This is a genomic window from Psychrobacter sp. T6-6 (assembly GCF_052258185.1).
In the GTDB taxonomy this organism is placed as follows: Bacteria; Pseudomonadota; Gammaproteobacteria; order Pseudomonadales; family Moraxellaceae; genus Psychrobacter.
In genome coordinates this window covers 1-178,596 of sequence record NZ_JBQQEX010000006.1, presented here as the reverse complement: position 1 = coordinate 178,596, position 178,596 = coordinate 1, and the positions used below count along the sequence as shown (strand labels likewise).

Here is a 178,596-nt window from a genome sequence, read left to right as displayed (position 1 = left end):
GAAGTGAAACATCGTTGCGCCAATGGTAGTGTGGTTCGCCCATGTGAGAGTAGGTCATCGTCAGCTCTCTATTCTGATTTGCCCCTTGATACTAACGTATCAAGGGGCTTTTCTTTGGCTGGAATTTCCTAAAGCTCAGATGCACCTGTCGGTAGTCGGTAAATGGGCGTACCAGTCGATGGTAGAATCATTCAGCGCGAAACCTGCGCCAGTCCGTATTCGCATGATGGGCGGTACAGTGCCAACGGCAGAGATTGTAGATGCTCTGCAAGTGCCGTTTGTTATCGTACCTTTGGTCAACGCTGACAATAATCAGCACGCTGCCAATGAAAATATGCGCATGGGTAACTATATTAATGGCGTACGTACTCTTTATAGTTTAGTTACTAGTCCTTTATAAATGAGAAAGTAAAGCAGTAATAGCCCAATCGCTGACGAAAAGAGCACGATGTAAAATTTGTTAATTGTCGGACTCAGAAGTGAAATATCTTATAATCGATAGTAGTGTGGTTCGCTGACGTGAGAGTAGGTCATCGTTATCTTTTTATAACTAAAGGTCTTCAATCAATTGTGTGATTGGAGACCTTTTTATATCTAGCCTTTGGATCTCAATAAGCTTTATTTTTTGAAAGTATTATATTTAATACTTTTGATTTTGTTATTTACAAATACGAAAGAGTGCAAGATGTGATTTTTATTGCTATATTATTTAGGAGATTATGGCATTATTTTTAGGATTTTAAATTTTTGACATTTAATAAAGTACGGAGATTATGAGTTGAGAAAACCCCGATTATTTATTGCATCCTCAGTTGAAAGTATTCCAATTGCCGAAGCTGTTAATGTCAATCTAGATCATCAGTTTGAAGTTACTATTTGGACAGGGGGTACTTTTAAACTCTCATCTTCAACTATTGAAGATTTAGTTGAGAAGTCTTCTACTGTCGACTTTGCACTGTTTATTTTTGCACCAGATGATGTAGCTGTAATTAGGGATGAAAATCAACATATAGTTAGAGATAATGTAGTATTTGAACTTGGTTTATTTATTGGTGCTATTGGAAAGAAACGTTCTTTTATTCTTAAGCCTCGTGATATAGATATACATCTACCAACTGATTTATTAGGTGTGACGCCTGCTGACTATGATGTGAATCGTTCAGATGGTGATTTAGTTTCTGCAACTAATAGGGCTTGCTCATTAATTAAAATAGAAGCTGCTAGTTTAGGTATTCTAAATCGTTCTAGTCTTTCTGAATCGAAAGCAATTATTGCGAATCCATCAAATTACAAGTTGAAAGAGCAAGACTATAGATTTTTAGCTTCTTGTCTTCAAAGTCAAGTTGCTAATCCTATTGGTTTACCTTTTTACATGATAAGTAATAATGTCAATGGGATAGACGATGCTGTTCTTCAGCTTTCTTTAGTAAAACTAGAGCGCATGGGTTTTTTAAGCAAATCTATAGAAATAGATCACCAAGAAGGTTATGAGTTCTATGCTTACTCTATAACTGAATTAGGGGTTGATGAACTTTTAAAAAATGAAGAAGCTCTTCAACTAAAAGTATCTAAGTCGGTGAACAGTTTTGATGACCATATTCCGTTTTGAAGAATATAAAGTAGTGTTAATCACTGGTTTTCCATAAGCGTTTCATAAGGTAGTGTATTGCTTGCTTTACAAATTATTCGTAGTCGACTCATACACTGTTTAGTTTAGGGTTAAGGAATATTATGAGTAAAAATTCAAACTGGTATGCTTTTCAAAATTTTATCAAAACTAATTTTCCTGATAGTAATTTACATCCTACAGAGTCATTTATTAGTCATACCAACCATTTAAGATTTGAACTAGGCGATGGTTTTGAAAACGGTACCATCAAAAGAGTTGATCATTGTGTAAAAAAAGCAGTTAAGATTTTTGAGTCTGTATTTAACGATGAAGATGAAGTCTACATTCTAATTAACTCCTTTAAACATGACGGAGGTGGAGAGTTTTATAAGCCAACGAATGGGTATCTAGAAGCACAATTTTCGTATTTTGACGAAATAATTAAAGATGAGAATATTGTTATAACTTCAGAAACTGACGAGTTTTATGATATTCAAAAAGAAATTTCAGAGATAATGACAATTACTACTCATCATATTCAGAAAATATTTAGAGTAGATCTTGCCTCAGTAAACTATATCAATATCCTTAGAGGTACTGCTAATCTTGAAATGGGTTTATCCCCAGCAATAAGTGACAATATATACTTTATTAACAAATCTAAGAAAATCGTCTTTTACATGTATGATGATCGTGGGTGTATGGTCTATTCATCAGATATAGAGTCTATTCGATTTTTATATGATAACCTCTATGAATGGCTAGTTGAGTACCATATAGAAACATTCGATCATTTATTTCGACGCAAATAATGAATAGAAGCTAAGCAGATTTGCTCTAGTAACCAAAATTATTCCAAAGTATCAAAACAACTCACCCATCTCAACCTCTTCTTCAAAATCAAATCCTAGCTGCTCGTTTTTGCGCAGCCGCATAAGCTCAATACGCAGCTTACGTCCTGCGATAAGCCTCAGTACCTCACGTTGCTGCTCTGTCGTCATATGATGCCATCGTTGGCGCTCGGCTCGACTGCGCAGGCAACCAAAGCAATAGCCTTTTTTATTGCTTTCACAGACACCGATACAAGGGTTGTCAATGTCGAACAGCTCAAACTGTTGATTCATGGCGACTCCATTGCTATTACCATCATTCCTTTGACTGGCACCAGACGATTATGATCATATTATTATGTCGCAAATACCGACTAATAGTGTGCCGTTTTATTGTTATTATTTTTGCGCATCGGGTGCTATGCTTAGCGCTACTAGCCTATATAAGACAATCATAACAAAATTAATAAGTGAGATAATACGTGAACCTGATTTATATCCATGGACTGGACAGCGATGCGAACTCGACTAAAGGGCTGCTGTTAGACAAATACTGTCAGCATCATCATCCTGATATCACGGTGCTGCGTCCTGATTTGAATAAATCGCCTGCGCAAGTTCGTGAGAAGTTGTTGTTATTGATAGACGGGTTAAACAATAGCAAAGATGAGCAGACCGAATCTTCCAGTACGGTATTGGTTGGTAGCTCATTGGGTGGATATTTTTCTACGTTAATCAGTAATAAAATGGGTTGCCCTGCATTACTACTAAACCCTAGTACGCAGCCACATATTACGCTACAGCGGTTTGCTGATGAGTCTGTATTAATCGATAGTGGTAAAGCAGCATTGTCTGAAGATTATGTTTTACATTCGACAGCAGGCGGCTGGGATATAACCAATGCTGATTTGCAATGGTTTGCAGATCATCAAATCTCTCAAGTTAATTATCCCAACAAAATTGCTGTACTGCTTAAACAGGGTGATGAGCTATTAAACTCTGAGCTGTCTCAAGCCTTTTATGAAGGGCAAGGCGCAGCAGTAACCGCACAAGCAGGTGGCGATCATCGCTTTAGTGATTTTGGTGAGCAGCTACCGATGGTGATAGAGATGCTACGAGAGCTAGGGCGTATCATCAACTAGCCCATTCAATCATTTAGCGGTCTTAAAATGGCTAAATCTTGTCAAAAATCGTCAAAAATTTTGCGAATATACCTATATTCTCTGCAATTTTTTCCTCGTTTGACTACTATTTATCTCATTTTAAGCCTCGCTATCTAAATGATGACACGCCCTAGTAAAGTCTTAAATAGACGACATTATATGACGTGAACGATGGACTATTGACCTTAACGTCGCTGTTTTTGGTTATAATGGTTTTATAGAGTTAAACGCACATGAATAGTTAAGGATGCATTTGTGAGTCAATATAATGCGCAATCGTTAGAAGTTTTAGAGGGGCTTGAACCCGTCCGTCGTCGCCCAGGTATGTATACCGATACCACGCGTCCAAATCATTTGGCGCAAGAAGTCATTGATAACTCGGTGGATGAAGCGTTGGCGGGTTATGCCAAAAACATCAAGGTGCAACTGCACAGTGATGGGTCGCTGTCTGTCGAGGATGATGGGCGCGGTATGCCGACTGATATTCACCCTGAATTTGGTCAATCAGGCATCGAGCTGATTTTGACCCGTTTGCATGCGGGTGGCAAGTTTTCGACCTCCAATTACGAAGTGTCAGGCGGTTTGCATGGCGTGGGTATCTCTGTCGTCAATGCGCTATCAACCCGCGTTGCAGTGACGGTATGGCGTGATAGTACACAGTTTGATATGGCGTTTGAAAATGGCGCGCCCGTGACGCCATTGACCGAGGCGGTCAGCTCAAATAAACGCAAACGTGGTACTAAAGTGCATTTTTGGGCCGATGGCAGCTTTTTTGACACGCCCAAATTTAATGTGAAGCAGCTTAAGCACAATTTAAAAGCCAAAGCGGTATTGGCTGCGGGACTAACGATTGAGTTCACCGATGATATCAATGATGAAAAGGTGGTTTGGCAATTTACTGATGGGGTGGTCGAGTATCTAAGCGAGCAATTAGATGGTCTTGAGACGCTACCAGAAGCACCCTTTTATTATAATTACGATGCAAAAGTGGGCGAACGTGCGGGTGTGACCTTTGCGTTGTCTTGGCTACCTGAGGGTGGTACACCGATTCAAGAAAGCTATGTGAATCTTATCCCGACGGCGCAGGGCGGTACGCACGTCAATGGATTACGCACAGGTATCTTAGAAGCATTACGTGAGTTTTGTGATATTCATAATTTGCTACCGCGCAGTGTAAAACTGACCGCAGAAGATGTCTGGGATGGGGTGAACTATATCTTATCCTTGAAGTTCTCTGAGCCGCAGTTCTCTGGTCAGACCAAAGAGCGTTTATCGAGCCGTGAAGCTGCGGGCGCTGTACAGACCTTGGCAAAAGATGCCTTTAGTCTGTGGTTAAACCAACATGCGGATATGGGTACGCAAATTGCGGAATTGGCGATTAATAAAGCAGGTCGCCGCCTAAAATCAGCCAAAAAAGTCGCTCGTAAGAAAATCACGCAAGGGCCAGCACTGCCAGGTAAATTGGCAGATTGCCGTGGTGATTTACGTGATGGCGCTGAGCTGTTCTTAGTAGAGGGTGACTCGGCAGGTGGCAGTGCCAAGCAAGCACGTGATCGTCATTATCAGGCGATATTACCTCTGCGCGGTAAGATTTTGAATACATGGGAAGTGTCGTCAGATACGGTACTATCAAGCCAAGAAATTCATGATATTGCTATTGCGATCGGTGTGGATCCTGCCTCTGATGATTTGTCCGAACTACGCTATGACAAGATATGTATCTTGGCAGATGCTGACTCTGATGGTTTGCATATTGCGACGCTGATCTGTGCGTTGTTCGTCAAGCATTTCCCTGCGCTGGTGGATGCTGGTCACTTGTTTGTCGCGATGCCGCCATTGTACCGTGTGGACGTGGGTAAAGAGGTGCACTATGCGTTAGATGAGCCAGAGCTTGCGCATATCCTAGCTAATGTACCGGGCAACAAAAAAGCGCAAATCACCCGTTTTAAAGGGCTGGGCGAGATGAGTGCTGAGCAATTGCGTGAGACGACGATGAGCCGTGATACGCGCCGGTTAGTGCAGTTAGATATGGATGACATGGTACTGACCAATGGCATCATGGACATGCTACTAGCCAAGAAACGTGCCGCTGATCGTAAGTCTTGGCTTGAGAGTAAAGGGGACTTGGCTGATATTTCTTAATCGATATCAGTGAGTCTTGAGAAATATGTGCAAGATTAAATGGCATAGGGTATTACTTATATTTATGGCTGCGCGCTATTGCACATAGTAAAAGCACGCAAAATTCAGCCTAGTTAAACAGGCTAGATGTTATCATATCAGTACCTTTCACTATATTGTGCTGTCATGATACCAAAGATGTTTAAACGCTCTAAGTCTGCCACTACTGAATCTACACGCTCAAAGATACTGCCAAAGCTCAGTAGAAAACAAGTGGGTGATAACGTGCCTAGGCGCGGTAATAAAGTGTCGCCTGTGATTGGCTTGTGGCTCATGAAGACATTGGGATGGCGAACGGTTGGTGATATTCCTAATATCTCTCAGGCTGTGGTATTGGCACTGCCCCATACCTCTAATGTTGATGGCGTTTATGCACTTCCTAGTTTATTTGCGCTAGATTTAAAAATTAGTATCATGGCAAAGCATACGCTGTTTAGAGTGCCAGTATTGTCTCAGCTGCTGTATTGGATGGGGATTATTCCGATTAATCGCACTGAAAAAGGCTCAGTATTGCAAGCCAGTATCGACAAGTTTAAGACAGGTGAGCCACTATTTTTGGGCTTATCACCAGAGGGTACACGGCAATATACCGAGAGCTGGAAAACAGGATTTTACTATTTGGCGCTCGGTGCTGGCGTGCCTATCTTGCCAGTCGCGCTGGATTATAATACCAAAGAAGTTCGTTTTTTATCTGTGATGCATCCAACTGGAGATATTGAAGCGGATTTACCAAAAATTTATGCTCAATACCAAGGCGTCATGCCAAGGCATCCTGAGCGTCTATCGCAGCCGCTACAGGATATCAACAACGCAGCTAAATCTGAATAAGCCTTTTTTAATATATCTCTAAAGATAAAAAAGCCCCTGATAATATATTATCAGGGGCTTTTTTTGAGTGATTTTATCGTGGCTGTTAATTTAGAGAGCCAAGATATTAGAACTGTGGCTGACCGTTAGAGGCGCTAACGCCGCCATCAACAGGTAGGTTCACCCCAGTAATCATAGCAGCGTCGCTACTGGCCAAAAAAGTAATGGCAGCGGCAATATCTTCTGGGGCAGCCAAACGCCCAAGTGGACAGCGGGCTAGAAATTTGTCTGTCTTACTGTCATTGTCTTGAATGGCAGTGGTCATGCTGGTCTTAGTCACACTTGGATTGACAGCATTTACGCGCACACCGTCAGGACCATGATCTAACGCTAGTGTACGCGTTAAGTTGGTTACACCTGCTTTGGCAGCGTTGTAAGCGGCCATATTCCAGTCACCGCCCATTCCCGAGAGGGATGAGACATTGACGATACTGCCTTTGGTTTCTATCAAATGGGGCATCGCCGCTTGTGAGACATAAAATGTACCATTTAGATTAACATCAATGGCTGAGCGCCAGTCTTCAGCAGACAGATCTGTTATTTTACCTTGAGTCGCTTTTCCAGCGTTGTTGACCAAAACATCAATCCTTTCAAACTTATCGATAGTATGTTTGATCATCTCCTGTACTTGGCTCTGTACGCTGATATCGCAAGTGACACATAGATAGTTATCAGTATGAATCCACGTATGATCTTCTGGAAACTGTTCTGCTGTTTTTGCTAAGGTATCAGCAGTACGCCCCACCAAAACCACTCTAGCACCTTCTTCAGCAAAGCGAATGGCAGTAGCACGGCCAATACCTGAACCTGCTCCAGTGACGATCACGGTTTTTTCTTTAAAACGCTTCATAATGCTCAATCCTTGTTATTATATAGTGCTGATTAAAATTTGATAAATGAACCTAACAGCGGTGCGTGGATGCAGCTTAGAACTATAAAGTCTACGGACAAGTAACACCGCTTTGATATCATCATAACAAGTCATTGCGTTGAAAGCGACTGTGTCTGATAGTGCTTATGTAGCATAATTTTACAGTCGTAAATGCGCTAAAGTACTAGCAATGATATTAGTAAAAACGCTATGGTTTTGAGAAGTTAAAAGGCGATTAATCGCCTAATTTACGATAATAAAAGGTTGGAATTTGTGTCTCAGTCCTCTACTACAATATCTGATGAAAGTTATCTTGCTAGTGAGCTTGCCTGTTATTTACAGTCAGCTGCGATAAGCGTCACGCTGCCTGCTATACAAACAGCTGGACAAAAATATGATGCTGGTCAATATCTCTACCAACTCCCAGCAGGCAAGCTGCAACTGCTGGCGTTGACACTGTATTTACCTTTAGATACCAGTTCAGCTGATATTAGTGCAGCACGTATGACTGCGGTAAAATCTGCCCTCGCATGGCATAAGGCATCAGCTTCTCAAAATAAAAGCACCGAAAGAAACGACATCGAAAAAAACCGCACTGAAAGTATCGACACCAACAATAAAGACATAGAGCCCCTTTGCCATGATGTTTTAGTTGTCGATATTCAGCTGACTGATGATGAAGAGAGGAGTGCAGCACATACTGATAGTCATCAGACCAAACCACCCAGTCGTCTAAAGCATGACTTCGGCGCTCGCTATTTTTTGGAGGATTTGGTGGTAGATATGAGTGAGGCTGGGCCACAACTACACGTGTTTAGCTGGCACGACTGGCAATCGGTCTTGGTAGCGGTACAGACCCCCTGCGAGTTATGGCGGTTTTTGAGTTATCACTTAGCGCAGTTGCAATACTCGGCTATCAGTCATGCGCCAAGTTTTGTATCAGAAGAAGTACTCGCGGCTCAGTTTTTGCAAAGTCCATCTTTGTTGGCGCCTGCTATCACAGTAGATAATACGCTTATCAAACATGAAACTCAGGACAAACCCAATCCAGCACTTGTCACCATGGCGCTCGCGTACAAAAATCAAAGTGCAACTGCTCAGATGTATCATCAGCATATGCAACAAGCAGCGACACTATGGTCGCAGTTAAGTGCACAGATGATAGCAATGTATCGTGAAAAGCAGACAGCGACAGATGACCAAACACAGCCAGATACCTTGGTGTCTCGCTGGCAGCAGCAACTGTTGGATGAGTCGTTGTTCTCGCGGCATGAGCTGGTCCGTACGCTATATAGACATCCTAAGCAAAGTGATAAGCTGAGACAAGATGGTTATGTGGTACATCAGCATTCTTACGAGAGCTTGGGTCGGCACTATGTGCTCATATTCTATGGTCAGGATGCTCAGGCAAATAACAGCAAAGCGGCTATCCAGCCGAATCTAGCAAAAATTGCCCAGGACGTAGCGACGCGCTTGCCAATAGTAGAGTTACATCATATCGTTGTGCTTGGTATCGACTTTATTACTGAAGACAATGAGACATTTATTGATATTGATGTGTGGATACAGCCAGTCGATACGATGACTCAAAGAGAGCGGCAGTTGACTAAACAAATACAGCAGCTAAAAAAGCAAGAATCGCAAAAAAATGCCCAAAGAGTAAACAGGCAAGCTGACCAGAATGCTAAGTATGAGGATAAATCCGAGAACAATAATAAACCTGCTAAGTTACCTCAAGTAAAGCTAAGTCTTTCTATACCTGCAAAAAAAGACAGATAATGATCAATGATTATAGGGATTAATGATTTCTACAAAGTAGTTTTTAGAGCAGGGTGGTTCTGAGTCAGGTGCTGTTTCAACGCTATTTCAATGTGGTTTCAATTTTTTTGTACCTTACCTCTAAGCGATTTCTACTGATACGCGCATAAAAAAAGACAGCCTAGGCTGTCTTTTTCTTATTTAAAAGTAAGGCGTTATGGATGCTTACTTATTGATATCATCGTTAAGATTGCTACCAGGAAGCGTCTGATCACTGTTGTAGATGTCATTGGTATCTACGCGAGGCGTTTCGATAACATCAGTACGCAATTCAGTAGTTGACGTAGTAGCAGCTGAAGGCGTATTTTCACGTACTGAATCAGCAACTTTCTCTTGCGTCGATGAGTTTGGCGTGACTGCAGACTTTGCTTTCGCTTCGTCACGTTCACGATCCATTTTGTCTTGCATCTTACGTAGGAAGCGTGCTGCTGCTTCTTGACCACCAAGACCAAACGATAGAGCAAAGGCAACGGCTACGGCACCTAGAGTTAGGCCAAATGCTAAATTGACGATCGAATCAGCAATACCCATTGCTTTTAGACCCATAGCAAGTACAAGACCCATGATCAATACACGTACGATGTTTGCTAAGAACTGTGAACCTTGCTCAGAACGTTCAACAACGCCTGCAATGATATTGGCAAGCCAAAATCCGATGAATAGGATAATCGCACCTAATACGATGTTGGCACCAAAAGCGATGAACATCGTGATGATGCCTGATATAGCAACAAAACCTAATAGATCGGCGGCTGCAATGGCTGCAAATAGCATAGCAAAGAAGATAATCGCATGACCAACTAAGTCCGATACTCTCTGGCTGCCCATGGTTTCTTGCAAGCCTACTTTGGCAGGCAATTGGTTCACTTGCGTATTCTCAAGCAAACCTTTAACGATGTTGGCAACCATACGAACCACATAGAAAGTCACTACTAGGATAGCGACTGCCATAAAGATATTTGGCAATGCTTCCATAATTTTGTTAAGCATATTGGTCGCAGGACGAGCAATTACTTCGATTTTCAATGCATTTAACGCAGCAATAATCGTTGGAATAATAACTACTAAAAATGCTAGCGAACCTGCAATGTTAGGTAGGCTGTTTTGTTCACTTAAGCCTGCTTTTGACGCCAATGCTTGAACATTAAACGTAGAAACAAGATTGGTTACGATGCCGCGAACCACTTTGGCAATGATATAACCGACAACAAATACCACACCTGCAATCAGGATGTTAGGAATAAAGCTGAAGATTTTGTCGACCATATTCGTTAATGGGGCAAACAAACCATCAAGCTCTAACTGACCAAGTACCATGGTCAACACCACTAACAAGATGAACCAGTAAACCATGTCAGCAATCGTGCTGCTCATCGGTTTTACGCCAGCTTTTGCGCTTAAACGCTCATCCATTGAGGTTTTAGACAGTGCAGCATTGATAGCAGTACGAGCTACCGTAGCAACGACCCAACCGATGACACCAAGAGCAATCGCACCGATGAGGTTAGGAATAAACGCCAATACTTGGTTGACCATATTTGCAAATGGTGCCGAGATTGAGTTTAGGTTCAGTTGGCTAAGCGCGCCTGAAATGGCAATGATAAAGATAAACCAAAAAACAATCTTGGAGATAATGCCCTCAAGATCGTAAGTTTTACCGGTTGAAGAGTTCATGCGTTGATTGAGATTGACTTTAGATAGGACACCGCGGACAAGTGCTGCGATACCGAGTGCTACTAGCCAACCAATGATAAATATCAAAATAGCACCAATGATAGAACCGATAGGCCCACCAAGATAACCGTTAAAAGATGTATACATTGGGTTCATCTTATCCTCCTTGAAGCATCCTATAAATATCGCTAATAAAACTATGAGTGAGCGAGACAGATATGTAGATGATTATTAAAATAATGTCTTGGGGTTGAGTTATACGAAGATAGTATTTTTTGAATGGTTCTATTATCAACGGCATCAGTCTGATTTTTAGTTATCGATTTGCTACTGATACTCATATGTTGATAATAAATGTCAACATTCGATTACTTATCTCCTTAACGAACTCAGCTTAACTGAAGTATTGATGGATTTAAAGACAGAAAGCTTTACCCGACACTATATTTGTGTGATAACTTGTTATTATCACAGGAGATATTTACACAGACTGTACATTCGCTCGATAATTTTGTGCAAAGCGTGGTTCCCAAAACTAAGATTTGTTATTATAGAGAAATGTGACATCTCGCCACTATTCTTACAATTAGAGAGTACTTTATGAAAAAAATCACTACTTTAAGCGTTAGCGCTCTTGCTAGTGCTATGTTGTTAATGACAGGTTGTAGCACTAATAACGGCAGTCAAGAAACAGCCGCTCAAAGCGTTTCTATTACAGAGCAAAGCTCAGCAAGTGAAAAAGTGGGCTACAGCTTAGGCTTCATGATGGCAGAAGGTAATAAAGAAGCAGTTAAAGATCTGAACCTAGATACTTTTGAAAAAGGCTTCCGTGATGGCTATGAAGGCAATGACTCAGCATTGACTCAAGAGCAGATGCAAGAAGTATTGATGACTTATCAAAAAGAACAAGAAGAACAGTTCGTTAAAGACATGGAAAACAAAGCAACAGAAAACAAAACAGCAGGTACTGCATACCTAGCAGAAAATGCGAAGAAAGAAGGCGTCAAGCAAACTGATTCTGGCTTACAGTACAAAGTACTAAAAGAAGGTACTGGTAAATCACCAAAAGCAACTGATGTGGTGGAAGTCAACTACGAAGGTAAATTGATTGATGGTACCGTATTTGATAGCTCTTATGAGCGCGGTGAGCCAATCGAGTTCCCACTTAACCAAGTCATCGCTGGCTGGACAGAAGGTCTACAGTTGATGAAAGAAGGCGGCAAATATGAGTTTTATATCCCATCAGATATTGCCTATGGCGAAGCGGGTAATGCGGGTATCGAGCCTAACAGCACGCTTATCTTCACGGTTGAGCTATTAAGCGTTAAGTAAGTATTTAGCGCGTGAAATAGGTATCTAGCGAATAAAAAGCCTTCATAATGATTATGAAGGCTTTTTTTTGCGCAAATATTTTAGTTTGATTGATATTACCCTTGTTAGAGCAAGTCAAATAAGAATAATATCAGCTTGGCTATCCTCTATAGGTTCTTTTGAAAGACTTTAGAGTTGCGACCATTATGGTACTGCTCTTGACGTGATTCTGGTAAGGCATCTGCTTCAACTTCAGCAAAGCCTTGCTCAACGAACCAATGCGCGGTACGAGTCGTCAAAACAAATAGCTTATGCAAGCCATGACTGCGCGCTTGCTGCTCCAAGAACGCCAGCAAGTCAGCACCGCGACTACCACTGCGATACTCAGGACGTACGGCCACACAAGCCACTTCTGCTGACTCAGCATCTAACGTATGTAGCGCGGCACAGCCCAAAATCATACCATCACGCTCGATGACACTATAATTATCAATCTCTTGCTCTAAGCGTTCACGTGAGCGGCTGACTAAGATGCCTTGCTCTTCTAGAGGGGATAGCAGCTCGATAAGACCAACCACGTCATCAATGTTGGCACGGCGAATCTCTTCGTAAGGGTCATGGCTGATAAGCGTACCAGAACCATCACGAGTGAATAGCTCTTCTAGTAGTGCGCCATTTTTGGCATATGAGATGATATGTGTACGATGTACCCCTTGGCGACATGCTAGGCTTGCGCAGTTTAAGAAGTAATTGATTTCACAGTTTAGATCACGGTCGCGCAAGAAGCGATCCACTTCGTTGGGAATCATCTCATGTAATAAACGATCACCATCATTGATGCCAGCTTCCTCACCCAAGAAGATAAGCTTATCGGCTCCTAACGCTACTGCAGCACTAAGCGCCACGTCTTCAGCGAGCAAATTAAATACTTCGCCCGTCGCTGAATAGCCCATAGAGCCTAGTATCACGGTGTGGTCGTGTAATAAGTTGTTTTTGATAGCTTCCACATCGATAGAACGAACTTCGCCCGTCATTTGATAATCAATGCCTTCACGAATGCCATAAGGGCGCGCCGTCACAAAGTTACCTGAGATGGCATCAATGCGCGAACCATACATAGGTGAATTGGCAAGCCCCATCGACAGCTGTGCTTCGATCTGTAAACGAATAGCGCCAACCGCCTGTAGGATAGCTGGCATCGCTGCACGCGGGGTGATACGGATATCTTGATGTAGCGGAGACTCAATATTGTCGTCTTTGAGGTTTTTTTCGATTTGTGGTCGCGCCCCATGCACCAGTACCAGCTTGATGCCCAAACTATGGAGCAAAGCAAAGTCATGAATCAGTGTGCTGAAGTTAGGATGATTGACCGCCTCACCGCCAAACATGATCACGAACGTTTTGCCGCGATGGGTATTAATGTATGGGGCAGAGTTACGGAACCAATGGACGTATTCAGGATTAATCTGGGGCATGGAACTAGTAGTCATAATGGGAGCAGTAGTCGTTAGAATAAGAAAGAGTGCGCAGCAAAAATATGCCTTACGCTAAAGATTTACCATAGCAAAAAACGCGGTTATGAGCTATCTTTTATTTCAGCTGTGTTCGGGTGTTTCATCGCAGGATTACGATATACACAACCTCAACACGGGGTTAATGTACACACAAAAGCTTTTTGCTATGCTAAGCGCTATTGCTTTACGGTTAGCGAACGAAGATAATCATAAAAATAGTGATTTTATAAGAAGTACCCTTGTAGGAAGTAAGAAGTGACTTTATAAAAAGAGTGGCTCTGAAAGAAATAGCAACTGTGACGTGATCATGTAATTGATAGAACAAAATAGTCAAAAAGCAGATAATGATAATTTGCTTATCGGCTATGGTTTAAGTAATACCATCAGTTATATGTGCTGTAGTATTAGGGCTAGGTTGCTCAAGCAGTCATGAGCGATATAAGACAGCTATTGAATAGATTTAAAAAGTTTACGTTTTGCCATCTGCGTTTTACTGAAATATCAACTAGGGATAATGAGAATTATGAAAAAAAGTAACCAATTTGCTAGCCCATTTAGTGCTTGGAGCGGTCATCGCTTATTTCACGTTGTTGCCGGTACGCTCATCGGTGCAATGGTAGTCACGCAAGCGTCAGCAATGCTCCCAACACCAGAGCAAGCAGTTGATAGTTCAATGGCAATGCAGGCAAGTGCGAGCGGTAACTCAAGCGCCCAAGCGGTCAATAGCAAGATCACAGCATCGTTGGTAAGCGTCGATGCCAATGGTCAGGAGACTCTCGTTCCTGTTGATACTAATACTCGATTGCAATCGGGCAATGTTTTGGAGTATAAAGGATACTTCACCAATACCAATGCAGATCGTGTACGTAAGATGACGGTCACTATGAGTATTCCTGATCAAGTAGAGCTGCTTGGTACCGTGGCACCTGATTTCCCATATGGTAGTGTTGATGGCAATAACTTCGCTCGTATGCCACTACGTACAAAGGTAGATAATCAACTGCAAGATGTTGCGCTCAGATACTACAAAGCAGTTCGCTGGGATCTCGAAGGCGTTGGTCTGAATGATACGGTAGCAGTAAAATATCGCGCACGTGTTAAATAACACTAAATCAGCTACGGCTTGAAAAACTTTATTCTGAGGGGTTTGCCAAGCGCTACCAGGTAACAGTAAGCATTAACAAAAAGCACCATAGTTCATAGCTATGGTGCTTTTTTATGTACTGGAATAAATGTTGGCCGAAATTTTTTGGTAGGTGTTTCTGAATAAGTATCTTTGGATACACGTTTTTAGATAGGTCTGATTAAAGGGTTGCGTATTTGCTTTTGGACTTTTCTTGTATCAGTTGTTTGATAGCGCTGATGTGAGATGTAGTTGCTTGTGAGCCTGCTTCTATAAGATGGCGACGCTGCCTGGTATCTATTGAACTGATGTGTCCCACATTTGGTGTAATGACAATATCAGCACGGTCTCGCTCACGGCGCATTGATGAGGTACGTTGGTGCGTTGCGGGTGATACGATATTGGTTTCGAGAAACCCCCAAAAGTCACTCAATGAGCTGATGGTTAGAGGGTTATTAATCGTAGCGGCATTGTCTTGAGCAGTGGTCACATCAACAGCAATAACGATATCCGCACCCAAGTCACGAGCGCTATCTACAGGGACTAGGCTCACCACCCCACCATCGACGTATTTTTTACCGACTTTTTCGGGGATGCGCGGCGCGATAAAAATATTAGGCACGCTACAAGAGGCTTGAACAGCAAGACCTGCATCACCCGTCGTAAAGACGGCCTTTTTTAGAGTATGCTTTTCTGCTGCGACCGCTGCAAAGCTAATAGGAAACGCCTCTATTGCTTTTGCGTTCACTTTATTATTAATAAAGTTTTTGAGCTTGATACCTTCAACAAATCCTTGGTTGGATATCGTAAAATCTGTCAGCTGGCTGTCCGAGGTGGTCAGTGCCAACTGCTCAAGCTGTGCAGGCGTGTAGCCACTCGCATACAAGCTGCCAATTAAGCTACCGACACTGGTACCAACCACCATTGTAGGCTTAATGCCATTCTCTTCTAATGCTTTGATTACCCCCACATGAGCAAAGCCTTTCGCCCCGCCGCCGCCCAATACCAGTGCAACACTAGGTAGCTCTATGGCTGGTTCTGATGTTACTGAATAGTCAGGCGTTATGGTGCTACAAGCACTGATAGCAAGTCCAAATACAGTCAACAGACTGGCGCGTAGTAGGCCTAGAGGAGGGTGACTATAAAAAGCAGAAGCGAACATAAAAGCACCTTATAGCTTTGCCATGATGTAAAAAGAAGATAGAAGTTGTTTACTGGATAACAGTCAGACGTTCAGTCGTTTGCCATTGGATTGTTTTGCAGCAGTATTACCAAATAGCTGGGCATAAGCAATTGTATTGTCAGCTATAATGATACGAATTGGTATTTTTATATGTGCTATATATGGTAGCTATTTTATGACAACTGCCAATATGTACGGTATATTAAAAACACCCTTAGTATATAAAAATTAAAAATAATATCGTTAGGATCTTTGATGTTAGTATCAACGAATACTTCTTTAGCCAGTGTAAAAGTCCACACAAGGTCTGATTTACCACTTTCATCGCTAGACATGCCAGTGACAGCGCTGGCAGGCGTTGGAACAAAAGTGGCAGAGCAACTAGCGCAACTGAATATCAAACGGATATTTGATTTGCTGCTCCACTTACCGCGTGATTATGAAGATCGCAGTCGACTGGTATCAATTGGCGAGGTGGCGCATGGACAGTCGGCGTTGATCACTGGTCGGGTCGTCCATGTCGATACCAAACGCAGCGGTATGACCGTGACCGTGGACGATGACACTGGTACGATATCCTTACGGTTTTTTAAGGTCTATCGTGGTCTAGTACAGACTATGAATTTGGGAACACGCTTACAGCTATTTGGTGAGGTCAAAGTCAGCCGTTACGGTAAGCAGATACATCATCCTGAATATCAAATTATCACTGACAATACCATCATGACTGATACGGGATTGCAGCCTATTTATCCTACTGTCAAAGGCTTACATCAAAACAAGCTGCGCACCTTGATTAAGCTGGCATTGCAAACGGTTCGGAGCCAAGGTCTACCCATGACCTTGTTTACGGCTGAAGATTTTGCAGTTGTATCCGATCTACCATTAGTGCCGTTTGAGCCATCCAAATCAGTGGTATCAGAGGCCGAATATACCGAAGATATTTTCTCGACGTTGGCGCGTAGCGTGCCTGACAATGTGACTAGCAATGCGATTGGCAATAGCGTATATAAGCCCAGTCCTTCTACCTATCAGGCAGATAATGACATACATAACGTCGCTGTCAGTATTGCTCAGCACAATGTCTATAATTTAACAATATTTGAAGCATTGGTACTGCTGCATACACCGCCGACTTATACGAATGCGAGCCAGCAGTACAAGTTATTGACTCAACTGACGGCACGCACTCATGCTGCCTGTCAGCGTCTAATTATTGAAGAGTTGACTGCTCATCAGCTCAGTCTACTATATCGCCGCCAACAGCTACATCAGCACAAAGCGCCTAAATGTACTACTCATAGCCAGCTTACCGATCAGTTGTTTGGCGCATTGCCGTTTGATTTAACGGGTGCCCAAAAAAGAGTAATGACAGACATCACCACAGATATGGCAACCTCAATTCCGATGCTGCGACTGGTACAGGGTGACGTGGGTGCTGGTAAGACATTGGTTGCAGCAGGAGCTGCCGGATATGCGTTAGATAGCGGCTGGCAAGTGGCCGTAATGGCGCCGACTGAGATCTTGGCAGAACAGCATTTGGTAAACTTCAAGCAATGGTTTGAGCCATTGGGAGTTAGTGTTGGCTGGCTTGCCGGCAAGCAAACGGCCAAACAACGTCGCGAGGCATTGGAAGCGGTTGCGGAAAATACCGTACAAGTCATCGTTGGTACGCATGCTCTGTTCCAGGAGCAAGTACAGTTTGCCAAGCTGGGTCTTGTCATCATTGATGAGCAGCATCGATTTGGCGTTGAGCAGCGAATGGCGTTGACTAATAAAGGGGTAGCCAACAGCACGCCGCACCAACTGATCATGACAGCAACACCAATCCCTCGGACACTTGCAATGAGTGTCTATGGCGACATGGATACCTCCATCATTGATGAGTTGCCGCCAGGACGCACACCAATCACGACGGTGACCGTTGATCGGAACCGACGTGATGAGGTGATTGAGCGCATAGCTGTTAACTGTGAGGCAGGCAGGCAAGCCTACTGGGTGTGCTCGTTAGTCGAGGCATCAAGCGTGCTAGATGCACAAGCGGCTGAAGCCACCTATGAAGACTTAAATGAGCGCTTAGATATTCGCATTGGGCTGGTGCATGGCAAAATGAAATCTGCTGATAAGCAAGCCATCATGCAAGCGTTTAAGGAAGGTAGCTTGGACTTGCTGATTGCGACAACGGTAATCGAAGTAGGTGTCGATGTCCCTAATGCGTCGCTTATGGTGATCGAAAATGCTGAGCGCTTGGGTCTATCACAACTGCATCAATTACGCGGGCGTGTTGGGCGAGGCTCTACTAAAAGCTACTGTGTGCTGCTCTATCAAAAGCCACTCTCGGAGACTGGCACAGAGCGTCTCAAGGTATTGCGTGATAGCACTGATGGTTTTGTTATTGCTCAAAAGGATCTAGAGCTGCGTGGACCGGGTGAACTACTGGGTAAGCGCCAAACGGGTAACGTCGGATATTATTTGGCTGACCTGATACGTGATGAGCAATTATTTGCCATTGCTCAGCGTTTGGCTAAGCATTTGATAGCAGATCCAGCGCGTAAACCAGATGTTAGCCAATTAATTCATCGCTGGATGCCAGAGGCCAGTCGTTATACCAACGCCTAGTCAAGTCAAGCCTAGCAATACCGTTTGCGATCTTCTTACCATCAATAAACAGCAAAAAAGAGGACAGCCAACGCTATCCTCTTCTATTTTGAACCCAAGCTATTTTATAAAAGCGGCTTACTCTCAGCATCAAGCCATTTCTCAGCAAAAAGCTATTTGGCTTTTTTCGCTTTTTTTAATGACTTCTTTAAATCTTTAAGGTCTTTCTGTTTTTGCTTAATTTTTACTTTGGTATCTTTAATATCTTGCTTAATCTTTTTTACTTCTGCTTTATTAGCCATGATGGTTTCCTTTATTGATGACGTTATATCAATAATGACAAATTGCCTCACAAATACAAGTATAAACTGTAGGGCGTATGTATCGTGAGTTATTGCAAGTTGCTGTTTTAAGTGTACCTTTTACATATCCGTGCATTCGCTGCGACATCATGTTCAGCTACTTATCTATCCAAAGGATAAAGGATTAAGCGTTATTGTTAAAGAGATGCCTTGAAGGCTGAATATTAGATATAAAAGAATAGATAAATAGGTTTGGACACAATGTGGATATACAACGATAAATTGTCGTGGTCGGTTTTTTACTCACATTATAATTTTGGCTGTCAATATCTTTATCAAGTTCAATGTCTTACTATATTCTGATAATCACCATCAATTGACTATGCAGATATTCTACACAATTGACCCTGTAAAGAGATAGTCTACAATGATAAAAGACTATTGTTGATAATGTCGGTTTGCATCATCTTGTTTCCCTTATACTTTTTGCGGCGTTAGTACCGTGCTTATTTATAGAGACCAACTATGAGTGATTTTAAACAGCCTGAGGATAAGCACGTACCAACTCGCGAGCAAGACACCAATATTGAGCCATCCGAACCCTCCAAACTACCACCGTATCGTCAATCTGATACCCTGTCTCAAAAGCCCACTTCCAAAATGCCGCTATGGCTGCTGCCTGTATTGGCAGCGGTGCTGGTCGTTGGTGTCCTCTTGGGCAAGTATTGGGGCAATAATGATGTGGCAGCAACGGACGAGTCAGCAGCGTCCAATAGTGCGGCAGGCGATAATGTAGCTGATGGTAGCGCTAGTACGGAGCAGTCTGTGCTCTCAGTAGAAACTATCAGTCCAAGCCAAGAGGATATCGGTAGTACACTCAGTGCTGATGGCACCATTAATGCCAAAGACACTGCCAACGTCAGTGCAAAAGTAAATGGTGTTGCCATCGAACGTATACTGGTCGAAGAGGGTGACCGCGTAAGCGCAGGACAAGTCCTCGCAATGTTTGACACCGATGCGATGGAGCAACAAGTGCTGCAGGCTGAAGCAGATGTCGCAGAAGCAGAAGCAACGCTTGCCAATGCTAGTGCAGATGCGGCACGTGTACTGCCTCTTATCGATATTGATGCCATTAGCAAACAAGAAGCTGATCGCTATCGTACCTCTGAAGTACGCGCAAGAGCGGCTTTGCAGGCGTCCAAAGCTCGTTTGAGCAATCAGCGTTTGACACGTGATAATGCAAAAGTGGTCGCACCAGTGAGCGGTATCATCAGTGCCAAGATGGTAGAGGTTGGGCAGGTCGCAGGCGGCGAGCCTTTATTTACGATTATCAAGGGTGGTATCTTGGAATGGCAGGCTGATATCGACCCTAAACTCATTGGCGATATCAACGTTGGCACATCGGTACGAGTCGCTCTGCCTGGCGGTGATGCAGTGATGGGGCAGGTGAGCCGTATTGCCCCGACAGCAGACAGCAATCGCCAAATCACGATTTATGCAAGTTTGGCTCCCAATGCAAACATACGTGCTGGCATGTATCAGACAGGCCAGTTCTTGCTTGGAAGTACCAGTACCCAAACGATTCCGAATAGCGCTATTGTGAGCAACGATGGCTACGATTATGTGATGCTAGTGATGGCTGAGACCACGTCTCGACACGACAAGTCTATGGGCCGCATCAAGCAACAACGTGTGACACTAGGCGAAAGACTGGGTGAAAATGTCACCGTATTAGAACCTTTGCCAAGTGATAGCCGAATTGTAAAACAAGGTGGTAGCTTTTTAAATGATGGTGACTTGGTGCGTATCGTAGATGGTGTGAGCCAAACGAGTACAGCAGTGCAGGCACAGTCATGAGTTTAAACGTCTCCGCTTACTCGATCAAAAACCCGCTAGTGGCTATCTTGCTGTTTGTGCTTCTAACATTGGGCGGTATTTACGGCTTCATGAAAATGAAGGTGCAGCAGTTCCCAGATATAGATCTACCCGCTGTGGTCGTGACGGTAACACTACCAGGCGCCGCGCCCTCACAGCTCGAAAACGACATCGCAAAGAAGATCGAAAATAAGCTGACCAGTATCGAGGGTGTGAGTCATATTCGTACCACGTTACAGACTGGTGCCGCGACGATGGCGACTGAGTTTACGTTAGAAAAAGACATTCAAGAAGCCGTCGATGATGTACGCTCGGCAGTCGGTGAAGTACGAGGAGATCTACCAGCCGCTGCCAATGATCCTATCATTACCAAAGTATCTACGGCAGGGTTTCCAGTCGTCACTTATTCTGTGGCCGCTCAAAACATGAGTGTGGAGGATCTATCGTGGTTTGTCGATGATACTGTCACCAAGCGGCTCTCTGATATACCTGGTGTCAGTACCGTCAGCCGTGTTGGGGGACTACAGCGTGAAATCACGGTTGCCGCTGATCCAATTGCGCTCAGTGGTCTAAAACTATCCATCTCGCAACTGTCACAGCAAATCGCTGGTATCCAGCAAGACAGCTCGGGCGGGGAAGCTGAAGTGGGTAATACCACTCAAACTATCCGTGTGCTGGGTGCTGTTGAGCGTGCAAATGAGCTCAATAATGTACAGGTTGCTGTGCCCACAGGCGGTACACAAGCGCTTGGACGTATGGCACAAATTACTGATGGCGCCGCTGATCCAAGCTCTATTGCGAAACTGGATGGGGAGACGGTGGTGGCGTTCAACATCACTCGCTCACGCGGTGCCAGCGAAGTCGATGTCATGAAGCTTGTCGATGAGGAACTTGCCAAGCTCACAGCTGATGTGGGTAATATCAATATCGAAAAAGTTTATGATCGCGCAACGCCAGTAGCTGAAGACTATGAATCCTCGCTACGTATGCTCATTGAAGGGGGTATTTTAGCCGTTGTCGTCGTATTTCTGTTCTTGCGCAATATTCGAGCGACGATTGTTGCTGCCGTTGCCTTACCTTTATCGGTAATACCGACCTTTTTGGGTATGTATCTGTTTGGGTTTAGCCTCAATATCATCTCGCTGCTGGCGTTGTCATTGGTCATCGGGGTGTTGGTTGATGATGCCATCGTTGAGGTCGAAAACATTATTCGGCATTTACGTATGGGCAAGACGCCTTATGAGGCGGCTATGGAAGCGGCCGATGAGATTGGTCTGGCGGTGGTTGCCACTACTTTTACTTTGATTGCGGTGTTTTTACCGACGGCATTTATGGGCGGTATTGTCGGACAGTTCTTTCGTCAGTTTGGTTGGACCGCTGCGTTATCTATCTTTGCATCACTGATGGTAGCGCGTCTGATCACCCCTATGATGGCAGCGTATATACTCAGACCAGAGAAAAAGCACATCGAAAAACAAAGCGCGATCATGACGTATTATCTTAAGATTGTCTCTTGGACACTGCATCATCGCTGGCTCACTATGGCTGCTACGCTGGTACTGTTCGTGGCTTCACTAGGGTTAGTCAAACTGTTACCGACCTCGTTCATTCCGGATAATGACATCGACCAGACTCGGGTTGCCATTGAGCTGACACCTGATGTCTCATTGGCCGATACAGAACGCGTGGCGGCACTTGCTAGCACTCGTATCTTAGCAATGCATGAAGTGACCAATATTTTCACCTCAGTGGGAGAGGCGCAAGCGTCAATGGGCGCATCAGATGGTGGTGGCGGTAAAGCTGAGAACATCGCAGGCTTAGATATTGTGCTGGCGCCGCGTGCAGAACGAGGCACCAAAAAAGAAATCGAACGAAAAATCAGCGAGTTGATGACAGATGTGCCAGGAGCACGCTTTACGGTAGGCTTATCAAGTGGCGGGGAGAGTGGCTATAACTTTTCATTAACCAGTACCAACCCGCAATTGCTGGAGCAAACGGCCCAGCAAATCATGACCGAAATACGCGGGCTACCGAGCGCAGGCGCTGTGACCAGTGACCGTAGTCTGCCGCGTCAAGAGCTGACGGTAACGCCTGATAGACTGGCAATGGCTGATAAAGGGGTCACAACTCAGGACATAGCGACCACATTGCGCGTGGCGACTGTTGGTGACTACGAGCAGCGCTTGTCAAAGCTCAATCTGGATACGCGTCAGATTCCTATCGTAGTGCGTCTGCCAGATGTGGCCAAGCAAAATGTGAGTCAGTTAGAAGGTCTATATGTACCGAGCACACTGCCTGCAGGACAAGGGGTGCGCGTGGGCGAGGTCGCTGATCTAGACTTTGGCACAGGTCCTGCGCAGATCAGTAGGTTAGATCGCGAGCGGGCTATTAGTATCACCGTACAACCAGCGAGTGGTGAGCTTGGTGATTTGGTTCAAGCGGTCAAATCTGTGCCCACCATGCAGCAACTGCCATCTGCAATTACTATCATTGATCAGGGTCAAGCTGAGAACATGGCCGATCTCTTTAGTGGGTTTATTATCGCCATGTCGGTGGGTGTGGTCTGTATTTTAGGTGTACTCATCTTACTGTTTGGTCGTTTGTTGCAGCCGTTTACTATCTTAATGGCATTGCCGTTATCGATAGGCGGGGCGTTTGTTGGCTTGGTTATTACCAATAGCAGCTTGTCGATGCCATCGATGATTGGCTTTATCATGCTCATGGGTATTGCGACCAAAAACTCAATTCTACTCGTCGACTATGCGCTGATTGCGCAGCGTCAAGGTTTGGCACGTTTTGAAGCTATCGTAGATGCATGCCGCAAACGCGCGCGCCCTATTATCATGACTACCATTGCAATGGGCGCTGGTATGTTGCCACTGGTGTTTGGTTGGGGTGATGCTGACCCAACATTTAGACGACCAATGGCAGCAGCGGTATTGGGCGGTCTGGTCACCTCAACGTTACTTAGTCTAGTGGTCATTCCAGTCGTCTATACTCTGATGGATGATTTGTCAGGATGGTTTGCCAAATGGTTGGTGCCAAGTGGTAAAGATCAGGCAACCACGGACAGTAAGATATGATGTGATGTCTTTGGTCGATCATTTGCGTGACATACTACTAGCAATGATGTCGTATCAAAACAGACAAGCCCATACTTATTGATTAAGTATGGGCTTGTTGTCATTATATAAGAGCGCAGTACTTATAAGGGCCTGATTGCAAAGAATATAAATGACACGATTGCCCTATCATTTACGATCACAAAGGAATGTTATTATGAATCGAATGTCTCTTGCGGCAATCATGCTGCCCACTCGCAAGCTTCTACCAGCTGTATGTATAGGCATGTTAGGTCTCACTAGCAGCCATGCGGTGATTTATGATATTGACCCTACTCATACCAATGTACGTTTTGCTATTGACCACTTTAATACCTCAACCAACACAGGCGGGTTCTATAATCTAACTGGACAGCTGGACTATAACGCAGCTGCCAAAACTGGTAATATCTCGTTGGTTATTCCTCTGAACAGCTTAAATACAGGAGATAAAGGGTTTGATATCGCACTCAAAAGCGCAGATTTTTTTGATGTTAAGCAGTTTCCATTAGCGCAATTTGAGTCTACTAAATGGTACTTTTCGACCGATGATAGTGGCTCAAACGTCAGCAAAATCGATGGGATGTTGACGCTACATGGCAAGACTAACCCTGTTACATTAACAGCGACTAAGTTCAATTGTTACCTAAACCCGATACTCAAAAAGCCAGTCTGCGGTGGCGATTTCACCACAACCATCGATCGAACAAAATGGGGTATTAGTAAATATACGCTATTAGGTATCACCAGCGAAGTGCAGCTGAATATTCAGATTGAAGCCGCAAAGCGTTAGTAGTAGCTGTGCTCAGCCCTTTAAGTATGAGACTGTGTATGAGGTTGGTCCTAATTTGTTAAAGGTGATGGTGTAATAGCATTAGTCTTTGCTATAGTCCGCTCAATTGGAAGCCCGCTCAATTGGATTTATCAAAGGCGATTTTGTTTAAGATGCTGCAATATAAAACGTCTCTATTCAAAATGCTTTCTATGTCGGGTCGATAGATATTTCAGTGATGTTGATACCTCGATGACGCCTGACCTTAACAATGCATTTGATGTCCCAATAGCCAATAGAACTATAAATCAACAATCACAACGACCAAAAATTTAACTCTTACAATGACTAAAAATGAGGAATAACGATGATTAATGCATATGCAGCAAAAGAGAAAGGTGGCAAATTTGAGCCCTATGAGTATGACCCAGGTACTTTAGGCGACCATGAAGTAGAAATCGAAGTACACAGCTGCGGTATCTGTCACAGTGATCTATCAATGTGGCAAAACGAGTGGGGTATGACCCAATACCCGTTTGTTGGCGGACATGAAGTTGCAGGTAAAGTCCTTAATAAGGGGAAACATGTTAAGCACCTGGAGCTAGGTGATAAAGTCGGCCTTGGCTGGCATAAAGGGTACTGTAACGTTTGTGATTTATGTATCGATGGCGACCATAACCTATGTCCTGAGCAAGAAGGTACGATTATTGGTAACCATGGCGGCTTTGCAGACAAAGTGCGCGCAAAAGATACCAGCGTCATAAAGGTTCCTGAAGGCCTAGATTTTAATGCAGTGGGACCACTATTATGCGGCGGTGTCACCGTGTTTAACCCACTTATAGAGTACGGTATCACACCAACCTCAAGAGTAGCCGTAATCGGTATTGGTGGCTTAGGTCACCTTGCGTTGCAGTTTGCCAATGCATGGGGCTGTGAAGTGACCGCGTTTACCAGTGAGTCGAAACTAGAAGAAGCAAAAGAGATGGGTGCTCACCACTCATTGAACTCACGAAATGATAGCGAAATCGAAAAAGTCGCGGGTTCTTTTGATTTGATCATCTCAACAGTAAACGTCGATATGAATTGGGATCTGGTTGTTCAGACCTTGAAGCCAAAGGGTAAACTACACTTTGTTGGTATATTAGAAGCACCACTAGAGATATCAGCTGCACCGATGATTATGGCGCAAAAAAGCCTATCAGGCTCACCAGTTGGCTCACCATCGACGCTGCGCAAAATGTTAGATTTCGCGGCGCGACACAAAATCCAACCAGTGACTGAGACTTACAAAATGTCTGAAATAAACGAAGCGTTTGAGCGCCTAGAAAGTGGTAATGCTCGCTACAGAGTGGTATTGGAAAGAGAATAGCTTCTAAGGACATTACTCTAAAGATAGAGAGCTCTAAACATAGTAGCGATAGGTCATTTAATAGATGACGTATCGCTACTATTTTTTTGTCTTGTACTCGTAGCAGTGCTTGATGCTATCAAAAAATGGCTCTAGGTAAAATAAGACTGCTAAGATTACTTTGCTGTTTTATGTAGTATACCTTGCGAGAAATTAGTCATGTTTAGGTACTGATTTAGAGTCTTGAATATATCATATCGTTTTGATTTTTCACTTGTGACAATTCTACCTTCTTTAAAATCTTTGGATCACAGTACGGTATCACTCGTCCACAATTTCTAATCAGACATCGCTCTCTATCCTTTCTATCCCATTTGTCGATCGCCGCCATCACTTCTCAGTTTTTTGCAGACTTAGATTTTTTATAGCGATAGTTAAAAATGCTCTTATCAATCTATATCTAATTCCAGATCTATGTGAAAGATGAATAAAATTCATCTTATATTAAAATAGTATCGTTTTTATTCATGTAAAGTTTTGAGTATGATTCACCCATAACGATATTTTGTTCTATTTTAAATATGAAAGTGGTGAATCATTATGAGTAAAGAGTTTAGCTGTTCGATTAAAAGCATTCGTTTTGATGAAAACTATCATCCTGCTGACAATACACGACTGACGACAAATTTTGCCAACTTAGCACGCGGAGAGCAGCGCGAGGATAACCTACGCAAAACGTTGACGATGATTAACAACCGTTTTAATACCCTTGCGCATTGGGACAATCCTACAGCAGATCGTTATTCTGTTGAGATTGATATCATCTCTGTAGATATGGATATCGAAGGCAATGGCGATGCTTTTCCTGTCATTGAAACACTCAAAACAACGATTATTGACCACAAAGAAAACAAACGCATCAACGGTATGATTGGTAATAGCTTTTCATCATATGTGCGCGATTATGATTTTAGCGTCGTGCTATTAGATCATTTCGATAAAAACCCAACGTCATCGCCACCAGAGCACTTTGGTGACTTGCATGGCAAGCTGTTTCAGTACCTATTGAACTCAGATGCCTATAAAGCCAATTTTGATAAGCAGCCTGTGATTTGCCTGAGTGTGTCGACAAGCAAAACCTATCATCGTACCAACAACCAACATCCGGTATTGGGTGTCGAGTACAAGCAAGATGAATACTCGCTCACCGACGACTATTTTCACAAGATGGGCTTAGTTGTGCGATATTTTAAGCCTGAAGGTAGCGTCGCACCGTTAGCGTTTTATTTTGCAGGTGACTTACTCAGCGACTATACCGATCTTGAGCTCATAAGCGCGATCAGTACCATGGAGACCTTTCAAAAGATCTATCGTCCTGAGATTTATAATGCCAACTCGAGCGCTGGGGAAGTGTATCAGCCAAGCTTGAACTACCAAGATTATTCATTGACCCAGATCGTATATGATCGTGCAGAGCGTAGCCAAATGGCAGTGACCCAAGGCAAGTTCACCGAAACACATTTTATCAAGCCTTATCAGGATATTCTTGAGACATGGGCGGCCAGTTACTCTGTGAAAGAGGCACTGCCTAAACAGCATGCTGCCTAATTGATCACGTCATGAAAAAACTAATAAAAGACCAATACAAAAGAAGAAGCAATATGACAGTATTACTACCAACCTCAACTGCTGGCAGCTTACCCAAACCCACTTGGCTGGCGGAACCTGAAAAAATTTGGTCACCATGGCAGCTGGACGGTGAGGATTTAATCCAAGCCAAGCAAGATGCGCTATTGGTGTCGCTACAAGAGCAGGTACAGGCAGGGATTGATATCGTCAGTGATGGCGAGCAAACCCGTCAGCACTTTGTCACCACCTTTATTGAGCATTTAGACGGCGTGGATTTTAATCAGCGCGAGACCGTGCGTATCCGCAATCGCTATGATGCCAGTGTGCCAACGGTTGTGAGCGGCGTGAGCCGCCAAAAGTCTGTGTTCGTTGATGATGCCAAGTTTTTACGTCAGCACACTGACAAGCCGATCAAATGGGCGCTGCCTGGGCCGATGACCATGATTGATACGTTGTACGACAGTCATTATAAGAGCCGCGAAAAGCTGGCGTGGGAATTTGCTACCATCCTCAATCAAGAAGCTAAAGAGCTAGAAGCGGCGGGCGTGGATATCATTCAGTTTGATGAGCCTGCGTTTAATGTGTTCTTCGATGACGTCAACGATTGGGGCATTGCCACGCTTGAGCGTGCAATTGAAGGGCTAAAGTGCGAAACGGCGGTACACATCTGCTATGGCTACGGCATTAAGGCCAATAACGATTGGAAAAAAACGCTCGGCTCAGAGTGGCGTCAATACGAAAAAGCCTTTCCCAAATTGCAGCAGTCTAAAATCGATATCGTGTCACTTGAGTGTCAGAACTCGCGCGTACCGATGGACTTGATTGAACTGATTCGTGGTAAAAAGGTCATGGTTGGTGCGATTGATGTGGCGACCAATGACATCGAGACGCCTGAGGCGGTCGCAGATACCTTACGTAAAGCGCTACAATTTGTCGATGCCGACAAGCTCTATCCTTCAACCAACTGTGGCATGGCACCGTTGTCGCGCCAAGTGGCAAAAGGCAAATTACAAGCATTAAGCGCAGGCGCAGACATCGTTCGTCAAGAACTAGTAGGCTAACGAGAGATTAGTAATAATCCAAATTTGGGGTGTGAGTGATGAGTGAAGCAAGCAATTTTAGAGACGCCATGTCACTGCTGACGACGGCAGTCAACGTGGTCACTACCGCAGGCGCGGCAGGCGAGCATGGGTTTACCGCCTCGGCGGTGTGCAGTGTCAGCGATAGCCCGCCGACCTTGCTGGTGTGTATGAACCAATCCTCGCGCTCGCACACGCATTTTGTGGATAACAACGTCCTGAGCGTCAATGTGCTTGGCGCACATCATGAGCACCTATCTAATGTCTTTGCCTCCAAGCTTGACTCAGATGAGCGCTTTACCCATGGCGCATGGCATACTTTGATCACGGGTGCGCCTGTGTTAGACGATGCGCTGGTGAGCTTTGATTGTGAGATTGAGCAAGTACAAGCGGTGGGTACGCATAGCATCTTTATATGCCGCGTCGTCGCGATTAGCCAAACTGACAGACATGCTGAGGGTGGAAATGGGTCAGGCGAGAGTCTGGTCTACTTCAACCGTCGCTATCATCCAGTCGGTCAAGTCCGTCAAATTGATATGGCTTAACCGTATCTTTCTATCCTCCAACCAAAAGTAACGATTCTGTGGAACTTATAATTTTTTTAATCATTGGAGCGCTGGCAGGGTTTGCAGCGGGGCTGTTCGGCGTCGGCGGCGGTACCATCATCGTGCCGCTATTATTTATCGTTTTTACTCAAATAGACTACAACCCTGATAATGTAATGCATCTGGCGCTGGGCACCTCGCTTGCCACTATCATTGTCACCTCTATCAGCTCGCTCATGGCGCACAACAAAAAGGGCGGGGTTATGTGGCCGGTCTTTAAAAACCTAACCCCAGGTTTAGCCATCGGCTGCTTTTTGGGGGCAGGGATTGCAGGGCAGATATCAGGATTGTACCTTCAGCTGATTGTAGGTGTGTTTTTGCTGTGGGTTGCCTATAAGATGTTTAGGGGCGGAAAAAAGAAAACAAACAACAGCGCCCAGCATACCGATGCCGCGTTGCCATCAAAACCGAAGCAACTGGCAGCAGGCGCGGGTATTGGTATTGCCTCCGCTATTTTTGGTATTGGCGGTGGAAGTTTAACGGTGCCCTATCTCACACGTTACGGTGTGGTGATGCAAAAAGCGGTAGGCACGTCCGCTGCCTGCGGTCTGCCGATTGCCATCGCAGGCGCGCTTGGTTTTATGATTTTTGGGATGCAGGCCAATATCAATGTACCTAATGCGATTGGCTTTGTGCATATCTATGCCTTTTCGGGTATCAGTATCATGAGCTTTTTTACCGCCAAGCTGGGCGCAAAAGTCGCGCATATCTTATCACCAGCGCTACTAAAAAAATGCTTTGCAGTGCTGCTGACTATTGTAGGGTTTTACTTTCTGTATAAAGGATTATTTTGAGGGTTTGGAGTGGTGTGTCTAAAGGATAAAGCTCATGAACAAGATGATAGTGCCTAATGCTGCGAGCCATGCATAGTTTAGTGAGATTTTTTAAGTAGTCTACATATATGCTGGAGGGGAGAGAGTTAATTGGCTAGGATATGCTTGCAACAGACTCATAGATTAATTCTAATAATCTAAGTGATCAGGTTTTTAACTGATCGGTATTTTTTGATATTTTGTTTGTACACATAAACTATATTGAGAGGTTTTTATATCAAATGAACAAGATCAGTAACCTGCTTCGTTTAGTATGCGATATTTATCGCACCCATTTTGACCACCACTATCACAAGCCTTACCAAACCATTCTTTTGCTTGAGACTTGTTTTGACGAACGCCATTACCTTCTTCGTAAAGTGAACCAAGATGATATTGGGCAATAGTATGATCCTGCTCAGCGGCCTTTTGGTACCAACTGATAGCGGTAGCCAAATCTTGATGAACACCTTTGCCCTCTTGGTAAAGCAAACCAAGATGATACTGAGAGGTTACATGACCTTGTTTAGCGGCCTTTTTGTACCAACTGATAGCCCTAGTTAAGTCTTGACTAGTACCTTTCCCATCTTCATAAAGTGAACCAAGATGATATTGGGCAATGATATAACCTTGCTCAGCAGCCTTTTTGTACCAACTGATAGCGGTAGTCAAATCTTGACTAGTACCTTTCTCATTTTCGTAAAGTGAACCAAGGTGATACTGAGAGGTGACATGACCTTGTTTAGCGGCCTTTTTGTACCAACTGATAGCGGTAGTCAAATCTTGACTAGTACCTTTACCTTCTTCATAAAGCAAACCAAGGTGATACTGGGCAATAATATAACCTTGCTCAGCAGCCTTTTGATACCAATTGATAGCCGTAGCCAAATCTCGACGAATACCTTTACCTTCTTCATAAAGCAAACCAAGATGATACTGGGAGATGAGATGACCTTGCCCAGCGGCCTTTTGATACCAACTGAAAGCTGTAGCCAAATCTCGACGAATGCCTTTACCATCTTCATAAAGCAAACCAAGATTATATTGGGAGGTGACATGACCTTGCTCAGCGGCCTTTTGGTACCAACTGATAGCCGCAGTCAAGTCTTGACGCATATCTTGCCCTTCTTGGTAAAGTAAACCAAGATGATACTGGGAGATAGCATGACCTTGTTCAGCTGCTTTTTGATACGATTTAGCAGCTATAGTCAAGCTTTCGCCAAGATAAGATTCTCTTCTATTATAAGAGAAAAGCGCTTTTAGGTACTTAAAAACCATTGTTCGTTCTTTAAAATTAATCTCGTTGAGATTATAGAGAAAGATGCTGAATGGGGCAATTACCTTTAGTGAACTGTCATGTTATTTAGCTAAGATTAAGTTACTACTAGCTGTTTCCTCAGCATACGCTCTGATGCCGCTATTTCAAAATAGAGGCCTGTATTAGTAAACTTCAAGCGCAAAATATATCTTTCGAAATAGATGATTAAGAGTTTGGAATTATTAGAGATTTTGAAAAAATAAGGGCTGCGTAACGTTTATAGCGTAATGACCTTACAAAATAGGTTGTAACTTGATCAATAACTCGCTCTATTAGAGTAGGTATAACACAAGTGAGTTTACAAGCTCTAATTAGCTAAATACTTGCCATTTCATTGGAAAAGTTGCGCTAGTAGCTGCTCAAAGACTGAGTTAAATAATCTGGTCTTTTGTTCGACCTTTTAGTCATCAATCAGAGTCTTAAAAGAAAGTAGGGTTTAGAGAAATAATATATTCTGTCAGAGCAAAATGCTCGAATTGATGAGCCATTGTTAGCGCATTGAGCCTTTACGAGTAGTATCGGGGTCGTTACTTCTATGAAGCAACAGCACCAAAAAATCTTAATGCATCTGAGATTCAAGACTCTCTACCCAAGAAAACGCTTTTAGGATGCGCATCCATTGATCGTCCAAGCCTGCTTTTAGGAGTAATGGCTCACCAGTGACGGGATGACTGAGCGCCAATGTCTGAGCATGTAATAGCATGCGCGTACAGTCATAGTGAGTGCGAAAAAATCGTGTGTGCCGTATATCACCGTGGCTGGTATCACCCACGATATGATGAAATACATGTCTCATGTGCCGACGCAGCTGATGCTTGCGTCCCGTCTCAGGTGTCAGGCGCACAAGGCTATAGCGGCTGGTGGGATGCTTTTTTGACACTGCAAACGGCAGCTCGATTTTTGCCAAGCTTTGCCAGTGGGTCACCGCCTCTTGAGCGGGCTTGTCTAAGTTGGCGAGTTTATCAGCGATGGCATCAGGCTTAAAGCTGAGCGCATAATCAATCGTGCCGTGCTCTGGCATGAAGCCGCGCACCACGGCTATATATTGCTTGGTAACCTTGCGTTCAGTAAATGCCTCGGTCAAGGTGCGCGCTACGGCTGAGCTTTTGGCAAACAAAAGCACGCCCGAAGTCGGTTTGTCTAAACGATGCACCGGAAACACATGGCAACCGACCGCATCACGGGTCAGCTGCATAGCAAAGCGTGTTTCGCCTTTATCCAGCCAGCTACGATGTACTAGCAGCCCGGCTTCTTTGTTAATTGCCACTAGGTGCTCATCTTCATAGATAATGTCTATTTGGTTAGTGCTTTCACTCTCAGTATCCATGCGTTCAGTACCTATATAGTAGAAACTATAGTCATATGAATGATGCATAGTTTCTTATTTCGTTATTCAAAAAAAACCCTTCGTCATCTTGTCAGTAGTAGATGGCGAAGGATTTAGTGATGCATCATAGAATGGTTGGTGATTCTTCAGTATAATAGGTGACTATTAAGTAATAATAAATTAAAAATCAATAGGTTATACTACTCAACCGTCACTGACTTGGCCAAATTGCGTGGTTGATCGACATCAGTGCCACGCATCACTGCTACATGGTACGACAGCAACTGTACGGGTACACTGTAGACGATAGGGGCTAGGGCCTCGCAAACGTCAGGCACATTTACCAAATGCAGTCTGTCCTCTGCTACCATTTGACTGGCTTCACTAGCAAAGACGAATAGCTCACCATGACGCGCATGCACTTCTTGCATGTTGGCTTTTAATTTATCAAACATACTGTCTTTGGGTGCCAATACGACGATTGGCATATCTTTGTCTACCAGTGCCAATGGTCCGTGCTTGAGCTCACCTGCTGCATAGCCTTCGGCATGAATATAAGAGATCTCTTTTAGTTTCAACGCGCCCTCTAAAGCAATTGGGAACTGTAGACCACGTCCCAAAAACAGACAGCTCTTCTTATCTTCAAAATGCTCGCTCATGGCTTGGATAGGACCATCCAGACTGAGACTGGCGTGTAGTTGTCCCGGCAACTTCTGTAGTTCTCCAAGTAGGGTATTCAAGTGCTCATCGGTCATACGTTGCTGAGTAGCACCCACTTTAAGTATTAGTAGCATCAGTGCGACCAGCTGCGTGGTAAATGCTTTGGTTGAAGCAACGCCAATTTCAGGACCTGCTAGTGTCGGCAGGAATATATCTGTCTCGCGTACCAGTGATGAGGTCGGTACGTTGCACAGCGCTAAGCTAACTAAGCCTACAGGCGCTTGCTTTTGAATATCGCGTAGTGCAGATAAGGTATCAGCCGTTTCACCCGACTGAGAGATACAGATAACCAGAGTATTATCGACGACGACAGGGTTACGGTAACGGAACTCGCTTGCCACTTCGACTGAACAAGGGATACGAATAAGGCTCTCGAACCAGTACTTTGCGACCATACCAGCATGATAACTGGTACCACAAGCGATGACTTGGACATTACGGATACCTGATAGCTTTGTCTCATGACGCTGCAAAAAATCATCGCGTAGTTTAGTGGTTTCGCCATTATCTAAGGCCATCTCAATAGTACGACCGACAGCATCTGGCTGCTCATAGATTTCTTTAAGCATATAGTGCTTGAACTCGCCTTTATCTGCATTATGCTGAGTGGCATCAATTTCATGTACTTGACGTTGGACCTCAACGCCATCTGCGTAAACCTGAATGCTATTGCGAGTCAATCTAGCAATATCGCCTTCTTCTAGATACATAAAGCGGTTGGTCACTGGCAATAGAGCCAGCTGATCTGAGGCGATAAAATTCTCGCCAATACCGACGCCAATGACCAAAGGTGAGCCTAGACGTACAGTGATAAGCTCATCTGGGCAATCTACATGTACGATACCCAAAGCAAAGGCACCATGTAGTAATGGGATGATAGTACGGACAGCTTCTAACAAGTCAGGCGTTTGTTTATAGATATCATGGATTAAATGCGCCACCACTTCAGTATCTGTCTGTGAAGTAAACTCATAACCTTTAGCCAGCAGTTCTTCTTTTAGCTCAGCATAGTTTTCGACGATGCCGTTATGTACAACAGCAATTTTGCCTGATACATGTGGGTGTGCATTGCGCTGTGCTGGTTCACCGTGGGTGGCCCAGCGTGTATGAGCAATACCGATATAGCCATCAAAGAACTCTGGATTGACGGCGACAGCATCGACTAGCGCTTTTACTTTACCTACTTGACGCTCGCGGTGTAGCTCACCATCACGAATAACCGTCAGACCAGCTGAGTCATAGCCGCGATATTCTAAACGCTTCAAGCCTTCAAGTAAGATATTGGCAATATTTCGCTCAGCGACTGCGCCTACAATTCCACACATGGCTATTCCTTAAATTCAATTTTTAGTAGTTCAATATAGGAGGGTATAAAATAAAAAGACTAGCGACTGATTCATTACTCTGGTCATCAATTAGCGCATCAGTTTATAAATACGATGAAGCAGTACCACAACGATTGAAGTACTGCTTAGGGTTGCTCAAGAGTGATGGTCATTGATCACACTAGCAACGAGCTGGCTACTTCTTCGTCGGACGCTGAAAGTCATTTTTTTGCACCTGACGCGCACGGCCAAAGGCCAAAGCATTGTTATCAACATCTTTGGTAACCACAGAACCTGCCGCCACAGTCGCAGTATTACCAATCGTCACAGGCGCAACCAAGCTAGCATTGGAACCAATAAAAGCGTTGTCTTGGATAATGGTCTGCGATTTATTGGCACCATCATAATTACAGGTAATGACACCAGCACCGATATTAACGCCTGTACCAATAGTTGCATCACCTACGTAACTCAAATGGTTTACTTTACTGCCATGACCGATTGTCGATTTCTTAATTTCTACAAAGTTACCGATTTTGCTATTATCAGCCAATACCGTCTCAGGACGCAGATGGGCAAAAGGCCCTACATCGACACCAGCACCAACATCAGCATGATCGATCACGCAGTAAGGTTTGATATGGCAGGCATTACCGATAGTGGCATGTTTAATCACACAGCCAGCTTCGATATAGACGTTATTACCTAAAACACAATCACCCTCGAATACTACGCCAACATCTACAAACACATCTTGACCAGCGGTTAGAGACCCACGAATATCAACACGGGTAGGATCAGCAAACTGTACACCTGCTTCTTGTAAATCAGCGACTAACTTGCGCTGCCACGTGCGTTCTAGGCTGGCAAGTTGTTGGCGATTATTCACGCCTTCAATCTCAAACGTATGCTCAGGCTCAATCGCCGGAATAGTAATACCATCAGCGACTGCCATTTTGACAATATCAGTCAAATAGTATTCTTTTTGGGCGTTATCGTTAGAGAGTTCAGGTAAATATTTATGCAATAGCGCATTATTCACGCAATAGATACCGCTGTTGATTTCTTTGATGCTTTGCTCATCGGCACTGGCATCTTTTTGCTCAACGATAGCTTCAATATTACCTGCTTGGTCACGCTTGATACGACCGAGTCCAAACGGATTATCAACAGTAAGGGTTAACATAGACATACCGTCAGTGTTGGCAGTTTTCAATGCGGCTAACGTCTGACAGCTTACCAATGGTACATCGCCATATAGAACAAGGCTTTGCCCTGATTGTGGCAGAGCAGACAGCGTCACTTTGACGGCATGACCAGTACCTAATTGCTCAGTTTGAGCAACCCAAGTGATTGATGACTGTGTATATTGATTGGTGATTTCCGACTTCACTTGCTCACCGCCAAACCCATGGACGATAATCGTTTCATCGACAGTGAGCTGATGGCAAGTGTCTAGTACGTGACCCAACAATGATTTACCAGCCAATGTCTGCAATACTTTTGGTTTTGCAGACTGCATACGCGTGCCTTTACCGGCAGCTAAAATAATCACAGAAAGAGGAGATGTCATAATAACCCTACAAATGTAACAAAATATAATATTGGATTATAACGCAAAATCCCTTTTGAAAATAAAATATGACGTGCAGGCTTTGTAACTCGAATATACCTCGCTTAATTCAGCGAAATCAAACCAGTAAATATACCAAGACTATCCTAGATATTCTTACATACTGCTATCAGAAAGCAAAAAACATGACTGCAACGGTATAAATAATCAGCCAAATAACGGCCGCCATGATGCCTGCAATGATGTCATCTAACATCACCCCAAGACCGCCAGCAACTTTTTTGTCTGCCCAGCCAATCGGTGGTGGCTTTAAAATATCAAACACACGAAATAGGATAAAAGCTGCCGGTAACCAGCCCCAAAATGTCGGCAACATCATCATCGATAAGACATCTACAGAAGGAGGAAATACATAGGACAAAATATAGGATAGGGGTAGCAAGGTAATCCACATACCAGACCACTCGTCCCACACAATATGTGGATCATCGTGTACCTGCATTAACTCAGACGTCCGTCCACATATCCAGATACCAACAATACAAGATAGAATAGTTAATATTAAAAAAGGGACAAACCCCAAGGCCATGAGCGGCACGCCCACAATCAGACCACCAACGGTGCCCCACGTACCAGGGGCACGGCGGGGCATGCCGCTACCTAAGCCTAGCCCAAGCCAATAAACGATAGCATCAAGCATACTGGCACCTGCTGGCAGTGGTGGGCAGTCATTTGCTTTACGGATATCAGGCTTAGATAGGTCATGATCAGTCATATATTAGCCTGTGAAGTGTTGGTAGCCAGTCATATTGGGCCATGTAGAGAATGGTGCAGGTTGGGTAGGCGTCACTGACTGATGGTTATAGAACAGTTCCGGACGTAACGCTGTAGATATGTTTTTATCTGTTGCTGTTGACTCTGTTAGCGCAATCACTTTCCCGATACAAGTGATAGGCGTGTTGCCAGCTGGTGGCTCAATATGCGCAGGCAAAGTAAAAGCCAGCTCATAATCATCTCCACCTGCCAGCTGACACAACAAGCGCTTAGATAAGTCTACTGAACGTAACGAGTCACTAGTAGGCAGTTGCTCAAGGTTAAGCTGCATACTCACACCGCTCTGCTGACAAATATGCCCAAGGTCTTGGTATAGACCATCAGAGATATCGATCATCGCCGTTGCGCCCGCGCTTGCCAGTGCCGCACCCAAAGTGATACGCGGCGTCGGCATGTGCAAGCGATGCGCCAGCTCTATGCCTTGTGGGCTGTCAGGGAACTCTAATGCATAGGCAGCATCACCAAGCGTCCCTGAGACATAGACCTTATCACCGACTTGCGCTCCCGAGCGATAAATAGCTGGTGTCTCTGCGGCAAGCAACCCTTGCGCACTCACACTGATCACCAATTGCTCGCTACGGGTGGTATCACCGCCAATTAGCGTGACCCCAAACAGTTGACAGGCATGAAATAAACCTTTGGCAAATACAGTGAGCCAGTCACTGTTTGCCAATTGCTCGGGCAATGCCAATGCCAGTAAGATACTGTGCGGGGTGGCACCCATTGCTGCAATATCTGAAACATTAACTGCGACGGCTTTGTAGCCGATTTCAAACGCAAGCTTGTTTACTTGTGCAAAGTCAGCATGGAAATGGCGACCTTGAACCAGCGTATCGACACAGCTGACTAGGCGCGCTCCTACTGGCAGTGATATAACCGCCGCATCATCACCGATACCTTTTTCGATACCCTTTTTGATAGCATCTGACGGTAAATAGTCAGCTTGCATTTGCAAAAATATACGCTCAATCAGCTCAAACTCGTTCATGGTTAGTCTTTGCTTTTTGTGTCGTCAGTGGCTTTCTTATTTGCTTTAAATTCACTGATATTGGCACTGGCTTTACTGGCACTACTGCGCTTGACGTTAGCCTTGTTAGCACTGATACGCGGCTTGTTTGAAGCAGTTGGTGCCTCATCGACAGCGTTTGTAGTTTGAGTAGCTGATTCGACATCGTCTGCTAGCACTGTTTCAGCTTGCTTAGATGCTGCTTTTTGTGAGGTACGTAGGTTAGCTTTGGTATCTGCTTGCACTTCAAGCGCGCGCACTTCAACAGCCATTTTGTCCAGTACCGCATTAATCAATTTGTGAGCATCAGTCGCGCCAAAGTGATTGTTAAGCTTCATCGCTTCATCAAGCACGACTTTGTAAGGAATTTCCATACGGTTTTGCAGCTCATAGGCACCAATCAGCAAAATAGCGTGCTCAACGGTGTCTAACTTGTCAATCTCACGATCGAGATGTTGACTAATAAGGGCGTCTAGCGCTTCAATCTGCTCTGGAATATCACGCATCATTTCGTGATAGTAGCCGATATGCACAGTGTGCATGGCATTGGTGGCACGCGTACGTGCAGCGATGTCATGTGGGGCATTGTCTTTCCAGCCAAGCTTGCCATCGACATCAAAGCGGCGGTCGGTGACGAGCCACTCGTATAGTCCTTGCATCGCAAAGCGGCGCGCCTTACGGATAGCAGTGTGACTGGTCTTGTAAGAAGACTCACTCATATCGAAGGTTTGATCACCTGCACTACTGCTCGCTATACGGGTAGCTTCAGCTTCGTTGGCTTGTGCGGTTTTCGCAGCGCTGATAGCGCGCTTGAGTTGGTCAGTCATAGGGGGTCTGTACCTAAATTTTTGAGATGATACCCAGTCAAAAACTAAATCAGCAAAGCATTGATTCGAGTGTGTTGAGATAGAATACTATCAGAACGCATATGTACTTACTTTGCTTATTCAGTTTTATAAAGAGTATAGAAATACGGCGAAAATTCAAAAAATAGCCAGTGTGTTGATAGCTGGCGTCGTGCTATAAGGTACTGCTATTACCAAATAGCAGCACCAGTCAAAACAGTACGTTCTAGCTTCAAAGCTTAAGCTTCATCGATATCATCAATATCGAGCTGTGACAAAACAGCAATCATTTCTAGCACAACCATCGCAGCTTCAGAGCCTTTATTGCCTGCTTTAGTACCAGAGCGCTCAATAGCTTGCTCGATGCTATCCGTTGTGATGATACCGTTGGCAACAGGGATATTATAATCCATTGCCACAGCGCTCAGACCTTTGGCCGACTCACTGGCTACAATATCAAAGTGCGGCGTGCTACCACGGATGATTGCACCCAGTGCCACAATCGCGTCAAAGCGATCTGATTCAGCCGCGCGCTGGGCAACAAGTGGCAACTCAAATGCACCAGGAACACGGACAACGGTAATGTTGCTACCCAATACACCATGACGGAGTAGGGCGTCGATTGCGCCATCAACTAGTGACTCGACGACAAAACCATTAAAACGACCAACGACGATGCCAATGCGAGCGTCAGCATTTTGATGCAAGTTGCCATCGATATGGGTCACATCGCTGCGCTGCTGTTGTAAGTTCGACATAAAAAATCCTTTGCTTAATAAAGCGTTCAATTGAGATATAGACGTAAATAAATAGCTAAATATACAAATACGTTCAATCAACTCGGTCGCCTATCATTTTGGCGTTGTCATAGTTAATTGAACGAAAATAAATGGTTAGCACTATGATAGCATTTTTTTGGGTTTTATTTGTATTTTACGAACGTGCTATAGACGCATCTGTATACCTTGCGCTGCCATGTATTCCTTGGCCTCCAACACGGTGTACTCACCGAAGTGAAAAATACTGGCGGCAAGTACCGCATCGACACCACCTTCTAGCACGCCTTCTGCCAAGTGCTGTAGGTTGCCGACGCCACCTGAGGCAATAACAGGTACATTGACCCGGCTGGTGATCTGCTGCATGAGTGCCAAGTCATAGCCTTTTTTGGTACCATCACCGTCCATCGAAGTGACTAGCAATTCACCAGCGCCCAGCTCGGCCATTTTGCTCGCCCAAGCAACGGCATCAATACCGGTTGGCTTACGACCACCATGGGTAAAAATTTCCCAACGCGGCACGGTAATACCGTCGACGTTGATATCAGCGACACGTTTGGCATCGATGGCCACAACGATACATTGGTTACCAAATTTTTGCGCGGCTTCACCAACGAACTCAGGGGTGAATACTGCTGCTGAGTTGATTGCGACTTTGTCCGCACCTGCATTGAGCAAATTGCGAATATCAGCGATTTTTCGCACGCCGCCGCCGACGGTGAGTGGCACAAATACCGTCTCAGCCATGCGCTCAACGGTATGATACGTGGTGTCGCGCTCGTCATTGGTCGCGGTGATGTCCAAAAAGGTAATCTCATCAGCGCCTTGTTCGTTGTAGCGTCGGGCGACTTCGACAGGGTCGCCAGCGTCTTTGATATCAACAAACTGAACCCCTTTGACCACGCGGCCATTGTCTACGTCAAGACAGGGAATAATACGTTTTGCTAGCATAAAACCGCCTATTAATTCGCGCAAGAATACAAAGATACATCACATAAAATGCTATGATACGCGTAACTATTTTACAAAACAAATGCAAAGGGTGCTTATGTGTCAACTGCTCGGCATGAACAGTAAAAATCCTGCTGATATCGGTTTCTCTTTTGCTGGTTTTCGGGCTCGTGGTGGGCTTACAGACGATCATGTTGACGGTTTTGGCATTGCTTATTTTGAGCCGACGGGTCTGCGTTTGTACTGCGATAATCGCGCGGCGATGGACTCCCCACTTGCTGAGTTGGTCAGTCAAACTCGAGTAAAAGCTGATAATACTATTGTCCATATACGCAAATCAGATGATCAGTTACTCAGTAATGCTCATCCTTTTACGCGTGAGATTTGGGGCGAGGCTTGGGTGTTTTCTCACAACGGTAAAATGACCATTAAAGATGCGGCCGATAGCGACCCTATCAAGCAAGGCAAATCACATCACTATTGCCCAGTAGGGGACACCGATTCGGAATTTGCGTTTTGTTACTTGCTCAATCAACTAAAAGACCAGTTTGAGTACAAGCCCGATGCACAGACACTGTATGAGTTCTTAACCGTGCAATGCCGTTTTTTGGCGAATTATGGACTGTTCAATTGCGTGATGTCCAATGGTGAGTGGATGCTTGGCTATGCCAATACGTTATTGTTTCATGTGACTCGTCAAACTCCATTTGGCTCAGCGGCTCTCATTGATGTGGATGTAACGATGGACTTTGAGACCGTCAACGAGACAGACGATGTCATGACGGTGCTCGCTACCACCCCACTTACTAGTGATGAAAACTGGCAACAGCTGGCCGTTGATGAGTGCATTATTTTTGCAGAAGGTCATATGGTTTATCAAGATGTCCCTAAGTCCCCTGTTTATTTGTCGATTGAAGAAGGTTTAAAGATTGCAAAAAATGCTTAGCCTATATATTAGCTAGCCTATGTGTCAGCTGTTTTATTAAGTCATTGTTTTATTAAGTAGCTGCCTGCTGAGTTGCTATTTTACTATGTGGCTACTTTTATCAGTATCAGCTACGTCATAGAACGCAGCCGATTGACAAAATATCTTAACGATATTTAAAGTTTGCTTATCGGCGACGTAATGGTCACTATTATTGACTGTCACCACATTTATTATTACCCAAATTGAATTTATTATTTCACGTACTACTTTTACTATTTAACCGTCATAAGTGAGATGTCATGTCCGTCTATACCCAGTTAACCGATGATCAGTTTGCCGCCTTTTGCCAAAGCTTTGGTGTGTCGTTCGCCCGTGCGATTCCAATCACTCAAGGTATCAAAAACTCAAACTGGTTTATTCAAACGACTGATGATGTAGAGGGTACATACTCTTATGTATTTACCTTGTTTGAAGAGCGTCCACCTGCTGATATCGAAAAAATGGCAATCATCCTAAACCAGTTAGATGGCAAACTACCTGTTGCCGCGCCATTGGCAGTTATTGAATCGAATAGCGCTCAAACGGATAGTGACGATAAACGTTATGTCATCCATTATGAAGACAAAGCGATTACCCTAGTGCCATGCCTATCAGGATCGCATCCAGACCAAACCACGCAAGCGATGTGTCACGATATCGGGGCGGCGTTAGCCATGCTGCATGAGACCCTGCAAGCACTGCAGCCAAGCGAGCAATATGGCGTACCCTTATACCCATGGGCAGATGTACGTGACCGCGAAATGCAGTTTATGCCAGGTGACGAAGCCAAATTGATGAGCGATATTTGGCAGTCTTATCGCGATCTACCGCTGACTACATTGCCAAACGGCTTATGTCATTTAGATATGTTTGCTGACAACACATTATGGAATCTACAAAAAGGTGAAGCACGTCTGACGGGTTTGTTAGATTTCACTGAAGTCAGTGTCGAGCACTATGTGATGGATATTGCTATCACTATCAATGATTTTTGTACCACGTGGGGCGTCGCTGAGCAGGGCGAGTCTGTGAACTTTGATCGCAATAAAATGGCGGTATTCTTACAAGGTTATGAATCGATACGCCCACTAAATACTGATGAGAAACGTGCACTACCTGTTATGCTAGCAAAAGCAGCAGTGATATTCTGGTTACTGCGTCTAAACGTGATTCATTACAACCGTACCGAAGGTCGTACGGGTGACAACATCATGGTCAAAAACCCTGACTTGATGAAGCGTTTAGCCGCCTATCATTGGGCACATGTCGAAAAAGCGCAGAACGCAGTGTTTGTATTATCGAACACACAGAACAATCACATTGCTGGTGTGTTTAGTAGCATGGCACAAGCCGAGCAAGCACACGAAAAATTAGCTAATAGTAGTGAGTTTGCAGTCAAAGAATATACACTAGATCAAGTATCCTAAACATTGCTTATCCACTTACCCTAGTAACAAATATGCTAGCAGTAGATATCCTAGTAGCAGCACTTTGGAGACGACACCATGACTGATCAAGTTGATAACTGGCACAAACTGGCACGTTTCGATACCAACATGCAGGGCGAGCTGCATGCCAACCTGCTACGCAATAATGGCATCGCGGTGTCTCTACAGCCGCTAAGTGCTATCCCTGGTATGAACTCTGGTATAGTGCTTTGGGTAGAGGGTACAGAGCTAGCAGAAGCTCAGCGTATCTTAGAGGGTATCGATACAGACAGTAGTGCTAGGGCTGATCTACTCGCCAATATGAGCGATGCTGAGCTCGGTATTACTCCAGAAACCGAGCACAATCATGGCAAACAAGACTATAAAAACGGTGAACTATAAATGTGTCAACTTTTAGGAATGAACTGCAATACCCCGACGGATATTGGCTTTAGTTTTGCAGGATTTCGCAAACGCGGCGGAATGACAGACAGTCATGAAGACGGTTTTGGTATTGCGTTTTTTGAACGTAGCGAATGCAGCAATAATGACAACACTAACGATGACACGGTAAATGATTCAACAGGCCTGCGTCTATTTCATGACAACAGACCGAGCCACCTGTCACCAGTAGCTGACTTGGTGAACAATTACCCAATCAAAGCCATGAATGTCATCGCTCATATCCGTAAAGCGACGCAAGGGCAGAACTGTTTGGCAAATACGCATCCGTTCGTCCGTGAAGTATGGGGCGAGCAGTGGGTGTTTGCGCACAATGGACAGATGAATAGCGAGTTTATCAAGCGTTGCCAGCGCCTGCAAGACAACGGTAATGCCGCGCATTGTCAGCCAGTGGGTAGCACTGACTCTGAAATGATCTTTTGCTATCTCATTAATCGTTTAAAGAGTAGCTTCAAAACTCGTCCTGACGACCAAACACTGTTTAATTTTTTGACCACGCAGTGTCGCTATCTGTCTGCAAATGGTCTATTCAACTGCTTGATATCGAACGGCAAGTGGCAACTGGCTTATGCGGGCAGTTTGTTGTTTTATCTAACGCGAAAAGCACCATTTGGTGAGGCGAAATTATCAGACGACGATCTGGCGATTAACTTTGGTGATGTGACCACAGACACGGACAAAGTCACGATCTTAGTCACCGTGCCGCTCACTGAAAATGAGAAATGGCAACAGCTGGCGGTCAATGAGTGCTTAATCTTTCAAGACGGTGATGTCATTTATAAAGATAGCCCAAGCCAGCGCAAGTTTTTGACGGTTGAGGAAGGGATTGCGATTGCACGGGAGGTTGGGGCGAGTGTTTAGGGAATGATATTTGGCAATTTTGAATAGTTTACTTTGTACATTGATGTTTTTGACGAATAGTTCAGACCTTCTAATAACTTAGAATGTATATATAAGCAGTATTTAATTCTCTTCATACTGTATCAGGTATCTTAATGATTGATTTTTTTGTAAAACAAGCTATTAGTGATGAAAAGGCTAGTTTGTTACTACAGAAAGTTTTTAGCTTGCCAGAAAATAAGGTTGCGGTATTAAGCTTGCAAGAGATAGGAACCTTAGGAAATCAACTTCCAAAACTTTGCGAATGTCTCGGAGTAAAAAGTCTCATAGAAGGTGATGCTTGTATGCTATTACAGATTTACCGAATTAAGATTCCACTTGATATTTTTTTGAAAAGACTTCAATCTTTTTGCAAAACTGAGTCTATAACTTGCTATGTGCCCTCTGAAAATGTTTATGCTAGTAGTTACTACAACTATTACAAAATTACGCCAGATTGCGAAATGATTGAAGTATCTGAATGGCTTAAAGACGACAATGAAGATAATAAGCAAATATATTTTCATAACAAGCTAATAAAAAACTAACCCAAATATCCCCCACAACACCGCTTAAATTTCTCTCCAGAACCACAAATACACGGTTGCTTTTGCGTCACTGTTATCGCAACCGTCGGGTCTAAAAAGTACCAACGCGCATCATTACTAAACTTGTCTTTTGTTTTCACAAAGGTAGATAACTCATGATGCGCTTGTATTTTTTCTGCTAAATCACGAGCATTATCTTTGGTATTAAAATACGCCTCAAACTCAACCTGCGCATGTCTTTTGCCCAGCTTTGGCGTATGCTTCACAATCTCTAAGCCTGCCCAGTCCGTCTCTTTTGCCCAACTCTCAACCGATGTGACGTCAAGCAAAGCCTGCTGTGCAGGTAGCGTGGTCTTAACGATATAGTCTGGTTTGATGAGTACAAATGCACTATAGCGCGACCGCATAAGCCGCTCGGCTGTCTCCGCTTTTAGACCACCTACTTCGTCATCATAAAAAGCATTATGATAAGGCTGGCAGCACTCTTGATAGGAGAGCGGCGAGTCTGTCTCTGATAACGGATTGATTTGGCAAGGGCAGGTTTGGGTAGTAGATGGTATAAAAAGTGACATAGCATACTCTAATGATTGGTAGTAATAGCTTACCGTAGCATATCTTCTAGGAGTGTCGGCAGCATACCAACTCTTAGCTGTGCCCATGCAGAAGGATCACTTAGTCGCGACCAAAACATCTCAAAAGGCGGAGCGACATACACCAGTAATGCAAGGATAGTATATAAGAGCAAGTACCACCATTTATCTTTTGGCTGGTAGAACTTCATCGCTGTGCCCGATGAGCGCTTCATTTTCATATTAGACAAATTCACGCTATACAGCTCGTCCAATGATAAATGCACTATCGCCCCGCCAAACAAAAACAGACCGTAAAACCAGCTGGTCGTCAGTGGTAGGTGTAGACCGTAATAACTTAAGCACGTCAGACCCAATCCCAATATCGCCATATATGGCACAGAGTGGATGACGCCGCGATGCACAGTCATCGTAGTAAAAATATGAAAAACGACATAACGCATAAAACCGTAGCCAGCCAGCCATAATGCTATCAGCGAAAGCAAGCTTAGCTCACTACGCCAGTGCATGACTAAACCAAAGGCAAAGACAAACGAGGTGATATTAAAACCAAGCTTAATCGGTGTTGAGTTATCCGAATCTAAATCTGGTAACAACCCGCCAATAGTCCCAAGCGCCACACACATCAAAAATCCTGAGTCGTCGATCAGTCCAGCTTTATATACGGTCAGACTCATGGCACCGCTAACCATAAATGCAACGTTTAAGTGGGTATTAAAATTTGCCATAAAAACTCATTTATCCATCGCGCTCAAAAAGACCTTTCGAGTCGCTCATCTAGCTGTAAAAAAGCGCACCATGATACCATAGACCGCCCATACGTCTAACAGAGATAAACCTTGAGAGATAGCGCTTATGCCAGCCAGTGACTTGCCAGCCAAACCAAATCCCGACACAGACAATAACGACCCTTCTATCGTAAAGGGTACACTTGATAAGTCCTTTGCCGATATTGATTGGCAAGCACCGTGGTTGTCTCATATTACCCAGCTGGGTTATCTCAGCACAACTATTGCGCACCTTAGCAATATCAAGCACCAGGCAGACAGTGTGGGCACGCCAAAAGCTATCGGTAGTACACCTGATGTCGTTGGTGCAGTATTGAAAACAGCGATGGAACGGCAAGCGGCGGTCTTGGAGCAACCCTTACCACAGACCAAACCAGCTCATGATAACAAGCCGCAGACCCTGCAGTTTGTCTCTCAAAATGCATTGCCCGATGGCGAAGCTTACGAGCATTTCATCGGGACAAGCGGACATATTCCGACGAGGGACAATTTGCATGATTTATTTAACGGTAGTATCTGGCTGACCTTCCCAAAGACTAAGGCTATGCTCAATTACTATCATATGCTAGAGATTGCCAAGCAAGGCGTTAGTGAGCGACGAGGACGGGTACGTGACACTATTACTGTCTTTGATGAGAATGGCGCCGTGCTGGTGACTTCTGATGTTAGTATCGGTGAGGCGTTGGTTAGTTTTGACTGGCAGGCAAGTTTGGTGAAACCACGAGCTAAATGGGACAACCCAGCACAACCTGATAACAGCGCTCAGGCAGCAGTCTATATCTTTGGGCATGCACTACTTGAGCAACTGATACAACCGCGTAAACCATTATGTGCGCATAGTATTGTCATTCATGTTTCACAAGAGCTCTTTACCTTATCATTGGCTGAACGTATGAGCTATTTAGATGATAAGGTTGCCGAATACATGGACACGTTATTATCAAATGATGATGTCAAACCACGACAGCTTGCGCCGCTACCGATTTTAGGTGTACCGCATTTCTGGGCAGCAAACGCCGTGACCGAGTTTTATGACGACAGCTACGTGTTCCGTAGTGGCAGACGCCAAAAACCCAGTAAGTGATAGCGATCACCATTAGTATATAGCTCATTAAGCCTTTGTTACGTTTACGATTGTGCCACGATTCGATAACGTCTAGACGTTAACAAAGCCTTGCATGTTTGTTATGGTAAAAGAAGCTTTTGTTGAGCAAGCAAATAGCATTGTTAAAGTAGCATTATTTTCTTTGCGAGCAGAAGCGGTCATAAGATAAATTGACGACACCTTTCGATTATCAAAATCAATTCGATCATTTATTCAGCCACCAGTCATATACCTACACCCATAATAATTGACGTCTAGGATCTATAACAACGATAAGGAAGCTATCATGAGTGATATTTTTAATGTAAAAGACACCCTCTCAGTCGCTGGCAAGGAACATGCCTTTTATAGTTTGCCAAAGCTGACCGAAACTTACGAACATATCGATACCCTACCATTTTGTATGAAAGTGGTATTGGAGAACCTATTGCGTAACGAAGACGGCGGCCAGTCGGTTGGCAAAAACCATATCGAAGCAGTTGCTAACTGGGATGCAGGCGCTGAGGCATCAAAAGAGATTGCCTTTATGCCAGCACGTGTGGTCTTGCAAGATTTCACTGGTGTGCCGTCAGTTGTTGATTTGGCCGCGATGCGTGATGCAGTGGTTGAGCTTGGCGGTAAAGCTGAGCAAATTAACCCATTTATCCCTAGTGAGCTGGTCGTTGATCACTCTGTACAGGTCGATGCTTATGGCCGTGAGGACGCACTAGATCTCAACGAAAAAATCGAATTTAAGCGTAACAATGAGCGCTATGAGTTTTTGCATTGGGGCAAACAAGCCTTTGAGAACTTCGTCGTCGTACCACCAGCGACAGGTATCGTGCATCAGGTCAACCTTGAGTATCTCGCTCGCGTCGTGATGGCAGCAGATGTTGATGGCGAGCTGATGGCTTATCCAGATACCGTATTTGGCACAGACAGCCACACCACGATGATTAATGGTATCGGTGTGCTTGGTTGGGGTGTGGGCGGTATCGAAGCCGAAGCGGCGATGCTGGGTCAACCTTCCTCGATGCTGATTCCACAAGTGGTCGGATTTGAGCTCAAAGGCAAGCTGACCGAAGGCGTCACAGCAACTGATTTGGTATTACGTGTGGTGGAGATGCTACGTGCACACGGCGTGGTGGGTAAATTCGTTGAGTTTTATGGCGAAGGCTTACACAGTATGCCATTGGCCGATCGCGCTACTATCGCCAACATGTCGCCAGAGTACGGTGCGACTTGTGGTATTTTCCCAATCGATCAGATGGCGATTGATTACCTGCGTCTGTCTGGTCGAGATGAAGAGCAAATTGAGCTGGTTGAGCAATATGCCAAGGCGCAAGGCTTATGGCATGATGCTGATACACCAGCGGCGACTTATTCTAGTAAACTAGAGCTAGACTTATCTTCAGTACAACCAGCACTAGCTGGTCCTAATTTGCCGCAGCAGCGTATCAACCTATCAGATATGCATGAGAAGTTTGGCGAAACGTTAGCAAAAATGAATAAAGACCGTAAAGTAGAAGTGGACGGTAAGATACGTTTTGATCAAGAGGGCGGCGAGCAAGAGCAAGCAGAGGATCTAGTGGCTGAGCCAAAGATCGAAGTCGACACAAGAGACGATGATCTCAAACATGCTCCGGCAAATAACGTCTTCTCAAATGTCAGTATCGATGATAAGCAGCACAAGTTAAGAGATGGCTCAGTCGTAATTGCTGCCATTACCTCTTGTACCAATACCTCAAACCCTGCGGTTATGATCGGTGCCGGCCTAGTAGCCAAAAAAGCTGCTGCCAAAGGGCTCAAAGCTAAGCCATGGGTCAAAACGTCATTGGCCCCTGGCTCTAAAGTCGTCACTGATTACCTAGAAAAAACCAACCTTATGGATGAGCTAGAAAAAACAGGCTTCTATCTTGTGGGTTATGGGTGTACCACCTGTATCGGTAACTCAGGGCCACTTCCTGAAGCGATTGAAAAAGGTATTGAAAAGAACGACTTGGTTGCTTCTGCCGTACTGTCAGGTAACCGTAACTTTGAAGGTCGTATCCACTCACATGTGAAGGCCAGTTATTTGGCATCACCGCCGCTAGTAGTTGCCTATGCGTTGGCAGGTACGGTCGATATCGACTTGACAACACATCCATTAGCGCAAGACCAAGACGGCAATGATGTCTATCTAAAAGATATCTGGCCAACCTCAGAAGAGATTAATGAGCTGATCGCTAACAATATCGACGCTGATATGTTCCGCAAAAACTACGGTGAAGTGTTCGATGGTAGCGCAGCGTGGAACGCAATTAGCTCAGCGGATAGTCAGCTGTATCCGTGGGACGAAGGCTCGACCTATATCAAAAACCCACCGTTCTTTGATGGTATGACTATGGAGCCAGAAGGTATTCCTGATATCGAAGGCGCACGTATCCTTGGTCTGTTCGGTGATTCAATCACCACCGATCATATCTCACCAGCAGGTAACATCGACCCAGATTCGCCAGCAGGTCAGTACTTACAAGAGCGCGGTGTAATGGAAGCAGACTTCAACAGCTATGGTTCACGCCGTGGTAACGATGCAGTCATGACCCGTGGTACCTTTGCTAATATCCGTATCAAAAACACCATGATGGACGGCAAGGAAGGCGGTTATACCTATTACTTCAAAGATGACAGCGCTACGTTACAAGATGGCGAAGAAATGCCCATCTATAATGCAGCGATGAAGTATAAAGAAGATAAGCGTCCGCTCGTCGTGCTTGGCGGATCAGAGTATGGCTCAGGCTCTAGCCGTGACTGGGCAGCCAAAGGTACAATCCTACTAGGCGTAAAAGCGGTATTGACCAGTTCGTTTGAGCGTATTCACCGTTCAAACCTCGTCGGTATGGGCGTGTTGCCATTGACGTTTGAAGATGGTGAAAACGCAGAAACCTACAAACTAGATGGTTCTGAAGTATTGAGCATCACGGGTCTGGACAATGGCGAAAGCAAAACGGCCACCGTTACGGCTACGCGTGCTGATGGATCGAGCGAGACCTTTGAGGTTAATGTCGGTCTACAAACGCCAAAAGAGCGCGAATATGTGCGTCATGGCGGCGTATTGCACTACGTACTACGTCAACTGGCGGCTGAAAGTAAAGAAGCAAGCTAGTAATTCGTTAAGCTTTATATGACGAAAAGCCCAATCTCCTTTAAAGTAGGGGATTGGGCTTTTTTATTGAAGATGTTTTTTTATTAATACACTTTTCTCTATGCTTCTTCAGTCAATAACTTAATCCCCAAGCCCACAAACACCACACCACTAATTCTGTTGAGTATTGTTTCAATAGAAGGGTTTTCTCGCAAGCGTATACTAAACCGAGCTGCTAATAGTGCCAAACATAAGCACCATATAAACCCACTGGTAGCAAAGGTCAGCCCTAGCATTAGAAATGACAACATGCCATAAGCATAACTGGCATCGATAAATTGAGGGAAAAACGCGAGGAAAAATAAGGCGACCTTTGGATTAAATACATTGGTCAACACGCCTTGCTTATAGATTTGCCAGCTGTCTACATTCTGTTTATCAATAGTGCGTTCGTCTTTAGATAAACTATTCGCTATTGAATTTGAATTTTTGCTCAGTAGCATTTTTAGACCTAAGTAGCATAAGTAAGCCGCACCGATATATTTGACGATCATAAAGGCCACAGGTGAACTGGCGATCAATACGGACAATCCTAAAGATGCCAAGAGGGTATGGACCAAAATACCCGAGGTGATGCCCAGAACAGAATAAAACCCTGCTGTTTGCCCTTGTGAAACACTACGGGTGATGATGTACATGCTATCCGTACCTGGCGTTAGGTTTAACAAAATAGCTGCCAAGATAAACCCTAAATAGTCCTCAATACCAAACATAGCAATCACTTCCCTTCAATCACGCTAAGCCCCATCATTTATAGTAGATAGGTACGCTTTGTAAATATGCTTATCAGATCGATATTAACGAGTATTAGATAGTTTGGCAATAGCGCTATCAACAGTAAGCTAGCAGCTATTAATAATAAGCTAACGACAACAGAATAGAGGGTTTTGAGAAATGACAGACATAAAAAAAACCAGTCACCGTATGATGACTGGGTTTTTTATTGTTCGCTTATTAGTCTAACCTGATGCTAAGCAAAAGTGCTAATAAGTGACGCCGAATAGTGGCGTCCCCAGGGGGATTCGAACCCCCGTTACCGCCGTGAAAGGGCGGTGTCCTAGGCCTCTAGACGATGGGGACGCATAGAGTGTTATAACCAGTGGTTACAACGGTACTTCACAATATCAGATAGCTTATTAAATAAGCATTGCCCAGGTGCTGATATCGTCCTACTAGCGAGTATTTATGATTACGTTTCAGTAATACTGAGCGTTGGTATAAATAAGTATGGTGGAGCTAAACGGAGTCGAACCGTTGACCCCTTGCATGCCATGCAAGTGCTCTACCAACTGAGCTATAGCCCCTCGCTAAGAGTGTGCGTATTTTATGCAAGACCGGCTGTCCTGTCAACCACTATTTTAAAAATAATTCATAAATATGCAAAAAAAAGTGATTTAGCCTACTCTAAAAGCTTAACAAAGCCAAATTAACGTAGATTTTGCTTAAGTGCGATCTCTTTGATGGCTTTATCGGTATAAAACTCTGCTTCGCTGCCATCAGAAAAAATAATCGCACAGCATTCAGTTGGCACATATTGACCGCCTTTTTCTCTGATTGTTCTTATACCTTTGACGCCAATGATGTCATATTCGCTCAATTTATCTAGATTATGCTTGGTGTAACCACAGTAAGTGCTATATATCCATTTTAAATCTTCGAAGTCTTGGCCCTTGGTCAGAGTCAAATTTGCGTCAAAAAGCTCTTTTACGATGGCATCATAATATTTCTGTGCTTCTTTTAGGGTGTTAAATACATAATCTTTGCTTTCTATGGTGACGGTTTTGGCAGCCATGTCTATTTCCAATTAAAATATTGAGTAAGAGATTTTTATATTCTGAGAGTAGTAGTGCTTATCAACAACGAAACAAGGGTCAGAGATGGCCTGACCCTTTTACATTCAACAAGTTTGGCTAATTGGCTGAAACTATTTAGGCTGTTTAGCCGATAAACTATGCAGCAACTGAACTATTCAGCAGAGGCTAAGAAATCTGGTAATTCTGCCGCTTGTTTTTCAAGCTTTTTAAGTTTCTTTTTACCCAAACCACCTAGTACATCAACCGCATGACGCAAGCGAGTCAATGTCATATCAGCACCGATAATCGCCATGGAGTTCATAACGGGCGTCGATGACGTGCTACCAGCGATAGCGATAAAGAACGGCGCCATAAAGTCGCGCATCTTGATATCAAGGTGAGCAGCAAGGCCTTTTAACGTGGCATAGATGTTTTCTTCCGACCACGTTGGTAGGGTCTCAAGCTGCCAAAGCGCCAATTGCAGCATCTCGATAATTTGCTCAGGTGCAAGCGTCTTATGAGTGAAGCTCTCAGCATTAATATCAGGTAAGTTTTGGAAGTAAAAACCTCCCCAGTTTACCGCATCAGACAATAGCTCGATACGTGGTTGAATCGCCGCTGCGATTGCGGTGAGCTTGTCACTATTGCTGGCCCATTCAAGAATTTTGTTCTTTAGCTCTTCAGGGGTGAGCGCACGTAGCCATTCGCTATTGACCCAGTTGAGCTTTTCGATGTCGAATATAGGGCCGCCAAGCGACACACGCTGAATATCGAAGCTTGCGATCATCTCATCCAAGGTAAATTGCTCGGCATCATTAGGCATTGAGTAGCCCATACGCCCAAGATAGTTTAACAATGCTTCAGGCAGTACGCCTGCATCACGATAGTAGGTGATCGACGTTGGGTTTTTACGCTTAGAGAGCTTTGACTTATCTGGGTTACGCAGTAGCGGCATATGACAAAGGGTTGGCATCTCCCAACCAAAATACTCATAAAGCAGCTGATGTTTAGGCGCAGAGTTCAGCCACTCTTCACCGCGCATGACGTGGGTGATTTCCATCAGATGGTCATCGACGACGTTGGCTAGATGATACGTTGGCATGCCATCTGTTTTTAGTAGCACTTGCATGTCGACTTGGGTCCAAGGAATCTCAACGGTACCGCGCAGCATGTCATTTACGTGACAGATGCCTTCAGTCGGTACACGCATACGAATCACATGCGGCTTGCCCTCGCTTACCAATTGCTCAGTTTTTTCCGGTGCAAGATGAGCACAGCGACCATCATAACGAGGGGTCTCGCCGTTGGCCATTTGCTCAGCACGCATGGCATCTAACTCTTCGCTAGTACAAAAACAGCGGAACGCATGGTCTTTTTCTATGAGTATCTCGGCGTGTTTTTTGTAGATATCGCTGCGCTCGCTCTGACGATAAGGGGCATGCGGGCCACCAATATCTGGACCTTCCGCCCAATCTAGTCCGACCCAGCGTAAGGCGTCCAAAATCATTTGTTCTGATTGCTCAGTCGAGCGCGTCTGGTCAGTATCTTCGATACGTAAGATGAATTCGCCGCCATGCGCTTTGGCAAATGCTAGGTTGAATAGCGCAATATAAGCAGTACCTACGTGTGGGAAGCCAGTAGGTGAAGGGGCGATACGCGTGCGCACAGGGCGTGTGCTGTCAGTAGAGGTTTGCATGGTAAAAGTCTCAAAATTTGCTATCGATATAAGCTATTAGTATAAATAGCGATGAAAGATATGAAGTCGATGTGAAGAAATAGCGTAAAATATAGCGCTAGTATAACAGAGACATGTGATATTTTTAATGAAAAGCCCTTCTAGTGCTTGACTCGCCGTGTATCCTTGCGATAATAATGCTAGGCAAGTCATAACTTGTTTATTTTCATCCAATTACTGGCCAGTATGGTCGTCATCTATTGAGTTGTTTGTGTCCCTATCAAAGTCTAAGCCAAAATCGAAAGCCAGTTCTTCTATTGCCACTGATCTCTCTGAGTCAGCGCCCAGCCCATCATTGACAAGTGATGCGTCTACGCAAAATGTCGATATGGATATTACTCACGCCCGTCATGAGGGCGATATCACGTCTGATGAATTAAGTTTTGTCCATGATGCGGTGCTATTACAAGAGGCTGTCGCTGCAGTGCTGGGCGTAAAAGCATTACCTAAGCAAAAAGCAAGCGACCAAAATAGCCCAAATAACCAAGATAGCTTAGATATAAGTGGGATTTACGTCGATGCGACCTTCGGTCGTGGCGGTCATAGTAGGTTACTATTAAGTCAACTTGCTGATGATGCCACACTGATTGTCTTTGACAAAGACCCAACGGCCATTAGCGTAGCGCAAGAGTTGGCAAGTAAAGACAGCCGTGTGCGTGTGGTTCATGACAGCTTTGCGACCTTGACTGACAGTCTAGCTGCTATGGGCATCAGTGAAGTGGATGGGTTGATGGCGGATTTGGGCATTTCATCACCGCAGATTGATGATGGTAGTCGCGGCTTTAGCTTTATGCGTGATGGGGCAGTGGACATGCGTATGGATACCAGCCGTGGCCAGTCAGTTGCCGATTGGCTTGAAACAGTCGATGATGAGACGTTGGCCAATGTGCTCTATGAGTTTGGTGAAGAGCGTCACAGTCGCCGTATTGCTCGCGCTATCAAACAGATGGAGGGCTATGACTCTACGCTTGAGCTGGCAGAAGTGATCAAAGTAGCGCATCCTAATTGGCAACGCGGTAAGCATCCAGCGACACAAAGCTTTCAGGCCATGCGTATCTTTATTAACAATGAGCTGGGAGATGTCGATGACTTTTTAGCGCAAAGCATTCCGATTTTAAAACCAGGTGGTCAGCTGGCGGTGATTAGCTTTCACTCATTAGAAGATCGCCGTATCAAACAGTTTTTGCAGCGTCATAGTAAAGGCCAGTATCCAGAAGACGAAAATCTACCGATGCCGCCGAATCGTCCGCGTTATTTTAGCAAGCCAAAACGCGTTGGCCCTAGCAAAGCTGAAACCAGTCAGAATCCGCGCGCGCGCAGCGCCTGGTTGCGACTGGCCACTCGTACTGATACAGCGTATCAGCAAACGGACGCATCATAAATCTTGGATGAAAGCACTAAGCAGGTCGCGTATGGTTGCTATTGTCTATCTCAATGATGTGCAAATGTCTTAATCGCTACGCCACTGTTAAAAAGCTGTAAATATTGTCTGTTAGGCTCGGCAAATAATTTTTATCTGTTTCACGATCTATGAGGCTTATGGACTCATGGATCGATCATCTTCTAAGCTAAAATTAAGTGTCCATTCATTTAATCTAGCACGGCAGTAGATCTGGTTTTAACAGGATACATTGATAATTGTAGACCTCTATAGTCATAGGCTTTTATAGTCAGGCTGCTACGGTCATACGATGGTTATCTCTGGTTTTATTTTTATTGATGGTACTGCTGGGCAATGTTAAGTTCGTTGTTTGCAACTCACTATTTACTTTATCGTTTACGTTCACTTTTTTGAGATCGTCATGGCAATATCTGACAAACCTGCAAATCGCCGCGCTGTACCCTCCAACACCGATATCGGCGAGCTGTTCGTGCGCCGATTCAATGTGGTAAGCATTTATGTGGTCGTACTGCTGCTACTGGCAGCCGCAATCGTCTGGAGTGGTATCAAAACTGCCGAAGAAGTTCAGCAATATCATCAGGATTATAAAACCTTGCAAGACATGAAAAAACAAGAGCGTAAGTTACAAGTAGAGCACCAGCGGCTATTGATTGAGCAGCAAACCTTCAGCGCCACACCTCAGATTGCCAGCCGTGCCGTTGCTGAACTGGGCATGTACTCCCCAACCCTAAAAGACAAGCTTATTATCCAGCCTGGCGTCGCGACAGCGTTGGTGCCAGTAGTTTCTGATGACTCAGACGAAGAGTTGACTGACGCTACTGGTCCACGTGCTTCCACCGACATCTCTCCTGAAGAACCGGCAATGGAGGCAGGACAATGAGTGAGAAAAAAACCAAACCTACAGCAAAAAGCACCGGCAAAAAACCAGCCAGCGGTAAGGTAACAAAGCCGTTGCGCCGTGCTAGCGCTGCCAAATCTGGGCAAGCGAGTGATAAAGCGGCAGGCAATCGTAAGGCAAAGCTATTTGGCCGTATAAAAAAGAGCGATACCAAAGGCGCTTATAACGCTGGAAAAAACTCAAAGAGCAAACGAGGGTTCTTAGGTAAGGCCTCTGGCGCTTCTTCTCGTGGCGGTTTTGAGCAAGACAAAAACCGTTTTCGTACTGTTTGGGGTTTGGCGCTGGTAATATTAGTGTTATTGATTGGCCGTGCCTATTATATCCAAGTGGCTAATGCGCAGTTTTATCAAGACAAAGGCAATGAGCTCATCACCAGTGAGCGCACACAAAAATCTTATCGAGGCATGATTACAGATCGCAATAACTTACCGCTTGCAGTCAGTGCGCCGCTTGCGACCGTATCATTTAGTCCGCACGATTACGCCAGTGAGTATTACGAGCTTAAGCGTATTATTTTGACCAACCCTAGTAGTCCACAACTACAGGCGCGTATGCAAAAACGCTTGGATAATATGGATCTGACCACGCTAGCAACGGCTGCTAATATTTCAGTCGATGAGCTAAAAAAAGTCACCGCAATCGATGACAGTCTCGATGTGACTGACAAGGATGCTGTCAAAGCGGCACTGCCATCTGGTGCAGGCTCGCATTATCTACCGCTGCTCAACAAAGTAACGCCTGAGATTGCTCAAAGCGTCAGCTCCCTTGACTTCCCTGGTGTCCACGAGAAAAACTTCTTTCAGCGTTATTACCCGCAGCCGCAATCTAATGCGCAGCTACTAGGATTTATGGGACAGAATGCCAATGATCCCGAGGGCGGTTATGAGGGCCGTGCTGGTATTGAGCGTCAGCATGAAAAAGAGCTGGCAGGTGATGACGGTAAAGTGCTGGTCTTGAAAGATGCCAAACAAAACAGTCTAAAAGAGATCAAGCAAATCGAGCCTGAGATACCAGGTAAAGATGTGGCCCTGACGATTGATTCGCGTTTGCAGTATTTGCTCTACAAAGAGCTGGAAAAAGCAGGACGCTTGCAAAAAGCACGCTGGTCAACAGGTATGATCGTCGATGTGCAAACGGGCGAGGTACTGGCACTATCGACATGGCCGTCATTTAACTCAAATAATCTCAATGAGATGACGGGCGAAAACCAACGTAACCGCGCGCTGTTAGATGTGTTTGAACCAGGTTCAGTTATGAAACCATTTACCGTTGCTGCTGCATTGGACTCAGGTAAATATACACCGACTACCTTGATTGATACCAACCCTGGCTCAATTCGTGTGCGCGGCTATACCATTCGAGATCATAATAATCTTGGTATGATCAACATGGCAACGCTGCTACAAAAATCCAGTAACGTCGCCTCTACCAAGATTGCGCTCTCGCTACCGCCTGAAGCCATTACCAACATGCAAAAACAGTTTGGCTTTGGGACAAAAACCCCTTTACAGTTCCCAGGTGAAGGCAGTGGTCTCATTGTGACACCAAAAGAAAAAGAAACCTCACGGCGTGCGACGGTCAGTTACGGTTACGGTCTACAAGTAACGCTAGCACAGGTGGCTCAAGCTTATTCAGCACTAGCGGCAGGCGGAGTAATGCACCCATTGACCTTAATCAAAAATGACAAGCCGCAGCCCAGCAAACGTATTATGGCGCGCGAACAAGCGATGTCGATCGTCCAAATGCTCGAGAGTGTGACTGAGCCAGGCGGTACCGCCAAAGCCGCTGCTATTGATGGCTATCGTGTGGCAGGTAAGACAGGTACCTCGCGCCGCATCAATCCAGAAGGCGGCTATTATACTGATCAGTATCGCAATGTGTTTGCTGGTATGGCACCAGCCTCTAATCCAAAGCTTGTAGGCGTGATGCTTATTGAAGATCCGCGTGGTCAAATCTATGCTGGCCTCACCGTTGCCCCTGTATTTCATAACGTTATGAAAGAGGCGTTACGATTGTACAATGTGCCTTTGGATAAGCCGCTCAAAACAGAACCACAGTAGGCGTTGAATTATTTTAAGTAGTCAGCGCTTCTAAGCGCTGATTTGTATTAACTGTTTAGGAATCGCTCATGACCTTGCCTACCTTATCGCCAAATGGCGCCCCTGTTATCTCTGTTACTTTGCAACAGCTTATCGATACTAGCGATAGCAGACTGACGCAGCAATTGACAGAAATGATGGCAACATCGGCTCAAAAGGCGGCAAATCAGGCAATCTCAGCTCAGGTTCATCCTATCGCTGATATCGCCTTTCGGCAGTTTCAATTAGACAGTCGCCAACTGTCTGATAATGACGTATTTATCCTTTTAAACAGCCACACGCCGAACATTCAAAAAAGCCGCGATTATCTGTTGCAGGCCGCCTCAAAAGCGGCTTTTGTGCTATCAGAAATTGATCCTATCACCTTAATGAGCGAAATGAGTGGCTCTGTAGATACCAGTAATGCGTTGGCGGTAGATAGCAAAAGCGATGCGTCACAGCAATTAGCAGCACTCCCATGCCCAGTCTTATACGTTCCTAACATCCGTGATTTTTTGGGTAGTTTAATCCAAGCGTATCTACAATATCAGCAGCCAGTGACATTACCCAAAGTAGTGGCGGTGACAGGTACTAATGGCAAGACCACTATCAGTCAATTGGTAGCGCAGCTTACACAATTGACAGGTATGAGTAGCGCGGTGATGGGTACCGCAGGTAATGGTAGGCTTGGCGCGTTAGTGCAGGCGAGTCATACCACAGGAGACGCCTTGGCTGTACAGCAGTTTTTGTATCAAATGGGTGCAGAGAGTGCTGAAATACTGGCACTAGAAGCCAGCTCTCATGGTTTAGATCAGCAGCGCTTGCAAGGTATGCCTGTTTCTGTGGCAATTTATACCAATCTTAGCCGTGATCACTTAGACTATCATGCCGATATGGCAGAATATGCTGCCGCCAAAGCCAGGCTGTTTGATACGGCACATTTTCCAGATCTAACTCATGCCATTATCAATATTGATGACGAGCATGCTCAGGTGATGCTAGAGACTGCACGCGCTAGTAAATTAACGGTATGGACCTACAGTTTAGACCCGTTGGCATCCGCTACCTTTGTCGCGGCTGATATCACGCCGAGTCTGCAAGGGGTCAAGATTAGCTTACGTACAGATTTTGGTGATGAGCAAGCCACGACTATAGATATTGTTAGTCCATTATTGGGCCGTTTTAATGTAGCCAATTTACTCGCCGCGATAGCCGCTACTACGGCGCTGAATACCCAGTCAAATAAAAATCAGTCAAATAGAACTCAGTTAAATGATGTTCAGTTAAATGCTGCCCATTCAGATATAAGTATTCATCGCATTGCAGAGGCAGTGACACAGTTACAAGGCGCTGTCGGGCGTATGCAGCGTGTGCCATCTAATGATGGCTGTTTTATCGTTGATTATGCGCATACACCAGATGCACTCAGTCAGGTGTTAGCGAGTTTGAAGACCCACTGTAAGGGCCAATTGTGGGCAGTATTTGGTTGCGGCGGCGACCGTGATGCAGGTAAGCGTCCGCTGATGGCACAAGCAGGTCTAGCAGGTGCTGATAAAGTTGTCCTAACTGCGGACAATCCACGTACCGAAGACCCCACTGCTATTTTGCAAGACATGCAAGCTGGAATGAGTGCTGAGCAATATCAACACACTCACATAGAGCCTGCGCGCCAACAAGCAATTGTGTATGCCGTCAGTCAGGCGGGTCCAGATGACATCGTCGTCATTGCAGGCAAAGGCCATGAAACTTACCAAGAAATCAACAATGTTCGTTATGACTTTGATGACAGTGTTATTTTGCAACAGGTATTAGAACAAGCGGGCCGTGTATAGCCGATAGACTCTCGCTGCATAAAATAGTCAAGAGTGATCATTAAATACAAAAATTAAGTAGTCATCATATAAGGTAACCACTATGACAGCCGACACCGATAACACCATCCAGTCGCAAGGGCTTTATGTCTGGCAAATGGATAATATGCTTGCTGCGACAGCGTCGCTCGATGGTCATTGGCAACTGCCACAAGACCATACAAATGCAGGAGAAGTCGCTCTAGCCAGTAAGCGTATCGCTACCGACACTCGCACGATAAAACCAGGTGATATCTTTTTGGCGTTAAGTGGTGAGAATTTTGATGGTCATGATTATATTGATATGGCAGCATCAAAAGGTGCAATTGCTGCTATCGTGTCTCGTCCTACCGCATCATCCGATGCAAATACTATCCCGCAGTTGGTGGTAAGTGACACCCGTTTGGCTTTAGGTCAATTGGCCAGCTATCGACGTCAGCAGCACACAGACCTGACCGTGATTGCTATTACAGGCTCGAGTGGCAAAACAACCTGCAAAGAGATGCTGGGTAGCATTTTTGGTAGATTGGCGCCGACATTGATTACTCGTGGCAACCTCAATAATGATTTGGGCGTGCCAATGATGCTGCTTGAGCTATCAGATCATCATCGCTATGCTATTTTAGAATTGGGTGCCAATCATATTGGTGAGATCGCTTATACGACTGAGATCGTCCGCCCTGACGTGGCCTGTATCCTAAATATCGGTACTGCCCATTTAGGCGAGTTTGGTAGCCGTGAAGGGATTTGCCAAACCAAAGCAGAGATTTATCACACTTTGACGGACGCGCAGTATGCGATAGTGCCTGATAAGGATGATTTTACCAATCAGTTGCGCCGTATTGCTGAAAAGCACACTTCACATGTGATTGGGTTCGGTAATACCGATGTCAGTGCAAGTCATCTGGATGTAGAACCTGAGCGTAGTGAGTTTAAGCTACATATCGGTAATCAAATTCATGATATCAATTTGCCATTAGCAGGCGAGCATAATGTCAATAATGCTTTGGCCGCTGCCGCCTGTGCATACGCGCTAGATATTGAGGTCAATGATATCGTTGTGGGTCTAGAAAATGCGCGTCCAGCAAAAGGTCGCCTGAACAGTCAGATACTGGGTATGCATCGCCTTATTGATGATACGTATAATGCTAATCCTCACTCGGTACGTGCCGCTGCTAAAGTGCTGGCTGCACAAACGGGCACGCAAGTGATGGTGTTAGGGGATATCGGTGAGCTTGGGGATGCGGCAGTTAGTGAGCATCAAAGCTTGGGCCGTACTATCGCGACCACAGGTATTGATGTATTGCTGTGTGTAGGTGAGTATGCCGCCTATACTGTTGCCGGCGCGCAAGAGATTTCTGATATCAATGCGCATGCATTTGCAGACAAAGACAGTTTATTAGAATATTTACAGCCGTATTTACAAGCGCAACAAGCTAAGCCTTGCACTGTGTTGTTCAAAGGCTCGCGCTCCATGAAAATGGAAACACTTATACATGCATTAGTAGAGGAGTAGGCGGTGTTAGTTTGGTTGTTTGGCTGGCTTGGTCAGTATTATACGCCGTTTTCTGCGGTTTCTTCGTTGACGCTAAGAGCACTGCTCGCGGTCGTCACCGCGCTTATGTTTAGCATGGTTTTTGGCGGACGTGTCATTCGACATTTGCGTTCGCTCAAATACGGCCAGGCTATTCGGAACGATGGGCCTCAATCGCATTTGGCCAAGACAGGTACGCCTACCATGGGCGGGGTACTCATTCTGAGTGCTATTGGCATATCGACGCTGCTATGGGCACGCCTAAATAATCCTTACGTTTGGATTTTGCTCGTTGTTATGGTTATTTTTGGCGCGGTAGGCTGGGCAGATGATTGGCTCAAAATTAAATATAAAGACCCCAAAGGTCTGATCGCACGAAAGAAATATTTTTGGTTGTCGATGGGCGCATTGTTCGTCGGTGTCTCGTTGTACTATATCGCCACACTACAGCCAGACATCAACACCACTCGTGAGATGCAGGACCTGTTATTGCCCGTATTCAAAGACTGGATGATTCCATTTTCAGCAGTGCCCTTTGGTATTGGTTTTATTATCTTTACTTACTTTGTGATCAATGGCGCCTCCAATGCGGTCAATCTCACGGACGGTTTAGATGGTTTGGCGATTTTGCCAGTCGTTTTGGTTGCTGCAGGTTTGGGCGCAATGGCTTATGTATCGGGTGATGTGCGCTTTGCAGATTACTTGCATGTGCCTTATATTGCCTATAACTCTGAAGTTCTCATTGTTTGTGGCGCGATGGTTGGGGCAGGACTTGGTTTCTTATGGTTCAATGCTCACCCAGCGCAGGTATTTATGGGAGATGTCGGTGCACTGGCACTCGGTGCGATGCTAGGTACGATTGCGGTGATGACGAGACAAGAGATTGCCTTTGCTATTATGGGTGGTTTGTTTGTTGCTGAGGCGCTATCAGTGATGCTACAAGTGGGTTCTTATAAACTGCGCAAAAAGCGCGTTTTCCGTATGGCACCGCTGCATCATCATTTCGAAGAGATTGGCTGGAAAGAAACACAAGTAGTAGCCAGGTTTTGGATTATCGCTATCATACTTGTTATTCTTGGACTGATGACATTGAAGCTGCGTTAAAACGTCAGCCTCAAACCGTATTGTAAGTACACTTATACCAGCCTCCTAAAAGCCATTTCAAACAATATTGAGGTGGCTTTTTATCGTTCAAGGCACACGAAATTTGTTAAAATGCGAGTCATATTGCTATGACTTTGAGATATCTGTGTCCTTATTTATTTGTCCACTTTGCCAGTCACCACTACAGCCAGCCGCAGATACGTGGCGCTGTGATGGTAGTTTGCATCCCAAAAACACCTCGCACCCCTTTGACGTTGCCCGTCAAGGCTACGTCAATCTGCTGCCTGTGCAACAGAAAAAGTCCAAAGCACCTGGCGACAGTCAAGCGTCTATCAATGCGCGTAAACGGTTTTTGAACCAAGGGTATTATGCACCGCTGCAGGATCTGATCAGCCAAAAAATGGAAGTGCTGTTGTCAAAAATTGAGTCCACAGATGAGCATAATACCAACTCTGTTCATTGGCTCGATATCGGTTGCGGTGAAGGTTATTATACGCAGGCAATGGCACAAATGGGCTCGTCGCTCATAGACACGTTAATAGCCGCTGATATCAGTAAGCCTGCATTGGTTGAGCTGGCTAAAGTGAGCAAAGCGATAGGTCATCTCTGGTATCAACAGAATGAGGATAGTGTTACTAAGCCAACAGCCGTCTATCCACTAGTGACCAGTGCGGCGCATCTACCACTACGCCCTCATAGCATTACCGGTATCAGTAGTATATTTAGCCCCATTTTGCCCGAAGCGTTCGCTAAGGTGTTGGCTGATAATGGCTATCTGATTATTGCCAAACCAGATGTTGGGCATTTGGCGACGCTACGTGAAGCCTTATTCGATAGTGTGCGTGAGCATGACTCTGATAAGTTTCTACAGGAATTGGCGCCATATTTTACGTTGGTTGAGACTCAGCGTGTCAGTACCGACATGAGTCTATCCGCAGAGGACTTAGCCGATTTAATGACGATGACGCCTTATGCGTACCGGGCGCGTAGTGAGAAGCGACAAGCATTATTGTCAGCAGTAGAAAAATCGTCATTCAATACAGAGGCAAAGTTTGTGGTTTATGTTTTACAAAGGATAGCGTAGCACTTCTCAAAATAGCATGGTGTTATACACTGCAGTGTAGTGCATTGCAGTGCAGTGCACTGCAATGATGTCTTTGATACTCCAAGTATTAGTATTCTTTTAGCAACCAGCCACTACCAAAGGCAAAATACTCTCTAAACCAGGCATTGTAGCGAATAGATAGCGGTGTTGGGCTGGCGAGGGCCATAGGCTGCTGGTAGTCTTGATGCTTTGCAATTGCTACGGCACGAATGGTATGAAAATCACTGGTGACAATCGCAATGGGCATGTTTTTATTGATACTATGCTGCGCAAGAATATCCTGACTGTACGCCAAATTTTCCTCAGTGCTGGTGCTTTTGCCTTCTTGATAAATACGATCTAGCGAAATGTCGTGCGTGTCCTGCAAGTAAGTTGCCATAATGTTTGCCTCACTGCGCGGCTGCCCCAGACCGATACCGCCACTGGTAATGATCAATGCTTGTGGTTGCTGCTCAATCAGCGTTGCTGCCGTATCCAGACGACTGGCGAGGGTGGCGCTGGGTTTGCCCGCAACGGTACCAGAACCAAGCACGATAATAGCGGCCACGGGCGGTAGCGTTTGTTTGCCACGAGCAATCTGCTGCTGCAATGAGTAAACAAATACCAAAAAGCTCATGAGCCATAACCCAAATATTAACCATAACCCATACCAGATACGACGCAGTACAGGATGTTTGACAAGCACTCTAGCAATCATAGGCGCACCCAGCCCATGACCCAAAAAAACTACACCTATCAGAAAAGGCAGTACCGTGCCAAAATTAACCTTGTCAATGGCTATCAGTGCGATACAGTCGATGATAAGTATGAGTCCAAGTGCTATCAATACAATACGTAATAACCCAAACATAAGTTTTTCCAGTCAGCACTTATAGATCAGTCGCGCTGTCTATATAAGTGTCAAATATTAAACATTAAACATTAAACATTGAATGCTACATCCGCCTCTACAGTAATCAAAAGCATCATATATATACTTTTAGGTCTGCCCATCTATTTACTTACACTAGTAGCACAACTTTGTGGCTGTCTACAGTTTAGTGTCTGAATGTGCCAAACAACGGCAACAATCGCAACCTTTCTTCATGTTTCATAAATCTACTTAATACTAGAATCAGTTATCATTTTCTTTGTCGATAGAGCGATGCGACATCGCAATATCTTATTTGATACGTCATAAGGTATCTTTAATTATTATTCATCAATATGAATGAAACTGGGAAAATAAAATGAAAAAGATAATAGTAAGTTCAATTTTAGCCGCTACCGCTTGTTTGTCTATGGTTGGTCAAGCCAACGCGGCACCTGATTACTCAAAGTCTCATGCCGCCCAAGTACAGCATCAAAAACATGATGCTAAAACAAAAGCAGATAGCAAACACAAGGTTGTCAAAAACAAGGCAAAGGTATCACAGCAAAAAGCAAAAATAATGGCTGCCAAACATAAAGCACAAGAAAAGCACCAAGACAAATATCAGAGCAAGTATAAAAATGATAAACAAAGTAAAAATGATTACAGACACCGCTCTTAAAAGTAATATCTGATTATCTAAAAATGACGCCTCAAGTAGGCGTCATTTTTTTGTAAGGACGAATTAAGCGTTGTTCAAGATAGTGGCTTATTTAATGCTTATGATCATACCTCAACGTTAGACTATGAACCTATACGGACAGTTCAGCAAAAGGTGATAATCATTGAGAGTACTGAAATATGGTATTGATGCATGGAGATATAGTGTCGATACATAGCTTTGAGCCATTTGACGGACTGGTGGTCAGAAAATATGTGAGAGAACAGCTACTGTTTTACATCAATGCCACGCTCAGTATCTTCTAGATAACGCATTATTTTGGTGGTTTTTTTGCCCTTTTTACGGTAAGTGCAAATATGATGATGTGTTTTATATATTGCCCAATATCTTGCTTGAGTTTTCATAAATATAGCTGGTAAGTCTCACTATTAGGTGTTTTAAAATAATATTTGGCGCTAAGCCTTAGAATATAAGTATCTTTCATGAAGAAAAACTCAGCAAGACTTAACGTTTCTTAAAGTTTCTATAAAGTAAAAGTTGATATTATCTAATCAATATAAGAGGTTTATTTTTGAATAAATATCAACAATTACGACGTATAAACAGGTAACTGATAGTTTTCCCTGTTTCACTACCATTGCCTTTCAGGTCTTATATCCTACAAGAGTGCTTTATGAACCTCACAAAAACGGCTAAAGCTTTCAGCTTGCTTGCTATTGTCACTGCCATACAAGTTTCATCACTGACCTCTGCCTATGCCCATGACCTTAATGAACATACCATGCCTGCCAAAGAGTGGCAGATCACAGGCCAGCCTAGTGTCGCCGCTGACTTTATCAAATTAGAAGACAGTACGGTTTATCTGACCGATAGTCGCCATCAGCTACTCTCTTTTATTTTGGCGGATTTTTCAGCCAATGATCAAACCTATATTCTGGAAAAAAACGCTCATATTCAAGCGATCAATCAGCTAGCAGTGATTGAAAATCTAGTAAGTAGTAATCAATTAACGGCTATCCAAAATCCAAACGATACTACTGTTATTGCCAATGATAATGGGACTGCCCTAAACAAAGCTGATGCGGAAAGTTCTGTTATAACGGATAACAGTGACACGCGCTCTGTTTTATTCTTCTACCTCTTGGGCGGCTTGATCTTAGCGAGTGGTTTGGTTTGTCTTTATGTTTTGAACATACGCCACAAAAAAAACCGAACCTCAAAAGTAGCTTATTCAGTTTTTGGTGTATTGGGTTCAGCTGCTTTACTGGTTGCTTGTAGCAGTACTGAGACGGTCCAAAATATCGGTGAAAAGACCAAAGAGGCGATCGCTCACTTGCCAGTACCAGCCAATGATATTGATTTTATGGCGTCAGTATTTGGCTCATTCGATAACGTCAGTACTCATCATGATGATAAATATCTGTATATCGAATCAAATGGTATTCCAAGCCACGAAATGATGATAGGTATCACCAGTTGGCAACAGCAAGTACCTATCGACCAAGATTATACCGATGAGAACAGTTGGGTCATTCCCTTACAGCCTGAGCTTGCCGATGAGCCTTTAATGGCCAAAGACAATTTTATGAAAGGCGCCATCGCGATTGCAGCTAATGGCATTCCTATATTCAACCCATTAAACAATCGGGGTGAGGACGCCAAAGCATTCGGAGAATTAGACAATTGGGGCGGGCATTCTGGACGCGCTGATGATTACCACTATCATCTTGCACCAACCCACCTACAGTCACAAGTTGGCGCAGGTAAGCCTATTGCTTATGCACTAGACGGCTTTCCTGTCTATGGTGAAACGGATGATGAGCTTGATGAGTATTTAGGCAAATTTAACGAAGACGGCAGCTATGAATATCATGCTACCTCAGAGTTTCCGTATTTAATTGCAGGTTTGCGCGGTAAGGTCACTATAAACCCAGATACAAAAGCGCCAGAAAATGAAATTTCACCGCAAGCACATACTCATGGCGTTCGCCCAGCGCTGACGCCTTTGCGCGGAGCTGAGATCACAGATTATAAGATTATAAGTCCGACTCAATACAGTCTAACGTATACCCATGACGGTCAAGAGCATAAGCTTAACTATGGTTGGGGCGCTACTGAAGCGACCAAAGATATTTATACTTTTGAATTTATTGATCCAGAGGGTACGACCGTACAGACTTATAAACGCACTGGTAACACACAGAAAAAATAATACGTATCTAATGATAATTATCAATTATAGAGATAATAAGCTGAGTTCAAAAACCATCTTATATAATGCTAAGGAATCCTAATGAAACCTATTTTAATACCTGCTTTGCTAACCACGACAGTATCTGCTGTATTGCTGGCAGCGTGTAGCCAAACCCAGATAGACTCAGCGGCTACCGATGCCAATGCCAATGAGCAAACGACAGCATCAGTAAATAGTAGTGCAGATGCCAGCAGCTATACTGGCAGCGCGAGCTTAACCCAAGGTGTTGCCCAGACTGACGTGACAAATGCTTATGAATGTGACCGTGGTCGTCAAACCAACATTGGTAGTATCCAGTCATCTGACGGTAAAACATGGACAGTACCAGCAGCGACCAATTTGCTCAATACAGATTTCCCAGTGGCGTCTGACTTAAACAACCCTTGTACGGGCAACGACTATCGCACTGCCAGTGAAGCTTTAGCTCAACTTGATGGTTCAGACATCATTGAAATAGATGCAGATGGTGAAGTGTATACCGCTTACGTCTTTGCAGATAATTATTTTGAGATGTATGTAAATGGTGTGGCAGTTGGACGTGACAATGTGCCATTTACTCAGTTCAATTCAAATATAGTGCGTTTCAAAGCAAAAGCACCATTTACCGTTGCTATGCATTTGGTGGATTGGGAAGAAAACTTAGGTATTGGTTCAGAGAGTAATCAAGGCTCAGAGTTTCATGCAGGAGACGGCGGTCTAGTCGCTGTGATCAAAGATAAAGACAATAGCATCATCGCTAAGACTGATGAAAACTGGAAAGCACAGACCTTTTATACCGCGCCGATTAGAGACTTATCCTGTGTTAGTGAGTCAGGTAGCGAGCGCCTATCTAGTAATTGTGTTACCACAGCTAATGTACAAGACGGTTCGGCAGATTATGGCCTGCATTGGGAATTGCCTACCAACTGGCAACAAGCAGACTTTGATGACTCTAGTTGGCCGAACGCTACTACTTATAGTAACCAAACCATTGGGGTAGATAATAAACAAGCTTATACCAATTTCATAGATATTTTTGATAATGAAAAAGCAGATGCCCAATTCATTTGGTCAACCAATGTCGTACTCGATAATGAAGTTATCGTACGCTATACCGTAGATGCGTTATAAGCGCTGTACAAATACTTAAAAGACCATCATAAATGCCGCTCCAAAATAGCTATCTTAGATCTATCTTGGAGCGGCAGTGGTATAGCGGTTACGTTTTATTTGTAAGCCGTATCTTTATTCTCAGTATATATTTATAAATAAAAAGCTATCTATCGATATCCTTCCTCGTTTGTCACTACCGCGTACTTGTATGTCTGTAAGCGCTGGTTGAACTCAAAAATCGTTACCTTTCTTAAACTTTCATCAAGCTACTTAACATAGGGACTAGCTATGATAAAGGGCAGTATTATTAACATCGTCTACGTGCGCTAGTTATTCAAAGTAATGCTTTCCAACCAAAAAAATGATGCCAAATATCCACTAATTGTCCTAAATAATCATCTCAAAAATCGACTGAGAGCGCCAATGAAACAAACCTTATTCATACTATTTGCCATCTTTTTCAGTGCAATAGGCTACTCAGCCAATGCAATGGTACCGAGTATTGCCTTTGCAGAAGCAGTAGACGCGACTCCAAAACCAGTCGTATCTGCTAAAATACGAAAAATCAGACGCGAATGTCGCATCAATTTGGGTCTGAACAAGTTATACACGAATCTAAGTGACAGTGAAAAAGAAGCAATGAAGAGATGTATAGGCAGTAAGTAGCTGTAGGTTTGGATATTAGCAGCGATAGATGAATGGTATGAGCCAGCAATATACTTTATTGTTGGTTTTTTTGATAGATAATAACGATTCAGGCAGCATTAGATGACAAGTATAGACTGACAGTCTTACTATTGAAGTGTTTGAATTTTATTTAGGATAGAGTAAGACAAAACAGAAAAACTGGGGCTTTTATCAAAATAGATAAGATTGGCGGTGAAGGAGGGATTCGAACCCTCGATACGCTATGAACGTATACACACTTTCCAGGCGTGCGGTTTCAGCCACTCACCCACTTCACCGTTTTTTGAACGCCTAAGTATAGCGGATACCATTTAAAATGTCACGACTTGCGCACTATCTTTCTTTATTGGTGGCCGCCTGCTAGGATAGCAAGTATGTAATAGCAAGTATAAATGGTTGAGAGTTGAATGATAAGTTTCAGTAAGTCCAAAAGTGGATTTAAACATAGCGTGCTGACGGCGATAGTGACTGTTACGATAGGTATGTCTACTCAGGCATATGCTGATGACTTCAGCCAGTGTAGCCAATCTTTTTATGGTGGTATTTATCCTGAATTTACCAATACCAAACTGAGTAATCAGACACAAGCACTATGTATGGATGGTTTTGCTGTCATGTACTCTGGTGTATCACGCACACCCCTATGGTCAGCAGAGTATCTAGATCGGACACGCCTACAACAAGCAAAACAAATCGACCGTGAAGACAGCTTTCACGAAGAAAGTAAGCTCCCGGAGTCAGCACGCGCGTCATTATCTGACTATTCAGGTTCAGGTTATGATCGCGGACATCTCGCACCCAATGCCGACATGGCAACGCGTAGTCAGCAATATGATAGTTTCAGTCTGGCCAATATCGCGCCGCAGTCACCGCGCAACAATCGTTATATCTGGCGTAATATTGAATCGGCTACTCGATATTTAACGCAGCAATACGGTGAGGTCTATACCATCACAGGTGTAGCATTCACTAATAGCAAAACCAAGCAACTTGCGAACCGCGTACTGGTTCCTAGCCATTTTTTTAAAGCGGTATATATTCCAGCAACCAATCAAGCCGGGGTGTACTACGCACCCAATGATGAATCAGAACGTATCGATGTTATTAGTGTTGATGAGTTAACCGCTGAAACGGGTATCGATGTCTTACCAATGTTAGACATCCAAACAAAAACACAAGCGTTTGATTTACCATTAAAGGCAGGGGAGCGCTCAGATACACCTGATACTACAGACGAAGAGCCTGACTGGATGTTATTTGTATGGGCTATTCTAGAATGGTTAATTGCACAGCTAAAAGCGTAAAAGGCTTTATAAATATCGACGCATAAAAGATTAGAATTGCGCCAAAGCATACTAATAGTGAGGATGAATACATGATTGAGCCATTCGCAAACAACCACCAAAGCATGCAGATAGGCGAGCTAGTTATTGAAAATCAAGAAGACAAGATTGTTATTTATGGTGATATCGATCTGACTTTAGATGCGTCAGGATATGAGCAAGCCCAGCAGTTACATGAGCTAACTAGTAAGATTATTGACGCATTTCAGGTCAATAGCCTTTATAGTAATAATGACAGTAAGTCAAAAGAAATTGATGACCAGTTGGGCAAAGATATCGACAACCCTTTCCTGTAAGTCTTTGATATAGTTTTATTTTTCCAGAAATAATAAAGTATAAAAAAATTACTAGGCAAACTTAAAAAATTGCTTATAATGAATCAAGACATCGCTTATGTCGCTCAGGTCTTTGAACAAAACCTTATGAGCAATTGCGGTAATACCTACCTAAGGTGTAAGTGCTTAGATAGATATCCCAAAGCTCATAATAAAAGATTCTAGCAAAGGATAAGCATAGGACATCGGAAACATAACGTTTCGAGCAATCATTGTATGAAGGGAGTCAATCTATGAAATTATTTACAAAAACCACTTTAGCAGTTGCTGGTATTGGTATCGCTAGCATGGCTTTTGCCGCTGATCCACTTGCCAATACGACTTGGCAAACATATGATGAGGGCAAGCCAAAAGGTACTGTAAAAATCACTGAGTCAAACGGTGTATTGACAGGTACGCTTGTTGCTACTAATTCAGCCAAAGGTAAGAAGCACGTTGGTACGACTATTATCAAAGGTCTGAAGTCTGACGGTGGTGGTAAATATAGCGGTGGTACGATCACTGACCCTGAAAAAGGTAAGGACTATCGTATGACTGCAAACTTAAGCGGCAACACATTGAAGCTAAGAGGTTATATTGGTCCATTCTCTCGTAGCCAAGAATGGAAAAAGAAATAAGCCAGCATTAAGAACCAATCATCAAGCCTTAACTTAATAAAAAAAATCCCGCATTACCGAAAGGTGTTGCGGGATTTTTCTATATTCTAGATTTGTTTTCTAGGTTCAATAAGTAAGTTCTATATTGAAGGTTTAATAGAGGAAGTTTCTTATCGATTAAAATAATAAACGCTGATACTACAGTAAGCAGTATCAGCGCATTTAAGACTTATGTCTAGCTTATGAGAGTGATCTTATCTGATAAACTCTGGGTAAGCTTCCATACCACATTCAGCGATGTCAGCACCTTCGTACTCGTCTTCTTCAGAGATACGTAGACCGATAACTGCTTTGATGATTGCCCAGACTACTAAGCTAGCAATGAATACCCAAGCAAAGATAGTCGCGGCGCCTACAATCTGACCGATAAAGGTAGATGCTGGGTTAGTGATTGGTACAATGAGCAAACCAAATAAACCAACAACACCGTGAACTGAGATTGCACCTACTGGGTCATCAATTTTGATTTTGTCTAAAGCTAAGATTGATAACACGACGATGATACCAGCGATGACACCAAAGATAGTGGCTTGTAGTGCAGAAGGGGTTGAAGGCTCTGCAGTAATGGCCACTAGACCTGCTAATGCACCGTTTAGGAGCATGGTTAGATCCGCTTTACCAAAGATGATGCGGGCTAGGATTAAGGCACCAACAGCACCGCCAGCAGCAGCAGCATTAGTGTTTAAGAATACCATGGCAACAGCATTGGCACTGGCGATATCACCAAGTTTAAGTACTGAGCCGCCGTTGAAGCCGAACCAACCCATCCATAAGATCAATGTACCAAGTGCAGCAAGTGGTAGATTGGCACCAGGAATGGCACGTATCTCACCATTAGGACCGTATTTACCTTTACGTGAGCCCAATAGTAGTACGCCAGCTAGGGCAGCAGCAGCACCTGCCATATGAACGATACCAGAGCCTGCAAAATCAGAGAAGCCCATGTCACCTAGGTTGAATAAACCAAAGACATCGTTGCCACCCCAAGTCCAGCTACCTTCTAATGGATAGATAACGCCAGTCATGACGACTGCAAACAATAAGAAAGCCCATAATTTCATACGCTCAGCAACGGCACCTGAAACGATTGACATACAGGTCGCTACAAACACTACTTGGAAGAAAAAGTCTGAGGCTGCAGAGTAAACGGAGTCGCCACCAAAGCCATTTTCGGCAGAGGCTGCCAACGCATCTTCTACTAAAGTGTCACCGCCTGCAATTCCGCTTAAGAACAGATCGCCACCATACATAATAGCGTAACCACATACCATGTACATAATGCTGGCCGTTGCAAATAACGCGACATTCTTAGTTAAGATTTCGACCGTATTTTTTGATCGGACCAGTCCGGCCTCTAACATAGTGAAGCCAGCGGCCATCCACATGACCAACGCCCCACAGATCAAAAAGTAAAACGTATCGAGCGCATACTGGAGCTCAAAGATTTGACTTTCCATTTACATTCCCCTTGAATTTACAATATAGATATCGGTATGACCGATAGATAAAAATGCTGTAAGAACCTATATCTACGAATCTCCTTTTATAGATATGGCCTCAAATCTAGATAGCATCCGGTCCGGTTTCACCTGTACGGATACGAATGACTTGCTCAAGTGCAGTAACAAAGATTTTGCCGTCACCAATCTTGCCAGTACTAGCGATGCGAGTGATGGCTTCGATAGCAGGGTCGACCATCTCGTCGATCACAGCAACTTCAACTTTTACCTTAGGTAAAAAGTCCACCACGTATTCTGCGCCGCGATAGAGCTCTGTGTGACCTTTTTGACGACCGAAACCTTTGACTTCAGTGACAGTAACACCTTTGACACCGATGTCAGAAAGCGCTTCACGCACATCATCGAGCTTAAACGGTTTTAAGATCGCAGTGATTAGCTTCATAAAAAAATTCCTTATTTGTGTGATGCTGCAGATTGATAGAGGCATTATGGTGCATCGTCGTATCTCTGCCTTGCTTACGGTAAGTTATTCAAGAACTGTGCCAATTTACTCAAGGGGAAGTAAATTGGACGTGTCCGTTCAAAAATAACCGTCATTCCGATAGAGGATATAACCGACGGTACAACAATGAGAGCCTTCATTATAGACGTAATAAAGGTAAATCAATCTTCAGCGTTTGGTTAATGACAACTTTATTATAACCAACTTTTTGAGTGCTTGGGGAAGCTATCCCCGTATTTCATGTGACGATTTGCTAACTTGAGTTCGGCAATCAAAAGGGGTTTTTGCGAGGAAGCTATAAACAGAAGATAAATATAAAACAGATATAAGCAGCAGAGCGCCAGCAAGGTAACGGGTGCTCTGTACTTAGATATAGGGGGTGTATGCAGCAGCGTACTTACGCTTTAGGGAATAGCAGATACGGCGTTTTGGTACTGACTAGCAGTTTTTTGGTATCGCTACCTTGTAGTAATTCACGCAGACGAGACTGACCGAAGGCGCCTGTCATGAGTAGACCGATGTCGTTTTGATTCTGATAGTAATTTAAGGCCGCTGCGACATCACGGCAGTCTAGTAGTGTCTTTTTGGATTTAATACCTGCTTGCTTGAGCTTTGCATAAGCTTCGCGTAGGGCATCACAGTTGTCAGAATTTTCTCTACCAACCATAACAATATGTACGGTCAAGGCACGTACAAGTGGCGTCTTACATAGCCAATTGAGTAGTTTATGGCACGTTGGGCTGTTGTCAAAAGCAAATAAAGCCGTAGTAGGGGTCAAAAATGGTGCATGTGTCACCAAAATGGGGCAGTGACTGACTCTGATAAGCTGACTTAGGGTGGATTTGCAGGTAACATGATGACCAATAACGATCAATTGGGCTTTGTCATCAACGTAATCGATACTTTGGTTTAGGTTCTCATGACGATGTAAGGTGTACGTTTTAAGCTTGCGGCGCTGCTGTTCACAATAAGTGGTCGCTTGTGAGAGTAGCAATCTGCCTTGTGCCTTTAACTCACAGTTGCTCAGATGCTCTTTACTCGTGAACTGCTCAAGCAATGCATTCTCATCATCGATGTTTAGACAGCCAGAATAATTGACCGCAGCTTTTTGTTGTAAGCTTGGTGCAGAGTGTAATAGTCCAATAGGTGCTTGCAGACGGGTAGAAGCCCACATACTCGCCTCTAATACCGCTTGAACATGATCGGGACAATCCAAGCAAGCAATCACACTATCAAGTTTTAAATTACTCATAAAACGACCACATCATTTTAATAATAAGAATCAGCCACTCAGTTCGGGGCTAAGCATAACCATCATACTCAACCCTGATTACCATTATGGCCGCCTATTCATATATCAATCCATACCATGTATCAATTTACAAAACCTTGATTCGTATTAGTATGGCAAGGCTGATAGAGAGTGGCTTAATCTAATAAGCCAATATCTCGGCGATCATGAACAGAGAAGCGGTCAATCAGTGTGCGACTCGCATTGTTGAGTCCTACCACTTTGACATCAATACCTTCACGTTGCAAGCGCATGACCAGTTTGTCCAAAGTATCCACAGCAGTCACATCCCAAAAATGTGCTTGGCTAACATCAATCTGAATGCTATCTACGGCTTCTTTGGTATCGAAGCTATTCAAGAACTGTGTCGTAGAAGCAAAGAATACTTGACCTTGAACATAGTAGTAACGGGTATTGCTACTGTCATCGTACTCGCTAAAGATGGTCAAGAACTGTCCAATCTTATTGGCAAATGCCAAGGCAGATAGCAGCACACCAACACCAACGCCATAAGCTAGGTTATGAGTAAAGACCGTAGTCAATACTGTCGCCAGCATCACAATATTGAACGACATAGGATGCGTTTTGAATTCGCGAATAGATTGCCAGTTAAACGTACCAATCGATACCATAATCATAACGGCAACCAGCGCAGCCATTGGAATTTGGCTGACCCATTCACTCAAAAACACCACCATAATCAGTAAGACAACACCAGCCATCAACGTAGATAGACGCGTACGTCCACCAGATTTTACGTTAATCATAGACTGACCAATCATCGCACAGCCTGCCATACCACCGAAAAACCCTGATACCACGTTAGCCATACCTTGACCACGGCATTCTTTGTTTTTATCACTGGGTGTATCCGTCAACTCATCGACGATGGTTGCTGTCATCATAGACTCTAATAAACCAACAATAGCAAGCGCAATAGAATACGGCGCGATGATAAGTAGTGTCGTCAAATTCAATGGGATATCAGGCAGCAAAAATACTGGCAATGAATCTGGCAAGTCACCCATGCTGCCAACGTTGCGAATATCAAGATTCATATACATGGCAACAGCGGTCAATCCAACGATGCAAATCAATGGAGAAGGAATCACACGACCTATTTTAGGGATAAGTGGGAACAGGTAAATAATCGCTAAACCCGCCGCTGTCATAATATAAACCGTCATACCGACACGTTCGGTCATGGGGTTTAGCTCAGGCAGTTGCGCGGCGAATATCAATATCGCCAGTGCGTTGACGAAGCCAATAACCACTGAGCGCGAGACAAAACGCATCAGATTGCCCAGCTTTAGAATGCCCATTACGACCTGAATGGCACCGCATAACAGGGTAGCAGCAAGCAGATACTGCAAACCATGATCGGCAACCAAATCAACCATGACCAATGCCATAGCCCCTGTCGCTGCCGAAATCATCCCTGGACGTCCACCGACAAAGCTGATCACGACGGCGATACAAAATGAGGCATACAAGCCAACTTTTGGATCAACACCCGCGATAATAGAAAAGGCAATGGCTTCTGGAATCAGTGCTAGGGCTACGACTAAGCCCGATAAAACGTCGCCGCGAACATTGGAAAACCACTCGTCACGCAAGTTATCAATAAAAGATGTCATAAGTAAACTACATAGGGTTAGAGGCAAAAAAAGTAATCATTACTCATTTATAAAATGATCGCGTCGCTAATAATAGCTATTCATTTGTCTTTTACGTCAACATGCACTGGGTCATGTTGCTGTGTTGGAATGTGCAAGGTCAATAATAAGTATGTCTACTCATTTTTTTGGTATCGCGTATACGCTCATCAATAATAAATATGATGAAGACAGTAAGATGACCTAAAAATATGGTTTGGACTGGGTTGCTTAAAATAGGCTATTGAATATAACACCCAAGATAAGGCATAGAATCAGCAATTATTTGCTGTAGTAGAGGGTGATAAATAATTTGCCACACAACGATCGTTGCCTGACATAAAGTTACCACACACGAATCAGTGCTAAAGAGACGTGACAATAGCGCGATAAATGTGACAACATGCTAAACTAAAATAATCAGGCGTAGCGCCTTATTGCATAACAATGTCACATACCAATCAAGTCAGCCATTATAGCATTAGCTACCAAATATAAAAACAGGCGAATAATAGCACAAAGTCATAAAAAATCATTACCCAAATTTGAACGATACCGTTATGATGCCTATCATCGTGAGGGTGTCACCGAAAGTCGCTACACGCTTGTTTTCTTGCCACTACTTTGTTCGTCTAACAGAAGGAATAGATATGACCGCTAATACCGCAACAGAAACCTTGATTCATAAGGGCAACGGTCTACAGGTCGTGGTCGGTTTGGGACAGTCTGGACTATCGGTAGCGCACTATCTTGCCAAGCAAGGTTATCAAGTAGCAGTAACAGATGCACAAGCCGCGCCTAAGCTTGCGGATCAACTGCCAGCTGATATTGAAATTCGTCAGTTTGGGGCGATCGATGCAGAGCTACTACAGCAAGCAGCACGTATTATTATCAGCCCAGGTATCTCGCTTGAAACCGATGCCGTGGCAGCAGCCCGCCGAGCTAATATTCCAGTCGTCAGTGATATTCAACTGTTTTGTGACGCATGTACAGTACCGATAGTAGCCATTACAGGCTCTAATGCCAAAAGTACCGTGACTACCTTAGTTGGGCAAATGGCAGCAGATGCTGGCGTTAATGTGGGTGTCGGTGGCAATATTGGCGTGCCAGCACTGACTTTGCTTGATAATACGGATATGGAGTTGGCCGTGTTAGAGTTGTCTAGCTTTCAGCTAGAAACCGTTACTAATTTAGGTGCAAAAGTCGCGACGGTACTCAATATGTCGCCCGATCATTTAGATCGTCACGGTGATATGCTTGGTTATCATCAAGCCAAACATCGTATCTTTCAGGGCGCCAAATCAGTAGTCATTAATCGTGAAGATGCGCTCACCCGTCCATTAGTGGCAGACAACCTACCAAGAATCAGCACAGGTATTCATGCTCCTGATAAAGGACAGTACGGTCTTATTACCGATACGGAAGGTCAGACTTATCTGGCGCGCGGTACAGAACGGTTACTGTCGGCGGACAAACTGTTGATTAAAGGTCGTCATAATCTGCTAAACGCGCAGGCTGCTTTAGCGCTTGGCGAGCTTGCAGGGTTACCTATCGAGAGCATGCTGGATACGCTGCAGCATTTCTCAGGACTTGAGCATCGTTGCCAATATGTAGGGAACGTTGCTGGTATCGACTATTTTGACGACTCTAAAGGCACCAATATCGGTTCTACTATGGCTGCTATCGAAGGGTTGGGCGCGGTCTATGCCCCAAAAGATGGCAAGCTGCTACTGATTTTGGGTGGGCAAGGTAAAGGTCAGCAATTTGGTGAGTTGACTCCTTTTATCAATCAATACGTAAGTCAGGTAATACTCATCGGTGAAGATGGACAACAGATTGAGCAGCATTTGCGAGCGGCCAAACTCAGTGATGATGTCGCATTACATCAATGCCAGACACTAGAAAACGCGTTTGTAACGGTTCAGCAAGTGACGATAAGCAGTCTTTCACAAGTGCAAGCGGTGCTGTTGTCACCTGCCTGCGCGAGCTTTGATCAATACAGTGGCTATGCTGCTCGCGGCGAGCACTTTAGTAAATTGGTCGAACAGTTAGGTGCGACACAATCAGATAACACGATTATCAGCTAAAAGTCTCGATCAGCCAAACGCTCTGATCAGTCAGCTCAGTCGTTGTGGCAGTAGGCATTAGATGGTATTTTCTTTATAAACGATTGTTTTGCTTATAGATTGCTGCTACTGTCACCATAACTGGTTTGATGCTTAGATAGGTGGTAGTTCACGCATCTTTTGTTGCTCATGACTGTCCTATCATCCTCTATCTGGTACGATTTACTTTATCATTTTTTAAACGGTGGCGTTTTATAGACGCCGTGTTTCTTCGTTCGTTAGTGTATATAAAATTATGGCGCTCTCTTCTTTTTTTCGTTCCTCGTCTCAGACCAAGCAAGCCTCTGGCACAGATGGTGTGCTTTCTATGCCATCAGCACGTGCAATTTTACTATCGAGCGTAGGCTGCATGATGGTGCTTAGTTTACTGATGGTCGCATCTGCTTCTATTCCTTTTGCGCTCAGCCGCGGTATGACAGAGCTGTATTTTTTCAAAAACCAGCTGTTGTACATGATGATTGGTTTGATCGTCGCTGTTATCCCTTATTATAGTGTGTCGCTGCGAACGCTTTATAAGACTGAAACCCAATTTCTTTTACTGGGTATCACAGGTCTGTTGCTAGTGGCAACGCTATTTAGTACACCTATTAATGGTTCTAAGCGTTGGCTGACGTTAGGCGGTTTTAATTTTCAGGTCGCAGAGTTGGCCAAGCTGGTCATGATTGTGTTTGTCTCTGACTTTGTGGTGCGCCGTTCGTTTGAGGTGCGTAATGGTCTCGATGGTTTTTTGCGAATTATGCTGGTGGTAGCGCTAATCACTATACTGCTCTTATCACAGCCTGATTTTGGCTCGTTTGTCGTTATTTTAGGGACACTATTCGCGATTTTTTATATCGCTGGTGCCCCTTACAAGCACTTCTTAGCATTAGGTGCGGCGGCTATTGGCGGTGCTGTACTGATGGTGACTACGGCAGAGTACCGATTGGTGCGTGTCATGTCTTTTATGGATCCATTTGATGATGTGCAAGATACTGACTACCAGTTAGCACGTAGTTTGATTGCTTTTGGGCGTGGACAGTTCACGGGTGTCGGCTATGGCGAAAGCGTACAAAAACTATCGCATTTACCTGAGGCTCATACTGACTTTTTGTTGGCGATTACGGGTGAGGAGTTAGGCTTTGTTGGGGTCAGCATGGTGTTGGTGCTCGAAGCACTGATCATTGGTAGTGCGATGCGCATCAGTTACAACGCACTCAAACGTCGTCAAATGCGCATGAGTTATACGGCGTTTGGTATCGGTGTGGTATTTATTGCGCAGACAATTATTAACGCGGCGATGAATATGGGTGCCATTCCAACCAAAGGCCTCACTATGCCATTCTTTAGTTATGGTGGATCTTCGATGTTGATCAGCCTAGTGATGGTTGCACTACTACTGAAGATATATAAAGAAAGTCCTGAAATCGAAAAGAGCCAATGCCGCTACTATTAAAAGATTTTAATTAGTAAAACATCTGAGTTAGCTTATACATTTTATGAGTAAGACCTAAAAAAAGCGCCGCAAATAGTGGCGCTTTTTGCTGTCTACTGCTATTAAGGGTTCCTTGGTTCTCATCAACAGAGTAAATTTAGCTGCTGCATACCTTGTAGCGGTGCATTGTCCCACTGTGCAATGGCTTGGATGAGCATATTGGTTGGCGTGTCGACATCGACTTTTGGTTGCCGTAGGAGTGCCAGTCCATCAGTGATAAGTTGGCTTGGATCCGATGTGTCTATTGGCTGCGCGAGGTTTTGCTTGGAGAGCTTTTGACCATCTGCATTATTAATTAACGGCAAGTGGTACCAATGGTCGATCGTTGGTAGACCCGCTGCCTGCATAATACTGATCTGCGCTGTGGTCATCGGCAGGATATCCAAACCACGCATGATATGAGTAACCTGTTGTAGACCATCGTCGATACTGGCGGCTAATATGTAGTTGATCATACCATCTTGACGACGCGCTACCATGTCTCCTAGTGTCTGCTGTGGATTATCCCATTGCTGACCCTGAATACCATCATTAAAACCGATTTTATAGTCTGGTAGCTGTATACGTAATTTATGCTGCTGCCTATCAAGATGGGTTGCCACACAGCGCCTTGGATAACGCTGCCGGTTTGGCTGTTTTTGATTGACTGGTGTTTCAGTATGGGTCTGGCTATGATGTCTATTGATATCTTCTTGTGCCCAGTACTGCTCTAAGTCTTTGCGTGAGCATCGGCAGCCGTAGGTTAAGGGGCGCAGCGATGAAGACAGGTAGTCATTGTAAATATCGATACGTTCAGACTGATAGATGACGTCACCGTCCCAGTGCAATCCAAGTATTTCTAGATCCATCAAAATCTGCTCAGTGAACTGCTTGTCACAGCGCGCAGTATCGGTGTCCTCGATGCGCAGCAACCATTGGCCACCGAGCGATTTTATATGACAGAAGCTAGCAAGTGCCGTGGTAAAAGAACCCAGATGCAGCTCACCCGTAGGTGATGGCGCAAAACGGCCAATAGGCTGTGATAATCTGGGTTCAGTTGGTGTATCAGTATAAATATTTTTCAAAATAAATAACTATCGATAAAAATGATAGAGATAGAATAATAAAGATCGGTATCAAAAGATATTTATTAAATGAAATTATTTTGTTAGTAATGGCAGCTTTGCGTCGATCATATATTTGAGAGTAGAGTAGGGGTGGTGGTTAAGAAAAATGATAGTCTTGTAAAAGCAAAAAGCGACCCATGATGTGGTCGCTTCTGCTTACGTATGGTTATCTGTATACCGCTTAAGCCCCTTGGTTTTGGCGCTCTTTGATCTCTGACAAGGTTTTGCAGTCGATACACTGCGTGGCTGTTGGACGAGCTTCGAGGCGACGTAGACCAATCTCTACACCACAGGTTTCACAAAATCCATAGTCATCATTTTCGATTTCTAACATAGACTTGTCGATCTTGCGGATGAGCTTACGTTCACGATCACGTGTACGTAAGGCAAGCGCAAACTCTTCTTCTTGAGTTGCACGGTCATTGATGTCAGGCATCGCACTTGACTCATCTTGAATGTAGTTTTTGGTACGATCCGCTTCGCCAATCAGTTGGTTTTTCCATTCCAACAAAATTGACTTAAAATGCTCTAACTGTGCGTCAGACATGTACTCTTCGTCTTTGGCTGGCACATAGGGAGTAAACTTGACTTCACTTGGATTCGTGGTCACGGTGCTCATATGGGTATCCTACTTTTTCAAATTAATTCAATAAAACGACGTATCAAAAGACAAGACGTTATCAGTTTTACAAACGCTATAAGTTGTCCCTTTATCAAACGTTTTACCACTTGGTGATACAAGTAACACAGCTGATCAAATAATATCGTTATTTTAGTATATCGGCATACTCTGACTCAGGTATATTGCTATGCAAATCTTTAGTTCAATAGCACTGCTCAAATCGTATTATAAATGATTGACTATTAACACTTAGCTTGTGGTTTCTTGGCCATCCTAGCTATTATTCTATTGCCTAATTTTAAATATTAGACCGTCCTCGCTTCATTTTACAAGTTGTATCATTGTTTATAGTAATAATGAAGTTATTTTTTATTTTGATCTCGTTTTTTCTTAATTCATTAACTTGTACAATCTTGGTCAATATAGGCTAAGCTCATAGTGGGCAAGGGGTGGAGCTATTATCTGTAGTAAAAAATATGGCCATTAAGTATCCAGTCTTTCAACCCAGCTTGCAACCTTTCCATTGTTGGCTAATTGCAACCAGCGGTAGCCTGGTAGGCCACTTTCATCATAAGCAAAATCGTGCGAATAAGGTTTGAACTGGTAGCAGGTAGACGGTGTGCTATAGACGGTAACCCCTTGGCGATAACGAACTTGCTCTTGATGAGTGTGACCACTAATAATGACTTGTAGATGCTCAAAAGGCGCCATATGCTCCCAAAAACTCTCCGTGTTTGTTGCCATATGGGTATCAATCCAGTCAGAATCCACTGGTATGATGTGGTGGTGTAGAGCAACGAGCGCTGGCTTATCACAGGCATCAAGACATTCGCACAGCCAATCAATATCAGTGGTTGTTACTTCACCTGCTACCTTGCCTGTAATCGATGAGTCTAGCAATAGTAATTGCCAGTGATCTCCCTCAATCCTATGCCGGCTGAGCAGACGTGAGTCAGCTGGCTGGGCAACGAGCGACCTCTGAAAAAACGGTAGGTGTTCGCCCTCCTCGTCAGTCACGTCATGATTGCCAGCGATACAAACAAAAGGGATTTGAGTCGCTTGTAGGACAGCAAATATGTGGTCGTAGGTTGACAGCCTTACTTTATTCACCAGATCGCCGGTCACAATGATCAAGTCGCAGCGAATATCTTCACTCAGTGCTTGCTGGAGTACTGTCTCAAAGCTGCGCTGACAATTGCCAGCATCGTTGTAACCACTGCTATCAATATCAGCAGCGACAGGCGTGGATAAATGCAAATCAGTGATTTGTAAAATATTCATCTGTTCATCGGGCGTACTGATCTTATTGACAGGATAGCTTGGCATTGGGTCAGTCCCTTATCGAATCAAAACAATGGTCATTGTGAGAACGAGTGTGGATAAATGATCTACTATTTTTAATGGTACATGTGCCTATTATAACGGTTATCAACACCGATTGGTGACGAGTCACAATAGTGAATCGCGACGCGCAGTGGTAAACCAATTTTATAACATAAAGCCAGTTAAAGCTCTAGTAATATTGGTGAAATAAAGTTGAACAAAGTTTCTAGAAATCTTCATTACAGCCTGAACGCCAATGAACTATGGATGACGTGCTGAACGAAATTTTATTTTGGTTAGCTTCGAAAAAATCAGAGCGATAAAAAATAATATCGCTAATATCAATACAATAGAGAGGCCCGTTTGAATATCTAACCAGATACTTCCCCATACACCCAGTGTCACCCCCAGCTGAGCGATGATAAATGCGATAATCACCATTTGTTTTGGTGATGATGACCATAAGCGGGCAGTCAATGCAGGCAATACCAGTAGCCCACTGATTAATAAGCTACCAACGGCTTGTAAAGCAACGGCACAGAACCCTGCAAGTAAGCCCATAAAAAACAGCCGCTGACGGGTCGGATTAATACCTTGGATACGCGCCAATGCCTCGTGGGTGGCCAGTTTGATTTGAGCGGGCCAAATATAACTGAGCAGGCTTAAGCCTACGAGTGCGCACCCTGCGAGTAGGGGCAACTCATCCCAACCAAGCTCCAGTAAATTACCGAATAAAAAACCAAGCACATTGGCTTGTTGGTCTGTCAGCTGGGTCAAGGTCAACAAACCCAAACACAGCAATGACACCGCAACAACGGCCAACACTGCATCAGCAGGCAAACGCTCATCATCAATCAAAACCAGCCCTAACACTACTGCGATACTGACTAACGCAACGCCAATTCCCATTGGCATCTGCCACCAAGCTGCTAGAGCTACGCCCAGCAAAGTACCATGTGCTAACGCATCAGCAAAAAAGGCCATACGTCGCCACAATACCAAACAACCTAAAGGTGCCGATAGTAGCGCTAAAATACTGCCAGCGATCCAAGCAGGAGCGATAATAGCTAACCATGAGGTCATAATAAATATCCATGAAATTTTATAGAGCTTAATACTGCACTGCTAAATGTCAAAACATTGAAACCAATACAGCTAAGCTATAGAGTATGTGATGCTAAGGGTTATAGTTCGAGCTCGTTTGGTGCATGGTGCTGGCAAGCATGTGGCTGATGCACGTAAGGTTGTTCATAATAATGACCAAACAACTTTTTAAACTCGGTACTGATGGCTAGCTCGCTGGGTTTTCCTTCGCAGCAAATATGCTTATTGAGACAGATAACACGTCGACTGCCTCTCATAACCCAGTGCAAATCATGGGATATCACCAACATGGCACAACGTAAAAAATCTGGCAATTTATCGATAAACTGATACAGCCAAACCTCTGTATCAGGGTCAAGCCCTTGCATAGGTTCATCCAGAATCAATAAGTTGGGTTTGTCTAACAATGCTCGGGCAAGCAACACTCGCTGCGCCTCTCCGCCCGATAAATGCAACATTTGTCGCGATAATAAGTGTGTTAACGATAAATTATCAAAGATAAACTGGCGCTGCTCAGCGGTAAGACGTTTTTTATCTGCTTGATCCAATAGGTCGCTGACTCGCAATGGCAATATTGGCGGTACGGTAAATCGCTGTGGTACGTAGCCAAGCTGTAGTGGTTGGTGTGCCGTGATGCTGCCTTTGGTCGGGTCAATTAAACCTAAGATGAGTTTGACCAGTGTAGATTTTCCAGCCCCGTTAGGCCCAACGAGACTCACGGTTTCGTTGGTTGCAATGTCGATATCAATGTTCGAGAGAAGACGTTGCGGCCCAATATAATAGCTGATATTGCGTAGGCTCAGCAGTTGACTAGCATCGTTCACAATATTTTTATCCATAATAGGGGCAACTGGCCGATTAGAGGGTAGGGTAGACAGGCTCATAATATGACAACAAATAGATAAGTAAAGGGGAGGGATAACCAGAATATAAGTGTTAAGAACCAATAGAACAGTATTAAAAGAAAGGTAGGCAGTATTGACGGGTCGCTGAATTTATATGTTACTGACAAGCCTGACACCGGCCACTGAGTTCGATCACGCTGCGCTCAACGACAAAGCCTACATCTTGCTCAGCAAAGCTCATCATCTCTTGTACCGGTAAACTACTACACTCTTGAACCCGCTGACACTGATCACATATTAAAAAGGCGGCCGTGTGCCGTGCTCTGGGATGACAGCAAGGAACATAAGCGTTGATAGACGTCAGCTGATGAATCAACCCTTCGCTCAACAAAAACTCTAAGCTGCGATAAACGGTTGGTGGCGCAACGTTTTTGGGGGTGCGCTTCTTAACAGCTGGTTCGTCCACAGGCGTCTTCGATATATCATCTGTTTCAGACAGTCGCATTTGCTGTAATTGAGTGATTAAGTCATAAGCGCCAACAGGTTGATCAGATTCTAGTACCAACTGGTATATCTGCTGGCGTAGCGGCGTAAACCGTGCCCCATTCAAGCGGCAGTGCTCCTTTGCGGCTAGCAATCGCTCAGTAACGTCATGCGCAGTCAAATCTTGCACATCATGCAAATGCTCACAGAGTGACGGAGTAGTAGACATAGTATAGGCTCCTAAAAATAGCATGGTAATCGTATGACGTTTTTTATGATAGCGTTTTTTGTTGTTATAGTATAACATAATAAAGCTGAAACTATAACTACAGATCCGAATCAGCTGTTTTAAAGCCGCTACAGACAGCCAGACACGCTGTTCCCATATGTGTGTCTCCTTCTTAAAAGGAGCCTTACAATAAAAACGATGATTCGCATTGTGGTTACTTGTTAACTAAAGAACGACTTTAAATAAAGAATGACTCATTAACCAAAGAGCTTGCTATGAACGCTATTGTTACTTATTTTCGACGCTCAATCATCATGCTACAACGCTTACTGATTACAGGACTAGTGATAGGATCTTTTACATTAAGTACGCAAGCTGCGACGGTCAGTGTGAGCAACTATCCGATGTTTTTACTTAGTGAAGCGGTCACTGATGGCACACCATCGGCCAATAGAATTCTACAGGCAGGCGATGTTGGGCATCATGGTAGCGTTAGTCCAAGTGATATGAAAGCTATTAAAGACAGTAAATTTGTTGTTTGGTTTGGGCCTGCATTAGAAAATAGTCTAACGGGTAGTTTGAAAAATGCACCCAACGCCATTGCTATGTTTGAGTTTGATGCCTTTAACCGTTATCCGCTGCGTGATGTAAAAGGCGAGGCGATTGAAGGTACGCTAGATCCGCACATTTGGCTCGATCCTGAAAATGCCAAAGCCATTACCCGTGCACTAGCTGTGATTCATAGCCATGCTAATCCAGAGCATGCAAGTACTTATCAAGCCAATGTCAAAAAGTTTGCTGAACGTATGGATAAAGCCGTTGCTGACGTACAGCAAGGCACACAGACAGATCGCCCTTACTGGGTATATCATGACGCTTATCAATATATTGAAAAAGCGGCGCATATAAAATTAGCAGGTAGTCTAAGCCCCGATCATCATATCTCTCCAAAAGCCAGCCAGCTACTTTGGTTAAATAAAAACCGTCCTGTTGAGCAAATGTGTATGGTCAACCAAGGTAGTGTTTCAAAAGGTTTGCTTGCTAAGTTACAGCCAGTTAATACAACCATCCAAGTCGAAGATATGAGCAACAACAGCGAAGATTTTGTTAGCAGTTGGCAAACTATGGCCCAGCAAATCAATCAATGTATAACATCATAAACGTGATATACACTACACCACGGGTCATATAGAGATGTTCAAGTAATGGCGTGATTTGATTTTGATAGATGAAAACACGCCATCGTCGTAAGTCTGTGAGTTAGGTGACTGATAAAGGTCATATTTTACTTGCTTAATAGTAATGGTCTCCTTATAATAAGTGGCGTTTTATTTTGGTTTAAAGGTAATGCCTGTAGAGTAAGTCATTCACGGATAAAAATATGGCAAGTATGCTATATTGTCCCAATGCTGAAAGGCTATAGGAATATCGATGACCAAGCCTGCCAAACGCACGCAAAAAGATAAGATTGGCATCTATATCAAACGGCAAGCATGGATATTGTTTATTTTTATCATTGTTGCTTGGATGGTAGATACTACTTGGTTACGTAGTGAGCTTACAGTAGCAAAAAGCGCCGCAATCGGGGCATTGCTCAGTTTCACGACTCAAGCCGTATTTGCTTTTTTTATCTTTTGGTACACAGGATATCGCGCGCGCCAACATATCGTTAGCCAGCTATATCGAGGTCAGATGGCAAAGTGGCTGTTGACCGTGTTTGGTTTCGCACTAATTTTTATTACCGTACAACCCCTATCTGCGCCTGCGTTGTTTATCGGTTTTATGGTAATGCAAATTAGTCACAGTTGGATGTTGTGGCATATACGCTAGCGCTAATAAATGATTAGATGATTTATTAATAGTACTGGCAAGTCACCCTGCCGTCCAACTTCTCTATGACTAGTTCGGAAAGTCAAAGCACAAAACTGTCTTATGGCAGCACTAATGATCATGAAGACCGAAGTATGAGCCTCTACGTTAGGCGCAGTATGCAACGACACAATGATAGGGTAGGGCGGACGCAGCCATAACTGTCATTAATAATGAACTTTTTACAGTTTAATTATGAACGAAAAGCTATATTAGCAATCGTTGTTGTCAGCTAACTTATTCATACAATGGATAATAAGATCATAATAGACTTTACACGAATACAACGCTGCATTAATATAGGCAGCTAAATATTTTGCTTATAAACGCTACATTGAGCGTCGGTCGTAAAAACGGCCAATAGGCAAGCACATGTATAATAATTTTGCGTATAAAAATGCAAGGGCTATTACTGAGTTATCATAAGCCCTTTTTTGATAGCTAAAATTTATGTCACGCTATCAGATATAGCATTAGCAATAGAACTATGGGTTGGATGTTATTGGTTACATGGGCGCTTTAGTATGATTTATTTGCTTGCTTAATAGCACCACAAATAAAAACGCTAAACCCATCAGATGACAACCATATTTTTGGTAGTTGATTAAATCGTTGATTAATAAGAAGCTTACATTATGGCATCCGAGCAAACATCATCAGAATATATCTCTCACCACTTAACGAACTGGACGTACGGCTACTTGCCGGGCGAAGGTTGGAAAGTTGCCTACAATGCTGAAGAAGCAGGGTTAATGGGCTTTAATGCTATCCATCTTGATTCTATGCTATGGTCAATCGGTCTAGGAATCTTATTTTGTGCCGTCTTTTGGATGGTTGCCAAAAAAGTAACCTCAGGCGTACCAGGTAAAACTCAAGCAGCGGTTGAGATGATCGTTGAGTTTGTTGATAACAACGTTCGTGATTCTTACAGTGGTACCTCAAAATTGATCGCGCCACTGGCGTTGACTATTTTTGTCTGGATCTTCTTGATGAACTTGATGGATTTGATACCGGTTGACTTTATTCCAGGTCTAGCTGGACAGATCGGTGCCGCTATGGGCCATGATCCAGATCATGTTTTCTTCAAGATTGTTCCAACGACTGACCCTAACATTACGCTTGGCATGTCGTTCTCTGTCTTTGCACTGATTATCTTTTATAGCATTAAAGAAAAAGGTTTGGGCGGCTTTATCGGTGAGTTAACACTACATCCGTTTGGTGCCAAAAACCCAATCGTACAAGCGATTTTGATCCCGATCAACTTCATCCTAGAAGCAGTTACTCTAATAGCTAAGCCTGTATCACTTGGTCTACGTCTATTCGGTAACATGTATGCTGGGGAATTGATTTTCATACTGATTGCTCTAATGCCATTTTGGATTCAATGGGCGTTATCGGTACCGTGGGCTATCTTCCACATCTTAGTTATTACACTTCAAGCGTTCGTATTCATGATGCTGACGATAGTTTATATGTCGCTTGCATCATCAACTGAACATTAATTAGACATTCAATAGGTAAATGAGGATACATCAATGGATCCAGTATTAGGTGGTTACACAGTTATCGCAGTAGCACTACTTATCGGTCTTGGCGCACTTGGCACAGGTATTGGTTTTGCTATTCTAGGTGGCAAATTCTTAGAAGGTGTTGCACGTCAACCAGAGCTTGGCTCACAGTTGCAAACTCGTATGTTCATCGTAGCAGGTCTTCTTGATGCTATTCCGATGATCGGTGTTGGTATTGCTATGCTATTGTTGTTCGCTAACCCTCTAGCAGGTTAATCCGAAAGCTCAGTTGTAAATGTTTGGTACTCAAGAATTTTCTATCACATATAGTCAAGATTTGACTGCCAAACATGATCAATGAAACTGATTTTTCATTAACAAAGAGGTGATCACGTGAATATCAATTTTACCCTCGTCGGTCAAGCCATTGCTTTTGCAATATTTGTGGTTTTTTGCATGAAATTCGTGTGGCCACCACTTATCGGTGCCATCAATGAGCGTCAGCGTAAAATCGCAGATGGCTTAAATGCCGCAGAAAAAGCAAAAGCAGATTTGGCGACCGCGGAGCAAAGTGTCCAGCAGGAACTTGATCTTGCAAAGACCAAGGCTGCTGCATTAATCGAGCAAGCCAACAAAAGTGCTAATCAGCTTGTCGAAGATGCAAAATCGCAAGCCCAAGCGGAAGGCGAGCGTATTCGTCAACAAGCTCAAGCATCTATTGAGCAAGAAATCAATCAAGCACGTGAATCATTACGTGCCCAAGTTGCTGAGCTGGCTGTACTTGGTGCAGAAAAGATTTTGCAAGACAAAGTCGATGCGCAAAAACATGCCAGTATGTTAGACCAACTGGCGGCGAAGCTGTAATTGTGAGGATATAATGGCTGACTTATCAACCTTAGCACGACCGTACGCTAAAGCCGCGTTTGACTATGCCAACGAAAACGGCGCAGTAAATGAGTGGGAAAACTTCTTGCTTGTTGCTAGCACTGTTGTCGATGACAAGTCGTTCAGTACTTGGCTAGACAATCCAGCTGTTTCTGCTGAGCATAAGTCAGCTGCTTTGGTCGATCTTTATGATACGCAAGTAGCTAGCGCTAATGACTCTGCTCTTAAGCAGTTATTAGATGATGCTCAAGGTAATAACCTTGGCAGCAACGCCAGCTATCCAAAAGTATCAGTAGCACTTAGCAATTTCGTTAAACAGTTATCAGAACAAGAGCGTCTAGCGCTGCTTCCTGAAGTTTATGAGCATTATCGCCGTCATAAGGCAGTAAGCTTAAAGCAGCTTGACGCATATGTGACCTCTGCTTATCCATTGACTGATGAACAGCGTCAAATGCTACAAACGCGTCTTGCTACCTCGCTAAATGCGAGTGTAGTGATTCACGAAACAGTTGATCCAAGCCTATTGGCAGGCGCTACAATCAAAGTCGGTGATAAAGTCATTGATGATTCGATGCGCGGCAAGTTACAACAGTTAAAAACACAGCTAACTGCCTAATGCCATGTATCGGCGCAGACATATAATACAATCTGCGTGATAGTAAGAGCATTTAAGTCAGTGGGCGGGTTATCATAAATTAAAGGAAACAAGGCAATGCAACAATTGAATCCAGCGGAAATCAGTAACCTGATTAAGCAGCGTATTCAAGACCTTGATGCGGGTGCAACTGCAAAGAATGAAGGCACGATTGTCAAAGTATCTGACGGTATCGTGCAGATTCATGGTCTTGAAGATGCCATGTACGGCGAAATGATTGAGTTTGAAGGTGAAGTCTATGGAATGGCGCTTAACTTAGAGCGTGATTCTGTTGGTGCAGTAGTACTAGGTGACTTCCTAAAGTTACAAGAAGGTCAAAAAGCCTATTGTACTGGTCGCATTCTTGAAGTACCCGTAGGTCCTGAGCTGCTAGGCCGTGTTGTTGATGCTTTGGGTAATCCTATTGATGGCAAAGGTCCTATCGATGCCAAAATGACTGACAAAGTCGAAAAGATCGCTCCAGGCGTTATCGATCGTCAGTCAGTAGATCAGCCAGTAATGACCGGTTATAAAGCCGTTGATACCATGATTCCAATCGGTCGTGGTCAGCGTGAGCTTATCATTGGTGACCGTCAGACTGGTAAAACAGCGATGGCTATCGATGCGATCATCGCACAGAAATCATCTGGCATTAAGTGCGTGTACGTGGCTATCGGTCAGAAACGTTCGACCATCGCTAACGTGGTACGTAAACTTGAGCAAACTGGTGCATTAGAATATACCACTGTTGTGGTTGCTTCAGCATCAGAGCCTGCCGCACTACAGTATATCGCACCGTACTCAGGTTGTACGATGGGCGAATACTTCCGTGACCGCGGCGAAGATGCATTGATTGTATTTGATGATTTATCAAAGCAAGCGGTTGCTTATCGTCAGATTTCACTATTGCTACGTCGTCCGCCAGGTCGTGAAGCTTATCCTGGTGATGTATTCTATTTACACTCACGTTTACTTGAGCGTGCATCACGCGTAAACGCTGATTATGTAGAAAAGTTCACTAACGGTGAAGTGAAAGGTAAAACTGGTTCTTTAACCGCATTGCCTATTATTGAAACCCAAGCCGGTGACGTTTCTGCATTCGTACCGACTAACGTGATCTCAATCACTGATGGTCAGATCTTCCTAGAGTCTAGTTTATTCGCTTCAGGTATCCGTCCAGCAGTCAACGCTGGTATCTCGGTATCTCGTGTGGGCGGGGCCGCTCAGACTAAGATCATCAAAAAGCTATCTGGTGGTATTCGTACTGCTCTAGCTCAGTATCGTGAACTAGCAGCATTTGCTCAGTTTGCCTCAGATCTTGATGACGCAACTCGCGAACAGCTTGATCATGGTGAGCGTGTAACTGAATTGATGAAGCAGAAGCAATACCAGCCGATGTCAATCTCTGAGCAAGCAGCCGTTATCTATGCTTCAAACGAAGGCTTCTTAGCTGACGTTCCTGTTGAAAAGATTGGTTCTTTTGAAGAAGCATACTTGCGCTATATGCATGATGAGCAAAGTGAATTGATGCGTGAGATTGATGACACTGCGAACTACAATGATGATATCGCAGGTCGTTTAAAGTCAGCGTTAGAGACCTTTAAACAAAATCACAGTTATTAATTTAACGGGTTAAGCCGAAATGGTTATAACTGTCGTTTGAAAAGTGGCGCGTTGTCTGACTAGATATTTGCGCCACTGTTTTAACCATTACCGGTATTAGATCGCGTAATGCCACAAGATATAAAATGTTATTCTATAAGAGTGATGTTGCATATCAAATGATTGTCGCATGCGCCAATGCTTTTTAACCCTCTTATATTGGAATCATTATGGCAAGCTTAAAAGAGATACGTGCCAAAGTCACCAGTATTAAAAGCACCCAGAAAATTACTCGTGCTATGCAAATGGTAGCGGCAAGTAAGATGCGCCGTGCTCAAGAGCGCATGGAAGTGGGTCGCCCGTATGCTGATAGTATGCGCCGGGTTATTTCACATTTGGTGCATGCCTCATCAGACTACAAACATCCGTATATGGTATCGCGTCCAGTCAATAAGGTTGGCTATATCGTCATTACCTCTGACCGTGGCCTAGCGGGTGGCTTGAATATTAACCTATTCAAAGCTTTATCTAAAAGTATCCAAGATTATCAAGATCAGTCAGTACAAGCTGAGTTTGCAGTCATCGGTGCCAAAGGTGTGAGCTTCTTCAAAAATTTTGGTGGTAAAGTCACATCGGCTGTGACCGATTATGGCGATAAACCAACGTTTGAGCAGTTGAATGCACCAGTTCAAGCGATGCTTGAAGACTATAGTAACGGCAATATTGACCGTATCTATGTGGTCTATAACCGATTCGTCAATGCGATGACTCAGAAACCAACGGTCAATCAGTTGGTTCCTCTACCAGAGCAGTCATTTGATGATGAAGACAGTGGTCTACAGACAGAACTTAGCTGGGATTATATCTACGAGCCTGATATCAAGACATTGATTGATGAATTGCTTGGTCGCTATATTGAGTCGATTGTTTATCAAGCGGTAATGGAAAACATTGCCTCTGAGCAGTCTTCACGTATGGTTGCGATGAAAGCGGCAACAGATAATGCTGGTGACCTTATTAACGATTTACAGTTGGTTTATAACAAGCTGCGTCAAGCGGCGATTACCCGAGAAATCTCGGAAATCGTTGGCGGTGCTGCTGCTGTTTCATAATTGACTACACCTATATATAGAAGTTCAAGGAGAACGCAATGAGTAGCGGTCGTATTGTACAGATTATTGGCGCGGTTCTTGACGTTGAGTTCAACCGTAATGAAGTTCCTCAGATTTTTGATGCCTTGCAAGTAGATGGTACCGAAACCACCCTAGAAGTACAGCAACAGCTGGGTGATGGTATTGTACGTACTATTGCAATGGGTTCAACCGAAGGCTTAAAGCGTAACCTACCTGTTACCAACACTGGTGCACCGATTTCTGTGCCTGTAGGTACTGGTACGCTAGGTCGCATCATGGATGTTCTTGGTCGTCCTATCGATGAAGAAGGTCCTGTTGCTGCTGACGAAAAATGGTCTATCCACCGTGAAGCGCCAAGCTACGCGGATCAGTCAAACAGCACTGAGCTGCTAGAGACTGGTATTAAAGTTATTGATCTACTTTGCCCGTTCGCTAAAGGTGGTAAAGTTGGTCTATTTGGTGGTGCTGGTGTTGGTAAAACCGTTAACATGATGGAGCTGATCAACAACATCGCTCTAAAACATGAAGGTTTGTCAGTATTTGCGGGCGTCGGTGAGCGTACTCGTGAAGGTAACGATTTCTATCACGAAATGCAGGAAGCTGGCGTTGTAAACACTGAAGACTTTAGTAAGTCTAAAGTAGCAATGGTATATGGCCAGATGAATGAGCCACCGGGTAACCGTTTACGTGTTGCACTGTCTGGTTTGACTATGGCTGAGTACTTCCGTGATACCAAAGATCCTGCCACTGGCAAAGGTCGTGACGTATTATTGTTTGTTGATAACATCTATCGCTATACACTAGCCGGTACAGAAGTATCAGCCCTGCTTGGTCGTATGCCATCAGCGGTTGGTTATCAGCCAACACTAGCTGAAGAGATGGGTATGCTGCAAGAGCGTATTACGTCAACTCAGTCAGGTTCTATCACGTCAGTTCAGGCGGTATATGTACCAGCGGATGATTTGACTGATCCATCACCTGCTACAACGTTTGCTCACTTGGATGCAACGGTCGTACTAAGCCGTGATATCGCATCACAAGGTATCTATCCTGCGGTTGATCCACTCGATTCAACGTCACGTCAGCTAGATCCACAAGTGATCGGCGAAGAGCATTACAATGTTGCTCGTGGTGTTCAGGAAGTTCTACAGCGTTATAAAGAGCTTAAAGACATCATCGCTATCTTGGGTATGGACGAGTTATCAGAAGAAGATAAACTGGTTGTTTATCGTGCTCGTAAGATTCAGCGCTTCTTGTCTCAGCCATTCCACGTTGCTGAAGTCTTCACTGGTGCACCTGGTAAATACGTACCATTACGCGATACTATTGCTAGCTTCAAAGCAATCATCGCTGGTGAATACGATGACCTACCAGAACAGGCATTCTACATGGCTGGTAGCATCGATGAAGTTGTCGCTAAAGCTGAAAAAATGAAGTCTTCTGCAGCGTAAGCTGTATGAGCATGAGCTAATGAGTAGATACAACATAACTCTTGTATCTACTCTTCAGTAACGCATCGCAGTTTTACTGTTTTTTGATCGCGCTTTGATGGTAAGGAATTAAGTATGGCAACGTTACAATGTCGCGTCGTAAGTGCTCGTGAAGAGTTGTATTCAGGCGAAATTAGCATGTTAATAGCTACTGGTACCGAAGGCGAGATTGGTGTATTGCCAGGTCACACACCGCTTATTACTTTGTTAAAGCCAGGTGCAATGCGAGTGCAAACACCAAACGGTGAAGAAGAAATAATTTATGTCTCAGGTGGTGTATTAGAAGTACAACCTAAGATGGTTACCGTATTGGCTGACACCGCTATGCGTGCAAGCAATCTTGATGAAAGTAAGATTGTCGAAGCTCGCAAGAAAGCTGAGCAAATGCTAGTAAACCAGTCTGATACACTACAGACTAATGCAGCTTTAGCCTCACTTGCAGAGTCAGTAGGACAGCTACAGACTATTCGCAAGTACAAAAATCGCGTGTAATTTATCACTGTTAGTTATAGATAATAATCTGAAGCTAACAGTGTAGTTGAAGACAGAAAGCAGTCCATTATATGGGCTGCTTTTTTATGTCTGTCAGTTTGAATTTGCCAATGCTATGGCTGCTACTTTTACTTATATCAGTGTTTGGACAGATAAGTATTTTATGAGCCTCCGTTAATTATCGTTTGAGAACAAGATAATATTGAATTTCCTTAAAATGCCACTAGCAGTAAGGGTGATATGTGGTTATATTAGACTATGAAATATCGTAAGTATGGAGTGATACTGTGGTGCGTCTGTGCGATGTAAGACACTAACATTGGTTATTAAGATGCGCTCTGGTCGTAAGTATTTAACGAAAACTAAATTACTGCCTATTATTGAGATAGGTAGGATTATTCTTGGACGCAAACTAAAGTTTTATTAGAGGTAGTTTATAGGTTTTGTTAACGACTATCAGCTATAGTATAGGAAGCTGTAGGTTTAATAGTATACTGTGCTACCAAGTTTGTAACAGCTATACGAACATCAATTGTACCGCTTTATGGTGCTATTAATTTTACCGCTCTTACTTTTACTGCTTTTAAATTAGATGTATTAGAGGATATAACAATGACAACGACTGAAGAAGACAACACCCCCCGAATCCTGATTGTTGAAGATGATGAGCGTCTGGCCATGTTGACTCAAGATTACTTGGTCAAAAATGGTTTAGAAGTGGCAATTGAAACTGACGGTAACCGTGCTATTCGCCGCATTGTCAATGAACAACCAGATATGGTCGTACTTGATGTCATGCTACCTGGTAGCGACGGATTGACAGTTTGCCGTGAAGTTCGCCCGCACTATCAAAATCCTATTTTGATGCTGACTGCGCGTACCGAAGATATGGATCAAGTATTGGGTCTAGAGATGGGTGCTGATGATTATGTCGCCAAACCTGCTCAGCCGCGCGTATTGCTCGCTCGTATCCGTGCTTTATTACGTCGTTCAGAAAACGCACCATCAGAAGATGTGCCGCAGCGTTTAGAGTTTGGCGAGTTAGTCATTGACAACGGTGGTCGCTCAGTCAATCTAGGTGATGAGCTGGTTGATTTTACTAGCGCTGAATATGATCTATTGTGGTTACTTGCTTCTAACGCAGGTCGCATTTTATCTCGTGAAGATATCTTTGAGCGTCTACGTGGTATTGAGTATGATGGTCAGGATCGTTCAATTGATGTGCGTATTTCACGTATTCGTCCAAAAATCGGTGATGATCCAGAAAATCCAAAGCGTATCAAAACCGTACGTAGTAAAGGTTATCTGTTTGTGAAAGAAGGCAACTAAGATTACTGCATCTACGTAGTGATTAATTATTAGTCATTTTCGAAAAAAACCAGCATCTTTGCTGGTTTTTTTGTGGCTAAATTTTAACTTTTGAACTTAAATGCAGTGTTATGTGGTTTAATTAACCCATTATTATAGACACTGATCGAATATGGGTGACTTGTATCTATATTTGGGCGATTATTGCAGATTAATTAGACTGCATTAGTCAAAGTCTATCTCTATTTGATAATACTCGATATCAGTATATGGCGCTCACTATGTAGCGAATGATATCGGCACTCTCTATCTATTAAGTTGGTCACGGCACGTATGTCATTAGTCTCTTCTTTAAAACACAGTATTTTTGTTCGTATCTATGCTGGACTGCTTATAGTCTGTTTATGCGTAGCATTGTTTGCGCAGTTATTGATGGACACCATCAATAAGGAACGCGTGCAGTCCTATCGCGAGAGTATGGCGATGGGGGCGTTTCATTTAGTAAGTGAAGGCATCTCTCATCAAGATACTAAAGAAGATCGTGAGTATTGGCTGTCTGATGCCAGTAGTCTATTTGGTTCAACGTTTAAGATTGTCCCTATCGATGAGGTAGACTTTACTGCCAGTGAATTAAGACGCTTTAAGAACGATGCCACAGTGGTTCGTTATATGAGCCAACCTGTCTATGCAGATGTGTATTATCGTCTGCCAGACAATGAGAACGTGTTGACCGCGCGAATATCGCAAGTCACAGAGCAGCAAGTACGAGCTATCGCAATATTTTTACTGGATGATTTGTCCTATCAGATGACCTTGTCTGATAAGCGTGCGCGTCTAGCAGAGTTAGAGGAGAAATTTTCTTTTCCTTTAGCGTTTACTGCTGTCAATACGCTCGATTTGGATTCAGATCAGATGTCGCGTTTGCGCCGTGACGAAGTGGTTATCTCATTGCAAGATACTAATAGCAGCAAAAGCAACTCATCTATTAGAGTAGTGGTACCGTCTGAAATCAATGATATGGCGATATTGATTGGTCCTGTGCCGTTGTTCAACTGGTTCCCACTTAACCTAATCATCAGTATGATTCTGATTAGTATGTTCTTAATCAGTTTGGGTGTTTATGCGCTTATTTTCCCGCTTGAGCGTAAGCTACAGCTGATTCAAGTAGGTGTCAACGAAGTCAGTAAAGGCAATCTTGATATTCAAGTACAGGTCATTGGGCAAGATGAGATTGCGCGTCTGTCAGCGACATTTAATGCCATGACGTCACATATCAAGCGTTTGATTGAGTCGCAACGAGAGCTGACGCGAGCAGTATCACACGAGCTTCGGACGCCAGTGGCACGTATTCGGTTTGCCGTAGATATGCTTGCTGATACTGACGATGAGGACTCGCGCTTCATGCAACGTGATTATATCGATGAAGATATTGAATCACTTAATGGGCTGATTGATGAGATTTTGACTTATGCTAAGCTTGAGGAAGGCTCGCCAAAATTAGATTTGGAGCCAGTAAATCTCAAAGAGCTACTTGAGCAAATCGAGCGTGAGACCAATGCATTGGGTAAACCAATTAAAATCGTGACTAATTTACCAAGTGCAAAAGTCACTGCCATTGCAGATCGCCGCTATTTGCACCGCGTGATTCAGAATCTTGCGGGAAATGCTTTGCGTTACGCTGAGACGACCATCATCGTTAGTGCAGGCGTCAAAAAAGGCAATGCGTTTGTCAGTGTAGAGGATGATGGACATGGTATTTCTGAAGCGGATCGCGAAAAAGTATTTATACCGTTTTCACGTTTAGATGACAGTCGTACACGGGCGTCTGGTGGTTATGGCTTAGGCTTATCAATTGTATCGCGCATTGCTTTTTGGTTTAATGGTAGTATGAAAGTCGATGAAAGCCATACGCTTGGTGGCGCGAGATTTGTGATGACGTGGCCTATCAAACCGCTGACCCAGATTCTTGCTGCTGATGAGTTGACGCAAGAGAGAAGCGAACGCGATTTTGATACTAAATAATTGCTCCTCGTAACCATGTTGAGCAATACAAGAACTATGGTTAAACAGGTTTGATTACAGACATTTTGGTAATGAGATGATGCGTTTACCATATATTTCTAAAATAGCTTGATAATATAGGAGGGCAAAGGATGCCATATTTATTTGGAGGGCTAGTGCTGTTGAACGCAATAACATTGGGTTATCATTTGTTCTTAAAGCAGCCTTTAACGACCCAAACGCTGAAGGCAGCACAAGAGGAAATGACGCAGCCACTCACCTTCACCAATGGTGCTGAGTATCTCCCGCCTATTATTGGTACAAGAGACTGAGCGGCTGTCACTCGATATATATGGGCGACAGTTTTATCGCGTTTCTTTATTTGCTGTAGCATTCTCGGTTGCAGAGGTATCGACCGTATCAGCTGCGATGGTATTATCTCCAGTAACTTTGGAGAGTAGGGGTATGCGTACGCATACTTGTAGCCCGCCATCAGGATGGTTAATGGCCTCCACCGTACCGTGATGTAACCTTGCGATACGATCGACGATAGCCAGTCCTAACCCACTACCTTGCGTCGTACGTGCGGTCTCCCCACGCTCAAACGGTTGCATAATCCGCTCTAACTGATCCTCTGCTACCCCGTTACCGCAGTCCCGCACACAAATCATCAATTGCTCTTGCGCCTCTTGGGTGACTACGTTCTCACTGACCACATCGCTATCTTCTTCTGGAGCCGTTTCTATAAACGTAGGTATTACTGTGGCTGAAAGATAAATCGGTGGTTTACCATAGCGATTGGCATTGTTGATGAGATTGATAATCAGACGTTTGATAGATAAGGGGCGCACCGGAACGACCTTATTACACTCTGATTGATATATAAATTTCATCGGAGCAAATTGCACCATGATTTCATTAAATATCGTATCCAAATTGGTTAGGCTGACGGGCTCATCAGAGCCGTCTTTCATAAACGAGATGAACTGCTCCAAAATGGCATCCATGTCTTCAATATCGTAAATCAACCCTTCACGAAAGAAATCATCTGGCAGCATCTCGGCAGTCAAACGCATACGAGTCAATGGCGTACGCAAGTCGTGTGAGATACCAGCAAGCATAATTGTCCGTTCTTTTTGCGCTTGGTTTAATGTCGTAAACAGACGGTTAAAAGCCATATTTACTTGACGTATCTCAGTAGGGCCCTTTTGCGTAGGTAAAGTGGTAGCGTGTCCTAAACGAATGTAATTGGTCGCTGCACGCTGCAAATAACGTAACGGGCGATTGAGTTGCCGTGCAAGCAAAATAATGGTCAGTAGGGATAATATCGGCAACCCAATCAAGAACAGTACGAGCAATGTCGGACTGTACTGTGAATAGTAAACTACTGGCTCACGAATCCAAAAACTGTCGTCGCGGCTGTCCTGTACCCAAAGCTGCGGCGTTGGCTTAAATTTAAAGTACACTTCGACAGGTCGACCCAGCTGTGCACCAATCTCACGCTGAAGCACGTCAGTAAAGAAACCGACAAACGCCTTATCAGCAACTTCAGGGAAATCACTGGGATTGTTGACGACGACGACGTGAGAATGCTGATAAACCCACTGACGGATATCAGGGCGGTACTGCCAGTCTTTATTAACGCTATTGATTAAGCGCAGCTCACTCGTCAAATAACGGGCGTGATTTTTGAGCTCTGGTAGATATAGACTGCGCCAAAAAAATAGAATTGACAAACCCACACTGATAAGAACAATAAAAGAGACCATCAAGGTCGTCAGCCAAGTGTTGGAGTAAGAGCTTGGTAGCCAACCTTTGCGACGTGGCTTTGAGTTTGGTGTGATCATATAAATCCAGCAGATTGAGAGATACTGTGTTGGGTTTGGTCTGGGGTTAAACCGCTGTACCGCGGCTAAGAAAGTCCAACTGATACCTTGAGTATGTGTAAAACCAAGCAAGCTACAATAATCATAGAATACCACATCCAATGAATAGTACCTTTATAGTACTCACCAAGGATAACCATTAAATACTTAAGATCAAAATAAAATCACTTATGCATAATTCGCTTGATGCCTAGTTTGGTTTAAAGACAGTTTGATACGTAATTAATTTGTTTGTATGAAGTGGCTACTGTGCGCATTTAAAAAACGCCTATCGACAATTATATTTTACACAGACTGGTATTTAAGCTATTGTTAATAAATAATTAAATATGCACAGTTTATGTTTTCAACAAATAAAGACTGTGATATAATTATGCCCTTTTTGGTATACCTGCGAAAGAGAGAATTCACATGGTTGTTATTCGTTTAGCACGGGGCGGTGCCAAGAAACGCCCATTTTATCAAGTAGTTGTTGCTGATCAACGCCGCGCGCGTGACGGTCGCTATATTGAAAACATCGGCTTTTTTAACCCACTCGCTAAAGAGTCTGAAGAAGCAGTACGCCTAAACATGGAAGCGTACAATGCGTGGATCGCAAAAGGTGCACAACCTTCAGATCGCGTTGCTTCATTAGCAAAAGCTTACAACAAGTCTGCCGCACAAACTGAAGCAACTGCTTAAGTTTTTGCTGTTACTGAGCCACTTATAGTCTAACTACAAGTTGATTCAGTAGACTTTAGAATACATAGCGTAACTGGTCTGACCAGGGTGCGCCATTAACTGTTTATCGCTTTTGACACAATTGTTTTTGCAATTGCTGTTGTAATCATTGTTAGGTTAGCTGCTATGTCATCCATTCCAAACGCTAGTGCCCTTATGAAAATCGGTCAGCTTAAGAAGCCTTACGGCATCAAAGGTTGGCTATGGGTATTCAGTGATACGGATGATCGTACAGCGATATTCGATATGAAGCCGTGGTGGATGAAAACTGCCACTGGTATGAAACCTTTGACTGTGAAAGCTTGGCGTGAGCAAGGAACAGGAATTGTGGCTCAATTTGAGCAGATTCCTGATCGTAATGTTGCTGAGACTATGAACGGTGTTACCGTTTGGGTCGAACAAAACGTCTTGCCTGAAACAGCTGAAGACGAATATTATTGGTCGGATTTGGTCAGTCTGCGCGTGATGAACGAGCAGGATGAGTATCTAGGCAATATCACTGAAATGTTTGAAACCGGTGCCCATGACATCATGCGCGTAGCGGCCAATTCAGACAGTTTGGATAATGAAGAGCGCCTAGTTCCATGGCACAAGCAAACTGTAATAGAGGTCAATATGACTGAAAAGACAGTACTTGTGGCATGGCCGAGTGATTATTAATATCGATTCTAGCTTTTAGTTAGACGTTATTGATATTTACACCGATTGTTTTAGCCTCAATGTAAGTAGACATCAGATGTATTTTGCCGTAATTAGTATTTTTCCTGAGATGTTTGCCACGATTCGTGAGTTTGGAATCACGGGACGGGCAGTGACTCAAGAGCAAGTTACGATTGAATGCATTAATCCACGTGATTATACCACTGATAACTATCGCCGTATTGATGAGCGCCCTTATGGTGGCGGTCCTGGGATGGTGATGATGGCTGAGCCATTATCGAAAGCCATCGAGGATGCCCGTTTGCGCGCCAGTCAGCATGGCTGCCGTATCGATAGCGAGCACTGTCCGGTGATCTATATGTCGCCACAAGGACAGACGCTTAGTGAGAGTAGCGTAGTCGGTATGACTGATTACGATGGCATGATTTTATTATGCGGTCGTTATGAAGGTATCGATGAGCGTCTGCTGTCACAGTATGTCGATATGGAAGTGTCATTAGGTGATTATGTGTTGACTGGTGGTGAGCTACCAGCGATGGTGCTGATGGATAGTGTAATACGTCGTCTACCTGATATCATGGGTGATGACAAGTCAGCAGAGCAAGACTCGTTCGTCGATGGCTTGCTTGACTGTCCACATTATACTAAGCCACATGAGTTTGCCGGCATGGCAGTTCCTGAAGTATTACTATCAGGTCACCATGCCAATATCGCCAAGTGGCGTTTTGCTCAGCAAGTCAGTCGTACGCAAACGCGTCGTCCAGATTTGTGGCAAGCGTTTACCCCAACGGCAGAGCAAGCGAAGTGGCTAAAAGCACTGGCAAAAGTAGATAAAAAGTAGATTTTCAAAATCTAGTTTTATCGCTTTTAAGCTTGATAAACAGTTAAAAGACAGAATTTTGAGCAATAATAAAACGAGTCATCACATAGTGGCCGTTGGTTATAACCCATTTACGTTGTGTCTCACTATAAAGAGATATAATTAATTATTACAAACAGGTGATATGCGTCAAGCCTCTATTATCTAATGTGAGGAGATAACTCTCATGAGCAACAAGCATCCATTGGTTCAGGTCATCGAAAATGCTCAATTGATTGAGCGCCCAAGCTTTGCACCCGGCGATACCGTTGTGGTACAAGTAAAAGTACGTGAAGGTGAGCGTGAGCGTTTACAGGCTTTTGAAGGCGTTGTAATTGCTAAGCGTAACCGCGGTCTAAACTCAGCGTTTACCGTACGTAAAATCTCAAGCGGCGTTGGTGTTGAGCGTGCATTCCAGTTGCATTCACCAATCATTGATAGCATTGAAGTGAAACGCCGCGGTGCTGTTCGCCGTGCGAAACTGTACTACTTACGTGAGCGTTCTGGTAAATCAGCACGTATCCGCGAAAAACTTGCGCCACGTCCAGCTCAGAAAAAGACTGATGCTGGCGTACCTGATGCCGTTGATACCGCACCTGGTATTTAAGCACAAGTTTGCCGTTTTGAGTTGATCGTATTATTTTAGGGTTGACTCAAGATAAGGTAATAGTAGATACAAGCCCTTATTCATAGGTTTATTTATAAATAAGCGGGCCATACCAAAAAAGACGAAACCCCAATCTATGCGTATGCTAGATTGGGGTTTTTGTATGTGTGCCATTATAAATGTAGATTTTATCAACCATCAATCATCAACCTAAGACTAACAATCAGTAGTTATTCAGGGTCAGGTGTTTCAATTCGGCTGACTTGCTCTTTAGACTTACTGTATTTTCGCAGTCGGATATATAACGTCTTAGTGACGGTAGCGATGAGTTTTTGTTGATCATCGACGATGTCGACTTTATATTCGCGGAATACAGCGTCACCATCTTTTGCCAGTTCTTGAATGGTAATGACTTCTGAGCTGGGTATTTTCATGCGTGCAGTGACTTTGCTATTGCCGGGCGCGACAAAGTCAATACTTGAGCTTTTGTCCCATACCACGTAGTTGCTACCCAGTTGATGCATCAGCATGAGCATGTAGAAGGGGTCAACCATCGAATATAAGCTACCACCAAATTGAGTACCGACGATGTTTTTGTTTAGCGTGGTCAGTCCCATGCTGACCACACATAATCCCTGATCGAGGCTGATATGGTCGATTTTGATACCTGCGCCAATGTATGGAGCATAAGTATTGAGTCGCAGCTTTAAAAGGTGCGGTGTCAGTAATGGCATGATACTTTGTTTTGCTCGACGCTTTAAAGTCTCAAAATTAGCGGGAAATACACTCATAGCTCTATCCTGTTGCTTTTTTCAATTTTTTGATATTACCAGTAGTACTGTTTTTCGGTATTGACTATCAGGTGAAGATCGTCAAAAAATATTTATCATAGTGAAAAATGGCTACGCTCGCTAGCTCTAAAGCGTAACCAAAAAAACAATATATTTATTTGGTATGCACTTATATATTGTCAATATAGCGCATCTACAAAGTTCTATTGGGCTTTGTACCATTACAAATGCAAACTTTCATTTATGTATTATAGTGAGACACACAGTATCTTTACATGAGTTTTGGGTCGCATTTCACCAATGCATAGCATACAATAGTTTGCAGTTTGCGATGGACACATTGATCTACTCAGTACTTGATCAGAGTATTAGCAACCATAAAAGACGTAATCCACACAAGGAAATGTGATGAGTAACCCTCAGACCCCTTCTCCGGGGTCTAATCCGACGCCGAACCTATCCGATCATGACAATAATAATGACAGTAACAGAGAGGGTAGCTATCCAGAATTACATAAGCCAAGCTCAAGCTTTGATAATCGCGATGCTTATCTGAACCATGAATTACAGATCATGCAGCCGAAGCGCTGGCGACCTAATTTGCCGTTTCGAGATTATCGTTTTGAGTATGAAGATACGATCCCAGCGATGGCAGCAACGATTGGCAAAGTAGTTATGGTGGGTGCTATTGCCGCAACGTTTGCAGGACCACTAGGGTTGGGCGATGCTTTTGTTCTAGAAAACGTACGCTATGAGCTATTGATTGTTTCGTTCTTCATTATCTTGTTTTCTGGTTTCTTATTACCGACAGCCAACCTGGCTGGTACTCATGGTCCACTCATTCCATTGATTCCTATTGTTGTGGCCGCTGGTGGTCACCCTATGGCATTTGGTTTGCTTATCGGTGCTTTTGGTCTACTCCTTGCTATCAGTAAAGGGGGGAGTTTGCTGGCCAACTTGACCAGTAAAGGCGTCTGTGGTGGTCTACTTATTTACTTAGGGTTTATTGGTACGACATCGCAGGTCAAAAATCTCTTTGCATGGTCAGAAAGTATTGGTATGACGCACATTGCTTTCTTTATTATTCTGGCGACTATCTTGCTATATGCCTTACTTGAGCATTGGCAAAAGCGCTGGCTTGCGGTACCGCTTAGCTGCGTACTGGGCGGCGGTCTTGCATTTGCATTGGGCGCGCCTTTTGAGTTTCAGACCGCGCCAGGTCTACCAAACATGAATCCAATGTATTGGTGGGGTGAAAACACAGGGTGGATGTTGGGTCTGCCCACGATTGAAAGCTTTATCGTAGTTCTACCATTTGCCATCCTAGCCGTTGCTATGTGGTCGCCAGATTTTTTGGGTCATCAAGTGTTTCAAAAAATCAGCTATCCCAAACGAACTGAAAAAGTACTTATGGACATTGATGATACGATGACCAGTGCGTCGTTTCGTCAAGTAGTGGGTTCGGTGCTGGGCGGTGCCAACTTTGCGTCGTCGTGGGGCACATACATTGTCCCAGCAGCGATTGCGAAGCGTCCGATTCCGGCTGGTGCGTTATTGACAGCACTATTCTGTGTTATCGCAGGGGTTTGGGGTTATCCGATGGATTTGGCCATCTGGCAGCCTGTGATGTGTGTGGCATTGATCGTAGGGGTGTTTATCCCATTGCTAGAAGCGGGCATGGAGATGACGCGCGAAGGAAAGACCACGCAGTCTGCTGCTATCGTGGTGTTTGCTTCTGCACTGGTCAATCCCGCTTTTGGTTGGTCGCTCACATTACTGCTCGATAATTTAGGCTTAATTGGCTCTAAAGAGCGCAGTGCGGGCTTATCTAAAATGAGCCGCTGGATCATACCAGGCATTATGTTTGTGGTGCTGACAGGGGTAATGGCTATCGTTGGTATGCTGCCTGGCATCCCAGCATTGATGGCAAGCTTCCGCCAATAATAAAAGCAGGGGACATGACTCTTTTTGTCGCTTCATTGATAAGCATAGACTGACTATACTCACTATTTTTACCTTGAATCGTCAAAAAATTGTCTCTATCAGTGCCATAGTTGAACGGTCAACATACCTTAAAATAAGATAAATCATACGAAGTCAGCATCAAGCTGGCTTTTTTGTGAGTCATCATACACGATCTACTCGCTTGTAAAATGAGCATTCCCGCCCCATAACTGGCTATATCAATTAAGGTTTTAAGAGCAAAAAAGTCTATGGTCAACGTCTCAGAAACAAGCCCTGTCGATGATGAAAAAGCCCGCCTCAAACATCTCATCAAACGCCTGCCAAACTTGCCAGGGGTGTATAAGATGCTGGGAAAAAACGGTGATATTTTATATGTGGGTAAAGCTAAGTCGCTAAAAAGCCGTGTGAACAGTTACTTTGCCAAGACGATTGATCATCCAAAGACGCGCGCATTGGTGGCTCGGATTCATAATATTGAGACCATTATCACGCGTAGTGAGACCGAGGCACTACTGCTCGAACAAAACCTCATCAAAGAACATCGCCCACCCTATAATGTCCTGCTGCGTGATGATAAATCATACCTCTATGTGTTTATCTCAGCCGATAAGCCTTATCCACGTTTGGCGTATGGACGCGGCAAAGGCAACCATCAAAAAGGTCGTTTTTTTGGCCCATTCCCATCCGCCCACGCCGCAAAAGAAACGCTGGTATTGATGCAGAAAATGTTTCAAATGCGTCAATGTACCAATACTTTTTTTAAGCAGCGTCAGCGCCCTTGTCTTGAGTATCAGATTAAGCGTTGCCGTGCGCCCTGTGTCGGTCTGGTATCGCCAGAGGAATATGCGGAAGATGTGAATAATACCATTCGGTTTTTGAAAGGTGACTCGGGTGATATTCATAGTACGCTAATTGAAAAAATGGAAGGGGCTGCTGAAGCGCTAGATTTTGAAAAGGCGGTGTTTTATCGTGATCAGCTGTCCATGTTACGCGAAGTGCAGGCAAGACAAGCAGTCTATACGGTACAAGGCGAGGCTGATGTAATCGCGATTGCCAGTCAGGCTGGCATGACCTGCGTCAACATACTGACCGTACGCGGTGGCCGCGTGTTAGGCGGCAAAAACTACTTCCCCGATGTGGATAGTAGTGAGTCGCTAGCAGATAATCTATCGGCTTTTATCACATCATTTTACTTTCAGGTGACCGATGACCTACCAGCCGAGATTATCTTGAGTCATGAGATACCAGATCAGGTGGCAGTGAGCGAAGCACTGGCAACGCATTTTGGCAGTAAAGTAACCATTAAGACCAATGTGCGCGAGCATCGCTCAGAATGGCTGGATTTGGCAACGCTCAACACCAGTAATGCGCTAAAAACCAAGTTGGGAGATTATCTAGAGCTGCATGCGCGCTTTGGTGCACTAAAGGACGTACTGGCTGATGTGACAGACCGCACCGTTGACCGTATCGAGTGTTTTGATATCTCTCATACGATGGGTGAGGCGACCATTGGTAGCTGTGTGGTGTTTGATCAAGGCGGCGCACGTAAGCGAGATTACCGTCAGTATGCTATTCATGATATCCAAGGCGGTGATGACTATGCCGCCATGAAGCAAGTGCTGACCAGACGCTACAAAAAGCAGCCATTGCCTGATCTATTGCTGGTTGACGGCGGGAAAGGACAGCTTGGTATCGCAAAAGAAGTGCTAACAGAATTGGGTATCCTAGGTGATACCTTGCTTATCAGTGTGGCAAAGGGCGAGGGACGCAAAGCGGGACTTGAGGTGCTACATTTCATCGATCATGAGCCGTTAGATCTGCCGATGGATAGCAAGGCGCTACATTTATTGATGCATATTCGTGATGAGGCGCACCGGTTTGCCATTACTGCGCACCGTAAAAAACGCGATAAGCGCCGCTCCTCATCGGTGTTAGAAGTTATACCGGGGCTTGGTGAAAAGCGCCGCCGCGATTTGCTTAACCACTTCGGCGGTATGCAGCAGTTGCTTGGCGCGTCACAGCAAGAGCTGGCAGGTGTGCAGGGAATTGGACCTGTACTCGCAAAAACAGTCTATAAAGTACTGCACGAGTAATTTTGTTCATTGCATAGAAAAAGACAAAATCCATTAGGATTTTGTCTTTTTAATATTAGAAAGTTTTAATTATTAAAAATCAAAACTCAACTGTTGATTCGGGTAACTGCGACAATGCTCGCAAACGTGTTCCCAGCGATTAAATCTATATCTCCAGTACCAACGTACGTGCACAGCTTTAGGATAACCGCATTGAATGGCCATTATGACCTCCATGATTATGATGATAATTTCACAACAATGGAGACGTAGACGTTTATTAGCATTTGCTATAAAATATATGGACCTTCCGACAGGTATATAAAATATTTGCAATATGCTAACAATGGAGCCTAGCTCCACGGTTGTCTTATTTAAATGTTTTTTAAGCTCAGCAATTAGCGTTGCTGGGCTTTTTTAATTTTCCATATTTGATTTCTCCTCTTACGTTATATGCTTTTAAGTAGAATAGAAGACTAACTGACGTTAGGCTTCTACTTTATAAGTCGTAAATTTAAAGTTTAAATCACTTTTTTCATCATGCATCTGCTCAGACTCTTCTGCTACGTTGAAACGAGCAGGTAACTCAGGATAGAACGCATCACCATCGGTAATATCAGTATCTACGTGGGTCAGTTCAATACGATCGGTATACATCAGCGCTTCACTGAATACACGCTCACCGCCAATCACCCAAATCGTATCTAGGTGTAGCCCATGTGCCAAACTTGCCGCGTGAGTGAGTGCATCGTCCAAATTATGAACCACATGCACGTGGTCATGTCCGACTAGCCCTTGCTGCTCTGCATAGTCCATCCGGGTAGAGATGATGAAGCACACACGTTTGGGTAGTGGCTTGCTATCCATTGACTCAAATGTTTTACGGCCCATGATAACGATGCCCTGCATATCACTACTAGATGCAGTATTTTGCGGATCGCGTGTGGTCATTTTTTTGAAATGTTGCAGATCTGCCGAGATGTGCCACGGTAGTTTATTGTCTTTACCGATACAACGATTGCTACTTATGGCAGCGATCTGGGCGACTTCAGTGTGGGCATAGCTCATAATGTGTCCTTTATACTATATTTTTAAACGTTTATATTTCTAAATTTTGATCTTACGTAGAGCGGGTACTAAGACCAGCTCTATACAGCAACTTTTGCCTTGATAGCAGGGTGCGACTCGTAGTCATTGACGCTAATATCTTCATATTTAAACGCAAATATATCTGTGATATCCGTATTCAAAGACAGTGTTGGCAGCTTATAAAGCGAACGTGTCAGTTGCAACTCAGCTTGCTCGCGGTGGTTTTGATAGATATGGCAATCACCACCTGTCCAGACGAACTCACCGACATCCAGACCGCAAACCTGTGCCACCATGTGAGTCAATAACGCATAGCTGGCGATATTGAATGGCACACCCAAAAATAAATCAGCCGAACGCTGATACAGCTGACAAGAGAGTTTGCCGTCTGCCACAAAGAACTGAAACAACGTATGACAAGGGGGCAGTGCTACTTGCTCTGCCTCACCTGGATTCCAACCTGAAACAATCAAGCGGCGCGAGTTAGGATTGGTTTTTATTTGTTCGACCACTTGTGCAATTTGATCGACGCCATCAGAATTATAACTGGCGTCTTCATTTTTGGTCGCGCCATAGTTGCGCCATTGATGACCATATACTGGGCCAAGATCACCTTCGGGACGATTGAAGCGTGCGGTTTGCTCCGCTATTGCCCACTCATTCCAAATGCGCACTCCATTGTCTTGTAGGTACTGAACATGAGTGCTACCACTCAAAAACCATAGCAGTTCGTAAGCAATAGATTTGAAGTGAACCTTTTTGGTGGTTAGCAGTGGAAAACCTTCTGCTAAGTCAAAACGCAACTGCGCACCAAAGTGACTCAGCGTACCCGTACCCGTACGATCACCTTTTTCGGTACCGTTGTCTAAGACGTGGCGTAGCAAATCAAGATACGCTTGCTCGTTATTACTGTGGTTACCATTGATCATAAAAATGCTCTTTAGTTACTGCTGACAGTAGCTACCGACTAGTCAAATAACCGATACCGCCGCTGTCATTATGAAAAGTATTGCTAGGGTAGGTGCTGCGACCATTTACCCTATTATTCAAGTTATCCATCACTCTACTGGGAGCACAGCCTTAGTAAGCCGCTTGTTTGCCCCAGTCGTAGATGCCGCGCTTGTAAGCGTAACCGATCAAAAACAGACCAATAATAATCATCGGTGCGCTCAATATCTGACCTTTGGTCATCCAACCGAGCAAGATAAACCCTTGATCAACGTCTGGCTGACGGAAGAACTCAATGATGAAACGGCTCAAGCCATAGCCCAGCATAAAGACACCAGTCACCGCCATGCGTGGACGGGGTTTTGATGAATACCACCACAGGAATAAGAACAATAGCAGACCTTCGGCAAAGGCCTCGTATAGCTGTGACGGATGACGAGGTAGTAGGTACTGACCATTGACCTCAGTCATAACGTCTTGCAGTGCCGGATTGGCCTGTAGCTGCTGCATATCAAACCCAGCCGCTTGGGGAAAGTAGGTGAGCCAGTTATAGCCACCATCAGAGACGCGGCCCCATAGCTCGCCGTTGATATAGTTACCGATGCGACCAAACAGCAAACCCGTCGGTACGCAGGGTACGATAAAATCAAGCACTTGAAACGGTGTCTTTTTATACTTGCGAGCAAAGTACAGCATACCTAGCATCACACCGATCAGACCGCCATGGAATGACATACCGCCTTCCCAGACTTTGAACAAGTAGGCAGGGTTTTGTAGCAGCTCGCTAAATTGATAAAACAACACATAACCGACACGGCCGCCTAAGATAACGCCAAGTGCGCCAAAGAACACTAAGTCTGAGACCATATCTGTCGTCCAGCCCTCACGCTTGGTACTGCGATACCATGCCAGGCCATAAGCGGCAGCAAATGCCAGTAAATACATCAGCCCATACCAGTGGACTTCGACAGGTCCCAGTGCTAAAGCGACAGGATCGTACTGAGGGTGAATCGTCATAAGAGTGTCATAATATTGATAATAAAGTGCTGACTATAATAGCAAATTTCATGCGCCCAGCATACATAATTGCTATGACGCCAGTTAGGGGGCGCTAGGAGATTTACTATTGGTGTTGAGGGTCGTTGATAGAGTGCTAGGCAAGAGGTGTGAGAGATAAGGAGCGTTAGATCTCAGATATAGCCGCAGTGATAGAAGAAGGGGTTGAGGTGACCATAGGAGGTTCTTGATAGTGGACAGTCTAAGAAAAGTATGGCGTTCTTAGCGCATAAAAGATGCCCACTACCAAGTAGATAGGATTGAAACAATTAGATAGCCACCAGTTCTTGTACGTTGTTGTCGACCATGGTGTCGCCTGCACCTTGAGACACAACCTTGCCCCGTGATAGCACTGTATAGTTATCAGCGAGCTCTTCGGCAAACTCATAGAACTGCTCGACCAACACAATCGCCATATCACCCTTGTCTGCTAAGTCGCGAAGCACGCGGCCGATATCTTTGATAATAGACGGCTGTATACCTTCGGTTGGCTCATCCAAGATCAATACTGATGGCTCGGAGGCGAGCGCACGAGCGATAGCAAGCTGCTGCTGCTGGCCACCAGACAGATCACCGCCGCGACGATGCTTCATCTCATCGAGCACTGGAAAGATATCATATAAATGCTTGGGTACTTGCTTGGCTTTACTGCGTGAGAATTTTGCCATACCAATCAAGATATTTTCTTCTACCGTCAGTGTCGAAAAGATATCGCGACCTTGCGGTACATAGGCCAAACCTGCTCGGACACGCTGCTCTGGTGACATCTTACTGATGTCTTTATCGTTGAGTAAGATTTGCCCTGATTTGATCGGCAATATACCCATTAAGCATTTGAGCAGCGTGGTTTTGCCCACGCCATTACGCCCAAGTACCACGCTGCACGCGCCTATAGGTGCTGTGAACGAGACGTCTCGTAAAATATGACTGCCGCCGTAATATTGATTGATGCCATTGACTTGTAACATGACGGTCTCCTAACCTCTACATTGTTTTCTGATGTCTATATTGTCTAGCCGTGTATTTACTCGAGATACACTTGATCATCACTCTAGCTATTGACCAATTATCGGCCCAAATAGGACTCAATAACCGCTTCATTGGCTTGCACTTCCGCCAAAGTACCTTCGGCTAATATCGCCCCTTGTGCCAATACTGTGACTTTTTCACTGATAGCATCGATAAAAGTCATGTCATGCTCAACCACCACTAGAGTATGATTTTTCTTTAGTCGTAGACATAGCTCTGCTGTATGCTCGGTTTCGGCATCGGTCATGCCTGCTACTGGCTCATCGAGCAAAATAAGCTTGGGGCTCTGCATCAGCAGCATGCCAATCTCTAGCCATTGCTTTTGACCGTGAGAGAGCAGCCCGGCAGGTTTGTTGGTTTTGTCGGTCAAACGAATTTGTTCAAGAGTAGCATCGAGTGTGTCGCGAGTATCGGCATCGAGTTTGTTAAATAAGCTTTTAGCAACGCGCTTATCTTTTGGCGCCGCAAGTAGTAAATTATCCATGACATTAAAATTTTCAAATACGGTGGGCTTTTGAAACTTACGACCGATACCTGCTTCAGCGATTTCTTCGGTAGATAGGCTAGCAAGGTTATGCGTTTGACCAAAAAATACACTACCGTCAGTAGGGCGGGTCTTACCAGTGATGACATCCATCAGCGTGGTTTTACCTGCACCATTGGGACCAATAATACAGCGTAGCTCGCCCTCTTCGATATAGAGTGAGAGATTGTTGAGTGCTCGAAATGAATCAAACCAAACGCTCACATCTTCTAGGTATAGCGCAATACCGTGGCTAAAATCGACGCCTGATGGCTTAGGATGACTGCGTCCCGTACCGCCATGAGTACGCCCATACTCATTGATAAGCTGCTCAGTCGTTGATGGTTTATCACTTAGCATTATTGTTTCTCCTTTTTGAATCGGTCAAACAAGCCCATAATGCCATTGGGTAAAAACAAGGTGACTACGACGAATAGCCCGCCTAATATCAATAGCCAAAACTCAGGGTAAGCGACTGTAAAGTAGGTTTTGACCGCATTCACCACACCCGTTCCCAAAATCGCACCGATCAAACTTCCTCGGCCGCCAGTCGCGACCCAGACTGCCATCTCGATTGAGTTCACAGGGTTCATTTCACTCGGGTTGATAATACCGACTTGCGGCACATAGAGCGCGCCTGCGATACCAGCAATGACAGCGGACAATACCCAAGCGGATAGCTTGTACCATAGGGTACGATAACCCAAATACTGCAAGCGGTTTTCGCTATCGCGAATCGCACCCAGTACGCGTCCATAAGGCTGGTTCATCAAATGACGCAAACCCATGTAAGACACCAGCAGTGCCAAAGCAGTCACGAAACATAGCACGGCACGGGTTGAGGCAGCCGTAATATCGTAGCCTAAAAGGGTAGTGAAACCAGTAAAACCATTATTACCACCGAAGCCTGTTTCGTTACGGAAGAATAGCAACGCTGCAGCATATACCATTGCTTGGGTGATGATGGAGAAATATACGCCTTTGATCTTGGAGCGAAAGGCAAAAAAACCAAAGATAAAGGCAATCAGTCCTGGTACTAAGACTACTAATGCTACTGCCCACCAAAAATGCTGCGTACCTGCCCAGTACCATGGCATCTCAGTCCAGCTCAGAAAACGCATAAAATCAGGCAAGCCATTGCCAGCAGTCTCACGCGTTAAGTACATACCAAACGCATAACCACCCAACGCAAAATATAGACCATGTCCCAAGCTTAGAATGCCAGCATAGCCCCAGACCAGATCTAGTGCTAATGCTACCATCGCCAGTGCCATGATCTTACCAATAAGCGTGATCCAATAAGCTGAGAGATGAAAAGGTGAGGTCTCTGGCATTAGGTGTAGCCAAGGGAGTATTAAAAGTATGGCAAAACATAAACCGATTAAAATGGCACTGCGCCGCGAGTCAGACAGTAATTTGGTCAGTATCATAGAGCTCTCCTTATTCGACAAAGCGGCCTTTGAGGGCAAATAAACCTTGTGGCCGCTTCTGAATAAACAGAATCACAAGAACCAACAGCACAATCTTAGCCAATACTGCGCCAATACCAATCTCAAGTACGGTGCCACTGACACCCAATCCCAAGGCGGCCAATACCGCGCCCCACACTTGTCCGACACCGCCCACAACGACGACTAAAAACGTATCAATGATATAGGTCTGACCCAGATCAGGACCGACGTTGCCTACTTGCGCCAGTGCACAACCTGCCATACCAGCCAGCCCAGAGCCTAGACCGAATGCCATCATATCGATGCGTGCTGAAGGGATACCAACGGCACGCGCCATTTGACGGTTTTGAGTGACGGCGCGTATAAATAACCCAAAGCGAGTCTTGTTGAGCAAGTACACCAGTAGCGCCACGACGATGACCGTAAACACGATAATGGCGATACGGTTATAAGGTAGTACTAGGCTTGAGGACACTTGATACGCACCGCTGAGCCATGCCACGTTACTGACTTCAACGTTTTGTGCGCCAAAAATCATCCGCACCAGCTGCATGAGAATCAGACTCACGCCAAAGGTCGCTAATAGTGTCTCTAGCTCACGACCATATAACGGACGAATGACAATGCGCTCAATAATCATACCGATGATGGCGCTGACCAAAAATGCTGCGGGAATAGCAACAAGCAAGTACCAGCCCGCCATGTCTGGCATATAAGCTTGGAATGCGTTTTGCACCATATAGGTGGTATAAGCGCCAATCATGATCAGCTCACCGTGCGCCATATTAATGACGCCAAGCAACCCAAAGGTAATTGCAAGACCAAGCGCTGCTAGCAATAAAATACTGGCCGTACTCATACCAGTGAAAATATGCCCCGTCCACGTGCTTATCTGAATACGGCGTGCCACGCTATCTCTGGCATCAATTAGCGCTGCTTCGAGCGTAGGATCCACGTTATCGGCTGCAAGAGCGGACTCGATATCAACCAATACCTGCGGGCTGTCGCTATCGGCGAGTAGATTGACCGCGGCGATCTGAGTGGGGAGGTCACCGTTTTTGAAGTCAATACGAGCTTGTAGTGCGGCTAATGCTTTTTTGACTTTGGTATTGTCTTCATTTGCGGCTGCTGCTGTGATAATGGCTGGATCGACTTGATCGATGTTATTAGCCAAAATCTCCACCGCTTGCAGGCGCTGAGCTGGCTTATCAGATTCGAGCTTTACCTTTGCCTGTCCAAAAATAAGCGCTGAGCGTAATGTGTTGGTCAACGTTATTTGTGATAAATCACTAGGCCAGTCTGACGTTTCTTTTTTGTCAGGATAAGTAAATAGCTGATCCTCTGCATTGAGCAAATAAGTCTGTCCATCATTGCCTTGGTATAGCTCGTCATTTGCAATCAACTCAACCAAACTGTCCAAACTCTCAACCGATCCTGGCCAATTGCTTAGCATGGCTTGGCGTTGACTAAAGTCTCCTGCCACAAATTGGGGAATAGCATCGCCTACAGTTGCTTGGCTAATCGTTGCTGGATGAGCAGTGGGAGATTTTGCAGGCGTTGAGGCATTAGCAGGTGTGGTCAATGACTGATCATTGTTTATGCGTAATGTGTCATTACCGTCGGTCATTGACTCCGATGTCGCAGCGACGGTGTTCGCAGATTGAGTGGCCTTAATCATATGGTCATGGGCATGTTCTGTATTACCATGGTCACCGTGATCAGCATGTGCAGTGGTGGCCAAGGTCGTTATGAATAACGTGGTGACTGCAAGTAGCCGCAAAATCGTGCACACTGAAAAACGAGTGACGTGCGTCATTAGCCCGCTTAACGATGCTTGTTGAGCGTTATCATTTTTGGACGATATTTGCCCTGCAAATGGGCGTAAAGTGTGGCGCTGCATATGCGGCTCCCTATGTTTTACAGACAACAAACCTTCAGCCTCTACCGCTCATGTCTTAAGCGATAAAGGTTTGATAAAGTTTGAAGGGTTTTAAAAGGTCAAACATAACTATAAAGTCAAACATAGCTATGGCGGTTGAACGCGCTCTGATTCGTGATTATGCTCAGGCGTTATAGGCTCACCAGCCATATATTTGTCAGCATACAGTCATTAAAAATACGATCTATTTAGGAATGTACTCGCTCCAAGGCTGAGCTTGGATGACTTCTGGCGTCTTAAAAATCGTATCAAATTGACCATCGGCACGAATTTGACCAATCATGACAGGTTTCCATAAATGATGGTTTTCCTCATCCATTTTTAGCGTGTAGCCTGAAGGCGCATCAAATGTCTGTCCAGCCATGCTAATACGTACTTTATCGACATCAGTGGTACCTGCTTGTTCAACGGCTTGTTTCCACATATTGATGCCCACATAGGTGGCTTCCATCGGATCATTGGTCACAACCTTTTCAGCATTTGGTAGTTTTTGATCTAGTGCATACTGCTTATAACGTTTGGTAAAGTCGCTGTTGGTTGGGTTTTTGATCGACATAAAGTAGTTCCATGCCGCCAAATGCCCTTGCAATAAACTGGTATCGATGCCGCGTAGCTCTTCTTCACCGACTGAGAATGCCATAACCGGAATGTCTGAGGCGTTGATACCTTGGTTGGCAAGTTCACGATAGAACGGAACATTTGAGTCGCCATTGATGGTAGAGATTACGGCTGTCTTTTTGCCTGTTGAGAACTTTTTGACATTGGAGACGATGGTTTGATAATTACTAAAGCCAAACGGTGTGTACTCTTCCATGATGTCTTCATCAGCAATACCTTTTGACTTTAAGAACGCCTTTAAGATCTGGTTGGTGGTTCGTGGGTAGACGTAATCAGTACCTAACAGTACAAAGCGTTCTGCGCCGCCACCTTCTTCACTCATTAAGTATTCAACCGCGGGTATAGCCTGCTGATTAGGCGCTGCGCCAGTATAAAAGATGTTTTCTGATTGCTCCTGTCCTTCGTACTGCACAGGATAGAACATCAAGCCATTTAGCTCTTCAACCACTGGTAATACTGACTTGCGTGATACTGATGTCCAGCCACCAAAAATAACATCTACTTTGTCTTGGGTGAGTAGTTGACGGGCTTTTTCAGCAAACAACGGCCAATCAGAAGCAGGATCAACGACCACAGGTTCTAGCTGTTTGCCGAGTACGCCGCCGCTGGCATTAATCTCATCGATGGTCATGAGTGCCGTGTCTTTTAGAGAGGTTTCGGAGATTGCCATGGTGCCAGATAGTGAATGCAAAATGCCCACTTTGATGGTGTCGCCATCAGCAGCAGGAGTCGTCGTTGTTTCTGTAGTGGTTTCGGTTGTTGTCTCTGTAGAGGTCGCCGTTTCAGCAGGTTTTTGACAGCCAGCGAGGCTCAAGCTACCAACGACAGCGATGGTTAATAGTGAGAAGCGAGATTTGATTTTGCTGGGTAAGTGAGAGTCAACACACTGAGGATTGGCTAAAGTTGGTAACGAAAACATGGACATCTCCTAAATAAACACAAAAAGTAAAAATACTGCTGCTGAACAATAATTAAGACTTCAAGTTCTGTGCCAAGTCAAAAAAGTCAGTAATCGAGTAATAATTGAGCAATAATTAAATCTTGTCGGTTGTTTTCATTAATTTAGTGCACGATTGTTAATAAAAGTGCACCATAAAGGGGAGAGGAATAAAAAGTTGGTGCAGTGTATAGAGCAGCACACTGAAATAGAGAAGCTCTCATTCAAAGACCTGAGGCGATAAAAAAGTTTCTATTAAAAACGGTCAAAACGGCTACGGTAATCTTGCTAAGATAGAGGTTCTCTTATGCGCTTATCTGATATAAGACTGACGGTGACGCTAGGATAATTTCATTTTGAGGAATGACGTATGAATGTCCACCTAACACACTGGTCTGTCTCAAATGATCGTACCAGTATATTGTCTGCGTTCGCTCGAATGACGCGGCTCAATGTCCTGCCAGTGATATGCGGTAGCAGTGCAGTATGGGGTATATCTAGTGCACAAGCAGCTATCAGTAGCGTCGAGCAAGTGACTATCTATCAGGGACTGGCAAGTGTCACACGTTCGTTGCCTATCACAGAGAGTGGCGAGCAAACCGTGATATTCTCTTGCCTGTCACCTTATATAGATAAAGAAAGTCTAAGCGTACAGGCAATAGGTAATGTCAATATTGGTGAAATCAGTATTGAAGCGTTGAGTGGAGAGCAAGCCGCCCAATGCCAATACCAAGGCGATACTAAAGTGCAGACGCAGCAAAACACTCTAGCCAGTATCAATGCTGAATTAGAAGCGGCGCGCTTGGCAAAAGCATACTTACAAAATTTGACTAAAGCCACGCAAGTCAACACAGCGAGTACGATTGCAAATAACGCACGCGACATAGAAGCGCAAGCAACCCGCATTAACCAAAAGATTTTTAATATTGAGCGGCGACAGGCAAGTGCCCAAGACGCACTGAATCAGCTGATGGCGGGCAGCGCAACGTCAACCTCCAATGATGTGACACAGGTAAGTGTGCGCACTGCCAGTCGCTTGCCAAGTAGCGTTAAATTGCACTATCAAGTACAGGGTGCAGGTTGGGAGCCTACGTATCAGGCGCGTCTCAACACCAATAGTGATCAGTTGAGTCTCACCGCCTCGGCGATCATCGCCCAGCAAACGGGTGAGAACTGGACCAACGTACCTGTCACTCTCAGTACCGCTAATCCCAACCAAAGTGCGACAGGACAACTGCCATATGTACCGCGCCTATCGCTATATGAAGAAAACCAAAATGCTCAGTATGCATCAGCTATGGCGGATAACACGCCTGTAGTCGTGTCTGCAAGAGAGAGCTATAGCGACGACTCTAGCTCGCCAAATATGGCGCCGCTACCGAACTTTACGGTCAGTAGCCAGAACAAAAACGGTATCATCGAGTATCGGTTAGCGCAGCTGGTGAGTATCCCTAGTGATGGTAGACGGGTACGCACAGTTATTGGCGAGCAGTCTGGCGGCAGTAAGCTGTGGGTTCGAAGTACCCCTAGCGTTGAGACGACAGCGTATTGGTATGCATCAGCGCCATTTCTGACGCCAGAGTGGGTGGATGGGTCATTACAGCTGTACCGTGATGACAACTATGTCGGACAGTCGCGCTATAATTATCAGATGCTAAAAGAGCAGGGGATTGGTTTTGGCCGTGATTCAAATATTCTCGTGAAAGCGCTGATCAACGAAGATAAGCAAGGTGAAAAAGGTGTGCTAAGCCGCACACAAACCTTAACGACTACCCAAGCCTATCAATTTACTAACCAGCATAACCGCGCTGTACGCTTGCAAGTACTAGGTAGCGAGCCTATCAGCCGCGATGATAGTCTGAAAGTTACAGTCACCCACACGCCGCCTATCACTGATCGCAATTGGAATGACAATCAAGGCATGGTGGCGTGGGATTTTGACTTGCCGAGTAAACAGTCACAGGTTATACGCTCAACGTCTCAAATCAGTTACCCTGCTAATAAAATATTGAGTGGTAATTGATAACCGGCGCTTGATTAGTAAATCAGCTTTAAGTGATGATTTTTATTTTTACCGAAAATCTCGCGCCCAACATAAAATAATAAAAGGAATGCTATGTGTATTGTTGCCATTGCTTGGCAGTTATTTGACGAACTACCTTTAGTACTATTGTCCAATCGCGATGAGTTTTTACAGCGTCCGACGGATCCGCTACATCAGTGGGCTGACCAGCCTATTTATGCAGGACGTGATAGCCAAAGCGGTGGGACTTGGCTGGGCATTCATCAGCAGCCACTGCCAGATAAAGAAGGAAGCGTTATATATGAGCAGAACGGACGCTGGGCGGCAGTATTGAACTTTCGTGATGGTGTGCAGGCAGGTATTAATGAGCGTTCACGAGGTGAGCTGGTCACCCATTTTTTGACTAGTATGCTTAGTCCGATGACATTTGCACGGCAGATTGATTTGCAAAACTATGCAGGCTTTAACCTGATTATTGGTGACGCCACTCAAGCTGTCATCGTTAATAATCGCGGTCATGCACCCACGCCATTATATGCAGGTCTGCATGTCATATCTAACGGTCAGCCAGAATCAGCTTGGTTTAAGACAGAACGTCTGCGCGGCAGGCTGCGCCAAGAGGTGTTGCCATTGATTGCTGAGGACAGTTCGGCTGAATACTGGCAAGCGGCGGCATTCGATGTACTATCGGATAACACCAAAGCACCAGATGATCAGCTGCCAGAGACAGGTATGAGCACTGAGATTGAGCAAACCTTGTCCTCTGTTTATATTGAACCAATAGTTTTTGGTGATGTTAAAACCAACACACCAACTTATGGTACGCGAACTCAAAGCATTTTGACATTACGCAAAGATAGAGATGCAGATTTCACGACCGATATCATCAGCCGAGAATTTGACGGTAATCCAAAGTAGTCATCAATAGCGTTTTGAGAGTATAGGTCTAGGAGCATAAAAAACACCCACGGTAATTGCTAAAAATTCTAGCTATTATAGTGGGTGTTTTGCATCGTACTATTGAGTAACTCATTACATAAGCAGATGGTTATTCTGCTCAGGAATGATCAGTTCTTGCTTTAGGGGGAGTTCGCGTACCAATTCTTGCAAGGCACGGCGATAAACGCCTCGTTTAAAGTGAATTACTTGTCCGAGTGGGTACCAGTAACTGACCCATTGCCAATGGTCAAATTCAGGCTTCCCTTCATCGAAGCGAATATGTTGAGTATTTGGCTCATCTAAGCGTAGCAAAAACCATTTTTGTTTTTGCCCAATACACAAGGGGTGCTGGCCATGACGTACATAACGTTTTGGCAAACGATAGCGCAACCAGTCTTGCGTGACTGCCAATAAGTCTACGTGACGCGGATGTAAGCCGACCTCTTCCCAGAGCTCGCGATACATTGCATCCATCGGCGTCTCCCCGCGGTCGATACCACCCTGCGGAAATTGCCAAGCGTTGTGACCAATACGTTTTGCCCACAGAACCTGCCCTTGTGTATTTGCCAAGATGATGCCGACGTTGGCGCGAAAGCCGTCTGCATCTATCATGACTAAACCTTTTAATTTGTTTAAAAATAGCTCGTCCTAGATCCAAATCATAATAGCAATCGTAATTATTATAAGGTGATTGTTATTGATATCTGCCTAAAACGAGTTTCATTACCGTTATTAAACCAAGAAATAAGCAAAATGTGTAACAGTATTTTGCTATAAAATGTTTCACGAGTTTTACCTTTTAAAATCAACTATTTATAAATGAACTCTTGTATGTTTATAAGATAATGGTTTTGTAGGCGTGGTAATGAGCAGCGACAAATGCACTATTCCAAAACAATCAAAAGGTTTACGAAATAACAGCTTTATCAAAAATCGAAGAGTAAGAGTAGTGTATTTACTCATCGTGACACGGTAGCAGAACAATGGCTCTATAAAATCTTGCTTTGGCTTATGCTACACTAGCCAAGTGTTATATATTTCAAACAATAAAAATAGGCAATATGCCAATCAAAGTAAGGAGCATCTGCAATGTCAGAATCAAAAGCAAGCGTCACATGGCAAGAAAACAAAGCCTTTATGGGCGTGTCACCATCAGGGCATAACGTACAGCTTGATGCTGATAAAGAAAAAGGCTCAAGCCCGATGGAGCTGATCCTGCTAGGATTGGGTGGATGCGCCAGTTACGATGTCGTAGAGATTTTACAGAAATCACGCCAAGCAGTAACGGATGTACGTTGTGAGCTAACTGCCCAGCGCGCTGAGACCGTACCAGCAGTCTATACTGATATCCATATGCATTTCATTGTCACGGGTCAAGATGTCAAAGAAAAACAAGTCGAAAAAGCCATTAATTTATCAGCAGAAAAATACTGCTCTGCTAGCCGTATGCTAGTGGAAGGTGGGGTCAACATTACCCACGATTTTGAAGTGATTGCAGGTTAGGGACTTATACAATGATCAGTGCACTCTTTGACTTAGTTTCTGATAAAGTTGCCTCCGCTATCTGGGCGATGATAGCCGCAAGTTTACTGCCATGGGCAGTATCTTTAGTGGCAAAAATATCCGGTGGATTTAGAATCAGAAACAATGCGCATCCACGTGACTTTATGCAAAGCACTACTGGTATTGCTGCACGCGCTGATGCCGCACAAAAAAACAGCTATGAAACCTTACCTGTATTTTTAGCAGCTGTACTGACAGCGATGCTACTCTTTGTACCGCAGTCTATTATTAATGTATTGGCTTGGTTGTATGTAATGATTAGGATTGGCTACTGCACCGCTTATATTACCAACTTATCGACATTTCGCTCTATTCTCTGGGTATTGTCGATGGCATGTTGTCTAATGCTGTTTTATTTAGCGATACGAGTCAGCGTATAGCACTGCCCATTGTTACTTATAAAGCAAGCCACGTATGACTAGGTGATTATTTTTGCACACTCGCTTGTAGTGCGCTAATAATCACCGCTTTATTTTTTTCTCTTTTAATCCTTTCCCATAATGTTTGCGCCTCAGCATAGCCTTTGGTAAGCATACCTAGCCACTGCTTATAACGACCGACCAACACCACATCATTCTTTGCTGCGCCCTCCAAAAACTTAATCTGATGGGCGATCAAATCTTGCCATAACAATGTAGAGGCATTCTCTAGACTTTCAGTATTGCTCTCAGCATTAGCATTAGTATGGCTATCGACCTGTGCAACCAGATCGGGACGCGTGACTGCACCGCGACCTAACATCAAATGATGCGTTGCCGACTGCGTCATACAGTCATTTGCTTGCGCTGCTGTCCATATTTCCCCGTTGGCAATGACTGGAATATCGAGCGCATTAAAACTTTGGATTTTGTCCCAATAGGCAGGCGGCTTATAGCCTTGGGTCTTGGTGCGGGCATGAATAGTGAGCCAGTCAGCGCCACTTGCGGCAATCGCGCCGCGAATATCATCCATTCGGCTAGTATCGGTATAGCCCAAGCGAATCTTTGCTGATACAGGAATATGCGCGGGCACAGACAGACGTACTGCACTGATAATCTGATACATGGTTTCGGGTTCATCTAACAATACAGAACCCCCACGATGGCTATTGACCGTCTTGGCAGGGCAACCGAAGTTGATATCAATCGCAGGTGCGCCAAGCTCGCAAGCATAAGCAGCGTTTTCTGCCATCAGCTGCGCGTCGCTACCCAAAATCTGCACATGGATGGGCGTGCCAGAGGCGGTCTTGGCATCATGATGGAGTTCGGGGACGTACCTATAGAAAACATGCGCAGGCAAGACATGCTGAGTAATACGAATAAACTCACTCACTGACCAATCATAAGGACGCCCTAAATCTGATGCAATCTGCGTTAGAATTTGGCGCATCAATGGATCGGTCAAGCCTTCCATGGGTGCGAGGAGGCGGACGGGGTTGGCAAATAGGTTTTCTGATAGAGGCATATATTCAAAAGACTGTTTTTAATAAATGTAAAATAATTTCATTCTAGTATTATAGTCCTTAATAAATTAAAACAGGACTTTATTATGTCTGAAATACGAGTAGAGTCAGTCAAAAGTATTCCGCTTTATAGTGTTGTACCGTTAATTAATCATATAAGTTATGATTCATGGTTATTAAGAGTGTCTTTATTCTTTTCAACTGAAGAAATACGGCAAATGGTGTACGTCGATTTCACTGATATTATTGGATTTAGAGTATTAGATAATGGAAACCTTGTTGAATTTTGGAATGATGATTGCCCGAACGGTTGGCTATGGGAGGTTAACGATGGAGGTTGGTTCGACTTAGAAAAACAGCGAGAAGGCTTTGTAACAGGTTATTTTGAAAAAGACCTATTAACAGAGTATCTAGTAATCGGAATAGACGACTGTATTAGCATTCTATCCCCTAGTGCACCAAAAATTACTACAGTAGATCCTCTACTTTAAAAACAGATTAGCTACTTGGGATAAAATATGCACAATACGTTTAGAAGGTGGTTAACAGAGTTAGAAGACATGGTAGTGATATGTGCTGAAGATATTCATCAGGAAGCAGCGCAAAACATAGTTAGCTTTGGCTTTAACCAAGATCTACTTGTAGAGTGGAGCGAAGATTCTGTCATAGAGTTTATTAGTAAATGCGCTAATTTATATCATAGAAAAAGTGGTGTTTCAGAAATGCTATTTTATGCATGGTTCGATGAGCAAGCAGGACAAATCAGAATTTCTGCCGTCAGCCAGTCGCACAAAAAACTGCCTTTTAGATGCGAGCTAAATCAAGTGACTTTAAATGAACTGGTGAACGGAATCTATGCTGATGATTCTGGCTTATATACAAAAGGGAAGTTAGATATATGGCAACAGAAGGTTTAAAAACTAAAAAGAGCTCAAGACCCAAAAATCACTTTTTTCCCTGTCTGTAATCCAGAGATCAAGTCTTTAATATTGTGAATGTCTAAATTACTCTGCGCGCGCGTACAGGCAACATAGAGCAAGCGCAATTCCTCTGGGCTTATCTTGACCGCATTAGTGGTCACATCATAATAAAAGTCATCATCGAGCTGTACTTTGCCCCACTCGAGCCCTTTGGCTTTGTGCGCGGTCGAGATGACATAGTCCGCATTGTCAATACTGGTGAGACTGTTGACCGCTTGGCTGAGTACATTAGTGCCGTGGTCATCGACCAGTTTGACCAGTGTTTTCAAATCGCTGCCTTCATTGGTTTCAGCGTACTCTTGCACATCACCCCAATTATAGAAATAAGCCAGCTCAGGTACACCGTAGGCCGACTTACCATTTTTTAAGTTTTCGGCTGCCTGACAGAACTTGAGCATACGATCGGTATCTGCTTGTAGCGCAACGCGATGCCCGTGCTTTAACCCTGTGAGTAGTTGTGACATCGCTGCGGCATTGGTACGACAGAGAATAGCGTCTTTTTTACTATGTACCATGCCTTTATCGGTAGAGGACTGTTTGTTCGGATTGCCCTTTAGTGGCACCTCTTCTTGTAGGGCTTTTAGCAAGGTATTGGCCACTTCTGCAATCGGTTCACCAAAGCGAAAGGACTGCGTCAATAATGTCTGCGGTAGTGGCAGTTTTTTCATGGCATTGACCGCGCCGCGCCATTCATAAATCTGCTGATGCGCATCGCCCACATAGATGACTTGTCTCGATTGCTGGGTCAAAATGCCCATCATCAAGGGGTCAGCATCTTGCGCTTCATCAAACAAAATAAAATCCGCAGGGATACTAGGCTTGGATAGCGCCCATAGTTTAAGGTAAATATCATGGCCGATACCTGCAGGATGACGCGCATCGATCGATTGTAACCAGCGTTGCTCAACAGCAGGGTAGAGCATCTCACGCAGTTGCTCTGCGTCCGACGCATCGAGCCAACTGGGGAACAGGATATGCCTTGGCGCAGGGTAGCTGGCATGTGTACTACAGAAATTACTGACCGCATCGCTGACGAACCGAGATAACCTGGCTGGCGTGAGCGTAATATATCTATTGACCCCATCCATTTGCCGACGTACTTGCACAGGCTGCAGTCCCAAGTCGTCACCCAGACGTTTGGGTGAAAAGCGCGGCAAAGACAGCTTTGCGGTAATATCACGAGCGACATGTCGATAGGCCAGCGAGTGAAACGTACGGCATTCTACATGCGGCGGAAACTTCTGCCGTGCATCATTGGCAATGGCTTTGTTAAACGCCAAATATAGACCGCGCCCACGTAAACGTTCCCCAATTAGCTTGAGGGTCGTTGTCTTACCAGCACCTGCATAAGCGACCACTTTAAATGACTTGTGATCCATCGCCATATTCAGCGCGGCAAGCTGCTCATCAGTGGGGTCGCTCATATAAGCTGGCATCGATGCGGACATAATAAAGTTACCTAAAGTACAAAAAATGATTAAAACACAAGGGGCAAAAAAAGCCATTGGATAAACAATGGCTTAGAGATGATGATGGTGCTAAAACGTGATAATAAGCGCTAAGCTTACTGATGGGACAAGAAGAAAATATGTGAGCAGTTTACAGCACAGTTTTATGTATCTAGTCTCATTCTAATCTAAATTAGGACCTATTGGACATCCAAATAGGGCACTGGTGAGACTATTTTTTGACTGCTGATGTCAGATTAGGGCTTGTCTCTTCTTTTATCAAAATTTTTGCCAGAAATAAACCAAGCTCAAACAACAGCCACATTGGAAAGGCTAACATCAACATCGATACCCCATCAGGTGGCGTGACGACGGCAGCCACAGCAAAACAGCCAACAATGATATAACGGCGTTTTTCTTCTAGACTTTGAATGGAGACAATGCCAGCCAATATCAATAGTAAAGTGACAACGGGAATCTCAAAGGTTAAGCCAAATACCATAAATAGTTTTAAGGCAAAACTCAGATAACTATCGATATCGGTCATCGGTAGTACGTTTTGCGGGGCAAACAAAATAAAGAATTTTAAGACGCCTTTTAGGACAATAAAATAAGAAAAGGCCACACCTGCATAAAACAAAAATATCGAGGACAGGAGGACTGGAATAGCAATTTTCTTTTCTTTTTTGTATAAGCCTGGCGCGACAAATGACCAAATTTGATAGAGGATATAGGGCATCGCCAAAAATGCAGCAACGAAGACCGTCAGGCGTATCGGTGCCATAAAGTTGGATGTGATATCAGTGGCAATCATCGTTGAATTGGCGGGCAACTGCGCAACTAGCGGATCTGACAAAAAATTATAAAGCTCACGTGAATAACCGACTAATGCCAAAAATATGACTAAAACAGCCACGCATATTTTGATCAAATGCCGGCGCAGCTCGATTAGGTGCTCGGTAATGGGCATGTCGCCCAACGAGCTCAGCACGTCATCTGCTGCTTTGTCTTTAGGATCGTTTGCTGTATCTGTATCTTGACCAGTGATATTGGCAGGGCTGTCTGAGTGCGCGATTTTTTCTTGGCGGCTTTTTTTGCGTTTGAATAATTGCATCAATCAGTCTCCTGCTTGTTGTCAGAAGTCTGTATATCTATAGGGTTATTTAGCAAAGTATCGGCTTTATAATTTGGTACATATGGGGGAATCGGTAAACGTCTTGCCTTGTCATAAGCACCGAGGCGAAACCACATGTTTTCCCATGGCCGGGTATTTATGACTTGAGTAATTGGAACGACCCTATCACTGTCATCGCTACTGTGGTCACTCTTAGATAGTTGGTTATCTTCTAAAGTATCTTCGCGCGTATCAGTGGCATAACGATAGTCGAATGCTTTTGGTGTGGCTGATTTTCGATGAGGGGTGCCGTTTTCTTTACTCTCTTCATTATTGCTATCATTTGTGACGTCATCAGACATTGAAGATGGACTATGTGAGCTTTCAAAAGCTTTCATGTTGCCACGCATCTCAGCCATCTCACGTCTCATATCAGCTTCGGTTTCGCGAATTTTGGCAAGCTCTTTTTGCATTTGTTGGCGTGTCTCAGCCAGATCCAACTCTGCTTCTATCTCGGACTGTAAGGTCGAGACGGTGCGACGAATTTTGGCATACCATTGCCCAGCCGTACGCGCTGCCTGCGGCAGTTTTTCTGGGCCCAAGACAATGAGAGCGATAACGCCAAAGAGGAGTAATTCAGAAAACCCAATATCAAACATAATGGTCCGATGTCACTGTCTAAATGCTATACATTATGCTTATCATCAACCTTGGTGGTTGCTGTGCGCTCTTCGGTATGGGCTGTGCCGTCGTGATCAAGCACCACGTGTTTTTTGGCGTGTTCTGTATTTTCGTCTTTGACCGCTTCTTTAAAGCCTTTAACCGCACCGCCTAAATCTTTGCCAGCATTTCTAAGTTTTGAAGTGCCAAAAACGACAACGACAACAACCAATAGTATTAGCCAATGTGTAATAGAAAAACTACCCATAACGGTATCCTTGTGACTTGGTTTTGTGACTTAGTTTTCAGTCTTTATATGTATATTTTGCAGTTACAAAAGGTTTACGTATCAAACAAAAAGCATCGACATATAAGTCGAGATAAAACAGAGATATATTATAACCTGCAGTTATTACAAATAGATGAAAACAACAGTAATCAAATAAAAGTGATGCTTATTGCATAAGTGCTATCTGGCAGCCTTTTCATCGATACCTGACAACCCAAAACGTCTGCCCAGTTCGCCCAACACAGCATCTGACTCAATATCAAACCACGCCAGTCCAACTAGGGTGTGAAACCAGACATCTGCCACTTCATATATTAGCTCGTGACGCGCCTCGTCATACTGCGCCTTATCCCTACTTTTATCACAGTGAGCAAAATCCTTAGCAGCGATGATGCTCTCTGTACTTTCTTCACCGACTTTTTCTAATATCTTATTTAAGCCTTTGGCATATAGACTGGCTACGTATGAACTGTCAGCATCGGCTTGTTTTCGTTCTGCTAAGACTTGATCGAGCTGTTGTAGTACAGAGGCTTTATCAACTGACTCTTGGTTAGTAGCAGAATCAGCATGGGTATCATCTTTCTTGCCTTCAGGCATATCGTTAGTAGTTTTTGTAGCATGATAAATATCAGCAGGGTCTTTTAGTACCTTATCAACCGTTTGCCACTCTGGCGTTGGACCAGATAAATCTAAACGCTGATAAAAGCAAGATTCACGGCCCGTATGACAGGCAATACCGCCCGCTTGCGTGACACTAAGGACAATCACGTCAGCATCACAGTCTAGACGAATATCATGCACCGTCTGCGTATGACCTGATAATTCTCCCTTGTGCCATAATTTGGCACGCGAGCGCGAAAAATAAACGGCGGTCTTTGTTTGTGCCGTTAGTTGTAGTGCGTCGCTATTCATCCAAGCCATCATCAAGATACGACCTGACTGGTGATCTTGAGCAATCGCAGGAATCAAACCATCATCGTTAAAAGTTACGGCAGTCAGCCAAGCAGGTAAAGTCATAATGAATCTATCGTCTTATAGGTAAAAGGTGAAAAAGATCAATAAGCAATTATACTACTTATGAGTGAAGCAATGTTATGAGTGAAGTAATGAAGGATGCGAGGAGATGATTCGACAAGTTGTATCAGATGAATACTGATTAAAATAAAAGTACGCTATAGCCCACTATTTTACAGCCTAAATAAATGCGGATACAGCGCTTCTTTGGTCGTCTTATCGAGTTTGACTACTTTATTGAGGCTAAAGTCATAATTGACAAAGTGCTGCCGTGATTGTGCCATGATTTCACCAGTATGCATACGGGTGACCTTTATGACTATGTGACCGCCATTGTCATATATTGGCTCCACACCGACTTCGAATAAAAGCTCTTCGCGCACTCGTATACGGCTCATGATATCTAGCTGCAATTGATCAATAATCAAACCCTGTTGCTCTGCGTTGATATCCTTAATACCTTTGGCTTGTAGGAATCTAAGACGTGCCTCAGACAGGAGTGCTGTTAGAGACTCAACGGCCATATGCTGTCCCAAGTCAATCTCAGTATGACGCACACGCATCACTGTCTCAAAGACGAATAAGTCATCTTCAAATGCTAACGCTTGTTCTGACACACTATCTCCTAAAGTGATGGTAATTGATTACGCCACCTATCATGCGAGAGGCGAGTAGTATTACAGTGATTAAGACCTTATAGTACAGCTATATGTAGGCGATAAATACGCTTGATTCAATGGCACGCGTATCATGGAAACATACAGTACATACTTAAGCACAGCTTAAGCTGACATTCAATCTATTTGGAGACAAATTAGATATTTTATTGGAATTTTTGGCAGTGCTGTTAAGGCTTGTATTCTATTGGCTACCCGTCTTTATTATTCACCAGAGCCAAGCCAAAACTTTACTTGGCAAAACAACGCACTATCTGCTAAAATAGCGCCTCCCACCTCGAGGCAAATAGAGGTTTGGTTGTTATTTATGATAACAATTGGCCAGCATGACTATTTGACGACCAGGTTCTAAAACAGAAAAAGAGGCAAATCATCATGAAAAACAAGATGAAAACCAGAAGCGGCGCAGCTAAACGCTTCAAAAAAACAGCGAATGGCTTCAAGCGTAAGCAAGCATTCAAAAGCCATATTTTGACCAAGAAATCACCTAAGCGTATTCGCCAGTTGCGTGGTCTTAAGTTAGTGCATAAATCTGACGAAGCAGCAGTTCGTCGTATGTGCCCATACATCTAATAGCCTACCGTCATCTATATCTAATCAGAAATTATCTGATGAAATGATATTTGACTTTGCAATCTGACAATGGTGTTTGTCATTTGACAACATCATCACTCGCTTAACAGTGATCAAAAAAATCTTGGAGTAAATTATGGCCCGTGTAAAACGTGGTGTACAGGCAAATCGCCGTCACAAAAAAATCTTAAAGCGCGCAAAAGGCTACTACGGTGCCCGTTCACGTGTTTACCGCGTAGCGGTACAGGCAGTGACCAAAGCTGGTCAATATGCTTATCGTGACCGTCGCAACAAGAAACGTACTTTCCGTCGTCTTTGGATCGCACGTATCAATGCTGGTGCACGCTTAAATGGCTTAAGCTATAGCCGCTTTATCAATGGTATGAAAAAAGCAAACATCGCAATCGATCGTCGCGTTCTAGCAGACATCGCTATGCATGATGCAGCAACTTTCACAGCATTGGTCGAAAAAGCAAAAGCGGAATTGGCCTAAATATTAACCGTCCTTTAGATATGATGCTTTTAAATAATTATTTATAAGTAGTTATCTAAACGGATAGGACTAATATTGATTAATAGTATGATATTAATAGAAGCTACCGCTGGTCGGTGGCTTTTTTTATATTAAATTATTCCATGCCTAATCGATGTTGAGACTGTATCGACAGTAAATACGCTTATCATCGACTAAATATTCAAGCCATTCTAATAGCCAGTCTCTCTGTACATTCTGTATATGAATATAACTGGATAAATGGTTTGCAATATTTGGTCAAATCCCTACAATTAATTGTCCGTTTAAATCAGGAATAATGCGTCTTATGACTAACCCTGCTGCTACCAACGACTTGTCGGCGTTACCGACCTTGTCTTCAGAGCTAAGTGAGCTCAATGAGGCTCAACTTACTGAGTTTGCGAGTGCTGCTGAAGCTTTGATTGTGCAAGTAACTGATGCGCGTACACTACAAGACTTACGTGTGCAATTGACTGGTAAAAAAAGCCCATTGACAGGTTGGTCAAAGCAAATGGGTAAACTCGATGCCGATAATAAAAAGATCTATGGCGGCTGGTTGCATCAAGTGCGTAGTCGCATTCAGCAAGCACTTACTGATCAACAGCAGCAATTAGAAGTGGCTGCGCTCAACGCCAAGTTAGAGAGTGAGAGTATTGATGTTACTTTACCCGCTCGCGGTGGTCAAAAAGGTCATTTGCATCCAGTAACGATGATTACTCAGCGCATGCAGCAGTATTTTATTCAAGCAGGCTTTAATGTCGCAACCGGCCCTGAAGTTGAGAGTGATTACTATAACTTTGAAGCATTAAACATTCCCTCGCATCATCCTGCACGTGCGATGCATGATACTTTTTATTTTGATGCGCATTATCTATTACGTACGCATACCAGTCCGGTACAGATCCGTACCATGGAAAAAAACGAGCCACCAATTCGTATTATTTGTCCTGGCCGTGTGTACCGTAATGACTCAGACCAAACCCACTCACCAATGTTCCATCAGCTAGAGGGACTTATGGTTACCGAGTCGAGCACGTTTGCTGAGCTAAAGGGTTTGATCAGTGAGTTTCTAGAAGCGTTTTTTGCCAAAGAGCTAACCGTGCGCTTCCGTCCTTCGTTTTTCCCATTCACTGAGCCGTCTGCGGAAGTAGATATCTTGGATGATAACGGCAAATGGCTTGAGGTAATGGGCTGCGGCATGGTGCACCCACAAGTATTGACCAACTGCGGTATCGATAGCGACAAATATACTGGCTTTGCTTTTGGTATGGGTATCGAGCGCTTTGCGATGCTGTATTACGGTATCGATGATTTACGTTTATTTTTCCAAAATGACGTGCGCTTCTTAAAGCAATTTGGCTAGAGTGCTTTTGTTGATATAAAAGTGCCCCTTGTTAATATAGCAAGTTAATTTGCCAAGCTTTACTCCAACATCTTTATTATAAAATTCTGATCCGAGATATTTATGAAAATTAGCGAACAGTGGCTACGTCAATGGGTAAATCCCAACAATACTAGTGAAGAGTTGGCCGAGCAGCTAACCATGGCAGGGCTTGAGATTGATGATCGTTATGCCGTTGCCCGTGAGTTTAGTGGTGTGGTTATCGGTGAAGTCATCAGTGTTGAGCAGCATTCAGATGCAGATAAACTGCGTGTGACGCAGGTAAATATCGGCGCTGCTGAGCCATTACAAATCGTCTGCGGTGCGCCCAATGTGACCGTCGGTATGAAAGTACCCGTTGCAACTGTCGGTGCGGTATTACCAAGTGACGATAGCAAAGGTTTTAAGATTAAAAAGAGCAAGCTACGCGGTGTGGCCTCAAATGGCATGCTGTGCGGCGCTTCTGAAATTGACTTGGTCGATGACATCGATGGCTTGCTTGAGTTGCCTGAAGATGCACCAATCGGTACTGATATCCGTGAATACTTAGGTCTGGATAATCAAATACTGGACATCTCTATCACGCCAAACCGTGGTGATTGCTTTAGCGTTCGCGGTATTGCTCGTGAGATCTCAGTCATCAATGATTTGTCTGTACAAATACCAGCGATTCCTGACAACATAGTCGCTTCTAGTAATGGCACAACACCAGCGGTAACCGTTGATGCAGTAGAAGCATGTCCTCGATACTTGTTACAATCGATTAGCAATATCGATCGCAGCATTGAGACGCCGAAATGGATGCGAGATGCGTTGGTACAGTCAGGTCTACGCTCGCATGGCTTTTTAGTCGATGTGACCAACTATGTGTTGATGGAGTTGGGGCAACCGTTACATGCGTTTGATGCTGATACCATCGTCGGTGATATCGTTGTACGTTTGGCACAACCGTCTGAAACCCTTACTTTACTCAATGAGCAAACCGTTACCTTGACGGGTGATGAGCTCATCATTGCTGATGATAAAGGTGCCTTGGCCTTAGCTGGTATCATGGGTGGACAGCGCAGTAGCGTCACGGATAGCACCACCAACATTGTGTTAGAGAGTGCTTTCTTTAATCAGCTTGCTATCGCTGCACGCGCACGTCGTTTTGGTCTACATACTGATGCCTCGCAGCGTTTTGAGCGTGGCGTCGACTTTGAATTACCACAGCTGGCGTTGGCACGTGCTTGTGATCTGATCACTAGCATCACGGGCGGCGAAGCAGGTCAAATAGTAACAGTTGAGACTCTCGAGCATCTCCCAGCACGCGCGCCAATTACATTGCCAATCGCAAAAGTTCGTGATGTCATTGGTATTGATATTGAGCCATCAGAGATGGTACGTATCTTGACTCAATTGGGTTTTGACGTCACGCAGCAGAGTGATGAACTGGTTTGCATACCGCCATCTTATCGTTTTGATATGAGTATCCGCGAGGATTTAATCGAAGAAATCGCTCGTATCTATGGCTATGACAATATTCCAAGCGTATTGCCACATTTGCAAGTCAGCATGGATTATGACGATACTGCAGATTTGACGCATCAGATGAAGCTGGCATTAGTTGATAATGGCTATATGGAAGCTATCAGCTTTAGCTTTAGTGATGCAAAACTAGAAGCATTACTTGATGATGAGGCGCTAGGGGAGGTATTGGCACTGGCAAATCCTATCTCTAGTGATTTGGCTGTGATGCGTCGTACGTTACTATCGAGCCTACTGCCTTGCGTGCAATACAACTTGAATCGTCAGCAGCCGCGTGTACGTTTTTTTGAGACAGGTCTTAGCTTTGTTGGACAAAGTATTAGCGAGTTGGTACAAACGCCAAGCATTGCTTTAGTTGCCGTTGGTGATATATGGAGTGAGCAAGCGTATCAAAACCGTGCCTTAGATTTCTATGACCTAAAGCATGATGTTGAGCAGCTATTACCAGCACAAATCGATAGCGCCCGTATCCGCTACGAGCGTAGCACGCTGAGCTTCTTGCACCCTGGCCAAAGCGCTGAGTTGTATATCGATGATATATACGTCGGTTGGTTGGGTCAGCTGCATCCAAGTACGGCAAAGCAACTAGATTTGCCAACGACATGGGTTGCTCAATTGTCATTAGCACCGCTATTAACGATGGCTCGTGAGCAGCATGCGATCACCACGCCAAGTAAGTTTCCACAAGTACGCCGTGATATTGCTATCTTAGTTGACAGTGATATCAGTTTGCAGACCTTAGAGTCAACGGTGAGAGCTGCGGCAGGGGACTTGTTGGTTGATTTGTGGCTGTTCGATGTGTATCAAGGGGATAACGTGCCTACAGGTCAGCGTTCATTGGCGTTTGCATTGATATGGCAAGACAGTACTCAGACCCTATCTGATGACGCTGTAAAGACTGCTACGAACAATGTCGTACAGGCATTAACAGAGCAGCACTCAGCGCAGTTACGCGATAGCTAATTTTTAGTACTTAAAACACCCAGTGCTCTATAGCCTTTTACTTATTAGGCTATAGAGCATTGTTATTCGTAAAACCATTATCTATAACCTTTTTTGTTTATAGAATACGTTAAGTCGTTATTAATAAAGGATTTTAATGCATACTGTGTTAAAAAGCAGTCAAAAAACCTTTATAATGACTACTCTTAACCTCATACCGCTAAACCATGATATTCGACATCACGACATAGCATAGGAGTCGTACTGTGAGCACCTTAACCAAATCTGACATGATTGAGCACTTGATGAGTCACCTGAACCTAACACGCCAAGAAGGCCGCTGTTTGGTAGAGAACTTTTTTGATGAGCTGTCAGATAGTTTGATTGATGGCAAAGAGGTCAAGCTATCAGGCTTTGGCAACTTTGAGCTTAAAGATAAGAACAGCCGTCCCGGTCGTAACCCAAAGACAGGGGAGCCAGTTGCTGTATCTGCTCGCCGCGTTGTTACTTTTAAAACGGGACAAAAGTTTCGCCAAAAAGTCGATGAGCGTTTATTTGATACTTGATGTGTTGTTTAGTAGGAGCTCAAATGATGCTCTAGTAGCGTTTATTATTACTTTATAGAGCATCTACTGTGGTCTTTTATATCAGTGTTATAATATATAGTTCTGATATCGCTATAGCAGCCGAGACTAGATACAGCATGCGATATTAACACCATAATTTGGACATAAAAAAAGAGAGCATATGCTCTCTTTTTTTTACTACAGTGTATCTATTGTATGAACAATAAATTACTGAGCTTCTTCAACTACTACTTCGTCAGAAGCTTCAACAGCAGCAGTATCAGTTTCGCTAGCTACGTCCATGCTAGTAGTCGTACCGTCTACAGGAACTTCAGCGTCCATTTCGTCAGTAGCAGTAGCAGCTTGTGCATCAGCGATGTCAGCTTCAGCATCAACAACAGCAGCTTCAGCATCAGCAGTCATTTCGCCTTCAGCAGCAGCTTCGTTTAGCTCTTCAGATGCGTCTTGCACTTCTTCTTGTGCGTCAGATAGATCTTCAGCAGCGTTTTCTTTGCTGCTATCACAAGCAGTTAAGCCCATAGTTGCAGTCATGATACCAGCTAGAGCAAGTAATTTAAGTTTCATAAGGTTTTCTCCGGAAAAATGAAATGAGCAGTAGCAGCAACAAAGGCTGAATTCCAAGATTTCTCAGAATCCAACTAGTCTCAGTTACAGCTACTCAGCTTTCACGCATTCTATATGTTTTCTATGTAAATAGGAATAGGCTGTACAATTAAGTAACAATAATATTTTCAATAATATTTTACTTTGTCTAACTGATAGTATTTTTAATACAACAAATAAAATTAATCGACGTATAATCAATGACATCAGCCTACTCAAGAAAGTGTTAGGTGCTTAATATTCACCATGGTTTTTGATTATTCTTGGCGTTTTACCTATAAGTAGTATAAGAAAATATATCAGTTCTTGAGACTATGAGGGACGAAGACAGCTGAAGTATTTTAGAATCGCTCGTTTTAGAGTATCTAACGAAAATATCAGATGGCTGAACAGAAAACCAATTGGAAACTTTGTACTAAAAACTGTATCACATAATGAATAACCAATACGAATGACTATAGATATCGTATATTTGAGGAACAAACTATGAAATGGCAAGGCAGACGAGGTAGCTCTAACGTACAATCCAGTAAGGGTGGCGGTAAGATGATAGGCGGCGGTATTGGCGGTATTATTATTGCTGGAATTTTATGGCTAGTCTTTGGCGTCAATCCAATGACCGCATTACAAACAGGTCAGGTGGTTGCTGGTGGTGGTAGTAATGGGACCTCTACCGAGCCTGCGACCAGTACTGATCGGGATACACAGTTCGTAAAAGTGGTACTGGCGGATACAGAAGAAGTATGGCATCAGATATTCAATGAAGGAGGTAGTACTTATAAAGAGCCCTCGCTAATTCTTTTTAATGGTCAAGTCAGCTCAGCTTGCGGTAGTGCCAGTTCAGCGACAGGTCCATTTTATTGCCCTGGTGATCAAACAATCTATTTAGATACCTCGTTTTTTGTAGAGATGCGTCAGAACCTTGGTATCTCAGGAGATCAGCAAGGGTCAGGTAGTCAAGAGAACCAAGGCAAAGCAGGAGATTTTGCGCAGGCTTATGTCATATCACATGAAGTCGGTCACCATGTGCAGACGCTACTTGGTATCAGTCAGCAAGTTAACGAAGCTCGTCAGCAAGTCACGCAAGCACAATCTAATAAATTATCAGTATTACAAGAGCTGCAGGCAGATTGCTTTGCGGGTGTATGGGCGCAGCGTAATCAAGAGCGCGTACAGTTCTTAGAAGCAGGTGACATTGATGAAGCTGTGAATGCTGCCAGTCAAATCGGTGATGATCGTCTAGCACAAGCTAGCGGCGGGGCAGTTGTTCCTGATAACTTCACTCACGGCACCAGTCAACAACGTGTGGAATGGTTTACTCGTGGTCTAGAGAGCGGTAACGTACAATCTTGCGACACCTTTAGTGGTGCGCTCTAGAACTATCAGTAGCGTGAGCTAAAAGCGACGTATACTAAACCGTAAACACCACAGCTCACATATAACACTAAAATAAAGACATTAAAAAAGCCTGCAATTGATTGCAGGCTTTTTTAATATCTTGTATCTGATATTACCAACCTAACAGTCAGAGAATATCAAAGTAAAGTACTATTAGTTGTTATCAAGAACATAACCACCAGCACCGCCGATAGCTGCACCAGCTAACGCGCCACGAGCGATATCTTTGCTGTCGCCTTTACTTCTGATAAGTGCGCCAGCAGCAGCACCAGCAGTTGCGCCTTTAGCAGTGTTGCTCATGCCACCGTATGAGTTACAGCCAGTCATGATTAGTGCTGAACTAGTAATTGCAGTCATTGCGATTGTTTTAGCAAATTTCATATTATCACCTATTGAGTCGTCAAGTTAGAATACAGAACTTTTAGAAAGTAGTACCCATTGTATTTTCAAATATATTTCTACTGTCTGCCATAATAGTCGGTTAACAACTTATTGGTCGTAGTAAAAACGCTAAACTTTGCAAATAAAATGTAATCGATGTTGCCAGACTGTATCATCAAGCTGGCACTTACACGTATGATCACCTATTTATATTAGTGTTTTTCTATATTGACACTTTATCGTGTTGATACCTTCTTAGGTGACATAACTGACGTAATAGTAATAGTAATAGTATGATAGCGAGTACGCTGAGTTTTAGATAAGCAAAAAAAGACCACCTAGTAGTGGTCTTAATCTGAGTTGGCTACAAAAACAGCGCTAGCAAAGTGTGTGCAAATTAATGCTGTGATTTGCGCTTCATTTGCTCAAAGAATTCGTCATTAGTTTTTGCTTCTTTGAGACGATCTAACAAGAACTCAGTCGCTTGGACACCATCCATTGGCTGTAGTAGTTTACGCAAGATCCATACCTTACGCAGCTTATCTTCATCCAATAGACGCTCTTCGCGGCGCGTACCAGATTTTTTGATATTAATCGCAGGGAAGACGCGTTTTTCGGCCAAGTCGCGCTCAAGCGTGATTTCTTGGTTACCCGTTCCTTTAAATTCTTCAAAGATAACACTGTCCATTTTACTACCAGTATCGATCAATGCACTGGCAATAATCGTCAAGCTTCCGCCTTCCTCGACGTTACGCGCAGCACCGAAGAAACGTTTTGGACGTTCTAGAGCATTGGCGTCCAAACCACCAGTCAAGACTTTACCTGATGACGGTATGACGGTGTTATAAGCCCGCGCCAGACGAGTAATCGAATCTAATAAAATGACCACGTCTTGCTTATGCTCAACCAAACGCTTGGCTTTTTCGATGACCATTTCAGCCACTTGTACGTGACGCTGTGGCGGCTCATCAAAGGTCGAGGCAACCACTTCACCGCGCACGGTACGCTCCATCTCGGTGACTTCTTCTGGACGTTCATCAATCAAAAGTACAATCAGGTAGCATTCAGGATTATTGCGAGTGATGGACTGAGCAATAGATTGCAATAACATCGTTTTACCTGCTTTTGGCGGTGCGACGATGATAGAGCGCTGACCTTTACCAATCGGAGCGATTAGGTCAATGATACGACCCGTCAAATCCTCAGTAGTACCGTTACCAAGCTCAAGTTTTAGCTGCTCAGTTGGGAATAGGGGCGTTAGGTTCTCAAAGATAAGCTTATGACGTGAGCGGTCTGGTGTATCAAAGTTGATCTCGCCGACTTTAAGAAGCGCAAAATAACGCTCAGAATCTTTTGGTGGGCGAATCGTACCAGCGATACTGTCACCAGTTTTTAGGCTGAAGCGGCGGATCTGACTAGGGCTGACGTAGATATCGTCAGGACCTGCTAAATAAGAGCCTTCTGATGAGCGCAAAAAGCCAAAGCCATCAGGAAGAACCTCAAGTACGCCATCGCCATAGATAGCCTCGCCATTACGAGCGTGAGTTTTTAGGATAGCAAAGATAATGTCTTGTTTACGGCTACGCGCCATGTTATCAAGACCCATTTCTTTGGCGATAGCCAATAGCTCAGAGATTGATTTTTTCTTTAATTCAGTTAGATTCATAGATAGGTCATTAGCAATTGATCAGATGAGAGATGCCATTAGCAGCACAAATCACGACAGTGATTAAAATAACAGTAATATGAGGATAGAGGGTAGTTGTACAGCGCTGTGGTTTATGTAGTTTTGGTTATGCATGTCTGCTTATGGACGCATTGCGATCGGTAGATGCAAGGTCTTAAGAAATAGGGATAAAAAAGGCTACATAAGAGTCTGCGTCAAAAACTCAATATCAGTAATTGCGTTTAGTCATTTTGTTCAGCAATGGTGTTTATAATGACGATTGTGTTTTTGTTGATAAACACGAGGAGAATAGCGACAAGATACTAGGAAAACAGTTGGTTTTCTCTTGTCAGCAGACTATACGGTCTTCACAATAGCATTGTCAATAATTTTTGCCAAAAAATTCGTATAATCAAGTTTTTTGCACAAAAAACAAGCAAAAAAGCCACTATCTGATTCAGATAATGGCTTTTCACGTGTTCTACTTATTTGCCCCAAATAGTTTAGAGCAACTGCATTCGGCTTATAAATGCTTGTCTAGGACTTTAGCCAATTCAGCTTTTGGTTGTAGACCCATTACTGAGTCAACCTTTTCGCCGTCTTTGAATACAAATAACGTTGGGATGTTGCGAATACCGAAACGGCTTGCTGCTTGTGGGTTGTTGTCCACATCTACTTTGACGATTTTAACTTTATCTTGGTACTCAGTTGCTAGATCTTCTAAAATAGGGGCAATGGCTTTACAAGGACCACACCATGGTGCCCAGAAGTCTACCAGTACAGGCACGTCTGATTGTAGAACGTCTTGATCAAAGTCTGTGTCGGTAGTATGTACAATAATGTCTGACATAATTTTATCTCTCTTGTTTTGTAACTTCTATCATCACGTATCGACGTGCATATTGATTTAATAATGAATCGATTGATGATTAAAGAATTGTTTAGAAGGGGTGAAAATGTGCCATTATATTAACATGTTTGCTCATGCTTGACAGATGCAGGCTGGTTAAATTGTTTAACAATTACGATTAGCACAATAAATCAAGACAAAATAATACTGCTTAGGTTTTCCCTGTTACTTGCTATAACCATTGTGACAATAATGCATTTCTTTAAGCACCTGCCAGTCATATAGCAGCGGTTGCTTTCGGTATCAAACAACAATATTTTGAGCACAGTAACCACAGCGCTAGCGTATCAAAACGACATCAATCAAAATCACATATTTAATCCAATTTACATAAGTAGTTAATTTTATGCCTTTTACCGATGAAGAAGTCAATGCCCTTAACGCTCAAGAAAATGCTTACCCGCTCGAGTTTTTCAAGAATTTTGCACAAGAAATTACTGTTTATGAGGACGATGATATTTGGGTGGTTGATAAACCAGCAGGGCTGCTAAGTGTCGATGGCAAAACGCTAAAGGTAAGTCTGCTCGCTCGGCTTGCGCGTGCCAATCCAGCGGTCAAACTGATTCATCGATTAGATATGGATACATCAGGACTGCTTATTTTTGCAAAAAATGCAGAAGCCCAAACCAATATCAGTAAGCAGTTTATTGAGCGTCTACCACAAAAAAAATATCAAGCGCGGGTCTTTGGCGAATGGGAGCAGGTGGGTGCAACGGGTAAGATCTCCGTGCCAGTGCGTTATGAGCCGACTACCAAACCGCGTCATATCGTCGATCACGACTGGTCAAAACATGCATTAACATTGTATGAAGTCATAGCGCACGAAATGTGTAATGGTGAAGCAGTTACTCGAGTGATGCTCAAACCGGTGACGGGTCGCAGTCATCAGTTGCGCGTACATATGGTCCATGCAGGTCACGTGATGATTGGTGACCCGATTTATGCTGAAGGTGCGGCACTCAAGATTGCACCAAGGCTAAACTTACATGCGCAGCAATTACGGTTAAAACATCCAGTATTGGGTGCTTGGATGGATTGGGAAAGCCCATGTCCGTTTTAGGGCGTTAGATTCTGTGTTTTAGAGCGTTAGATTTTGTAAAGGGAAATGAATAGAGGCCATAACAGCTATGGCCTCAAAGTCAGTCACATAGCATCAGCTATGCACACAAGGATGAGAGCATGCTTAACAACACCGCACAAGGTATCAAAAAACGTCTTAGACGTAAAAGCAAAAAATTGAATGTGCCAGCCGATTATGAAGTCATGATTATTGGCGCCGGTATCGCCGGTATTGGCATGGCTTGCCGTTTACAGCAACTACAGCACACAAACTTATTTGGCCAAAAAAGCGCAAAAAAGCAAAAGAAAAATAAATCAGTCGATAAGAAAAATACCTCGCAGCGCTTTGTCGTACTAGAAAAACGTGCTGATCTTGGCGGTACGTGGGATTTATTTACTTATCCTGGTATTCGTTCTGACTCCGATGCGCTCACCTTTGGCTATAACTTTAGGCCGTGGCTAGATTATAGAATGTTGGCAGCAGGGGGCGATATTAAGCGTTATATCGCTGATACGGCGCGCGAGTTTGGTATTACAGATCATATCCGCTACGAGCATGAAGTCCAGCAGATAGCATGGTCGAGCATTGATCAGTTATGGACAGCAACCATAAAAAATCATGCCAGCGGAGAGGTATTTGTCAAAACAGCAAAGTTCGTCGTGGGTGCTACGGGCTACTACGACTATGAGCAAGGGTATCGACCTCATTTTGATGGCGAAGAGGACTTCCGTGGGCATATTGTCCATCCACAGCACTGGAATGATCTAAAGTATCACGACAAAAAAGTAGTCATCATCGGTAGCGGTGCGACTGCCATGACGCTACTGCCTGCGATGGTGGACGAAGATAGTGATCAGTGTGCACGCCACATCACGATGCTACAGCGGACGCCAACTTATGTGGCGAGTGTGCCAGGCGATGATTATGCTATGGATTGGCTATCAGGTAAATTTTCACCCTTGTCAAAAGAGCAAGCTTATACAGCGCTACGTGCACGTAATGTGCTACGGCAGCAAGGGTTATATAAATTAGCGACTCACGCACCCAAGCTGATGAGAGCTGTACTCAAGAGTGGCGTAAAAAAAGAGCTAAAAGGTAGCGATATTGATGTCGAGCATTTCATGCCTGACTATGATCCTTGGGATCAACGAGTATGCGCCGTACCAGACAGTGATTTATTTGAGTCTTTGCAAGGCAAACGTGCAGCGGTGGTGACCGATCAGATCGACCGTTTTACCACGACTGGTATCCTGCTGCAATCAGGAGAGCATCTCGATGCTGACATCATCGTTACTGCAACGGGTTTGAAACTGCAAATGCTGGGCGGCGCAGCGGTATATATCGATGGTCAAGCTATCGATATCGGCACGCGCATGACGTATAAGGCAGTCATGATTGAGGGCATACCTAACATGGCGGCTTTGTTCGGTTACACCAATGCTTCATGGACGCTAAAAATCGATTTGGCGTGTCAGTATCTGGTCAGGCTACTGAGTTACATGCATAAAAACCGTTACCAAGTTGCATTGCCACAAGCAGAGACGGCGAAAGCTACTGCCTGTGCTCAGACAGACACTGTGATGGGCTCGCTGTCATCTGGATATGTCAGGCGCGCCACAGACAGACTGCCTAAGCAAGGCGATCGCTACCCGTGGTACGTGACCAATAACTATCTTAGCGATCATGTCATGCTTAAATACCGCAAAATAAAAGACGACTGGTTGCGGTTTAGTCATTAGTAGCTAATCAGTGTATGACAGTCGCTATTGATGTTCGTTTTCAATGGTGACTGTCAATAAATTCAGCCACCTGTTTGCTCAACATCTGCCATAAAGTCTCTTGTGCGCTTTTACTGCCCCAAGCATTGTGCGGACTAAAGATAACACGCGGATGGTCACTGAGACTGAGCAGTGGGTCGTCCTTAGCAATAGGCTCTTGTTCGAACACGTCACTGGCATAACCGATAACTTGTTCCTTGTTAATCGCGTCGGTCAATGCCTGACTGTCGACCACACCGCCACGAGCCACATTTACGATGAGTGGTTGCTTGCTCATTTTTGCCAGAGTGTCTTTATTAATGAGATGCTCGGTCTGCTCGTTTAGCGGGCAATGCAGGCTTATCACATCAGCCTGTGCTAGCACGTCATCAAATGCAGTGTACTCATCACTACGAGGAGTGCGCTCTTGATGCTCTGCCCAGAGTACTGTCATGCCAAAAGCACGTGCGATCTCGGTTACGCGCTTGCCAATCGTACCGATACCAATGATGCCTAGCGTCTTGTCTTCCAAGTCTATCAGCGGAATATCTAGCAGGCAAAAATTGCCATTTGCTAGCCATGTACCATCAGCGACTTTTTGATGGTAGTGAATGCCAGCACGCAAGGCAGTTAGCATCAGCATAAAGGTGTGCTCAGGGACGCTTTTTACCGCGTAACCTGCGACATTATAAAGTGTGACGTCATGCTTATCGCAAGCGTCATGATCGACATTGTTCATGCCAGTAGCAGTCAACTGGATAAGCTTTAGCTTGGGGAGTTGTGCTATTACCTCAGCGCTGATGTGGACTTTATTAGTGATAATAATATCGGCGTCACGACAGCGCTCGATGATGACGTCTGTATCTTTTGGTGTGTCATTATAAGTGACGTAATCGCTCACGCCTGTTGGTGCAGGCAGGTCGATACCGTCAGAAAAAGTACCTTTGTCTAAAAAAACGGCTTGCATGGTTGCTCCTTATTTATTGTTGTCATATAGGATTTATTGTTGTCATATAGGTCAGTTTTATATAGAAAATGCTCGAACAAATCACTTTACATAAGCATTCATCAAATAAATCATTATCGGCTTAATGTAGCACGCTAATATTTTTAGTCAAAAACCAATTCGTGAAATGCTATCGCCGTAGACATAAGCGGCTAAAAACAAAGTAATTTATATAATAAACCGATCTACCCAGGCTGATTTGGTCTGAAGTCTTCATAAAATTATGGGTATCACAATCGACCTCTTGAAAATTCAACTTAACGCACTCATCTAGCCGCTAACGTTATATAATGGTATGGCTTAGCTATTGGTTTTCTTAAGACTAATTTTACCAAGATTACAATACTGCATTCACATTTACTGATGCTGTGCATGGTTTGTAATCTTATCGCTATCAAAAGCCACCATTGCTATCTAATTTTTAATTATCTGAGTACAAAAGACATCGCCCTATGACTATCTCTATTGCTTCATTGCACAGTACTGAATTCGCCGTTGGCCAACGTTATTTATCTGATACGGAATCTGAGCTTGGCTTAGGTGTGGTTATCGATGTCGATGATCGATGTGTGCATATTTTATTTCCACAAAGTGAAGAGACGCGCGTCTACGCAAAAAACTCTGCGCCACTATCGCGCGTGGTGTTCAAAGTGGGCGATACCATCTATGACCAAGATGGCAAAAGCTACACCGTAAATGCTGTCGATGAAGTCATGGGTGTACTCAAGTACGGCGTTGATGAGCACGAAAAAGGCATCATGGAGACCCGTTTGGCTGCCAATATCACATTGGCTAAGCCGCTTGAGCGTCTGCTTGCTGGTCGTATCGAACGTGGTGACTGGTATGAGCTGCGCCAAGATATCTTGCGTATGCAGTCAGCACTGGCAGGTCATCCTCTAAAGGGTCTGATGGGTGCGCGTGTCGATATTATCGAGCATCAGCTCTATATCGCACACGAAGTCGGTAAGCGTATCGCGCCGCGTGTACTATTGGCTGACGAAGTGGGTCTTGGTAAAACCATCGAAGCGGGTATGATTATCCATCAGCAGCTGCTAACAGGCAAGGCTGAGCGCGTGCTCATTTTAGTGCCAGACAGCTTGCAGTATCAGTGGATGATCGAGCTGCGTCGCCGATTTAATCTAAATTTTGCGCTGTTTGATTTGGTGCGTACGGCTGCTATCAAAGAACATGACCCTGAGCAAAACGTCTTTGCCACTGAGCAATGCATCATCGCAGGTATGGATCTATTGATAGACCATCCTGATTTGTATGATCAAGCGATGGATGCAGGGTTTGACCTACTGGTCGTTGATGAGGCGCATCATCTGCATTGGGATGAAGCACAGGGCGGTAATGATCAATATGATCTGGTGGCAGATTTTGCAGAAGAGACCCCAGGGGTCATGCTGCTGACCGCAACACCAGAACAGCTTGGTGCGCAAAGTCACTTTGCCCGTCTACGTCTGCTCGATCCAGACCGTTTTGATGATCTAGATGAGTTCATTGATGGTCAGGCTGCTTTTGAGGAGACGGCAGCTGTGGCTGGTGTCTTGATAGAAGACAAGCCGCTAAATGAAGGTCAAATCGCTGCTCTGAGTAGTCTATTGGACATCAGTATTGATGAGCTGGCTTCGATTAATGAAGACGACAAGCTACGCACGCATGCGCTCAACGAGCTACTAGATCGTCATGGTACGGGTCGTATTTTATTCCGTAATACGCGTGAGAGTGTCAAGGGGTTCTATGGTCGTAGTAGCCAGCCGCATCCACTACCATTGCCTGAAGCATGGCGTGACAGCTATCAAACCAATGGCAAATTGCGTGAGCAGCTGTGGGGTGAAGAAAACCAACCAGATGGTGGCTGGTTAGAGGACGACCCGCGTGTCTCTTGGTTGATTGATATCCTACGCGGTGAGCTTAAGCAGCAAAAGGTGCTGTTGATCGCGCGTAGTGGTGCAACCGTAGAGAGCCTAGAAGCGGTATTGCGTCTGCATGCCGGTATAAAAACCGCTATCTTTACTGAGCAGATGACGCTACTAGAGCGTGACCAAGCCGCCGCATTCTTTGCTGATAGTGAAGGCGCGCAGATACTATTGTGTTCGGAGATTGGCTCAGAAGGTCGCAACTTCCAGTTTGCAAGCCAACTGGTACTATGGGATCTCCCTGCCAATCCAGATACGCTAGAGCAGCGTATTGGTCGCCTAGATCGTATCGGACAAACCCAGCAGATCATGCTGCATGTCCCTTATGTGCAGGGTACGGCACAAGAGCGTCTGTATCACTGGTATAACGATGCGCTGAACATGTTTAGCCAAATATCGCCAACCGCACAAAGCGTACAAGAGCAGTATATTCAAGATCTTAAGCCTATGCTTGAAGGCGCTGACACCGCTGAAAACAATGTCATTCTACAAGACATTATCGATGAAGCGCTGCAAACGCGACTGGGGCTTGAAGCGCAGTTGCAAGCGGGTCGCGATCGTCTGTTAGAGTACAACTCGTGTCGCCCGCGTGTCGCTGGTCGTATCGCTGACGCTATGCGCGATTTTGATGGCAACAATCTATTACCGCACTTCATTGAGCGTTTCTTTGCCTCTGCCAATATCGATCATAACATCCAGCGTGATGGCTCGTGGGTTATCGCGCCTATCGACAGCACAGAGATTAGTGACTATATCGACGGGTTGCCGCTTGGCGATGAAGATGGTATGACATTGACATTTGAGCGTGAGCAAGCGCTGCAGCGTGAAGATATCGACTTTATCACGCATGAGCATCCGTTGATGCGCGCCATCTATGAGCTGGCGAGTACCAGCACCTTTGGTAATACCACTGTGGCTATGCTTAAAAGCGCTGCTGTCCCGCAAGGCATGGTACTGCTAGAGGTCAACTTCCGCGTTGAAGCCATCGCACCAAAGCTGCTTAATTTGCCCGCGACATTGACCACACAAAACATCCGCGTCTTTATCAGTGAGCAAGGCAGTGACTTATCTGCTCGTATTAGTGCCGATATGATCATGCCGCATATTGAGCGTTTGGACAAAAACCGTGCCCGCCAAGTCATCAAGGTACGCAGCGATGTGATTGAGCAGCGTTACTATGAAGCTGAAGATATCGCACGCGCGCAGATCGCTGAGATTGGTGAGCAAGCCAGTAGCCGCTTTAGTCAGCAGTGGTCGCGCGAGATCAAACGTCTCAAGCATCTGCAAACTATTAATCCAAACGTACGTCCTGAAGAGATTGAGCGTCTAGAACAGCTCAAGGCCCAAGGCGAGCAAGCGCTTGGTAACTTGTCATTGGTACCGGACTCTATTCGTGTGCTGGTCGCCGTCAAGCCATAGATAGTGCAGTATTATCGTTGAAACCATCAAAAAACGAGATGTTATCAGACATCTCGTTTTTTTGGTTCATACTACTTACACACACTGATAAATCGTTATTTGTTGAGCAAAAACAGCAAAGCAACACTCGCAAGTAAGCCGACAGTAGCTAGTCAAAGCTATAGATATTGGGTAAGATGTTTACCTTTTCTATCGAAAATAAATATGTAGCGATGGCTCTGTTAGCTACCGTTGTATGTTCGTTCTACAGTATCGCTTGTGTCTGTTAGCAAGTGATCTCATGTTATTTTACATGCAAGCGCAGCAGTTATATCGCGTCGATATGGTTAGATGCTTATTTTCGAATGCTGGGTGTTGTTGATAAAAATAAGGAAACATATCGTCATGTCCAATAATTCACAACTGATCGATGAGCTGCTGGCTACCATCGCACTTATTGAAGTTACCCCTGATGTCTTTGAAGGCAAAAGCCATGACTATGTGGGCAGTCGTATATTTGGTGGACAAGTGCTTGCCCAAGCGATCATGGCAGCCGCGCATACCTTGGAGCAAGACAAGCCCTGTCATTCACTGCATGGGTACTTTTTGCGCGGCGGGGATATCAATCAACCAGTGATCTATCAAGTGCGCCGTCTGCGTGATGGTCGCAGCCTCTCTGCACGCGAAGTGACGGCTATTCAGTATAAAGAAGTACGTGGTAAGCCGCCTGTTGAGCAAGTGATATTTTCGATGATTGCCTCGTTTTCACCGATGGAGGAAGGGCTTGAGTACCAAGAGGACATGCCTGTTTATCCACCGCCAGAAGACTTGCTGACCGAGCAAGAGTTAAAAGAAGAGAATGTTGGAAAAGTACCAGAAGCGCTCAAAGCAAGATTTATGCGCCGCCGTCATGTCGAGATAAAACCCGTTAAGCCGCGTAACCCGATTAGCCCAGAACCTATGAAACCCAAACAGGCAAACTGGCTACGTATTCATAAGCTTGGGAATCAGCCAGTAGCGATTCAGCAAGCACTATTGGCATTTTCGTCGGATTTTTATTTGGTTGGCACGGGGCTGATGTCACATGGCGTGAGCTTTATGACCAGTGGGTTACAAGCCGCTAGTATCGATCACTCGATGCATTTTCATCGTGAGTTTGATCTGAATAAATGGATGCTATACGACATGTGGAGTGACACCACTTCTAATGCGAAAGGGTTAAACCATGGTCAGTTTTGGCAAGAAGGCAAACTGGTCGCAACCGTGCAGCAAGAAGGTCTAATGCGCTTGCGTGTGCCAAAGTCTTAAGATTCTTAGTTTCAGCTACCTTTACATTGCCATCATAAAAAAGCGACTCACTGTCTATAGTGAGTCGCTTTTTTTGTACCAGTTTTTTACACTGACTTTTATTCTAAGATCTTAATCATCGCACGCGGCAGTCCTAAACTATCCTGGGCTGTTTGTTCAGTCAGCCATTTAAAATCAATCTCAGCCGCTGCTAATTTCTCATTGAGCTCTAGTATTTGCGAAGCATTGACCGTTAGTTTTTGTGGGGTTAAATACCAATGAAAATGAGTTAATGAGTGCTTGATAGGCGCATCATCAAGCAATGACTTACTGACTGATTGTGCAGCTAGCTTATTATTCGTCAACCATTCATTAATAATTTGCTCAGCCGTGGTGAATTCGGCTTCGTATACTTTTTCATGACTACGGACGTCACTTGGCACAGTTGATGATTTATCATCGCTCGCTGGTTTTTTAGCATCAGTCTTACCAGTGGCTTTACTACTTGTCTTACCGTCAATTTTTTCTACAAACTGTAATGGCAAGCTCCACAATCCACCCCAAATGCCATTGTCAGGGCGTTGTAGCCATAGTATCTCACCGTCTACATTTTCTATCAGCAATGCATTACTAAACTTACTTGGTTTGGGCTGTTTTTTGGCTTTGACGGGGTAGTCAGTCTCGCGCCCTTCTGCATGTGCCAAGCAGTCGGCTTGCAATGGACATAATAGGCACGCAGGCTTGCGGCGAACACATAGCGTTGCGCCCATATCCATCATCGCTTGAGCAAACAGTCCTGAGTTTTCTTTTGGGGTCAGGCGCTCCGCTAGTGCCCATAACTCTTTGGTCGTGGCAGACTTGGTAATGTCACCATCGATGGCCGCCCAGCGCGTTAATACGCGTTTGACATTGCCATCGCAGATGACGCCGTAACGGTGTAATCCCATCGCCATGATCGCGCCAGCAGTAGATGGACCAACACCAGAAATAGCCTCCCACCCTGCGAGCGTCTGCGGGAAGTTGCCTGTTTCATCGATTACCTCGACCAACTGCTTCGCGCCTTTGTGCAGATTACGTGCACGCGCATAGTAGCCAAGTCCTGCCCAATGCTCTGCTACGGTATCCCATTCTGCTGCGGCTAAATCCTGCACGGTCGGAAACGTCTCCATAAAACGCGCAAAGTAGGGTAATACGGTGGTGACCTGCGTTTGCTGAAGCATCACTTCAGATAGCCAAACAATATAAGGATTGGGCGTGTCGGTTTGATGCTGTTGCCACGGCAAATCGTGGCGACCGTTTTCGGCAAACCAATCGAGTAGGCGTGGAGCGAAAGAGTCTAATGCTGTTGTAGGCTGAGAAAAGGGAGTGTCGGGTATGGCGGTAGGTTGGGTCATAGGCTCTTATAAAATTGACATTAAGTAAAGGGAGCTTTGATTATACTTAAGCAAAGCGTTTATCCTATATGGTGATTATCTGGTTGATTTACTAGCGGTAAATGTCGCTAAGTGTTTGCCCTGAGCCGTTTTTCCATTCTACCCAGCCATTGGTTGGTCGGCCAGTAACCGCTTGCGCTGCGCCACTTGGCGTTTTAAAAAGCTGGTCTTCTGTGAGTCGATAAGAATCACTATTGTGTTCAACTAATTTGCCATTTACTAACAGCTCGTGTGTCTTGTTAACAGCCCATTTCCCCAATGATGGCGTATGCCTTTTGCGAAAGAGGGAGCCTTTTAACAAGACAAAACCATCATTATCGTAGTAGCCTTGAGCATCGCAGTCTTTGGCTTTGCAATAAAACAGCATTGGTTGCTTGTTAGGTACGACTTCTGGTGCGTCTTGGAGAGACTGGCAGGTATCTGGTATCACTGGTTGGTAAGCTTCAGTATTAGGAGTATCAATACCGATCGCTTCAAAAACTGGCTGTCCGAGGGTAGATAGTAAAATATCTAATGTGTGAAACAGTTCTTCGCAGTCTGCTTGAAGCGGTGCAGGCGTGTGCGGCTTGCTGCCATTATTACCATTTTGCAAATCGTAACGCCCAACGTCTGTGGCAATTTGAATGGCTTTATGCTCCATATACAGCGCATGCGTCTGGGTAATGGTGTTATTGGTTGAGAGCATGACAAACACCCTTGTCCAAAAATCTTTACCATTATTATGGCTTTTTAGGCGCTGGGTTAAATCGCCTGTTTGCCCAATATAGAGTAGTGGTTTGTCCGTACTATCAGTATCGCCGATTAAAAAGTATAAGCCCACTCGTTTGGCATCGGGCATGTTCAAAAAATCTGCAATATGAATGCGCGGTACTTCAATCAGACGCACGGTGCGCGTGGTCATCTCAGCGACACGCAGCCCACGAGGGTTACCTGTGGGCAGGTAGATTTGAATGGTTTTTGCTGAGGGTATTAATGGATTCATAAAAGCTTATATTGTTGAGGGATCTACTTCCGATTCTGACGGGTACGCTTTTTACGTAGACGTTTTTCTTCTTCCTTAGCTTTGCGCTTCTCTTCAGCAGCGAGACGTTGTTCAGCGACGACAATTTCTTCTGCTTCAATCATAGCTGGGGTTTCAAGCGTCATACGCCCAATTTTCGCGCTACGCAGCTCATTGATGAGAATCTCAGACATGCGATACGTATCGACTTGGTTGCCCGCGCGCACACAGCCGCGATTACGACCCGCCACTTCAAAGAACTCCCAGTCAGTCTTGGGCAGTTCTTCAATTTTGTAGCGAGATTTTAGCAGCTCAGGATAGGCGTGCATGAGGTACTCAGCGGTATAGCTTGCCACATCAGCAAAATCAAACGCCGTATCACGGATGCCACCCGTTGCGGCTAGACGATAGCCAGAGTTTTCGTTTTCAACTTTTGGCCACAGCATACCAGGCGTGTCATAGAGCATGATGTCATCATCGAGCTTAATCAACTGCTGCGACTTGGTTACGGCTGGCTCGTCGCCTGTCTTTGCCACGGCGCGTCCTGCTAGCGTATTGATCAGTGTTGATTTACCGACGTTCGGGATGCCCATAATCATCGCTTTGATCTGACGGCCAGTACCGACTTTGTTGGGTACGAGATGCTTACAGATGGCGATGATGCGTTTGACGTCATCTGCTTTCTCCGTATCACAAGCAATGGCCTTGACACCATTTTGCTGCTCAAGATGGTCCATCCACGCTTGGGTCAATTCTGGATCGGCAAGATCGGCTTTATTCAGGATTTTGATTACAGGCTTTTCGCCGCGTAGTGCTGCAACCATCGGGTTTTCACTACTATGAGGGATACGCGCATCAATGACCTCGATGACCAAATCCATCTGCGGCATGATTTCTTTGATTTCGTTACGGGCTTTGTTCATGTGCCCAGGGAACCACTGAATGCTTGTTCTCTTATCCATTGTCTTTCATAACCTTTTTATTCATAAAATATTGCATTAAAGACAGTGCGCGATTTTGGTAACTTTTGGCATTGTCTTTATTCATAGTCGCCAGTTTACTACAGAACCCATGTATTCACGGGACAATTTCACCTGACCAGTTCACTTGATCCGCTCGCTTGACCAGGTACGCCACTACTCTTGATTCTTATTTTCTATTTCCTTGGTGGTTGGTGGTAAAGGCGCAAGATAACCAATCAATAGTATCAAGCTACCCGCGCCAAGGAAGGAAATCACGCGCCAAATCGCTTCGGTCTGTGACAGATCAACCAGTACCAGCTTGAGCACGACGACACCTAGCAATCCAATACCCATAAACCAAAGCGCGCGTTGCCAGTAGCGACTCGCCATAATGGTGGCGACCAATGCCAAGAGCGTCCATAAAATCGTCAGTCCTGTTTGCACTTGCTCACTTTGCCATGCACCGCCTTGAGTGCCAGTACCGTCCCAGAGCGGTGTACCGATAAAGGCGTGCAGCGTTCTAACTAACATGCTAGATATCAGCCAAAAGCTAATAAACCCTAGTACTATTAGCAAACTGCCAGCATTGAATATCTGCTTGGTTTTGGTGACTGTACTTGATTGGATAGGGTTTTTGTCTCGGTGTCGCCAGCTTATATAATAAAGACTAAAACCAACCAATAGCGTCAACCATGAGGTAATGTCGTAAAGGTTGAATAATGGAAAATAAGATATGTCCCAAACTATACCGTCATAAGACCAATTGGTCATGACAACCCAAAGTAAAGCAATGGGCGCAAAGATCGCAGCACATCCTCGTAGTGCCTGTTGCCAGTCAAACCAATACAGTAGCCCTTGTTGTGAAGTTTTATTGGTTGATGGGTTTTTTTCGCTTTGAGTGAGATCACGATGACTGAGATCACGATGACTGAGCCATAGCCCAGTCAAAATGAGCACCACTGAGCTCAATACTGCCATGATGCCATCAGAGTCTGGTAAGCCATAATGCGCAGCGGCAGCAATCAGTAAGATACCAGTACCCAGCCAACTAATAGCCGTATAGCGTGAGGTATTGTTATTATTAGACCCTGTATCAAAGCAGATATCAGACCATGCTTTTAGCCATAGCTGACCTATCATGAGCCAGCCGATTATCAAACCTACGAATATCAGCCATTCTGCTGGCGTCCATGTCAAATTGAGCTCAAACTTTTGTGGGAGTTGTACCACTAGCATGAGACAAAACAATAGTAGCAATCCACGACTAAACTGCCGGATCTCCGCCCATGGGCGATAGCGATTGATCATCCAATAGGTCGTTAGGCTAATGAGTGCAGCTAGCGCAATGACCGTGGTCTCTAACTGCCAAATATCAAACCAATGATGAAGATCAAGTATGAGCACTTGTAACACCCACGCCATAGCAGTCACTGTTAGGAACTTTATTAGTCTAGGACTGTGCCAAACAAGCTTGAATGCGCGGCTTTGATTATCAATAGAGGTTAGCCATTGCTGGGCAGCTTGGGTGCTGACACCAAGCGTACGGGCGTAACGAGTAACCGACTCTGAGGCAGTTGCCGCGTTGTGCTTATTGCTGTTGCCATCAGTGTTGCTATTATTGAGCTCAGTCATGAGCATGGTAGGGGAGTTGCTGGCGCGTAAGATAAAGACAGTCGCCAGATAAGCAATCGCTGAGACACTAAAGGCTAAGACGGGATAGTCTTTGATAGAGAATATCGCGGTGGTCAAGAGCATGCCGATACTAACAAGCTGTAAAAGCAAACCAAATAACACGGACCATGACCGTAAGGAGCGCCTGCCAAACCAGACCAATGCGAGCCCCTGTACTGACCACCCAAAAGCAATCCACTCAGCATCCAGCGCCAGCGGTATTACCAGCGCTAAAAACCCAAAACCCAATGCCAGCATACCTTCAGTAATGAGTGCATAGCGCCCACTACGCTGCACAAACAGCCAGCCTAGTCCGAGATACACCGCTGCCAAAATTGTACTAGTAAAGGTTAGGGCATTTGGAATGTCATCGAGTAAGGCAGCAAATAAGCCAAAAGCCAGAATCGGTACTGAAAACAGCAGTCCGGTATCGATGGGGAATAGGTAGGGGTGATTACTTTTAGGTGTTTTGTCCAAATGTCCTAGTATGTTTGCATCATCTGTATGGTTAAGACTCTGGTCATTAAGCGTATTGTAAGTAATGATTTGCTGCGCATAACGAATGACGACAAATAAATAAAGCAGTAAATGTAATGCAACCAGTATCACAAGTGACCAACGCTGCGACTCTATGACAGCGCTCAGATTTTCACTGACGCCCCAGTAGTAGGCCAAGCCAAACGTCACCGATGCACCGAATAAATTTAGGATTTTCCATGGGCGATAATGAGCAATAACGGCAATCGTGACATTTAACAATAGATAATAGCTAAATAACGTGACTAAACTCCCCGTATCGTCACTGGTCAGAATTGGTGCAAAAAATCCACCAGACAATGCCAATAACGCTAAAGGAAAGGCATTTTGGCGTACGGCTAAAGCAATCGTAATCGCAGACAATAACCCTAGCCCAATAAAGCTCGGTACACTCGGAATGATCTGATAGACGCTATAGGCAAAAAAAGTACTCAAATAAGCAATCGCTAAGCCTGCACCTTGTAGCGTAATGCCATACGAGAAGCGTTTTGCCGTGAGCTTCAATCCAAGTGCTGACAATGCTAATCCTGTGATACCGACGGCTATCAGCTTTGTGGTAATTGAAATCTCGACATACTCACTTAATAATCGCAGTAGCAATACCACTCCGATGAGTAGTACCAGTACCCCGACACGCACGACAAGATTACCACCGAAAAACCAGTTTTTGATGGAATGAATGAGCGATGTGACGATGGGTAGTGAGCGTTCATCAGGCTCAATTGGGGCAGCTGGTGCGCTCGGTACTGGCACGCTATACGCAGTTGTTTTTGAGTGGGGTTGACCTATAGTTCCATCATTAGCGACGCCCGATATGCTATTTTTGGCTGGCGCTGGTGTTGACACCGGTGCCATCGTTGGCAATGGTGGCGGTGATGTGGGTGACGACGGGAGTGAGGATGTGACTGATGATGTGCTTGGTAAGGTATCAGCTGTTGACGGATGTTGTGAATCAAAAGCTGTACCCTCAGTAGCATTGTTTGTTGCAACGTTATTAGAGGGCTCAGTCGCATTATTTTTAGGCGCATTGTTTTCAGTTGCGATATCTTCAGCAAAAGGTCTACGCACATGACCATTGTCATCAGCCAAACGGTTAGATGAGGCAGTCATACGACTTATACTATTGTCTTTTCTGAGGTCTTTTCGCTGTGTAAGCTCAGATTGTAGTTTCGTGACATCGCGGCGTAGATGCTCGATTTTTCGAGTTGTCCTAGTGTATAACGCGACTACCACAATCAATAGAATCGTAAAAGCCAGCCAACCGAGCTGGGTCACCAATAGATATAACATCTTCGTCACTCAAGCCAACAGATAGTAAGGTGATAATGACGCGATTTGATAAGAAGTACAAGACTGGTCTGATAACGTGTCTCAGAAATGGTGGTTAAAATATACGCAAAATAAAAGGACAGCTTAAATAGTTAAGCTGTCCTTCTTGATAAGTTTTATATCAAACTGCTTTTATGCCAAGTTTGCTTTCATAAACTCAATCATGTTTTCCCAGCTTTGCTTAGCCGCTGCTTCATTATAGCCAAGGTCTACTTCATTGTTGGCAGCGCGCTCATCAGCATGCGGATTGGTAAAGCCGTGCTTAGCGTTGTCATAGACATCGATAGTGTAATCGACATCAGCAGCATCTAGCTCTGATTTTAGACCTTCGATAGCGTCCATCGATACCATTGAGTCATCACGGCCATGAGCGACGAGTACTTTTGCGGCAAAGTTTTTGTCTGCTGGCTGCTTTGGCGTTGGGTTACCATGGAAGGTTGCAACAGCTTTTAGTGGCATGCCTTCGCGCGCCATATCGAGGACAACTTTACCACCGAAGCAGTAACCGATTGCGCCTAGGTTGTCACCATCAACTGATAACTGATCGCTAAAGTCATTTAGAATCAGACGGCAGCGCGACATGAGCATGTCTTGATCAGCCAATACTTGCTCCATCCACATGTTGGCCATGGCAGCATCAGTAGTTAATTTTCCTTCACCGTAGACATCCATAGCGACAGCCGCGTAGCCTGCTTTGGCCAAACGCTCTACTACTGATTTTGGATGGTCGACCACGCCCCACCATTCTGGTGCGACCAAAATACCTGCTGCTGGATTATCATCTGAAGCATTTTCTGGCAGTGCAACATAGCTGATAAGTTCGATACCGTTTTCGGTTGTACTGATTAATTCAAAAGTCTTAATTGACATATTATTGTCCTTTTTTATGTTATGAGTTTTAATTCTTTGTGGCTGTGATGGTTCGTGTTCCTAACTCGTACTACCTTAACGCCCATGTCTAGCAAAAACAGCTATAATACTGTAACGCTCTTTATCAAAATGCTACTGCGACCTTATGACTATAAATTTGTTAAACAAAAATGATGACAAACCAGACTTGCACTCAAGTATTGATTCAGATACTAAGCCTACGCAATCGATAAGTTTGTTTCCTGATAGCTCTAGTGTCGATTCTAATAATGGCTTTAAGTCTGAGCCACTGCGCCCGCAGTTTTGGTCGCAATTTGCATTGAACGAGCTGAATCATAGCGAATGGGAAGCATTGTGTGATGGCTGCGGCAGTTGCTGTTTGATCAAATACATCGATGAGGATGAGGACGGCAATGTAGACGAAGAGCTAGTTGAATATACCGATGTCACCTGCCAGCTAATGGACTGTGCGACGGGGTATTGTAGCCATTATGCGACGCGTCAAGAGTATGTCCCAGATTGCATTCAGCTCACCATGGACAACTTGCCCAACATGATGTGGCTACCATCGCACTGTGCTTACAAGCGGTTATATAAAGGACAGAGTCTGCCAAGCTGGCACCTGTTATTGACTCAGGATCCAGTGGTGACACAACACGAAATGCGCGCTGCTAATGTCGGCGTTGCAGGGCGCTGTGTGTCTGAAACCAGTATGTCTGAGGAAGAGATGGAGATACGGGTGGTCAGTTGGGTTAACCCTTAGCAAAAATACTGCGCTACTTTTATTTCTTCATTTATTCGTTAGATGATACTTAGTTAGACGCCTGAGCAGTAGACTTGGCTTTTGCCTCAGCACTAGATTGAGAGTGGGCGAGTGGTGGTAGTGGAATGTCTTGACGAATTTGCTGTGAGAATGCATGGCTATTGCCAATGGAGTGCAGATTGTCAAAACCGAGCGACTTTGGATTAATATGAGTACGCTCATACCATGTATCCATCGACCAAGGTTGATCGGGCTGTTCTGGCGCTGCATCGAGCATACCAACATCATATAGATAGTTAGGTAACCACCCAGAGACCCAAATCCGGTAATCCCATGGCAAGCGATCGCCACTGACAATACGCGCCATATAAAAGATAATATTGGTGCAGTTGCTCGTCAATGTGTTGTACCAAGCAGGTTTGTTATTTAGCTCATCAATGGCAGTCAGGTAGGACTCAAATAATGATCTGACTTCATGCTGTTGCAAGTTGCTGATGGGAAATAGATAGACCTGCTCACCGCGTGCGTTGCTACGGGTATAGATAATGTCACGCTCTTCTGCCGCAATCAGGCTCAGCTCATAACGCCTAAAAAACCCAGCAAGGGCTGAAAACGACTCACCATCTTCTTTACGAATTTCAAAGGAAAAGGCAAGTGGTCTATCGTCTTCAAAACGAAAGCTGACCAAAGTATGAGCGATGAGTGGTCCCATCCAATAAGAGTTGGTCACATCGATGCCTGAGAGTTTGGACAAATCAATCGTACGGGTATCCCAGTGCGCGGTTGCTTCTGTATCTGTACGCCAATCAAAGTTGCGGACATTGGTTAGAGTAATCAAATTAGGGTTGGTCGCATTACGCTTATAAGCGACTTGCTGATCGACCTCAGCCATCCAGTCACGATCCTGCTTGGGCTCAATAGAAAAAAACCAACCTAGACCCATAAACCAAATCGCGCCGTATAGTCCGATGAGCCATTTATTGGCAGTGGCTTTATTAGTCACTGTGTTGTCAGCTGAGGTATGGCGATACAGTATTTTTGTGACGGCACGCCAATAGCGGGTGCTAAGCAGTGTTCCTAGTAGACTTATGATGACAATGGTGAAAAGCCAGGTCACTATAGAGCCTATCCCGTACTGGTACCAAATCGCTAGCAGCAACCATACTGCCGATAGGAGCAGAGTAATAGCAATCAAAAAAGACACGAGCCGATGTCGCCATGTGGATTTTGGCTGTTTGCTATCTGCTACGCTATCGCTCACGCTACGATCCTTAGGATGGCGGCGTGAACGCGACGAGAGCAAGCGAGAAAAAAGAGAACGTAGCGACATAGGGTTTGTTTTGCTAAATAAAGGCTTTGACCATAGCAAAGTTTATAACACGCTGACAATACAAATTGAGTGAATTTGTCGTTGAATGTCGGTGAGCCTTGCGATAAAGTGAAGCTAATTTGTGCTGGCATGTTTACGATTGAATCATCAACTAATGATAAATCAGCCATTTTATTTGCTACTTTTGTCCCCATCTAGGCGCTACTTGTTTTTATTCACGATTATTTTAATTGCCATTAACTAAAGAGGTTAAATCACACCACCATGTCTGACGACACTCCCAGCCCGAGTAGTTGGTCGATGCGCGGCTTAAAACGCTGGCTATCGACCGCCCCCGAGACCCGTGACGAATTGATTCGTCTGGTACAAGACTCGCGCCAGTTCTTAGAGCCTGATACGGTCGATATGCTAGAAGGCGTACTCGATCTACCAGCAACCCAAGTGCGCGAAATCATGACGCCACGCCCGCAAGTGATTGGTATTCACGAAAGCACCAGCCTTGCTGAAGTGATGGACATTATTCTTGAGACCACGCACTCGCGCTATCCTGTTTTTGACAGTCAAGATGATGATGCCGTTATTGGTATCTTACTGGCCAAAGATTTGATTCCTATTTTGGTTCATATGGTGCGTAACCAAGAAGACAAAATCGATAGCAAACGCCTAAAAGACCTAGTACGTCAGCCGCTCTATATTAGTGAAACTGCGCGCTCAGATACTTTGCTACGCTCGTTGCAGCGGACGCAAGTTCATATGGCGATTGTCGTCGATGAGTTTGGTAACTTTGGCGGTGTGGTGACCATGGAAGACTTGCTTGAGGAAATCGTCGGTGACATCGTGGATGAGCATGACGACTTTGATGAAGACAGCGACATCAACAACATCGTTGCAGATCCAGAAAAGCCGAACACATGGCGTGTCCAAGCGTCTACCGTCATCGAAGACTGCAATGATGAGCTTGGTAGTCGTTTCGATGATACCGATGTCGACACGATGGGCGGATTGGTCATGCAAGCACTCGGTTATGTCGGCGACCTAGAAGGCGAGAGCGTTTTGATAGATGATTGGCAGATTACCATCACTGATGTTGAGGGACGATTTATCCAAAACCTAGAGCTGACCAAGACCACTGCAGACCAGCAGATATTAATAGGTAGCCATTAACTTATTCATATAGTTTGTTAGCCAGGTCTTAGCAGCTGAGTGCTCAATGAATTTCGCTAGTAAATGTAATAAAAAACACGATAAAAAATCGTGTTTTTTTGCTTTCTGGCTTTTACTTTTTAGTTTGAGGTTTCGCTACGCAAATTTACCCATTGATGGGTTTTGACTGGTATCATGGGTGGGTTTTATTTGTGGTTCTGCATGACGTATGATGCAGCCAGCTTTGCCTCAGCTCTACTTTAATTTTTTAGTGCTGAGCCGTGAAATATTTGAAAAATATAGTCTTGGATAATTGCTATGCGCCTGTCTACTGTTGATTTACAAAAACGCTTGAACCCTGAGAAGTCAAAAGGCTTACATTTGGGATTGGCGGCACTGATATCTTTGTTGGCAGGGGCTGCTTTTATACTTGCGCTCGCGCCTTATGGCATTTGGCCAGTGGCTCTGATATCGCCTGCTATCTTATATGCACTATTGATGCCTGAGATGACAGGTCGCCGCGCCTTTGTTATTGGTCAGGCATACGGTACAGGGCTTTGGTGCGTGGGGGCATTTTGGCTATATACATCTATTCATGTTTACGGCTCCACCCCTGCATGGCTTGCGCTAATTATGATTGCGTTGATGGGTCTTGGCATGGGATTGTTCCATGGGTTTTTGGCGTTGATTTTCAATCGCGTGGTTGGCAAACAGCCATTATCTTTTGCCGCGCTTTGGATACTCCAAGAGTGGCTGAAAACATGGTTGTTCACAGGGTTTCCTTGGTTGTTTGTCGGTTATGCCTTTACTGAGCAGTATTGGCTGTCATCGCTCGCTCCTGTTGCTGGCGTCTTCACGGTTTCCTTTGTGGCGATACTATTGGCTACCAGTATCGTTGAGCTGCTGCGTCGCCGTGGCGGTTACATGATTCCATCTATTGCGTTGCTGGTTATTAGTACTACGCTGTGGTTGGTCAATCCGCAATGGACCAAGCCCAAAGGTACACCTGATCTGTCAGTGTCATTGATTCAAGGCAATATCCCGCAAGATCTAAAATGGCTCACTGAGTATCAGATTGAAACCCTAAAAATCTACGCTACTTTGACGCGTGACGAATGGGGCCGTGATCTTGTTTTGTGGCCTGAGTCATCGATTCCTATGTTTCAGACAGAAGCAGTTGGCTTCATCAATGAAATGGTAGCGATGGCGAAAGAAACGGATACGACATGGGTGACGGGTATTCCCTACAAAGACGAAGCCACGTTTGATGCCAGTACAGACAAGTATGCGCCGTTTTATAATAGCGTGGTGGCGCTTGGTGCTCAGGCAGAGGGTCTATACAAAAAGCAGCGTCTAGTACCGTTTGGTGAATACATCCCGTTTCAAGGTGTGCTTGACATATTGCCCAATCTGGCTGGTAGTCAAGACATTATGAGTTATAGCCGAGGCAGTGACCAACAATCACCGTTACAGGTGCGTGGTCATAGCTTAGGTGCTGCCATCTGCTATGAAGTCGCGTATCCAGATACGACGCGCAAAAACGCGATTGGTACGGACTTTTTATTAACCATCTCAAACGATGCTTGGTTCGGTACGTCAGCAGGTCCACTACAACATCTGCAAATGGTACAGATGCGCGCACTAGAGAACGGTCGCTGGTTTATGCGTGCGACCAATACAGGTGTGACCGCTATCATCGATCACAAAGGTCGTATCGTAGAACGCGCGCCACAGTTCGAGCGCACGGTATTACGCGGTGAGGTGCAAGCACGAGTGGGTAACACACCATTCATGCGCTTTGGTCATTATCCTATTTTATTTATTATGGCGCTATTACTCATACTGAGTTACTTGGGCAAGCGTCCAAAGACTCCAGTACGTCTGGGTAAGTAAAAACGATACACGCTCAATGGTGATAGCCTATGATAATCAGGTAATTGGGTGAATGATGGCTATATATACCAAAAATGAGTAGTAAAATTGTTGATAATAAACCCTTTAAATACTTAAGGGTTTTCACAAATCAGTATAAATTGCGATATAATAGGTCAATATTTCAAATATTTTGTGCAAGGTGATAAGGTATGTCAGAAGGTATCGTCAATAACAATCCAAAAAAAGAGCTGTTGTTTACTCTGGGCGGCATTGCCATGTTCTTAGGTATTGTCTTACTCATTGGTGTTTCTGCATTTTTGCGTCCAGCAGGTGAGCATATCACTGCTGAGTCAACGGAAGCATCAGCGGCGGCAGACGAGGCAGAAGCCATTGCGACTGAAGACACAGCTGCTGAGACAGATACTGCGATGGTTGCAGAAGATGCAGCAGCACCTGATACGGCTGCAGATGCAGCGGTAACACCAGCAGCAGCAACAGACGCTGATAGCGCAATTGTTACTGCAGAAGCAGGTACAGCGACAGCTTCTGGTACAGTGAGCCAAGCCGCGGTTGCCGATACTGACTTGACCGCTGAGCAAGCAGATGGCGATTTAGATGCTGGCGATGCCGGCACGACCGCTGACGATACTGCCGCCGCACAGTAGTGTTTGCTGTCGTGACTCGATAGGTAAATAGCTACATTGCGAAATACCTTATAAGTAGGTCATTCTATAAGTACTGATTATTAGTCATATCAATATGATAGATGTGTTGATAAACCTATAAAAAAGCCCGTTCTCAATCATCGAGAGCGGGCTTTTTTATGGGTATTTGTGTAATTTTTAACCAATTATTTCTTTACTTGATTATGGCCAAGTGAAACAATGTTCCGCCTATATGACCGCTCGTCTGGATAATAGGGCATTTGGTCATTAAAAAAACAATCTTTAAAGGAATAAAGCTGTGATTACAGAATCAAAAACAGGTACTAGTGCAGCAGAGCTGCAAGCACTAGACAATGGCTTTATGGGACACCCAGCGCCATTACGCTCATTATTTTTTACCGAAATGTGGGAGCGGTTCTCCTACTATAGTATCCGTCCATTATTAGTTCTATTTATGGTTGCGACTGTGGGTAGCGGCGGTTTTGGTTTTAGTGAAGTCACGGCTTCTGCTATCTATGGTATTTTTGCAGGTTCGTTGTATTTAGCAGCGGTACCAGGGGGTTGGTTGGCTGACAACTGGCTTGGTCAAGAGCGCGCGCTGTGGTGGGGCAGTATTGTGATTGCTCTTGGTCACTTATGTATCGCGCTTTCTGCCATGTTTGGCATGACATTGTTCTTCGTAGGTCTAATCTGTATCGTCTTGGGCTCAGGATTATTTAAGACCTGTATCTCAGTCATGGTTGGCGCGCTATACCCTAAAGGGGACTCTCGCCGTGACGGTGGTTTTACCTTGTTTTATATGGGTATCAATATCGGCGCGCTATTGGCGGCACTGATCGTTGGTGTCTTCAAAGAAAAAGGCATGTGGCATGTCGGCTTTGGCGTCGGTGGTTTGGGGATGCTCGTGTCCTTGCTTATCTATCGTTTTGTCGCGCAAAAAAATCTGACTCGTTATGCCACAGCCAAAGGTATCTCTGCCGAATGGGAGCATTCCAATGACCGCTACAAAAACATTGGACGCTGGGTTGGTGGGTTTGTCGCGTTGTTAGTCGCCGTAGTGCTATTAGTGTCTACTGGCATGATATCGTTCAATCCTGAGATGGTCGCAGAGTACATGACGTATATCATCGCTGCGGTGGTCATCTTATATTTTGCGATTATGTTTATCTCACCGCGCCTCGATAAGACGGACAAATTACGCTTGTTGATTTGTTTTGTCTTAATCATCGGTTCGACGCTGTTTTGGTCAAGTTTTGAGCAGCAGCCCACATCTTTTAACTTATTTGCTGATCGTTATACCGATCTAAACGTTTTAGGGTTTGACGTTCCTAGTATCTGGTTCCAGTCATTGAACCCATTGTTTATTTTGATACTGGCGCCTATCGTCAGTATCATCTGGGTCAAGCTTGGTAACCGAGGTCTTGAGCCAAGCAGTATGGCGAAGTTTGCGCTGGGTATGTTACTTGCCGCTGCGGGTTTTGCTTTGATGATTTTTGCCTCTAAAAGCATTTTAGCACCGGGTGCTGGCTTGGCATCGCCACTATGGTTGGTTGGTAGTTTATTATTACTGACGCTAGGTGAGTTGGCATTAAGCCCTGTTGGATTATCTGCAATGACTAAGCTGGCGCCGGAGGGCATGCAAGGTCAGATGATGGGGTTGTTCTTCGCTTCTATCGCCATGGGTAACTTGGTTGCTGCGTTCTTCGGTGGTCATGTATCTGCTGACAAAATCGAAGGGTTGCCAGGACTGTTTACTACCATGACCATATTCTTGGTGGTGACAGCATTGTTTTTGCTAGCACTCGCTAAACCTATCAACAAAATGCTTAGAGATAGTGAGCGTGAGAAGCAGCTGGCCAAACAGTAAGCGACGTCTATGGAGCTGAGTGACCGGTATAGCCGCGAACGACAACGGCATAAATGACGTATGACAAGACGTGTTACCATTGCTGGTAGCACGTCTTATTGTTTTATTTAGTGAGATATTTGGCATCAGTCATTGAAAGCTTACACTCTGCCCAAACATCTAAGAGTAGCTCACGCTAAACATCAGTGACGCAATATCAACCTCAATCAAATATTCTCAATAAGTAGAAGCAACTATCAAGCAAACACAGTTAAAGAAAGTGCTTACTTAAACAATTACTATCGATAATAAATATTTTATTAAAACTAAAGCGGTATCAATAACCCAAGCGAAATGACTATTAGAACAAGACGATTATAAATAATCACGTCATCATCATATTCTTAAAACATCTAGAAGGACACATTCAATGAAAAAACAAACCATTCACGAGCGGATAGCTAGCCTACGTGCGAGCTTAGTAGAGCAAGATCTCACTGCAATCATCGTGCCCTCTGCTGATCCTCACCTGTCTGAGTATCTACCAGAGTATTGGCAAACCCGCCAATGGCTATCAGGATTTACCGGTTCTGTTGGTACGCTAGTTGTAACAGCTGAGTTTGCTGGTCTGTGGACTGATAGCCGTTACTGGGTACATGCTGCTGATCAGTTAGCAGGTACAGGTATCACTTTAGAAAAGCTCGCGCCAGGTCAACCAAACCATATCGATTGGTTAGCCGAACATCTACAAGAAGGGGATAGCGTGGCAATAGATGGCAATGTACTCTCTATCGCTGAGCAAGACCGATTGCTCACGGCCCTTGATGTGAATGACATTATTTTGATCACTGAGCGTGATGTATTGACGAGCGTTTGGACAGATCGCCCGGCTCTGCCAGCTGCCAAGCTATACGTACATGATGAGCAGTTCCTTGCCCAGTCTGCTGCTTTAAAACTTGCCGCAGTACGCGAAGGTATGGCAGCGGCAGGAGCAACCCATCATTTGCTTTCAAGCTTAGATGACATCGCTTGGTTGACGAACTTACGTGGCGCTGATGTTGACTACAACCCTGTGTTTTTATCACATATGCTGATTGATGCAGACCGTGCGACGTTGTTTGTTGATAATGGTAAAGTCAGTGCTGACATAGCACAGAGTCTAAAAGACAGCGGTATCGCCTTGGCTGATTATTCGGCTGTACAAGAAGCACTTGGCGCACTGACGCCAGACGATTTATTGCTACTAGATCCGAGCAAAGTTGCCGTAGGTACGCTCTCAAAAATGGCAGATGATATTGGTTTTATTGAGCAGATGGCACCCAGCACACTGCTTAAGTCTGTGAAGTCTGATGCAGATATCGAGCATGTGCGTGAAGCGATGCGTCAAGATGGTGCGGCATTGAGTGAGTTCTTTGCTGAGTTTGAGCAGCGTCTAACGGCAGGCGAGCGTCTAAGTGAGCTGGATGTCGATAGTATGCTGATAGAGGTACGTAGTCGTCAGCCGCATTATGTGTCGCCAAGCTTCCCGACTATCGCGGGTTTTAATGAAAATGGTGCATTGCCACATTACCGCGCGACGCCAGAGAGTTTCAGCTACCTTGATGTGGCTGAGGGCGAAGGCGGATTGTTACTGATAGACTCAGGTGCGCAGTACCAGAACGGCACGACAGATATCACCCGTGTGGTTGGTATTGGTCAAGTCACCGCCGAGCATAAGCGTGATTTTACAACAGTGCTAAAAGCACATATTGCACTAGCTCGCGCCCATTTCCCTGATGGCATTGCCTCACCATTGATTGATGCGATTTGCCGTGCTCCGTTGTGGCAAGCACAGATGGACTATGGTCATGGTACCGGTCACGGCGTTGGTTATTTCTTAAATGTACACGAAGGCCCACAAGTCATCGCCTATAGTGCCAGCACGCCAAAAGAGCGCGCGATGAAAGTCGGTATGATTTCAAGTAATGAGCCAGGTCTGTACCGCGAAGGCAAATGGGGTATCCGTATTGAGAATTTGGTAGTAAATACGCCAGTTACCAAGCCTACTGAGACAGAATTTGGTGATTTCTTAAACTTTGAGACCATCACTTACTGTCCAATTGATACGCGCCTGATTGAGCCATCGTTGTTGGATCAAACCGAGATAGACTGGCTCAATGACTATCATAGCCAAGTCTATACAGAGCTAAAAGATCGGGTCGAAGGCGCTGCGCTTGAATGGTTGACTGAACGTACCAAAGCCATTTAATACTGAGCTCAAAACATTAAATAAAAGCATTAAAAAGCCCCGTAAAGATTTACGGGGCTTTTTAATGCTCGTTACTTACTGCTGAGCGGCTATTTCTAACGGCAAGTCCAATATTAAAAAATGAGCAAAATTAATGGATGCTCTTAGCGGCTTCGTTATTGACAGTTGAATCATTCTGTTCGTTTAAATGCTGGGTGACTTCAGCACGTAGCCAAGACTTTAGATTTTCAGACAATAGCATCATCTGCTCACTCAAATAATCATCGACTTGCGTTTCAAGTTCACGGATGAGCTCTTGATGCATTATATCTAATTTTGAGTCTTTTAAGACTAAGTTAATCGCTGTGCTGGTTTTATGATGAATGTCTTTAATATGGCTATCACCAATAGCATGAGTTTGTTCGTTAATGGCTTTGTGGTCAGCATTTTTGTTATCGCTAGCACTACTTTCAGTCTTTTGTGGTTCTGATGCTGCTGTTTCGGTCTTTGCAATAGAATTATCAGTAACTGGACTGTCTTTATCAGCATTTACTTTATCTATGCTAGTAGCGATAAATTTTTCATCAGTATTATTTTTATCTGCTGCTATCGGCTCATTTTTTTCTTGTTCTTTTTGAGCTTCTTCAGCCAGTTCAGCTTCTGCTTGGAGAGCCGCTTCTTCAGCCTTTTTCTTTTGTTCTTCTTCTAATCGCTGTTTTTCGGCTGCTACATCTGCTTGCTCTTGTTTGTCAGCGATCGCTTTGGCAATGGCTTGTTCAGCATTATAGTTGTCGTATAGCTCGTCCACATGAGCGTCCAGATCATGCGTATTAAATTCAAAGCTTTCAAATGGAGTGTCAGCTTGTAGTAGAGTGGTGATGTCTTTGAGCTCTTGAGTGATTGCTGCGCGTACCGGCTCAGGCGCGCACGTCCAACGCTGATAAAACTGATGGGAAAATGAGTAGCTTGACATGGTATCTTCCATAAATGTTCCAAAAATTACCCCTTATCATACGCAAGTACGATAAGGGGCTGCAAGTGGACAAACGTAGCCAATCTGACACCAGCGTTACAACGCAATCATTATCATGCACTGCGATGCAGATGGGTGGCTGTTATTGACTGATAGGCCAACGTGCAAATACCAAAGACCCATTGGTACCGCCAAAACCAAAGCTATTAGAGACAGCATACTGTAGGTTATCGACCTTACGCGATTGATTAGCTACATAATCGAGGTTACAGTTGTCTTCGACGTCATCTAAGTTGATTGTCGGTGGTACATGTTGGTTCTGTAGGGCAAGTACGGTAAAGATAGCTTCAACACCGCCAGCAGCACCCAGCAAATGCCCCGTCATTGATTTGGTCGAGCTGACCAAGATACTGTCTTTAACAGGAGAGAACACAGTTTCGATAGCAATGGACTCCGCCACGTCGCCCGCAGGTGTACTGGTACCATGAGCATTGACATAACCCACGCTTGATGGCTCGATACCCGCATCATTGAGTGCATTTCGCATCGCTTTTGCAGCGCCGCTACCGTCTTCTGGTGGTGCGGTAATATGACTGGCATCATCGCTCATACCAAACCCGACAAGCTCTGCCAATATCGTCGCGCCGCGAGCTTTGGCGTGAGCAAGACTTTCTAATACGACCACGCCAGCACCATCCCCAAGTACAAAACCGTCACGACCTTTATCGAATGGACGCGACGCTTTGGTCGGCTCATCGTTACGCGTTGAGAGTGCGTGCATGGCGCTAAACCCTGATATACCAAGCGGGCTTGAGCCTTTTTCACTACCACCCGCCAGCATGACATCAGCATCACCGTAAGCAATCAAACGTGCTGCCAGACCCATAGCATGAGTGGCAGTGGTACAAGCGGTTGATGTCGCCAAGTTCGGACCTTTTAGGGTGTGTTTAATCGCGACCAATCCTGCCGCCATATTGACAATAGATCCTGGAATGATGAAAGGCGACACCTTGGCTGCGCCTTTTTCACGTAGGGTATCGCGGCTGTTTTCGATGGTTTGGATACCACCAATACCTGAGCCCAAAATAATACCAAAACGATCTTGCTCCACACCCTGTACTGGCGCATCAGCAGCACCGATCTCATCAATAAACCCAGCATGCTTCAATGCCATAGAAGATGCTGCAATCCCATAATGTATAAACTCATCATAGCGGCGGGCATCTTTGGCGCTCATATACTGTTTGGCATCGAAGTCTTTGACCACGCCTGCGATCTGAGCACGGTAGCCTGTGGCATCGAAATGAGTAATCGGTGCGATACCACTATCACCATTGAGCAATTTGGACCACGAGCTATCAACATCTAGACCAAGCGGTGTGATGGCGCCCATCCCTGTGACCACCACGCGAGTCTCATCAGAACGCTCGTAGTGTGGTGGTTTTTGACGCGATTTATGTACAGGTGCTGCGGTCATATTGTTTGTGTCATCATTGGTGGCTTGGTCAATAGGTGAACTGCTGTGTTGGCTCATACGATATGTCCTATACTTACGGGTCCTAAGAGGATGGCGTTTTAAAAGTTATTATAAAACACATAGGTGCACGTATGTAAACTAAAATATAACTGGTCAGGCAAAACAGACTTGACCCAATACCACGCGTTTATTGGCACCAGTTACTGCTGGCAAATTACCTGTTTCACCCATGATAGTTTGACGGGCTAACCACGCAAAAGCGACGGCTTCTACCCATGTTGGCGCCAGCCCTAAATGATCAGTGGTTTGTACTGTGCAGCGAAGTAGATGAGCTTGTAGACGTGTCATTAGATAATCATTCAGTGCGCCGCCACCACAGACGTATACCGAGCTGTTTTTATCCGTATCTGTAAACATACTGATTTGCGTGCTCGCACTGATAGCGGTTAGTTCAGTCAAAGTGGCTTGTACATCAGCTGCTGAATAACTGACATTAGCATTGGCTTGTTCAAAAGCCTGTAGCTCACCCTGTAGCCATGCCAAATTAAAGTCTTCACGACCAGTACTCTTGGGGTGAGGCTGAGCGAAAAATGCATGGGTCAACAGCTGGTGTAATAGTGGCTCAATGATGGTGCCAGATTGTGCCCAAGCGCCTTTTGCATCATAGTCATTATCTGTATGCAACGCCGTCCATGCATCTAACAATAGATTAGCAGGTCCAGTATCATAGCCAATGACATTATCTGCGCTATCTGTGTTGCTATCTAGGTTGCTGTCCACGCCATTAGTTAACGCTGGCAAGACGGTTATATTAGCAATACCGCCCAAATTTAGGAGCACGCGTGTGCTATCAGGTATCGCAAATAAGGCCTGATGAAACGCAGGTACTAGAGGCGCACCTTGACCACCAACTGCCATGTCACGACGACGAAAATCACTGACCACGCTGATGCCTGTACGCTCAGCGATGATATTGGCGTCGACCAGTTGCAAACTAAAGCCCATTTGCGGGCGATGACGGACGGTTTGTCCATGACAGCCAATCGCCAGTACTGATTCGGGGTCGGTATTTGATTGCTGCAATAAGGTATTGACCACTTCGCTTGCGAACTCCGCATACGCGCGGCTTGCCCAGCCAAACCAATCCAATTCACTGTTTGGTTCATTGACCTCCGGTACGAGTTGATTCACACCATTCGGCTGACATAACCCCAGTAGCACTTCACGTAGTCTTGGTGGAAACTCTTGACTATACGTCGCGAGCAGTTGCATTGCTGGTTGGCTATTCTCTTCATCAATAGTGTTTTCTTTGTTGGTATTTTCTTTATCAGCCATGTCGTTATTGAACTGACAAAGAACCGCATCCATCCCATCCAAACTAGTGCCTGACATCATTCCGATATATAAGCCATCATCAAAGCTTTCAAACACCGTTTGCTCAAGAGCGTCGGTCAGTGTGGCGTAGTTCGAACTATCATGGGTTAAGTCGTCGATATCGTCTGAACTATTATCCAAACCATTATTCATAAGCAAGTCGGCAAGGGCATTATGGTCAGTATCAGTAGTTGATGCGGGGTTGGTCATGGCAATTTACCTTAAAAAACGCTAGTATATCCGTCAAATTCTAGCATTTTTTCTTACCTTTTGAGCTTCTAAACGTCATAAGGTATAGAGCCGGTAACCATCACTTATAAAAACCCTAACGAAAGTAATATATAGAGAGTACCATGACCGATAAAACCTACACCCTAGAAGAACAACTGGCCCTCATTCAGCGCGGTACGCAAGAGATACTCTCCGAAGACGATTTGGTGGCTAAGCTAAAGCTTAATCGCCCGCTACGTATCAAGGCAGGCTTTGATCCTACTGCGCCCGACCTGCATTTAGGTCATACAGTACTGATCAATAAGCTCAAGCATTTTCAAGATTTAGGTCATGAGATTTATTTTCTAATCGGTGACTACACGGCCAAGATTGGCGACCCTTCTGGTAAGAACTCTACACGTCCGCCATTGACTGATGAGCAAATCAAAGCCAATGCAACAACCTATGCTGAGCAAGTATTTAAAATCTTAGACAAAGAAAAAACTCGCGTGGTCTTTAACTCTGAGTGGTTCAGTGACATGAGCGCCGCTGACATGATTCAGCTTGCCAGTCAGCAGACGGTCTCGCGTATGCTTGAGCGTGATGATTTCTCTAAACGCTATGCTTCGCAAACGCCTATTTCAATCCATGAGTTTCTGTATCCATTAGTGCAAGGCTATGACTCTATCGCGCTAAAAGCCGATGTTGAGCTCGGTGGTACCGATCAAACCTTCAATTTGCTAATGGGACGTACATTGCAAGGGCGATATGATCAAGAGCAACAAGTCTGCATCACGGTGCCAATCTTAGAAGGATTGGACGGCGTTAATAAAATGTCTAAGTCACTAAATAATTATGTCGCTATCTATGATGCGCCAGGTACCATGTACCAGAAAATCCTATCGATGCCTGATACCTTAATCCATCGTTACTTTGAGTTTTTAAGTTTCAAGCCGATGGAGCAGATCGAAGCCTTGATGGCGGAAATGGAAGCCGGGCGCAACCCACAAGAAATCAAACGTATCCTTGCCGAGGAATTGATTGAGCGTTTCCATGATGCGGATGCTGCTGCCAATGCGCATAAATCTGCTGGTAATGTCTTGGCAGATGGTGAGCTACCGGTTGATTTGCCAGAAGTGACATTAACGCTTGAAGCAGGTCAAGAAGCCTTATTTATCGCGCAAATCCTAAACCAAGCTGAGCTTGCCAAAAACGGTGCAGCTGCTAAAGATATGGTCAAGCGCGGCGCAGTAAAAGTCGACGGTGAAGTGGTTGATGGTGGGTTTAGTCTAACCTCAGGTCAGACGGTCGTGATTCAAGCGGGCAAGAAAGCCTATGCAAAAGTGACTGTTGCTTAAGTGCTTATTGCTCAAGTGCCTGCTCAATCTGTCATAGCGAGTGAATAACAAAATATAAAGAGTAAACTGTAATGATGACAAATCAAGCCACTATAACTCAAGGCATTTACCGCCATTACAAAGGCAGCTTGTATCAAGTATTGCATACCGCGCAGCACTCAGAGACTGAAGAGTCGCTCGTAGTCTATCGTTGTCTGTACGGTGAGTATGGGGTGTGGGTACGACCGCTTGCGATGTTTGCTGAAACAGTCAGCGTTGAAGGTAAAGAGGTACCACGATTTGAGTTGATTCAACCATTGAATGATTAGTACTGAACCACCACGCACGAGAAATTTCACCCAAAAAAAACGACCCGTTGAGGTCGTTTTTTGTTTTATATCTAGGTTTTAGATAGATGCGCCATTAGTTGTTCAAAAATGCAATCAATGCTTTATTGAACTCTTCGCTATGGGTCACATTGATACCGTGTGGACCACCTTCAATGACGTGTAATCTACTGTCTGCAATCATATCGTGAGAGCGTTCACCACTCGCTTCGATCGGTACAATTTGATCCGCATCGCCATGTATGACTAATGTCGGTACATCAAACGCTTTTAAATCATCGCGAAAGTCGGTATAGCTAAAGGATTTAACGCAATCAAGTGTCGCTTTAGCAGAAGCAAATGCAGCAATATCACGATTGTATAGGCGCATTGGCTTGCTGACCAGCAACTTACCATCTTTTGGGGTAAAGAAGTTCTTAGTAAAGTCATTTAAAAAGGCAATACGATCATTGCTAACACCATCCAAAAAACCTTGAATATCTGACTCTTCAAGACCACCATCAGGATTATCATCTGCTTTAAATAAGTACGGTGGGACCGCAGAGGCGAGTACCGCTTTGCTCACACGCTCGGAGCCGTATTTACCCAGATAACGCGCCACTTCACCGCCGCCCATAGAGAAACCAACGATGGTGGCATCTTGCAAATCAAGTGTCTCCATAAGACCTTTTAAGTCTTGGGCTAGGGTATCGTAGTCGTAGCCGTTCCATGGTTTGGATGACTGACCAAAGCCGCGTCTATCATAAGTAATGACTTGATAGCCTGCTGCGACTAGCGCAGGTAGCTGTGCTTCCCAAGCGCGACCACTGAGTGGCCAGCCATGGATGAGTATGATAGGTTTGCCTATACCTTGGGTTTCGTAATAGAGTTCGACGGATTGGTCGTCCTGTGTTGCAACGGTAGCGTAGGGCATGGTTTCATCCTTTTGATATTATTGTAGTCATATATTTTGTTGATGCTTATCAGTGACTGTCACTCGTAGTGAGTTATTAAGGATTTGCATCAGCGTTTAAGTATAGAATCAGCCCAAATGAATTGCTATGACAGGTTGTAAAGCTATAGTAGTGATTATAAAGCGGTTGTGTAAAACTCTAGTTAATCTTGTAGAAATTCTTTTAGGACTTTATAGAAGGCTATAGGTGCATCTAGTGGCACGGCATGACCTGAGTGTGGCAGTATGATTTCACTAGCATTGGGCAGCATTTGGGTGATTCTTTGCTGCCATTTAGGGTCATAGAGCGTTGATTGACCACCGATCAAACTGACGACGGGAATGGTGATGTTTTCTATACCTACCCGAAAATCATAAGGTATGGCGAGATAGGCTTGCAGGCAGCGCATTTTGTGTTTCCATGTTTGGTGATTATAAAATGCCAGTTTATGATCGTTTTGATGAGTGAGCGCTTGCACGATGGCTTTTGAGCGCGGGCGGCTGACAGAGAGTAAAGAAAATAATTTTTCAATGTCTGTCACACGGCGTTTAAGAGAAAAAGGCAAATGCGTAAAGCATTCGACTTGCGCATACGGTAGCGTCATATCAATAATTTCTTGGAAAACTGCAAACATCTCTGTTTGCCGATCACCAAACAATCCACCTTGCCAATCTGGTTGATTGTGAATCACAGGGCTTTGATCGATGTTCAAATAGCGGCTGATGTGAGATGTGCCAAAGTGGGTAAAATAAGACCACATCACCAACGCCCCCATCGAAATCGCAGCAACGGGCAGTGATTCTACGTTACGGTTTATGCAGACATGCTCAATGATGTCATCAATATCTTCAGCGTACTGATTGATAAAATCAAACGGCGTCAGCTCGATATTTTGTGCGGCACCAAACCCCCGAAAATGTGGCAGATAAAATTCGTATTTACCGATCAGTGGCAGTATAAAAGGTAAAAACTCTCGTGCATCCATACCATAAGCATGCAGCATCATGACGGGTTTGCCGTGTCCAATAACCGATACGGGTAGCGCTATACCATCCGCTGATTTGATAGTGATCGTCTGTAACTGATAAGGAGCAGCCAAGGCGCTAAGGTTTTTTTTCATAGAGGGATCACTTTGGGTTATGAAGCCACCTGTTTATTTGTTGAGACAGGTCGCTACAAAATGGGCTTTACCGCTGATAAAAGACTGTTATATTAAACAGTCATCTGACCATAGCACAAAATTTGGCGGGTGGTAAAAGCAGTAGCAATAACTGACAAGGGTAGAAGGGTATGGGCAAATCGATATTATCATTATTGGATAGTAGCTTGTATCCACAAGTCTGGGAGCAGCAGACCTTTACCAGTCCACAAGCACTTTTATTGTCGATGTTAAATAACGAGGTCACGGTTGATGCCAGCGCCTTTACCAAGCAGCTACTGGCGAATAATATTTATAAAGAATGGATCAATACCACGGTATTTGGACGGTACCTGCATCGCAACTTTACCGCCTTTTATCAGCAGACAGAAGACAGTTTCAATATAGATATGCCTTCGTTGTTCCGTCAGGAGCTAATGCGCCATACGCAGTATCTGCCGCTCACACAGGTGCTTTTTTTTGCAGGAGATATGCCAAAAAGTGTGCGACAGACCAAACTGCTTACCACTACTGTCAATCCAGCCACTGCGATCGTCAATGCTCAGAAAACATCCAAGACATCAGTCACCAATGCCTCCAGAGTAGTGATTAACCAAATTACCATCACGGGTAAGCAAGTATTGGGGTTTGCAATACGTCACAACAAACGCACGAGCGAGCGGCTGCGCAATGAAGTGTTGATTATGGACTTTCAGGACCTGCGTCTGGTGGGTGAGGTAACGATTGAAGACATAAAAAAAAGCAATATAGAGGGCTCTATATTGCTTCGGTCGTATGAGTTACGCTAATAAGTATATCGAGGAGCTAGACCTGTCTTAACTGTCTTGCTTGGCAACGGTTAAGCCATTGTAGGTTTGGGCCACTGGCATGACTTCTAAGCGATTGACATTAATATGCGCAGGTGACTCAATCAGCCACAGCAAAATATCGCCAATATCTTCACCCGTCATGGTCTTAAAACCATCATAGACCTTTGCCGCTTTGTCATCATCACCGTGATAGCGTACGTTTGAAAACTCAGTACCCGCAACTACTCCTGGCTCAAGATTGGTCACACGCACTTGCGTACCAAGCAGATCGGCACGTAAGTTTAGGCTGAATTGTTTTACAAATGCTTTGGTTGCGCCGTAAACGTTGCCACCAAAATAAGGCCAGTTACCTGCGATTGAGCCAACATTAATGATATAACCACTATCGCGCGCAACCATCGCTGGCAGGACAGCATGAGTCAACGCCATCAAACCTTTGACATTGGTATCATTCATACGCATCCAGTCATCGAGACTGGCTTTGTGTGCAGGCTCTGTACCGAGCGCTAATCCTGCATTATTTACGAGCACATCGATTTGCTTGAAACCATTAGGCAGATCAGCAAGAATTTGCGGGATAGAGTCTGTTTCACTCACATCCATAACCACGGGCAAAAACGCATCGCCTAGGGTATCTGCCAAAGCATTCAGTTTATCAAGGCGTCTAGCACAACCAATCACGCGATGACCGTTTGCAACCAAACGCTCTGCTAGCGCTTTACCAAACCCTGCGCTTGCCCCTGTAATCAATACGTTCATTATCTGTCCTTATTAGCGATACTGTCTACTTTTGCTATAACCCTAATGACGACTTTGTCTGTTTTGGTACTATTTATTAGATAACTGCTTACCAAAAATCTTATCGCCAGCATCACCCAAACCTGGGATGATATAACCATGCTCATCCAAATGACTGTCTAGCGCAGCGGTATAGATAGTCACGTCAGGATGCGCTTCGTTCACCAAGCGTACGCCTTCAGGTGCCGCCACGAGTACCAATGCTTTGATATTCGTACAACCATTTTTCTTGAGCATCTCGATGGTTGCTACCATTGAGCCACCTGTGGCTAGCATCGGGTCAATGATCAGCGCAGGACGTTTGTCCATATGGCTGACGAATTTTTCAAAAAACGGTACTGGCTGTAGCGTTTCTTCATCACGTTGTAGGCCGACAACAGAAATTTTAGCAGTAGGGATTAGATCGAGCACGCCATCAAGCATGCCAATACCTGCGCGCAGAATAGGTACGATAGTTGCTGTCTTACCGATGATTTGCTCACCAGTAATCTCGCCGCACCAGCCTTGCATTGGAAACGTCTCAATCTCAAAATCGCGACTTGCTTCATACGCCATCAAGCGCGCAAGTTCTTTGGTCAATGTGCGAAACTTATAAGTGCTACAGTCTTTTTCACGCATGAGACTGAGTTTATGACGGACTAGTGGATGATCGATTACCGTAATGTTCAAATCGTTGTTTAAGTCACTCATAGAATCTCTCTTGGTTTCTTGTCTGATGCTTGCGCAGTTGCTGCGGTTGCTATTAGTATAAAAGATACAAACACTTACCGCACTTTAACCCTATTTATCACGCGTAAATAGTAAAATTAACGCCTTCAAAATTGAGACAATCAAATTACTCTCACAGCTTTATGATGATATTGATTTAGCGCAACGACAATATTTACGTTCACAACGGCCATCAAAGCCTAAACAGTTCAGGCTAAGTAAAAGGATATCGCGCCATTTAAGTCAACTGATTGAACCGACTAAATTTGACTATAAGCGTAATGATAAGTGAGGTAGTGTTTAGACCTGCTATGATACCAAAAAAACTGCTTTTCTGATGAAGAATATCATGACTATAAAAACATCAATGACCCAAGATAAAGAGACAACGCTCACATCTACTAAAAACAAAGCTGTAGAAATTGAAACGCATCCTTTCGAGCCTGTGTTGCCACCGAACGCGACTATCATGATGATGGGTACTTTTCCACCGACTGCCGATAAGTGGGCAATGAATTTTCATTACCCTAACTTTTATAACGACATGTGGCGAATATATGGTCGAGTATTCTTTGATGATGCTGATTATTTTAGAGTAGGCGATGAGAAGCGATTTGATCCTGAACGTATCCGTGACTTTATGTTTGAGCGAGGTATCGCTTCATGTCCCACAGTAAAACAAGCCATTCGCGAGACAGGTAATGCGTCGGATAAAAACCTAACGGTAGTTACCCCCGTTGACTTAGATAGTATTTTGCCACAAGTACCAAAGGTAAAAACGTTGTTCACGACAGGAGGTAAGGCAACCGAAGTGCTGATCGAACTATTGAAAGAACCACTTGCCAAGTCGAAGCACCCCAAAACCAACCAAAGTATCAATTATCCTTACGAGTGGCAGAGTACAGATAACCAGAAAACTGATGTCAATAATCTAACCCTACATAGGTTACCGTCGACTTCACGAGCCTATCCGTTATCGCTGGATAAGAAAGTTGCTGCGTATAGAGCGTTTTTTGAGAAAATGGGCAAGTTATAAGGTAAGTAGAGTTATCCTAATACAAAAAAAGATCTGGAAATAGTAAAGGATCTATATCTGTTAAAGCAGAATATTCTTACTAAAAGGGAAGCACGTACCTATTCCTCTACTACATCAACCAATCGACCAATTCATAACCTATTGAAACTATTTATTATTTTTAATAGCT

General features: G+C 44.4%; 152 protein-coding genes and 3 tRNA genes. 85 read left to right on the top strand and 70 right to left on the bottom strand.

The genetic code is table 11. From position 1 onward, the window contains the following. Window positions 1-178: 178 nt before the first annotated feature. From ACTXGL_RS10810 to ACTXGL_RS10800, 3 genes are all read left to right on the top strand, one after another. The gene (locus ACTXGL_RS10810; protein WP_319052112.1) at window positions 179-400 is read left to right on the top strand and encodes a hypothetical protein; all 222 of its coding nucleotides are present in this window, start codon (window positions 179-181) and stop codon (window positions 398-400) included. A 378-nt stretch (window positions 401-778) separates the two neighbouring features. Beyond that, window positions 779-1,609: a TIR domain-containing protein gene (locus tag ACTXGL_RS10805; RefSeq protein ID WP_443526808.1), complete on the top strand. Its 831-nt coding sequence runs from the start codon at window positions 779-781 to the stop codon at window positions 1,607-1,609. A 122-nt stretch (window positions 1,610-1,731) separates the two neighbouring features. Further along, window positions 1,732-2,421: a DUF3885 domain-containing protein gene (locus ACTXGL_RS10800; RefSeq protein ID WP_319052110.1), complete on the top strand. Its 690-nt coding sequence runs from the start codon at window positions 1,732-1,734 to the stop codon at window positions 2,419-2,421. 51 nt (window positions 2,422-2,472) lie between these two features. On the opposite strand, the gene ACTXGL_RS10795 is transcribed toward ACTXGL_RS10800, so the two are convergent. Beyond that, window positions 2,473-2,733 (bottom strand): DUF1289 domain-containing protein, encoded by a 261-nt coding sequence (locus tag ACTXGL_RS10795; RefSeq protein ID WP_443526806.1) that lies wholly within the window; start codon window positions 2,731-2,733, stop codon window positions 2,473-2,475. Between the two features lie 188 nt (window positions 2,734-2,921). On the opposite strand from ACTXGL_RS10795, the gene ACTXGL_RS10790 reads away from it, so the two are divergent. From ACTXGL_RS10790 to ACTXGL_RS10780, 3 genes are all read left to right on the top strand, one after another. Beyond that, window positions 2,922-3,581: a YqiA/YcfP family alpha/beta fold hydrolase gene (locus tag ACTXGL_RS10790; protein ID WP_443526805.1), complete on the top strand. Its 660-nt coding sequence runs from the start codon at window positions 2,922-2,924 to the stop codon at window positions 3,579-3,581. Window positions 3,582-3,857: 276 nt separating this feature from the next. Continuing rightward, window positions 3,858-5,744: a DNA topoisomerase IV subunit B gene (gene parE / locus ACTXGL_RS10785; protein WP_443526803.1), complete on the top strand. Its 1,887-nt coding sequence runs from the start codon at window positions 3,858-3,860 to the stop codon at window positions 5,742-5,744. Between the two features lie 177 nt (window positions 5,745-5,921). Then, window positions 5,922-6,611 carry a lysophospholipid acyltransferase family protein gene (locus tag ACTXGL_RS10780; RefSeq protein ID WP_443526802.1) on the top strand — a complete coding sequence of 230 codons (690 nt, stop codon included), beginning with the start codon at window positions 5,922-5,924 and terminating at the stop codon, window positions 6,609-6,611. 106 nt (window positions 6,612-6,717) lie between these two features. On the opposite strand, the gene budC is transcribed toward ACTXGL_RS10780, so the two are convergent. After that, complete coding sequence (budC, locus tag ACTXGL_RS10775) at window positions 6,718-7,500, bottom strand: meso-2,3-butanediol dehydrogenase (RefSeq protein ID WP_443526800.1); 783 nt, start codon at window positions 7,498-7,500, stop codon at window positions 6,718-6,720. Between the two features lie 294 nt (window positions 7,501-7,794). Here budC and ACTXGL_RS10770 point away from each other — a divergent pair, with 294 nt between their 5' ends. Beyond that, window positions 7,795-9,300, top strand: a complete 1,506-nt coding sequence (locus ACTXGL_RS10770) for a hypothetical protein (protein ID WP_443526799.1) — start codon at window positions 7,795-7,797, stop codon at window positions 9,298-9,300. Between the two features lie 204 nt (window positions 9,301-9,504). Here ACTXGL_RS10770 and ACTXGL_RS10765 read toward each other — a convergent pair whose 3' ends face one another. Then, window positions 9,505-11,169, bottom strand: a complete 1,665-nt coding sequence (locus ACTXGL_RS10765; RefSeq protein ID WP_443526798.1) for a mechanosensitive ion channel — start codon at window positions 11,167-11,169, stop codon at window positions 9,505-9,507. A 444-nt stretch (window positions 11,170-11,613) separates the two neighbouring features. Between ACTXGL_RS10765 and ACTXGL_RS10760 the strand changes: the two genes are divergently transcribed. Further along, the gene (locus tag ACTXGL_RS10760; RefSeq protein WP_443526796.1) at window positions 11,614-12,345 is read left to right on the top strand and encodes an FKBP-type peptidyl-prolyl cis-trans isomerase; all 732 of its coding nucleotides are present in this window, start codon (window positions 11,614-11,616) and stop codon (window positions 12,343-12,345) included. A 146-nt stretch (window positions 12,346-12,491) separates the two neighbouring features. Here ACTXGL_RS10760 and argA read toward each other — a convergent pair whose 3' ends face one another. Continuing rightward, window positions 12,492-13,814 (bottom strand): amino-acid N-acetyltransferase, encoded by a 1,323-nt coding sequence (argA, locus tag ACTXGL_RS10755; protein WP_319052100.1) that lies wholly within the window; start codon window positions 13,812-13,814, stop codon window positions 12,492-12,494. Window positions 13,815-14,361: 547 nt separating this feature from the next. On the opposite strand from argA, the gene ACTXGL_RS10750 reads away from it, so the two are divergent. Further along, window positions 14,362-14,943, top strand: coding sequence for a hypothetical protein (locus tag ACTXGL_RS10750; protein ID WP_443526795.1), 582 nt, complete (start codon window positions 14,362-14,364; stop codon window positions 14,941-14,943). A 199-nt stretch (window positions 14,944-15,142) separates the two neighbouring features. Here the strand turns inward: ACTXGL_RS10750 and ACTXGL_RS10745 are convergent, their stop codons facing one another. Then, window positions 15,143-16,123 carry a patatin-like phospholipase family protein gene (locus tag ACTXGL_RS10745; protein WP_443526793.1) on the bottom strand — a complete coding sequence of 327 codons (981 nt, stop codon included), beginning with the start codon at window positions 16,121-16,123 and terminating at the stop codon, window positions 15,143-15,145. A 276-nt stretch (window positions 16,124-16,399) separates the two neighbouring features. Here ACTXGL_RS10745 and recG point away from each other — a divergent pair, with 276 nt between their 5' ends. Continuing rightward, the gene (recG, locus tag ACTXGL_RS10740; RefSeq protein WP_443526792.1) at window positions 16,400-18,763 is read left to right on the top strand and encodes an ATP-dependent DNA helicase RecG; all 2,364 of its coding nucleotides are present in this window, start codon (window positions 16,400-16,402) and stop codon (window positions 18,761-18,763) included. A gap of 152 nt (window positions 18,764-18,915) precedes the next feature. Here recG and ACTXGL_RS10735 read toward each other — a convergent pair whose 3' ends face one another. Next, window positions 18,916-19,044 (bottom strand): hypothetical protein, encoded by a 129-nt coding sequence (locus ACTXGL_RS10735; protein ID WP_319052097.1) that lies wholly within the window; start codon window positions 19,042-19,044, stop codon window positions 18,916-18,918. A 525-nt stretch (window positions 19,045-19,569) separates the two neighbouring features. On the opposite strand from ACTXGL_RS10735, the gene ACTXGL_RS10730 reads away from it, so the two are divergent. From ACTXGL_RS10730 to ACTXGL_RS10695, 8 genes are all read left to right on the top strand, one after another. After that, on the top strand, window positions 19,570-20,901 hold the full coding sequence (locus tag ACTXGL_RS10730) for an efflux RND transporter periplasmic adaptor subunit (RefSeq protein WP_443526791.1): 1,332 nt from the start codon (window positions 19,570-19,572) through the stop codon (window positions 20,899-20,901). Beyond that, window positions 20,898-24,002 (top strand): efflux RND transporter permease subunit, encoded by a 3,105-nt coding sequence (locus ACTXGL_RS10725; RefSeq protein WP_443526789.1) that lies wholly within the window; start codon window positions 20,898-20,900, stop codon window positions 24,000-24,002. The genes ACTXGL_RS10730 and ACTXGL_RS10725 overlap by 4 nt, the downstream gene beginning before the upstream one ends. A 196-nt stretch (window positions 24,003-24,198) precedes the next feature. Continuing rightward, window positions 24,199-24,813: a YceI family protein gene (locus ACTXGL_RS10720; protein WP_443526787.1), complete on the top strand. Its 615-nt coding sequence runs from the start codon at window positions 24,199-24,201 to the stop codon at window positions 24,811-24,813. Window positions 24,814-25,159: 346 nt separating this feature from the next. Then, window positions 25,160-26,161 carry an NADPH-dependent aldehyde reductase Ahr gene (ahr, locus tag ACTXGL_RS10715; protein ID WP_443526785.1) on the top strand — a complete coding sequence of 334 codons (1,002 nt, stop codon included), beginning with the start codon at window positions 25,160-25,162 and terminating at the stop codon, window positions 26,159-26,161. A 579-nt stretch (window positions 26,162-26,740) separates the two neighbouring features. After that, window positions 26,741-27,748 carry a DUF1852 domain-containing protein gene (locus ACTXGL_RS10710; RefSeq protein ID WP_443526783.1) on the top strand — a complete coding sequence of 336 codons (1,008 nt, stop codon included), beginning with the start codon at window positions 26,741-26,743 and terminating at the stop codon, window positions 27,746-27,748. A 53-nt stretch (window positions 27,749-27,801) separates the two neighbouring features. Further along, on the top strand, window positions 27,802-28,830 hold the full coding sequence (locus ACTXGL_RS10705) for a methionine synthase (RefSeq protein ID WP_443526782.1): 1,029 nt from the start codon (window positions 27,802-27,804) through the stop codon (window positions 28,828-28,830). A gap of 38 nt (window positions 28,831-28,868) precedes the next feature. Continuing rightward, entirely contained in the window at window positions 28,869-29,393 is a 525-nt protein-coding gene (locus ACTXGL_RS10700) for a flavin reductase (protein WP_443526781.1), read from the top strand. 38 nt (window positions 29,394-29,431) lie between these two features. Next, window positions 29,432-30,247 carry a sulfite exporter TauE/SafE family protein gene (locus ACTXGL_RS10695; RefSeq protein ID WP_443526780.1) on the top strand — a complete coding sequence of 272 codons (816 nt, stop codon included), beginning with the start codon at window positions 29,432-29,434 and terminating at the stop codon, window positions 30,245-30,247. A gap of 270 nt (window positions 30,248-30,517) precedes the next feature. On the opposite strand, the gene ACTXGL_RS10690 is transcribed toward ACTXGL_RS10695, so the two are convergent. The 9 genes from ACTXGL_RS10690 to hisF all read right to left on the bottom strand — a co-directional run bounded on the left by ACTXGL_RS10690 (window position 30,518) and on the right by hisF (window position 40,940). Then, on the bottom strand, window positions 30,518-31,543 hold the full coding sequence (locus ACTXGL_RS10690) for an SEL1-like repeat protein (protein WP_443526778.1): 1,026 nt from the start codon (window positions 31,541-31,543) through the stop codon (window positions 30,518-30,520). 599 nt (window positions 31,544-32,142) lie between these two features. Beyond that, window positions 32,143-32,910, bottom strand: coding sequence for a tRNA pseudouridine(65) synthase TruC (gene truC / locus ACTXGL_RS10685; protein ID WP_443526776.1), 768 nt, complete (start codon window positions 32,908-32,910; stop codon window positions 32,143-32,145). Window positions 32,911-33,110: 200 nt separating this feature from the next. After that, window positions 33,111-34,955, bottom strand: coding sequence for a glutamine--fructose-6-phosphate transaminase (isomerizing) (glmS, locus tag ACTXGL_RS10680; RefSeq protein WP_443526774.1), 1,845 nt, complete (start codon window positions 34,953-34,955; stop codon window positions 33,111-33,113). Between the two features lie 196 nt (window positions 34,956-35,151). Beyond that, window positions 35,152-36,528, bottom strand: coding sequence for a bifunctional UDP-N-acetylglucosamine diphosphorylase/glucosamine-1-phosphate N-acetyltransferase GlmU (gene glmU / locus ACTXGL_RS10675; RefSeq protein WP_443526772.1), 1,377 nt, complete (start codon window positions 36,526-36,528; stop codon window positions 35,152-35,154). Between the two features lie 169 nt (window positions 36,529-36,697). Beyond that, window positions 36,698-37,303, bottom strand: a complete 606-nt coding sequence (locus ACTXGL_RS10670; RefSeq protein ID WP_443526771.1) for a phosphatidylglycerophosphatase A family protein — start codon at window positions 37,301-37,303, stop codon at window positions 36,698-36,700. A gap of 3 nt (window positions 37,304-37,306) precedes the next feature. Then, window positions 37,307-38,350, bottom strand: a complete 1,044-nt coding sequence (gene thiL, locus ACTXGL_RS10665; protein WP_443526770.1) for a thiamine-phosphate kinase — start codon at window positions 38,348-38,350, stop codon at window positions 37,307-37,309. Between the two features lie 2 nt (window positions 38,351-38,352). Then, on the bottom strand, window positions 38,353-39,195 hold the full coding sequence (gene nusB / locus ACTXGL_RS10660; RefSeq protein ID WP_443526768.1) for a transcription antitermination factor NusB: 843 nt from the start codon (window positions 39,193-39,195) through the stop codon (window positions 38,353-38,355). Between the two features lie 257 nt (window positions 39,196-39,452). Beyond that, window positions 39,453-39,971, bottom strand: coding sequence for a 6,7-dimethyl-8-ribityllumazine synthase (gene ribH, locus ACTXGL_RS10655; protein ID WP_319052082.1), 519 nt, complete (start codon window positions 39,969-39,971; stop codon window positions 39,453-39,455). A gap of 186 nt (window positions 39,972-40,157) precedes the next feature. Then, window positions 40,158-40,940 carry an imidazole glycerol phosphate synthase subunit HisF gene (gene hisF, locus ACTXGL_RS10650; RefSeq protein ID WP_347163512.1) on the bottom strand — a complete coding sequence of 261 codons (783 nt, stop codon included), beginning with the start codon at window positions 40,938-40,940 and terminating at the stop codon, window positions 40,158-40,160. Window positions 40,941-41,037: 97 nt separating this feature from the next. On the opposite strand from hisF, the gene ACTXGL_RS10645 reads away from it, so the two are divergent. The 5 genes from ACTXGL_RS10645 to ACTXGL_RS10625 all read left to right on the top strand — a co-directional run bounded on the left by ACTXGL_RS10645 (window position 41,038) and on the right by ACTXGL_RS10625 (window position 45,223). Further along, the gene (locus ACTXGL_RS10645) at window positions 41,038-41,886 is read left to right on the top strand and encodes a class II glutamine amidotransferase (RefSeq protein ID WP_443526767.1); all 849 of its coding nucleotides are present in this window, start codon (window positions 41,038-41,040) and stop codon (window positions 41,884-41,886) included. A gap of 281 nt (window positions 41,887-42,167) precedes the next feature. Next, on the top strand, window positions 42,168-43,334 hold the full coding sequence (locus tag ACTXGL_RS10640) for a homoserine kinase (RefSeq protein ID WP_443526765.1): 1,167 nt from the start codon (window positions 42,168-42,170) through the stop codon (window positions 43,332-43,334). Between the two features lie 78 nt (window positions 43,335-43,412). Further along, complete coding sequence (locus ACTXGL_RS10635; protein ID WP_443526764.1) at window positions 43,413-43,736, top strand: hypothetical protein; 324 nt, start codon at window positions 43,413-43,415, stop codon at window positions 43,734-43,736. Then, window positions 43,737-44,657, top strand: a complete 921-nt coding sequence (locus ACTXGL_RS10630; RefSeq protein ID WP_443526763.1) for a class II glutamine amidotransferase — start codon at window positions 43,737-43,739, stop codon at window positions 44,655-44,657. Window positions 44,658-44,791: 134 nt separating this feature from the next. Next, window positions 44,792-45,223, top strand: coding sequence for a hypothetical protein (locus ACTXGL_RS10625; RefSeq protein WP_443526762.1), 432 nt, complete (start codon window positions 44,792-44,794; stop codon window positions 45,221-45,223). Here the strand turns inward: ACTXGL_RS10625 and ACTXGL_RS10620 are convergent. Beyond that, the gene (locus tag ACTXGL_RS10620) at window positions 45,220-45,795 is read right to left on the bottom strand and encodes a YchJ family protein (RefSeq protein WP_443526761.1); all 576 of its coding nucleotides are present in this window, start codon (window positions 45,793-45,795) and stop codon (window positions 45,220-45,222) included. The two genes, ACTXGL_RS10625 and ACTXGL_RS10620, sit on opposite strands and share 4 nt — an antisense overlap. Window positions 45,796-45,824: 29 nt before the next feature. Further along, window positions 45,825-46,541 (bottom strand): metal-dependent hydrolase, encoded by a 717-nt coding sequence (locus tag ACTXGL_RS10615; RefSeq protein ID WP_443526760.1) that lies wholly within the window; start codon window positions 46,539-46,541, stop codon window positions 45,825-45,827. 127 nt (window positions 46,542-46,668) lie between these two features. On the opposite strand from ACTXGL_RS10615, the gene ACTXGL_RS10610 reads away from it, so the two are divergent. Both ACTXGL_RS10610 and acnA read left to right on the top strand, forming a co-directional pair. Next, entirely contained in the window at window positions 46,669-47,685 is a 1,017-nt protein-coding gene (locus ACTXGL_RS10610; RefSeq protein ID WP_443526759.1) for a DUF3025 domain-containing protein, read from the top strand. Window positions 47,686-47,992: 307 nt separating this feature from the next. Further along, a complete protein-coding gene (gene acnA, locus ACTXGL_RS10605) occupies window positions 47,993-50,830 on the top strand; it encodes an aconitate hydratase AcnA (protein ID WP_443526758.1) in 2,838 nt (945 codons plus the stop codon). Between the two features lie 98 nt (window positions 50,831-50,928). Here acnA and ACTXGL_RS10600 read toward each other — a convergent pair whose 3' ends face one another. The 5 genes from ACTXGL_RS10600 to gltX all read right to left on the bottom strand — a co-directional run bounded on the left by ACTXGL_RS10600 (window position 50,929) and on the right by gltX (window position 54,358). After that, on the bottom strand, window positions 50,929-51,582 hold the full coding sequence (locus ACTXGL_RS10600) for a LysE family translocator (RefSeq protein WP_443526756.1): 654 nt from the start codon (window positions 51,580-51,582) through the stop codon (window positions 50,929-50,931). A gap of 291 nt (window positions 51,583-51,873) precedes the next feature. Then, window positions 51,874-51,949, bottom strand: a tRNA-Glu gene (locus ACTXGL_RS10595). Between the two features lie 148 nt (window positions 51,950-52,097). Further along, window positions 52,098-52,173, bottom strand: a tRNA-Ala gene (locus ACTXGL_RS10590). A gap of 122 nt (window positions 52,174-52,295) precedes the next feature. Further along, the gene (locus tag ACTXGL_RS10585; RefSeq protein ID WP_443526755.1) at window positions 52,296-52,661 is read right to left on the bottom strand and encodes a hypothetical protein; all 366 of its coding nucleotides are present in this window, start codon (window positions 52,659-52,661) and stop codon (window positions 52,296-52,298) included. A 173-nt stretch (window positions 52,662-52,834) separates the two neighbouring features. Continuing rightward, on the bottom strand, window positions 52,835-54,358 hold the full coding sequence (gene gltX / locus ACTXGL_RS10580; protein ID WP_443526754.1) for a glutamate--tRNA ligase: 1,524 nt from the start codon (window positions 54,356-54,358) through the stop codon (window positions 52,835-52,837). Window positions 54,359-54,725: 367 nt separating this feature from the next. Between gltX and rsmH the strand changes: the two genes are divergently transcribed. The 7 genes from rsmH (at window position 54,726) to ACTXGL_RS10545 (ending at window position 64,347) form a co-directional block, all read left to right on the top strand. Next, entirely contained in the window at window positions 54,726-55,778 is a 1,053-nt protein-coding gene (gene rsmH / locus ACTXGL_RS10575) for a 16S rRNA (cytosine(1402)-N(4))-methyltransferase RsmH (protein WP_443526823.1), read from the top strand. 421 nt (window positions 55,779-56,199) lie between these two features. Then, on the top strand, window positions 56,200-56,679 hold the full coding sequence (gene ftsL / locus ACTXGL_RS10570; protein WP_319052334.1) for a cell division protein FtsL: 480 nt from the start codon (window positions 56,200-56,202) through the stop codon (window positions 56,677-56,679). Then, window positions 56,676-58,757, top strand: coding sequence for a peptidoglycan D,D-transpeptidase FtsI family protein (locus tag ACTXGL_RS10565; protein ID WP_443526753.1), 2,082 nt, complete (start codon window positions 56,676-56,678; stop codon window positions 58,755-58,757). The genes ftsL and ACTXGL_RS10565 overlap by 4 nt, the downstream gene beginning before the upstream one ends. Before the next feature lie 68 nt (window positions 58,758-58,825). Continuing rightward, window positions 58,826-60,607, top strand: a complete 1,782-nt coding sequence (locus tag ACTXGL_RS10560) for a Mur ligase family protein (RefSeq protein WP_443526751.1) — start codon at window positions 58,826-58,828, stop codon at window positions 60,605-60,607. An 82-nt stretch (window positions 60,608-60,689) separates the two neighbouring features. Continuing rightward, window positions 60,690-62,141, top strand: a complete 1,452-nt coding sequence (locus ACTXGL_RS10555) for a UDP-N-acetylmuramoyl-tripeptide--D-alanyl-D-alanine ligase (RefSeq protein ID WP_443526749.1) — start codon at window positions 60,690-60,692, stop codon at window positions 62,139-62,141. Between the two features lie 3 nt (window positions 62,142-62,144). Next, entirely contained in the window at window positions 62,145-63,263 is a 1,119-nt protein-coding gene (gene mraY, locus ACTXGL_RS10550; RefSeq protein ID WP_443526747.1) for a phospho-N-acetylmuramoyl-pentapeptide-transferase, read from the top strand. Window positions 63,264-63,402: 139 nt separating this feature from the next. After that, window positions 63,403-64,347 (top strand): putative RNA methyltransferase, encoded by a 945-nt coding sequence (locus ACTXGL_RS10545; protein ID WP_443526822.1) that lies wholly within the window; start codon window positions 63,403-63,405, stop codon window positions 64,345-64,347. An 88-nt stretch (window positions 64,348-64,435) separates the two neighbouring features. Here ACTXGL_RS10545 and ACTXGL_RS10540 read toward each other — a convergent pair whose 3' ends face one another. Beyond that, window positions 64,436-65,218, bottom strand: coding sequence for a YdcF family protein (locus tag ACTXGL_RS10540; RefSeq protein ID WP_443526745.1), 783 nt, complete (start codon window positions 65,216-65,218; stop codon window positions 64,436-64,438). 379 nt (window positions 65,219-65,597) lie between these two features. On the opposite strand from ACTXGL_RS10540, the gene ACTXGL_RS10535 reads away from it, so the two are divergent. The 3 genes from ACTXGL_RS10535 (at window position 65,598) to ACTXGL_RS10525 (ending at window position 69,264) form a co-directional block, all read left to right on the top strand. Next, complete coding sequence (locus ACTXGL_RS10535; RefSeq protein WP_443526744.1) at window positions 65,598-65,900, top strand: hypothetical protein; 303 nt, start codon at window positions 65,598-65,600, stop codon at window positions 65,898-65,900. A 673-nt stretch (window positions 65,901-66,573) separates the two neighbouring features. Next, a complete protein-coding gene (locus tag ACTXGL_RS10530) occupies window positions 66,574-68,112 on the top strand; it encodes a YHYH protein (protein WP_443526743.1) in 1,539 nt (512 codons plus the stop codon). 81 nt (window positions 68,113-68,193) lie between these two features. Then, the gene (locus ACTXGL_RS10525) at window positions 68,194-69,264 is read left to right on the top strand and encodes a hypothetical protein (protein WP_443526742.1); all 1,071 of its coding nucleotides are present in this window, start codon (window positions 68,194-68,196) and stop codon (window positions 69,262-69,264) included. A gap of 856 nt (window positions 69,265-70,120) precedes the next feature. On the opposite strand, the gene ACTXGL_RS10520 is transcribed toward ACTXGL_RS10525, so the two are convergent. Further along, window positions 70,121-70,211 (bottom strand) — tRNA-Ser (locus tag ACTXGL_RS10520). Window positions 70,212-70,415: 204 nt separating this feature from the next. On the opposite strand from ACTXGL_RS10520, the gene ACTXGL_RS10515 reads away from it, so the two are divergent. The 3 genes from ACTXGL_RS10515 to ACTXGL_RS10505 all read left to right on the top strand — a co-directional run bounded on the left by ACTXGL_RS10515 (window position 70,416) and on the right by ACTXGL_RS10505 (window position 72,228). Next, window positions 70,416-71,237, top strand: coding sequence for a DNA/RNA non-specific endonuclease (locus ACTXGL_RS10515; protein ID WP_443526740.1), 822 nt, complete (start codon window positions 70,416-70,418; stop codon window positions 71,235-71,237). A 71-nt stretch (window positions 71,238-71,308) separates the two neighbouring features. Beyond that, a complete protein-coding gene (locus ACTXGL_RS10510) occupies window positions 71,309-71,572 on the top strand; it encodes a hypothetical protein (RefSeq protein WP_443526739.1) in 264 nt (87 codons plus the stop codon). Between the two features lie 272 nt (window positions 71,573-71,844). Beyond that, window positions 71,845-72,228: a DUF2147 domain-containing protein gene (locus tag ACTXGL_RS10505; RefSeq protein WP_319051985.1), complete on the top strand. Its 384-nt coding sequence runs from the start codon at window positions 71,845-71,847 to the stop codon at window positions 72,226-72,228. A gap of 233 nt (window positions 72,229-72,461) precedes the next feature. Here the strand turns inward: ACTXGL_RS10505 and ACTXGL_RS10500 are convergent, their stop codons facing one another. From ACTXGL_RS10500 to ACTXGL_RS10485, 4 genes are all read right to left on the bottom strand, one after another. Continuing rightward, window positions 72,462-73,724, bottom strand: a complete 1,263-nt coding sequence (locus ACTXGL_RS10500; protein ID WP_319051986.1) for an ammonium transporter — start codon at window positions 73,722-73,724, stop codon at window positions 72,462-72,464. Between the two features lie 106 nt (window positions 73,725-73,830). Continuing rightward, complete coding sequence (locus ACTXGL_RS10495) at window positions 73,831-74,169, bottom strand: P-II family nitrogen regulator (protein WP_201556743.1); 339 nt, start codon at window positions 74,167-74,169, stop codon at window positions 73,831-73,833. A gap of 457 nt (window positions 74,170-74,626) precedes the next feature. Further along, window positions 74,627-75,481 (bottom strand): universal stress protein, encoded by an 855-nt coding sequence (locus ACTXGL_RS10490; RefSeq protein WP_443526738.1) that lies wholly within the window; start codon window positions 75,479-75,481, stop codon window positions 74,627-74,629. A gap of 176 nt (window positions 75,482-75,657) precedes the next feature. Next, on the bottom strand, window positions 75,658-77,157 hold the full coding sequence (locus ACTXGL_RS10485; protein ID WP_443526737.1) for a SulP family inorganic anion transporter: 1,500 nt from the start codon (window positions 77,155-77,157) through the stop codon (window positions 75,658-75,660). A 668-nt stretch (window positions 77,158-77,825) separates the two neighbouring features. Between ACTXGL_RS10485 and murD the strand changes: the two genes are divergently transcribed. Together murD and ftsW are read left to right on the top strand one after the other, a co-directional pair. Then, window positions 77,826-79,262: a UDP-N-acetylmuramoyl-L-alanine--D-glutamate ligase gene (gene murD / locus ACTXGL_RS10480; protein ID WP_443526735.1), complete on the top strand. Its 1,437-nt coding sequence runs from the start codon at window positions 77,826-77,828 to the stop codon at window positions 79,260-79,262. Window positions 79,263-79,536: 274 nt separating this feature from the next. Beyond that, on the top strand, window positions 79,537-80,733 hold the full coding sequence (ftsW, locus tag ACTXGL_RS10475) for a putative lipid II flippase FtsW (RefSeq protein ID WP_443526734.1): 1,197 nt from the start codon (window positions 79,537-79,539) through the stop codon (window positions 80,731-80,733). A gap of 122 nt (window positions 80,734-80,855) precedes the next feature. Here ftsW and gluQRS read toward each other — a convergent pair whose 3' ends face one another. The 6 genes from gluQRS to ACTXGL_RS10445 form a co-directional block, all read right to left on the bottom strand. Beyond that, the gene (gluQRS, locus tag ACTXGL_RS10470) at window positions 80,856-81,836 is read right to left on the bottom strand and encodes a tRNA glutamyl-Q(34) synthetase GluQRS (RefSeq protein ID WP_443526732.1); all 981 of its coding nucleotides are present in this window, start codon (window positions 81,834-81,836) and stop codon (window positions 80,856-80,858) included. A gap of 223 nt (window positions 81,837-82,059) precedes the next feature. Next, on the bottom strand, window positions 82,060-82,497 hold the full coding sequence (gene dksA, locus ACTXGL_RS10465; RefSeq protein ID WP_319051992.1) for an RNA polymerase-binding protein DksA: 438 nt from the start codon (window positions 82,495-82,497) through the stop codon (window positions 82,060-82,062). Between the two features lie 486 nt (window positions 82,498-82,983). Then, a complete protein-coding gene (locus tag ACTXGL_RS10460) occupies window positions 82,984-83,826 on the bottom strand; it encodes a metallophosphoesterase (RefSeq protein WP_443526730.1) in 843 nt (280 codons plus the stop codon). Between the two features lie 258 nt (window positions 83,827-84,084). Then, window positions 84,085-84,906 (bottom strand): metal ABC transporter permease, encoded by an 822-nt coding sequence (locus ACTXGL_RS10455; protein WP_443526728.1) that lies wholly within the window; start codon window positions 84,904-84,906, stop codon window positions 84,085-84,087. A gap of 101 nt (window positions 84,907-85,007) precedes the next feature. Beyond that, window positions 85,008-85,766, bottom strand: a complete 759-nt coding sequence (locus tag ACTXGL_RS10450; RefSeq protein WP_443526821.1) for a metal ABC transporter ATP-binding protein — start codon at window positions 85,764-85,766, stop codon at window positions 85,008-85,010. Window positions 85,767-85,929: 163 nt separating this feature from the next. Next, entirely contained in the window at window positions 85,930-86,484 is a 555-nt protein-coding gene (locus tag ACTXGL_RS10445) for a transcriptional repressor (RefSeq protein WP_443526727.1), read from the bottom strand. A gap of 275 nt (window positions 86,485-86,759) precedes the next feature. Between ACTXGL_RS10445 and ACTXGL_RS10440 the strand changes: the two genes are divergently transcribed. From ACTXGL_RS10440 to ACTXGL_RS10380, 13 genes are all read left to right on the top strand, one after another. Next, a complete protein-coding gene (locus ACTXGL_RS10440; protein ID WP_443526726.1) occupies window positions 86,760-87,644 on the top strand; it encodes a metal ABC transporter solute-binding protein, Zn/Mn family in 885 nt (294 codons plus the stop codon). Window positions 87,645-87,915: 271 nt separating this feature from the next. Continuing rightward, window positions 87,916-88,314 carry an ATP synthase subunit I gene (locus ACTXGL_RS10435; protein WP_443526725.1) on the top strand — a complete coding sequence of 133 codons (399 nt, stop codon included), beginning with the start codon at window positions 87,916-87,918 and terminating at the stop codon, window positions 88,312-88,314. A gap of 674 nt (window positions 88,315-88,988) precedes the next feature. Next, a complete protein-coding gene (gene atpB / locus ACTXGL_RS10430) occupies window positions 88,989-89,855 on the top strand; it encodes a F0F1 ATP synthase subunit A (RefSeq protein ID WP_443526724.1) in 867 nt (288 codons plus the stop codon). Window positions 89,856-89,888: 33 nt separating this feature from the next. Continuing rightward, on the top strand, window positions 89,889-90,137 hold the full coding sequence (gene atpE / locus ACTXGL_RS10425; RefSeq protein WP_010197960.1) for a F0F1 ATP synthase subunit C: 249 nt from the start codon (window positions 89,889-89,891) through the stop codon (window positions 90,135-90,137). A 117-nt stretch (window positions 90,138-90,254) separates the two neighbouring features. Then, window positions 90,255-90,725 (top strand): F0F1 ATP synthase subunit B, encoded by a 471-nt coding sequence (locus ACTXGL_RS10420; protein WP_443526723.1) that lies wholly within the window; start codon window positions 90,255-90,257, stop codon window positions 90,723-90,725. 13 nt (window positions 90,726-90,738) lie between these two features. Further along, the gene (locus ACTXGL_RS10415) at window positions 90,739-91,362 is read left to right on the top strand and encodes a F0F1 ATP synthase subunit delta (protein WP_443526721.1); all 624 of its coding nucleotides are present in this window, start codon (window positions 90,739-90,741) and stop codon (window positions 91,360-91,362) included. Window positions 91,363-91,458: 96 nt separating this feature from the next. After that, on the top strand, window positions 91,459-93,003 hold the full coding sequence (atpA, locus tag ACTXGL_RS10410) for a F0F1 ATP synthase subunit alpha (protein WP_319052002.1): 1,545 nt from the start codon (window positions 91,459-91,461) through the stop codon (window positions 93,001-93,003). A 209-nt stretch (window positions 93,004-93,212) separates the two neighbouring features. Next, window positions 93,213-94,094: a F0F1 ATP synthase subunit gamma gene (gene atpG, locus ACTXGL_RS10405; RefSeq protein WP_443526718.1), complete on the top strand. Its 882-nt coding sequence runs from the start codon at window positions 93,213-93,215 to the stop codon at window positions 94,092-94,094. A gap of 38 nt (window positions 94,095-94,132) precedes the next feature. Further along, window positions 94,133-95,566 (top strand): F0F1 ATP synthase subunit beta, encoded by a 1,434-nt coding sequence (gene atpD / locus ACTXGL_RS10400; RefSeq protein ID WP_443526717.1) that lies wholly within the window; start codon window positions 94,133-94,135, stop codon window positions 95,564-95,566. Between the two features lie 114 nt (window positions 95,567-95,680). Continuing rightward, complete coding sequence (locus ACTXGL_RS10395) at window positions 95,681-96,097, top strand: F0F1 ATP synthase subunit epsilon (protein WP_261869167.1); 417 nt, start codon at window positions 95,681-95,683, stop codon at window positions 96,095-96,097. Between the two features lie 612 nt (window positions 96,098-96,709). Then, window positions 96,710-97,426 (top strand): response regulator, encoded by a 717-nt coding sequence (locus ACTXGL_RS10390; RefSeq protein WP_058023509.1) that lies wholly within the window; start codon window positions 96,710-96,712, stop codon window positions 97,424-97,426. Between the two features lie 312 nt (window positions 97,427-97,738). Then, on the top strand, window positions 97,739-99,427 hold the full coding sequence (locus ACTXGL_RS10385; protein WP_443526715.1) for an ATP-binding protein: 1,689 nt from the start codon (window positions 97,739-97,741) through the stop codon (window positions 99,425-99,427). 131 nt (window positions 99,428-99,558) lie between these two features. Next, window positions 99,559-99,738 (top strand): hypothetical protein, encoded by a 180-nt coding sequence (locus ACTXGL_RS10380; protein ID WP_443526713.1) that lies wholly within the window; start codon window positions 99,559-99,561, stop codon window positions 99,736-99,738. A gap of 33 nt (window positions 99,739-99,771) precedes the next feature. On the opposite strand, the gene ACTXGL_RS10375 is transcribed toward ACTXGL_RS10380, so the two are convergent. After that, window positions 99,772-101,253 (bottom strand): ATP-binding protein, encoded by a 1,482-nt coding sequence (locus tag ACTXGL_RS10375; protein WP_443526712.1) that lies wholly within the window; start codon window positions 101,251-101,253, stop codon window positions 99,772-99,774. Between the two features lie 450 nt (window positions 101,254-101,703). Here ACTXGL_RS10375 and rpsP point away from each other — a divergent pair, with 450 nt between their 5' ends. The 4 genes from rpsP to rplS all read left to right on the top strand — a co-directional run bounded on the left by rpsP (window position 101,704) and on the right by rplS (window position 104,138). Further along, window positions 101,704-101,973: a 30S ribosomal protein S16 gene (rpsP, locus tag ACTXGL_RS10370; protein ID WP_021812802.1), complete on the top strand. Its 270-nt coding sequence runs from the start codon at window positions 101,704-101,706 to the stop codon at window positions 101,971-101,973. A gap of 165 nt (window positions 101,974-102,138) precedes the next feature. Continuing rightward, on the top strand, window positions 102,139-102,672 hold the full coding sequence (gene rimM / locus ACTXGL_RS10365; protein WP_443526711.1) for a ribosome maturation factor RimM: 534 nt from the start codon (window positions 102,139-102,141) through the stop codon (window positions 102,670-102,672). 76 nt (window positions 102,673-102,748) lie between these two features. Further along, window positions 102,749-103,513, top strand: coding sequence for a tRNA (guanosine(37)-N1)-methyltransferase TrmD (gene trmD, locus ACTXGL_RS10360; protein ID WP_443526710.1), 765 nt, complete (start codon window positions 102,749-102,751; stop codon window positions 103,511-103,513). A 205-nt stretch (window positions 103,514-103,718) separates the two neighbouring features. Next, window positions 103,719-104,138, top strand: a complete 420-nt coding sequence (gene rplS, locus ACTXGL_RS10355) for a 50S ribosomal protein L19 (protein ID WP_290176744.1) — start codon at window positions 103,719-103,721, stop codon at window positions 104,136-104,138. A gap of 230 nt (window positions 104,139-104,368) precedes the next feature. Here rplS and ACTXGL_RS10350 read toward each other — a convergent pair whose 3' ends face one another. Then, window positions 104,369-104,929, bottom strand: coding sequence for a DUF4442 domain-containing protein (locus tag ACTXGL_RS10350; protein ID WP_443526708.1), 561 nt, complete (start codon window positions 104,927-104,929; stop codon window positions 104,369-104,371). A gap of 408 nt (window positions 104,930-105,337) precedes the next feature. On the opposite strand from ACTXGL_RS10350, the gene ACTXGL_RS10345 reads away from it, so the two are divergent. Both ACTXGL_RS10345 and uvrC read left to right on the top strand, forming a co-directional pair. Further along, a complete protein-coding gene (locus ACTXGL_RS10345) occupies window positions 105,338-106,873 on the top strand; it encodes a DUF3360 family protein (RefSeq protein ID WP_443526706.1) in 1,536 nt (511 codons plus the stop codon). Between the two features lie 269 nt (window positions 106,874-107,142). Beyond that, window positions 107,143-108,987, top strand: a complete 1,845-nt coding sequence (gene uvrC / locus ACTXGL_RS10340) for an excinuclease ABC subunit UvrC (protein ID WP_443526704.1) — start codon at window positions 107,143-107,145, stop codon at window positions 108,985-108,987. Window positions 108,988-109,452: 465 nt separating this feature from the next. Here uvrC and ACTXGL_RS10335 read toward each other — a convergent pair whose 3' ends face one another. The 8 genes from ACTXGL_RS10335 to urtA form a co-directional block, all read right to left on the bottom strand. After that, a complete protein-coding gene (locus tag ACTXGL_RS10335) occupies window positions 109,453-110,034 on the bottom strand; it encodes a dihydrofolate reductase (protein ID WP_443526703.1) in 582 nt (193 codons plus the stop codon). An 80-nt stretch (window positions 110,035-110,114) separates the two neighbouring features. Then, entirely contained in the window at window positions 110,115-110,984 is an 870-nt protein-coding gene (locus tag ACTXGL_RS10330) for a thymidylate synthase (protein WP_443526701.1), read from the bottom strand. 151 nt (window positions 110,985-111,135) lie between these two features. After that, window positions 111,136-112,020, bottom strand: a complete 885-nt coding sequence (gene lgt / locus ACTXGL_RS10325; protein ID WP_443526700.1) for a prolipoprotein diacylglyceryl transferase — start codon at window positions 112,018-112,020, stop codon at window positions 111,136-111,138. A gap of 308 nt (window positions 112,021-112,328) precedes the next feature. After that, on the bottom strand, window positions 112,329-113,027 hold the full coding sequence (gene urtE / locus ACTXGL_RS10320; protein WP_443526698.1) for an urea ABC transporter ATP-binding subunit UrtE: 699 nt from the start codon (window positions 113,025-113,027) through the stop codon (window positions 112,329-112,331). Window positions 113,028-113,125: 98 nt separating this feature from the next. Next, on the bottom strand, window positions 113,126-113,971 hold the full coding sequence (urtD, locus tag ACTXGL_RS10315) for an urea ABC transporter ATP-binding protein UrtD (RefSeq protein WP_443526696.1): 846 nt from the start codon (window positions 113,969-113,971) through the stop codon (window positions 113,126-113,128). Next, entirely contained in the window at window positions 113,971-114,993 is a 1,023-nt protein-coding gene (urtC, locus tag ACTXGL_RS10310) for an urea ABC transporter permease subunit UrtC (RefSeq protein ID WP_443526820.1), read from the bottom strand. The genes urtD and urtC overlap by 1 nt, the downstream gene beginning before the upstream one ends. 58 nt (window positions 114,994-115,051) lie before the next feature. After that, a complete protein-coding gene (urtB, locus tag ACTXGL_RS10305) occupies window positions 115,052-116,689 on the bottom strand; it encodes an urea ABC transporter permease subunit UrtB (RefSeq protein WP_443526819.1) in 1,638 nt (545 codons plus the stop codon). Between the two features lie 496 nt (window positions 116,690-117,185). After that, window positions 117,186-118,538 carry an urea ABC transporter substrate-binding protein gene (gene urtA, locus ACTXGL_RS10300; RefSeq protein ID WP_443526694.1) on the bottom strand — a complete coding sequence of 451 codons (1,353 nt, stop codon included), beginning with the start codon at window positions 118,536-118,538 and terminating at the stop codon, window positions 117,186-117,188. Between the two features lie 388 nt (window positions 118,539-118,926). Between urtA and ACTXGL_RS10295 the strand changes: the two genes are divergently transcribed. Both ACTXGL_RS10295 and ACTXGL_RS10290 read left to right on the top strand, forming a co-directional pair. Further along, entirely contained in the window at window positions 118,927-120,579 is a 1,653-nt protein-coding gene (locus ACTXGL_RS10295) for a DUF4139 domain-containing protein (protein WP_443526692.1), read from the top strand. Window positions 120,580-120,672: 93 nt separating this feature from the next. Then, the gene (locus ACTXGL_RS10290; RefSeq protein WP_443526691.1) at window positions 120,673-121,497 is read left to right on the top strand and encodes an NRDE family protein; all 825 of its coding nucleotides are present in this window, start codon (window positions 120,673-120,675) and stop codon (window positions 121,495-121,497) included. Window positions 121,498-121,611: 114 nt separating this feature from the next. Here the strand turns inward: ACTXGL_RS10290 and ACTXGL_RS10285 are convergent, their stop codons facing one another. Continuing rightward, window positions 121,612-122,130, bottom strand: a complete 519-nt coding sequence (locus ACTXGL_RS10285) for an RNA pyrophosphohydrolase (protein ID WP_057761956.1) — start codon at window positions 122,128-122,130, stop codon at window positions 121,612-121,614. Window positions 122,131-122,607: 477 nt separating this feature from the next. On the opposite strand from ACTXGL_RS10285, the gene ACTXGL_RS10280 reads away from it, so the two are divergent. Together ACTXGL_RS10280 and ACTXGL_RS10275 are read left to right on the top strand one after the other, a co-directional pair. Beyond that, window positions 122,608-123,021: an OsmC family protein gene (locus ACTXGL_RS10280; protein ID WP_443526690.1), complete on the top strand. Its 414-nt coding sequence runs from the start codon at window positions 122,608-122,610 to the stop codon at window positions 123,019-123,021. Window positions 123,022-123,032: 11 nt separating this feature from the next. Then, window positions 123,033-123,461, top strand: coding sequence for an MAPEG family protein (locus tag ACTXGL_RS10275; protein ID WP_319051611.1), 429 nt, complete (start codon window positions 123,033-123,035; stop codon window positions 123,459-123,461). A gap of 46 nt (window positions 123,462-123,507) precedes the next feature. Here the strand turns inward: ACTXGL_RS10275 and ACTXGL_RS10270 are convergent, their stop codons facing one another. Beyond that, window positions 123,508-124,524 carry a tRNA dihydrouridine synthase gene (locus ACTXGL_RS10270; RefSeq protein WP_443526689.1) on the bottom strand — a complete coding sequence of 339 codons (1,017 nt, stop codon included), beginning with the start codon at window positions 124,522-124,524 and terminating at the stop codon, window positions 123,508-123,510. Window positions 124,525-124,608: 84 nt separating this feature from the next. Between ACTXGL_RS10270 and ACTXGL_RS10265 the strand changes: the two genes are divergently transcribed. Both ACTXGL_RS10265 and ACTXGL_RS10260 read left to right on the top strand, forming a co-directional pair. Continuing rightward, the gene (locus ACTXGL_RS10265; protein ID WP_443526687.1) at window positions 124,609-125,013 is read left to right on the top strand and encodes a hypothetical protein; all 405 of its coding nucleotides are present in this window, start codon (window positions 124,609-124,611) and stop codon (window positions 125,011-125,013) included. 27 nt (window positions 125,014-125,040) lie between these two features. After that, window positions 125,041-125,439, top strand: coding sequence for a hypothetical protein (locus tag ACTXGL_RS10260; RefSeq protein WP_443526686.1), 399 nt, complete (start codon window positions 125,041-125,043; stop codon window positions 125,437-125,439). 14 nt (window positions 125,440-125,453) lie between these two features. Here the strand turns inward: ACTXGL_RS10260 and ACTXGL_RS10255 are convergent, their stop codons facing one another. The 6 genes from ACTXGL_RS10255 to ACTXGL_RS10230 form a co-directional block, all read right to left on the bottom strand. Further along, window positions 125,454-126,950, bottom strand: a complete 1,497-nt coding sequence (locus ACTXGL_RS10255) for a UvrD-helicase domain-containing protein (protein ID WP_443526684.1) — start codon at window positions 126,948-126,950, stop codon at window positions 125,454-125,456. 232 nt (window positions 126,951-127,182) lie between these two features. After that, on the bottom strand, window positions 127,183-127,920 hold the full coding sequence (tatC, locus tag ACTXGL_RS10250; protein WP_443526818.1) for a twin-arginine translocase subunit TatC: 738 nt from the start codon (window positions 127,918-127,920) through the stop codon (window positions 127,183-127,185). A gap of 143 nt (window positions 127,921-128,063) precedes the next feature. Then, window positions 128,064-128,723, bottom strand: a complete 660-nt coding sequence (gene tatB, locus ACTXGL_RS10245; protein WP_443526682.1) for a Sec-independent protein translocase protein TatB — start codon at window positions 128,721-128,723, stop codon at window positions 128,064-128,066. Window positions 128,724-128,749: 26 nt separating this feature from the next. Continuing rightward, on the bottom strand, window positions 128,750-128,992 hold the full coding sequence (gene tatA, locus ACTXGL_RS10240; protein WP_319051606.1) for a Sec-independent protein translocase subunit TatA: 243 nt from the start codon (window positions 128,990-128,992) through the stop codon (window positions 128,750-128,752). Between the two features lie 201 nt (window positions 128,993-129,193). Next, window positions 129,194-130,030 carry a bifunctional phosphoribosyl-AMP cyclohydrolase/phosphoribosyl-ATP diphosphatase HisIE gene (gene hisIE / locus ACTXGL_RS10235; RefSeq protein WP_443526680.1) on the bottom strand — a complete coding sequence of 279 codons (837 nt, stop codon included), beginning with the start codon at window positions 130,028-130,030 and terminating at the stop codon, window positions 129,194-129,196. A 170-nt stretch (window positions 130,031-130,200) separates the two neighbouring features. After that, window positions 130,201-130,644: an acyl-CoA thioesterase gene (locus ACTXGL_RS10230; RefSeq protein ID WP_319051604.1), complete on the bottom strand. Its 444-nt coding sequence runs from the start codon at window positions 130,642-130,644 to the stop codon at window positions 130,201-130,203. Between the two features lie 435 nt (window positions 130,645-131,079). Between ACTXGL_RS10230 and rpmI the strand changes: the two genes are divergently transcribed. From rpmI to ACTXGL_RS10205, 5 genes are all read left to right on the top strand, one after another. Continuing rightward, window positions 131,080-131,277: a 50S ribosomal protein L35 gene (gene rpmI, locus ACTXGL_RS10225; RefSeq protein ID WP_011514608.1), complete on the top strand. Its 198-nt coding sequence runs from the start codon at window positions 131,080-131,082 to the stop codon at window positions 131,275-131,277. 136 nt (window positions 131,278-131,413) lie between these two features. Next, on the top strand, window positions 131,414-131,770 hold the full coding sequence (rplT, locus tag ACTXGL_RS10220; protein ID WP_011281252.1) for a 50S ribosomal protein L20: 357 nt from the start codon (window positions 131,414-131,416) through the stop codon (window positions 131,768-131,770). A gap of 328 nt (window positions 131,771-132,098) precedes the next feature. Further along, complete coding sequence (gene pheS / locus ACTXGL_RS10215; RefSeq protein WP_443526678.1) at window positions 132,099-133,154, top strand: phenylalanine--tRNA ligase subunit alpha; 1,056 nt, start codon at window positions 132,099-132,101, stop codon at window positions 133,152-133,154. Between the two features lie 102 nt (window positions 133,155-133,256). After that, a complete protein-coding gene (gene pheT / locus ACTXGL_RS10210) occupies window positions 133,257-135,662 on the top strand; it encodes a phenylalanine--tRNA ligase subunit beta (protein WP_443526676.1) in 2,406 nt (801 codons plus the stop codon). 245 nt (window positions 135,663-135,907) lie between these two features. After that, window positions 135,908-136,207 (top strand): integration host factor subunit alpha, encoded by a 300-nt coding sequence (locus ACTXGL_RS10205; RefSeq protein WP_058023539.1) that lies wholly within the window; start codon window positions 135,908-135,910, stop codon window positions 136,205-136,207. Window positions 136,208-136,435: 228 nt separating this feature from the next. On the opposite strand, the gene ACTXGL_RS10200 is transcribed toward ACTXGL_RS10205, so the two are convergent. Next, window positions 136,436-136,792, bottom strand: a complete 357-nt coding sequence (locus tag ACTXGL_RS10200) for a hypothetical protein (RefSeq protein WP_443526675.1) — start codon at window positions 136,790-136,792, stop codon at window positions 136,436-136,438. A 525-nt stretch (window positions 136,793-137,317) separates the two neighbouring features. Here ACTXGL_RS10200 and ypfJ point away from each other — a divergent pair. After that, complete coding sequence (gene ypfJ, locus ACTXGL_RS10195) at window positions 137,318-138,208, top strand: KPN_02809 family neutral zinc metallopeptidase (RefSeq protein ID WP_443526673.1); 891 nt, start codon at window positions 137,318-137,320, stop codon at window positions 138,206-138,208. Between the two features lie 174 nt (window positions 138,209-138,382). Here the strand turns inward: ypfJ and ACTXGL_RS10190 are convergent, their stop codons facing one another. From ACTXGL_RS10190 to trxA, 3 genes are all read right to left on the bottom strand, one after another. Continuing rightward, window positions 138,383-138,610 carry a glycine zipper 2TM domain-containing protein gene (locus tag ACTXGL_RS10190; protein ID WP_058023542.1) on the bottom strand — a complete coding sequence of 76 codons (228 nt, stop codon included), beginning with the start codon at window positions 138,608-138,610 and terminating at the stop codon, window positions 138,383-138,385. A gap of 397 nt (window positions 138,611-139,007) precedes the next feature. Then, window positions 139,008-140,276 (bottom strand): transcription termination factor Rho, encoded by a 1,269-nt coding sequence (gene rho / locus ACTXGL_RS10185; protein WP_319051599.1) that lies wholly within the window; start codon window positions 140,274-140,276, stop codon window positions 139,008-139,010. Between the two features lie 523 nt (window positions 140,277-140,799). After that, window positions 140,800-141,126: a thioredoxin gene (gene trxA, locus ACTXGL_RS10180; RefSeq protein WP_443526672.1), complete on the bottom strand. Its 327-nt coding sequence runs from the start codon at window positions 141,124-141,126 to the stop codon at window positions 140,800-140,802. Window positions 141,127-141,532: 406 nt separating this feature from the next. Here trxA and ACTXGL_RS10175 point away from each other — a divergent pair, with 406 nt between their 5' ends. Further along, window positions 141,533-142,246 (top strand): RluA family pseudouridine synthase, encoded by a 714-nt coding sequence (locus tag ACTXGL_RS10175; protein WP_443526670.1) that lies wholly within the window; start codon window positions 141,533-141,535, stop codon window positions 142,244-142,246. Between the two features lie 182 nt (window positions 142,247-142,428). Continuing rightward, window positions 142,429-143,985: a flavin-containing monooxygenase gene (locus ACTXGL_RS10170; RefSeq protein WP_443526817.1), complete on the top strand. Its 1,557-nt coding sequence runs from the start codon at window positions 142,429-142,431 to the stop codon at window positions 143,983-143,985. 40 nt (window positions 143,986-144,025) lie between these two features. Here the strand turns inward: ACTXGL_RS10170 and ACTXGL_RS10165 are convergent, their stop codons facing one another. Continuing rightward, entirely contained in the window at window positions 144,026-144,970 is a 945-nt protein-coding gene (locus tag ACTXGL_RS10165) for an NAD(P)-dependent oxidoreductase (RefSeq protein WP_443526669.1), read from the bottom strand. 491 nt (window positions 144,971-145,461) lie between these two features. Here ACTXGL_RS10165 and rapA point away from each other — a divergent pair, with 491 nt between their 5' ends. Then, window positions 145,462-148,350 carry an RNA polymerase-associated protein RapA gene (rapA, locus tag ACTXGL_RS10160; RefSeq protein ID WP_443526668.1) on the top strand — a complete coding sequence of 963 codons (2,889 nt, stop codon included), beginning with the start codon at window positions 145,462-145,464 and terminating at the stop codon, window positions 148,348-148,350. A 384-nt stretch (window positions 148,351-148,734) separates the two neighbouring features. Then, a complete protein-coding gene (locus ACTXGL_RS10155; protein WP_319051593.1) occupies window positions 148,735-149,637 on the top strand; it encodes an acyl-CoA thioesterase in 903 nt (300 codons plus the stop codon). Window positions 149,638-149,735: 98 nt separating this feature from the next. Here ACTXGL_RS10155 and mutY read toward each other — a convergent pair whose 3' ends face one another. The 5 genes from mutY to ACTXGL_RS10130 all read right to left on the bottom strand — a co-directional run bounded on the left by mutY (window position 149,736) and on the right by ACTXGL_RS10130 (window position 157,418). Continuing rightward, window positions 149,736-151,010, bottom strand: a complete 1,275-nt coding sequence (mutY, locus tag ACTXGL_RS10150) for an A/G-specific adenine glycosylase (RefSeq protein WP_443526666.1) — start codon at window positions 151,008-151,010, stop codon at window positions 149,736-149,738. A 91-nt stretch (window positions 151,011-151,101) separates the two neighbouring features. Beyond that, entirely contained in the window at window positions 151,102-152,031 is a 930-nt protein-coding gene (locus ACTXGL_RS10145) for a GIY-YIG nuclease family protein (protein WP_443526664.1), read from the bottom strand. A gap of 23 nt (window positions 152,032-152,054) precedes the next feature. Continuing rightward, window positions 152,055-153,011 (bottom strand): ribosome biogenesis GTPase YlqF, encoded by a 957-nt coding sequence (gene ylqF / locus ACTXGL_RS10140; RefSeq protein WP_443526663.1) that lies wholly within the window; start codon window positions 153,009-153,011, stop codon window positions 152,055-152,057. A gap of 174 nt (window positions 153,012-153,185) precedes the next feature. Further along, window positions 153,186-156,329 (bottom strand): DUF2339 domain-containing protein, encoded by a 3,144-nt coding sequence (locus tag ACTXGL_RS10135; RefSeq protein ID WP_443526662.1) that lies wholly within the window; start codon window positions 156,327-156,329, stop codon window positions 153,186-153,188. Window positions 156,330-156,680: 351 nt separating this feature from the next. Next, on the bottom strand, window positions 156,681-157,418 hold the full coding sequence (locus tag ACTXGL_RS10130) for a dienelactone hydrolase family protein (RefSeq protein WP_443526661.1): 738 nt from the start codon (window positions 157,416-157,418) through the stop codon (window positions 156,681-156,683). Between the two features lie 235 nt (window positions 157,419-157,653). On the opposite strand from ACTXGL_RS10130, the gene ACTXGL_RS10125 reads away from it, so the two are divergent. Next, window positions 157,654-158,181, top strand: coding sequence for a YcgN family cysteine cluster protein (locus ACTXGL_RS10125; RefSeq protein WP_443526815.1), 528 nt, complete (start codon window positions 157,654-157,656; stop codon window positions 158,179-158,181). Between the two features lie 49 nt (window positions 158,182-158,230). Here ACTXGL_RS10125 and ACTXGL_RS10120 read toward each other — a convergent pair whose 3' ends face one another. Beyond that, a complete protein-coding gene (locus ACTXGL_RS10120; RefSeq protein WP_443526659.1) occupies window positions 158,231-159,442 on the bottom strand; it encodes an Lnb N-terminal periplasmic domain-containing protein in 1,212 nt (403 codons plus the stop codon). A 333-nt stretch (window positions 159,443-159,775) separates the two neighbouring features. Here ACTXGL_RS10120 and ACTXGL_RS10115 point away from each other — a divergent pair, with 333 nt between their 5' ends. The 5 genes from ACTXGL_RS10115 (at window position 159,776) to ACTXGL_RS10095 (ending at window position 167,288) form a co-directional block, all read left to right on the top strand. Further along, complete coding sequence (locus tag ACTXGL_RS10115; protein WP_319051586.1) at window positions 159,776-160,675, top strand: CBS domain-containing protein; 900 nt, start codon at window positions 159,776-159,778, stop codon at window positions 160,673-160,675. Window positions 160,676-160,972: 297 nt separating this feature from the next. Beyond that, the gene (lnt, locus tag ACTXGL_RS10110) at window positions 160,973-162,547 is read left to right on the top strand and encodes an apolipoprotein N-acyltransferase (RefSeq protein ID WP_443526657.1); all 1,575 of its coding nucleotides are present in this window, start codon (window positions 160,973-160,975) and stop codon (window positions 162,545-162,547) included. Between the two features lie 191 nt (window positions 162,548-162,738). Further along, window positions 162,739-163,194, top strand: coding sequence for a hypothetical protein (locus ACTXGL_RS10105; protein WP_443526655.1), 456 nt, complete (start codon window positions 162,739-162,741; stop codon window positions 163,192-163,194). A 361-nt stretch (window positions 163,195-163,555) separates the two neighbouring features. Further along, on the top strand, window positions 163,556-165,061 hold the full coding sequence (locus ACTXGL_RS10100; protein WP_442967666.1) for a peptide MFS transporter: 1,506 nt from the start codon (window positions 163,556-163,558) through the stop codon (window positions 165,059-165,061). Between the two features lie 409 nt (window positions 165,062-165,470). Beyond that, a complete protein-coding gene (locus tag ACTXGL_RS10095) occupies window positions 165,471-167,288 on the top strand; it encodes an aminopeptidase P family protein (protein WP_443526654.1) in 1,818 nt (605 codons plus the stop codon). Between the two features lie 130 nt (window positions 167,289-167,418). Here the strand turns inward: ACTXGL_RS10095 and ACTXGL_RS10090 are convergent, their stop codons facing one another. The 3 genes from ACTXGL_RS10090 to ACTXGL_RS10080 all read right to left on the bottom strand — a co-directional run bounded on the left by ACTXGL_RS10090 (window position 167,419) and on the right by ACTXGL_RS10080 (window position 171,301). Next, the gene (locus ACTXGL_RS10090) at window positions 167,419-168,252 is read right to left on the bottom strand and encodes a hypothetical protein (RefSeq protein WP_443526652.1); all 834 of its coding nucleotides are present in this window, start codon (window positions 168,250-168,252) and stop codon (window positions 167,419-167,421) included. Between the two features lie 130 nt (window positions 168,253-168,382). Then, on the bottom strand, window positions 168,383-169,717 hold the full coding sequence (gene fabF / locus ACTXGL_RS10085) for a beta-ketoacyl-ACP synthase II (protein ID WP_443526813.1): 1,335 nt from the start codon (window positions 169,715-169,717) through the stop codon (window positions 168,383-168,385). Between the two features lie 153 nt (window positions 169,718-169,870). Then, complete coding sequence (locus tag ACTXGL_RS10080) at window positions 169,871-171,301, bottom strand: anhydro-N-acetylmuramic acid kinase (protein WP_443526651.1); 1,431 nt, start codon at window positions 171,299-171,301, stop codon at window positions 169,871-169,873. Between the two features lie 143 nt (window positions 171,302-171,444). Here ACTXGL_RS10080 and tyrS point away from each other — a divergent pair, with 143 nt between their 5' ends. Both tyrS and ACTXGL_RS10070 read left to right on the top strand, forming a co-directional pair. Next, on the top strand, window positions 171,445-172,659 hold the full coding sequence (gene tyrS, locus ACTXGL_RS10075) for a tyrosine--tRNA ligase (protein WP_443526650.1): 1,215 nt from the start codon (window positions 171,445-171,447) through the stop codon (window positions 172,657-172,659). A gap of 71 nt (window positions 172,660-172,730) precedes the next feature. Then, window positions 172,731-172,967, top strand: a complete 237-nt coding sequence (locus ACTXGL_RS10070) for a DUF1653 domain-containing protein (protein ID WP_443526648.1) — start codon at window positions 172,731-172,733, stop codon at window positions 172,965-172,967. 94 nt (window positions 172,968-173,061) lie between these two features. Here the strand turns inward: ACTXGL_RS10070 and ACTXGL_RS10065 are convergent, their stop codons facing one another. After that, window positions 173,062-173,898 carry an alpha/beta fold hydrolase gene (locus ACTXGL_RS10065; RefSeq protein WP_443526646.1) on the bottom strand — a complete coding sequence of 279 codons (837 nt, stop codon included), beginning with the start codon at window positions 173,896-173,898 and terminating at the stop codon, window positions 173,062-173,064. Window positions 173,899-174,080: 182 nt separating this feature from the next. Next, window positions 174,081-175,037 carry an alpha/beta fold hydrolase gene (locus ACTXGL_RS10060; protein WP_443526645.1) on the bottom strand — a complete coding sequence of 319 codons (957 nt, stop codon included), beginning with the start codon at window positions 175,035-175,037 and terminating at the stop codon, window positions 174,081-174,083. A 170-nt stretch (window positions 175,038-175,207) separates the two neighbouring features. On the opposite strand from ACTXGL_RS10060, the gene ACTXGL_RS10055 reads away from it, so the two are divergent. Then, complete coding sequence (locus ACTXGL_RS10055; protein WP_443526644.1) at window positions 175,208-175,864, top strand: hypothetical protein; 657 nt, start codon at window positions 175,208-175,210, stop codon at window positions 175,862-175,864. A 27-nt stretch (window positions 175,865-175,891) separates the two neighbouring features. Here the strand turns inward: ACTXGL_RS10055 and ACTXGL_RS10050 are convergent, their stop codons facing one another. Both ACTXGL_RS10050 and upp read right to left on the bottom strand, forming a co-directional pair. Beyond that, entirely contained in the window at window positions 175,892-176,644 is a 753-nt protein-coding gene (locus ACTXGL_RS10050) for an SDR family NAD(P)-dependent oxidoreductase (protein WP_443526643.1), read from the bottom strand. Between the two features lie 69 nt (window positions 176,645-176,713). Beyond that, window positions 176,714-177,373 carry a uracil phosphoribosyltransferase gene (gene upp / locus ACTXGL_RS10045; protein WP_443526642.1) on the bottom strand — a complete coding sequence of 220 codons (660 nt, stop codon included), beginning with the start codon at window positions 177,371-177,373 and terminating at the stop codon, window positions 176,714-176,716. Between the two features lie 385 nt (window positions 177,374-177,758). On the opposite strand from upp, the gene ACTXGL_RS10040 reads away from it, so the two are divergent. Next, window positions 177,759-178,427 (top strand): DNA glycosylase, encoded by a 669-nt coding sequence (locus ACTXGL_RS10040; RefSeq protein WP_443526811.1) that lies wholly within the window; start codon window positions 177,759-177,761, stop codon window positions 178,425-178,427. Window positions 178,428-178,596 lie beyond the last annotated feature (169 nt).

Excerpts from the sequence above, each read along its gene's own strand:
- ACTXGL_RS10810 (WP_319052112.1), top strand. The coding sequence starts at position 179 with ATGGTAGAATCATTCAGCGCGAAACCTGCGCCAGTCCGTATTCGCATG.
- ACTXGL_RS10800 (WP_319052110.1), top strand. The coding sequence starts at position 1,732 with ATGAGTAAAAATTCAAACTGGTATGCTTTTCAAAATTTTATCAAAACT.
- ACTXGL_RS10795 (WP_443526806.1), bottom strand. The coding sequence starts at position 2,733 with ATGAATCAACAGTTTGAGCTGTTCGACATTGACAACCCTTGTATCGGT.
- ACTXGL_RS10780 (WP_443526802.1), top strand. The coding sequence starts at position 5,922 with ATGTTTAAACGCTCTAAGTCTGCCACTACTGAATCTACACGCTCAAAG.
- budC (WP_443526800.1), bottom strand. The coding sequence starts at position 7,500 with ATGAAGCGTTTTAAAGAAAAAACCGTGATCGTCACTGGAGCAGGTTCA.
- ACTXGL_RS10765 (WP_443526798.1), bottom strand. The coding sequence starts at position 11,169 with ATGAACCCAATGTATACATCTTTTAACGGTTATCTTGGTGGGCCTATC.
- ACTXGL_RS10760 (WP_443526796.1), top strand. The coding sequence starts at position 11,614 with ATGAAAAAAATCACTACTTTAAGCGTTAGCGCTCTTGCTAGTGCTATG.
- argA (WP_319052100.1), bottom strand. The coding sequence starts at position 13,814 with ATGACTACTAGTTCCATGCCCCAGATTAATCCTGAATACGTCCATTGG.
- ACTXGL_RS10750 (WP_443526795.1), top strand. The coding sequence starts at position 14,362 with ATGAAAAAAAGTAACCAATTTGCTAGCCCATTTAGTGCTTGGAGCGGT.
- ACTXGL_RS10745 (WP_443526793.1), bottom strand. The coding sequence starts at position 16,123 with ATGTTCGCTTCTGCTTTTTATAGTCACCCTCCTCTAGGCCTACTACGC.
- recG (WP_443526792.1), top strand. The coding sequence starts at position 16,400 with ATGTTAGTATCAACGAATACTTCTTTAGCCAGTGTAAAAGTCCACACA.
- ACTXGL_RS10735 (WP_319052097.1), bottom strand. The coding sequence starts at position 19,044 with ATGGCTAATAAAGCAGAAGTAAAAAAGATTAAGCAAGATATTAAAGAT.
- ACTXGL_RS10730 (WP_443526791.1), top strand. The coding sequence starts at position 19,570 with ATGAGTGATTTTAAACAGCCTGAGGATAAGCACGTACCAACTCGCGAG.
- ACTXGL_RS10725 (WP_443526789.1), top strand. The coding sequence starts at position 20,898 with ATGAGTTTAAACGTCTCCGCTTACTCGATCAAAAACCCGCTAGTGGCT.
- ACTXGL_RS10720 (WP_443526787.1), top strand. The coding sequence starts at position 24,199 with ATGAATCGAATGTCTCTTGCGGCAATCATGCTGCCCACTCGCAAGCTT.
- ahr (WP_443526785.1), top strand. The coding sequence starts at position 25,160 with ATGATTAATGCATATGCAGCAAAAGAGAAAGGTGGCAAATTTGAGCCC.
- ACTXGL_RS10710 (WP_443526783.1), top strand. The coding sequence starts at position 26,741 with ATGAGTAAAGAGTTTAGCTGTTCGATTAAAAGCATTCGTTTTGATGAA.
- ACTXGL_RS10705 (WP_443526782.1), top strand. The coding sequence starts at position 27,802 with ATGACAGTATTACTACCAACCTCAACTGCTGGCAGCTTACCCAAACCC.
- ACTXGL_RS10700 (WP_443526781.1), top strand. The coding sequence starts at position 28,869 with ATGAGTGAAGCAAGCAATTTTAGAGACGCCATGTCACTGCTGACGACG.
- ACTXGL_RS10690 (WP_443526778.1), bottom strand. The coding sequence starts at position 31,543 with ATGGTTTTTAAGTACCTAAAAGCGCTTTTCTCTTATAATAGAAGAGAA.
- truC (WP_443526776.1), bottom strand. The coding sequence starts at position 32,910 with ATGGATACTGAGAGTGAAAGCACTAACCAAATAGACATTATCTATGAA.
- glmS (WP_443526774.1), bottom strand. The coding sequence starts at position 34,955 with ATGTGTGGAATTGTAGGCGCAGTCGCTGAGCGAAATATTGCCAATATC.
- glmU (WP_443526772.1), bottom strand. The coding sequence starts at position 36,528 with ATGACATCTCCTCTTTCTGTGATTATTTTAGCTGCCGGTAAAGGCACG.
- ACTXGL_RS10670 (WP_443526771.1), bottom strand. The coding sequence starts at position 37,303 with ATGACTGATCATGACCTATCTAAGCCTGATATCCGTAAAGCAAATGAC.
- thiL (WP_443526770.1), bottom strand. The coding sequence starts at position 38,350 with ATGAACGAGTTTGAGCTGATTGAGCGTATATTTTTGCAAATGCAAGCT.
- nusB (WP_443526768.1), bottom strand. The coding sequence starts at position 39,195 with ATGACTGACCAACTCAAGCGCGCTATCAGCGCTGCGAAAACCGCACAA.
- ribH (WP_319052082.1), bottom strand. The coding sequence starts at position 39,971 with ATGTCGAACTTACAACAGCAGCGCAGCGATGTGACCCATATCGATGGC.
- hisF (WP_347163512.1), bottom strand. The coding sequence starts at position 40,940 with ATGCTAGCAAAACGTATTATTCCCTGTCTTGACGTAGACAATGGCCGC.
- ACTXGL_RS10645 (WP_443526767.1), top strand. The coding sequence starts at position 41,038 with ATGTGTCAACTGCTCGGCATGAACAGTAAAAATCCTGCTGATATCGGT.
- ACTXGL_RS10640 (WP_443526765.1), top strand. The coding sequence starts at position 42,168 with ATGTCCGTCTATACCCAGTTAACCGATGATCAGTTTGCCGCCTTTTGC.
- ACTXGL_RS10635 (WP_443526764.1), top strand. The coding sequence starts at position 43,413 with ATGACTGATCAAGTTGATAACTGGCACAAACTGGCACGTTTCGATACC.
- ACTXGL_RS10630 (WP_443526763.1), top strand. The coding sequence starts at position 43,737 with ATGTGTCAACTTTTAGGAATGAACTGCAATACCCCGACGGATATTGGC.
- ACTXGL_RS10625 (WP_443526762.1), top strand. The coding sequence starts at position 44,792 with ATGATTGATTTTTTTGTAAAACAAGCTATTAGTGATGAAAAGGCTAGT.
- ACTXGL_RS10620 (WP_443526761.1), bottom strand. The coding sequence starts at position 45,795 with ATGTCACTTTTTATACCATCTACTACCCAAACCTGCCCTTGCCAAATC.
- ACTXGL_RS10615 (WP_443526760.1), bottom strand. The coding sequence starts at position 46,541 with ATGGCAAATTTTAATACCCACTTAAACGTTGCATTTATGGTTAGCGGT.
- ACTXGL_RS10610 (WP_443526759.1), top strand. The coding sequence starts at position 46,669 with ATGCCAGCCAGTGACTTGCCAGCCAAACCAAATCCCGACACAGACAAT.
- acnA (WP_443526758.1), top strand. The coding sequence starts at position 47,993 with ATGAGTGATATTTTTAATGTAAAAGACACCCTCTCAGTCGCTGGCAAG.
- ACTXGL_RS10600 (WP_443526756.1), bottom strand. The coding sequence starts at position 51,582 with ATGTTTGGTATTGAGGACTATTTAGGGTTTATCTTGGCAGCTATTTTG.
- ACTXGL_RS10585 (WP_443526755.1), bottom strand. The coding sequence starts at position 52,661 with ATGGCTGCCAAAACCGTCACCATAGAAAGCAAAGATTATGTATTTAAC.
- gltX (WP_443526754.1), bottom strand. The coding sequence starts at position 54,358 with ATGCAAACCTCTACTGACAGCACACGCCCTGTGCGCACGCGTATCGCC.
- rsmH (WP_443526823.1), top strand. The coding sequence starts at position 54,726 with ATGGATATTACTCACGCCCGTCATGAGGGCGATATCACGTCTGATGAA.
- ftsL (WP_319052334.1), top strand. The coding sequence starts at position 56,200 with ATGGCAATATCTGACAAACCTGCAAATCGCCGCGCTGTACCCTCCAAC.
- ACTXGL_RS10565 (WP_443526753.1), top strand. The coding sequence starts at position 56,676 with ATGAGTGAGAAAAAAACCAAACCTACAGCAAAAAGCACCGGCAAAAAA.
- ACTXGL_RS10560 (WP_443526751.1), top strand. The coding sequence starts at position 58,826 with ATGACCTTGCCTACCTTATCGCCAAATGGCGCCCCTGTTATCTCTGTT.
- ACTXGL_RS10555 (WP_443526749.1), top strand. The coding sequence starts at position 60,690 with ATGACAGCCGACACCGATAACACCATCCAGTCGCAAGGGCTTTATGTC.
- ACTXGL_RS10540 (WP_443526745.1), bottom strand. The coding sequence starts at position 65,218 with ATGTTTGGGTTATTACGTATTGTATTGATAGCACTTGGACTCATACTT.
- ACTXGL_RS10535 (WP_443526744.1), top strand. The coding sequence starts at position 65,598 with ATGAAAAAGATAATAGTAAGTTCAATTTTAGCCGCTACCGCTTGTTTG.
- ACTXGL_RS10530 (WP_443526743.1), top strand. The coding sequence starts at position 66,574 with ATGAACCTCACAAAAACGGCTAAAGCTTTCAGCTTGCTTGCTATTGTC.
- ACTXGL_RS10525 (WP_443526742.1), top strand. The coding sequence starts at position 68,194 with ATGAAACCTATTTTAATACCTGCTTTGCTAACCACGACAGTATCTGCT.
- ACTXGL_RS10515 (WP_443526740.1), top strand. The coding sequence starts at position 70,416 with ATGTCTACTCAGGCATATGCTGATGACTTCAGCCAGTGTAGCCAATCT.
- ACTXGL_RS10510 (WP_443526739.1), top strand. The coding sequence starts at position 71,309 with ATGATTGAGCCATTCGCAAACAACCACCAAAGCATGCAGATAGGCGAG.
- ACTXGL_RS10505 (WP_319051985.1), top strand. The coding sequence starts at position 71,845 with ATGAAATTATTTACAAAAACCACTTTAGCAGTTGCTGGTATTGGTATC.
- ACTXGL_RS10500 (WP_319051986.1), bottom strand. The coding sequence starts at position 73,724 with ATGGAAAGTCAAATCTTTGAGCTCCAGTATGCGCTCGATACGTTTTAC.
- ACTXGL_RS10495 (WP_201556743.1), bottom strand. The coding sequence starts at position 74,169 with ATGAAGCTAATCACTGCGATCTTAAAACCGTTTAAGCTCGATGATGTG.
- ACTXGL_RS10490 (WP_443526738.1), bottom strand. The coding sequence starts at position 75,481 with ATGAGTAATTTAAAACTTGATAGTGTGATTGCTTGCTTGGATTGTCCC.
- ACTXGL_RS10485 (WP_443526737.1), bottom strand. The coding sequence starts at position 77,157 with ATGACATCTTTTATTGATAACTTGCGTGACGAGTGGTTTTCCAATGTT.
- murD (WP_443526735.1), top strand. The coding sequence starts at position 77,826 with ATGACCGCTAATACCGCAACAGAAACCTTGATTCATAAGGGCAACGGT.
- ftsW (WP_443526734.1), top strand. The coding sequence starts at position 79,537 with ATGGCGCTCTCTTCTTTTTTTCGTTCCTCGTCTCAGACCAAGCAAGCC.
- dksA (WP_319051992.1), bottom strand. The coding sequence starts at position 82,497 with ATGAGCACCGTGACCACGAATCCAAGTGAAGTCAAGTTTACTCCCTAT.
- ACTXGL_RS10460 (WP_443526730.1), bottom strand. The coding sequence starts at position 83,826 with ATGCCAAGCTATCCTGTCAATAAGATCAGTACGCCCGATGAACAGATG.
- ACTXGL_RS10455 (WP_443526728.1), bottom strand. The coding sequence starts at position 84,906 with ATGACCTCATGGTTAGCTATTATCGCTCCTGCTTGGATCGCTGGCAGT.
- ACTXGL_RS10450 (WP_443526821.1), bottom strand. The coding sequence starts at position 85,766 with ATGGATAAAAATATTGTGAACGATGCTAGTCAACTGCTGAGCCTACGC.
- ACTXGL_RS10445 (WP_443526727.1), bottom strand. The coding sequence starts at position 86,484 with ATGTCTACTACTCCGTCACTCTGTGAGCATTTGCATGATGTGCAAGAT.
- ACTXGL_RS10440 (WP_443526726.1), top strand. The coding sequence starts at position 86,760 with ATGAACGCTATTGTTACTTATTTTCGACGCTCAATCATCATGCTACAA.
- ACTXGL_RS10435 (WP_443526725.1), top strand. The coding sequence starts at position 87,916 with ATGACCAAGCCTGCCAAACGCACGCAAAAAGATAAGATTGGCATCTAT.
- atpB (WP_443526724.1), top strand. The coding sequence starts at position 88,989 with ATGGCATCCGAGCAAACATCATCAGAATATATCTCTCACCACTTAACG.
- atpE (WP_010197960.1), top strand. The coding sequence starts at position 89,889 with ATGGATCCAGTATTAGGTGGTTACACAGTTATCGCAGTAGCACTACTT.
- ACTXGL_RS10415 (WP_443526721.1), top strand. The coding sequence starts at position 90,739 with ATGGCTGACTTATCAACCTTAGCACGACCGTACGCTAAAGCCGCGTTT.
- atpA (WP_319052002.1), top strand. The coding sequence starts at position 91,459 with ATGCAACAATTGAATCCAGCGGAAATCAGTAACCTGATTAAGCAGCGT.
- atpG (WP_443526718.1), top strand. The coding sequence starts at position 93,213 with ATGGCAAGCTTAAAAGAGATACGTGCCAAAGTCACCAGTATTAAAAGC.
- atpD (WP_443526717.1), top strand. The coding sequence starts at position 94,133 with ATGAGTAGCGGTCGTATTGTACAGATTATTGGCGCGGTTCTTGACGTT.
- ACTXGL_RS10395 (WP_261869167.1), top strand. The coding sequence starts at position 95,681 with ATGGCAACGTTACAATGTCGCGTCGTAAGTGCTCGTGAAGAGTTGTAT.
- ACTXGL_RS10390 (WP_058023509.1), top strand. The coding sequence starts at position 96,710 with ATGACAACGACTGAAGAAGACAACACCCCCCGAATCCTGATTGTTGAA.
- ACTXGL_RS10385 (WP_443526715.1), top strand. The coding sequence starts at position 97,739 with ATGTCATTAGTCTCTTCTTTAAAACACAGTATTTTTGTTCGTATCTAT.
- ACTXGL_RS10380 (WP_443526713.1), top strand. The coding sequence starts at position 99,559 with ATGCCATATTTATTTGGAGGGCTAGTGCTGTTGAACGCAATAACATTG.
- ACTXGL_RS10375 (WP_443526712.1), bottom strand. The coding sequence starts at position 101,253 with ATGATCACACCAAACTCAAAGCCACGTCGCAAAGGTTGGCTACCAAGC.
- rpsP (WP_021812802.1), top strand. The coding sequence starts at position 101,704 with ATGGTTGTTATTCGTTTAGCACGGGGCGGTGCCAAGAAACGCCCATTT.
- rimM (WP_443526711.1), top strand. The coding sequence starts at position 102,139 with ATGTCATCCATTCCAAACGCTAGTGCCCTTATGAAAATCGGTCAGCTT.
- trmD (WP_443526710.1), top strand. The coding sequence starts at position 102,749 with ATGTATTTTGCCGTAATTAGTATTTTTCCTGAGATGTTTGCCACGATT.
- rplS (WP_290176744.1), top strand. The coding sequence starts at position 103,719 with ATGAGCAACAAGCATCCATTGGTTCAGGTCATCGAAAATGCTCAATTG.
- ACTXGL_RS10350 (WP_443526708.1), bottom strand. The coding sequence starts at position 104,929 with ATGAGTGTATTTCCCGCTAATTTTGAGACTTTAAAGCGTCGAGCAAAA.
- ACTXGL_RS10345 (WP_443526706.1), top strand. The coding sequence starts at position 105,338 with ATGAGTAACCCTCAGACCCCTTCTCCGGGGTCTAATCCGACGCCGAAC.
- uvrC (WP_443526704.1), top strand. The coding sequence starts at position 107,143 with ATGGTCAACGTCTCAGAAACAAGCCCTGTCGATGATGAAAAAGCCCGC.
- ACTXGL_RS10335 (WP_443526703.1), bottom strand. The coding sequence starts at position 110,034 with ATGAGCTATGCCCACACTGAAGTCGCCCAGATCGCTGCCATAAGTAGC.
- ACTXGL_RS10330 (WP_443526701.1), bottom strand. The coding sequence starts at position 110,984 with ATGATCAATGGTAACCACAGTAATAACGAGCAAGCGTATCTTGATTTG.
- lgt (WP_443526700.1), bottom strand. The coding sequence starts at position 112,020 with ATGACGATTCACCCTCAGTACGATCCTGTCGCTTTAGCACTGGGACCT.
- urtE (WP_443526698.1), bottom strand. The coding sequence starts at position 113,027 with ATGTTACAAGTCAATGGCATCAATCAATATTACGGCGGCAGTCATATT.
- urtD (WP_443526696.1), bottom strand. The coding sequence starts at position 113,971 with ATGCTAAGTGATAAACCATCAACGACTGAGCAGCTTATCAATGAGTAT.
- urtB (WP_443526819.1), bottom strand. The coding sequence starts at position 116,689 with ATGACCGACGGTAATGACACATTACGCATAAACAATGATCAGTCATTG.
- urtA (WP_443526694.1), bottom strand. The coding sequence starts at position 118,538 with ATGTTTTCGTTACCAACTTTAGCCAATCCTCAGTGTGTTGACTCTCAC.
- ACTXGL_RS10295 (WP_443526692.1), top strand. The coding sequence starts at position 118,927 with ATGAATGTCCACCTAACACACTGGTCTGTCTCAAATGATCGTACCAGT.
- ACTXGL_RS10290 (WP_443526691.1), top strand. The coding sequence starts at position 120,673 with ATGTGTATTGTTGCCATTGCTTGGCAGTTATTTGACGAACTACCTTTA.
- ACTXGL_RS10285 (WP_057761956.1), bottom strand. The coding sequence starts at position 122,130 with ATGATAGATGCAGACGGCTTTCGCGCCAACGTCGGCATCATCTTGGCA.
- ACTXGL_RS10280 (WP_443526690.1), top strand. The coding sequence starts at position 122,608 with ATGTCAGAATCAAAAGCAAGCGTCACATGGCAAGAAAACAAAGCCTTT.
- ACTXGL_RS10275 (WP_319051611.1), top strand. The coding sequence starts at position 123,033 with ATGATCAGTGCACTCTTTGACTTAGTTTCTGATAAAGTTGCCTCCGCT.
- ACTXGL_RS10270 (WP_443526689.1), bottom strand. The coding sequence starts at position 124,524 with ATGCCTCTATCAGAAAACCTATTTGCCAACCCCGTCCGCCTCCTCGCA.
- ACTXGL_RS10265 (WP_443526687.1), top strand. The coding sequence starts at position 124,609 with ATGTCTGAAATACGAGTAGAGTCAGTCAAAAGTATTCCGCTTTATAGT.
- ACTXGL_RS10260 (WP_443526686.1), top strand. The coding sequence starts at position 125,041 with ATGCACAATACGTTTAGAAGGTGGTTAACAGAGTTAGAAGACATGGTA.
- ACTXGL_RS10255 (WP_443526684.1), bottom strand. The coding sequence starts at position 126,950 with ATGTCCGCATCGATGCCAGCTTATATGAGCGACCCCACTGATGAGCAG.
- tatC (WP_443526818.1), bottom strand. The coding sequence starts at position 127,920 with ATGCCCATTACCGAGCACCTAATCGAGCTGCGCCGGCATTTGATCAAA.
- tatB (WP_443526682.1), bottom strand. The coding sequence starts at position 128,723 with ATGTTTGATATTGGGTTTTCTGAATTACTCCTCTTTGGCGTTATCGCT.
- tatA (WP_319051606.1), bottom strand. The coding sequence starts at position 128,992 with ATGGGTAGTTTTTCTATTACACATTGGCTAATACTATTGGTTGTTGTC.
- hisIE (WP_443526680.1), bottom strand. The coding sequence starts at position 130,030 with ATGACTTTACCTGCTTGGCTGACTGCCGTAACTTTTAACGATGATGGT.
- rpmI (WP_011514608.1), top strand. The coding sequence starts at position 131,080 with ATGAAAAACAAGATGAAAACCAGAAGCGGCGCAGCTAAACGCTTCAAA.
- rplT (WP_011281252.1), top strand. The coding sequence starts at position 131,414 with ATGGCCCGTGTAAAACGTGGTGTACAGGCAAATCGCCGTCACAAAAAA.
- pheS (WP_443526678.1), top strand. The coding sequence starts at position 132,099 with ATGACTAACCCTGCTGCTACCAACGACTTGTCGGCGTTACCGACCTTG.
- pheT (WP_443526676.1), top strand. The coding sequence starts at position 133,257 with ATGAAAATTAGCGAACAGTGGCTACGTCAATGGGTAAATCCCAACAAT.
- ACTXGL_RS10200 (WP_443526675.1), bottom strand. The coding sequence starts at position 136,792 with ATGAAACTTAAATTACTTGCTCTAGCTGGTATCATGACTGCAACTATG.
- ypfJ (WP_443526673.1), top strand. The coding sequence starts at position 137,318 with ATGAAATGGCAAGGCAGACGAGGTAGCTCTAACGTACAATCCAGTAAG.
- ACTXGL_RS10190 (WP_058023542.1), bottom strand. The coding sequence starts at position 138,610 with ATGAAATTTGCTAAAACAATCGCAATGACTGCAATTACTAGTTCAGCA.
- rho (WP_319051599.1), bottom strand. The coding sequence starts at position 140,276 with ATGAATCTAACTGAATTAAAGAAAAAATCAATCTCTGAGCTATTGGCT.
- trxA (WP_443526672.1), bottom strand. The coding sequence starts at position 141,126 with ATGTCAGACATTATTGTACATACTACCGACACAGACTTTGATCAAGAC.
- ACTXGL_RS10175 (WP_443526670.1), top strand. The coding sequence starts at position 141,533 with ATGCCTTTTACCGATGAAGAAGTCAATGCCCTTAACGCTCAAGAAAAT.
- ACTXGL_RS10165 (WP_443526669.1), bottom strand. The coding sequence starts at position 144,970 with ATGCAAGCCGTTTTTTTAGACAAAGGTACTTTTTCTGACGGTATCGAC.
- rapA (WP_443526668.1), top strand. The coding sequence starts at position 145,462 with ATGACTATCTCTATTGCTTCATTGCACAGTACTGAATTCGCCGTTGGC.
- ACTXGL_RS10155 (WP_319051593.1), top strand. The coding sequence starts at position 148,735 with ATGTCCAATAATTCACAACTGATCGATGAGCTGCTGGCTACCATCGCA.
- mutY (WP_443526666.1), bottom strand. The coding sequence starts at position 151,010 with ATGACCCAACCTACCGCCATACCCGACACTCCCTTTTCTCAGCCTACA.
- ACTXGL_RS10145 (WP_443526664.1), bottom strand. The coding sequence starts at position 152,031 with ATGAATCCATTAATACCCTCAGCAAAAACCATTCAAATCTACCTGCCC.
- ylqF (WP_443526663.1), bottom strand. The coding sequence starts at position 153,011 with ATGGATAAGAGAACAAGCATTCAGTGGTTCCCTGGGCACATGAACAAA.
- ACTXGL_RS10135 (WP_443526662.1), bottom strand. The coding sequence starts at position 156,329 with ATGACTGCCTCATCTAACCGTTTGGCTGATGACAATGGTCATGTGCGT.
- ACTXGL_RS10130 (WP_443526661.1), bottom strand. The coding sequence starts at position 157,418 with ATGTCAATTAAGACTTTTGAATTAATCAGTACAACCGAAAACGGTATC.
- ACTXGL_RS10115 (WP_319051586.1), top strand. The coding sequence starts at position 159,776 with ATGTCTGACGACACTCCCAGCCCGAGTAGTTGGTCGATGCGCGGCTTA.
- lnt (WP_443526657.1), top strand. The coding sequence starts at position 160,973 with ATGCGCCTGTCTACTGTTGATTTACAAAAACGCTTGAACCCTGAGAAG.
- ACTXGL_RS10105 (WP_443526655.1), top strand. The coding sequence starts at position 162,739 with ATGTCAGAAGGTATCGTCAATAACAATCCAAAAAAAGAGCTGTTGTTT.
- ACTXGL_RS10100 (WP_442967666.1), top strand. The coding sequence starts at position 163,556 with ATGGGACACCCAGCGCCATTACGCTCATTATTTTTTACCGAAATGTGG.
- ACTXGL_RS10095 (WP_443526654.1), top strand. The coding sequence starts at position 165,471 with ATGAAAAAACAAACCATTCACGAGCGGATAGCTAGCCTACGTGCGAGC.
- ACTXGL_RS10090 (WP_443526652.1), bottom strand. The coding sequence starts at position 168,252 with ATGGAAGATACCATGTCAAGCTACTCATTTTCCCATCAGTTTTATCAG.
- fabF (WP_443526813.1), bottom strand. The coding sequence starts at position 169,717 with ATGACCGCAGCACCTGTACATAAATCGCGTCAAAAACCACCACACTAC.
- ACTXGL_RS10080 (WP_443526651.1), bottom strand. The coding sequence starts at position 171,301 with ATGACCAACCCCGCATCAACTACTGATACTGACCATAATGCCCTTGCC.
- tyrS (WP_443526650.1), top strand. The coding sequence starts at position 171,445 with ATGACCGATAAAACCTACACCCTAGAAGAACAACTGGCCCTCATTCAG.
- ACTXGL_RS10070 (WP_443526648.1), top strand. The coding sequence starts at position 172,731 with ATGATGACAAATCAAGCCACTATAACTCAAGGCATTTACCGCCATTAC.
- ACTXGL_RS10065 (WP_443526646.1), bottom strand. The coding sequence starts at position 173,898 with ATGCCCTACGCTACCGTTGCAACACAGGACGACCAATCCGTCGAACTC.
- ACTXGL_RS10060 (WP_443526645.1), bottom strand. The coding sequence starts at position 175,037 with ATGAAAAAAAACCTTAGCGCCTTGGCTGCTCCTTATCAGTTACAGACG.
- ACTXGL_RS10055 (WP_443526644.1), top strand. The coding sequence starts at position 175,208 with ATGGGCAAATCGATATTATCATTATTGGATAGTAGCTTGTATCCACAA.
- ACTXGL_RS10050 (WP_443526643.1), bottom strand. The coding sequence starts at position 176,644 with ATGAACGTATTGATTACAGGGGCAAGCGCAGGGTTTGGTAAAGCGCTA.
- upp (WP_443526642.1), bottom strand. The coding sequence starts at position 177,373 with ATGAGTGACTTAAACAACGATTTGAACATTACGGTAATCGATCATCCA.
- ACTXGL_RS10040 (WP_443526811.1), top strand. The coding sequence starts at position 177,759 with ATGACCCAAGATAAAGAGACAACGCTCACATCTACTAAAAACAAAGCT.